This window comes from Sphingomonas antarctica, assembly GCF_965137005.1.
In the GTDB taxonomy this organism is placed as follows: domain Bacteria; phylum Pseudomonadota; class Alphaproteobacteria; order Sphingomonadales; family Sphingomonadaceae; genus Sphingomonas_O; species Sphingomonas_O antarctica.
This window is the reverse complement of sequence record NZ_CBCRXM010000002.1, coordinates 1-219,766: the sequence shown is the minus strand read 5'-3', so window position 1 is coordinate 219,766 and position 219,766 is coordinate 1. Positions and strand designations below refer to the sequence as shown.

At 64.2% G+C, this 219,766-nt stretch carries 234 protein-coding genes, 1 tRNA gene and 1 pseudogene (1 of these 236 cut by a window edge); 113 read left to right on the top strand and 123 right to left on the bottom strand.

The annotated features are described in order from the left end of the window. Positions 1 to 159, top strand: partial view of an SUF system Fe-S cluster assembly protein gene (locus ACM9ME_RS03220; protein WP_415641990.1) — the 3' portion only. Its footprint begins 294 nt before the window's first position; the window shows 159 of its 453 coding nt (coding positions 295–453); its start codon lies beyond the left edge, outside the window; it ends in the stop codon at positions 157 to 159. Continuing rightward, on the top strand, positions 159 to 512 hold the full coding sequence (locus ACM9ME_RS03215) for a HesB/IscA family protein (RefSeq protein WP_415641989.1): 354 nt from the start codon (positions 159 to 161) through the stop codon (positions 510 to 512). Before ACM9ME_RS03220 ends, ACM9ME_RS03215 begins: the two co-directional genes overlap by 1 nt. Positions 513 to 592: 80 nt before the next feature. On the opposite strand, the gene ACM9ME_RS03210 is transcribed toward ACM9ME_RS03215, so the two are convergent. Then, positions 593 to 2,836 (bottom strand): S8 family peptidase, encoded by a 2,244-nt coding sequence (locus ACM9ME_RS03210; RefSeq protein ID WP_415641988.1) that lies wholly within the window; start codon positions 2,834 to 2,836, stop codon positions 593 to 595. 95 nt (positions 2,837 to 2,931) lie between these two features. Here ACM9ME_RS03210 and ACM9ME_RS03205 point away from each other — a divergent pair, with 95 nt between their 5' ends. Beyond that, on the top strand, positions 2,932 to 3,615 hold the full coding sequence (locus tag ACM9ME_RS03205; RefSeq protein ID WP_415641987.1) for a pyrimidine 5'-nucleotidase: 684 nt from the start codon (positions 2,932 to 2,934) through the stop codon (positions 3,613 to 3,615). Further along, positions 3,612 to 4,442, top strand: coding sequence for a 2,3,4,5-tetrahydropyridine-2,6-dicarboxylate N-succinyltransferase (gene dapD, locus ACM9ME_RS03200; RefSeq protein ID WP_415641986.1), 831 nt, complete (start codon positions 3,612 to 3,614; stop codon positions 4,440 to 4,442). Before ACM9ME_RS03205 ends, dapD begins: the two co-directional genes overlap by 4 nt. Here dapD and ACM9ME_RS03195 read toward each other — a convergent pair. Further along, the gene (locus ACM9ME_RS03195; RefSeq protein WP_415641985.1) at positions 4,439 to 5,317 is read right to left on the bottom strand and encodes an NAD(P)-dependent oxidoreductase; all 879 of its coding nucleotides are present in this window, start codon (positions 5,315 to 5,317) and stop codon (positions 4,439 to 4,441) included. The genes dapD and ACM9ME_RS03195 overlap by 4 nt on opposite strands. 3 nt (positions 5,318 to 5,320) lie before the next feature. Next, entirely contained in the window at positions 5,321 to 7,849 is a 2,529-nt protein-coding gene (gene gyrB / locus ACM9ME_RS03190; RefSeq protein ID WP_415642095.1) for a DNA topoisomerase (ATP-hydrolyzing) subunit B, read from the bottom strand. Between the two features lie 111 nt (positions 7,850 to 7,960). On the opposite strand from gyrB, the gene ACM9ME_RS03185 reads away from it, so the two are divergent. Next, entirely contained in the window at positions 7,961 to 8,212 is a 252-nt protein-coding gene (locus ACM9ME_RS03185) for a hypothetical protein (protein ID WP_415641984.1), read from the top strand. Here the strand turns inward: ACM9ME_RS03185 and recF are convergent. After that, positions 8,199 to 9,236: a DNA replication/repair protein RecF gene (recF, locus tag ACM9ME_RS03180; RefSeq protein WP_415641983.1), complete on the bottom strand. Its 1,038-nt coding sequence runs from the start codon at positions 9,234 to 9,236 to the stop codon at positions 8,199 to 8,201. The two genes, ACM9ME_RS03185 and recF, sit on opposite strands and share 14 nt — an antisense overlap. Positions 9,237 to 9,399: 163 nt before the next feature. Here recF and ACM9ME_RS03175 point away from each other — a divergent pair, with 163 nt between their 5' ends. Together ACM9ME_RS03175 and ACM9ME_RS03170 are read left to right on the top strand one after the other, a co-directional pair. Beyond that, the gene (locus ACM9ME_RS03175; RefSeq protein ID WP_415641982.1) at positions 9,400 to 10,581 is read left to right on the top strand and encodes a molybdopterin-dependent oxidoreductase; all 1,182 of its coding nucleotides are present in this window, start codon (positions 9,400 to 9,402) and stop codon (positions 10,579 to 10,581) included. Then, on the top strand, positions 10,578 to 10,898 hold the full coding sequence (locus ACM9ME_RS03170) for a hypothetical protein (RefSeq protein WP_415641981.1): 321 nt from the start codon (positions 10,578 to 10,580) through the stop codon (positions 10,896 to 10,898). The genes ACM9ME_RS03175 and ACM9ME_RS03170 overlap by 4 nt, the downstream gene beginning before the upstream one ends. 298 nt (positions 10,899 to 11,196) lie before the next feature. On the opposite strand, the gene ACM9ME_RS03165 is transcribed toward ACM9ME_RS03170, so the two are convergent. Next, positions 11,197 to 11,541: a CC_3452 family protein gene (locus tag ACM9ME_RS03165; protein WP_415641980.1), complete on the bottom strand. Its 345-nt coding sequence runs from the start codon at positions 11,539 to 11,541 to the stop codon at positions 11,197 to 11,199. A gap of 131 nt (positions 11,542 to 11,672) precedes the next feature. Between ACM9ME_RS03165 and ACM9ME_RS03160 the strand changes: the two genes are divergently transcribed. After that, positions 11,673 to 12,161, top strand: a complete 489-nt coding sequence (locus tag ACM9ME_RS03160) for a winged helix-turn-helix transcriptional regulator (protein ID WP_415641979.1) — start codon at positions 11,673 to 11,675, stop codon at positions 12,159 to 12,161. Positions 12,162 to 12,212: 51 nt separating this feature from the next. Here ACM9ME_RS03160 and ACM9ME_RS03155 read toward each other — a convergent pair whose 3' ends face one another. Beyond that, positions 12,213 to 13,406, bottom strand: coding sequence for a glycosyltransferase family 2 protein (locus ACM9ME_RS03155; RefSeq protein ID WP_415641978.1), 1,194 nt, complete (start codon positions 13,404 to 13,406; stop codon positions 12,213 to 12,215). A 63-nt stretch (positions 13,407 to 13,469) separates the two neighbouring features. Between ACM9ME_RS03155 and ACM9ME_RS03150 the strand changes: the two genes are divergently transcribed. From ACM9ME_RS03150 to ACM9ME_RS03140, 3 genes are read left to right on the top strand one after another with little or no spacing between them, the layout of a single operon-like run. Then, positions 13,470 to 15,179, top strand: a complete 1,710-nt coding sequence (locus ACM9ME_RS03150; RefSeq protein WP_415641977.1) for a hypothetical protein — start codon at positions 13,470 to 13,472, stop codon at positions 15,177 to 15,179. 9 nt (positions 15,180 to 15,188) lie between these two features. After that, on the top strand, positions 15,189 to 16,769 hold the full coding sequence (locus ACM9ME_RS03145; RefSeq protein ID WP_415641976.1) for a hypothetical protein: 1,581 nt from the start codon (positions 15,189 to 15,191) through the stop codon (positions 16,767 to 16,769). Continuing rightward, a complete protein-coding gene (locus ACM9ME_RS03140) occupies positions 16,766 to 17,800 on the top strand; it encodes a glycosyltransferase family 2 protein (RefSeq protein ID WP_415641975.1) in 1,035 nt (344 codons plus the stop codon). Before ACM9ME_RS03145 ends, ACM9ME_RS03140 begins: the two co-directional genes overlap by 4 nt. A gap of 1 nt (position 17,801) precedes the next feature. Here the strand turns inward: ACM9ME_RS03140 and ACM9ME_RS03135 are convergent, their stop codons facing one another. Both ACM9ME_RS03135 and ACM9ME_RS03130 read right to left on the bottom strand, forming a co-directional pair. Further along, positions 17,802 to 18,563 (bottom strand): class I SAM-dependent methyltransferase, encoded by a 762-nt coding sequence (locus ACM9ME_RS03135; protein ID WP_415641974.1) that lies wholly within the window; start codon positions 18,561 to 18,563, stop codon positions 17,802 to 17,804. A 1-nt stretch (position 18,564) separates the two neighbouring features. Then, complete coding sequence (locus ACM9ME_RS03130) at positions 18,565 to 18,993, bottom strand: GtrA family protein (RefSeq protein WP_415641973.1); 429 nt, start codon at positions 18,991 to 18,993, stop codon at positions 18,565 to 18,567. A gap of 59 nt (positions 18,994 to 19,052) precedes the next feature. On the opposite strand from ACM9ME_RS03130, the gene ACM9ME_RS03125 reads away from it, so the two are divergent. The 8 genes from ACM9ME_RS03125 to ACM9ME_RS03090 all read left to right on the top strand — a co-directional run bounded on the left by ACM9ME_RS03125 (position 19,053) and on the right by ACM9ME_RS03090 (position 29,385). Continuing rightward, positions 19,053 to 20,828 carry an AcrB/AcrD/AcrF family protein gene (locus ACM9ME_RS03125; RefSeq protein WP_415641972.1) on the top strand — a complete coding sequence of 592 codons (1,776 nt, stop codon included), beginning with the start codon at positions 19,053 to 19,055 and terminating at the stop codon, positions 20,826 to 20,828. A 50-nt stretch (positions 20,829 to 20,878) separates the two neighbouring features. After that, positions 20,879 to 22,231 carry a pyruvate dehydrogenase complex dihydrolipoamide acetyltransferase gene (locus ACM9ME_RS03120; protein WP_415641971.1) on the top strand — a complete coding sequence of 451 codons (1,353 nt, stop codon included), beginning with the start codon at positions 20,879 to 20,881 and terminating at the stop codon, positions 22,229 to 22,231. Next, on the top strand, positions 22,231 to 23,622 hold the full coding sequence (gene lpdA, locus ACM9ME_RS03115) for a dihydrolipoyl dehydrogenase (protein ID WP_415641970.1): 1,392 nt from the start codon (positions 22,231 to 22,233) through the stop codon (positions 23,620 to 23,622). The genes ACM9ME_RS03120 and lpdA overlap by 1 nt, the downstream gene beginning before the upstream one ends. Before the next feature lie 58 nt (positions 23,623 to 23,680). Then, positions 23,681 to 25,045, top strand: coding sequence for a Xaa-Pro dipeptidase (locus ACM9ME_RS03110; RefSeq protein WP_415641969.1), 1,365 nt, complete (start codon positions 23,681 to 23,683; stop codon positions 25,043 to 25,045). Between the two features lie 92 nt (positions 25,046 to 25,137). After that, complete coding sequence (locus tag ACM9ME_RS03105) at positions 25,138 to 25,662, top strand: phosphatase PAP2 family protein (RefSeq protein WP_415641968.1); 525 nt, start codon at positions 25,138 to 25,140, stop codon at positions 25,660 to 25,662. Positions 25,663 to 27,194: 1,532 nt separating this feature from the next. After that, positions 27,195 to 27,569, top strand: coding sequence for a GtrA family protein (locus ACM9ME_RS03100; RefSeq protein WP_415641967.1), 375 nt, complete (start codon positions 27,195 to 27,197; stop codon positions 27,567 to 27,569). After that, positions 27,566 to 28,489 carry a cation diffusion facilitator family transporter gene (locus ACM9ME_RS03095; protein ID WP_415641966.1) on the top strand — a complete coding sequence of 308 codons (924 nt, stop codon included), beginning with the start codon at positions 27,566 to 27,568 and terminating at the stop codon, positions 28,487 to 28,489. Before ACM9ME_RS03100 ends, ACM9ME_RS03095 begins: the two co-directional genes overlap by 4 nt. Before the next feature lie 59 nt (positions 28,490 to 28,548). Then, the gene (locus ACM9ME_RS03090) at positions 28,549 to 29,385 is read left to right on the top strand and encodes a 2OG-Fe(II) oxygenase (protein WP_415641965.1); all 837 of its coding nucleotides are present in this window, start codon (positions 28,549 to 28,551) and stop codon (positions 29,383 to 29,385) included. On the opposite strand, the gene ACM9ME_RS03085 is transcribed toward ACM9ME_RS03090, so the two are convergent. The 3 genes from ACM9ME_RS03085 to ACM9ME_RS03075 form a co-directional block, all read right to left on the bottom strand. Next, entirely contained in the window at positions 29,382 to 30,968 is a 1,587-nt protein-coding gene (locus tag ACM9ME_RS03085) for an O-antigen ligase family protein (RefSeq protein ID WP_415641964.1), read from the bottom strand. The genes ACM9ME_RS03090 and ACM9ME_RS03085 overlap by 4 nt on opposite strands. Beyond that, the gene (locus ACM9ME_RS03080) at positions 30,965 to 32,119 is read right to left on the bottom strand and encodes a Coenzyme F420 hydrogenase/dehydrogenase, beta subunit C-terminal domain (protein ID WP_415641963.1); all 1,155 of its coding nucleotides are present in this window, start codon (positions 32,117 to 32,119) and stop codon (positions 30,965 to 30,967) included. Before ACM9ME_RS03080 ends, ACM9ME_RS03085 begins: the two co-directional genes overlap by 4 nt. Positions 32,120 to 32,210: 91 nt before the next feature. Next, positions 32,211 to 33,107 (bottom strand): EpsD family peptidyl-prolyl cis-trans isomerase, encoded by an 897-nt coding sequence (locus ACM9ME_RS03075; protein ID WP_415641962.1) that lies wholly within the window; start codon positions 33,105 to 33,107, stop codon positions 32,211 to 32,213. A gap of 157 nt (positions 33,108 to 33,264) precedes the next feature. Between ACM9ME_RS03075 and ACM9ME_RS03070 the strand changes: the two genes are divergently transcribed. From ACM9ME_RS03070 to ACM9ME_RS03055, 4 genes are read left to right on the top strand one after another with little or no spacing between them, the layout of a single operon-like run. Then, complete coding sequence (locus ACM9ME_RS03070) at positions 33,265 to 34,368, top strand: Gfo/Idh/MocA family protein (protein WP_415641961.1); 1,104 nt, start codon at positions 33,265 to 33,267, stop codon at positions 34,366 to 34,368. After that, a complete protein-coding gene (locus tag ACM9ME_RS03065) occupies positions 34,365 to 34,820 on the top strand; it encodes a UDP-N-acetylglucosamine--LPS N-acetylglucosamine transferase (protein ID WP_415641960.1) in 456 nt (151 codons plus the stop codon). Before ACM9ME_RS03070 ends, ACM9ME_RS03065 begins: the two co-directional genes overlap by 4 nt. Then, on the top strand, positions 34,817 to 35,296 hold the full coding sequence (locus ACM9ME_RS03060) for a glycosyltransferase (protein WP_415641959.1): 480 nt from the start codon (positions 34,817 to 34,819) through the stop codon (positions 35,294 to 35,296). The genes ACM9ME_RS03065 and ACM9ME_RS03060 overlap by 4 nt, the downstream gene beginning before the upstream one ends. Before the next feature lie 19 nt (positions 35,297 to 35,315). Next, positions 35,316 to 36,188 carry an aldo-keto reductase family protein gene (locus tag ACM9ME_RS03055; protein ID WP_415641958.1) on the top strand — a complete coding sequence of 291 codons (873 nt, stop codon included), beginning with the start codon at positions 35,316 to 35,318 and terminating at the stop codon, positions 36,186 to 36,188. Here ACM9ME_RS03055 and ACM9ME_RS03050 read toward each other — a convergent pair. Genes ACM9ME_RS03050 through ACM9ME_RS03040 form a run of 3 tightly spaced genes read right to left on the bottom strand, consistent with a single transcriptional unit; the run spans position 36,185 to position 39,143 of the window. After that, positions 36,185 to 37,489, bottom strand: a complete 1,305-nt coding sequence (locus tag ACM9ME_RS03050; RefSeq protein WP_415641957.1) for a UDP-glucose dehydrogenase family protein — start codon at positions 37,487 to 37,489, stop codon at positions 36,185 to 36,187. The genes ACM9ME_RS03055 and ACM9ME_RS03050 overlap by 4 nt on opposite strands. A 4-nt stretch (positions 37,490 to 37,493) precedes the next feature. Further along, positions 37,494 to 38,846 carry an ATP-binding protein gene (locus tag ACM9ME_RS03045; RefSeq protein ID WP_415641956.1) on the bottom strand — a complete coding sequence of 451 codons (1,353 nt, stop codon included), beginning with the start codon at positions 38,844 to 38,846 and terminating at the stop codon, positions 37,494 to 37,496. A gap of 30 nt (positions 38,847 to 38,876) precedes the next feature. Next, on the bottom strand, positions 38,877 to 39,143 hold the full coding sequence (locus ACM9ME_RS03040) for an XrtV sorting system accessory protein (RefSeq protein WP_415641955.1): 267 nt from the start codon (positions 39,141 to 39,143) through the stop codon (positions 38,877 to 38,879). A gap of 195 nt (positions 39,144 to 39,338) precedes the next feature. Between ACM9ME_RS03040 and ACM9ME_RS03035 the strand changes: the two genes are divergently transcribed. From ACM9ME_RS03035 to ACM9ME_RS02990, 10 genes are read left to right on the top strand one after another with little or no spacing between them, the layout of a single operon-like run. Further along, on the top strand, positions 39,339 to 40,505 hold the full coding sequence (locus tag ACM9ME_RS03035) for an outer membrane beta-barrel protein (protein WP_415641954.1): 1,167 nt from the start codon (positions 39,339 to 39,341) through the stop codon (positions 40,503 to 40,505). 25 nt (positions 40,506 to 40,530) lie between these two features. Continuing rightward, a complete protein-coding gene (locus ACM9ME_RS03030; protein WP_415641953.1) occupies positions 40,531 to 41,340 on the top strand; it encodes a polysaccharide biosynthesis/export family protein in 810 nt (269 codons plus the stop codon). A 50-nt stretch (positions 41,341 to 41,390) separates the two neighbouring features. Continuing rightward, positions 41,391 to 42,749: a GumC family protein gene (locus ACM9ME_RS03025; RefSeq protein WP_415641952.1), complete on the top strand. Its 1,359-nt coding sequence runs from the start codon at positions 41,391 to 41,393 to the stop codon at positions 42,747 to 42,749. After that, entirely contained in the window at positions 42,749 to 43,441 is a 693-nt protein-coding gene (locus tag ACM9ME_RS03020; protein WP_415641951.1) for a CpsD/CapB family tyrosine-protein kinase, read from the top strand. Before ACM9ME_RS03025 ends, ACM9ME_RS03020 begins: the two co-directional genes overlap by 1 nt. Next, positions 43,441 to 44,280 carry an exosortase gene (gene xrt, locus ACM9ME_RS03015; RefSeq protein ID WP_415641950.1) on the top strand — a complete coding sequence of 280 codons (840 nt, stop codon included), beginning with the start codon at positions 43,441 to 43,443 and terminating at the stop codon, positions 44,278 to 44,280. The genes ACM9ME_RS03020 and xrt overlap by 1 nt, the downstream gene beginning before the upstream one ends. After that, positions 44,264 to 44,968 carry an exosortase-associated protein EpsI, V-type gene (gene epsI / locus ACM9ME_RS03010; protein ID WP_415641949.1) on the top strand — a complete coding sequence of 235 codons (705 nt, stop codon included), beginning with the start codon at positions 44,264 to 44,266 and terminating at the stop codon, positions 44,966 to 44,968. Before xrt ends, epsI begins: the two co-directional genes overlap by 17 nt. After that, a complete protein-coding gene (locus ACM9ME_RS03005; RefSeq protein WP_415641948.1) occupies positions 44,961 to 46,427 on the top strand; it encodes an undecaprenyl-phosphate glucose phosphotransferase in 1,467 nt (488 codons plus the stop codon). Before epsI ends, ACM9ME_RS03005 begins: the two co-directional genes overlap by 8 nt. Before the next feature lie 59 nt (positions 46,428 to 46,486). After that, entirely contained in the window at positions 46,487 to 46,729 is a 243-nt protein-coding gene (locus ACM9ME_RS03000; RefSeq protein ID WP_415641947.1) for an acyl carrier protein, read from the top strand. An 8-nt stretch (positions 46,730 to 46,737) separates the two neighbouring features. Beyond that, positions 46,738 to 47,991 carry a serine palmitoyltransferase gene (spt, locus tag ACM9ME_RS02995; RefSeq protein WP_415642094.1) on the top strand — a complete coding sequence of 418 codons (1,254 nt, stop codon included), beginning with the start codon at positions 46,738 to 46,740 and terminating at the stop codon, positions 47,989 to 47,991. A 49-nt stretch (positions 47,992 to 48,040) separates the two neighbouring features. Then, positions 48,041 to 49,957: an ATP-binding protein gene (locus ACM9ME_RS02990; protein WP_415641946.1), complete on the top strand. Its 1,917-nt coding sequence runs from the start codon at positions 48,041 to 48,043 to the stop codon at positions 49,955 to 49,957. Here ACM9ME_RS02990 and ACM9ME_RS02985 read toward each other — a convergent pair. Genes ACM9ME_RS02985 through ACM9ME_RS02975 form a run of 3 tightly spaced genes read right to left on the bottom strand, consistent with a single transcriptional unit; the run spans position 49,917 to position 52,158 of the window. Continuing rightward, positions 49,917 to 50,750: a hypothetical protein gene (locus ACM9ME_RS02985; RefSeq protein ID WP_415641945.1), complete on the bottom strand. Its 834-nt coding sequence runs from the start codon at positions 50,748 to 50,750 to the stop codon at positions 49,917 to 49,919. The genes ACM9ME_RS02990 and ACM9ME_RS02985 overlap by 41 nt on opposite strands. Continuing rightward, positions 50,747 to 51,703 carry a diacylglycerol/lipid kinase family protein gene (locus ACM9ME_RS02980; protein ID WP_415641944.1) on the bottom strand — a complete coding sequence of 319 codons (957 nt, stop codon included), beginning with the start codon at positions 51,701 to 51,703 and terminating at the stop codon, positions 50,747 to 50,749. The genes ACM9ME_RS02985 and ACM9ME_RS02980 overlap by 4 nt, the downstream gene beginning before the upstream one ends. Positions 51,704 to 51,705: 2 nt before the next feature. Next, on the bottom strand, positions 51,706 to 52,158 hold the full coding sequence (locus tag ACM9ME_RS02975) for a DUF2141 domain-containing protein (protein ID WP_415641943.1): 453 nt from the start codon (positions 52,156 to 52,158) through the stop codon (positions 51,706 to 51,708). Positions 52,159 to 52,218: 60 nt separating this feature from the next. Here ACM9ME_RS02975 and lptF point away from each other — a divergent pair, with 60 nt between their 5' ends. Beyond that, positions 52,219 to 53,421, top strand: a complete 1,203-nt coding sequence (gene lptF / locus ACM9ME_RS02970; RefSeq protein ID WP_415641942.1) for an LPS export ABC transporter permease LptF — start codon at positions 52,219 to 52,221, stop codon at positions 53,419 to 53,421. Then, positions 53,414 to 54,505 (top strand): LPS export ABC transporter permease LptG, encoded by a 1,092-nt coding sequence (gene lptG, locus ACM9ME_RS02965; protein ID WP_415641941.1) that lies wholly within the window; start codon positions 53,414 to 53,416, stop codon positions 54,503 to 54,505. Before lptF ends, lptG begins: the two co-directional genes overlap by 8 nt. Here lptG and ACM9ME_RS02960 read toward each other — a convergent pair. Then, positions 54,489 to 55,568: a fatty acid desaturase family protein gene (locus ACM9ME_RS02960; protein ID WP_415641940.1), complete on the bottom strand. Its 1,080-nt coding sequence runs from the start codon at positions 55,566 to 55,568 to the stop codon at positions 54,489 to 54,491. The genes lptG and ACM9ME_RS02960 overlap by 17 nt on opposite strands. Positions 55,569 to 55,693: 125 nt before the next feature. On the opposite strand from ACM9ME_RS02960, the gene ACM9ME_RS02955 reads away from it, so the two are divergent. Continuing rightward, the gene (locus ACM9ME_RS02955) at positions 55,694 to 55,972 is read left to right on the top strand and encodes a JAB domain-containing protein (RefSeq protein WP_415641939.1); all 279 of its coding nucleotides are present in this window, start codon (positions 55,694 to 55,696) and stop codon (positions 55,970 to 55,972) included. Here ACM9ME_RS02955 and ACM9ME_RS02950 read toward each other — a convergent pair. The 5 genes from ACM9ME_RS02950 to ACM9ME_RS02930 all read right to left on the bottom strand — a co-directional run bounded on the left by ACM9ME_RS02950 (position 55,969) and on the right by ACM9ME_RS02930 (position 60,825). Further along, on the bottom strand, positions 55,969 to 56,358 hold the full coding sequence (locus ACM9ME_RS02950; RefSeq protein WP_415641938.1) for a hypothetical protein: 390 nt from the start codon (positions 56,356 to 56,358) through the stop codon (positions 55,969 to 55,971). The genes ACM9ME_RS02955 and ACM9ME_RS02950 overlap by 4 nt on opposite strands. After that, complete coding sequence (locus ACM9ME_RS02945) at positions 56,355 to 57,629, bottom strand: right-handed parallel beta-helix repeat-containing protein (protein WP_415641937.1); 1,275 nt, start codon at positions 57,627 to 57,629, stop codon at positions 56,355 to 56,357. Before ACM9ME_RS02945 ends, ACM9ME_RS02950 begins: the two co-directional genes overlap by 4 nt. A 103-nt stretch (positions 57,630 to 57,732) precedes the next feature. After that, positions 57,733 to 58,128 (bottom strand): hypothetical protein, encoded by a 396-nt coding sequence (locus ACM9ME_RS02940; protein ID WP_415641936.1) that lies wholly within the window; start codon positions 58,126 to 58,128, stop codon positions 57,733 to 57,735. 70 nt (positions 58,129 to 58,198) lie between these two features. Then, entirely contained in the window at positions 58,199 to 60,514 is a 2,316-nt protein-coding gene (clpA, locus tag ACM9ME_RS02935) for an ATP-dependent Clp protease ATP-binding subunit ClpA (RefSeq protein ID WP_415641935.1), read from the bottom strand. A gap of 110 nt (positions 60,515 to 60,624) precedes the next feature. Further along, positions 60,625 to 60,825: a DUF1192 domain-containing protein gene (locus ACM9ME_RS02930; RefSeq protein ID WP_415641934.1), complete on the bottom strand. Its 201-nt coding sequence runs from the start codon at positions 60,823 to 60,825 to the stop codon at positions 60,625 to 60,627. A gap of 58 nt (positions 60,826 to 60,883) precedes the next feature. On the opposite strand from ACM9ME_RS02930, the gene ACM9ME_RS02925 reads away from it, so the two are divergent. Further along, positions 60,884 to 61,888, top strand: a complete 1,005-nt coding sequence (locus ACM9ME_RS02925; RefSeq protein WP_415641933.1) for an NAD(P)H-quinone oxidoreductase — start codon at positions 60,884 to 60,886, stop codon at positions 61,886 to 61,888. Between the two features lie 66 nt (positions 61,889 to 61,954). Here ACM9ME_RS02925 and ACM9ME_RS02920 read toward each other — a convergent pair whose 3' ends face one another. Beyond that, positions 61,955 to 62,788, bottom strand: coding sequence for a PEPxxWA-CTERM sorting domain-containing protein (locus ACM9ME_RS02920; RefSeq protein ID WP_415641932.1), 834 nt, complete (start codon positions 62,786 to 62,788; stop codon positions 61,955 to 61,957). A gap of 226 nt (positions 62,789 to 63,014) precedes the next feature. Then, positions 63,015 to 63,761: a Bax inhibitor-1/YccA family protein gene (locus ACM9ME_RS02915; protein WP_415641931.1), complete on the bottom strand. Its 747-nt coding sequence runs from the start codon at positions 63,759 to 63,761 to the stop codon at positions 63,015 to 63,017. Between the two features lie 151 nt (positions 63,762 to 63,912). On the opposite strand from ACM9ME_RS02915, the gene yajC reads away from it, so the two are divergent. The 3 genes from yajC to secF are packed head-to-tail and all read left to right on the top strand — an operon-like array spanning position 63,913 to position 66,811. Beyond that, the gene (yajC, locus tag ACM9ME_RS02910; RefSeq protein WP_415641930.1) at positions 63,913 to 64,251 is read left to right on the top strand and encodes a preprotein translocase subunit YajC; all 339 of its coding nucleotides are present in this window, start codon (positions 63,913 to 63,915) and stop codon (positions 64,249 to 64,251) included. Further along, the gene (gene secD / locus ACM9ME_RS02905) at positions 64,251 to 65,849 is read left to right on the top strand and encodes a protein translocase subunit SecD (RefSeq protein WP_415641929.1); all 1,599 of its coding nucleotides are present in this window, start codon (positions 64,251 to 64,253) and stop codon (positions 65,847 to 65,849) included. Before yajC ends, secD begins: the two co-directional genes overlap by 1 nt. After that, complete coding sequence (gene secF / locus ACM9ME_RS02900; protein ID WP_415641928.1) at positions 65,849 to 66,811, top strand: protein translocase subunit SecF; 963 nt, start codon at positions 65,849 to 65,851, stop codon at positions 66,809 to 66,811. The genes secD and secF overlap by 1 nt, the downstream gene beginning before the upstream one ends. On the opposite strand, the gene ACM9ME_RS02895 is transcribed toward secF, so the two are convergent. Further along, the gene (locus tag ACM9ME_RS02895; protein ID WP_415641927.1) at positions 66,798 to 67,634 is read right to left on the bottom strand and encodes a class I mannose-6-phosphate isomerase; all 837 of its coding nucleotides are present in this window, start codon (positions 67,632 to 67,634) and stop codon (positions 66,798 to 66,800) included. The genes secF and ACM9ME_RS02895 overlap by 14 nt on opposite strands. Before the next feature lie 62 nt (positions 67,635 to 67,696). Here ACM9ME_RS02895 and aroC point away from each other — a divergent pair, with 62 nt between their 5' ends. Then, complete coding sequence (gene aroC / locus ACM9ME_RS02890) at positions 67,697 to 68,761, top strand: chorismate synthase (RefSeq protein WP_415641926.1); 1,065 nt, start codon at positions 67,697 to 67,699, stop codon at positions 68,759 to 68,761. Positions 68,762 to 68,890: 129 nt separating this feature from the next. Here aroC and ACM9ME_RS02885 read toward each other — a convergent pair whose 3' ends face one another. From ACM9ME_RS02885 to purL, 6 genes are read right to left on the bottom strand one after another with little or no spacing between them, the layout of a single operon-like run. Next, positions 68,891 to 69,712 (bottom strand): peptidase, encoded by an 822-nt coding sequence (locus ACM9ME_RS02885; RefSeq protein ID WP_415641925.1) that lies wholly within the window; start codon positions 69,710 to 69,712, stop codon positions 68,891 to 68,893. Further along, entirely contained in the window at positions 69,709 to 70,509 is an 801-nt protein-coding gene (locus ACM9ME_RS02880; protein WP_415641924.1) for a transglutaminase family protein, read from the bottom strand. The genes ACM9ME_RS02885 and ACM9ME_RS02880 overlap by 4 nt, the downstream gene beginning before the upstream one ends. Next, on the bottom strand, positions 70,509 to 71,444 hold the full coding sequence (locus ACM9ME_RS02875; protein WP_415641923.1) for an alpha-E domain-containing protein: 936 nt from the start codon (positions 71,442 to 71,444) through the stop codon (positions 70,509 to 70,511). Before ACM9ME_RS02875 ends, ACM9ME_RS02880 begins: the two co-directional genes overlap by 1 nt. Further along, positions 71,437 to 72,882: a circularly permuted type 2 ATP-grasp protein gene (locus tag ACM9ME_RS02870; protein ID WP_415641922.1), complete on the bottom strand. Its 1,446-nt coding sequence runs from the start codon at positions 72,880 to 72,882 to the stop codon at positions 71,437 to 71,439. The genes ACM9ME_RS02875 and ACM9ME_RS02870 overlap by 8 nt, the downstream gene beginning before the upstream one ends. A 42-nt stretch (positions 72,883 to 72,924) precedes the next feature. After that, positions 72,925 to 73,791: an ROK family protein gene (locus tag ACM9ME_RS02865; RefSeq protein WP_415641921.1), complete on the bottom strand. Its 867-nt coding sequence runs from the start codon at positions 73,789 to 73,791 to the stop codon at positions 72,925 to 72,927. Next, positions 73,788 to 75,959 carry a phosphoribosylformylglycinamidine synthase subunit PurL gene (gene purL, locus ACM9ME_RS02860; RefSeq protein ID WP_415641920.1) on the bottom strand — a complete coding sequence of 724 codons (2,172 nt, stop codon included), beginning with the start codon at positions 75,957 to 75,959 and terminating at the stop codon, positions 73,788 to 73,790. Before purL ends, ACM9ME_RS02865 begins: the two co-directional genes overlap by 4 nt. Positions 75,960 to 76,050: 91 nt before the next feature. Between purL and ACM9ME_RS02855 the strand changes: the two genes are divergently transcribed. Next, positions 76,051 to 76,437 carry a hypothetical protein gene (locus tag ACM9ME_RS02855; RefSeq protein ID WP_415641919.1) on the top strand — a complete coding sequence of 129 codons (387 nt, stop codon included), beginning with the start codon at positions 76,051 to 76,053 and terminating at the stop codon, positions 76,435 to 76,437. Between the two features lie 153 nt (positions 76,438 to 76,590). Here the strand turns inward: ACM9ME_RS02855 and ACM9ME_RS02850 are convergent, their stop codons facing one another. From ACM9ME_RS02850 to lgt, 4 genes are all read right to left on the bottom strand, one after another. Further along, positions 76,591 to 77,895 carry a cystathionine gamma-synthase family protein gene (locus ACM9ME_RS02850; protein WP_415641918.1) on the bottom strand — a complete coding sequence of 435 codons (1,305 nt, stop codon included), beginning with the start codon at positions 77,893 to 77,895 and terminating at the stop codon, positions 76,591 to 76,593. Positions 77,896 to 77,928: 33 nt separating this feature from the next. Then, complete coding sequence (gene pgeF / locus ACM9ME_RS02845; protein WP_415641917.1) at positions 77,929 to 78,669, bottom strand: peptidoglycan editing factor PgeF; 741 nt, start codon at positions 78,667 to 78,669, stop codon at positions 77,929 to 77,931. Positions 78,670 to 78,795: 126 nt separating this feature from the next. Continuing rightward, positions 78,796 to 79,812, bottom strand: a complete 1,017-nt coding sequence (locus tag ACM9ME_RS02840; RefSeq protein WP_415642093.1) for a class I SAM-dependent methyltransferase — start codon at positions 79,810 to 79,812, stop codon at positions 78,796 to 78,798. A gap of 18 nt (positions 79,813 to 79,830) precedes the next feature. After that, a complete protein-coding gene (gene lgt, locus ACM9ME_RS02835; protein WP_415641916.1) occupies positions 79,831 to 80,688 on the bottom strand; it encodes a prolipoprotein diacylglyceryl transferase in 858 nt (285 codons plus the stop codon). 73 nt (positions 80,689 to 80,761) lie between these two features. Between lgt and ACM9ME_RS02830 the strand changes: the two genes are divergently transcribed. Further along, complete coding sequence (locus ACM9ME_RS02830; protein ID WP_415641915.1) at positions 80,762 to 82,474, top strand: class I adenylate-forming enzyme family protein; 1,713 nt, start codon at positions 80,762 to 80,764, stop codon at positions 82,472 to 82,474. 145 nt (positions 82,475 to 82,619) lie between these two features. On the opposite strand, the gene ACM9ME_RS02825 is transcribed toward ACM9ME_RS02830, so the two are convergent. The 5 genes from ACM9ME_RS02825 to ACM9ME_RS02805 form a co-directional block, all read right to left on the bottom strand. Beyond that, on the bottom strand, positions 82,620 to 83,066 hold the full coding sequence (locus ACM9ME_RS02825; protein WP_415641914.1) for a PaaI family thioesterase: 447 nt from the start codon (positions 83,064 to 83,066) through the stop codon (positions 82,620 to 82,622). A gap of 130 nt (positions 83,067 to 83,196) precedes the next feature. After that, positions 83,197 to 83,985 carry a succinate dehydrogenase iron-sulfur subunit gene (locus tag ACM9ME_RS02820; protein WP_415641913.1) on the bottom strand — a complete coding sequence of 263 codons (789 nt, stop codon included), beginning with the start codon at positions 83,983 to 83,985 and terminating at the stop codon, positions 83,197 to 83,199. After that, a complete protein-coding gene (locus tag ACM9ME_RS02815; RefSeq protein WP_415641912.1) occupies positions 83,978 to 85,339 on the bottom strand; it encodes a lipopolysaccharide biosynthesis protein in 1,362 nt (453 codons plus the stop codon). Before ACM9ME_RS02815 ends, ACM9ME_RS02820 begins: the two co-directional genes overlap by 8 nt. After that, on the bottom strand, positions 85,336 to 86,487 hold the full coding sequence (locus tag ACM9ME_RS02810) for a hypothetical protein (protein WP_415641911.1): 1,152 nt from the start codon (positions 86,485 to 86,487) through the stop codon (positions 85,336 to 85,338). The genes ACM9ME_RS02815 and ACM9ME_RS02810 overlap by 4 nt, the downstream gene beginning before the upstream one ends. After that, positions 86,484 to 87,227, bottom strand: coding sequence for an NTP transferase domain-containing protein (locus tag ACM9ME_RS02805; protein ID WP_415641910.1), 744 nt, complete (start codon positions 87,225 to 87,227; stop codon positions 86,484 to 86,486). The genes ACM9ME_RS02810 and ACM9ME_RS02805 overlap by 4 nt, the downstream gene beginning before the upstream one ends. Before the next feature lie 113 nt (positions 87,228 to 87,340). Here ACM9ME_RS02805 and ACM9ME_RS02800 point away from each other — a divergent pair, with 113 nt between their 5' ends. Further along, positions 87,341 to 87,814 (top strand): Hsp20 family protein, encoded by a 474-nt coding sequence (locus ACM9ME_RS02800; RefSeq protein WP_415641909.1) that lies wholly within the window; start codon positions 87,341 to 87,343, stop codon positions 87,812 to 87,814. 56 nt (positions 87,815 to 87,870) lie between these two features. Here ACM9ME_RS02800 and rlmN read toward each other — a convergent pair whose 3' ends face one another. Then, positions 87,871 to 89,067: a dual-specificity RNA methyltransferase RlmN gene (gene rlmN, locus ACM9ME_RS02795; RefSeq protein WP_415641908.1), complete on the bottom strand. Its 1,197-nt coding sequence runs from the start codon at positions 89,065 to 89,067 to the stop codon at positions 87,871 to 87,873. 75 nt (positions 89,068 to 89,142) lie between these two features. Between rlmN and ACM9ME_RS02790 the strand changes: the two genes are divergently transcribed. Beyond that, positions 89,143 to 89,358 (top strand): hypothetical protein, encoded by a 216-nt coding sequence (locus tag ACM9ME_RS02790; protein ID WP_415641907.1) that lies wholly within the window; start codon positions 89,143 to 89,145, stop codon positions 89,356 to 89,358. Between the two features lie 116 nt (positions 89,359 to 89,474). Here the strand turns inward: ACM9ME_RS02790 and ACM9ME_RS02785 are convergent, their stop codons facing one another. Next, positions 89,475 to 90,677, bottom strand: a complete 1,203-nt coding sequence (locus ACM9ME_RS02785; RefSeq protein ID WP_415641906.1) for an LL-diaminopimelate aminotransferase — start codon at positions 90,675 to 90,677, stop codon at positions 89,475 to 89,477. 82 nt (positions 90,678 to 90,759) lie between these two features. Between ACM9ME_RS02785 and ACM9ME_RS02780 the strand changes: the two genes are divergently transcribed. Genes ACM9ME_RS02780 through ACM9ME_RS02770 form a run of 3 tightly spaced genes read left to right on the top strand, consistent with a single transcriptional unit; the run spans position 90,760 to position 94,155 of the window. Beyond that, complete coding sequence (locus ACM9ME_RS02780) at positions 90,760 to 91,674, top strand: sulfite exporter TauE/SafE family protein (protein WP_415641905.1); 915 nt, start codon at positions 90,760 to 90,762, stop codon at positions 91,672 to 91,674. After that, positions 91,671 to 92,426, top strand: coding sequence for a TIGR02186 family protein (locus ACM9ME_RS02775; protein WP_415641904.1), 756 nt, complete (start codon positions 91,671 to 91,673; stop codon positions 92,424 to 92,426). The genes ACM9ME_RS02780 and ACM9ME_RS02775 overlap by 4 nt, the downstream gene beginning before the upstream one ends. 52 nt (positions 92,427 to 92,478) lie before the next feature. Then, positions 92,479 to 94,155: an ATP-binding protein gene (locus ACM9ME_RS02770; RefSeq protein WP_415642092.1), complete on the top strand. Its 1,677-nt coding sequence runs from the start codon at positions 92,479 to 92,481 to the stop codon at positions 94,153 to 94,155. Here ACM9ME_RS02770 and ACM9ME_RS02765 read toward each other — a convergent pair. Both ACM9ME_RS02765 and ACM9ME_RS02760 read right to left on the bottom strand, forming a co-directional pair. Then, complete coding sequence (locus tag ACM9ME_RS02765; protein ID WP_415641903.1) at positions 94,152 to 95,522, bottom strand: glutamate--cysteine ligase; 1,371 nt, start codon at positions 95,520 to 95,522, stop codon at positions 94,152 to 94,154. The genes ACM9ME_RS02770 and ACM9ME_RS02765 overlap by 4 nt on opposite strands. Before the next feature lie 41 nt (positions 95,523 to 95,563). After that, positions 95,564 to 96,292 (bottom strand): 16S rRNA (uracil(1498)-N(3))-methyltransferase, encoded by a 729-nt coding sequence (locus ACM9ME_RS02760; RefSeq protein WP_415641902.1) that lies wholly within the window; start codon positions 96,290 to 96,292, stop codon positions 95,564 to 95,566. A 67-nt stretch (positions 96,293 to 96,359) separates the two neighbouring features. On the opposite strand from ACM9ME_RS02760, the gene ACM9ME_RS02755 reads away from it, so the two are divergent. From ACM9ME_RS02755 to ACM9ME_RS02735, 5 genes are all read left to right on the top strand, one after another. Next, positions 96,360 to 97,085 (top strand): class I SAM-dependent methyltransferase, encoded by a 726-nt coding sequence (locus tag ACM9ME_RS02755; RefSeq protein WP_415641901.1) that lies wholly within the window; start codon positions 96,360 to 96,362, stop codon positions 97,083 to 97,085. Positions 97,086 to 97,184: 99 nt separating this feature from the next. Then, on the top strand, positions 97,185 to 97,421 hold the full coding sequence (locus ACM9ME_RS02750; RefSeq protein ID WP_415641900.1) for a hypothetical protein: 237 nt from the start codon (positions 97,185 to 97,187) through the stop codon (positions 97,419 to 97,421). 44 nt (positions 97,422 to 97,465) lie between these two features. Next, on the top strand, positions 97,466 to 98,371 hold the full coding sequence (gene ubiA, locus ACM9ME_RS02745; RefSeq protein ID WP_415641899.1) for a 4-hydroxybenzoate octaprenyltransferase: 906 nt from the start codon (positions 97,466 to 97,468) through the stop codon (positions 98,369 to 98,371). A gap of 46 nt (positions 98,372 to 98,417) precedes the next feature. Beyond that, positions 98,418 to 99,764, top strand: a complete 1,347-nt coding sequence (locus ACM9ME_RS02740) for a TldD/PmbA family protein (RefSeq protein ID WP_415641898.1) — start codon at positions 98,418 to 98,420, stop codon at positions 99,762 to 99,764. Then, positions 99,757 to 100,515 carry an inositol monophosphatase family protein gene (locus tag ACM9ME_RS02735; RefSeq protein WP_415641897.1) on the top strand — a complete coding sequence of 253 codons (759 nt, stop codon included), beginning with the start codon at positions 99,757 to 99,759 and terminating at the stop codon, positions 100,513 to 100,515. Before ACM9ME_RS02740 ends, ACM9ME_RS02735 begins: the two co-directional genes overlap by 8 nt. Here the strand turns inward: ACM9ME_RS02735 and ACM9ME_RS02730 are convergent. Genes ACM9ME_RS02730 through ACM9ME_RS02715 form a run of 4 tightly spaced genes read right to left on the bottom strand, consistent with a single transcriptional unit; the run spans position 100,512 to position 103,785 of the window. Beyond that, entirely contained in the window at positions 100,512 to 101,438 is a 927-nt protein-coding gene (locus ACM9ME_RS02730) for an electron transfer flavoprotein subunit alpha/FixB family protein (RefSeq protein ID WP_415641896.1), read from the bottom strand. The genes ACM9ME_RS02735 and ACM9ME_RS02730 overlap by 4 nt on opposite strands. Then, positions 101,435 to 102,184 (bottom strand): electron transfer flavoprotein subunit beta/FixA family protein, encoded by a 750-nt coding sequence (locus ACM9ME_RS02725; protein WP_415641895.1) that lies wholly within the window; start codon positions 102,182 to 102,184, stop codon positions 101,435 to 101,437. The genes ACM9ME_RS02730 and ACM9ME_RS02725 overlap by 4 nt, the downstream gene beginning before the upstream one ends. 54 nt (positions 102,185 to 102,238) lie before the next feature. After that, entirely contained in the window at positions 102,239 to 103,438 is a 1,200-nt protein-coding gene (gene sucC, locus ACM9ME_RS02720) for an ADP-forming succinate--CoA ligase subunit beta (protein ID WP_415641894.1), read from the bottom strand. 53 nt (positions 103,439 to 103,491) lie between these two features. Next, positions 103,492 to 103,785, bottom strand: a complete 294-nt coding sequence (locus tag ACM9ME_RS02715) for a hypothetical protein (RefSeq protein WP_415641893.1) — start codon at positions 103,783 to 103,785, stop codon at positions 103,492 to 103,494. 13 nt (positions 103,786 to 103,798) lie between these two features. Between ACM9ME_RS02715 and ACM9ME_RS02710 the strand changes: the two genes are divergently transcribed. The 3 genes from ACM9ME_RS02710 to ACM9ME_RS02700 all read left to right on the top strand — a co-directional run bounded on the left by ACM9ME_RS02710 (position 103,799) and on the right by ACM9ME_RS02700 (position 106,223). Further along, positions 103,799 to 104,308 (top strand): sterol desaturase family protein, encoded by a 510-nt coding sequence (locus ACM9ME_RS02710; protein ID WP_415641892.1) that lies wholly within the window; start codon positions 103,799 to 103,801, stop codon positions 104,306 to 104,308. A gap of 128 nt (positions 104,309 to 104,436) precedes the next feature. Next, positions 104,437 to 104,775: a P-II family nitrogen regulator gene (locus ACM9ME_RS02705; protein WP_415641891.1), complete on the top strand. Its 339-nt coding sequence runs from the start codon at positions 104,437 to 104,439 to the stop codon at positions 104,773 to 104,775. A 26-nt stretch (positions 104,776 to 104,801) separates the two neighbouring features. Next, complete coding sequence (locus tag ACM9ME_RS02700; protein ID WP_415641890.1) at positions 104,802 to 106,223, top strand: ammonium transporter; 1,422 nt, start codon at positions 104,802 to 104,804, stop codon at positions 106,221 to 106,223. A gap of 172 nt (positions 106,224 to 106,395) precedes the next feature. Here the strand turns inward: ACM9ME_RS02700 and ACM9ME_RS02695 are convergent, their stop codons facing one another. Further along, entirely contained in the window at positions 106,396 to 108,714 is a 2,319-nt protein-coding gene (locus tag ACM9ME_RS02695) for a TonB-dependent receptor (RefSeq protein WP_415641889.1), read from the bottom strand. A gap of 112 nt (positions 108,715 to 108,826) precedes the next feature. Between ACM9ME_RS02695 and ACM9ME_RS02690 the strand changes: the two genes are divergently transcribed. Further along, positions 108,827 to 109,453: a TetR/AcrR family transcriptional regulator gene (locus ACM9ME_RS02690; protein ID WP_415641888.1), complete on the top strand. Its 627-nt coding sequence runs from the start codon at positions 108,827 to 108,829 to the stop codon at positions 109,451 to 109,453. Here ACM9ME_RS02690 and ACM9ME_RS02685 read toward each other — a convergent pair. The 4 genes from ACM9ME_RS02685 to metX are packed head-to-tail and all read right to left on the bottom strand — an operon-like array spanning position 109,450 to position 111,986. After that, positions 109,450 to 109,872, bottom strand: a complete 423-nt coding sequence (locus tag ACM9ME_RS02685) for a hypothetical protein (RefSeq protein WP_415641887.1) — start codon at positions 109,870 to 109,872, stop codon at positions 109,450 to 109,452. The genes ACM9ME_RS02690 and ACM9ME_RS02685 overlap by 4 nt on opposite strands. A 4-nt stretch (positions 109,873 to 109,876) precedes the next feature. Further along, entirely contained in the window at positions 109,877 to 110,461 is a 585-nt protein-coding gene (metW, locus tag ACM9ME_RS02680; protein ID WP_415641886.1) for a methionine biosynthesis protein MetW, read from the bottom strand. Next, positions 110,458 to 110,892, bottom strand: a complete 435-nt coding sequence (locus tag ACM9ME_RS02675; RefSeq protein ID WP_415641885.1) for a GNAT family N-acetyltransferase — start codon at positions 110,890 to 110,892, stop codon at positions 110,458 to 110,460. The genes metW and ACM9ME_RS02675 overlap by 4 nt, the downstream gene beginning before the upstream one ends. Beyond that, entirely contained in the window at positions 110,889 to 111,986 is a 1,098-nt protein-coding gene (gene metX, locus ACM9ME_RS02670) for a homoserine O-acetyltransferase MetX (protein WP_415641884.1), read from the bottom strand. The genes ACM9ME_RS02675 and metX overlap by 4 nt, the downstream gene beginning before the upstream one ends. Positions 111,987 to 112,034: 48 nt before the next feature. Here metX and hisC point away from each other — a divergent pair, with 48 nt between their 5' ends. Beyond that, a complete protein-coding gene (gene hisC, locus ACM9ME_RS02665) occupies positions 112,035 to 113,132 on the top strand; it encodes a histidinol-phosphate transaminase (protein WP_415641883.1) in 1,098 nt (365 codons plus the stop codon). Here hisC and ACM9ME_RS02660 read toward each other — a convergent pair. The 4 genes from ACM9ME_RS02660 to ftsE are packed head-to-tail and all read right to left on the bottom strand — an operon-like array spanning position 113,129 to position 115,914. Next, complete coding sequence (locus ACM9ME_RS02660; RefSeq protein ID WP_415641882.1) at positions 113,129 to 113,815, bottom strand: lysophospholipid acyltransferase family protein; 687 nt, start codon at positions 113,813 to 113,815, stop codon at positions 113,129 to 113,131. The two genes, hisC and ACM9ME_RS02660, sit on opposite strands and share 4 nt — an antisense overlap. A gap of 10 nt (positions 113,816 to 113,825) precedes the next feature. Beyond that, entirely contained in the window at positions 113,826 to 114,356 is a 531-nt protein-coding gene (locus ACM9ME_RS02655) for a YdcF family protein (RefSeq protein WP_415641881.1), read from the bottom strand. Further along, complete coding sequence (locus ACM9ME_RS02650) at positions 114,353 to 115,210, bottom strand: FtsX-like permease family protein (protein ID WP_415641880.1); 858 nt, start codon at positions 115,208 to 115,210, stop codon at positions 114,353 to 114,355. Before ACM9ME_RS02650 ends, ACM9ME_RS02655 begins: the two co-directional genes overlap by 4 nt. Next, entirely contained in the window at positions 115,207 to 115,914 is a 708-nt protein-coding gene (gene ftsE, locus ACM9ME_RS02645) for a cell division ATP-binding protein FtsE (protein WP_415641879.1), read from the bottom strand. Before ftsE ends, ACM9ME_RS02650 begins: the two co-directional genes overlap by 4 nt. 101 nt (positions 115,915 to 116,015) lie before the next feature. Here ftsE and ACM9ME_RS02640 point away from each other — a divergent pair, with 101 nt between their 5' ends. The 7 genes from ACM9ME_RS02640 to ACM9ME_RS02610 all read left to right on the top strand — a co-directional run bounded on the left by ACM9ME_RS02640 (position 116,016) and on the right by ACM9ME_RS02610 (position 123,282). Next, positions 116,016 to 116,768: a zinc-ribbon domain-containing protein gene (locus tag ACM9ME_RS02640; protein ID WP_415641878.1), complete on the top strand. Its 753-nt coding sequence runs from the start codon at positions 116,016 to 116,018 to the stop codon at positions 116,766 to 116,768. A gap of 202 nt (positions 116,769 to 116,970) precedes the next feature. Beyond that, positions 116,971 to 117,057: transfer RNA gene (locus ACM9ME_RS02635), tRNA-Leu, on the top strand. A gap of 721 nt (positions 117,058 to 117,778) precedes the next feature. Further along, positions 117,779 to 118,846, top strand: a complete 1,068-nt coding sequence (locus ACM9ME_RS02630; RefSeq protein ID WP_415641877.1) for a type III polyketide synthase — start codon at positions 117,779 to 117,781, stop codon at positions 118,844 to 118,846. 157 nt (positions 118,847 to 119,003) lie between these two features. Continuing rightward, complete coding sequence (locus tag ACM9ME_RS02625; protein WP_415641876.1) at positions 119,004 to 119,690, top strand: methyltransferase domain-containing protein; 687 nt, start codon at positions 119,004 to 119,006, stop codon at positions 119,688 to 119,690. Then, positions 119,669 to 120,700 (top strand): NAD(P)/FAD-dependent oxidoreductase, encoded by a 1,032-nt coding sequence (locus ACM9ME_RS02620; protein ID WP_415641875.1) that lies wholly within the window; start codon positions 119,669 to 119,671, stop codon positions 120,698 to 120,700. The genes ACM9ME_RS02625 and ACM9ME_RS02620 overlap by 22 nt, the downstream gene beginning before the upstream one ends. Positions 120,701 to 120,730: 30 nt before the next feature. After that, positions 120,731 to 121,126 carry a peptide-methionine (R)-S-oxide reductase MsrB gene (gene msrB / locus ACM9ME_RS02615; RefSeq protein WP_415641874.1) on the top strand — a complete coding sequence of 132 codons (396 nt, stop codon included), beginning with the start codon at positions 120,731 to 120,733 and terminating at the stop codon, positions 121,124 to 121,126. A gap of 59 nt (positions 121,127 to 121,185) precedes the next feature. Beyond that, positions 121,186 to 123,282 (top strand): transglycosylase domain-containing protein, encoded by a 2,097-nt coding sequence (locus ACM9ME_RS02610; RefSeq protein ID WP_415641873.1) that lies wholly within the window; start codon positions 121,186 to 121,188, stop codon positions 123,280 to 123,282. Here ACM9ME_RS02610 and ACM9ME_RS02605 read toward each other — a convergent pair. The 3 genes from ACM9ME_RS02605 to ACM9ME_RS02595 are packed head-to-tail and all read right to left on the bottom strand — an operon-like array spanning position 123,258 to position 124,955. Continuing rightward, complete coding sequence (locus ACM9ME_RS02605; protein WP_415641872.1) at positions 123,258 to 123,962, bottom strand: M48 family metallopeptidase; 705 nt, start codon at positions 123,960 to 123,962, stop codon at positions 123,258 to 123,260. The two genes, ACM9ME_RS02610 and ACM9ME_RS02605, sit on opposite strands and share 25 nt — an antisense overlap. Next, entirely contained in the window at positions 123,955 to 124,398 is a 444-nt protein-coding gene (locus tag ACM9ME_RS02600) for a YcgN family cysteine cluster protein (protein WP_415641871.1), read from the bottom strand. The genes ACM9ME_RS02605 and ACM9ME_RS02600 overlap by 8 nt, the downstream gene beginning before the upstream one ends. After that, on the bottom strand, positions 124,386 to 124,955 hold the full coding sequence (locus tag ACM9ME_RS02595) for an SCO family protein (protein ID WP_415641870.1): 570 nt from the start codon (positions 124,953 to 124,955) through the stop codon (positions 124,386 to 124,388). The genes ACM9ME_RS02600 and ACM9ME_RS02595 overlap by 13 nt, the downstream gene beginning before the upstream one ends. Positions 124,956 to 125,019: 64 nt before the next feature. On the opposite strand from ACM9ME_RS02595, the gene ACM9ME_RS02590 reads away from it, so the two are divergent. Beyond that, positions 125,020 to 125,616 carry an ankyrin repeat domain-containing protein gene (locus ACM9ME_RS02590; RefSeq protein ID WP_415641869.1) on the top strand — a complete coding sequence of 199 codons (597 nt, stop codon included), beginning with the start codon at positions 125,020 to 125,022 and terminating at the stop codon, positions 125,614 to 125,616. Positions 125,617 to 125,618: 2 nt separating this feature from the next. Here the strand turns inward: ACM9ME_RS02590 and ACM9ME_RS02585 are convergent, their stop codons facing one another. From ACM9ME_RS02585 to ACM9ME_RS02535, 11 genes are all read right to left on the bottom strand, one after another. Beyond that, entirely contained in the window at positions 125,619 to 126,086 is a 468-nt protein-coding gene (locus ACM9ME_RS02585; RefSeq protein ID WP_415641868.1) for an MmcB family DNA repair protein, read from the bottom strand. A gap of 40 nt (positions 126,087 to 126,126) precedes the next feature. Next, positions 126,127 to 126,741: a cell wall hydrolase gene (locus ACM9ME_RS02580; RefSeq protein ID WP_415641867.1), complete on the bottom strand. Its 615-nt coding sequence runs from the start codon at positions 126,739 to 126,741 to the stop codon at positions 126,127 to 126,129. 168 nt (positions 126,742 to 126,909) lie between these two features. Beyond that, entirely contained in the window at positions 126,910 to 127,236 is a 327-nt protein-coding gene (locus tag ACM9ME_RS02575; RefSeq protein ID WP_415641866.1) for a DUF1491 family protein, read from the bottom strand. Beyond that, complete coding sequence (locus ACM9ME_RS02570; RefSeq protein ID WP_415641865.1) at positions 127,233 to 127,730, bottom strand: PaaI family thioesterase; 498 nt, start codon at positions 127,728 to 127,730, stop codon at positions 127,233 to 127,235. Before ACM9ME_RS02570 ends, ACM9ME_RS02575 begins: the two co-directional genes overlap by 4 nt. Beyond that, positions 127,681 to 128,139 (bottom strand): PTS sugar transporter subunit IIA, encoded by a 459-nt coding sequence (locus ACM9ME_RS02565; RefSeq protein WP_415641864.1) that lies wholly within the window; start codon positions 128,137 to 128,139, stop codon positions 127,681 to 127,683. Before ACM9ME_RS02565 ends, ACM9ME_RS02570 begins: the two co-directional genes overlap by 50 nt. A gap of 18 nt (positions 128,140 to 128,157) precedes the next feature. Next, entirely contained in the window at positions 128,158 to 128,727 is a 570-nt protein-coding gene (hpf, locus tag ACM9ME_RS02560; RefSeq protein WP_415641863.1) for a ribosome hibernation-promoting factor, HPF/YfiA family, read from the bottom strand. 44 nt (positions 128,728 to 128,771) lie between these two features. Beyond that, positions 128,772 to 129,491 (bottom strand): DNA polymerase III subunit epsilon, encoded by a 720-nt coding sequence (gene dnaQ, locus ACM9ME_RS02555; RefSeq protein ID WP_415641862.1) that lies wholly within the window; start codon positions 129,489 to 129,491, stop codon positions 128,772 to 128,774. A gap of 34 nt (positions 129,492 to 129,525) precedes the next feature. After that, on the bottom strand, positions 129,526 to 130,119 hold the full coding sequence (gene coaE / locus ACM9ME_RS02550) for a dephospho-CoA kinase (RefSeq protein WP_415641861.1): 594 nt from the start codon (positions 130,117 to 130,119) through the stop codon (positions 129,526 to 129,528). Beyond that, on the bottom strand, positions 130,116 to 130,991 hold the full coding sequence (gene aroE / locus ACM9ME_RS02545; RefSeq protein ID WP_415641860.1) for a shikimate dehydrogenase: 876 nt from the start codon (positions 130,989 to 130,991) through the stop codon (positions 130,116 to 130,118). Before aroE ends, coaE begins: the two co-directional genes overlap by 4 nt. Then, positions 130,958 to 131,539, bottom strand: coding sequence for a Maf family protein (locus tag ACM9ME_RS02540; protein WP_415641859.1), 582 nt, complete (start codon positions 131,537 to 131,539; stop codon positions 130,958 to 130,960). The genes aroE and ACM9ME_RS02540 overlap by 34 nt, the downstream gene beginning before the upstream one ends. Next, a complete protein-coding gene (locus ACM9ME_RS02535) occupies positions 131,536 to 132,351 on the bottom strand; it encodes a pyruvate, water dikinase regulatory protein (protein WP_415641858.1) in 816 nt (271 codons plus the stop codon). The genes ACM9ME_RS02540 and ACM9ME_RS02535 overlap by 4 nt, the downstream gene beginning before the upstream one ends. A 289-nt stretch (positions 132,352 to 132,640) precedes the next feature. Here ACM9ME_RS02535 and hemE point away from each other — a divergent pair, with 289 nt between their 5' ends. The 10 genes from hemE to ACM9ME_RS02485 all read left to right on the top strand — a co-directional run bounded on the left by hemE (position 132,641) and on the right by ACM9ME_RS02485 (position 142,073). After that, positions 132,641 to 133,678 (top strand): uroporphyrinogen decarboxylase, encoded by a 1,038-nt coding sequence (gene hemE / locus ACM9ME_RS02530; RefSeq protein WP_415641857.1) that lies wholly within the window; start codon positions 132,641 to 132,643, stop codon positions 133,676 to 133,678. After that, complete coding sequence (locus ACM9ME_RS02525) at positions 133,678 to 134,130, top strand: CopD family protein (RefSeq protein WP_415641856.1); 453 nt, start codon at positions 133,678 to 133,680, stop codon at positions 134,128 to 134,130. Before hemE ends, ACM9ME_RS02525 begins: the two co-directional genes overlap by 1 nt. 270 nt (positions 134,131 to 134,400) lie before the next feature. Beyond that, the gene (gene rho, locus ACM9ME_RS02520; protein ID WP_415641855.1) at positions 134,401 to 135,657 is read left to right on the top strand and encodes a transcription termination factor Rho; all 1,257 of its coding nucleotides are present in this window, start codon (positions 134,401 to 134,403) and stop codon (positions 135,655 to 135,657) included. Between the two features lie 118 nt (positions 135,658 to 135,775). Next, positions 135,776 to 136,435 carry a YjbE family putative metal transport protein gene (locus ACM9ME_RS02515; RefSeq protein WP_415641853.1) on the top strand — a complete coding sequence of 220 codons (660 nt, stop codon included), beginning with the start codon at positions 135,776 to 135,778 and terminating at the stop codon, positions 136,433 to 136,435. A 3-nt stretch (positions 136,436 to 136,438) separates the two neighbouring features. After that, positions 136,439 to 136,684, top strand: a complete 246-nt coding sequence (locus ACM9ME_RS02510) for a DUF6489 family protein (protein ID WP_415641852.1) — start codon at positions 136,439 to 136,441, stop codon at positions 136,682 to 136,684. A gap of 138 nt (positions 136,685 to 136,822) precedes the next feature. Beyond that, entirely contained in the window at positions 136,823 to 138,073 is a 1,251-nt protein-coding gene (gene mnmE / locus ACM9ME_RS02505; RefSeq protein ID WP_415641851.1) for a tRNA uridine-5-carboxymethylaminomethyl(34) synthesis GTPase MnmE, read from the top strand. 10 nt (positions 138,074 to 138,083) lie between these two features. Further along, positions 138,084 to 139,808, top strand: a complete 1,725-nt coding sequence (gene mnmG, locus ACM9ME_RS02500; RefSeq protein ID WP_415641850.1) for a tRNA uridine-5-carboxymethylaminomethyl(34) synthesis enzyme MnmG — start codon at positions 138,084 to 138,086, stop codon at positions 139,806 to 139,808. After that, complete coding sequence (gene rsmG / locus ACM9ME_RS02495) at positions 139,805 to 140,428, top strand: 16S rRNA (guanine(527)-N(7))-methyltransferase RsmG (RefSeq protein ID WP_415641849.1); 624 nt, start codon at positions 139,805 to 139,807, stop codon at positions 140,426 to 140,428. The genes mnmG and rsmG overlap by 4 nt, the downstream gene beginning before the upstream one ends. After that, positions 140,425 to 141,204: a ParA family protein gene (locus ACM9ME_RS02490; protein ID WP_415641848.1), complete on the top strand. Its 780-nt coding sequence runs from the start codon at positions 140,425 to 140,427 to the stop codon at positions 141,202 to 141,204. Before rsmG ends, ACM9ME_RS02490 begins: the two co-directional genes overlap by 4 nt. Continuing rightward, positions 141,204 to 142,073 (top strand): ParB/RepB/Spo0J family partition protein, encoded by an 870-nt coding sequence (locus ACM9ME_RS02485; RefSeq protein WP_415641847.1) that lies wholly within the window; start codon positions 141,204 to 141,206, stop codon positions 142,071 to 142,073. Before ACM9ME_RS02490 ends, ACM9ME_RS02485 begins: the two co-directional genes overlap by 1 nt. A gap of 5 nt (positions 142,074 to 142,078) precedes the next feature. Here the strand turns inward: ACM9ME_RS02485 and ACM9ME_RS02480 are convergent, their stop codons facing one another. The 4 genes from ACM9ME_RS02480 to ACM9ME_RS02465 all read right to left on the bottom strand — a co-directional run bounded on the left by ACM9ME_RS02480 (position 142,079) and on the right by ACM9ME_RS02465 (position 146,783). Then, entirely contained in the window at positions 142,079 to 143,053 is a 975-nt protein-coding gene (locus ACM9ME_RS02480) for a DNA polymerase III subunit delta (protein ID WP_415641846.1), read from the bottom strand. After that, positions 143,050 to 143,541, bottom strand: coding sequence for an LPS assembly lipoprotein LptE (gene lptE / locus ACM9ME_RS02475; RefSeq protein WP_415641845.1), 492 nt, complete (start codon positions 143,539 to 143,541; stop codon positions 143,050 to 143,052). Before lptE ends, ACM9ME_RS02480 begins: the two co-directional genes overlap by 4 nt. Beyond that, on the bottom strand, positions 143,538 to 146,129 hold the full coding sequence (gene leuS, locus ACM9ME_RS02470) for a leucine--tRNA ligase (RefSeq protein ID WP_415641844.1): 2,592 nt from the start codon (positions 146,127 to 146,129) through the stop codon (positions 143,538 to 143,540). Before leuS ends, lptE begins: the two co-directional genes overlap by 4 nt. Positions 146,130 to 146,348: 219 nt before the next feature. Beyond that, positions 146,349 to 146,783 carry a DUF3576 domain-containing protein gene (locus ACM9ME_RS02465; RefSeq protein ID WP_415641843.1) on the bottom strand — a complete coding sequence of 145 codons (435 nt, stop codon included), beginning with the start codon at positions 146,781 to 146,783 and terminating at the stop codon, positions 146,349 to 146,351. 213 nt (positions 146,784 to 146,996) lie between these two features. On the opposite strand from ACM9ME_RS02465, the gene ACM9ME_RS02460 reads away from it, so the two are divergent. Beyond that, on the top strand, positions 146,997 to 147,695 hold the full coding sequence (locus ACM9ME_RS02460) for a hypothetical protein (protein WP_415641842.1): 699 nt from the start codon (positions 146,997 to 146,999) through the stop codon (positions 147,693 to 147,695). Here the strand turns inward: ACM9ME_RS02460 and ACM9ME_RS02455 are convergent. Beyond that, positions 147,685 to 148,194, bottom strand: a complete 510-nt coding sequence (locus ACM9ME_RS02455) for a thiamine phosphate synthase (RefSeq protein WP_415641841.1) — start codon at positions 148,192 to 148,194, stop codon at positions 147,685 to 147,687. The two genes, ACM9ME_RS02460 and ACM9ME_RS02455, sit on opposite strands and share 11 nt — an antisense overlap. Positions 148,195 to 148,214: 20 nt before the next feature. On the opposite strand from ACM9ME_RS02455, the gene ACM9ME_RS02450 reads away from it, so the two are divergent. Then, positions 148,215 to 148,874, top strand: a complete 660-nt coding sequence (locus tag ACM9ME_RS02450; protein ID WP_415641840.1) for a YggS family pyridoxal phosphate-dependent enzyme — start codon at positions 148,215 to 148,217, stop codon at positions 148,872 to 148,874. Beyond that, positions 148,871 to 149,545, top strand: coding sequence for an HAD family hydrolase (locus tag ACM9ME_RS02445; RefSeq protein WP_415641839.1), 675 nt, complete (start codon positions 148,871 to 148,873; stop codon positions 149,543 to 149,545). The genes ACM9ME_RS02450 and ACM9ME_RS02445 overlap by 4 nt, the downstream gene beginning before the upstream one ends. Here ACM9ME_RS02445 and ACM9ME_RS02440 read toward each other — a convergent pair. The 7 genes from ACM9ME_RS02440 to ACM9ME_RS02410 all read right to left on the bottom strand — a co-directional run bounded on the left by ACM9ME_RS02440 (position 149,517) and on the right by ACM9ME_RS02410 (position 155,347). Beyond that, positions 149,517 to 149,960 (bottom strand): hypothetical protein, encoded by a 444-nt coding sequence (locus ACM9ME_RS02440; RefSeq protein ID WP_415641838.1) that lies wholly within the window; start codon positions 149,958 to 149,960, stop codon positions 149,517 to 149,519. The genes ACM9ME_RS02445 and ACM9ME_RS02440 overlap by 29 nt on opposite strands. Before the next feature lie 57 nt (positions 149,961 to 150,017). Continuing rightward, positions 150,018 to 150,740, bottom strand: a complete 723-nt coding sequence (locus ACM9ME_RS02435; protein WP_415641837.1) for a DUF4336 domain-containing protein — start codon at positions 150,738 to 150,740, stop codon at positions 150,018 to 150,020. 41 nt (positions 150,741 to 150,781) lie between these two features. Beyond that, entirely contained in the window at positions 150,782 to 151,804 is a 1,023-nt protein-coding gene (gene ribA / locus ACM9ME_RS02430) for a GTP cyclohydrolase II (RefSeq protein WP_415642091.1), read from the bottom strand. Then, a complete protein-coding gene (locus ACM9ME_RS02425; protein WP_415641836.1) occupies positions 151,801 to 152,583 on the bottom strand; it encodes an exodeoxyribonuclease III in 783 nt (260 codons plus the stop codon). Before ACM9ME_RS02425 ends, ribA begins: the two co-directional genes overlap by 4 nt. Before the next feature lie 330 nt (positions 152,584 to 152,913). After that, the gene (locus tag ACM9ME_RS02420; RefSeq protein WP_415641835.1) at positions 152,914 to 153,516 is read right to left on the bottom strand and encodes a LolA family protein; all 603 of its coding nucleotides are present in this window, start codon (positions 153,514 to 153,516) and stop codon (positions 152,914 to 152,916) included. Between the two features lie 41 nt (positions 153,517 to 153,557). Then, positions 153,558 to 154,661 (bottom strand): DNA polymerase III subunit beta, encoded by a 1,104-nt coding sequence (dnaN, locus tag ACM9ME_RS02415; protein WP_415641834.1) that lies wholly within the window; start codon positions 154,659 to 154,661, stop codon positions 153,558 to 153,560. A 110-nt stretch (positions 154,662 to 154,771) separates the two neighbouring features. Then, on the bottom strand, positions 154,772 to 155,347 hold the full coding sequence (locus tag ACM9ME_RS02410; RefSeq protein WP_415641833.1) for an outer membrane protein: 576 nt from the start codon (positions 155,345 to 155,347) through the stop codon (positions 154,772 to 154,774). Positions 155,348 to 155,474: 127 nt separating this feature from the next. Here ACM9ME_RS02410 and ACM9ME_RS02405 point away from each other — a divergent pair, with 127 nt between their 5' ends. Beyond that, complete coding sequence (locus ACM9ME_RS02405) at positions 155,475 to 156,101, top strand: histidine phosphatase family protein (protein WP_415641832.1); 627 nt, start codon at positions 155,475 to 155,477, stop codon at positions 156,099 to 156,101. After that, complete coding sequence (locus ACM9ME_RS02400) at positions 156,098 to 156,496, top strand: hypothetical protein (protein ID WP_415641831.1); 399 nt, start codon at positions 156,098 to 156,100, stop codon at positions 156,494 to 156,496. The genes ACM9ME_RS02405 and ACM9ME_RS02400 overlap by 4 nt, the downstream gene beginning before the upstream one ends. Here ACM9ME_RS02400 and ACM9ME_RS02395 read toward each other — a convergent pair. Further along, positions 156,439 to 156,573 (bottom strand): annotated as a pseudogene (locus ACM9ME_RS02395) (PEPxxWA-CTERM sorting domain-containing protein); the annotation flags it as partial. The gene ACM9ME_RS02400 and the pseudogene ACM9ME_RS02395 overlap by 58 nt on opposite strands. Positions 156,574 to 157,795: 1,222 nt before the next feature. On the opposite strand from ACM9ME_RS02395, the gene ACM9ME_RS02390 reads away from it, so the two are divergent. Continuing rightward, the gene (locus tag ACM9ME_RS02390) at positions 157,796 to 158,266 is read left to right on the top strand and encodes a DUF2721 domain-containing protein (RefSeq protein WP_415641830.1); all 471 of its coding nucleotides are present in this window, start codon (positions 157,796 to 157,798) and stop codon (positions 158,264 to 158,266) included. Here the strand turns inward: ACM9ME_RS02390 and pgmG are convergent, their stop codons facing one another. Beyond that, on the bottom strand, positions 158,267 to 159,649 hold the full coding sequence (gene pgmG, locus ACM9ME_RS02385) for a phosphoglucomutase/phosphomannomutase PgmG (RefSeq protein ID WP_415641829.1): 1,383 nt from the start codon (positions 159,647 to 159,649) through the stop codon (positions 158,267 to 158,269). A 232-nt stretch (positions 159,650 to 159,881) separates the two neighbouring features. On the opposite strand from pgmG, the gene ACM9ME_RS02380 reads away from it, so the two are divergent. Both ACM9ME_RS02380 and ACM9ME_RS02375 read left to right on the top strand, forming a co-directional pair. Continuing rightward, a complete protein-coding gene (locus ACM9ME_RS02380; RefSeq protein ID WP_415641828.1) occupies positions 159,882 to 160,172 on the top strand; it encodes a hypothetical protein in 291 nt (96 codons plus the stop codon). A 10-nt stretch (positions 160,173 to 160,182) separates the two neighbouring features. Then, positions 160,183 to 160,497 carry a helix-turn-helix domain-containing protein gene (locus ACM9ME_RS02375; RefSeq protein WP_415641827.1) on the top strand — a complete coding sequence of 105 codons (315 nt, stop codon included), beginning with the start codon at positions 160,183 to 160,185 and terminating at the stop codon, positions 160,495 to 160,497. On the opposite strand, the gene ACM9ME_RS02370 is transcribed toward ACM9ME_RS02375, so the two are convergent. After that, a complete protein-coding gene (locus ACM9ME_RS02370) occupies positions 160,494 to 160,733 on the bottom strand; it encodes a J domain-containing protein (RefSeq protein ID WP_415642090.1) in 240 nt (79 codons plus the stop codon). The genes ACM9ME_RS02375 and ACM9ME_RS02370 overlap by 4 nt on opposite strands. After that, on the bottom strand, positions 160,733 to 161,524 hold the full coding sequence (locus ACM9ME_RS02365) for a division plane positioning ATPase MipZ (RefSeq protein WP_415641826.1): 792 nt from the start codon (positions 161,522 to 161,524) through the stop codon (positions 160,733 to 160,735). The genes ACM9ME_RS02370 and ACM9ME_RS02365 overlap by 1 nt, the downstream gene beginning before the upstream one ends. A 79-nt stretch (positions 161,525 to 161,603) precedes the next feature. On the opposite strand from ACM9ME_RS02365, the gene panC reads away from it, so the two are divergent. Both panC and ACM9ME_RS02355 read left to right on the top strand, forming a co-directional pair. Beyond that, positions 161,604 to 162,437: a pantoate--beta-alanine ligase gene (gene panC / locus ACM9ME_RS02360; protein ID WP_415641825.1), complete on the top strand. Its 834-nt coding sequence runs from the start codon at positions 161,604 to 161,606 to the stop codon at positions 162,435 to 162,437. Between the two features lie 55 nt (positions 162,438 to 162,492). Further along, positions 162,493 to 162,777, top strand: coding sequence for a hypothetical protein (locus ACM9ME_RS02355; RefSeq protein ID WP_415641824.1), 285 nt, complete (start codon positions 162,493 to 162,495; stop codon positions 162,775 to 162,777). Here ACM9ME_RS02355 and ACM9ME_RS02350 read toward each other — a convergent pair. Together ACM9ME_RS02350 and ACM9ME_RS02345 are read right to left on the bottom strand one after the other, a co-directional pair. Continuing rightward, entirely contained in the window at positions 162,774 to 163,904 is a 1,131-nt protein-coding gene (locus ACM9ME_RS02350; RefSeq protein ID WP_415641823.1) for a GNAT family N-acetyltransferase, read from the bottom strand. The two genes, ACM9ME_RS02355 and ACM9ME_RS02350, sit on opposite strands and share 4 nt — an antisense overlap. Further along, positions 163,897 to 164,364, bottom strand: coding sequence for a RidA family protein (locus ACM9ME_RS02345; protein ID WP_415641822.1), 468 nt, complete (start codon positions 164,362 to 164,364; stop codon positions 163,897 to 163,899). The genes ACM9ME_RS02350 and ACM9ME_RS02345 overlap by 8 nt, the downstream gene beginning before the upstream one ends. 142 nt (positions 164,365 to 164,506) lie before the next feature. On the opposite strand from ACM9ME_RS02345, the gene ACM9ME_RS02340 reads away from it, so the two are divergent. From ACM9ME_RS02340 to ribH, 6 genes are read left to right on the top strand one after another with little or no spacing between them, the layout of a single operon-like run. Next, the gene (locus ACM9ME_RS02340) at positions 164,507 to 165,148 is read left to right on the top strand and encodes an energy transducer TonB (RefSeq protein WP_415641821.1); all 642 of its coding nucleotides are present in this window, start codon (positions 164,507 to 164,509) and stop codon (positions 165,146 to 165,148) included. 12 nt (positions 165,149 to 165,160) lie between these two features. After that, a complete protein-coding gene (locus ACM9ME_RS02335; RefSeq protein ID WP_415641820.1) occupies positions 165,161 to 165,559 on the top strand; it encodes a hypothetical protein in 399 nt (132 codons plus the stop codon). Positions 165,560 to 165,572: 13 nt separating this feature from the next. Beyond that, positions 165,573 to 166,607, top strand: coding sequence for a bifunctional diaminohydroxyphosphoribosylaminopyrimidine deaminase/5-amino-6-(5-phosphoribosylamino)uracil reductase RibD (gene ribD / locus ACM9ME_RS02330; RefSeq protein ID WP_415641819.1), 1,035 nt, complete (start codon positions 165,573 to 165,575; stop codon positions 166,605 to 166,607). Then, positions 166,592 to 167,206: a riboflavin synthase gene (locus ACM9ME_RS02325; protein WP_415641818.1), complete on the top strand. Its 615-nt coding sequence runs from the start codon at positions 166,592 to 166,594 to the stop codon at positions 167,204 to 167,206. The genes ribD and ACM9ME_RS02325 overlap by 16 nt, the downstream gene beginning before the upstream one ends. Beyond that, positions 167,184 to 168,335 (top strand): 3,4-dihydroxy-2-butanone-4-phosphate synthase, encoded by a 1,152-nt coding sequence (ribB, locus tag ACM9ME_RS02320; RefSeq protein ID WP_415641817.1) that lies wholly within the window; start codon positions 167,184 to 167,186, stop codon positions 168,333 to 168,335. The genes ACM9ME_RS02325 and ribB overlap by 23 nt, the downstream gene beginning before the upstream one ends. Further along, positions 168,335 to 168,757 (top strand): 6,7-dimethyl-8-ribityllumazine synthase, encoded by a 423-nt coding sequence (ribH, locus tag ACM9ME_RS02315; RefSeq protein WP_415641816.1) that lies wholly within the window; start codon positions 168,335 to 168,337, stop codon positions 168,755 to 168,757. The genes ribB and ribH overlap by 1 nt, the downstream gene beginning before the upstream one ends. Here ribH and ACM9ME_RS02310 read toward each other — a convergent pair. Next, complete coding sequence (locus ACM9ME_RS02310; protein ID WP_415641815.1) at positions 168,754 to 169,701, bottom strand: helix-turn-helix domain-containing protein; 948 nt, start codon at positions 169,699 to 169,701, stop codon at positions 168,754 to 168,756. The genes ribH and ACM9ME_RS02310 overlap by 4 nt on opposite strands. Before the next feature lie 114 nt (positions 169,702 to 169,815). Here ACM9ME_RS02310 and ACM9ME_RS02305 point away from each other — a divergent pair, with 114 nt between their 5' ends. Continuing rightward, a complete protein-coding gene (locus tag ACM9ME_RS02305) occupies positions 169,816 to 170,634 on the top strand; it encodes a PEP-CTERM sorting domain-containing protein (RefSeq protein ID WP_415641814.1) in 819 nt (272 codons plus the stop codon). A gap of 149 nt (positions 170,635 to 170,783) precedes the next feature. After that, positions 170,784 to 171,308, top strand: a complete 525-nt coding sequence (locus ACM9ME_RS02300) for a Pycsar system effector family protein (RefSeq protein WP_415641813.1) — start codon at positions 170,784 to 170,786, stop codon at positions 171,306 to 171,308. On the opposite strand, the gene lysA is transcribed toward ACM9ME_RS02300, so the two are convergent. The 3 genes from lysA to argH are packed head-to-tail and all read right to left on the bottom strand — an operon-like array spanning position 171,300 to position 174,186. Continuing rightward, complete coding sequence (lysA, locus tag ACM9ME_RS02295; protein ID WP_415641812.1) at positions 171,300 to 172,559, bottom strand: diaminopimelate decarboxylase; 1,260 nt, start codon at positions 172,557 to 172,559, stop codon at positions 171,300 to 171,302. The genes ACM9ME_RS02300 and lysA overlap by 9 nt on opposite strands. Further along, positions 172,559 to 172,795, bottom strand: coding sequence for a hypothetical protein (locus ACM9ME_RS02290; protein ID WP_415641811.1), 237 nt, complete (start codon positions 172,793 to 172,795; stop codon positions 172,559 to 172,561). Before ACM9ME_RS02290 ends, lysA begins: the two co-directional genes overlap by 1 nt. Then, the gene (gene argH / locus ACM9ME_RS02285) at positions 172,792 to 174,186 is read right to left on the bottom strand and encodes an argininosuccinate lyase (protein WP_415641810.1); all 1,395 of its coding nucleotides are present in this window, start codon (positions 174,184 to 174,186) and stop codon (positions 172,792 to 172,794) included. Before argH ends, ACM9ME_RS02290 begins: the two co-directional genes overlap by 4 nt. On the opposite strand from argH, the gene ACM9ME_RS02280 reads away from it, so the two are divergent. Further along, entirely contained in the window at positions 174,185 to 174,751 is a 567-nt protein-coding gene (locus tag ACM9ME_RS02280) for a TlpA family protein disulfide reductase (RefSeq protein WP_415641809.1), read from the top strand. The genes argH and ACM9ME_RS02280 overlap by 2 nt on opposite strands. 2 nt (positions 174,752 to 174,753) lie before the next feature. Next, on the top strand, positions 174,754 to 175,992 hold the full coding sequence (locus ACM9ME_RS02275) for a PQQ-dependent sugar dehydrogenase (protein WP_415642089.1): 1,239 nt from the start codon (positions 174,754 to 174,756) through the stop codon (positions 175,990 to 175,992). Here the strand turns inward: ACM9ME_RS02275 and ACM9ME_RS02270 are convergent. Beyond that, complete coding sequence (locus ACM9ME_RS02270; RefSeq protein WP_415641808.1) at positions 175,989 to 177,455, bottom strand: Ppx/GppA phosphatase family protein; 1,467 nt, start codon at positions 177,453 to 177,455, stop codon at positions 175,989 to 175,991. The genes ACM9ME_RS02275 and ACM9ME_RS02270 overlap by 4 nt on opposite strands. An 89-nt stretch (positions 177,456 to 177,544) precedes the next feature. On the opposite strand from ACM9ME_RS02270, the gene ppk2 reads away from it, so the two are divergent. From ppk2 to ACM9ME_RS02255, 3 genes are all read left to right on the top strand, one after another. Continuing rightward, positions 177,545 to 178,456: a polyphosphate kinase 2 gene (gene ppk2, locus ACM9ME_RS02265; RefSeq protein ID WP_415641807.1), complete on the top strand. Its 912-nt coding sequence runs from the start codon at positions 177,545 to 177,547 to the stop codon at positions 178,454 to 178,456. A 502-nt stretch (positions 178,457 to 178,958) separates the two neighbouring features. Further along, the gene (locus tag ACM9ME_RS02260; protein ID WP_415641806.1) at positions 178,959 to 179,510 is read left to right on the top strand and encodes a hypothetical protein; all 552 of its coding nucleotides are present in this window, start codon (positions 178,959 to 178,961) and stop codon (positions 179,508 to 179,510) included. Continuing rightward, positions 179,507 to 180,202 carry a hypothetical protein gene (locus ACM9ME_RS02255; protein WP_415641805.1) on the top strand — a complete coding sequence of 232 codons (696 nt, stop codon included), beginning with the start codon at positions 179,507 to 179,509 and terminating at the stop codon, positions 180,200 to 180,202. The genes ACM9ME_RS02260 and ACM9ME_RS02255 overlap by 4 nt, the downstream gene beginning before the upstream one ends. Before the next feature lie 262 nt (positions 180,203 to 180,464). On the opposite strand, the gene trmB is transcribed toward ACM9ME_RS02255, so the two are convergent. Genes trmB through lnt form a run of 4 tightly spaced genes read right to left on the bottom strand, consistent with a single transcriptional unit; the run spans position 180,465 to position 186,024 of the window. Next, positions 180,465 to 181,145: a tRNA (guanine(46)-N(7))-methyltransferase TrmB gene (gene trmB, locus ACM9ME_RS02250; protein WP_415641804.1), complete on the bottom strand. Its 681-nt coding sequence runs from the start codon at positions 181,143 to 181,145 to the stop codon at positions 180,465 to 180,467. Between the two features lie 36 nt (positions 181,146 to 181,181). Next, complete coding sequence (locus ACM9ME_RS02245; protein WP_415641803.1) at positions 181,182 to 183,242, bottom strand: alkaline phosphatase D family protein; 2,061 nt, start codon at positions 183,240 to 183,242, stop codon at positions 181,182 to 181,184. Positions 183,243 to 183,299: 57 nt separating this feature from the next. Beyond that, positions 183,300 to 184,511, bottom strand: coding sequence for a methionine adenosyltransferase (gene metK / locus ACM9ME_RS02240; RefSeq protein WP_415641802.1), 1,212 nt, complete (start codon positions 184,509 to 184,511; stop codon positions 183,300 to 183,302). Positions 184,512 to 184,563: 52 nt separating this feature from the next. Next, positions 184,564 to 186,024 (bottom strand): apolipoprotein N-acyltransferase, encoded by a 1,461-nt coding sequence (gene lnt / locus ACM9ME_RS02235; RefSeq protein ID WP_415641801.1) that lies wholly within the window; start codon positions 186,022 to 186,024, stop codon positions 184,564 to 184,566. A gap of 52 nt (positions 186,025 to 186,076) precedes the next feature. On the opposite strand from lnt, the gene ACM9ME_RS02230 reads away from it, so the two are divergent. Genes ACM9ME_RS02230 through ACM9ME_RS02220 form a run of 3 tightly spaced genes read left to right on the top strand, consistent with a single transcriptional unit; the run spans position 186,077 to position 187,364 of the window. Then, complete coding sequence (locus ACM9ME_RS02230; protein ID WP_415641800.1) at positions 186,077 to 186,646, top strand: hypothetical protein; 570 nt, start codon at positions 186,077 to 186,079, stop codon at positions 186,644 to 186,646. Beyond that, positions 186,643 to 187,056 (top strand): VOC family protein, encoded by a 414-nt coding sequence (locus ACM9ME_RS02225; RefSeq protein WP_415641799.1) that lies wholly within the window; start codon positions 186,643 to 186,645, stop codon positions 187,054 to 187,056. The genes ACM9ME_RS02230 and ACM9ME_RS02225 overlap by 4 nt, the downstream gene beginning before the upstream one ends. A 5-nt stretch (positions 187,057 to 187,061) precedes the next feature. Further along, the gene (locus ACM9ME_RS02220; RefSeq protein ID WP_415641798.1) at positions 187,062 to 187,364 is read left to right on the top strand and encodes a polyhydroxyalkanoic acid system family protein; all 303 of its coding nucleotides are present in this window, start codon (positions 187,062 to 187,064) and stop codon (positions 187,362 to 187,364) included. Between the two features lie 19 nt (positions 187,365 to 187,383). Here the strand turns inward: ACM9ME_RS02220 and ACM9ME_RS02215 are convergent, their stop codons facing one another. Genes ACM9ME_RS02215 through miaB form a run of 5 tightly spaced genes read right to left on the bottom strand, consistent with a single transcriptional unit; the run spans position 187,384 to position 192,455 of the window. After that, complete coding sequence (locus ACM9ME_RS02215) at positions 187,384 to 188,694, bottom strand: PQQ-dependent sugar dehydrogenase (RefSeq protein WP_415641797.1); 1,311 nt, start codon at positions 188,692 to 188,694, stop codon at positions 187,384 to 187,386. A 13-nt stretch (positions 188,695 to 188,707) separates the two neighbouring features. Continuing rightward, positions 188,708 to 189,598, bottom strand: coding sequence for a hemolysin family protein (locus ACM9ME_RS02210; protein WP_415641796.1), 891 nt, complete (start codon positions 189,596 to 189,598; stop codon positions 188,708 to 188,710). Continuing rightward, positions 189,598 to 190,104: an rRNA maturation RNase YbeY gene (ybeY, locus tag ACM9ME_RS02205; RefSeq protein ID WP_415642088.1), complete on the bottom strand. Its 507-nt coding sequence runs from the start codon at positions 190,102 to 190,104 to the stop codon at positions 189,598 to 189,600. Before ybeY ends, ACM9ME_RS02210 begins: the two co-directional genes overlap by 1 nt. Continuing rightward, positions 190,097 to 191,098 carry a PhoH family protein gene (locus ACM9ME_RS02200; protein WP_415641795.1) on the bottom strand — a complete coding sequence of 334 codons (1,002 nt, stop codon included), beginning with the start codon at positions 191,096 to 191,098 and terminating at the stop codon, positions 190,097 to 190,099. Before ACM9ME_RS02200 ends, ybeY begins: the two co-directional genes overlap by 8 nt. Before the next feature lie 49 nt (positions 191,099 to 191,147). Beyond that, the gene (gene miaB / locus ACM9ME_RS02195) at positions 191,148 to 192,455 is read right to left on the bottom strand and encodes a tRNA (N6-isopentenyl adenosine(37)-C2)-methylthiotransferase MiaB (protein ID WP_415641794.1); all 1,308 of its coding nucleotides are present in this window, start codon (positions 192,453 to 192,455) and stop codon (positions 191,148 to 191,150) included. Positions 192,456 to 192,542: 87 nt separating this feature from the next. On the opposite strand from miaB, the gene ACM9ME_RS02190 reads away from it, so the two are divergent. Next, positions 192,543 to 193,013, top strand: a complete 471-nt coding sequence (locus ACM9ME_RS02190) for a hypothetical protein (RefSeq protein ID WP_415641793.1) — start codon at positions 192,543 to 192,545, stop codon at positions 193,011 to 193,013. Here ACM9ME_RS02190 and ACM9ME_RS02185 read toward each other — a convergent pair whose 3' ends face one another. The 7 genes from ACM9ME_RS02185 to ACM9ME_RS02155 all read right to left on the bottom strand — a co-directional run bounded on the left by ACM9ME_RS02185 (position 193,014) and on the right by ACM9ME_RS02155 (position 196,968). Then, positions 193,014 to 193,778 carry a lysophospholipid acyltransferase family protein gene (locus ACM9ME_RS02185; RefSeq protein WP_415641792.1) on the bottom strand — a complete coding sequence of 255 codons (765 nt, stop codon included), beginning with the start codon at positions 193,776 to 193,778 and terminating at the stop codon, positions 193,014 to 193,016. After that, on the bottom strand, positions 193,750 to 194,172 hold the full coding sequence (locus tag ACM9ME_RS02180) for a Fur family transcriptional regulator (protein ID WP_415641791.1): 423 nt from the start codon (positions 194,170 to 194,172) through the stop codon (positions 193,750 to 193,752). The genes ACM9ME_RS02185 and ACM9ME_RS02180 overlap by 29 nt, the downstream gene beginning before the upstream one ends. Before the next feature lie 40 nt (positions 194,173 to 194,212). After that, a complete protein-coding gene (locus ACM9ME_RS02175; protein WP_415641790.1) occupies positions 194,213 to 194,644 on the bottom strand; it encodes a Ros/MucR family transcriptional regulator in 432 nt (143 codons plus the stop codon). Between the two features lie 78 nt (positions 194,645 to 194,722). Then, the gene (locus tag ACM9ME_RS02170) at positions 194,723 to 195,196 is read right to left on the bottom strand and encodes a GNAT family N-acetyltransferase (RefSeq protein WP_415641789.1); all 474 of its coding nucleotides are present in this window, start codon (positions 195,194 to 195,196) and stop codon (positions 194,723 to 194,725) included. Continuing rightward, positions 195,193 to 195,792 carry a tRNA (adenosine(37)-N6)-threonylcarbamoyltransferase complex dimerization subunit type 1 TsaB gene (tsaB, locus tag ACM9ME_RS02165; protein ID WP_415641788.1) on the bottom strand — a complete coding sequence of 200 codons (600 nt, stop codon included), beginning with the start codon at positions 195,790 to 195,792 and terminating at the stop codon, positions 195,193 to 195,195. The genes ACM9ME_RS02170 and tsaB overlap by 4 nt, the downstream gene beginning before the upstream one ends. 19 nt (positions 195,793 to 195,811) lie before the next feature. Further along, on the bottom strand, positions 195,812 to 196,402 hold the full coding sequence (locus ACM9ME_RS02160) for a malonic semialdehyde reductase (protein WP_415641787.1): 591 nt from the start codon (positions 196,400 to 196,402) through the stop codon (positions 195,812 to 195,814). Then, positions 196,399 to 196,968: a NifU family protein gene (locus ACM9ME_RS02155; RefSeq protein ID WP_415641786.1), complete on the bottom strand. Its 570-nt coding sequence runs from the start codon at positions 196,966 to 196,968 to the stop codon at positions 196,399 to 196,401. Before ACM9ME_RS02155 ends, ACM9ME_RS02160 begins: the two co-directional genes overlap by 4 nt. A 258-nt stretch (positions 196,969 to 197,226) precedes the next feature. Here ACM9ME_RS02155 and ACM9ME_RS02150 point away from each other — a divergent pair, with 258 nt between their 5' ends. Beyond that, positions 197,227 to 198,549, top strand: coding sequence for a DEAD/DEAH box helicase (locus ACM9ME_RS02150; protein WP_415641785.1), 1,323 nt, complete (start codon positions 197,227 to 197,229; stop codon positions 198,547 to 198,549). Between the two features lie 183 nt (positions 198,550 to 198,732). Next, positions 198,733 to 199,524 carry an SDR family NAD(P)-dependent oxidoreductase gene (locus ACM9ME_RS02145; RefSeq protein ID WP_415641784.1) on the top strand — a complete coding sequence of 264 codons (792 nt, stop codon included), beginning with the start codon at positions 198,733 to 198,735 and terminating at the stop codon, positions 199,522 to 199,524. On the opposite strand, the gene infA is transcribed toward ACM9ME_RS02145, so the two are convergent. From infA to ACM9ME_RS02125, 4 genes are all read right to left on the bottom strand, one after another. Continuing rightward, positions 199,521 to 199,775, bottom strand: coding sequence for a translation initiation factor IF-1 (infA, locus tag ACM9ME_RS02140; RefSeq protein WP_415641782.1), 255 nt, complete (start codon positions 199,773 to 199,775; stop codon positions 199,521 to 199,523). The genes ACM9ME_RS02145 and infA overlap by 4 nt on opposite strands. A gap of 91 nt (positions 199,776 to 199,866) precedes the next feature. Further along, positions 199,867 to 200,535 carry a PEPxxWA-CTERM sorting domain-containing protein gene (locus tag ACM9ME_RS02135; RefSeq protein WP_415641781.1) on the bottom strand — a complete coding sequence of 223 codons (669 nt, stop codon included), beginning with the start codon at positions 200,533 to 200,535 and terminating at the stop codon, positions 199,867 to 199,869. A gap of 110 nt (positions 200,536 to 200,645) precedes the next feature. Then, positions 200,646 to 202,769, bottom strand: a complete 2,124-nt coding sequence (locus tag ACM9ME_RS02130; RefSeq protein WP_415641780.1) for a sodium-translocating pyrophosphatase — start codon at positions 202,767 to 202,769, stop codon at positions 200,646 to 200,648. Positions 202,770 to 202,854: 85 nt separating this feature from the next. Continuing rightward, positions 202,855 to 203,844 (bottom strand): thiamine-phosphate kinase, encoded by a 990-nt coding sequence (locus ACM9ME_RS02125; protein ID WP_415641779.1) that lies wholly within the window; start codon positions 203,842 to 203,844, stop codon positions 202,855 to 202,857. Between the two features lie 252 nt (positions 203,845 to 204,096). On the opposite strand from ACM9ME_RS02125, the gene ACM9ME_RS02120 reads away from it, so the two are divergent. From ACM9ME_RS02120 to ACM9ME_RS02110, 3 genes are all read left to right on the top strand, one after another. Further along, complete coding sequence (locus tag ACM9ME_RS02120) at positions 204,097 to 204,282, top strand: hypothetical protein (protein WP_415641778.1); 186 nt, start codon at positions 204,097 to 204,099, stop codon at positions 204,280 to 204,282. A gap of 47 nt (positions 204,283 to 204,329) precedes the next feature. Further along, complete coding sequence (locus tag ACM9ME_RS02115) at positions 204,330 to 204,710, top strand: PilZ domain-containing protein (RefSeq protein WP_415641777.1); 381 nt, start codon at positions 204,330 to 204,332, stop codon at positions 204,708 to 204,710. 76 nt (positions 204,711 to 204,786) lie between these two features. Then, a complete protein-coding gene (locus ACM9ME_RS02110; RefSeq protein WP_415641776.1) occupies positions 204,787 to 206,589 on the top strand; it encodes a DUF885 domain-containing protein in 1,803 nt (600 codons plus the stop codon). Between the two features lie 48 nt (positions 206,590 to 206,637). On the opposite strand, the gene ligD is transcribed toward ACM9ME_RS02110, so the two are convergent. Together ligD and ku are read right to left on the bottom strand one after the other, a co-directional pair. Further along, positions 206,638 to 209,112 (bottom strand): DNA ligase D, encoded by a 2,475-nt coding sequence (ligD, locus tag ACM9ME_RS02105; protein ID WP_415641775.1) that lies wholly within the window; start codon positions 209,110 to 209,112, stop codon positions 206,638 to 206,640. Positions 209,113 to 209,206: 94 nt separating this feature from the next. Further along, the gene (gene ku / locus ACM9ME_RS02100) at positions 209,207 to 210,076 is read right to left on the bottom strand and encodes a non-homologous end joining protein Ku (RefSeq protein WP_415641774.1); all 870 of its coding nucleotides are present in this window, start codon (positions 210,074 to 210,076) and stop codon (positions 209,207 to 209,209) included. Positions 210,077 to 210,155: 79 nt separating this feature from the next. On the opposite strand from ku, the gene ACM9ME_RS02095 reads away from it, so the two are divergent. Both ACM9ME_RS02095 and ACM9ME_RS02090 read left to right on the top strand, forming a co-directional pair. Continuing rightward, positions 210,156 to 211,169: an LLM class flavin-dependent oxidoreductase gene (locus tag ACM9ME_RS02095; protein ID WP_415641773.1), complete on the top strand. Its 1,014-nt coding sequence runs from the start codon at positions 210,156 to 210,158 to the stop codon at positions 211,167 to 211,169. Between the two features lie 29 nt (positions 211,170 to 211,198). Beyond that, entirely contained in the window at positions 211,199 to 211,645 is a 447-nt protein-coding gene (locus ACM9ME_RS02090) for a peptidylprolyl isomerase (RefSeq protein WP_415641772.1), read from the top strand. A gap of 4 nt (positions 211,646 to 211,649) precedes the next feature. On the opposite strand, the gene ACM9ME_RS02085 is transcribed toward ACM9ME_RS02090, so the two are convergent. Together ACM9ME_RS02085 and ACM9ME_RS02080 are read right to left on the bottom strand one after the other, a co-directional pair. Then, a complete protein-coding gene (locus ACM9ME_RS02085; RefSeq protein ID WP_415641771.1) occupies positions 211,650 to 212,531 on the bottom strand; it encodes a LysR substrate-binding domain-containing protein in 882 nt (293 codons plus the stop codon). A 226-nt stretch (positions 212,532 to 212,757) separates the two neighbouring features. Further along, the gene (locus ACM9ME_RS02080) at positions 212,758 to 214,035 is read right to left on the bottom strand and encodes an MFS transporter (protein ID WP_415641770.1); all 1,278 of its coding nucleotides are present in this window, start codon (positions 214,033 to 214,035) and stop codon (positions 212,758 to 212,760) included. Between the two features lie 91 nt (positions 214,036 to 214,126). On the opposite strand from ACM9ME_RS02080, the gene ACM9ME_RS02075 reads away from it, so the two are divergent. Continuing rightward, positions 214,127 to 214,747: a class I SAM-dependent methyltransferase gene (locus ACM9ME_RS02075; protein ID WP_415641769.1), complete on the top strand. Its 621-nt coding sequence runs from the start codon at positions 214,127 to 214,129 to the stop codon at positions 214,745 to 214,747. 9 nt (positions 214,748 to 214,756) lie between these two features. On the opposite strand, the gene ACM9ME_RS02070 is transcribed toward ACM9ME_RS02075, so the two are convergent. After that, complete coding sequence (locus ACM9ME_RS02070) at positions 214,757 to 215,917, bottom strand: phospholipase D-like domain-containing protein (protein ID WP_415641767.1); 1,161 nt, start codon at positions 215,915 to 215,917, stop codon at positions 214,757 to 214,759. 108 nt (positions 215,918 to 216,025) lie between these two features. Between ACM9ME_RS02070 and rpoZ the strand changes: the two genes are divergently transcribed. Beyond that, positions 216,026 to 216,370 carry a DNA-directed RNA polymerase subunit omega gene (gene rpoZ / locus ACM9ME_RS02065; RefSeq protein ID WP_415641766.1) on the top strand — a complete coding sequence of 115 codons (345 nt, stop codon included), beginning with the start codon at positions 216,026 to 216,028 and terminating at the stop codon, positions 216,368 to 216,370. A gap of 59 nt (positions 216,371 to 216,429) precedes the next feature. On the opposite strand, the gene ACM9ME_RS02060 is transcribed toward rpoZ, so the two are convergent. Continuing rightward, positions 216,430 to 216,606 carry a hypothetical protein gene (locus tag ACM9ME_RS02060; RefSeq protein ID WP_415641765.1) on the bottom strand — a complete coding sequence of 59 codons (177 nt, stop codon included), beginning with the start codon at positions 216,604 to 216,606 and terminating at the stop codon, positions 216,430 to 216,432. A 1,110-nt stretch (positions 216,607 to 217,716) separates the two neighbouring features. Continuing rightward, positions 217,717 to 218,796 carry an IS630 family transposase gene (locus tag ACM9ME_RS02055; protein ID WP_415641764.1) on the bottom strand — a complete coding sequence of 360 codons (1,080 nt, stop codon included), beginning with the start codon at positions 218,794 to 218,796 and terminating at the stop codon, positions 217,717 to 217,719. Between the two features lie 187 nt (positions 218,797 to 218,983). Here ACM9ME_RS02055 and ACM9ME_RS02050 point away from each other — a divergent pair, with 187 nt between their 5' ends. Next, on the top strand, positions 218,984 to 219,145 hold the full coding sequence (locus ACM9ME_RS02050; protein ID WP_415641763.1) for a ParB N-terminal domain-containing protein: 162 nt from the start codon (positions 218,984 to 218,986) through the stop codon (positions 219,143 to 219,145). Between the two features lie 61 nt (positions 219,146 to 219,206). Here the strand turns inward: ACM9ME_RS02050 and ACM9ME_RS02045 are convergent. Continuing rightward, positions 219,207 to 219,766, bottom strand: a 560-nt coding sequence (locus ACM9ME_RS02045; protein ID WP_415641762.1) for a transposase, incomplete at its 5' end; no start/stop codon positions are given.

Genomic DNA, 219,766 nt, shown 5'->3' with positions numbered 1-219,766 from the left:
CCGAACTGTCCGGTCGCCGAAACCATGCCCGCCGAAGTCGAAATCCGCGTCGGTGCGGTACCCGGAGTCGGGATCGTCGATGTGAACCTGGTCTGGGATCCGCCTTGGGACCCGTCGAAGATGACCGACGAAGCGCGCCTCGAACTGGGGATGCTGTAATGGCCACGATCGCCCGCCCACGCCCCGCCGCGCTGACGCTGACCCCTTCCGCGCATGCGCGCATCGCCGAATTGATGGGCAAGGCGCCCGCCGAGGCCATCGGCGTGAAACTGTCGACCCCGCGCCGCGGCTGTTCGGGCCTCGCTTATTCGGTCGATTACGTGACCGAAGCCAAGGGCATGGACGAACGCATCGACACGCCGGGCGGTACGCTGTTCGTCGACGGCGGCTCGTTACTTTATCTCATCGGCAGCACGATGGATTGGGTCGAGGACGATTTCACCGCCGGTTTCGTGTTCGCCAATCCCAATGCCAAGGGCGCGTGCGGCTGCGGCGAAAGCTTTACGGTCTGACGTCGCCCCGGCGAAGGCCGGGGCCGCTGGCGTCATGCGTTGAACTTAGCGGCCCCGGCCTTCGCCGGGGCGACGCGAGCTCAGAAACCAACGCTCCACCGCAATGCCGCACCATTGTCGTCGGGCGCGGACAGATAATTGCCCCGCTGCACGCGGCGATAGGCGTTGAGGCTCATCACCCCGCGCCACAGCGGGCGGGCATAAGCCATTTCGACATCGGTCTCATGTCCCTGCGGTGCCAGCGACAGGAAGGTCGCATCGCCCAGCCCGGTCAGGCTCAACCCGCCCGAAGTGACCCGTAACGGCTGCGCCCAACGCAGGCTCATTGATCCGCCCAGCACCGCTTCGCGCGTCACGTCGAACGCCAGCGCCTGCGTGGCGATGGTCGACGCATTGCGCCCCAGCCGCCCCGGCACCTGCGTCCACCCGCGCCGCACCGCCGCACCCAGCCGCCAATGGTAAAGCGGCGTCAGCACCGCTCCGGCGTCGGCGAAATAGCTGGTCGCGCCATTGCCACCCAGCGCGCCCGAAAACCGCCCGCCCAGCACCGAATCATGCTCATTCATCCGCGTCAGCGCGATGTCGAGCGCCAGCGGCCCGAACCGGCGATCCGCCGCCAGCCGCATCGCGTCGTAATGCTGTTCGCGCCAGGAACCGCGCGCCCGCTCCAACGATGCGGTTTCCCACAGACGCAGCGCGCCCGTCTCGACGCTTATCGTCCAGCCGATCCCGCCCGCACTGCGCCGCACCGCGAACGCCGCCTTGGGGGCGCGCGCCAGCGACGCCGCACCGTCGGCATTGTCGGCGACCAGAAACGCCGGATGCGCGGCGTCGCCACCGCCCAGCAGTGCTTCCCCGCCGCGCGCGAAGCCCATCGCCAGTTCGGTCTTGCCGATCCGCGTCGCGACCAGCCCGGCCAGCGCCCGTGCCTGTCCGTAATCGGCCCGGCTCAGCGTCAGCCGGTCGGGCTGCGCCCGCGCGTCGAGCGACAGCGCCACCGTCGTCGCGCCGGTGCTGATCCCCGTCTGATGCGGCACGCTGCTCAGCGCCGATGCCAGCTTGGTCGAGACCGGCGCGCGACCGATCGTCCCGCCCAGATCGACGGCAAACTCACGTGCATAATCGTCCCGGATTCGTGCCCCGAGCCCGGTCTTGCTCGCCGCATCGCCCATCGCCCCCGACAGCGTGGCATTGTCGGTCAGCGATACCGCTTCCGCCGTCACGCTCAGCGACGTCGAACCGACCGGCGCAAACGCCCGCGCCAGATTGAGCTCGCCATGGCCGTACACCGCGTCGGTGCCGGTCGCCCCCAGATCGGTCGCGGTGCGCAGGAGCAGATCGACGATCTGCGCGGGGGTCAATGTCGGAAACGCCTGCGCCAACAATGCTACCGCGCCCGACACCGCCGGCGCCGAAAAGCTGGTGCCGCTATACAGGAAACTCGCGCCCGATGCGTCGGTGTAACGCACGCGGCTGCCCAATGCGGTCAGATAATGCGCCGCGCTCATCCCGGCGCGCCCCGAAAAACTGGTGATGGTCTGCGTCGAATCGGTCGCCCCCGCGATCAGCACCAGCCCGTGCGCAATCGCGTCATTGGCGACCTGCGCCAAAGGATCGGATTCCGCACCGCCGTCATTGCCCGCCGAGATGACGATGATGATCCCGGCCGATGTCGCGCGGTCGATCGCGGTGCGCAGGTTGGTGTTGGGCGGAGAGCCCCCGAGCGAGATGTTGACGACCTTCGCCCCCACCCGCCGGGCGACGTCCAGCCCCGCCGCAATGGCATTGTCGTTATGGGTGCAATCCCCCTCCGGCGTGTCGCCCGCGCAACTGCCCGGCGTGTCGGTACGCAGGACCAGCAAGGTCGCGCTTGGCGCAATCCCCTGTGTCCCCGCATCGTTCTTCGCACCCAATAAAACCTGCGCGACGACCGTGCCGTGCTCGCCGTCGGGAAGTTCCTGGAAATAGCCGCGACTGCCGGCAAGGTCGGTCGAATTGGGATCGATGCGCGGAAATTCGGCGATCTTCGCCGCCAGGATACCGCTGTCGATCACGCCCGCGATCACCCCCGCGCCGCTGGCACCGGCATTGTACGCGGTCAGCGCCTGCGCCTGCACCGCCGAATTGGAGCGGCGATATTCCGCCGTGTCGTTGGTGGTCGGCACGGGCGTCGGTGTCGGGACCGGTGTCGGCGTCGGAACCGGCACGGGGACAGGCGCGGGGGTCGGCGTCGAAGCCACGGCCCCGCCGCCGCCTCCGCCGCAGCCGCTCAACAGGACCAATGGCAGGGCGCCCCCGGCCAGGATCGTCTTCGTAATCGACATGTCCGCCCCCAAACCCCCTCGCCGTTCAAGGGTTTAGTAATATCTTGGTTTAACGACGCTTAACGTATTCGCTTCGCCAGTCCATGAGCTACGCGATGACCCCCGACCTGGACCATATTCGCGCATGGATCTTCGACCTCGACAATACGCTGTATCCGGCGAAGACCGATCTGTTCGCGCTGATCGACGCGCGCATGACCGCTTATGTCTCGCGCCTGCTCGACCTGCCGCATGACGAGGCGCGGGCGGTGCAAAAGTCCTATTTCGCGGACCACGGTACAACAATGCGCGGGCTGATGGACAATCACGGCGTCGAGGCGGCGGAATTCCTCGACGACGTTCACGACATCGAACTCGATCGCATCGCCGAGGATCAGCGTCTGGTCGCGCAGATCGCCGCATTGCCCGGCCGCAAGCTGGTCTTCACCAACGGTGATGCAACCTATGCATCGCGCGTGCTCGAACGCTTGGGACTTGGCGCCAGTTTCGATGGAATTCACGACATTCACGCGATGGGGCTGATCCCCAAACCCGCCGCCTCGGCCTATGCCGGGCTATGCGACCGCTGGGGCGTCGATCCTCACACCGCCCTGTTCGTCGACGACATGGCGCGCAACCTCGCGCCCGCCAAGGCGCTCGGCATGACGACGGTGTGGCTCGACAATGGCAGCGAACAGGCTGCCAAAGAACCTTTTACCACGTCTTGCCCCAGCTATGTCGATCTGCGCATCGAAGATTTGAGCGACTGGCTCGACACGATTTGCGGGAACGACGCATGAGCCTTGAGCAGACCATCGACGCCGCGTGGGACGCGCGCGACGGGATTTCGACCGCCACGACCGGCGATGTGCGTGACGCGGTGAACGAGGCACTGGCGCTGCTCGACAGCGGGCAGGTGCGCGTTGCCGAACCCGCCGACGGCAGCTGGCAGGTCAATCAATGGCTCAAAAAGGCCGTGCTGCTCAGCTTCCGCCTCAACGACAATCAGACCATGCCCGGCCCCGGCGGCGCGAACTGGTGGGACAAGGTGCCCAGCAAATTCGCCGACTGGGGCGAAAACCGCTTCCGCGAAGCGGGTTTCCGCGCCGTCCCGGGTAGCATCGTCCGCCACGGCGCGCATATCGGCCGCAATGTCGTTCTCATGCCCAGCTTCGTGAACATCGGCGCGCATGTCGGCGACGGGACGATGGTCGACACCTGGGCAACGGTCGGCAGCTGCGCGCAGATCGGCGCCAACGTCCATTTGTCGGGCGGCGTCGGCATCGGCGGCGTACTCGAACCGCTGCAGGCCAACCCGGTGGTCATCGAGGACGACTGCTTCATCGGCGCGCGATCCGAAGTCGTCGAAGGTGTGCATGTCGAACGCGGCGCGGTGCTCGCGATGGGCGTGTTCCTGTCGTCGAGCAGCAAGATCGTCGACCGCGCGACGGGCGAGGTCTTTGTGGGGCGCGTTCCGGCCTATTCTGTCGTCGTGCCCGGCGCGCTCCCCGGCAAGCCATTGCCCGACGGCACGCCCGGCCCGAGCCTGTCCTGCGCCGTTATCGTCAAGCGCGTCGATGCCCAGACGCGGGCAAAAACGGCGATCAACGAGCTGCTGCGGGACTAGGAGTGTTTGTGCCGCGGCAGGCGGCGGACGATTGCGCTGGTGTCCTGACGCCCGCCGCCGAGTGCCTGAACTTCGGCGAAGAACTGATCGACCAATGCCGCGACCGGCAAAGTCGCGCCGTTTGCGCGCGCCTCATCGAGCGCGAGACCCAGATCCTTGCGCATCCAATCGACGGCAAAGCCGAAATCGAACTCGTCCTTGACCATCGTCGCCCAGCGGTTGGTCATCTGCCAACTGCCCGCCGCGCCGCCCGAAATCGCTTCGAACACGCGGTCGAGATCAAGCTCGGCCGCCTGTGCCAAGCGTAATGCTTCGCTGAGCGACTGGATCGTGCCCGCAAACGCCACCTGATTGCACATCTTGGCGGTCTGCCCCGCGCCCGCCGCGCCGACATGGACGATGCGGCTGGAATAAGCCTCCATCAGCGGCGTGGCCGCGGCGATCGCTTTCTCCGTCCCGCCGCACATCAGCGTCAGCGTGCCGTTCTTCGCGCCGATTTCGCCGCCCGTGACCGGCGCATCGACCGACATCAGCCCCAGTCCCTTGGCCTCGACCGACAATTGCCGGGCGATCTTCGCTGACACCGTGGTGTGATCGACGAACACGCTGCCCGATTTCATCGCCCGAAATGCGCCATCGCGGCCCAAGGTGACGCTCGCCAGATCGTCGTCATTGCCGACACAGCTGATCACCGCATCTGCACCCTCAGCCGCCGCGACCGGGCTGTCGCACACCGTGCCGCCATGTTCGGCGACCCAGCTTTCCGCCTTGGCCCGCCCGCGATTATAGACTTGCAGGCTGTGACCGGCCTTGGCGAGGTGCCCCGCCATCCGCCCGCCCATTACGCCGAGCCCGATGAATCCGACCGTCGCCATGCCTCAAACGTCCAGATTGGCGACGTTGAGCGCGTTTTCCTGAATGAAATCGCGGCGCGGTTCGACGACGTCGCCCATTAACTGGGTGAAAATCTCGTCGGCCAGATCCGCCTGCGCCACTTCGACGCGGAGCATCGAACGGTTGGCGGGATCGAGCGTGGTTTCCCACAATTGATCCGCGTTCATTTCGCCCAGACCCTTGTAGCGCTGGATCGCCAAGCCCTTGCGCCCCGCCGCGAGGATCGCGTCGAGCAATTCGCTCGGCCGCGATACTGCTACACCCTTGGCGGTCTGTGCCGGCGTTTCGACTTCCGTCTCCTCCTCGGTCTCGGCATCGACCGCGACAGGCGCTTCGACCTCGGCAACAGCCGCCTGCGCACGCGGCTGTGTGACGAGCCGCGCGGTGCCCGCATAAGCATCCACCGCCTCGGCGATCAGGCTGTGCAGGCGTAGCGCTTCCTGGCTGGCGAGGAAGGCGGGCTCGATGATGTGATGGTCGGTCACCCCGCGCCACAGGCGTTCGAGGTGATAGCCGCCTTCTTCGGCAACACGCCCGGACCAGCGCGCTTCGGGATCGGCACGGGTCAGCCATGCGGCCGCGGCTTCGACCGCCGCTGTGCGACCCGCCGGATCGAGCGATGGATCAAGCGCACCGTTTAGCGCGAGTCCTTCGACGATTGCCGGGTCGTAGCGACGGGGGACATAGCGCATCAGCGTGCGTAGCTTCCGCGCGTGATCGACGAGACCGCGCAGGTCGGCGCCAAGGCGCGTGCCGCCGCCGACGCCTTCGAGCCGCGACGTCGCGACACCCCCTTCGACCAGATAATCGTCGAGCGCGGCATCGTCCTTCAGATAGACTTCGCTGCGCCCGCGCGTCGCCTTGTAGAGCGGTGGCTGGGCGATGAAGAGGTGCCCGGCGCGGATGATTTCGGGCATCTGGCGATAGAAAAACGTCAGCAACAGGGTGCGGATATGCGCGCCGTCGACATCGGCGTCGGTCATGATCACGACCTTGTGATAGCGCAGCTTTTCGAGGTTGAAGTCGTCGCGCCCGATGCCGGTGCCCATCGCCTGGATCAGCGTGCCGATTTCCTTCGACCCGAGCATGCGGTCGAAGCGCGCGCGTTCGACGTTGAGGATCTTGCCGCGCAAGGGAAGGATCGCCTGGAAATGCCGGTCGCGGCCCTGCTTGGCCGACCCGCCGGCGGAATCACCTTCGACGAGATACAGCTCCGACTTGGCCGGATCCTTTTCCTGACAATCGGCGAGTTTGCCGGGCAGAGAGGCGATGCCCATTACCGATTTACGGCTGGCTTCGCGGGCTTTCTTCGCCGCCTCACGTGCCGCAGCAGCATCGATCACCTTCTGGATGATCGAGCGCGCGTTGGCCGGATTTTCCTCGAGCCATTCGGCCATCTTGTCCGACATCAGGCTTTCGAGCGGCTGACGCACTTCGGACGAAACGAGCTTGTCCTTGGTCTGCGAACTGAACTTGGGATCAGGCAATTTGACCGAGACGATCGCGGTCAGCCCTTCGCGCATGTCCTCACCCGACAGCGTGACCTTTTCCTTCTTCATCATGCCCGAGCGTTCGGCATAATTGTTGAGCGTGCGGGTCAGCGCAGCGCGGAACGCCGCCATGTGCGTGCCGCCGTCGCGCTGCGGGATGTTGTTCGTGAACGGCAGGACGTTCTCGTAATAGGAATCATTCCATTCGAGTGCGACGTCGATGCCGATGCCGTCGCGCACAGCCGAAATGGCGATCGGTTCGGGGAATAAAGGCGTCTTGGCGCGATCGAGATATTTGACGAACGCGGCGATCCCGCCTTCGTAATAGAGTTCGATCTCCTGCCGCTCCTCATGCCGCGCATCGGCGAGGACGATGCGTACACCCGAATTAAGGAAAGCCAACTCGCGATAGCGATGTTCGAGCTTTTCGAAGTCGAATTCGGTGATCTTGAACGTGGCGGGCGAGGGCAGGAAGGTGACCTTCGTACCCTTCTTGCCCTCCGGTGCGGGGCCGACGACCTTCAGCGGCGCTTCGGCATCGCCGTGGCGAAAGCGCATGTAATGCTCTTCGCCATCGCGCCAGATCGTCAGATCGAGATGTTCGCTCAGCGCGTTGACCACGCTGACACCGACGCCGTGCAGTCCGCCCGAAACCTTATAGGCATTGTCGTCCGAGGTATTCTCGAACTTCCCGCCCGCGTGCAGCTGGGTCATAATGACCTCGGCCGCCGACACGCCTTCTTCGGTATGAATGCCCGTCGGAATGCCGCGGCCATTATCCTCGACGCTGACCGAGCCGTCCGGGTTGAGCTGGATCAAAATACAGTCGCAATGTCCCGCCAAAGACTCGTCGATGGCGTTGTCCGAAACCTCGAACACCATGTGATGCAAGCCCGATCCGTCATCGGTGTCGCCGATATACATGCCGGGGCGTTTGCGCACCGCATCGAGGCCCTTGAGCACCTTGATCGAATCGGCGCCGTAATCGGAAGTGTTGGGAGTGTTTTGCGGGGTTTCGTCCATCAACCGGATATAGGCGCTGGGCCGTGGAATCCCAAGCAAAATGGCACATGTCGGACCCTAATCGTAACGCCCGCGTTATGGCCTGATCGACAATCCATGAGAGGGTTCGACATGAAGGCATTTCTCATCGCGACGGCCATGGCCGTCGGTATCGCCGCCACCGGTCCGGCGACCGCGCAAATGGGCGGCAACATGCATGCGACGACGACGCATACGACCACGGTCCGTCAGACCAGCGTCGAGCGTCACAGCAATAACGGCTGGCATGGCCCGCGCTGGACCAAGAAAAAGGTCTGCCGCACCGTATGGCGCCATCACAAGAAGGTGCGCAGCTGCACGTGGCAGCGCGTCAGGGTTCGATAGACCCGTCCACAACCGTAAAATGACGGGCATCGGCGGCATCGGCAAAGGCCGAAACGTCAGTGCCCGTCAGCCATACCTGGCCGCGCCCGCTTAGACGCTCGAACAATGCAGCGCGGCGGCGTGCATCCAGATGCGCCGCGACTTCGTCCAGCAACAGCACCGGCGCATGCCCCGCGCGGTCGGCGACCAGTTCGGCATGGGCGAGCACGATGCCGATCAGCAGTGCCTTCTGCTCGCCGGTCGAGCTTTGCGCAGCGGGCATGTCTTTCGCGGCGTGACCGACCAGCAAATCCTGCCGATGCGGACCCACTAACGTTCGCCCAGCGCCCGCATCGCGGGGACGGGCCGCACGCAAATCGCCCACCTCACCGTCGTCCAACGCCAACGTCGCGCGTGCAAAAGAGTCTTCGGGAACGGCGACCTCACCAAGCGCCGTCACCAACCGCTCACGCCCGAGCGCAATCTGATGGCCATGCTCGGCCATCGCTGCCTCCAGCGCATCGAGCCAAGCCGAATCGGGGCGTTCTTCGGCCAGCAAGCGGTTCCGCTGCCGCATCGCAGCTTCGTAGCGCGCGGCGTGGCGCGCATGGCCTGGCTCCAACGCCAGCACCAGCCGATCGAGAAACCGCCGCCGGGACCCCGCGCTGTCGGTGAACAACCGGTCCTGCGCCGGGGTCAGCCAGACGATCGAGATACGTTCGGCCAAGCTCGCCGCACTCGCCGCGACACCATCCACCCGCACGATGCGCCGCTCGGGCGCATGCGGCGCGATCCCCGTGCCGATCACCGGCCCGTCGCTCAGCGTCGCCGCGACGGTAAAGCCGCCGTCGCCGACCCGCCGCGCCATTTCGGGCAGCGGCGCTCCGCGCAAGCCACGTCCCGGCGCCAACAGCGACAGCGCCTCCAGCACATTGGTCTTGCCCGCGCCATTCTCGCCGGTCAGGACATTGAATCCCGGCCCGGCCACGATGCTCACGCCACCGTACGAGCGGAAATCGGTCAGGGTCAGGCGGGCCACGCTCACCGCCCCGCCTTGGCCGCAAACTTGTCCGCTCGACAAGGCGATTGCGCCGCGCGAAGAAGAAGCTGGATCCCGGCTCGGGGGCCGGAGTGACGGCTATGGGAGATTATACTCCTCGTCGCCCCGGACTTGATCCGGTCCAGCTTATCTTGGAACGAGGGTGCCGATGAGGATCGACAGGCGCACGGCAATATTGAGCGGCGGAGCGGCAGCGCTCGCTTTGCCTGCGGCAAGCAGCCCAATGGCCGACCTCCATTTGCCCGGCGGTCCCAGCCTCCGCCCAACCGTGCGCGATTTCGCCGGCAAGCGCGACATGATCGTCCAGCGCGTCCGCCCGCCAATGCTCGAAACCCCGCGCGCGGTGTTCGACAGCGGTGTGTTTACGCCCAACGACCGCTTTTTCGTGCGCTGGCACTGGGCGGGGATGCCGACCAGCATCGACGCCGGCGCATTCCGGCTCAACATTCACGGTGCGGTCAAGACGCCGCTGAGCCTCAGACTTCAGGAGGTCGTCCGCGCCGGCGAATCGATCGAGATCGCCGCAGTCAATCAATGCGCCGGGAACGGTCGCGGGCTGTTCCAGCCGCGCGTCATCGGCGCGCAATGGGCCAATGGCGCGATGGGCAACGCCTTGTGGCGCGGCGTCCGTCTGCGCGATCTGCTTGACAAGGCCAGAGTGACCGGCGCGGCGAGGCATGTCCGCTTCACCGGACTCGACACCGCGCTGATCGACGGCGCGCCGCAATTCCGCAAATCGCTGCCGATCGACAAGGCGCGCGACGCCGACGTCATCGTCGCGTTCGCGATGAACGGTGAGAATTTGCCGCTGCTCAACGGCTATCCGCTGCGCCTGATCGTGCCCGGCTGGTTCTCGACCTATTGGGTCAAGATGCTGACCGACATCGAAGTCCTGACCGGTGAGGACGATAATTTCTGGATGGCCAAGGCGTATCGCATGCCCAGTGTGCCGGTGAAGCCGGGCGACAAGGACTTTCCGTCCCATCCCGTTGCCGCGATGCCGCCGCGCGCGTTCGTGACCAACTTCGAAACGGGCGACGCGGTGCCGCGGGGGCGCTCGATCGAGTTGCGCGGAGTCGCGCTGGGCGGAGACTGCGGCGTCGCGAAGGTCGAGCTGATCGGCGCGAACGCACCGGTGACGGCGACACTGGAAGCCGATCATGGAAGCTTTGGTTTCCGCCGCTGGCGCGCAACCCTTCCCGCGGGCACCAGCCGCTTCGGCGCGCGCTGCACCAATGTTCGGGGCCGGACACAACCGCTGGCACAGGCGTGGAACCCCAGTGGCTATGCGCGTGACGTGGTCGAAATGATGGACCTCAAACTGACATGAGGCGCGCGATCCTGCTCGTGCTGCTCCTGTCCGCCTGTCATCAGCGGCACGATCAGGTCACGTTCCAGAACACCAGCGTGACGCTGCCCGAAGATACCGTGCAACTGCCTGACGGTTCCGGCGCCGATCTGGTCCGCGCGAGTTGCACCGGCTGTCATTCGGCCGAAATGATCCTCAACCAGCCGCGCCTCAATGCGAAGGCTTGGACCGCGACGGTCGAGAAAATGGCGAAGGTCTACAAGGCACCGATCGAGCCCAAGGATATCCCCGCGATCGTCGCGTATCTCGACGCGACCAATGCGCGGGTTGCGCACTAGCGCGCCATGTTCGTCATTCTCGCGAAGGCGGGAATCCATCTGCTCACCTCACCAAGTGTTGGATGTTCAGCAGATGGACCCCGCCTCCGCGGGGGTGATGAGAGTTAAGTGCTATAGCATAAAAAAGGCCGGAGATGGCGAACCATCCCCGGCCAATATTTGGGTGTGCAAGGGAGCAACCACCCAAAATCCGGTGCCGGGACGGCGGAGTAAATCCGCCGTCGATCCTCAGCATGCTGAGGTCGGCCGGCATTCGCGGTCTCGCTGGTAGCTTACGCTACCAACGTGCCGCTCATGCTTACTTCGAAGCCAGCGCGGTCTCGCCGCCCTTGGCCTTCGCATTGCACTTGGCGAGTTCTTCGGCCGACAGCGCGGCACCGCCGACACTGAAGCTCGAAACCGCGCCGACCTGCTTGGCCACCTGAGCGCAGACGATGGCGGGACGGCTGGTCAAAGCGCGCGTGGTGCAGCCTTCGGCGCCGCAGTTCCACAGCGTTTCACCGGCAACCAGTGTTTTGGGCGCAAGCTGGGCGACGGTGACGGCGCGGACCACGGGGGCCTGGGCGTAAGCGGGCTGGACGCTGACGCCGAGCGACAGCGCGCTCGCGGCGAAAGCTGCGACGATGGCGAAAGTGCGAACCATTTGAATTCTCCTGTTTTGGAACAGCTGGATAACCAGTTGCGAATCACTACCTAGTCCGATAGGTTTCGAGTTGCAACATAAAACTTAAACGCTTGCGAAATTTATTTTCGCGCGTAGGCTGCGAGGCGGAGATGGATAAACTGAGAGAAGACCTGGCGGCGGCAACGTGCGCCTTACCCGCGGCATTGGAGGCGGTCGGCGAACGCTGGTCGTTCCTGATTCTGCGCGGCGCGTTCAACGGTCTGCATCATTTCGAAGAGTTTCAGTCGACGCTGGGCATCGCGCGCAACATACTTGCGAATCGCCTCGGTCGTCTGGTCGATCACGGTATCCTGACGCGTGAGGCGATGGCCGACGACCGGCGTAAGGTCGAATACCGCCTGACGGAAAAGGGTGCGGCACTCCTCCCCGCCATGCTCGCGCTGCGCCAATGGGGCGAACAATGGGAATCGGGCGCACCATCGACCCCGGTGCTGGTCGATCAACGCGACGAACAGCCGATTCGCGAGATCAGCATCCTGTCGCATGACGGTCGCGAACTCGGTTTGCACGATCTGTGCTGGAAGCATGCGGTGGACATCCACCGGCTCGAACCCGTCCGGCTTCGCGCGGTCAGCTAATCCCCTCCCGCGGGGAGGGGCGACTCAGCCACAGGCTGAGCGGGGTGGGTTTCACCGTCGCGGCTGATCCAGCAACGCTACGAAAAAGCTGGTCATGATCGCCTGGACGCCGAGGCAGGTCGCCAGCATCGCCGGGATCGCCACGCGCATCAGGACTGCCGGCTGCTCGGCGCCATAGCCCCCACCGGCCCAGCGCGCGAACAACGAGCCCGCCAGCGCAAGGCCCGCCAGCGCCAGTCCGCCCCCGCCGAACACGCCGCGTTCGACGGTGAACCAGCGGCGGAAGAGCGCCATCCCCGGACCCGCACGCCACATGCCATTGGCCACGCCGTAAAGGCGCGCGAGCACGCCGAAGCTCACCAGCTGACTACCCAGCAGCACCGCCATCGCCGCGAACAGCAAGGTGTGCACGCCGAGTTCGGCGGGTCCGATGCTGACCGGTCCTAAACTCAGCGCGGCTACGCCGACGGCACCCGCACCCGCCAGCATCATGCCCGGATACACGAACAGCCATTTGGGTGCGTAGGTCAGCATGAAGCGCAAATGCCGCCACCCGTCGCGCCATGTCCGCAAATGCGGCGCGCGGCTCCGACCGTCGGGCGCCAGCGTCGTCGGCACTTCGCGGACGTCCAAGCCTTCGAGCGCGGCTTTGACGACCATTTCGCTGGCGAATTCCATGCCGCTCGCGCTCAGCCCGAGTCGCTCGATAGAATGCTTGCGGAACCCCCGCAGCCCACAGTGAAAATCGCCGATCGGGGTGCCGTAAAACAGCCGCCCGACGAAACTCAGTACCGGATTGCCCAGCCAGCGGTGGAGCGGCGGCATCGCGCCGCGTTCGATCCCGCCCTGGAACCGGTTGCCCATGACCAGTTCGCCGCCATCGCGCAGCGTCTCGACGAACGGCATCAGGCTGCCGAAATCATAGCTGTCGTCGGCGTCGCCCATGATGATCAGCGACCCGCGCGCCGCCGCGATTCCGCCCATCAATGCCGCGCCATAGCCCTTTTTGGGCACCCCGATGACGCGCGCACCGAGCGCATTGGCAATCTGCTGACTACCGTCGATCGAACCATTGTCGGCGATCAGGACTTCGCCCGACAAATCGTTATCGCGCAGGAACGCCGTGGCTTTCTTGACGCACACCGCGATCGTCTCCGCCTCGTTGAGGCAGGGCATGACGATGGTCAGTTCGATCTCCGGCTCGCGAGTCGGGATGGTCGAGGCGAATTTGCGGAGCGCGGTCATGCGGCGTGCCTAACCGCGACGCGTTGAAGTCACCTTAACCGCCCGCGTCCATAAGCCAGATCGATGACCGACGATGTGCGCCTTGGAAAGAAGTTGTGGGCGTTCGCCGTCGCGCTGGGGACGGTTCTCGCCGCCTTGTGGACGCGGAGCAATTGGGGCGCTCTGTCGCATCTCCAATTGCCCGACACTGACGATATGGCGCGACTGGTCCAGGTGCGCGACTGGCTGAACGGTCAGGCATGGGGCGATCTGGTCCAGCACCGGTTGGGCGACGGCGTTAGCGGCTCGCTTCATTGGTCGCGCTTGGCCGATCTGGGGATTGCCGCGTGGACGATGATCCTTGGAGAGAAAGCGGCAGTGATCCTGTGGCCTGTGACGCTCTACATCCTGTTCCTCGCCGCCGCGGCGCGACTGGCGATACGGCTGGGCGGACGCGATTGCGGCGGTCCAGCGATCGTCATCGCCGCCTTCGCTTTTCCCGCGATCACGATGTTCGTACCCGGTCGGATAGATCATCACGGGTTGCAGATCGTGCTGACGATAATGCTGATCGACAGCATCGTCCGCCCGCCGAGCCTTCGCGCCGGGGTCATCGCCGGGCTGATCGCGGCGGTCAGCTTCGCCATCGGGCTGGAGACTGCGCCGCAAATCGCCTGCGCGATGGCGGCACTCGGGCTGCTGTGGATCGTCGATAGCGCCTCCGAACGCCCCCGCCTGTTCGCGTTCGGCCTGACCCTCGGCGTTGCCACCTTGCTATGGCGACTGGTTGCCCATCCCAGCGTCTGGTCGCCCTTATGGTGCGACGGCTTCACCCCCGCATCATTTGACGCGACGCTGATCGTAGCGGGGGTGTTCGTGATCCTTGGCGCGCTGCCTGTGCTTGCCCCACGCCACCGCCTCGTAGTCGGCGCCGCTTTCGGCCTCATCGCAATCGCCTTCGCCTATCACACCTCGTCGATCTGTCTCGCCGGGCCTTATGGTGCGACCGACCCGCTGCTCCGCCGCTTGTGGATGGACCGCATTCAGGAAGCGCGCGGGCTGTTCGCGGGGCGCGGCCCGCTGATCCCGATCGGCTTCGGCGCGCTGCCGATCCTCGGCACGCTCGCCGCCGCATGGCTGGCGTGGCGCACGCGGGCGCAGCGCTGGCTGATCCTGCTCGGCTTCACCACCATTGCGTTGCTCGTCACGCTGTTCCAAGTGCGCGGCGCGGCGATGGCTGCCGCGCTCGCGGTCGCACCCCTCGCCGCGATAGTCGCCACGGCGCGCCGCGAGCGTCCGGCCCTCGCCATTCCCGCGTGGCCCGCCTCGCTCGGGCTGGTCTGGAGCATCATCGGCACTGCGCTCCAGCTCACCGAGGCGCACCCGCCAACCGGCACCGGCTGCGCGGACTGGCGCACCATCGAGCAATTGCGCGCCCTGCCATCCGGTACGTTCGTCGCGCCGATCGATGCGGGCGCGTATATTCTTGCGTTGACCCCACACCGCGTCCTCGCCGCACCGTATCACCGCAACAATGCGGGCAATCGCGCATCCTATGACTTCTGGCTGACCCCGCCCGCACAGGCCCGCGCCACCGCAACCCGATGGAAACTCGGCTATGTCCTGTACTGCGCGGACAGTTTCGGCGGCATCGATCTCGACCGCGAAGGACCCGGCGGAATTGCCGACCGGCTCGGCAAGGGGCAGCGTCCCGACTGGCTCCAGCCGCTCCCCCTCAAGGGCAGTCGCGCCCAACTTTACCGCATATTGCCGCCGCCCCGTTCCGCGCCCTAAAGCGTGGCGGTGGAAGGGCGGCACACACATTGGTGGGAAACGCGCGGATTTGCCGCGCTGTTGGTCCTGATCAGCATTGTGCCATTATTATGGCCGACCGTTCCGCCGCTGGTCGACTTGCCCGGGCATATGGGCCGCTACCATGTCGAACTTGATGGCGGACACACCGCCAGCCTCGCGCAATTCTTCGACTTTCACTGGTCGCTGATCGGCAATCTCGGGATTGATCTGCTGGTCATTCCGATGGCCAAGCTGTTCGGGCTCGAACTCGCGACCAAGCTGATCGTCATGACGATCCCCGCATTGACCGTCGCCGGGTTGATCTGGATCTGCCGCGAAGTGAACCGCGAAGTACAGCCGACGGCGCTGTTCGCGCTGGCGCTGGCTTACGGCCATCCGTTCCATTTCGGCTTCGTGAATTTTGCGCTGGCGATGGCGCTCGCGCTGATGGCGTTTGCATTGTGGTTGCGCCTCGCGCGCCTCAATCGCCTGCGTCTGCGTGCGGCGCTGTTCCTGATCATTGGGCCGGTGATCTGGATCACGCACACTTATGGCTGGGGCATGCTGGGCGTCGCCGCATTCTCCGCCGAACTGATCCGCCAGCACGACAAGTCCCTGGCGGAGGGTGAGGGCAATTGGCCGCGCTCGATCTTCTGGGCCGGAATCCATTGCATCTGCCTCGCCCCGCCGCTCCTCCTGATGGTGCTTTGGCGCAGCGGCAAGCATGTCGGGGGCGAGACCGGCGACTGGTTCAACATGCAAGCCAAGCTGATGTGGTTCAACATGACCTTGCGCGACCGCTGGCACTGGTTCGACGCGGCAAGTCTCGCGGTGCTGATGCTGGTATTGTTCGCGGCGTTGCGCGACCGGCGGCTGGAATTTTCGCGCAACCTCGCCGCCACCGCGATCTTCCTCCTCATCGTCTTTTTGTGTCTGCCACGCATCGTGTTCGGCTCGGCTTATGCCGATATGCGGCTGACACCGTATATTCTGGCGATCGCCCTGATCTCCATTCGCTCGAAGCCGGGCACATCGATGCGCTTTGCGGGACGCGTCGCCGCCGCTGGCCTCGCCTTCTACGTCATCCGCATCGCCGCCACGACCGCGAGCTTCGTGCTGTTTTCACAAGGTGTCGAGCGCGCCGCCGGGGCGCTGGACCACTTGCCGCGCGGCGCGCGCGTCGTCAGCTTCGTCGGCGCGCCCTGCGGCATGACCTGGTCGACCGCGCGCCTCGAACATGTGCCCGCCTTGGGCATCGTCCGCCGCGATGCGTTCTCCAACGATCAGTGGAATATGGCCGGCGGCCAACTGCTCCGGGCGCACATCGCCCGGCGCCGCTGGTTCAACAGCGATCCGTCGCAGATCGTCACTGCGCGCGCTTGCCGCGGCGAATGGTGGAAGTCGATCGACTGGAGCCTCGCCAATTTCCCGCGTGACACGTTCGATTACGTCTGGCTGCTCGACCCGCCGCCGTTCAACGCCTATTGGACCCGCGGGATGACGCGCGTGTGGCAGAATGGAACGAACGCGTTGTACCGCGTCGATGACCGCACCCAGCCGCGCTCGTCGCCTGCAGCTTTCAAGTCATGACCGGCCAAATTACGAACAGCGTGAAGCTCTCGATCGTCGCGCCGTGTTACAACGAGGAGAAATGCCTCGACACGTTGCACGCGCGCGTGTCCGCCGTGGCGCAGGCGGTGGCGGGGGACGATCACGAAATCGTCCTGATCAACGACGGATCGAAGGACGCGACCTGGGCCGCGCTGCAGCGTCTTGCCGCAGCCGATCCGCACGTCACCGCGATCAACCTGTCGCGCAATCACGGGCATCAATTGGCACTGACCGCCGGACTCGATCTCGCGCGCGGGGAACATATCCTCGTCATCGACGCGGATTTGCAGGATCCGCCCGAATTGTTGCCCGACATGCTGGCGACGATGACCCGCGAGGATGCCGACGTGGTCTACGCCGTCCGCCGCGTCCGCGCCGGAGAAAGCGTCGCCAAGCGCGCCACGGCGGCCCTCTTCTATCGTCTGCTCGCGGCGTTGACTGACACGAGCATTCCGCTCGACACCGGCGATTTCCGGCTGATGACCAGGCGCGCGCTCGACACCTTTCTCGCGCTTCCCGAACAGGCGCGGTTCATTCGCGGCATGGTCGCGTGGATCGGCTTTCGTCAGGTGCCGTTCGCTTATGATCGCGACGCGCGGCTGGCCGGCGAAACCAATTATCCCTTCGCCAAGATGCTGCGTCTGGCGCTCGATGCGATCACCGGATTTTCGACCGCGCCGTTGCGCTTTGCCAGCCATGCCGCAGTGTTCCTGACTGCGATGTCGCTGTTGCTGATGGCTTATATCGGCTTCGGTTTCCTGACCGGTCGCGCGGTGCAGGGCTGGACCTCGACCATGCTCGTCGTCGTCGGACTCGGCGCGGTGCAGATGTTCGTCCTGGGCCTCATCGGCGAATATCTGGGGCGGCTCTATGTCGAGGTGAAACGCCGTCCGCTCTATATCGTCAGCGATGTGATCGGCGGTAGCCGCGAAGGGTCTAGGCTGGGGCATCGTGCGGATAGCGCCGTCACCCCGGCGAAGGCCGGGGCCGCTGTCGATAGTGTACGCTGATCTATAGCGGCCCCGGCCTCCGCCGGGGCGACGAACTTTGCGCGCGAACTACCGCCAACAACGACACGCCCGGCGGCATCGGCACGCGCCCGACCAAATAACGCTCCAGCCCAAACAGTTTTTCGAACAGCGCGTTGACCGGCCGGGGCGGCAGCGAATCGTCGCTGCCCTGTTTGCCTGCGATCCGCGCCGCCACGCGCTGGGCCGCGGCAAACGGGAATAACAGGCTGTTAAAACTGCTGAGCAGTTCGAGCGTCAGCGCCGCACGCCCGATGGCGTCCTTCAGCGTCGCCTTGACGTAGCGCCGGTGATGGTGGTTGGCGACGTCGTGCCCGCTCCACATCCACGGATATTGCGGCACGGTCAGCAGGATCGCCCCACCGGGCTTGAGGCGCCGCGCAATCGCCCGCAGCGCCGCGACATCGTCTTCGACATGTTCGAGAACGTCCAGTAGCGCGACCATGTCGTAAGTCGCCTCGGGCACTCCGGCCATTTCGGGGAGCGGCGCGGACGCCACCGCACGCCCCAGCCGCCGCTCGGCGACCCCGCGCGCGGCATCGTCGATCTCGACCGCATCGACCGTCCCGAACTGCGCGAGCATCGGCAGATTGTGCCCCGTGCCGCAGCCGATTTCGAGGATCCGCGCCTCCATCGGCAGCTTGATCTCGCGCGCGATCACGCTCGCCAGGACGTCGCGTCGCGCGCGGTACCACCAGTGCGTCGAGTCATGCTCGGCCATACGGTCGTAGATCACGCGGTCCATTTTACGCGAAAACCCATTTGCGATTGAGCACGAATACGATCGCCGGCGTGACGAAGATCATCGCCGGGATCGGCCACCATGTCTCACCATGCAACAGCCCCGTCAAAATCCAGATCCACAATTCGTTGAGGCCCAGACTGACCGCTGAAACCGCGAAGAACCGCGCCGAGCGCACCCCGTCATTGCCGCCCTCGCCATGCCCCGCAAAACTCACCCGGCTGTGCAGGATATAGCCGAGCGCCATCGACACGATATACGCCACAATCCCGGCAATCAGCGGCGGGTAAGCGAGATATTTCGCCCAGACCCAATAGGCGCCCGTGCCGATCGCGGTCACGAATCCGCCGACCAACGCATAGCGCACGATCTGCTCCACCAGCGGCCGGTGCGCGGGCGGGATCGGCAAGGGGTCGAGCAAGCGGCTGAGCATGAAGCGCGGCGCTGTAGCGGCTGGCGCGCGGCTTGTCGAAACGCTAGCGGCGCGGGCGCATGACCGACTTCGACGCCCTCCCCGAAATCAAGCATTGGCGGCGCTGGCTGCTGCTGGTGTGGCTCGTCGCCGCATGCCTGATGGTCTGGTACCGCTGGGCGGGGATTCATTGGTACTCGCTGCCCGACACCGACGACAATATGCGCATGGCACAGGTTCGCGCGCTGCTGAACGGTCAGGGCTGGTACGATCTGCGCCAGTACAAACTCAACCCGCCCGCAGGCTTCAACATTCATTGGAGCCGCTTGGTCGATTTGCCGATTGCGGGGCTGGAGCTGATGCTCCGCCCTTTCCTCGGTTATTGGGCCGCCGATCGCTGGGCGGCGGGCCTCGCGCCGTTGATCCCGATGGGTGTCGCGCTGGCGGGGATCACCACTGCGGCGCGCCGCCTGATCGCCCCCAATGCCTGGGTCGTCGCCGCCGCGCTCTATTTCTGCTGCGGCTCGACGATGCTGATGATGATGCCGTTGCGCGTCGATCATCATGGCTGGCAGCTGGCGATGCTCGCCTGGACGCTCGCCGGACTGGCCGATCCGAATGGGCGACGCGGTGGCGCGGCGATGGGACTGTCGAGCGCGATCAGCCTGACCATCGGCCTGGAATTGCTGCCGTTCCTCGCGGTCTCGGGCGCGGCGGCGGCGCTGCGCTGGATGTGGGACGCCGACGAAGAAACGCCGCGTCTGCGCGGCTATGCCCTGACGCTCGCCGCCGGTTGCGCGCTCGGCTACATCCTGTTCGCGACGTACGACAACCGCGTCTGGCGCTGCGATGTGCTGTCGCCGGTCTGGCTGTCGACGATGGTGTCGGCGGCGACGCTGGCGTTTCTCGTCACCTATTTGCCGCTGAGGACGCCGCTGTTCCGGCTGGTTGCGCTCGGCGTCGTCGGCGCGGTGCTGGCGGGCGGTTTCGCCAAGGCCTTCCCGCAATGCCTCGGCGCACCCGAACAGATTTCACCCGAACTCTATAGCAGCTGGTTCAGTCATGTGCGCGAGGCCAAGCCGCTTTACGCGCAAAGCTGGACCACCGCGCTGACCGTCGCGGCCCTCCCCGTCGCGGGGGTGATCGGCAGCCTGTTCGCCGCGCGCCGGGCCTGGGGTTCGCGGACCTTCCCCGCCTGGGCGACGGTGGCGTTCGTATCGGTCCTCTCCTTGCTGCTGTGCTTCTGGCAGACGCGCAACGGGCCGGGGGCGCAGCTGATCGCGGTGCCGGGTGCGGCGGCGCTGATCTGGACGTTCGTGCCGTTCCTGATCGACAGCACCAATGTGGCGACGCGCGTCATCGGCACCGTTGCGTTCGTGCTGGTCGTATCAGGCCTCGGCCCCAGCTGGATCGCCGATCGATGGCCGGGCGATCCGCCCAACGCCCGCATCAAGGCGATCAACCGTGCCAACGCCCGATGCCCGACATTGCCCGCGTTGCGCCCGATCGCCGCCTTGCCGACAACGACGATCTTCACCTTTGTCGATCTCGGACCGCGCCTGATCAACACCACGCATCACAAGGCGGTGGCGGGTCCGTACCACCGCAATGGCGACGCCATTCTCGACGTGCATCATGCGTTCGACGGCGCACCCGACCAGGCCCATGCGATCATGTTGCGGCATGGCGCGACGTTGCTGCTGACCTGCCCCAACCTCAACGAATCCACGGTCTATCGCGCGCGCAGCCCGAACGGCTTTTATTCGCGGCTGGCCCGGAACGAAAAATTCGCCTGGCTGACCCCCGTTCCTCTGCCCACGGGATCGCCCTATCTGTTGTGGCGCATCTCCCGATAGCTTGACGCTACGACATGGCTGGCCAAAGGAATGGCCAACAGGAGCGCCCCATGCCGATCGAGCTTAAAATGCCTGCTTTGTCCCCGACGATGGAGGAGGGCACGCTCGCCAAATGGCTGGTCAAGGCGGGCGACACCGTCAAATCGGGCGATATTCTGGCCGAAATCGAAACCGACAAGGCGACGATGGAATTCGAGGCGGTCGACGAAGGCACGATTTCGGAGATTCTGGTCGCCGAAGGGTCGGACGGGGTGAAGGTCGGCACGGTCATCGCGACGATGAGTGGCGACGATGACTCGGCCCACCCCGGTCCGGCCAAGGCCGAAGCTGTCCCTCCCGCAAGCGGGAGTGACGCCAAGGAAGAAGCACCGACCAAGACGTCCACCCCGCAAGCGGGGGGGACAGGTCCGAAGGACCAGGGTGGGCAGAGTCCTGCGCCAAAGGACGCCGCCGACCGCGTCAAAGCCTCCCCCCTCGCCAAAAAAATCGCCGAACAAGCAGGCGTCGATCTCAAAACCCTGACCGGCACCGGCCCGGGCGGCCGCATCGTCAAAGCCGACGTAGAACAATCACGTCCCACCCTGGGTGCTACGCAGCCTGTCCCTCCCGCAAGCGGGAGTGACGCCAAAGAAGTGCTCAATCAGACGTCCACCCCGCAGGCGGGGGGGGCAGGCCCACAGGGCCAGGGTGGGCAGAGTCCGTTCACCACCGACATCCCGCACGAACGGCAAAAGCTCACCAACATCCGCAAGACGATCGCGCGCCGCCTGACCGAATCGAAGCAGCAGGTGCCGCACATCTACCTCACGGTGGACATCCGCCTCGACGCGCTGCTCAAGCTGCGCGGCGAGATCAACACCGCGCTGGCGGATCGCGGCGTGAAGGTCAGCGTCAACGACATGCTGGTGAAGGCGCTCGCGCTGTCGCTGCTCGAAGTCCCCGCGTGCAACGTCACCTACACGCCGGCCGAGATGATCCAGTACCACCGCGCGGACATTTCGGTGGCGGTGTCGACGCCTTCCGGGCTGATCACCCCGATCGTCGTCGATGCGGGCCACAAGGCGATTTCCGCCATCTCGACCGAGATGAAGGTGCTCGCCGACAAGGCCAAGGCCGGCAAGCTCCAGCCGCACGAATATGTCGGCGGCACCGCGTCGATTTCGAACATGGGCATGATGGGCATCAAACAGTTCGACGCCGTTATCAACCCGCCCCAGGGCATGATTATGGCGATCGGCGCGGGCGAACAGCGGCCGTATGTGGTGGACAACGCCCTCGCCATTGCAACCGTGATGAGCGCGACAGGCAGCTTCGACCACCGCGCCATCGACGGGGCGGACGGGGCGCAGCTGATGGGGGCGTTCAAGCGATTGGTCGAGGCGCCTTTGGGGTTGGTGGCGTAATGCCTGAACAATACGACCTCATCGTCCTCGGCAGCGGTCCCGGCGGCTATGTCGCCGCCATCCGCGCTGCCCAGCTCGGCCTCAAGACCGCGATCGTCGAGCGTGAATTGCTCGGCGGGATTTGCCTCAATTGGGGGTGTATCCCGACCAAGGCACTGCTGCGCTCGGCCGAAATCTATCATAACATGCAGCATGCCGATTCCTATGGCCTGAGCGCCACGCCTGGCTTCGACATGAGAAAGATCGTCGCGCGCTCACGCGGTGTCGCCAAGCAGCTCAATCAGGGCGTCACGCACCTGATGAAGAAGAACAAGATCGCCGTGCACATGGGCACCGGCAAACTGACCGCGCCGGGCAACCTGTCGGTCGAAAAGAACGGCAAGACCGAGGAACTAACCGCCAAGAACATCATCGTCGCGACCGGCGCGCGCGCACGCGATCTGCCCTTCGCCCCGGCCGACGGCAAACGTATCTGGACCTATCGCCACGCGATGACGCCGCCCGAAACGCCGACCAAGTTGCTGGTCATCGGATCGGGCGCGATCGGCATCGAATTCGCTAGTTTCTACCGCGATTTCGGGGCGGAGGTGACCGTGGTCGAAATGCTCGACCGCGTCGTTCCGGTGGAAGACGCTGAAGTCTCCGCCTTCCTGCAAAAAAGCCTCGAAAAACTTGGCATGACGATCCTCACCGGCGCAGGCGTCGAGGACCTGAAGGCCACCGCGTCGGGTGTCACAGCAAAAATCAAGACGAAGGACGGCAAGGTCGCCGAACACCAGTTCAGCCACGCCATCGTCGCGGTCGGCATCGTCCCCAACACCGCCGATATCGGGCTGGAGGCGCTGGGCGTGCAGATGGACCGCGGCTTCATCAAGACCGACGCGATGTGCCGCACCGGCGTGCCCGGGCTTTACGCCATCGGCGACGTGACCCAGCCGCCTTGGCTGGCGCACAAGGCGAGCCACGAAGGCGTCATCGCCGCCGAACATATCGCCGGGCAGCACCCCCATGCGATGGACCCCAAAAACATCCCCGGCTGCACCTATTGCCACCCGCAAATCGCCAGCGTCGGTTTGACTGAAGCCAAGGCCAAAGAAGCGGGCTACGAACTCAAAATCGGCAAATTCCCGTTCATCGGCAACGGCAAGGCCATCGCGCTGGGCGAGGCGGAAGGGTTCGTGAAGACGGTATTCGACGCCAAAACCGGCGAGCTGTTAGGCGCGCACATGATCGGCGCCGAAGTCACCGAACTGATCCAGGGCTACACCATCGGCAAGACCGGGGAACTGATCGACGAGGATTTCGCCAACACCGTCTTCGCCCACCCGACGCTGAGCGAAATGATGCACGAGAGTGTTTTAGCCGCCGACGGCAAGGTGCTGCACATCTAGCGCCCAGAGCATGCGCGAAATTGCTGTCAAAGTAGGAAAAGCTGTGATTGAGCGGGGCATGACCAACATCGCCCCCTGCTCGGCTGACGCCCGCAATGTTTCGAATTCGCTGCGCTTTTCAAACGAACGCCGTGTCACCTTTGTCACCTTAGCGCGTCTCACGGCTGTTCTGACGATCGCCGCGTTCGCGCCGATCCCGGCCGCCGCCGCCGAAACCGTGGTCGTCACCGCCGAACGGATGCTCGATGTCGTGACGGGCCGTTACGTCGCCAACCCGGTGATCACCGTCGTCGACGGGCGCATTACCAGGATCGAAAACGGCACCACGCCTCCCGCCGGTGCCAAGCTGATTGCGCTTCCCGGCAAAACGCTCCTTCCCGGCCTGATCGACATGCATGTCCATCTGACCAGCCTGGCCGAAATCGGCGGGTATCGCACCTACGACTATACCGACCAGTTCTGGACCGCGGTGGGCGTGGGCAATGCGCGCAAGACGTTGCAAGCAGGCTTCACGACCGTGCGCAATGTCGGCTCGGACGCGTTCGGCGATATCGCGCTGCGTCAGGCGATCGACGGCGGCTGGGCGGTGGGTCCGCGCATCGTCACTGCCACTTATGCCATCGGATCGACGGGCGGACATTGCGATGACAATCTGCTGCCGCCGTCGTTCGACAAAAAGGGCGCGGCTATCGTCAGCGGGCCGGAAAGCGCGCGCGAAAAGGTCCGCTGGCTCAAGAAATACGGTGCCGAAGTAATCAAGATCTGCGCCACCGGCGGGGTCTTTTCCAAAGGCGACGCGCCTGGCGCGCAACAACTCAGCGCCGACGAGATTCGCGCGATTACCGACGAAGCGCATTCGCTGGGCCTCAAGGTCGCCGCGCACGCACATGGCGATGCGGGGATCCGTGCGGCGATCGACAATGGCGTCGACACGATTGAACATGCCAGCCTCGCCAGCGACGCGACCGTCGCCGACGCCAAAGCCAAGGGCACCTGGTTCGACATGGATATCTATAACGACGATTACATCCTCGCGACCGGCACTTCGAACGGCACGCTTCAGGAAAGTTTGGACAAGGAAAAGGCGCTGGGCCTGCTGCAGCGCCAGACCTTTCGTCGCGCGGTTCAGGCCGGGGTCAAGATGCTGTTCGGCACCGACGCGGGGGTCTATCCGCACGGCGACAATGCGCGGCAATTCGCCAAGATGGTCGAATGGGGCATGACGCCGTTGCAGGCGATCCGCGCGGCGACGAGCAGCGCGTCGGAGGCTTTGGGCGATCGCGGAAATGACGTCGGGACCATCGCGGTCGGTAAATATGGCGATCTGGTCGCGGTGTCCGGCGATCCGCTCGCGGACGTTCGCGTGCTCGAACATGTCGATATGGTGATCAAGGGCGGGGTGGTCGTATCTCCCGCCGGCTAGGTCTGGCGATCTTCGGCGCGCTGCTGATCGTTGCGGCGATCGCGCTCGGCTTTCTGGTCGAGGGCGATCCCGGGAGTTGGGATATCGCGGTCATGCGGGCCGTGGCGATCTCCGCGCGCGATGCTGGATTGGGGCCGATTGCGCTGGCGATCACCCATCTCGGCGATCCGGGCGTGCGGCCGGTGCTGATCGTCGCCACCGGCGCGGTGATGCTGTGGCGGCGGCGGATGAAGGGCGAACTGGTACTGCTCGCGGGTAGTCTCGCGTCGATCCTGATCACGACCTTGCTCAAGGGCCAGTTCGCCCGCGTCCGTCCGCACATCGTGCCGTGGCTCGATTTACCGAGCAATGCTTCGTTCCCCAGCGGCCATTCGTCGAACACCATGGCGATCCTGCTGCTGTTCGCGTTGCTCAGCGGCGGCGGCTGGCGAACTTGGGTCGCGGTCGGAGTGGCGATACTCGTTGGCTGGACGCGTATCGTCCTCGGGGTTCACTGGCCCAGCGATGTCTTCGCCGGCTGGATGCTCGGTGCCGGTGTCGCGCTCGTTACATTCGGCATCGCGCGGTACAAAATGCTGCCGTCGGGACCCGACCAGACCGGGGTCAGTCGCGACTGATCGGGCAGCGCCGGATGCGGACCGATCAGCCACAGAAAATCGAACCGGCCATAAGGCAGCGCCGCCATCGACTGACCAAAACTCGTGCGGTCGGGCACGCCGGACCGGATGCACGCGTCGGGCCAGAAATGCTGTGACGGATCGTGGTAGAAAGCGGATGACGGCCGCCACGCAATTTGCGTCAGATGCCCGCCATCGGTGTCCCATTGGCCGTTGCTCCATGACCGCTGATAAACTTGCGCCAGTTCGCCCAGATGCCCCCGCCGGTCGTTGCGCCAATGCCGTGTCGCATCGCACGGACTCTCGCTGAGCGCGATGACGCGGCTGTATGGCGAAATATGGTCTAGCGCGATGAGCTGAGCGCGATAGTCGCGTCCGTAAGCGATGAACCCGAGCATCGTGACGGCCAAGCGCAACGCGAACAGCGCATAGCCCGCAATCGCCATGCGGCGCGTCAGGCGTGGATCGACACGCGTCCAGTCGTGCCCGACGAACGCCATCATCGGGATCACCGGCAACAACCGCATATCGGCAAAGTGCGACCCGGACAGGCGCGACGGCATGACCACGAACAGAGCGAGCAGGAACAGAATTGCGGGGACCAGCGCCCGGTTGACCCGCGCCCCATGCCATCGACCGATGAGGAACACGGCCAGTGCGCCGCCCAGACTGCCGATATCGAGCCAGATATTCTGATCGCGCAGCATCATCACTACGGCGTTGAGCTTCTGCCGCACCCCGATTTCATTGACCCCGGCGACGCTCTGCGTGCTCAGCCGCCAGACGATGATGATCGCCACACCCGCGATCAACGGGCGGATGCGGCGCAAAAATGCCAGCCATTGCCCCCCTTCATGCCGTTCGATCTGCGAGAATTCGCGCGAGGCTATGAACAGGCTCAGCATCGATCCGCCGACCGCGTGACACAGGAAGACGAGCGGCACGCCGAGCCACGTCAGCGCTTCACGCCGGCCCGGGCGCGCGTCGAGACGCATCCACAAGGCAAAGCCGAGCAGCGACAGCGCCACGCTCAGCATGTAATTGAGGAACCCGTAATTGAACGGAAAGCACCACACGAACACCAGCGCCCAGCCCATCATCGCCGCGCCCGGGCGGGTAAGCGCGCGGGCCACCGCGAACAGACCGGCGGCCAGCAGGATCGGGATCGCCGCCGCCACCAGCCAGTAAGCGCGCGTGATCGACACGATGTGGCGAAGACCTTCGACAATCAGGTCCGCCCCCAGATTGGGCACGGCAAACCAGTGAAAGCGGAACAGCGTCTGGAACCGCGCGTCTTGATCAAGCGCGGCGATGGCGGCGCGTCCCATATGGCCGGGAACGTCGGTCAAGGGCGGGACGGTGACGAAAAGGAACGGCGATGCGATCAGCAGCAGGACCAGCCAGCGCGCGGCCCGCCCGATGGTCCAATAACTGCGATCAATCGTGCCGCTCAACGCCTTGCGTCCCTTTGCGCGCGTCCTAGAATGAGGGGCGCAGCGCGGCAACGCCGCCCGAGCAAGGGACGCTTCGAGATGACCGAATTCGTCCGCTTTGCGATTGTCGGGGTCAGCAACACCGCGATGACCTGGGCCATTTTCCTGACTCTGGCGGTTTGGTTCCGCCTCGACCCGGTGCTGGCCAATGTCATTGCCTGGACTATTTCATCCAGCTGGAGCTTTTACTGGAACCGCCGTTTCACGTTTCGCTCCGACGATCCGGCGGTGCCTTCACAAGCGATGCGCTTCGTAGCCGTCAATATCGCGGCAATCGGTTTGTCGAGCCTGATCGTCGCGGTGTTCCGGCACCATCCGCTATGGATCCGCCAGGCTTTTGCCACCGCCGCGACGCTCGGCTGGAATTATGTGATGTGCCGACGCGTCGTGTTCGGCCAGGGTCAGATGTTGTGAAAGCCGAATCCACCCGCGTACTGCTTATCGCGTTGGCCGCCAATGTCGGGATTGCCATCGCAAAATTCGCTGCCGCGGCGGTGACGGGGTCGTCGGCGATGCTGACCGAAGGCGTTCACAGCCTCGTCGATTCGACCAATCAGCTGCTGCTGCTTTACGGCGAAAAGCGCTCCAAGCGCCCGCCGGATGAGAAGCATCCGGCAGGTTATGGCCGCGAACTGTATTTCTGGAGCTTCGTCGTCGCCTTGCTGGTGTTCGCGGCCGGGGCGGGCGTCTCGGTTTATGAAGGCATTCGCCATCTGCGCGCGCCCGAACCGGCGGTCAGCCCGTATATCGCTTATGGTGTGCTGCTGGTCGCCTTCCTGCTCGAGGGCGGATCGACATTGGCGGCGTTCAAGAGCTTCGATGCCGCGCGGAACGGGCGCAGCTGGTGGCGCGCGCTGACCGAGACCAAGGATGCCTCGACGGTCATCGTGCTCCTCGAGAACGGCGCGGCGATGGCGGGGCTGGTCATTGCGGCGGTCGGCCTGGGGCTCGCGCAGGCGACCGGCAATCCGCATTGGGACGGGATCGCCTCGATCGTCATCGGCTTGTTGCTGGGCTTTGTCGCGATCTTCCTTGCGCGCGAGGCCAAGGGATTGTTGATCGGCGAGGCGGCCGACCCCGCACTGGCCGATGCCCTGCGCTGTGCGGCAATCCGCGTCGGCGTGATGCGGGTCGGTGAGTTGATGACGGTGCACAACGCCCCCGACCAAGTCGTCGCGGCGATGTCGATCGATTTCGACAACCGGATGGGCGCGGGTGATGTCGAGCGGATCGTCAGCGAGATCGAGGCCGATGTGCGCCGCACATTGCCGCAAGTGGTGCGACTGTACATCCGCCCCATGGAAATCCCGGTGCCCGAAGACGCCGGGGAGTAGCGAAATTCACCCGGCGCTGTTAGGGATTCCGCAGCAGTGAAGAGGCTAGCGGACCGGACATGGCGCAAACGCAGATCGATCGGGTGGTGACGGAGCCCGTGCTCCATATGTCCGACGCGGACGGGTTTCTGGAACTCGACCGCGCACAGGCGCGCGCGGCGGGTGCCGCGTTGCACGATGTCTATGTCAACGCGCAGCCGTATCCGCACATCGTTCTCGACAATTTCATAGACCCGGCGATCCTGCAGCGCGTCCATGCCGAATTCCCGGAGAACAAGCCGGGGCGGTTTGCCGATGGCTATTCGCAGCTGAAGACGGGCTATACGCTCGATGCCATCCGCAGCGCGTACATTCACGGGTTGTTCGCCGCATTGAATTCCGCGCCGTTCCTGGTCTTCCTCGAACAATTGACGGGCATCAAGGGGCTGACGTCCGATCCCCATTTCCTCGGCGGCGGGCTGCACGAGACGCGGCGCGGCGGGCATTTGTCGGTGCATTCGGATTTCAACATCCATCCACGGTCGAAGCTGCAACGGCGGCTCAACCTGATCCTGTTCCTCAACGAGGATTGGGACGATGATTGGGGCGGCAAGCTGGAATTGTGGGACCGCAATATGGCGCGCTGCTGGCATTCAGTGTCGCCAATCTTGGGACGTGCGGTGATTTTCAACACCGATGCGCGCAACAATCACGGGCATCCCGATCCGCTGGCATGTCCCGAAAACGTCACGCGTCGGTCGATCGCGCTGTATTACTATACCGCACCGGCCGGCAAAATGGTGCCGCAGACAACGGTGTTTCGAGCACGGCCCGGTGTCAACGAGACGACGACGTCGATGATGTCGCGCCTGCGTTACAGCGTGGCGCAAATCTTCGGTAAAGCCGAAGAGGACTAGGCCGGGATCGCCGGGGCGTGACCCTCGAGCCGCTGCTTGATGCGCCACGCGGTGCCGGCGATCATCCCAAGGATCATGTAACAAATCGCGTTCGATTCGTCGCCAGCCAGCACACCCTTGATGATGAAATAAACGATCATGTATGTCGCCATGACCGTCAGCATGCGCGCCTCTTCGCTGGTCTCGCGCATACTCCATTTGACGGCGTTCGCTGCCGATCCGAGGATGATGCCCAGCCAGCACAGGAAACCGATCACGCCATATTCGATCAGCAAGTTGATGTAATAACTGTCGATCGTCAGGACGCCCGCGAGGTTCATGCTGCCGATCGTCTCGGCGCCGCGGCCAGTGCCGTAACCGAACGGCCAGCTCCCCAGTTTGGGCCAAAGCGAGGCCCATTGCAGGGCGCGCCCCTCGTTGCTCGCGGCTTGCGCGCCATTGCCAAAAATGATCGCGTGAAAGCTGTTCGATACGAATGTGGCGAGGAAGAACATCGAGCCGGCCAATGGGAAGGACAAAGTAATCGCTGGACCGAGAATATCGCCACGCGTCCGCGTCCAGCGACGAATGCCGTAAATCCCGAAATAGACGATGAAAGTCGCGAAAAAGCCGACCGCGCCCAAGCGGGAATCGGTGTTGCGGATGCACCAGAATAACGGGGCGAGGAACAATAGCGACGCAACCCGGATCGGGATGCGTTTCGCGTACAATCCCCAATAGACGAAAAACGGCGTCGACCACGCCATCACCTCGGCGAAGTTCAGCGATGTCGTGAAGATCGACTGGACGCGATAAATCCCCGTCGCCGCGCGCGCGGTCCCCTGAAGCACGCGCTGAACCGATTCGTCGCCGACCGCCAGGATCGCGGGAATGTGGTCCGCCCACAGCACCGCGGATTGCTTCCATTCGAAGACCGACATGGCGCAGAGGAAGATTACCAGCCACGGGTACAGCACGAAGAATTTACGGGCGCGCCCGTCCTTGGTGAACACGAAACAGCTGACGAAAAAGACGAGATTCCACTGAATCTGCTGGTCGATCGTCTTGTTGAACGAATCGGCAATCTCGGTGGACGCTGGCAAGGTGAACAGCTGGAGCGCCAGCAACCCCAGGAAACAGCGCGTCACGATGGGTGTGTTGATCAGCACGTCCCTGATCTGCGTACGCAATCGCGGTGCGACCGACATCGAGTAGAGGAACAACAGCGCCAGCGGTGCCGTCACCAAACGGTTGATCGTGATCCACGGCAGCCCGGGCAGAGCCAGCGCGATATAATTCGGCCACAACAACTGCGCGAACAGGAAAATCCAGAAAAACGCTTCGATACTGCGTTCGGGAAACCGGTCGGTATTCGGCAGCGCCCAGATCACCGCGCCGGCGATGATCACCAACGGCATCGCCATGTACATATACAGAAAGACCGGGAAGATCGCCGACATCAGGCCATAAAACAGTCCGACGAAAATCAACGTGCCGATGAATATGAAATTGCGCAGCCGTATCCACAGCGCGTTCTTCGGCTGACGATAGCCCGGCAGCACCGGCTCCACGGGGAAGAAACGGCGTTTGACGGCAGCGATCATTTGCGGCCCTGCATTACACGGCGAGCCGTGCCGAGAAAGTTGCGAAGAGATAGCCCTATACTCGCAAGCCGTGCCGCTTGCAGCACCCGAAGGCCGTGGACGCGCGGCCAGGATTGCCCGGTGACCGATAGCGCCGCGAAACGCGCCACCAGCAACGCCTTGCGGCGCTGCTGCGCGGGCTGCATCAACACGATCTCGCGCGGGTCGAGCGGTTCGATGACGACGCCGTTCGCCGCAACGGCGCTCGCCAACAGCCGCTCTCCGGCTGGCGTCCGGGCAATGACCAGACTGCGGCCTGCGGCTTCATCGAATTGCGGATAGCCGCTCTCGCCGCCATACCAGGCGTCGGCGCAGGCAATGTCGGCCACGCCGCCGACCGCGTCAGGACAGATTTTGCAACGGAACTGGACGTGCTTCGACAAATGCGCGCCCCAGCTGTCGGCATAATTCATTTCGGCAAAACTGCCGTCGGCGCGGGTGGCGCGCGCCTCACCCGGCCAGCCGTTGCCGCGATAGCGAAAGGCGGTGACTTCGGGCGGCTGGTAGCCCATCGCGCGAACCACTTCATGGCTGCCCGCGCGGCTGGGAATACCGCCGCAGAAGAACGCCAGCATCACCGGAAAGCGTTCGGCGACGCGCGGATCGATGGTGCCGAGCTGACGCAATGCCGAGACGTCGCACGGCTTACCGACAAAGGCGTAGCGCGTGGTGCCCGCCAACAGGTCTTCGACCGCGCCGAGCGGCGCGGACGGGGCGTAACGCGAACCCGCCGATGCCTCGACTTCCGCCGGACTGGTCGAAATGACCGTCATATTGCCGACCGGATCAATCGTGTCGGCCCGCGTCTGAACCACTGCATCGACCGTACCGCTGGTCAGGGCGTGATCGAGCAGCGCCGAGATCATCCCGCCGGACGAAGCAGCATGGCGCAACCGATCGTCGGTCGTGTGGCCGGTTGCGACGGTACCGAGCGGCCCCCAAGCCGGATGGACATTGGCGCCATCGCCCCACGGCGCGACTTCGGCGCCGGGACAGGCGCGCGCGATCCTGCATTCGGCGTCGGCGGTGATGGTGGCGATCTGGCGCGGGCGAATAAAACCCGGCTCGGCCAGTTCGAGCGTCACGGCATCACCCGCGACGGAAGCGCACAAGCCGCAGCCCGCACACAACTCGCCCTTGAGGACGCGCGAAAGGGTCGGTGACGGCGTCACGCGCCGGATGCCGTCACCGACCCTTTATGCGTTAGCCGGCGGGCTTGGCCGGTGCTGCCGGTGCGCCCGGAGCCGTCTTGGGACCATAGCCCGGCTGGTAACGGACTTCCTTGCGCGCCTTTTCGATGCGCGCCTTCAAGTCCTTGTCGGCGGCCTCGGACACCTTTTTGTTCTGAAGATAATTCATCGCAAAATCGATGGCCTGGTCGCCCTGGAACGGAACCACGTCGACCTTGGTGATCTGATTCGCGACCAATGCGCCATTGTTCGGCAGGACGAAGATTTCGCCGGCCGGCAATTGGGAAATGCGCTTCATCAGGTTCGGATCGACCTGGATGGTGTCCAGTTTACCGGTCGCGCGCTGATAACGGACGCGCGATTCGATTAGCTGTTGCTCGACCGATTCCATCGTCTTGAGCGGCTCGAGGCTCTTGAGCAGCGCGGTGTTACCCTGCGGCACGGCGAAGGCGATCTGATCGAGCGTGTAAACCTTGCGCTGGGCGAACAGATCGGGCGTCGCGTTGATGAAGGTCATCGCGTCGGCGCGGGTCGGCGGGGTGACGCGGCTAGCAATATCGCGCTGCAACGTCTGGACCAACAGGGCTTCGTCGGCGCGACGCTTTTGCATAATATAGGTCGGCGACTGGTCGAGCTTACGCTCGCGCGCCACGTTGGTCAGGATCGTGCGGCTGATCAACACGTCGAGCGCGGCATTCTTCGCCTGATCGCGAGCCTGCTCGTTGTTCGGCACGTTCATGCTCTGCAATTCGGCATTGAGTTCGCTCGAGGTGATCTCCTTGCCATCGACCACGGCCACGACCTGACCCTGCGCGACATCGGCCTTGTCACCGCTCTTCTTGCAGCCCGCCAGTGCGAGCGACAGTGCGACCGCTGCGAACAGCTGGCGCTTATTGCCTATCATCATCATCCATCACCCCGGAAACTTAGGAACGCGCTCCTATAGATGCGCGCTTACACGCGGCAAAACGAAAAGATTATGAATGCCCAAAACCGACTTGTCTCAAAGCGAAACGCGAATAGAAGCGCGGCCACTGGGGCCCCGCATAGCGCGAGTAATCGATTCCATGAGCGATAAGACCAACCGCATGCCGCGCGTGGCCATAGTCGGGCTTGGCAAAATGGGCATCTCGCATCTGTCGATGGCAAATGGCAGCCCGCATATGATGGTCACCGCGACGTGCGACACCGCGCCGCTCGTTGCGTCGATGATCGAAAAATATTGCGCGATCCCTGAGGTAAAGGGATATGATAAGCTCCTGACGCGCGACGATGTCGACGCCGTCGTCATTGCCACGCCGACGCGCGCGCATGAACCGATGATCCGTTCGGCGTTCGCTGCGGGCAAGCACGTGTTCTGCGAAAAGCCGCTGACTTTGTCGCCCGATGCGAGCGAAGCGCTGGCAGCGCAGGCCACCGCCGAGGGGCTGGTCGCACAGGTCGGCTATCACAATCGCTTCGTCGGCACCTTTGCCGAGGCAAAGCGCCTGATCGAGTCCGGGCTGCTCGGCCGCATCCGCCACGTCCATGCCGAAGCCTATGGCCCCGTCGTGCTCCGGCCACAGGGCAAGACCTGGCGTAGCGCCCCCGAAGAAGGCGGCGGCTGCCTCTATGATTACGCGGCGCATCCCATCAATCTGATGAACTGGTATGTCGGCGCGGCGCTGGCGTGTCCCGGTGCCGATCTGCCCAGCCAATATTCGGTCGGCGTCGACGACGCGGTCTATGCCAATCTGCAATTCGCCGAAGGGATCAGCGGGCAGGTCTCGGTCAACTGGTCCGACGAAGCGACGCGCAAGATGACCACCAAGATCACGGTTTATGGCGATGGCGGCAAATTGTCGGTCGATCGTCAGGAATTGAGCGTGTTCGTCGGCGCGACCGGCAATCCCAGCGCAGATTACGGCGCGGGCTGGACGGTGCGCAACATCACCGAACTGACCCCGCCGGTCGATTTCTACCTGCGCGGCGAAGAATATGCGGCACAGCTCGACAGCTTTGCCGACGCGATACGCGACGGCACGCCGCCAGCGCGCAACGACTTCGGTAGCGCGGCGCAGACCGACCGCGTGTTGCAGATGATCCGCGCCGCGACTCAGGGCGAAACCGGGCGCATCGTCGTGGAAGCGCCGCCGCGCTCGCTGATGCAGCGGATTTTCGCCCGCGCATGAGACGCCCGCGGCGATTGCTGGCGATTGCCTCGAGCGGCGGGCACTGGACCCAGCTGCAACGGCTGCGTCCAGCCTTTTCCGGCTTCGATGTCGCGTTCGTATCGATGTACGACAGCTATGCTGAGACCGTGGCCCCCGCGCGCTATTACACCGTGCCCGACGCCTCGCGGCTCGATCTAGCCAAATTTGTGCCGGTGTTCGCCAAGGCGCTGAAGATCATCATGAAGGAGCGCCCGCGCGTGATTGTCACGACGGGGTCGATGCCGATGCTCGCGTTCATCCTGCTCGGGCGGTTGACCGGCGCGAAGACCTTGTGGGTGGACAGCATTGCCAATTCGGAACGCATGTCGTCGTCGGGCCGCATGGCGCGCAAACTGGCGCACCGCACTTTGTCGCAATGGCCGCAGGTCGCGGCGGCGGAAGGCGTCGAATGCTGGGGCGCGGTGATATGATCTTTGCCTCGGTCGGATCAATGCTGCCCTTCGACCGATTCGTCCGCTCGGTGGACGAGTGGGCCGGCGCGCATCCCGAAACGCCTGTCTTCTTGCAGATCGGCAAAGGCGAATACGAGCCCAGGCACGCCGAATTCGCCCGGATCGTGACGCCCGCCGACTATACCCGCCGCGTGAAGGAAGCCCGCCTGTTCGTTGCGCACGCCGGGATGGGGTCGATCCTCCAAGCGCTTGAGGCCGGGACGCCGATCCTGATCACCCCGCGCGATCTGGCGCGCAAGGAAATCACCAACGGGCATCAGGAAGCGACGATCACGCATTTCCGCGATCGCCCCGGCATCACCGTTGCCGAGACTGTCGAAGCCCTGCCCGCCGCGATCGACGCCGCGCTTGCGACCGAAACCAGCGGCGGCTCGCTGTCCGCCGCCGCTCCCGCCCCATTCCTTGAAAAGATCGCGGCGTTCATCGCCGCCTGACGAGACTGAAAGGCCCATGATGGACCGCATTTTATTCGGCGATAATCAGTTCTTCGGCGTCAACCACGCGTCGGAGGAAAAGGCGAAACAGCAGCAGATGCGCTTTCAGCAGATCGAAGCCATCGCCGACACGCTGCACGCCGCCTACGATGCGGGCATTCGGGGATTTTCCTGCACGACGCACGATCGCATCGCCGAACTGGCGAACATCGTGCGCAACGAGCCGGGCCGTTGGGATGGGCTCAAATGGTATCCGGGCATGCCCTACGCCCACAAATACGCCAACGCCGTCACCGAGCATGGCTATTTCGAGGCCTTGAAACGCTTGCTGCCCTCGGGCGGCTTGATCGATGCGATGCTGACCAGCGGCAAGGCGATCCTGCGCGGCGAAGTCGAAAAGATGGCGACGCTGCTGATCGATGCCGAGATGAAGCCGTTTCAGGGTTTGGAGACGCCCGTGATCTTTATGCAGAACATTGTCACCGACCTGATCCTAGGACTGGGCTATGCCGACGCGTTTCGCATTTTTTCGGATCACATCCGCGACAAGTATAAGGCGGAAGCCGGCTTTTTCAGCATGAACCTGCCGGCGTTGCTCCCGCTGCTGGAGCGGGCAGGCGTCGACAACCCGATCATCTGTTCGAACGTCAATCACGCGGCGTTCCGCATGTCGGGCGGGATCGAAGGGTATCGCGAGGCGACCGCCAAGACGCCTGCGCGCGTCATCGCCATGTCGGTGCTGGCGTCGGGCGCACTGCCCGCGCGCGAAGCGATCCGCTGGGCCTTGAACGAGCCTTATGTCGAAGCGGTGCTGTTCGGAGCGTCGAGCACTGCCAACATCAATTCGACGGTGTCGCTGATCGAGGAATATCGCCCCGCGCGCTGGGGTTAATCGCGGCCCACGCCGACATAGTCGAAGCCCAGACGGCGGACTTCGGTTGGATCATAAACATTACGCAGGTCGATCAGGCGTTTTTCGGTCATGCGTTCACCCAGCGCCTTTAGATCGAGCGCGCGAAACGCATTCCATTCGGTGATGAGCGCCACCGCATGCGCCCCATCGGCAACGGCATAAGCGCTGTCGCAATACTCTACATCGGGCATCAAAGCGCGCGCCGCCTCGATCCCTTCCGGATCGTAAGCGCGCACTTCGACGCCTGCATCGAGCAAACTCTGGACGATGGCGAGACTCGGCGCGTCCCGCATGTCGTCGGTGTCGGGTTTGAAGGTCAGGCCAAGCAGTCCGACGCGCTTGCCGCGCGGTTCGTCCCCCAGGGTCTGCAGGATCTTGCGGCCCATCGCGCGCTTGCGGCTGTCATTGACCGCGACAACCGCCTCGACGATCCGCATCGGCGACGCGTTGTCGTCGGCAGTTTTAAGCAACGCCAGCGTGTCCTTGGGGAAACACGACCCCCCATAGCCCGGACCGGCGTTGAGGAATTTGGGACCGATGCGATTGTCGAGTCCGATGCCGCGCGCAACATCCTTCACATCCGCACCGACCGCTTCGCACAGGTCGGCAATCTCATTGATGAAGGTGATCTTGGTCGCGAGAAACGCGTTGGCGGCGTATTTGGTCAACTCCGCCGTGCGCCGCCCGGTGAACAGGATCGGCGACTGGTTGAGATAAAGCGGGCGATAGATTTCGCGCATCACCCCTTGCGCACGCGGATCCTCGCTACCGATGACAATGCGGTCGGGTCGCTTGAAATCGCCGATGGCTGCGCCTTCGCGCAGAAATTCGGGGTTGGAGACCACTTGCACATCGACGCCCGGCGCATCCTCGCGGAAAATGCGCTCGACTTCGTCGCCCGTCCCCACGGGGACCGTCGATTTGGTGACGATGACCAGCGGACGGGTGGCGATCGCCGCGATATCGCGCGCCGCCTGATAGACATAGGTCAGGTCGGCATGGCCATCGCCGCGCCGAGATGGGGTACCGACGGCAATGAAGATGGCTTCGGCGTCGCGTGCGCCTGCCGCCAGATCGATCGAGAAATGCAACCGCCCCGCGGCGACATTGGCCGACACCAGTTCGGCGAGGCCGGGCTCGTAAATCGGCATCTTGCCGGCGTGGAGCGCGTCGATCTTGCTCTGGTCGAGATCGACGCAGGTCACGCGGTGCCCAAAATCGGCGAGGCACGCGCCCGATACGAGGCCGACATAGCCCGCCCCGATCATCGTGATGTTCATGGCTTCAGGCCGCTACCGAACTTTTTTGTGCTCGTGTGGCGCGCGCCGCGAGCATCCACAAATAGCTTGGCAGACCTTCGTCGACGAAATGCATCGCCTCGCTCTCACCCGCCGAATCGCGGCGGCGTTCGAGCAGCCCCGCATTGCCGAATTTTTCGACCAGCGCGTGGACTTGCGGCGACGGACGCTTGCCCTCGAACGAGAACCACCCGTTGGGCGTACCGGCCAGCGCCGCCAGTTCGGCGAGCGGCGCAGGATAGGCGCCCGGATCGGCCAGGCGCACGCGCTGCGCAATGAGGACGGGCAAACGCGCCTCGGTTTCCTCAACCATCCGCTCCAGCCCCGCCGCGACGTCTTCTTCGCGAACATCGTAACGCCCCGCGTCGAGCGCGATCATCGAGCTTTGATAGGCGATCAACCGCACCAGATAGGGCGACCCGTTGCCCAGTTGTTCGACCATCGCCGCCGCGCCGCTGGCAAAGGCCAACCCGCTGGCTTCCTCGCCGATACGCAGGATTTCGCGAACTTCGTCACTCGCCAGCCGCTGGATCGGTACGCCGATGATATTGCGGCGAATCGACGGCACATAACCGATCAGCTCGTCCAGATTGGGCGAAACACCGGCGATGACCAACTGCACGCGCGCCGCGGCATCGGACAGGTTCTTGATCAATTCGGCGATCGATTGGCGGAACAACTCGCTTTCGACGCGGTCGTATTCGTCGAGCAGGATGATCACCCGGGTGGAGGTGATCGAAGCGAGGACCTCGCTCAATTCGCGCGCGTCGAATTCGCCCTCGGGCAACAAGCTGGTCAGCCCGCCCGACTGGTCGCCGCGTTCGATCGCCGGCGAAACGCTTTGGTGAAAGCGTAACGGGACGCCCTTCAGCATCGTTCGGAAGGTCGAGCTGAACTCCGACCGCGCGCCACAGGTGCTGTGCAGCACGGTGTAGTCCGAATCGGCGGCGAGTTTGTGCAGGATGTGCAGGATCGACGTCTTGCCGATGCCGCGTTCGCCGAAAATGACCACATGGCTCATGCGGTGCTCGATCACCTCGATCAGGTGTTTCAGAACCTTGGTGCGTCCTGCGAAGACGCGTTCGTCGGTCACCGGCTGGCTCGGCGCGAACACGTCGCGGACCTGGGCGCGCGTACGGTCGAGCCGCGCATCGCTCTGATTCGTCGTGCGCGGCCGGTTGATGATCCCGCGGAACGTCGGCAACACCCGCCTGGTGCGCGGTTCGGACGCGCGAATCTCGATCCGGCGCATCACCGGCTGGGTCGCGTCGTCGCCCATCGTCTCCTCGTCGGAACGGACAGGCGAAAACCATCCGCGCAGCGTGTCGATAAAGCTCAAAACCAATCCTTCCGTCGGCGGTTACGCGCCTTAGCGCATCGCCCAATCGGGCTTAATCACGAAATAAATGTAAGCGAGTACCGCACCGATGGTCAGCACCGCCAGCGCGTGCAGCCAATCGCCGCTGCCCTTGATCGCTTCGTTGCCCATGTAATTGGCCAGCGCACAGCCGATCGACGGTGGCAAATACGACCAGATCGAATCCTGCGTCCCCTTATCGTCGAACGAGCGTTGCAGAAATATCACGATGATTCCCGCGAAGATCGCCACCGTTACCCAGTCATAGACCGTCTGCATTACCGCCTGATACCTTATGAGCCTTGGTAACGCCTTATCGCGGCAGCGGGCGCGCCGCAAACGCCGTCGCTGTACCGCAATTGGACGGTTGTGTGCTTTGTTTCGTAAGAAGGTCAGTCTATGCGCAACGCCATGCGTTTTCGGGATTTTATCGGTTTGGCCAGAGGACGGTCTTTTTGGGGTCGACTGCCTGTCGTGGCGGCAGTCGCGTTTGTTCCGAGTGCGGCGGTTGCGCAACAGGCGCCAACGCGGCAGTTTTCAATCGAGCCGCAACTGCGGCTCGAATTTGACGACAACGTCCTGCGCCTGCCCGACGTGGCGGCGTCGCCGAACGGCTTCCGGCGCAGCGATACCCGCGCGTCGCCACAGCTTGCGATCAACATCGTCCGGCCGATCGGCCGACAGAGCCTGTTTCTGACAGGTGTCGTCGGATATGATTTCTATCGCTACAACAAACAGTTGGAACGCGAACGGATTAGTTTGCGAGGAGGCGGATCAGTTTCGGCGGGGACGTGCACGCTGAACGGCGATGTCCGTTACAGCCGGCGTCAAAGCGACCTTGAAGACATTGTCATCGGCGGCTTTGGCCGAGGCCGAAATCGTGAAACTTCATGGGCTCCCGATGTTGGCGTTAGCTGCGGCGCAGCCGGCGGCCTGTCGTCAAGCCTCAATTACGGACATGACGATGTGCAGAATTCGGACCCATTCCGATCGTATGGTGATTATCACGCCGACACGTACAATGCGCAAATCGGGTTAAATCGACCCGCCATCGGTAATCTCAGTCTTTACACCAACTATCGTCACGGGATTTACGACAACCGCTTCCTGTCGCCCGGCCTGAACGAATCGGTCAAGAGCTATGCTGCCGGTGTAAAGCTCGATCGGGAGTTCGGGCGAATCAAAGGGCACGTTTCGGGCGGCGTGACGCGCGTCCAGTCGAACACGCCGGGCGTACGCGGCTTTCGCGGCGGCACCTACGATGTAGCGCTGACTTATGTCGCACCGCGCGCAACGGCGGAGGTCGGTTTCGGGCGCAGTATCCAGCAATCCAACCTCCTCGGTGTCGATTATTCGATTGTCGACAGTTTCAATGTCGGGCTGACGTACCGCCTGAATCCTCGTATCACGTTGAATTCGGGGGCAGGCGTAACGCGCCGCCGCTTATCTCAATCGCCGCTGGCGCCACTACCCACCGGCAACTTCAACGACCGCTCGCGTACGATCAACGTCGGCGCGTCGTTCGACGCCGCGCGCCATGTCTCGCTCGATGCCGGCGCCATTTGGCGGCAACGGCGGGGCGATTTGCCATCTTTTGCATATAATGCGCGAATATTGGCGCTCACGATCAGAATTCATTAATACGCATGAAAGCATGGGGCAGACGATGAACAACCTTCTGACACTTTCGGCATTGCTGTTGGCTTCGCCAGCGATCGCGCAAACTGCGGCCCCGCCTCCGGTCGTGGCGGCACCGCCCGCCGCCAATTCGATGAGCGAGGACAGCTATCTCCTCGGCCCGGGCGACACCATAGAGGTGCGCGTGCTGGGCCAGAATGATTTCACGACGCGTTCGCGCATCCGCGAAGACGGCACGATCGCACTGCCGTTCGTCGGTGACGTGAAGGCGACGGGCGAGAACAGCACGGCGTTCGCGCGCACGGTCGCGGCGCGGCTCGACAAGGGCGGCTATTATTCCAAGCCCATCGTCAACGTCGAGATCGTGTCGTTCGCCAGCCGGTATGTGACGGTGCTGGGGGCCGTCGCGTCTTCGGGACTGCAGCCGGTCGATCGCGAATATCATTTGTCCGAAATCCTGGCGCGCGCCGGTGGGCTGAAGCCCGACAGCAATGACGAAATCGTCATTCGCAACGACGCCGGGCAGGAACAGCGGCTGATGTTTTCGTCGATCGCTCTGGGCTATGCCGACAGCGACCCGATCGTGCATCCGGGCGACCGCATCTTCGCGCCGGCGGCGGAAAGCTTTTACATCTATGGGCAGGTGAACGCGCCGGGGGCCTACCCCACGACGCGCGACCTTTCGATCCGCAACGCGCTGGGTCGCGCCGGCGGGCTGACCGCCAATGGTTCGCAGGGCAAGGTCAAGGTCTTCCGCAAGGGCGAGCAGGTCAAGCTGGCGCTCGAGGAAAAGGTCAAGCCGGGCGACACCATCGTGGTGGGTGAACGACTGTTCTGATTTCGTGAATTCGGGGTTTGGCCGCCGGGTGCGGTCGAGGAGTTGATACAGTGAGCCTGATCCAGTTCTTCCAGATTCTGTGGGCCCGGCGCGTCATCGTGCTGGCCGCGCTGCTCAGCTGTCTGATCGCCGCAGCCGTCACCGCAGAATTGCTACCCGAACGCTATACCGGTCGGTCGCGTGTCATGCTCGACGTCGTGAAGCCCGATCCGGTGACCGGACAGATGCTCGGCAGCCAGTTCCTGCGCGCCTACACCCGCACCCAGATCGAGCTGATCAAGGATTATCAGGTCGCCGAACCGGTGGTCGACCGTCTGGGCTGGGCGAGCAACCCGGCCATCGTTCAAAGCTACCAGAATTCAGTCGAGAGCCAGAGCGAGGATATTCGCCACTGGCTGGCGCGTGAAATCATCCGCAACACCGATGCCGGGTTGATCGAGGCCTCCAACATTATGGAGATCACGTTCAAATCGTCCAACCCCGACACCGCGCGCCGTATCGCAACGGTGCTGCGCGACACTTATGTCGATGTCAGCCTGCAGTTGCGCCGCGAAGCTGCCGGCAAGACCGCCGACTGGTATCAGCAACAGCGTGAAGATGCGCAGCGACTGGTCGAATCAGCCGAAGCCGAACGTGCGCGTTACGCCAAGGAGCACAACATTGTGCTCAACGCGCAGAATATGGATCTCGAATCGGCGCGCCTCGATTCACTGTCGGCGCAATCCGCAAGTGCTGCAGCGCTCGGCGCGACGCCGCAGATGCGCATGCCGACCACTGCCGGCCCAGCCCAGATGCAGCTGGCGCAGAACGAGCAGCAGATTGCCCAGGCGGGCCAGACACTCGGTCCCAATCACCCGACTTTCCAGGCGCTGATCCGTCAACGCGCCGTATTGGAACAGGCTGCAGCGCGTGAGCGCGCCAGCGGCGGGGTGACCGGCGGTGGCAATCCGGCGGCGGCGATCAATTCGGCTTATGAAGCGCAAAAGGCGCGGGTCATCGCGCGCAGCCCCGAAGTCGATCGCATCCAGCAGATGACGCGCGACATCGAACAAAAGCGTCAGGAACTCGGCAAGATCGAAGACCGCGCGGGCGAATTGCGCCTGTCGGCCAACGTCTCCGAAACCGGCCTGACGCCGATGGGCACGGCGACCTCGGGTGAAAAGCCCGATTTCCCGAACAAGCCATTGATCATCGCGGCGGCGACGGGGTTCGGACTTATCCTCGGTATCTGTCTGGCGCTGCTGGTCGAAATGCTCGGTCGCCGCATCCGCACCAGCAACGACCTCGAAGTGTCGGCGGGGGCGCCGGTGCTGGCCGAGGTTCATCTCGAACTGCCCGAACAGCCGCGCCGCTGGCTTCCGTCGCTGGGTCGCGCGCATCCCGCTCTGCCCGCACCCGAGGCTGCGTAATGGCCGATTTACAACAGGCCGAACCGCGCGCCGTCGATTTTGCCATTCCGGATCATGAGGATCCGACGCGGTCGATCCTGCTGCTGACCGAACCGCATGGCATGACCGCGGAGGCGATTCGCGCGATCCGCACGCGCCTGATCGCCCAGCATGTCCGCATGGGGCGCCGCGCCCTCGCCATTTGCAGCGTCGCCCCGTCGGCGCAGGCGAGCTTCGTGGCCGCAAACCTCGCGGTCGCGCTGGCCCAGGTCGAGATCCGCACTTTGCTGGTCGAAACCGATCTGCGTCACCCGCGCCTGGCCGGCATGTTCGGCCTGCCCGAAAACGATCCGGGGCTGAGCGACGCGTTGATCGACGAAGACGTCGATGCCAGCGATATCGTGAGGCAAATGCCGTTGCCGACCTTGTCGATCGTCACGGCCGGGCGCGATCCCGCGGCGGGCGTCGAAGCGATGGGCAGCGCGCGGTTTGCATCGATCGCCAACCGCTTCCTGCGCGAACACGATCTGACGATCTTCACGACGACGCCGTCGAACCGCAGCGCCGACGCGCAGCGTGTCGCCAGCGTCGCGGGCTATGCCCTGATCGTGGCACGCAAGGATCGCAGCTACATTCGCGACATCGAAGTGTTGAGCAACGCGCTCAAGGCCGATGGCGCGACGATCGCGGGTTCGGTGCTGATCAGCTCCTGATGGACACCGTTGCCGCGAGACGTCCGCCGGGTTTTGACACGGTCGTTGCCCGCTGGCCGCTGGCGATCGGCCTCGCCGCGCTCATCATTCCAACGCTGATCATCCTGGCGACCGGCCTGTGGCTGTTTTTCAGCCAGAAGGACGTCATCCGCGAACATCGCCGCCCGGGTTCGCTGCTCGTGGCCATTCCGGTGGGGCTGTTCGGCGCGCTGTGTTATATCGCGGGACAGGCATTCGGCTTTCTGGTCATTCAGGTCGGTGCGACGATCCTGATTTGCGAAACGATCTTCTATCTGTTCGTCGGCGGCGAAGTTTGCCGCCGTCTGTGGTTTGCGTTGCTCTACCTGTATTTCGTCGCGCCGCTGCCGACCTGGTTCCAGGACCGCTTGACCGGCTCGCTTAAAGAATGGGTCTCGGCCTCGGTGACGCATATCCTATCGGGCGCCGGCATTCCGGTCGTCCGCGAAGGCGTGGTGATGTATGTCGCGCAATACCAGCTGCTTGTCGAAGATGCCTGTTCGGGGCTCAATTCGCTGACCAGCCTGTTCGCGATCGGACTGTTCTACATCTACCTGCTGCATCAGGCGAGCGTGCGTTACGCGCTGTTCCTGTCCGCCTTGATCTTTCCGATCGCGATCTTCGCCAACATGATCCGCGTCAGCATCCTGGTGCTGCTGACCTATTTCTGGAGCGATCAGGTCGCGCAGGGTTTCCTCCATCAATTTGCCGGCATGGTGACCTTCATCACCGCATTGCTGACGATCATGCTGATCGATTCGGCGCTGCAAAGCGTTATGGCACGGCGTCAGGCAGGAGGCGCAATTGCCCGACCGGCGTGATTTTCTGGTTGGCGCCGGCCTGATCGGCGTGGCCGGCGTGGCACAGGCTTTGGTGCCGCGTCACAAGGTATCGCTGCTCGGCAGCCGCAAGCTCGACACGCTCATCCCGCATAAATTGCCGGGCTTTACCGCGACCACCGGCAGCGGCGTGATCGCCCCTGCGCCGAAAGGAAGCCTCGCCGATCGGCTGTATAGCCAGACCGTCCAGCGCATCTTTACCACCCCCGAAGACGATACGGTCATGCTGCTGATCGCTTATGGCGGCACACAGAGCGATCAATTGCAGCTTCACCGACCCGAAAGCTGTTATCCGGCGGTCGGGTTCACGATCTATGACGGTGCCAATCGCGAACTGGCGCTGGGCGGCGGGCCAAAGGTGCCGATCCGGCGACTGTCCGCGCGGCTCGACCAGCGGGCGGAGCAAATCTGGTACTGGACGCGGATCGGCGAATATCTGCCGGTGACTGGCAGCGAACAGCGCCAGGTGCGCTTCCAAAATGCCCTCGCAGGGCTGGTCCCCGACGGCGTTCTGGTGCGCATATCGACACTGACGCTCGATGAAGAGCGCGGCGACGCCGTCAATCGGGCCTTTGCGAGCAGCCTGATCGACCATGTCGGACCCGATGGACGTCGCGTGCTGCTCGGAACGCGTTTCGCCGCCGCAGGCGGGCCGCAGTCCCGTGGCTGACGCCAGGCCGGACGCCGCTCCACCCACCGAGTTTTCGGCGCATCCCCGGCGCGTGCCGGTGCTGCTCGAACTGTCGTCGTTGCTGCTCGTCGCGCTGGAAGTCGTGGTGCTGCTAGCCGCAGCAGCATGGTGCTGGTGGCTGTTTCTCGATGATCTGAATGCCGAGCGCACGCGCAGCTATATTGGCACGATCTTCCTCGCATTGACCTTCTTTGCGACATTTGCCGAGCTGACCGGGGCTTATGACCTCGACGCGCGGTTTTCGATGCGCATCGCCTGGGGCCGCTTGTTGATGGCGTGGTTCGTGACGATCGGATTCGTCATCGGTGCTGCATTCTTCCTGAAATTGTCGGCCACGTTTTCCCGCATCTGGCTGGTGTCGTGGTTCGTCACCGGCATGGGCGGTCTGGTCGTGGCACGCGGCATTTCGACGCTGTTGCTTCGTTCGGCGCGCTCGCGCGGCGTGTTCAATCAACGTGTGGCCATCTTCGGCGGCAGCGAACAGGGTTGGCGCATCGCGCGTCATATTCTCGGATCGAAGCGCGTGACGATCGATCTGGTCGGGATTTACGACGACCGCAGTGTCTCGCGATTGCCGCCGCCACAGGGCGAAGTGCCGCTACGTGGTGGCGTCGGCCAGCTGGTCGAGGACATTCGCAAGGGCGAAATCGAGCAGGTCATCATCGCGCTGCCGTGGCAGGAAGAACGCCGCATCAAGCAAATCGTCACCGAATTGTCGATGACGCCGGTGCGGATCCGCCTCGCCCCCGATCTCGTCGCCTATATGTTTTCGCAGCGCGCCATGGTGCTGCTCGACAGCGTCCCGCTGATGACATTGTTCGAACGGCCGATATCGGGCACCGATCAGATCCTGAAACGCGCCGAAGATTTGATTCTGGGCGCGATCATCCTGATCTTCGCGGCGCCGATCATGCTGGTCACGGCCATCGCGATCAAATTCGATAGCCCCGGCCCGGTCTTTTTCAAACAACCGCGCGAAGGGTTCAACAACCGCAGCTTCCTGATCTGGAAATTCCGCTCGATGCGCACCGACACGCTCGAATTCGACAAGGTCAATCAGGCGACGCGGGACGACCCGCGCATCACCCGTGTCGGCCGTTTCATCAGAGCCACGTCGATCGACGAACTGCCGCAATTACTCAACGTCATGAAGGGCGACATGTCGATCGTCGGCCCGCGTCCGCACGCGCCGACGACCAAGGCCGGCGGTCGCGAATTCAAGGATGTCGTTTCGACCTACGCCGCACGCCACCGCGTCAAACCGGGCATCACTGGCTGGGCACAGGCCTCTGGCTGGCGCGGTGAAACCGATACCGAGGACAAGTTGGTTCGCCGTCTTGAACACGATCTCCACTACATCGAAAACTGGTCGGTGCCGTTCGATCTGTACATCCTCGCCAAGACGGCGTTCGCGGCGGTCTCTTCGCGCGCCTATTGACCGCCGCGATGCTGCCGCATTCGCTTGGCAGGGGGGCATCCTGATCTTAGGATTCACGTATGACAGACCGTACCGCCACGTTCGACACGATCAAGGCGCAGATCGAACCGTTCAATAAGAAACAGGTTGCCGTCACCGACGCGACGACCTTTGCCGGCGACCTCGAATGGGATTCGCTGACCGTGATGGATTTCGTCGCGGCGATCGAGGATGACTTCGACATCCTCATCACCATGAATATGCAGGCGGAAATCGAAACCGTCGGCCAGCTGGTCGATGCCGTCGTGAAGTTGAAATCGTGAGCGATGCAATCGACACCGCCGCCGATGCGCACACCCCGGTCGAAGCGGTGAACGCGCGCGACCTGTTTTCCAAATTCGACCCGCTGATCGCCGAGCGCCAGGCGCTACTCGACACCGGTGTGCGAGACCCGTTTTCGATTGTGATGGAACAGGTCATGTCGCCGACCCGCGCGATCATCAAGGGCAAGGAGACCATTCTTCTCGGCACTTACAATTACATGGGCATGACCTTCGATCCCGATGTGATCCGGGCAGGCAAGGATGCACTCGACAATTTCGGCAGCGGCACCACCGGCAGCCGCGTGCTTAACGGCACGTATCAGGGGCATCGCGAGTGCGAGGACGCACTGCGCGACTTTTATGGCATGTCGGGCGCGATGGTGTTTTCGACCGGCTACCAAGCCAATCTCGGGGTTATCTCGACGCTGGCGGGCAAGGGCGATTATGTCGTTATCGACGCAGACAGCCATGCGTCGATCTATGACGGCTGTTTCCTCGGCGATGCGGAAATCGTCAGGTTCCGCCACAACAGTGTCGAAGACCTCGACAAGCGCCTCGGCCGTCTGCCCGCCGACGCGCAAAAGCTGGTCGTGCTCGAGGGTGTCTATTCGATGCTCGGCGACATCGCACCGCTGCCGGATATGGTCGCCGCCATCCGCAAACATGCCAATTGCATGATTTTGGTCGACGAGGCGCACGGCATGGGCTTTTTTGGCGAGCATGGTCGCGGCGTGTTCGAGGAACAGGGTGTGTCGGACGATGTCGACTTCGTCATCGGCACCTTTTCCAAATCTGTCGGTACCGTCGGCGGCTTTTGCGTGTCGAACCATCCGAAGTTCGAGATTCTGCGCCTTGTCTGCCGCCCCTACATCTTTACCGCATCGCTGCCGCCGAGCGTAGTCGCGACCGCTGCGACTTCGATCCGCAAGCTGATGCACGCGGGGAACAAGCGCGCGCATCTGTGGGAAAACAGCCGCATTCTCCACGGCGGCCTGCGGGACATGGGCTATAAATTGGGGACGGAAACGCCCCAATCGGCGATCATCGCGGTGATCCTGCACGACCAGGCCCAAGCGGTCGCGGCGTGGCAGGCGCTGCTCGAAGCCGGCGTCTATGTGAATCTCGCGCGTCCACCCGCGACCCCCGCCGGCATGTTTCTGCTCCGCTGTTCCCTGTGTGCCGAGCATAGCCGCGAAGAAGTCGATGTTATCCTCAAGGCGTTCCAAGCTGCGGGCCGGATCAGCGGCGTCCTCACCAGCTAACTTTTAACGCGCATCAAACGCGCGTATGGCCCGCTGGCGAGGGTCGGGCATGAACGGAACGGCGGCGTCACGCTGGCGGTTGGGCGTGGCGATTACGACAGGGGTGGTGGCGGCGTTGATCGTCGTCGCGCTGATCGCCGTGCTCAACATTTCGATCCGTCAACGCGACCTCGCGCTGCAACGCCAGCAATCGAGTTACGAAGTGATGATCCTCGCGCGCCAGCTCGATGCGTCGATCGGCGAATCCGAGGCGATGCTCGGCCGATTCATGATCAGTGGCAAAGGCGAAAAGCGGTTCGGGCGACTTTATTATGATGGCTGGCGGCGCGCCGGCGCGGAAATCGAGGCGCTCGACCGCGCGGTTAGCGATCCACCGACCCAGAAGTTGATCGACGAATTGCGCGAGACGTATGTGGCGCGCGGCAAGGAATTGTCCGCCGTCGCGCTGCGGACCAATTACGGCCAGAACCCGCAGGCGATGAGCCTGTATTATGCGGCGGGGCGCTCCCCAAACGTTGCCCGCATTGCCGGGCTGCTCGATGCGATCGTCGATAACGAGCGCGACTTGCTGGATACGCGGACCGAGACAGCCGAGGCGCGGATCGGCCGCTCAAATTCGATCGGCACGGCGCTGTCGATCTTTGGCGGGATGCTCGCGGTCGGTGCCGGGCTGCTCGCTTGGCGCATGCTGGAGGCGCAGCGCGAGCGGGAGGATGAGGAAGGACGCAGCGCCGACCTCGAACTCGCGGTCGCCGAGCGCACGGCCGAACTGCGTCACGAAATGACCGAGCGCGAAGCCGCCGAGGAGAAATTGCGGCAGGCCCAGAAGCTGGAAGCGATCGGCCAGCTGACCGGCGGGATCGCGCATGATTTCAATAACATGCTCGCGGTCGTCGTCGGCGGCATCGACGTGGCTCAGCGCCGCCTGCCGCCGGGACACGACACCGTTCGCCAGCCTCTCAACCAAGCGATGGAAGGTGCCGAGCGCGCCGCCGCGCTGACCCGCCGCTTGCTCGGCTTTGCGCGCGCCCAGCCGGTCGATGCAACGCCGTCGGACGCCGCCGCGATGCTGGCGGACATGGTACAACTGCTCGACCGTGTGATCGGCGACACAATCCGTGTGCGGATCGAACCCGCGACGGGGCTTTGGCCGATCGTCGTCGATCGGCATCAATTCGAAAATGCCATCCTCAACCTCGCGGTCAATGCGCGCGACGCGATGCCAGATGGCGGCACGTTGGTACTGAGCACTGCCAATGTGACCCTGGATGGGGACAGCGCATTGGCCGCGGGCGATTATGTCCGCGTCGCGGTGCTGGATACGGGGCGCGGCATGCCGCCCGACGTCGTTGCGCGCATTTTCGAACCGTTCTTCACCACCAAGGCGCTCAATCAGGGCACGGGGCTGGGCCTGAGCCAGATCCACGGCTTCATGCAGGCGGCGGGCGGCGGGATCGATGTGGATTCACGGCCTGATGAAGGCACTTTGGTGTCGCTGCTATTTCCGCGCGGTGCGGGCGTTGCCGTTCCCGCAGCGCGCACCGCGACCGCCCAGACCGGCGCGAATAGGGCGCGGCGGATCGTCCTGATCGAGGACGACCGGCGTGTGCTGGCGTCCACGATCGCCGCGCTGACCGAATTGGGTCACGAACCCGTCAGCTGTTTCGAACCGAACGGCGCACTGGCGGTAATCGTTGCGCATCCGGAAGCCGATCTGGTGATCAGCGACGTCATGATGCCCGATCTGACCGGACCCGAAATCCGCGAGCAAGTCCACGCCGTGCGACCCGGCCTGCCGTTCCTGTTCGTTACCGGTTTTGCCGAGGAAGAGGCCGCCGAAGCGTTGGAGGGTGCGCCGGTGTTGCGAAAACCATTCACCGTCGCCGCATTGGGCGCAGCGATCGAAGCGGCGCTGAGCGCTACGCCTAACGAACTTGGCCGCGCGCGATCAGACGCGGCAGCATGACGAACGCCGCGAGCAGCGGAAAACGCCGCTGCCACGGTTTGACCGTGACTGGCTCACCGGAATGCCGCGCGATCTTCCACGCGAGATAGTCGACACCGCCGGCAAAGGTCAGACTGGCTTTGGCGAGTTTGGCAACCTGTCGCCATTTGCTCCACCGTCGCAGCCGCGGCCACAGCATCTGGCGGTTGGGCACGTCGCCCAGTGCCGCAGCAAGCTTCAGGTAACGCGCCGGGTCGGCATCGACGATACTGCCCGGGCGCGCGGCACGCTCGGCACGAAGCTCGCTGGCATAGGTTGCCGCGAAAGCGACGCGCCAGCGATCGAGCGGATCGGTGACGCCGTCACCGGGCGTGACGGTTAGAAGTGTGCGCGAGGCTTGCGCGATCGCGCTCACTGCTCCGGCATTGCTGCCCCAAACCAATCGAGCAGGCTGTGACAGCCGCGCAAAGGTCGAAGGATCGCGCGCGAGCTCGCTCGTTTCGCGCTGCAGATCGGCGAGACTGAGCACAGCATATTTGCTGCTCAAAGTGTTCGCAGCAAACGGAAACACGTTGGGCGGAAGCAGCCGGTTGGCGGTCGCCAGCCATTTGCGGTCATAGGCCCGCCCGTAATCTTCGACGATCAGATAGAAATCGAGCATCCCCCAAAGCGTCGCATCGCGCAGGCACGACCCATAGAACAGGACGGCAAGGCTACCGGGATGGTGTGCCGCGATCGCTGCCGCCATCTCGCTGACCCGTGGATCGACCGGCACCGCCAGCTCGTCGGCGACGAGCGCTTCGAGTGGGGTCACGCCGCGAGGCGCAGGAACGGCATCGGCGCGGTCGAACTCAGCGTGATCGGCCGGCCACGGGCGGCATGGAAAATTTCGCCGTCGAGGATGACGTCCGATGCATCGCTTTCGATGCTGATGCGGTCGCCATGATCGATATGCACACCGGTGAAATGCTGCTTGCCTGCGCGGCCGGTCACGCCAGCAAACAACGCGCGCAGCACCGCCAGCGCCGAACGGTCCACTGCCATCAGCTTCAGCCCGCGCGCGCTGGTATCGGCACGCGTGCCAACCAGCATCTGTTCCAGCGTAGTGACGATCAAAACCGAAAACCGCCCCTCATGCCGTCCACCGCCGAGCGACACGCGGATCGATTCTGGCACTTGCGGCAGGAACCGCGCGGTCATCCCGGTCAGCACGGTGAAGAATGATGCGAGCGTCGCCAGCACATGGCTGAGCCCGTTGGGCAGTCCCAACGGATAGAGGTGATTGCGGCAGTACAGCATCGCGTCGGCAAGCCCCGCGCCGCCCATGAACATCCCGAGCACCGGGGGTGCGCCGTCTTCGCTCAGCGCGATCAGCTCGCGGCGCACAACATGTGGTTCGACACCACCATCGGCCATCGCCACGATGCGGTCGAGGGCTTCGACCGGGTCGCCGCGCCAGCCGAGATCCTGCGCGATCAAATTGGTCTTGCCGTTGGGCAGAACAGCGATCGGCGGCGGGTTGTCCCCGAGCTGACGGCCGCGATGAAGCGCCGTCAGCGCCGCCTGAACCGTCCCGTCCCCACCGTTGATGATCAGGACCCGCGGACGCACCCGCGCGATGGAGGCGAGCGCATCGTCGATCTGCTCGACCGCTTCGACCTCGTAATGGAAAATGTCCGAATGACGCGCGCAATATTCGCGAATGCGCGGCAGGAACGCACGATTGCCAGTCGAGGTCGGGTTTGACAGGAGCGCGACCGTCGCCACGATCAGCCCCGATATCGCACGGTGATCGACACTGGCGTAACGCCTTGGCCGACCCGGACCTGAACCTGCACGGCGGGTGGGCGCCGTTTGAACAGAATGTCGAACAGGCTCAATTGCGGATTGCCGGACGCGCCGACACCATCGCTTGCCGATGTCTTGCCATCGCCGTCCAGATCCTGACGAACGTCGACCGCATAGACGCCGGGTTTGACAGCCAGGCAGTAATCGACCGGTCCGGACGGTGGCGGCACCTTGTAAATGGCAGCGGAAACGTGGTGCTTGTCGAAATAGGTGCTTGGATCGCCACCGAACGCGCGAACGCGAACTTCGCCGGTGCGATTCTTGAGCCCCGCGACCTTGACCAGCAGCGCCGGCCCCGTGCACTCGGCGCGCGCCGCGACCGGTGCCGCGATCAGCGCAAAAGCCATGACGGCAAGACTGTGCTTCACGATCATAGCCCGCTAGATGGGCGGAGTTTAAGGCAAAATGATGGTCGGAAAGGGCATGGTTCAATCTTGCTGAGCGCCACCGACCGCTACATTGCGCGTCAGATCATCGTACCATTGGTGTCGAGCCTCGTCGTCGCGGCGATGCTGCTGGTGCTCGACCGCATGCTTCGCCTGTTCGATTTTGTCGCGCAGGAGGGCGGGCCGGTCAGCGTCGTGTGGAAAATGCTCGCGAGCCTGCTGCCCGAATATCTGTCGCTGGGCATCCCGATAGGACTGCTGATGGGCATTCTCCTCGCCTTTCGCAAACTGGCGCTGTCGACCGAACTCGATGTGCTGCAGGCGGTGGGCCAAGGGTATCCGCGCCTCCTGAGGGTTCCGTTTCTCTACGCTATCGTCCTGGCCGCCGTTAACCTGGCGATCGTCGGTTATGTCCAGCCCCGCGCGCGCTATGCCTATGAGGGGCTGCGCTACGAATTGCGTTCGGGGCAATTGGGGGCGTCGATCAAGGTCGGCGAATTCACACGGCTGGGCAAGAATTTGACGCTGCGTATCGAACGCAGTGCCAAGGAGGGCCGCGAGCTGACGGGCATGTTCGTCAACGTCCGCCGCGCCGACGGCACCGACGTATCGGTGACGGCGGATCGCGGCACGTTCCTCGCGACCGACGATCCCGACACGATCATCCTGCGGCTGGAAAACGGCACGTTGGTGCAGGACGATCCCAAATTCGCCGCGCCGCGCGTCTTGGCGTTCAGCGCGCACGACCTGCCGATCGACCTGCCGCGTATCGGCGCCTTCCGCGCGCCGGGCGAGCGTGATCGCGAACTCACGCTGCCGCAATTGGTGCGCAGCGCGAAAGACGGCGGCGTTCCCGAATTGAAACGCGACAAGGCGCGCGCCAATTTCCATTTCCGTATGGTCGAAGTGGTGGTGATGCTGTTGCTGCCGCTGCTCGGCGTCGCGCTGGCGGTGCCACCCAAGCGATCCACCTCCGCGCTGGGCGTGTTCCTGTCGATCGTGATGGTCGTCGCCTATCACAAGGTCAACGAATATGCCGAAGGTGTCGGCGGGCTTGGCTACGTCAATCCGGTGCTGGCCTTGTGGCTGCCCTTCGCATTGTTCACCGCCTTGATCCTGTGGATGTTTTACACGCTGGCGTTCGTTCCGGGCGGTCAGCCGATCGGCGGGTTGGAGGTTGTGTTCGGCAAGATCGCCGGCGTGTTCAAGCGCTGGTTCGGCCGTTGGACCGGAAAGGCCGCCAATGCCTGATTTCTTTCCGTCGCGGACGCTGGCCTGGCACATGGCGAAAATGTACCTCGTCCGCAGCATCGCGGTGATGATCGTGCTTATCATGGTGCTGCAAGTGCTCGATCTGCTCGGCGAATCGGATAATATTCTCAGCGTGCCGGGCAATGGCCAGGCGCAATTGCTGACTTATGTTTCGCTGCGCATCCCCGAATTGATTCAGCGTTTTGCGCCGTTTTGTTTCCTGCTTGGCGCATTGGTGACGCTGGCGACGTTGAACCAGAATAGCGAAGTCATCGCGATGAAGGCGGCCGGACTGTCGGCACACCAGGTGCTGGCGCCGCTGATCCTCGCCAGCATCGCTGTGGCAGGGGTTACATTCGCGTTCAACGAACGGATCGTCCCGCGCGCCGCCGCTACGCTCAACCGGTGGCAGGCGGTCAATTACGCCAAGATGCCGACGGGACACGAGGGCCAGACCAATATCTGGGTCCGTGACGGCGACGACCTGATCCACGCGGCGTCGGTGACCGGTCGCGGGAATGCGGTGCAGCTGGACGATGTACGGATCTACGACCGGACCGGGGGGCAATTGCTGCGCACGATCGAGGCGACGCGCGCCGAATATAGCGCGGGCGCCCTTCTGCTCCACGATGCGCGCACCTTCGACGTCGCCACCGGGCAGGTGTCACGAACGCCGACCATGCGGTTCGGTTTTGCACTGCGGCCCGATCAGTTCACGCTCAGCAATATCGACCCCTCCGGGCTCAGCTTCACCGGTCTGCGCCAGGCGACGAGCGATCTCGAGGAGGCCGGACGCCCCAGCGTGCCGCAGCGCGCGGCTTTGTGGCATAAATTGTCCGGGCCGCTGTCGACGGTGCTGATGCCGCTGCTTGCGGCGGTCGCGGCATTCGGGCTGGCGCGAACGGGCCAGTTATTCGTCCGCGCCGTAATCGGGATGATGCTCGGCTTTGCTTATTTCGTGGCGGACAATTTCGGCCTCGCAATGGGCAATCTCGGCGCTTACCCGGCGTGGCTGGCGGCGTGGGGGCCGTTCGTCCTGTTCCTGCTGATCGGCGAAGCGGTGCTGATCAGGAGCGAGGAGTAAACGTCTTCGCGGTCAGGCTGGCAACCAGCTTGGGCAGCCCGGTATAGCTTGCCTTGTGATAAGGCGAATGCTGCTCGACTGCGGTGGTAATGCGGCGGTGCGCCTCGGCCAGATTGTGATACGGCACGCCCGGCAACAGGTGGTGCAGCGCGTGATAACGCAGGCCCACCGGCGCCCATAACGCTGGCAACAACGTTGGCGGCGGCACATTGACGGTATCGAGATATTGGGCCGTGACGGTCATCGCCTCCCCTTCATTCTCCCACAGATGCGCGACCAAAGTGCGCACCTGATTAAGCACCATCACACCCGCAGCGACCGCGAGAAAGATGACGAAAGCGCGCAGCGGGATCGTGCGGGTCGCGACGAGCGTGATCAGCGTGATCGCCCAGATGCTGCACGCGGCTTCCTGCGCGTACCATTGGCGCTTCAGCTCGCCCTCGGGCGTGCGACGGCGGAACAGCGGGTTGATTTGCAGTCCCGAAAATCGCTCGACGACTATCGTGCGCAGCGGCGGGACGATCAGCGACAGCGGCGTCAGCACCCCGAATCGCACCAGCATGGCCAATGGCGCCAACGCCGAGACGATTACGAACAACGGCACCGTCCACGGCTTCATCAACGCAAGCGGCAGATACTCCGGATCCTCGATCGTGCCATAGCGCGTCTTGTTGTGGTGGAGGTTGTGCACCCCTTCATACAGAAACGACGGCACCAGCAGCGGCACGCCGGCAATGGCGTTCCAGCCGAAGCGGAACCAGCGCAGGTCGCGGTGCTTCACGTGCGTCAGTTCGTGAATAAAGCTGCCCGCCCGGTACAGCGCGAGGATCGCGATCACCCCGCTGACCCACGCCAAGGCGCCTGACAGAAGGATTGCGCTCGCCAGTGCGGCATAGCCCAACGCTGCCGATGCGAGGAAGTCCGCCCAATAAATCCGGGGCTTAACGCCATTGAGATCACGCGACAGTTCCGCCGCGACGCGCAGCAACGCGACATCGTCGGCAATCCTCGGCCGCGCGGAGACATCGGCATGGGGCCGTTCAAAGGTCAGGGCTGCGGCCATCGTCTTGTCATGGCTCAAGATAGTGGCAGCAACATGGCTTTGCCAGTGGAGGCGCTGAAGCTAAGGTGCCCCGGGGGACGTCGCATTGGGGCACGACGATATTTTATGGGTGATCCATATCGACCATGACGGGCGCGAAGCCGCACGGGCGCCGGTGCCGGATTGGGGGGGTACGCGACGCCTTGCCGCTCCGTCACATCGTCGAAGACGCGTTGCGGCACGGATCAGCGGCAATCGCCATCGTCCGACGCGCCATCGATCCCGCTTGCGCGCCAACGCCCGAGGAATCTGCTGCGATCGAGACGGCGGCCCGTACGCTAAGGCCGATCGGCCTCAGGCTGCATGATTACATTCTCTATTACGGCGATCACTCAACCAGTTTACGATTGAACGGCAGGTTTTAGCGGCGCGGCGGCTTGCCCGGACCGCCGGCGCGCGGCGGGCGCGGACCACGCGGCGGGCCGTCATTGCGGGGCGTACGGGGGGCGTTGTCGCCACGGCGCGGGATGATTGTTCCCTGGGCGGGACGCGGGCGCGGCGCTTCAGGGCGAGACGGCGCGACCGCATAGCCTTCGCGTAACAATTTGCTGAGCGCACCGCGCACGCTGTCGTCGATCGATCGCGTCAGTTCGGGCGGCAGGTCGGCGACCGCGGTGTTGGCGTGGATCGCGCCGATGTCACGCAGCAGCGTGTTGGGCAGGCCTTTCGACGCGGCCTTGAGCGCGCCGATCCCGTCGATCACGGCGGCGGCGATGACATCGCGCATCACTTCATTGGCAGAACGGTTCATGCCGGCTGAATGCGGCGTCCGCGCGCGCGTTGCAAGCGGCGGCTTACCGCGCCGGTCATCAGGAATCCGGTGATCATGGTCAGCCAGCTCGCCGGTTCGGGCACGCCTGCGACCGCAAATGCGCTTGCGCGGCTCTGCGCAAACTCCGGAGCGAGGGACCCAACCTCCGTATCGTCATAAGCAATGGCATAGCGCGTCGCCGCATGCGTCGCGTCCCACAGACCGACCGCCGCCAGCGCACCGACGTCGGCGACGAGCAACGTATTGGCCGATCCGGTCAAAGTGCCGACGTCGGCATAGATAAACGCCCCCGCAATGTTGCCCGAAACAGTGGCGGTGCTGACGTCCTCGAGACGGACCCAGGTCTTGCCGATGTCCAGATCGGCGTTGGAGTACAGCACGTTACCGGTCACCGTGAGGCGGTTGGCGTCGAATGCGGCGATGCCGTTCCACATCGTGCCCCACATCAGATTGCCAATGATGTTGATGCGGTCGAGCTGCGCACGATTGCCCGCATTATTGGTCATGAAAATGCCCTGCATCTGGCCGCCGTCGTCGCCGACCATCAGATTGTCGGTGATCGTTAGCGTGGACGTCGGGGTCAGGTTGTTGAAGACCTGGATCGCGTCGGGATGGTCGCCTGCTTCGGGCCGAAACGCGGAAAACCGGTTGCGCGCGATCAGCGACGCGCTGGCACCGTCGGCGATGATCCCATCGGTGCGGATGCCGGAAAAGGCATTGTCGGTGATGGTCATGTGCGACGATCCGTCGGTGGTGATCGCGTGGCTCAATTCATTGAAGCTGCTGGTTGCCACGGTGATCCCGCTGCTTTGCGAAATGCGCATGCCGCGCGCTTCATTGGCCACGCCCCCGCCGACGACCCCCTGAAAGATCATCGCGGAAAAGCGGACGTCGTGGCTGTGGATCAGATCGGTCGCGTTCAACGCAGGATTGGCCGCGGTCGGCGCCGGGCTGCTGACCGTGAGGCGCGAGAAGTTCAGGAACGACGAATCGCGTACGGTCAGATGAGCGAATACCGGCGGGCGCGCCGAATTGGCGGAGGTGATGGTGATCGCCGACGCCGGATTGACGTTGCGGAATTCGAAGTCGCCGTAATTGCCGGGCGCGATGCGGATGATGTCGCCGCCGGACGCGGCCTTGATGGCGGCGTCGAGCGCGGCGCTGGTGCCGACCGTCACCGTCGCGGCATTGGCGGCGCATGACATCATCGTCGCCGCGGCATATGCCGCGACGGCCAGAACAATTTTCATTCCGTGGCTCCCCAGCCCCAACGCAGCGCACATACCGCGTTAAGAAAGGTTAATCCACGATTTTGGTTAACGAATCTTTACGCCGACCCGCAAGAACAACGCTTTAGCGTCCGCGATCGAGATCATCGGCGCTAAGCCGCCAGTCGCACAATTCCGCATCCACGCCGCGACACAGATCGCCGCGATACGGCCCGCCCACGCGTCCGCGTGTGTTGTTATAGCCGAGAACCACCCCGCCGCTGTCGCCCAACGGCAGCGCGGCGACACCATAGACCGAGCGATAGCCGCCGGTACCGACCGATACGCCGACTTCACCATGCACGCCGCGGTCGAGGCCGGGTTGGTCGGAAAGGCCGGTTTCCGCCGCGCGCTGGCGCTTTGCCGCGCCGGCCTCCTGGGCTGCTTCGGCCTGTTCAGGGGTCAGCCGGATGGTGTCGGCCCGCGCCGCGACCGGCATGATCGCCGCCGCCAGCGCGATAAAAGGAATGAAGTGCCGCATGAGTTTGAATGTGAGCCCCGGCGCCTGTCCGGTCAATGAACGACCGGACAGGCGGAACGGGTGAGCCCGCCTAGCCTTCGGCGACGACCTTGGCCTTGCCGCCCTTTTTGCCCTTTTTGGGCGCCGCCGGGGTGATCTCGAACGCCAGGGCATCATCCTTCAGACGAACAATGACCTCGCCGCCATGGACCAGCTTGCCGAACAGCAGTTCCTCGGCGAGCGGCTGTTTGATCTTTTCCTGGACCAAACGCCCCATTGGTCGCGCGCCATAGAGCTTGTCGTAACCGCGCGCGGTGAGCCAGGCCTTGGCATCGTCGTCGAGCTTGATGTGCACATCGCGGTCGGCCAGCTGCAATTCGAGCTGCAGAATGAACTTGTCGACCACGCGCGCGACGACTTCGGTCGGCAGATACCCGAACGGCACGATGGCATCGAGGCGATTGCGGAATTCGGGGGTGAACATCTTTTTCACCGCCTCTTCATCCTCGCCTTCGCGCGTCATCGCCCCGAAGCCGACGGCTTCGCGCGCCATGTCGCTGGCGCCCGCATTGGTCGTCATGATCAGGATGACGTTGCGGAAATCGACCGACTTGCCGTGCTGATCCGTCAGGCGACCGTGATCCATGACTTGGAGCAGGATGTTGAACAGGTCGGGATGCGCCTTTTCGATTTCGTCGAGCAACAGCACGCAATGCGGTTGCTGATCGACCGCGTCGGTCAGCAAGCCGCCCTGGTCGAAACCGACATAGCCCGGAGGCGCACCGATCAGGCGGCTGACACTGTGCCGTTCCATATACTCGCTCATATCGAAGCGCTGGAGGGGGATACCCATGATTGACGCCAACTGACGCGCGACCTCGGTCTTGCCGACGCCGGTTGGACCGGTGAACAGATAATTGCCGATTGGCTTGTCAGGATCGCGCAGACCCGCCCGGCTGAGCTTGATCGCCGAGGACAGCTGTTCGATCGCCGCATTCTGCCCGAACACCACGCGTTTCAGATCAGCGTCGAGGCTGGCGAGGCTCTTGGTATCGTCGGCAGACACCGACTTCGCCGGGATGCGCGCCATCGTCGCGATCACCGCCTCGATCTCTCGCGACGTAATGGTCTTTTTGCGCTTGGCCAGCGGCACCAGCATCTGCATCGCACCGACTTCGTCGATCACGTCGATCGCCTTGTCCGGCAGCTTGCGATCGTTGATGTAGCGCGCCGACAGTTCGACCGCCGATTTGATCGCGTCGGGCGTGTATTTGACGTGGTGATGCCCCTCGAACGCCGAACGCAGGCCCGCGAGAATCTTGATCGTGTCCTCGATGGTCGGTTCGTTGACGTCGATCTTCTGGAACCGGCGCAGCAGTGCTCGGTCCTTTTCGAAGTGGTTGCGGAATTCCTTGTAGGTCGTCGAACCGATGCAGCGGATTTGCCCGCCGGAGAGGGCCGGCTTGAGCAGGTTCGAAGCATCCATCGCCCCGCCAGAAGTCGCACCCGCGCCGATCACCGTGTGGATTTCATCGATGAACAGGATCGCATGCGGCAGTTTTTCGAGTTCGTTGACGACCGCTTTGAGACGTTCCTCGAAATCGCCGCGATAGCGCGTGCCCGCGAGGAGCGCGCCCATGTCGAGCGAATAGATCACCGCGGGGAGCAACACTTCGGGCACCTGCCCCTCGACGATCTTGCGCGCCAGGCCTTCGGCGATGGCGGTTTTGCCGACGCCGGGATCGCCGACATAGAGCGGGTTGTTCTTCGACCGGCGGCACAGAATCTGGATCGTGCGATCGACCTCGGGCCCGCGCCCGATCAGCGGATCGACGCGGCCGTCCTTGGCCTTTTCGTTGAGATTGACGGTGAATTGCTGGAGCGCGGACTCCTTGCCCTTGTCGCCCTTGGCGGGCTTTTCGTCATCCTGTGCCGTGCCTTTGACCTCTCGCTGTTCGGGAACCTGCCCGCCCTTGCCGACGCCGTGGCTGATGAAGCTGACGGCATCGAGACGGCTCATATCCTGCTGCTGCAGGAAATAGACGGCATAGCTCTCTCGCTCGGAGAACAAGGCGACGAGGACGTTGGCGCCCGTCACTTCGTCGCGGCCCGAAGACTGGACGTGCAGGATTGCGCGCTGGACCACGCGCTGAAACCCGCTGGTCGGCGAGGGGTCGGTCTGCCCCTCGGTCTTCAGCGATTCGAGTTCGGTGTCGAGATAATGGGTCACGACGGTCTTCAAGTCGCCGAGATCGACGCCGCAGGCGGTCATCACCTGCATCGCATGCTCGTCATCGACGAGCGCGAGCAGGAGATGTTCGAGCGTGGCATATTCGTGACGTCGGCTCGCCGCGGCGGCGAGCGCGTTGTGAAGCGTGGTTTCGAGATCGCGGGCAAAGGAAGGCATCAGCAGCTCCGGTTGAGGCCGCGGAAGCGACCTCGCTTGAACACTATGTCGGAAGCGCCGTCAGCTTTCTCAAGCCCCCGGCTGTCTCCCCGTGCGCCGCGACCGGCCCGTCATCGTTTGAATAGCGTGTCGGCGATTGCACGATGGTTAACGGCGCGATCCTGGTGATGGCGGACGCGTCTAATCTCCGCCTCGAGCGCCGCGACCCGCGCATCGAGCTCCGCGACCGAAAAGGGATCGAGATCCTGCGTACCGACCAGTGCCACCGGGTCTCCGGCACGCGGCGGCGGGGCAATTTCGTCGGTGTCCATGGTCGGAGGGTTGCGCGCGCGGCGCAGGGAGTCAACGGTTGGCGTTAAAGGAGTTGCCATGACCGACCTTCCCCAGACGATGCGTGCGATTGATCCCGCCGAGCCGGGCGGACCCGATGTGTTGCAACCGGTGGATCGATCGGTGCCGACGCCTGGTGCCGGCGACGTCCTGATTCGTGTTGCTGCCGCGGGGGTCAACCGGCCGGATGTCCTGCAACGGCAGGGCAAATATCCGCCGCCGCCGGGCGCGCCGTCGATTCTAGGCCTGGAGGTTGCCGGTGAGGTCGTTGTGCTGGGTGATGGCGTCGATTCGACATTGTCGGGCGCGCGAGTGTGTGCGCTGGTCGCGGGCGGAGGTTACGCCGAATATTGCGTGGTGCCCGCAGCGCAGTGCCTGCCGGTGCCCGATGGGCTGACGATGATCGAGGCGGCAGCGATCCCCGAGACGTTGTTTACAGTGTGGACCAACGTGTTCCAGCGTGGTGGCGCAAAGGCCGGAGAGACGCTGCTGGTGCATGGCGGCACGTCAGGTATCGGCACGATGGCAATCGCGCTGGGCAAGTTATTCGGGCTGACCGTAATCGTCACGGCGGGAAGTGCGGACAAATGTGCGCGGGCCGTGGAGATCGGTGCGGACCACGCGATTGACTATCGCGCGCAGGATTTCGTGGCGGAGGTGCAGCGCCTGACGAATGGCAAGGGGTGCGATGTCGTGCTCGACATGGTTGGCGGCGATTACTTCGCCCGCAACCTGGCTTGCCTGGCGGTGGAAGGGCGGCATGTCTCGATCGCGATGCTCAATGGTGCCAAGGCCGAGGTCTTCATTCCGGTGATCATGCAAAAGCGGCTGACGCTGACCGGATCGACGTTGAGACCGCGCGAGGCGTCGTTCAAAGCGGCGGTTGCGGCGGAATTGCGCGAGAAGGTCTGGCCGTTCGTGACCGACGGCAGGCTGCGGCCGGTGATCGATTCGACTTACCCGCTGGGGGACGCCGCCGCCGCGCATGCGCGGATGGATGGCGGCGCGCATGTCGGCAAGATCGTGCTGAGCATCAACGCATAGAAAAGGGCCGCGTCGCTGGTGCGACGCGGCCCGAAACTTCGGCCAAACTTTAGCCCAAACTAAAGCTTAGGCGGTGACCGACTTGATCGAGCGGCGGCGACGCGACTGGAAGCCCACGACACCGAAGCCGGCAATCATCATGCCCCAAACGGCGGGCTCGGGAACCGCATTGATGATCGGCGCCGGATCCGACGAGAAGCTGCCCGTCGCGGTGGCGCGGAAGCTGCTCAGCGACTGACCATTACCAGCGTTAAGACCCTTGTTCACCGGCGGGCTGCCAACTGCGGCCAGCAGCGCGTCGAGCGAGATCGAGAAGCTGCGGTTCACGGTGTTCGAGAAGTCAAGGAAGTCCGACGTGTAGGTGACAGTGTTACCGCCCGCCGTGCTGTTGGTCAGGCCGGCCGAGAAGCCGCCGTCGGTGCCGCCGATGGTGCTGTTCGCAACGACCGTGCCCGAAAGCAGGTTCGACCCAGCCGCATAAGTGACGTTACCAACCGTGATCGGCGCGGTCGACTTGAACGAGAAGGTCAGCGAGTCGATCGACTGCGTGAGATAGTTCGTCGGCGGAACCGTCGGCAGCGGCGTCTTGCTGGCCGCGTCGTTGGTCGTCGTGCCGGACAGCAGGAACACAGCCGTCACGCTCTGCGCGATGTTGTTGTTCGTGAAGTAAGGCTGAAGGAACGAGAACTTCACGTTCACATTACCCGGCGTGTTCGCCGAGCCCGTCGACGTGCTGTAGATCATCCCGTTCTTCGAGCCGACCTTCTGCCAGCGGATGTTGCGGACCTGCGTGGTCGCCGAGAAATCGGCGAACGTCGTAACCACAGCGTATGAAGGCGTCGCCGCAGCGAGGCCGCCTACAGCAACTGCCGTCAGTGCCAGTTTCTTGAACATCATCATAACCTAACCCCCAAAATGGAGCAAAACAAAACCGGTTTACGCACCGGTAACTCAACACCTTCATCGCCGATTCGTTGCCTCGGGTCAACCCGGAGGGTGCAGTGCAGCAATAGAGGGGCGTCCCGATTTGGTGCGAACGTGGAAATCGGGTGCAAACGGCGTTGGATTCAAGGCATAAAAAACCCGGGCGGATCGCTCCGCCCGGGTAAAAGTTTTCGAAAAAGGCTTAGCGGCGGTCGCCGAACAGCCGCAGCAGGAACAAAAACATGTTGATGAAGTCGAGATAGAGCGTCAGCGCGCCCATCACGACCGACTTGCCCGCGAAGCTGGTGCCCGCGACCTGGAAGTACATGCTCTTGATCTTTTGCGTGTCGTAAGCGGTCAGGCCGGCGAAGATCAGCACGCCGATCGCGCTGATCACCATTTGCATCGCGCTCGATTGCAGGAACAGGTTGATCACCGATGCGACGATGAGGCCGACCAGGCCCATGATCAGGAAGGTGCCCATCGCCGACAGATCGCGCTTGGTGGTGTAACCCCACAGGCTGAGACCCGCGAACGACGCCGCGGTGGCGAAGAAGATCTGCGCGACGCTGGTGCCAGTGTAAACCAACAGAATCGTTGAGAGCGACGCGCCCATCAATGCGGCATAAGCCCAGAACAGCGCCTTGGCCGATGTTTCGGACAAGCGGTTGATGCCGAAACTCAATACCATGACCAAGGCGAAAGGCGCGATCATCAGGACGTAAGCGAGCAGGCTTGCCTTGCCCGTCTCCGCATCGAACAGGCTGTTAACGGCGCCGGTATAGACCATCGCCAGCGCGACGATCCCGGTGAGCAACACGCCCGACGCCATCATGTTATAGACCGACAACATATAGCCGCGCAGCCCGGCATCGGTAGCCGAAGCGCGCGTGTCGACCGGCGCGGCGGCCGCGGTCACGGTCGAGCGGGGGTCAGACCAATTGGCCATGTCATACACTCCTGAACCCGGCCCAATCGCCGGGGATGCCCGCAATATTGTGTCGAACCGCGTCCACTGCAAGCAAAACCGGTGGGTTTGCGTGGGGCAAGGCCCTCTGCTAACCGCCCGCATCCGCCGCAATCAGGCCATTTAGACCCCCATGTTTATCACTCCAGCTTTGGCTCAAACCGCAGGCGCGCAGCCTTCGGGCAGTATGGCGTTCCTCGCGCAGAGCCTGCCGCTCGTCCTCATCTTTGTAATTTTTTATGTCTTGCTGATCCGTCCACAGCAATCGGCGGCCAAGCGCCACAAGGCCAAGGTCGACGCCGTCAAGAAGGGCGACCAGGTCGTCACCGGCGGCGGATTGATGGGCAAGGTCGTGCGCGTCGACGACACCACGGTCGATGTCGAGCTGGCGCCGGGGATGAAGGTCAAGGCGGTCAAGACGACGCTGAGCGACGTCACGCCGCTGGGTGCGACCAAGCCGGCCAACGACTGATGCTCGACTTTCCGCGCTGGAAAATCTGGGCGATCTGCCTGACGCTGCTCGTCGGCGTGTTCCTCGCCATTCCCAGCTTGATGCCCGAAAGCACCGCCACGCAAATCGGCCTCGGCGGTCTGCCGCGCATCAATCTGGGCCTCGATCTGTCGGGCGGGTCGCATTTGCTGCTCGAAGCCGACACTGCAGATGTCGCGAAGCAGCAGCTCGACGTGATGGGCGAGCAAATGCGGACCGAATTGCGCCGTGCCACGCCGCCAATCGACACGGGCGACATTTCTACGGCGGACGGGCAACTAAATTTTCTCGTGCGCAGCCCGGCTCAACTCGATGCTGCAGTAGAAATTGCGCGCAAGGAGACCAATCCGGTCGGCGTCACCGGTAAGCGCGATTGGGACGTCAGCGTTGTCGACTCGACGCGCGTCGTCATGAAGCCAACCCAGGCCGGCCTCGATTATGCAGTCGAGAATGCGATGGCCGTCGCGACCGAGGTGGTCCGCAAACGCATCGACGAACTCGGCACGCGCGAACCGACAATCATTCGGCAAGGCAGCAACCGCATCGTGGTGCAGGTTCCGGGCCTCCAGAATCCGGAGGCGCTTAAGGCACTTCTCGGCAAGACCGCGAAGCTCGAGTTTAAGCTGGTCGACCTGACAGCCAATCCTGCCGATGTCGCCGCTGGTCGCGCGCCCGCAGGTAGTCAAGTCTTGCCTTATCCAAGCAACCCCGGCGCACCCAAGATCGCGGTCAAGCGCCGCGCGATTGTCAGCGGCGACGAACTGACCAAGGCAGAACCCGGCTTTGACCCGCAGACCAACGCGCCGGTCATCAATATCGGATTTAACGGACAGGGCGGCCGCAAATTCGCGCGCGTGACCCAAGATAATGTCGGCAAGCCGTTCGCGATCATTCTCGATAATCAGGTGTTGTCCGCACCGACCATCCAGACCGCAATTCTTGGTGGATCCGCGCAAATCAGCGGCAGCTATACCACCGAAAGCGCCAACACGATGGCAATCCAGCTGCGCTCGGGCAAATTGCCGGTGGCGCTGAAGGTGATCGAGGAACGCACCGTCGGGCCGCAGCTCGGCGCCGATTCGATCCGCGCCGGGGCCATCGCATCGGTCATCGCGGCGGTTGCGGTGATCGCGTTCATGCTGGTCACCTATGGCCGGTTCGGGGTCTATGCGAACCTGGCGGTTGTGTTGAACATCTTCATCATCCTGGCGGTGATGGCGTTCTTCTCCGCGACGCTGACGCTCCCGGGCATTGCCGGATTCGTGCTGACGATCGGCACTGCGGTCGATGCCAATGTGTTGATCAACGAGCGCATCCGCGAGGAAAAACGGCGCGGGCGCAACCCGATGCAGTCGATCGAGCTCGGCTATAAGGAAGCGTCGCGGACGATCTTCGAGGCGAACACCGTCCACTTCATCTCGGGCGTGGTCATGCTGTTGCTCGGGTCGGGTCCGGTCAAGGGGTTCGCCGTCGTGTTGCTGATCGGGATTTTCGCGAGCTATTTCACCGCGGTGTTCTTCACCCGCATGCTCGCCGCCAATTATGTCCGCCGCGTGCGGCCTGCCGAGTTGAACATCTGATGCGCCATTTGAAACTCGTCCCCGACAATACCAACATCGGGTTCACCGCGCTGCGCAACTGGGCGTTCGCGCTCACCGCGTTGCTGACCGTCCTGTCGATCGGCATCACGGCGTATCGCGGACTGAACCTCGGCGTCGATTTCGTCGGCGGCCTGATGATCGAGGCCAAGTTCCCGGCCAAGCCACAGCTCGACGCGGTGCGCGGCACGGTCGACCGGCTGAACGTCGGCGAAGCGTCGCTCCAGCAATTCGGCGATCCGAACACCGTTTCGATCCGCCTGCCGATCCCCCAATCGACCGACGAAGGCGCGACGAACAAGGTCGTCAATCAGGTCAAGGCCGCGCTCAACGCGACCAACCCGGGGGTGCAGTTCACACGGTACGACACGGTGTCGGGCAAGGTGTCGGGCGAGTTGATCAAGAACGGTATCGCCGCGGTGTTGATCGCGGTGTTCCTGATCGCACTGTTCAGCTGGTTCCGTTACGAATGGCAGTTCGGCGTTTCGACCTTCGTCGCGATCGGACACGACGTGTTGATGACGCTGGGGTTCTTCGCGCTGACACAGTTGGAGTTCGACCTCAACATCGTCGCCGCCGTCCTGACGATCATCGGTTATTCGATCAACGACAAGATCGTCATCGACGACCGTATCCGCGAGAATATGCGCAAATACCGCCAGATGGACATGCGCGCGCTGATCGATCTGTCGGTCAACGAGACGTTGCCGCGCACGGTGATGACGTCGCTGACCGTTCTCCTCGCGCTGACCGCGTTGCTGGTGTTCGGCGGGCATGTGTTGCGCGGGTTCACCGCCGCGATGATGCTCGGGATCGTCGTCGGGACGTACTCGTCGATCTATGTGTCGTCGTCGATGCTGATCGCCCTGGGGCTCAAGCCGCAGCAGATGGACCGCAAGCCGTCCGCCGCGGTCGCCGATGCGGAGCGCGTCACGCGCCGCTGAACAGGTTCGCGCGTTCGGCCAGCGGGTAAGCGAAGACGATATCGCTGCCGTCGCCCGGGGTGACGGTGGCGGCGCTTTCCAGCAAGTAACAGTCGCCCGCCGCGACGCCCTGCCCATCGACTACGCTGGACCCCGCGACCTGGATCAGCCAGCCCGGCGTGGTGCCCAGATCGACGCGGCGCTCACCGCCCCATGACCAGCGTTCGGCGACGAATTTGCCGCCTTCGCACAGGATGAAACGGCCATTACCGGCATCCCCGGGGATTCTAGGTACGACGAAGGGAACCGGGTCGCTGACGGCCACGCCCGCCGCCAGATGCAGTTCGCGATCGCTGCCATAATCGTAGAGGCGGTAGGTCAGATCGACATTCTGCTGAATCTCGATGATCGTCAGCCCGGCGCCGATCGCGTGAATCGTTCCGGCTGCGGAATAATAGAATTCGCCGGCCTTGACCGGTTTCCAGTCGACCAGTTGCTCGATCGAGCCGTCCAGCGCGTCGGCGCGCAATTCATCGCGGGTGGCGACGCGGGTGGTGCCGAGCGCGATGGTCGCATCGGGTTCGGCGGCGAGGACGACCCAGGCTTCGTCCTTGCCGCGCTTGTAGCCCGCCGCCTGTGCCGCCGCGTCATCGGGATGGACCTGGATCGACAGGCGGTCGCTGGTGAACAGATATTTGATCAGCAGCGGCTCGTCGGTCCCCTCGGGCGCCTGAAACCAGATCTCGCCGACCTTTTCTCCCGACGGATTGTCGAAGCCGGGCCATAGCTGTTCACGGCCCCAGGGTTTGTCGACCTGCTTGCGTTCGAGTTTCAGCGCCGCCATGCCAGTTCCTTCTGCTGCCCCGCTGGAACGGCGCGGTGGCGCGCCGGTTCCGGGGGTTTCGCGTGAGCTATAACAGTTTCGGCCACAGCTTTCGCTTTTCGACCTGGGGCGAAAGCCACGGGCCGGCGATCGGCGCGCTGATCGACGGGTGCCCGCCGGGACTCAAACTGAGCGAGGCGGACATCCAGCCGTTCCTCGATCAGCGCCGCCCGGGGCAGACCCGCTTTACGACACAGCGGCAGGAACCGGATCAGGTGCGCATCTTGGCGGGGGTGTTCGAGGGGCGGACGACCGGGACGCCGATCAGCCTGATGATCGACAATGTGGATCAACGCTCAAAGGATTATGCCGAGGTCGCCAAAGCGTATCGGCCCGGCCATGCCGATTATGCGTACGACGCCAAATACGGCTTTCGAGATTATCGCGGCGGCGGGCGGAGTTCGGCGCGGGAGACGGCGTCGCGCGTCGCGGCGGGCGGCGTGGCGCGGCTGGTGGTGCCCGAGGTGAGCATCGTGGCGCATGTCATCGAGATCGGCGGCGACCGGGCGACGGCATTCGATCCGGCGCAGATCGACCGGAATCCGTTCTTCTGCGCCGATGCCGAAGCGGCGGTGCGGTGGGAGACGCTGGTCGATGAGGCTCGCAAAAGCGGGTCGTCACTGGGGGCGGTGGTCGAGTGCGTCGCGACGGGTGTGCCGGCTGGCTGGGGCGCGCCGCTATACCACAAGCTCGACGCGCAGCTGGCGGCGGCGATGATGTCGATCAACGCGGTCAAGGGCGTCGAGATCGGTGACGGGTTCCACGCGGCGCGGTTGCGCGGTGAGGACAATGCCGATGCGATGCGGCCGGGTGAGGATGGCCCGGAGTTCCTGGCCAATCATGCGGGCGGCATCGCCGGCGGGATTTCGACCGGTCAGCCCGTCGTCGTGCGTGTCGCCTTCAAGCCGACCAGTTCGATCCTGACGCCGGTCGAGACGATCGATCGCGACGGCGCGGCGGCGGAGATCGCGACCAAGGGGCGGCATGATCCGTGCGTCGGCATCCGTGGCGCGCCGGTTGTCGCGGCGATGATGGCGCTGTGCCTTGCCGATGCGAAGTTGATGCATCGGGGGCAGACGGGGCGGTAGGCCGCGTTATTTATGTATGTCGCCCCTGCGTAGGCAGGGCTCTAGATAAGTTCACAAATCGAGGCTCAGCCGCTTGTGGCGAGTTCATCTGGGCCCCTGCCTGCGCAGGGGCGACATGTGAGAGTTGAGCTAGCCCGCGACCTTCTCAGGAACCGGCGAGACCTTGTCCGCTACCGGTTTGATTTCGGGCGGGACCTCTTTCGCGGCACCGGGGCGCATGAACGGCGGGTCCTCGAGCTCGTTGGTCGCTTCGGCCAGCAGCCGCGACCATTCGCCGCTGAGCGCGTCGAAATAGCTGTCGTCCTCCTCGATCCGGCGGTGGATCGGCTCGGGCTGGCCGTTGGTCAGGACGACCAGATCGAGCGGTCGTCCGACCGACAGGTTCGAGCGGATCGTCGAATCGAACGACAGCAACGCCAGTTTGACCGCATGCGCCAAGCTCATGTCCCATTTGAGCGCGCGGTCGAGAATGGGCTTGCCGTATTTGCGCTCGCCCACCTGGAGGAACGGCGCATCGGGCTGGCACTCGATGAAATTGCCCTCGACATAGATTTGGAACAGGCACGGCGGATCGTCGCCGATGCGTCCGCCGACCAGCAATGAGCCGCTGGGCGTGATGTTGGTGCCCGCCACCGCCGCGGCGACCGTGTCGCGCGCGGCGTGCAGCGCTTCGCCGACCAGTTGCGCGACGCGGAACATCGTCGGCTGCGCGGCCACGGTGCGCGACGGATCGCCCGCGTCTTCGGGCGGCAAACCTTCCTCGAGCATCGACAGCATCGACTGTGTCACCGACAGGCTGCCCGCGCTGGCGCAATAGATTTGCCGCTCCGGCGTTTCGCACAGGACGTGGAGTTTCTTGTACATCGAGATGTTGTCGACCCCCGCATTGGTGCGGGTGTCGGCGATGAGCACGAGGCCGGCATCGACCAATATTCCGACGCAATAGGTCATTGCACGCCCACGCTGACCGCCACGTCGAGTTCCTCGACCCCGCCGCCGATGCGTGTGCCGGCGACCGGGGTGACTTCGGCGAGGTCGACGCCGACCGCGACGCGGACATAGCTTTCGTCGGGGCTCGCGCCCGCGCACGGATCGAAGCCGACCCAGCCGATCGCCCCCAAATGCAGTTCGGCCCAATAATGCGCGCTGCGGCGCCGGGCGCGATCCGGGCCGTGAAGCGAATGGCCCGAGACGAACCGCGCCGGAAAGCCCGCCGCGCGTCCCGCCGCGACCATCAATTGCGCCGCTTCGCGCACCGTCGCATGGCCGCTGGCGAGGATGTCATCGGGCGCAAGAATTTTCTCCGCGCGACCGCCTTCGATGGTGACGGCGTGCGCGACGACGCCGTTGAGGCGGTGGGCGCGTTCGAGCGGGTCCGAGCCGCGCGCCGATCGGGCCAGGGCGATCGTCGCCTCGCCCGCCGATGTGGCCGCCGAGCCGCGGGTGTAAAACACCGGCGGCAGTGGTTCGGGCGCGCCGCGGACGATGCCGGCCATATCCTCGGTCAGCACTTGTCCGCGCACGGTGATCGCCAGCGCCTCGACCGGCCCGTCGACATACAGCATCGTGACGTGATTGCCGTAGCCATCGGTCCCTTCGCGCAGCCGCGCGTCGCAATCGACGTCGATGCGCCAGTCGAGCACGGTTTGCGCCTCGTTATCCAGCGGCGTCATATGCAGCAGCTGGACGACGCGCGCCTGTGGCTCGCTGAATTTGTAACGCGTGTGATGATCGATCGAGAGGCGCATCAGGCGAACCGGAACTGGCGGGAGATGGCGCGGTCGAGCGCGGCGGTCTGTTCGATGCTGTCCTCGAGATATTGGTGCAGCCCCTGACGCACGACGGCATCGATGCCGGTGTCGCCCATGCGGGCGTGGCGCAGGCGCGCCAGCCGGTCCGCTTCGCCCTGAAAACCGGTTTCCTTGCCCAGCGCATTGAGGTGCAGCACCGCCTCCTCCGCGCTGGCGGCGATCGAGCGCGGCATTTCGCGGCGGAGGATCAGGAGTTCGGCGACCGACCACGGTTTCAGGCCTTCGCGGTACAGCCAGCGATAGGCGTTCACCGCGGCCACGGTCTGGAGGATCGTGGTCCATTGGTCGCGATCGACCGTGCCGCCGACGACTTCGCCTTCGGGCAGCAGGATATGGTATTTGACGTCGAGCAGACGCGCGGCATTGTCGGCGCGTTCGATCGAGGCGCCGAGGCGGATGAACCATGACGCCGGGTTGCGCAGCATCCGCCCGATCGCCCCTTCGAAGCCGCGCGTTTCGGTTTGCGCCTGTTCGACCAGGCCGAGCATGGCCTGCGTATCGCCGGGCGAACTGCGCCCGCGGAACAACAACCAGGCGCGGTTGATCGACGACCAGGCTTCACGGCTGAGCGCGGTGCGCACCGCCTTGGCATTGTCGCGCGCATGGTCGAGGCAATAGACCACCGATCCGGGCTGATTGGCGTCGAGCGTCAGGAACCGCCCGACATTGCGCGGGGTCAATTTTTCGCCGGTCGCGGCAAAGGCCTTGTCGACCTCTATCACCGACAGCGCGCTGGCCCAGGCGACTTCGCCCGCGGGGCGCGTCGACAAGGCGTCGAGGCGCACGGTGGCCTCGACCAGGCGCGCGGTAAATTCGGCGCGCTCGATGTAGCGCCCGAGCCAGTAGAGCGAGGCGGCGACGCGGCTAAGCATCGGCGTCCTCCCCCTCGTCCATCAAGACAAAACTGTCCTTCGTCCCGCCGCCCTGGCTCGAATTGACGACCAGCGACCCTTTTTTGAGGGCGACGCGGGTGAGGCCACCGGGGACGATGCAGGTGCGCTTGCTGCCGGTCAGCACGAAGGGCCGGAAATCGACGTGGCGCGGGGCGACGCCGGCTTCGGTGAGGGTCGGGACGGTGGACAGCGCCAGCGTCGGCTGGGCGATGTAGCGGTGCGGCTCGGCGGTCAGCGCGGCGCGGAAATCTTCGATCTCCGCCTTCGACGCGGTGGGACCGACGAGCATGCCGTAACCGCCCGAGCCGTCGACGAGCTTGACCACCACCTGTTCGAGATTGACCAGCACATGGCTGAGCGCGGCGGGTTCGCGGCACCGCCACGTTTCGACATTGGGGAGCAGCGCGTCCTCGCCGGTATAGTAGCGCACGATTTCGGGCATGTAGCTGTAGATCGCCTTGTCGTCGGCGATGCCGGTGCCGGGCGCATTGACGATTGCGACATTGCCCGCGCGATAGGCGGCGATGAGGCCGGGGACGCCGAGCATCGAATCGGGGCGGAACACCAGCGGATCGATATAATCATCGTCCACCCGGCGATATATCACGTCGACGCGCACGCGCCCGGTGATGGTGCGCATCCACACGATATCGTCATCGACTTCGAGATCGACCGCCTGAACCAGTTCGATGCCCAGCGAATCGGCGAGGAAGCTGTGTTCGTAATAAGCCGAGTTGAACCGGCCGGGGGTCAGAATCACCGCCACCGGATCGGCGACCGCATGTTCGGGCGCGACCGAGCGCAGCATTTCGAGCAGCAGATCGCCATAGCTGTCGACCGGGCGGACGCGGTGTTCGCGGAACAGTTCGGGGCACAGCCGGATCATCGCCTCGCGATTTTCGAGCATGTAGCTGACCCCAGACGGGGTCCGCGCATTATCCTCCAGCACCCAGAAATCGTCGGGGCCGGTGCGGACCAGATCAATGCCGCAAATATGCGACCACACGCCGTGCGGCGGGCGGCTGCCGACCACTTCGGGGCGGAATTGCGGGTTGGTCATGATCAGTTCGGCGGGGATGATCCCGTCGGTCAGGATCTTTCGCGCGCCGTAAATATCGTCGAGAAACGCGTTGAGCGCGAACACGCGCTGTTCCAGCCCCTTCGACAATCGCGCCCATTCGCCCGCAGTGAAGACGCGCGGGACGATGTCGAACGGGATGATGCGTTCGGCGGCATCCTCGTCACCATAGACCGCGAAGGTGATGCCGAGCTGGCGGAAGGTGGCTTCGGCCGATGCCTGACGCCGCGCGAGTTCGGCGGGGGGCGTCTTGTCGAGCCATTCGCCCAGCGCGTCGAAACCGGGACGCGGCCGCTTGCCCGCCGATTTTCCCCAGATTTCGTCGAATGCCGCTGCCATTACGGTGCAGAGTGACGGCGCGTGGCCGCCTGCACAAGAGGTTTAGCGCGCCAGAAGTTCCTGCGCCATGATCGCCGCGCCTTCGAGCCCCGCATTGGTGAGTTGCGCGGGGACGATATAATCGTCCGCCAGCGCGCGTTCGCCCGCGCCGAAACCGTTGACCTTGTCCGGAAACGCAGCGCGTACGTCGTCGAGCATGCCGGTGCCGAGCATCACGCCGCCGCCGATGACGAAGCGCCCGGGCGCCCAGCTGAGCGTCAGGCCGAACAGCAATTGGGCGATATAATCGGCGAGCGTGGCGCGCACTTCGGGCGCATCGACCAATTGGCGCGTGCCCAGCCGCGCGCGCGCCGACGGGCCCGATGCCAAGCCTTCGGCGCAATGCGTGTGATAGCGGCAGATGCTGGCGGTGGTGTCGCCGTCCGCGCGCTGAACGAAACTGTGGCCGATCTCCGGAGCGACCGACCCGTGATAGGTCTTGCCGCCGACGTACAGCCCGCCGCCGATGCCCGTGCCGATGGTGACATAGGCGACCGGATCGAACCCCCGCCCCGCGCCGATCCGCGCTTCGGCGAGCGCCGCGCCGCCGACATCGGTGTCGATGGCGATGGGGCAGCCGAATTTTTCGGTCAGCGCCCTGGTCAGGTTGGTGCCGGTCCAGCCCGCCTTGGTCGTCGGCATGATTTCGCCGAAGCGCGGCGATTGCGGATCGACGATGATCGGGCCGAAGGCCGACATGCCGATGGCGGCAAGCGCGCCATGGCTGCCAAGGAATGGCACGAGGTCGGCGACCGCCGCATCGCCGTCGCGCGTGACGAAGCGTTGCTCGGCGAGAATCGCGCCGTCCGCGGTGAACAACCGGGCGAAAATCTTGGTCCCGCCGGTTTCGATCGCCGCGAGAACGGTCATGCGTTCATCAATTCGGGGAAGAATTTTTCATTGGCCGCGCGCAAATCGGCGACGCTTGTGCCGAGCACCGTGTCGCCGGTAGCCGAGCCGAGGAGGACGTGCTTCACGCCCGCTTTGGCCATCGCGCGGACGACGGGGTCGCCGTTCGACGTGGCGATGACGTAGCGCCCCTGATCCTCGCCGAACATCGCGGCGGCGGACTGCGGCACGGCGCGGTCGAGCGTGACGCCGTGCCCGCTGGCCAGCGCCATTTCGGCGAGCGCGATGGCAAGGCCGCCATCGCTGAGGTCGTGGACGGCGGTGACGAGGCCATCCTCGATCAGGCCGCGGACGAAATCGCCATGCTTGCGCTCGTCTGTCAGATCGACCGGCGGCGGCGGGCCGTCTTCGCGACCATGGAGTTCGCGCAGCCACAGCGACTGGCCGAGGTGCGTGGGCAGTTCGCCGACGAGCCACAGGTCATCGCCTTCGTGCATCCCGCCGATGGTCGTGGTGGCGCGCCAATCCTTGAGCAGCCCGACGCCGCCGATCGCGGGCGTCGGGAGGATCGCCGAGCCGCCGCCGGTGGCCTTGCTCTCATTGTACAGCGATACATTGCCGCTCACGATGGGATAATCGAGCGCGCGGCACGCTTCGGCCATGCCTTCGATGCAGCCGACCAACTGGCCCATCGTTTCGGGGTTTTGCGGGTTGGCGAAGTTGAGGCAGTCGGTCGCCGCCAAGGGGGTCGCACCGACCGCACAGAGGTTGCGCCAGGTTTCGGCGATGGCCTGTTTGCCGCCTTCATAGGGGTCGGCAAAGCAATAACGCGGGGTGCAATCGGTGGCGATGGCGAGTGCTTTTTGCGTGCCGTGGATGCGCACGACCGCGGCGTCTCCACCGGGCGGCTGGACGGTGTCGCCGCCGACCTTCTGGTCATATTGTTCCCAGATCCAGCGGCGGCTGGCGAGGTCGGGACAGCCGATCAGTTTTTTCAGATCGGCGCCAATGTCCTCACTGTCAGGCGCATCATTCAGCGGCGTTGGCTTGAGCGTCGGGACGTGCGGGCGATCGTAAAGCGGTGCATCGTCGGCGAGGGGCCCGAGCGGAATGTCACACACCGTCTCGCCATGATGGACCAGCACCATCCGGCCGGTGTCGGTGACTTCGCCGATGACCGCGAAATCGAGTTCCCATTTGCGGAAGATCGCCGCGGCAAAATCCTCACGGCCGGGTTTTAGGACCATGAGCATCCGCTCCTGGCTTTCCGACAGCATCATTTCATACGCCGTCATGCCGGTTTCGCGCTGCGGCACATGGTCCATGTTGAGCAGCAGCCCGACGCCGCCCTTCGATGCCATTTCGACCGACGAACTGGTCAGCCCCGCCGCGCCCATGTCCTGAATCGCGACGATCGCGTCCGACGCCATGAGCTCAAGGCACGCTTCGATCAGCAGCTTTTCGGTGAAGGGGTCGCCGACCTGGACGGTGGGACGCTTGGCATCGGCATCCTCGCCGAAATCGGCCGAGGCCATCGTCGCGCCGTGGATGCCGTCACGCCCGGTTTTGCTGCCGACATAGACGATCGGATTGCCGATGCCCGACGCGGCGGAGAAGAACAGTTTTTTTGTTTCGGCGACGCCCACGGTCATCGCGTTGACGAGGATGTTGCCGTCATAGGCCTTGTGAAAATTGACCTCTCCGCCGACGGTCGGGACGCCGACGCAATTGCCGTAACCGCCGATCCCCGCGACGACCCCGGCGATCAGATGCTTCATGCGCGGATGATCGGGCCGCCCGAAGCGCAAGGCGTTGAGATTGGCGACCGGCCGCGCGCCCATCGTGAACACGTCGCGCAAAATGCCGCCGACGCCCGTCGCCGCGCCCTGATACGGCTCGATGTACGACGGGTGGTTGTGGCTCTCCATCTTGAACACGGCGCACTGGCCGTCCCCGATATCGACCACGCCGGCATTTTCGCCGGGGCCGCAAATGACCTGCGGACCGGTGGTCGGCAGCTTTTTCAGGTGCAGCCGCGACGATTTGTACGAGCAATGCTCCGACCACATCACCGAAAAAATGCCGAGTTCGGTCAGGTTCGGCTCCCGCCCCAGCGCGTTCAGCACGCGGGCATATTCATCTGGGGACAGGCCGTGTTCGGCGACGATCTCTGAGGTGATCTGAGGCATTGGCCGGAGCGCTTAGCGGTGACCGGCGCGCGGGGGAACACCTCACGCGAGTCATCCGTTGTCTCCCGGTATTCCCTCAAGGAGACAGATTATGGCGACCACCACCCGCAAGAGCAGCACCCGCGCCGCTCCGAAACACGCCGCGAACGGCCAGTTTGCCAGCGGCGGCAAGACCAATGCACGCCGCCGCGCACCCGCCAAGAGCCGCGCCAAGTCGCTGATCCCCGACGTCGATTTTTCGACGCGTAACATCGCACTGGGCACCGCGGCCGTCGCCGGCGCCGCAATCGCCGGAGCGTTGTTCGCGGCGTGGCGCAGCAATGCCTTTGCCGACCTGTTCGAGCGCGACCTGATCACCGGCAGCAAGGCGCCGAAGGAAGCGCGCGACGTCATCGACGACGACGACCGCGAACAGTTCGCGCCCGCGACCGTGCCATTGCGTGACAGCAAGTACGATCGCGAACTGGCGGCGAATTAAACGCACTGAAGTGGGCCACTAACGAGACAATTGCACAAATCTGTCGTCACCCCGGACTTGACCCGGGGTCCACGCCTCAACGTTTGGCTGCGCCTAGCGCGGAGAGGTGGATCCCGGCTTTCGCCGGGATGACGGCCGCGGTGGTCGGGTGGCCTAAATCGCGCGCAACGCCTGATTGAAATCGGCGATGAGATCGTCCGCATTCTCGACGCCAACCGAGATGCGGACGAGATTGTCGCCGATTTTCAATGCGTCCTTGCGCTCCTGCGGAACTGACAAGTGCGTCATCCCGGCGGGATGGCTCGCCAATGTTTCGGTGCCGCCGAGGCTGACCGCGAGCTTGGCGATCTTGAGCGCGTCGAGGAAGCGGAAGGACTCGGCCTCGCCGCCCTTCAGATAGAGCGAGAAAGTCGATCCCGCACCGGTGCAGTGGCGGTCGTAAATGTCGCGCTGGCGGCTGCCGGGTTCGAGAAAGCCGAGATAGCCGACCGATTCGACCTTTTCGTGCCCGCGGAAGAATTCACACACCTTCGCCGCGTTTTCGCCCGCGCGGGACATGCGCAGCTCCAGCGTTTCGAGCGAGCGCAGCAACATCCACGCGGTGTTGGGGTCCGTGATCGTGCCGATGGTGTTGCGCATCATGCGGATCGTGTTGATCAGCGTCTTGCCGCCGACCGCGCCGCCCGCGACGAGATCGCTATGCCCGCCGGCATATTTGGTGAGGCTGTAGAGGACGAGGTCCGCGCCCTGCTGTAGCGGTTTCGACCAGAGCGGGCCGAGGAAGGTGTTGTCGATGACGATCGGTGGCTTTTCGTGGGGGAATGCGGCATCACGCGAGCCCTTGACGGCCTCGACATCGACCAGGGCGTTGGTCGGGTTGGCCGGGCTTTCGAGGTAGATCAGCGAGACGCGGCCGAGCTTCCGGGCTTCCTCCACCTTCGCATCGATTTCCTCGCGCGTCGCGCCGGCGGGGAAATCGACCCATTTGACGCCGAAGCGGCCGAGGATGCGACCGATCAGTGTCTCCGTGGCGGCATACAGCGGCGCCGAGTGGACGATGACGTCACCCGGCTGGACCAAGGCCAGCATGACGGTGGCGATGGCGGACATGCCCGAGGAAAACACCAAAGCGTCCTCGGCATCTTCCCACACGCCGAGGCGATCTTCGAGGATTTCCTGATTCGGGCCGTTGAAGCGCGAATAGACCAGACCTTCGGCGCCACCCGGACGCTTGCCGGTGATACCTTCGAAGAAGCGCTTTCCCGCCGCGGCGTTTTCGAAGACGAAGGTCGAGGTCAGGAAGATCGGGGGTTTGAGCGAGCCTTCGCTGAGCGCCGGATCGAAGCCGTGGCCCATCATCAGCGTTTCGGGTTGCAGGCGGCGGTTGTCGATGGCGAGGATATCGGGTTTGGGGCGGCGGCGATGGGGGACGGCGGTGGTTTCGGCTTCGTCGGGCATGGTCAGAGCATCCTGTGCTGTCGCCCGCCGCCGTTACGGCAGGGCGATAATCGAGATTTGCCGCCCATAGCCGGGTTCGCCCGCCAATGTCGCGCGGCGATAGGAGAAATAGCGGTCGGGTTGCGACAGAGTGTCTTGTCCGGCGCGGTGAACCGAGGCGATGCCCGCGGCTTCGAGACGATCGGCGACATAGGCTTCAAGGTCGAAATGGCGGTGGCCCGGGCGGCCCGGCGTGAAGAAGTGTTCGGGGATCGCGCCGCCGCCAAATCCGTCGCTGACTTCATAGCTCGCCTGCGCGATGCAGGGACCGATCGCGGCGTGAATATTGTGACGTCGCGCTCCCAAGGCTTCCATCGCCTCGATCGTCGCATCGGTGACGCCGGCGACGGCGCCTTTCCACCCCGCATGCGCCGAACCGATGACGCCGGCTGCGGCATCCGCGAACAACACCGGCGTGCAATCGGCGGTGAGGATCGACAATGCGAGGCCGGGCGTGGCGGTGACCAAGGCGTCGGCGTTCGGGCGGTCCGCTTCGGCCCAGGGTGACGTCACCGTCACACAATCGCGGCCATGCACCTGATAAACGCCGAGAAGGGTCGAGGCCGGTGCGACGGCCTCGACCGCGCGACGACGATTTTCGGCGATCAGCGCGGGGTCGTCGTTCGAACCGATGCCGCAATTGAGGCTGGCAAGATCGCCGGTCGAGACGCCGCCGGTGCGACCGAGAAAACCGTGCGGCATGGCGAAGTTTGGAGCACGTAGCGATTCAAGCATCGCTTACGCTTAACCGATCATGTCTCCCCTGCGTAGGCAGGGGTCCAGACGATCGCGCGCCGACGAGGCGAAGCTGCCAGAGGAGGGCTTATCTGGACCCCTGCCTGCGCAGGGGCGACATACTGGTTACAGGAATCCCGCCGGTTCGGGCCAGTTGGGTGCGGTCAGCGCGAGCACTTTGAACAGCGTGCCCATAGCGTCCTCGCCCATCAGGCGATGACGCGCCGCCATGACGTCCGGATCGGCCTTGGCCAGCGCGGCGGCGCGGGCGTCGAGCCCCAAACTGCCGAGAAAGTCGCGCTGCGCGACTGGGCCGTGCGCAGCGAGGCCCGAGGCGATGCCCGCCGCGGCGAGGGTCGTGAAATCGACGTGCGCGGACAGGTCGACGCTGCCCGGTGCATCGAACGGGCTGGCATATTGGTGATGGCGCACCGCCTGCAGCGATTCGCCGGGCTGCGGGCCGCCGGTGTAGCCATAATCGACGATCAACAGCGCGCCGCCCTGCGCATGGACGCGTGCGGCGAGTTGTTTCATCACGCCGACGGCAGCGGGGGAGATTTCGAGGATGCTGCCCGGGGGGGCGTCGCGGTGCGCGGACGGGATGACCGCTTCGGGCACCGCCTTGCCGGTGACGGGCAGGAACAGCGTGTCCTGACACGCGATCAGCCGTTCGTGCCAGCCGTCAATGGTGCGGATCAGCTGGCGGATCGGCAACGCGTCGAAGAATTCATTGGCGACCAAGATCAGCGGACGATCGTCGGGCAGCGTCGTGACGTCGTCATGCCATTGCGCGACCGCAACGCGCCGGGCCTGTTCGGCGCGCAGGCTGCGGCTGGTCTCGACGAAATGCACTTCGGGTTGCCAGCCGGTGCTGGCGATCACGCGCAACGCATCGGCGGTAAGCGTGCCGCGCCCGGGGCCGAGTTCGACCCACAGCGCATCGGGATTGCCCGCGCGGAACCGCAAATCCGCAGTCCATGCGCCGACGATTTCACCGAACATCTGGCTGATTTCCGATGCGGTCACGAAATCGCGGCCGAGCGGCACGCCCGAGCCGTAATATTCGGTGTTGGCCGCCGCCATGAATTGCGAAATGGGAATCGGCCCCGCCAACGCGATGGCGCGAGCGAGGCGTTCGGCCAGGTTACTCACGGCGTGCGGTCACGCGACCGGTTCTTGCCCCGCGATACTCTCCACCCGCACGCGACGCGATTTGGCGGTGAGGAAGAGATAGATGCCGACCAGCACCATCGGCAGGCTGAGCGTCTGGCCCATGGTCAGCCCCCAGCTGAGATTTTCGAGGCCGTAATCGGGTTGGCGCAGCTTTTCGAGGCTGAAGCGGAACAGGCCATAAAGGACCAATCCGGTGCCGACGAGCCGCCCCGGCTGGTATCGGGCGTCGGTGCGCCAGAACATCCAGTTGAGGATCAGGAACATCACCACGCCCTCCAGCCCGGCTTCGTACAGCTGGCTGGGATGACGGGGGATATCGCCGGCGAGCGGATCGGGGAAGATCATGCCCCAGGGCAAGGTGGTCGGCCGGCCCCATAATTCGCCGTTCACGAAATTGGCGATGCGCCCGAAAAACAACCCGAACGGCGTGACGCAGGCGACGTAATCGCACACCCGGATCAGCGACAGGCTGTGTTTGCGGCAGAATAGCAGGAGCGCGATGATGACCCCCGCAAAGCCGCCGTGGAGCGACATGCCGCCCTCCCACAGTTTGAACAGCTCGATCGGGTGGAGGATCATCGACGGCTTGTAGAACAGCACATAGCCGATCCGCCCGCCAAGGATGATGCCGAGCGTGACGTAAAACACCAGATCGTCGGCATGCCGTCGCGCCATCGGCGCACCCGGCTGGGCCAGCAATTTGGTAAGATACCACCAGCCGAGGACGATCCCCGAAATATAGGCAATCGAATACCAGCGGAACTGGAAGAAACCGAGGTCGAGCGCGACCGGATTGAGGCCCAAATCGACCCAGCGGATCGCATCGGTAGCGAGGTTCAGAAACAAGGCTTTCCCCTTGGCGTTTCGCGCTTCATACAGAGGGGATTGGCGAAAGACCAAGTGTAGAGAGCGAGAGCGGATGCCTTCAGACCTGGACCTGCGCGTAAAGCAGGCGATCGACGATTTGACCGGACCCGGCGGGCCATTGCCGCTGGGCGACTATACCCTGCCGTCGGGCATCACGGTGCCGATGATCGCCGCCGCGCCCGCCACCCTGGTCGATTATTTCGGGCATTTTTGCACCCAGCATGCCGACACCTGTTTCCTGGTCGATGGCGACGACCGCCTGACCTTCGCCCAGACCTATGCCGCCGCGCGCAAGGTCGCGAGCAGCCTGATCGCCGATCACGGCCTGCAAACGGGCGACCGCGTCGGCATCGCGATGAAGAACGCCCCCGCCTGGGTCGTGTTGTACATGGGCACGCTGATGGCGGGGGGCATCGCCGTGCTGCTCAACGGCTGGTGGCAGGGCAATGAACTGGCCGACGGCATTTCCGATGTCGAATGCCGCCTGGTGTTCGTCGATCCGCCGCGTGCCGCGCGGCTGGCGCAGCATGGCCGCCCGACGGCCGCGAAGATGATCACCGTCGATCTGGCGCGACCGATCGACGAAGCACTGGCCGCCGTGATGCGCGCCGAGGAAGTGCCGCTGCCCGCACTGACCGGGGACGACCTCGCGACGATCCTGTTCACCAGCGGATCGACAGGCCAGTCCAAGGGTGCCTATTCGACGCACCGTTCGGTGATCCAGGGGGTGTTCAACTATATCGCCATGGCGCTGATGCTGCTGCGGCTCGGCACCGAGGACGGCACGATCAAGGCCAATCCGCCGCCGCATGCGATGCTGCTGACGGTGCCGCTGTTCCATGTGACCGGCGAAATTCCGATGCTGCTGGTCAGCTTCGCGATCGGGCGCAAATTGGTGTTCATGCCCAAATGGGATGCGCTGACCGCGATGGAGCTGATCCAGCGCGAACAGGTCACCAATTTCACCGGCGTGCCGTTGATGAGCTGGGAAATCCTCAACCATCCCGACCGGGCGAATTACGACCTGTCGTCAGTACAGGGTTTTGCCGCCGGCGGCGCGCCCAGGCCGCCCGAACACGTCAAGCGCATCGCCGATGAAATGCCCGGCGGGCCGTCACTGGGCTATGGCCTGACCGAAACCAATGCGGTCGGCGCGGGAAATTTTTCGACCAACTATCTGGCGAAACCCAATTCGACGGGCTTTGCCTCGCGGCCCTTGGTCGATCTCGCGATCATCGATGATGCCGGCAATCATCTGGCACAGGGCGAGCGGGGCGAGGTGTGCATCCGCTCGGTCGCCAATTTCTCCGGTTATTGGCACCGCGAACAGGCGACCAAGGATGCGATGACCGCCGACGGCTATTTCCGCACCGGCGACATCGGCTATCTCGATCCGGACAATTATCTGTTCATCGTCGATCGCAAGAAGGACATCATCATCCGCGGCGGCGAGAATATCAGCTGCCAGGAAGTCGAGGCGGCGATTTACGAGCATCCGTCGGTCGGCGAAGCGTGCGTGTTCGGGCTGCCCGACGAACGGTTGGGCGAAGTGCCCGGCGCGGTGGTCCATCCGCTCGACGGTGAGTCTTTGAACGAGGATGTGTTGTGCCGCTGGCTCGAGGACCACCTGGCCAAGTTCAAGGTTCCGCAACGCATCTGGATTTCCGCCGATCCGCTGCCCAAATTGGGAACCGAAAAGATCGACAAGGTCGGTCTGCGCGCAGCGTATCGCGAGGTTTTTGCCAGCGAACGGGCGGCGGCTTGATTAGACGCCACTCCCTTTAGGGAGGGGCAGACGCCGAAGGCGTCGGGGTGGGCCGAGGAGAGGCATGAGATCACTCCCGTTGCCCACACTTCCCACCCTGGCTGCTTCGCAGCCTGTCCCTCCCGCAAGCGGGAGTGACGTCAAGTCAGCGCTGGATCCGGATCGTCCCGGCAAAGGCGGCGACCTTGGCATCGTCCTGATGCACGATCCCGCGCAGGAACAGCAAACGCCCGGTTTCGCGGAGCAGCTCGACTTCGGCATCGAGCGGGCGATCGAGTTGCCCGGCACCGATGAACTGCGTCGACAAATCGAGCGTCAGCGCCGGACCACGACCCAGCACGCCGAACACGCGTGCGGCGGCGAATAGCGAAACGTCGATAAAGCCGAGCGTGATCGCGCCGTGGACGATGTCCGCGAGGTTCGAGTGCTTGCGCTCGGGGAACATGCGGACGCGGGCGAGATCACCGTCCTGTCGCACCAGCATCTTGCCGAGCAGCGCGTTGAACCGCGTCTCGTCGCGCAGCGCCCAGGTCGACCATCCGGGGTGATCGGGATCGGGCTCGTATCGGAAGTGCGGGTCGGATTCCGACATTCAAAGTCCTTCGAGACGCGTCTTCGACAAGCTCAGCCGCTCCTCAGGACAAACGGCTATTACTAAACCGTTCGTGCTGAGGAGGGATTGAGCGCAGGCGAAGCCAAAGTCGAACGCCCGTCTCGAAGCATCATACCGCCCGTTCGACCGCCAGCTTCTTGATCTCGGCGATCGCCTTCGCGGGATTCAACCCCTTCGGACACACGTTCGCGCAATTCATGATCGTGTGACAGCGATAGAGGCGGAACGGGTCTTCGAGTTCGTCGAGCCGTTCGCCGGCATATTCGTCACGGCTGTCGTTCAGCCAGCGATAGGCTTGCAACAGGATCGCCGGGCCGAGGAAGCGGTCCGAATTCCACCAGTAGCTGGGGCAGGCGGTCGAGCAGCACGCGCACAGGATGCATTCGTACAGCCCGTCGAGCTTGCCGCGATCATCGGGCGATTGCAGGCGTTCCTTGCCCGACGGTGCGGGGGTCTTGGTCTTCAGCCACGGTTCGATCGAGGCATATTGCGCATAGAAATGGGTGAAATCGGGGACCAGGTCCTTGATCACGTCCATGTGCGGCAGCGGGGTGATCTTGACCTCGCCCTTCACGTCCTCGATCGCCTTGGTGCAGGCGAGCGTATTGGTGCCGTCGATGTTCATCGAGCACGATCCGCAAATCCCTTCGCGGCAGGAACGGCGGAAGGTCAGCGACGAATCCTGCTCGCCCTTGATCTTGATCAGCGCGTCGAGAACCATCGGTCCGCAGGTATCGAGATCGACTTCATAGGTATCGTAGCGGGGATTCTCGCCAGAATCGGGATCGTAGCGATAGATTTTGAACGGCTTGGCGTTCTTCGTGCCCTCGGGCGCGGCAAATTTGCGGGGCTTACCCTTATTGGGGTTGCTACCCTTGGGCAGGAGGAACTCAGCCATCTTGATTCCCTGTTGGGTCGATCGCGGCGGCGATCTCTGCCTCCGGCTGTAGGACGCGGGCGCGCCGGTTGCCAAGGCTTAACAGCATCGCGAGCACCACGAAGCTGCCGATCCCGGTCACCGCGCCGTACCAGCCGGCGCCCGACAGGCCGTCGGTGGACAGCAACCAGACGAGCAAGGGCAGCGTGAACAGGTTGATGCCGATGTTGACGAGGATCGACGCGGTGGTGCGGCCCATCGCCAGCAACAGCGACGACAACGGCACCGCCGCGAGCATCCCCGCGCGACCGATCATCAGCAGGATGAACACGAACGCGCCGCTGCCGAACGCCTTGCCGCCCATAATTTCGAGGATCTGGCGCGAGAAAAAGGCGAGCAGGAGGACCAGCGGCACCGCCACCGCAAGCGTCGTGAAACTCGTCTTCCAGCTGAGCGAGCGCGCGCGCGCGAGTTCCCCCGCGGCAAGCAGTTTGGCGATGACCGGGTAACTCGCCTGCGCCAGCTGCACCGCGGGCTGTTGCAGAATCACTGCGGCGCGCACCGCCAGCGAATAGATGCCCGTCGCGGCGGGACCGAGGATCGCGCCGACGATCAGCGGCACCGCCTTGGGGGCGATGTCACGCAGCGTCAGGTCGGCATTGGCGGTGGCGAGAAAGCGCACCAAGCCTGGATTTTCCCCGCGCGCACTGGCCGGGCCGAGCAACGGCTCGCCGCCGCGCATCTCGCGAAACACCGGCCAGGCGAGCCACCACATGAACGCGCCTTCGCTGATCGCGCTGACCAGCCAGGCATAGAGGAAACCCTCGATCCCGCCGCCGCCGAACCACACGATCAGCACCGCCACGAGACGCACCGAGGGCGACAGGGCCGGGTGCAGCGCCAGCCGGTCGAACCGCCCGGCAAGCTGGAGAATACCCACCGGGGTCGTCAGCATGTTGGCAAAGATCGCCAGCGCGTAAATCCGCGTCAGCCAGACCAGATTGTCGGGGATGCCGAGGCGCGGCGCGGCGAATCCGGCGAAACCCGCGGCGAACAGAATCGCGGTGAGGCCACATCCCAGTTCGACGAGGGTGGTAAATCGCGCCAGCCGCACGAGGCGCGAGCGGTCGCCGGCCTCCAGCGCCTGCGCGCCGTAACGCACGATGCCATGCCATCCCGAAAAGGCGATGATGCCGCCGACCGTGACGGTCCAGCCATGCACCAGCACCAACACGCCGAATCCCGACGGTCCGAGCGCCCGGGTGACGATGAGGATATACACCAGCGAAACGATCGCCGCGACGGTCTTGCCGCCGAGCAGCAGCGACAGATTGTTGAAAATGCCCCGGCCCGAAACATGACCCGCGCTGCTCATAACGCCCCGACATAATCGGCGATGGCGCGCGCGCCGCGGACGGAGGCGGGTTCGGCCGTCATGTCGACGGTGTAGGCGAACAGGCGCTGTTGCGTCGCGCGATAGTCGGCGGCGACCGCCTGCCAGCGGTCGAGCAGGGGTTCGAGATCGCGGACGTGATCGATCACCGGGCCGTTATGCCAGAATTGGTAATCGGGATGATCGCGCCATGCGACGTCGTGGCTTTTGAGGAAGATCGTCGCACGGGGGCGGGCGAGAAATTCATACACCTGGCTCGACACGTCGCCGAGATAGACGTCCGCCGCGCGGGTGTAGGTCATGTCGATCGATTTTTGAGACCCGAGATCGATCAGGATGTTGGGCAGGCTCTCGAGCCGCTCCGGCACGTCCCAGCGCCGGTTGAGCGTCTTGAACTCCAGGCTGAAATGCCAGCGCTTCCGCCCGTACATGACGTGCGGCGCGAAGATCAGGTTGAAGTCCGGACGCCGCGCGAACAGATCGAGGACGTCCTCACCCTGCGCATAGACCGAGGACAGATGCGGGTCGAAATGCGGGTTGTAGAGGATGACGGGGTTGTCGTTGGCGAACAATTTGGGCCGCGCATCGAGATCGACACCGTCGAATTTGGAATAGCCGGTGATGCGCCAATTATCGGGGCGGATGATCCCGAATTCGAGCCCGACATCGACGAGCTTTTGTCCCGACACCAGATGCAGGTCGAAGTCGCGCAGTGCGGGGTGGTGCGCCACGTTGCGGTCACCCGAGCCGTGCGGGACGTAGATCATTTGCGGCGAACGCGCGCCGAGCTGGTGCTTGATGCGAAGACAGGTGCGCTCGCTGGAGACGATGGCGTCATAGCGCGCGAACAGGTCCATATTGGCGCGCAAGGTCATCAGGCGGCTGAACGGAAACAGCCGGTCGAGCAGTGGCGCGAACCGCGCCGCAACCGGGTGCATCTCGATGTGCTGCCATTGGATGCGCGCTTCTGATGGCCCGCTCAGCCGCCGCGCGACGGCCTCCGCCGCCGGACGTGCGACCAGCGCGGTGACTTCGACTCCCGGGTCACTGGCGAGCGCGCTCATCGTCCCCGCGAGATGCGCCACCTGATGCGGCGCATCGTGGTTATAGAGGAAGGCGACGCGTTTCACGGGCGGGCGGCCAGGATGGCTTCGGCTAGGACCAGATCGGCGGGCTTGTCGACGTCGATGCATGCTTCGGGCTGGGGCAGGCGGACCGCGCGGAGGGTAGCACCGTAACGCCGCCCCAGCCGTGCCAGCGCGCCGTCGATGGTGAGGATTCTCGTCGCGACGCCGATGAGGAGCAACGGACCGAACGCGCCGATCAACGCGCGGCCGCGCTTGCGCTGTTGCTCGACCGCCGCCCAGCGCTCGATCAGCGGGAGTGCGGCGCGGCTGCCGATCCAGAACAGGTTCGCGCCCGAATAGGCGCCGCCGCGAAATTTCAGCCAAGTGCGGCGGTTGTCGGGAAATGCGGGGGCGAAGATGCGTCGTTCGACCAGTCCCACCGCGAGATCGCTGCCGCGCGCGCCGGCAATGAAGCTGTCGAGCATGTCCGGCGTGAGCAGGGCGTGGTCTGCGGTCGTCACGAGCAGCGGCCCGTCCAGTGCGGCGACCAACGGACGCAGCGTCGCCGCAATGCTCGCGCCGCTCGGCTCGACTGCGATGCCGCCGAGTTCTGTTAGCACCGGGACGCCGAACACGCGCACCCGTGCCACCGCTGGATACGCCGCCAGCAAGCGGGCGACCCGCTCGCCCATCGCCACCCCGCCGACCTGGATCAGCGCCTTGGCGGCGACACCCATGGCCGCGGCAAAGGGATCGCCCCCCGGCCGTTCTCCGGCCAGGAGGATCGCCGTGACGCCCGACACATTTTTCGCTTGAGAGGGGCTTGAAGCCGCCAAAACGCTTCCCAATTTCGCTATCGGCCGGATGCCGAATGCGGGTCCGCGCCACCGTTAGTTGCTTTTGAAAGGACTAGGCAATGCGAGACCGTATCGACTTTACCCCCTATCGCCGTTCCGCCATCGGCTTCGACCGTCTGTTCGACGTGCTCGAAGGTGCCGCGCGTGCCAACGGCACTGTGACCGACAATTATCCGCCCTTCGACATCGAGCGGCAGGGCGAGGATGCCTATCGCATCACGCTCGCCGTCGCCGGCTTCAAGCAGGACGAGATCGAGCTGACCGCCCAGCAGAATCTGCTGGTCGTCACCGCCAAGAAGGCGGATGCCGAGGAAGGCCGCAACTTCGTCCATCGCGGCATCGCGCTGCGCGCGTTCGAGCGGCGTTTCGAACTCGCCGACTATGTCCAGGTGCGCGGCGCGTCGCTCGCCGACGGGCTGCTGACCATCGACCTGGTCCGCGAAATCCCCGAAGCGATGAAGCCGCGCAAGGTCGCCATCGGCGGCACGCAGCCTGCGTTGGAGATCGTCGCCGAGGAGAAGGCGGCGGCTTAACTGTTGCTGCCATGATTGAACGATGCGGGCGGGGGGAAACTCCCGCCCGTTTTGTGTCAGCCCAACGCCGCCAATTTCTCTTCCGCCAGCCTATCCATCTCCGCCCGCGTCTTCCTTTCCGCCGCGGTCTTCAGCTGGCCGCACGCGGCGTCGATGTCGCGCCCGCGCGGGGTGCGTACGGGCGCGGAAATGCCGGCGTCGAAGATGATGCCGCTGAACGACTTGATGCGTTCCGGGGTCGAGCATTCGTAAGCTGCGCCGGGCCAAGGGTTGAACGGGATCAGATTGACCTTGGCGGGAAGGTTATACTGGCGAATCAGTCGGACGAGTTCGCGCGCGTCGTCGTCGCTGTCGTTCTTGTCCTTCAGCATCACATATTCGAAAGTGATGCGCCGCGCATTGTTGGTGCCGGGATAGTCGGCACAGGCCTGAAGCAGTTCATCGATCCCGTATTTGCGGTTGATCGGGACGATCTCGTCGCGCACCTCCTTGGTCACCGCGTGGAGCGAGACCGCGAGGTTGACGCCGATTTCTTCCCCCGCGCGCGCCATCATCGGCACGACACCCGACGTGCTGAGGGTGATGCGGCGCTTGCCGAGCGCGAGGCCGTCGCCGTCCATCACCACTTTCAGCGCGTCACGGACGTTCTCGAAATTATACAGCGGCTCGCCCATGCCCATCATGACGATGTTGGTGAGCATCCGGCCCTCCGCCGCGCTGGGCCATTCGCCGAGCGAATCGCGCGCGAGCATGACCTGGCCGACGATCTCCCCTGCGGTCAGGTTGCGCACGAGGCGCATCGTGCCGGTGTGGCAGAAGCGGCAGTTGAGCGTACAGCCGACCTGGCTCGACACGCACAACGTTCCCCGATCGGCGTCGGGGATGAACACCATCTCGTAATCCTGCGTGCCGTCTTCGCCGCCCGCGCCGCGCAGCAGCCATTTGCGCGTGCCGTCGGTCGATACCTGCGCCTCGATCACTTCGGGGCGGCTGATGACGAAGCGTTCGGCGAGCCACGGCTGCTGCGCCTTGGCGATGTCGGTCATCACCATGAAATCGGTGACGCCGCGATTGTAGATCCAGTGGAAGATCTGTTTGGCGCGCAATTTCGCCGCCTTGACGTCAAGCCCGGCGGTTTCCAACGCGGCGCGCAATGCGGGCTTCGACAGGCCGACGAGATCGACACGCCCGTCGCTACGCGGCGTTTGCACGCGCGGCGTCACTAAGGGATCGATATGGCCGGGAATCTGCATGGATCGCCACATAGGGCCTTGGACGCGAAACCGAAAGGCGCGCACGGCGTTGGCGCTTTTCGAAGGAGACCATGCATGGCTGCGCTCAACAGTTTTACGATCACCAAGTCGCCGGACGACGTCTACACGCTGCACATCGAGGACGATGACGGCCAGACGCTCGAATTCGAAGCGACCTATGAGCAGCTCGATCTGATCCAGGAGGCGCTCGAGGAGCATCTCGAGGAAGAGGGCGAGGATCACGACCTGGTCGACGACGATGACGACGTCGACGAGGTGGACGAGCTTTAGGCCCTTCGAGACGCGCCTTCGTCTTCGCTCAGTCGCTCCTCAGGGCAAACGGCAGTGCACAATATCCGTTCATGCTGAGGAGGGGCTGAGCTTGTCGAAGACCCGTCTCGAAGCATTTAGGCGCGCTTGCCCGTGTTGACGCCCATCGACTGAAGATATTTCTTCACGTTGCGCGCGGCCTGGCGGATGCGTTGTTCGTTTTCGACCATTGCGATGCGGACGAAGCCTTCGCCGTCCTCGCCATAGCCGACGCCCGGGGCGACCGCGACACCGGCATGGGTCAGCAATTGCTTGGAGAATTCGAGGCTGCCGAGGTGCGCCACTGCCGGCGGTAGCGGCGCCCAGGCGAACATCGAGGCAGGCGGAGCGGGAATGTCCCAGCCCGCGCGACCGAAACTTTCGACCAGCACATCGCGGCGGTGGTGGTATAGCTGGCGGTTCTTTTCGACGATGTCCTGTGGCCCGTTGAGCGCGGCGCAGGCGGCCGCCTGGATCGGCGTGAACGCACCGTAATCGAGATAGGATTTGACCCGCGTCATCGCAGCGATAAGCTGTTTATTGCCCACCGCGAAACCGATCCGCCAGCCCGCCATCGAGTAGGTCTTGCTCAGCGAAGTGAACTCGATCGCGACATCCTTGGCGCCCTTGACCTGCAGGATCGAGACCGTCGGTTTGCCGTCATAATAGAGCTCTGAATAGGCCAGGTCTGAGATGACCCAGACCTTGTTCTCGCGCGCCCAGGCGACGAGGCGCTCGTAAAAGGCGATATCCACCGTTTCCGAGGTCGGGTTCGACGGATAATTCACCACCAGCACCGAGGGGCGCGGCACGGTGAACTTCATCGCGCGGTCGAGCGATTCGAAATAGCGTTCGTCGGGCGTGGTCGGGACGCTGCGGATCGTCGCCCCCGCAATGATGAAGCCGAACGTGTGGATCGGGTAGCTCGGGTTGGGCGCGAGTACGACGTCGCCCGGCGCGGTGATCGCCGTGGCGAGGCTCGCCAGCCCCTCCTTCGACCCCATGGTGACGACGACTTCGCTGTCGGCGTCGACCTCGACGCCGAAGCGGCGCGCGTAATAATTCGCTTGCGCCTTGCGCAGGCCGGGGATGCCCTTCGACGCCGAGTAACCGTGCGCGTCGGGTTTCGACGCGACCTCGCACAATTTGTCGATGACATGCTGCGGCGGCGGCAGATCGGGATTGCCCATGCCGAGGTCGATGATGTCCTCGCCGCGCGCGCGTGCCTCTGCCCGCATCGCGTTGACTTCGGCGATGACGTAGGGCGGCAGGCGCTTCATGCGGTAAAATTCGTCGGACATGGCGTCAGCTTAGGCGAAGTGCGCGCCTGACGATAGCATTGCTGGCGTGGGCGCGCCGCCTCGGTTACGCCACTCTGGCGTCATGCATATCTACCTTCCGATCGCGGACCTGTCGGTCAATGCGCTGGTCATCGTGCTGTTGGGCGCGGGTGTCGGGCTGTTGTCGGGAATGTTCGGCGTCGGCGGGGGATTCCTGACCACGCCGTTGCTGATCTTTTACGGCATTCCGCCGACGGTCGCCGCCGCCTCGGCGGCGAGCCAGGTGACGGGTGCCAGCGTGTCCGGCGCGATCGCGCATTACAAGCGCGGCGGCGTCGATCTGCATATGGGCGGGATGCTCGTCGCGGGCGGTATCCTCGGCGCGCTGGCCGGATCGGTGCTGTTCGCTGCGCTGCAGGCGAGCGGGCAGGGCGATGTCGCCATCGCGCTGATCTATGTCCTGCTGCTCGGCACCATCGGCGGGTTGATGGCGCGCGAGGCGATCATGTCGATCATGGCACAGCGGCGCGGCGAGGCCTTGCCCGCCGCCAAGCGTCGCCATCACCCGTTGGTCGCGGCCTTGCCGTGGCGGTGGCGGTTCTACGCCTCTGGCCTGTATATTTCACCGCTCGCACCGTTGCTGCTCGGGTTCGCGACGGGTGTGCTGACGGTGTTGCTGGGCATTGGCGGCGGGTTCATCCTCGTTCCCGCCATGGTCTACCTCCTCGGCATGGCGGTGCGTGTCGTCGTCGGCACATCGCTGTTTCAGATCACGTTTGTCACCGCCGCGACGACGTTGGTCCATGCGCTGACGACGCATGCGGTCGATATCGTCCTTGCCGCCTTGCTGCTGATCGGCAGCGTCGTGGGGGCGCAATTCGGCGCACGCTTCGCCAACAAGTTTCGGCCCGACTATCTTCGCTTGCTCCTGGCCGCGATCGTGTTGCTGGTGGCCGCGTGGCTGGCGATCGGCCTCGGCTTTCGCCCCGCCGAAATCTATTCGGTCAGCGCGGGATGAGGCGGCTTCTGCCCGCCGCCGCGTTGCTTCTGATCGGCGCGCGCGAGCCCGTCCTGGTGCCCGACGTGTCGCAGCGCACGATCGACATCGTCACCAGCTTTTCCGGCGCGGACCTGCTGCTGTTCGGTGCGATCCTTTATCCGCAAGGGCGCGTGCCCGACGAACGGATCGACGTGGCGGTGGTCGTCAAGGGACCGAGCCAGTCGATCCTCGTGCGCGAAAAGCAGAAACTTGCCGGGCTGATCTGGGCCAATGCGGGCAGCGCGCGGTTCCGTTCCGCGCCGAGCTTCTATGCGGTCGCCTCGTCGCGCCCGCTGAAACAGATCGTCGATGCCAAGACCGCGGCGATTTACGAGCTCGGTCTGGGCAACCTCCAGCTGTCGCCCGCCACCGCCGCGTTGCCCGAGGAACGGCTGCGTTTCGAAAGTGGCTTCGTCGATCTGCGCCGGCGCGGCGAATATTACACTGCCCGGCCCGGATCGGTGGAGATCAGCCAGGACGTGCTGTATCGCGCCCGCGTCACCATTCCGCCGCGCGTGCCGACCGGGCGCTACACCGCCGAGACGTTCCTGATCCGCGATGGCAAGGTCGTTGCCGCCGCCGAACGCGTGATCGAGGTTCGCAAATCGGGATTCGAACGCTTCGTCACCGTCGCGGCCGCCCGACAGCCGCTGCTTTACGGCCTCGCCGCGGTGATCCTGTCGATCGGTCTGGGCTGGGCGGCGGGGGCCGTTTTCTCCCGCCGCGCATAACCGCTTCCTTAACCGCCCGACGCTAGACACGGCGGCGAGTGCGGAGACGATGATGGATTATATTGGCGGCCCAACATCGGCGAGCCCTGCCGAATCGGTGCGCGACGGCGGCGGCGATGCAGCGCTGTCACGCCGCGCGATCGGCCAGATTACCGAGATTTCGGGCTCGTCCTCGCAGTGCCGGCTCGACACGGCCTTCGTCGCGCAGCTGGAACACGCACTCGATCCCTGTCTGGCGATGTGCGGGCAGGTCGGCAGCCAGGTCAAGGTCAAGGTCGGCGGAATCTGGCTGATGGCCAATCTGCGGACGCTGCGCTTCGATCCCGATACGCCCGGCTACACCTATGGCGATATCGACTTTCTGGGCGAAGGCGATGAAGAACGGCTGACCGGACGCGTCTATAATTTTCGCCGTGGCGTGACGCGCTATCCGTCGCCGGGCTCCGAAATCTTCCCGGTGTCCAGCGACGATATGAAGCAGATGTACGCGGCCGACGACCGGCCGCATATCGAGGTCGGCAATGTCTATCCGACCCGCGACATCCGCGGCGCGTTGTTCGTCGATGCGATGCTCGGCAAGCATTTCGCGCTGCTCGGCTCAACCGGCACCGGCAAATCCACCGCCGCCGCGTTGATCCTGCACCGTATCTGCGAGCTGGCGCCGCAGGGTCACATCGTCATGATCGATCCGCACGGTGAATATTCGGCGGCGTTCAGGACCAACGGCGCGCTGTTCGACGTGTCGAACCTCGCCATGCCGTATTGGTTGATGAATTTCGAGGAACATTGCGAAGTGTTCCTGACCACCCAGGGTGCGGAGCGGCAGTGCGATGCCGACATCCTCGCCAAATGCCTGCTCGTCGCCAAGGCCAAGAGCCGCGTGGCGGAAGGGATTTCCAAACTTACCGTCGATTCGCCGATCCCCTATCTGCTGAGCGATCTGACGCAGAACATCGTCGCCGAAATGGGCAAGCTCGACAAAGCGGGCGGCGACAACGCGCCCTATATCCGGCTCAAATCCAAGATCGACGAGATCAAGTCTGACCCGCGGTACAGCTTCATGTTTTCCGGGATGCTGGTCGCCGACACCATGGCGTCGTTCCTCGGGCGCATCTTCCGTCTGCCGGGCGACGGCAAGCCGATCTCGATCGTCGACGTGTCGGGCGTGCCGTCGGACATCACGTCAGTAGTGGTTGCGGTGCTCAGCCGACTGGTGTTCGATTACGCCATCTGGTCACGCAACGAACCGCAGCGCCCCGTATTGCTGGTGTGCGAAGAAGCGCACCGTTACGTCCCCAGCGAACGTACGGCACACGTGTCGGCGGTCGGCAAGATTTTGGGCCGTATCGCCAAGGAAGGCCGCAAATACGGCGTATCCCTCGGGCTGATCACGCAACGCCCATCTGACCTCGCCGAAGGTGTGCTGTCGCAATGCGGCACAATCATCGCAATGCGCCTCAACAACGAGCGCGACCAGGCGTTCGTGAAGGCGGCGATGCCCGAAGGTGCGCGCGCGTTTCTCGACACCATCCCGGCACTCCGCAACCGCGAGGCGATCATGTGCGGAGAAGGCGTCGCGGTGCCGGTGCGGGTGGCGTTCGACAATCTCGACGAACACAAACGCCCGGCGTCGAACGACCCGCTATTCTCCGAATTGTGGACCCAGGCGGGTGGCGAGGAAGACATCCTCGCGCGGGTAATCAAGCGGTGGCGGTCGCAGGGGCGTTAAAAGCTCATCGCGCCGTAAATCTTCGACAGGTCGCCGTGCCATTCCTTCGCATAGCGATCGAGCAGCATGTCGGCGGGGGTTTTTCCGGTCGAGACGATTTCGCGCAGCGGCTGCAGAAACCCCTGTTCGGTTTCACCGATCGCATTGGTCCGCGCGCGCGACTTCAATCCTGCATCGGCGATGTCGAGCACTTCGCGCGCCAGGTCGCGGAGCGAGCCGTAACCGGGAACCGCTGCTTTCAACCCCTGTGCGGGGACGGCGTCGCGCAACGCCTGATGTTCGTCGATGGTCCAGTTCTTGACCAGATCCCAAGCTGCATCGAGCGCGTGGCTGTCGTAAAGCAGCCCGACCCACAACGCCGGTAGTGCGCAAATTTTGCTCCACGGCCCGCCATCCGCACCGCGCATTTCGAGGAAGGATTTGAGCCGCACCTCGGGGAAGGCGGTCGACATATGGTCTTCCCAATCGGCCTTGGTCGGCTTTTCGCCGGGCAGGACACTGAGCTTGCCATCGAGGAAATCGCGAAAGCTGAGTCCTGCGGCGTCGATATATTTGCCGTCGCGGAAGACGAAATACATCGGCACGTCGAGCATGTAATCGGCGTAGCGTTCGTACCCGAAGCCATCCTCAAATACGAACGGCAACATGCCTGTGCGATGCGGATCGGTGTCGGTCCAGATGTGCGACCGATAGCTGAGAAAGCCGTTCGGCTTGCCCTCGAGGAACGGCGAATTGGCGAACAATGCGGTCGCCAAGGGTTGCAGCGCGAGGCTGGTGCGGAATTTCTGCACCATATCCGCTTCGGTCGCATAATCGAGGTTGGTCTGGATGGTGCAGGTGCGCAGCATCATGTCGAGGCCCATCGACCCGACGCGCGGCATATGCCGCAGCATGATCGCATAGCGCCCCTTGGGCATGATCGGCAGTTCGGCGCGCGTCTTGTCGGGCCACAATCCGAGCCCCAGAAACCCGATGCCGAGTTCGTCGCCGACTTCCTGTACCTGCGCCAGATGGCGTCCGGCCTCCGCGCAAGTTTCATGCAGATTGTCGACCGGCGCGCCCGACAGTTCGAACTGCCCGGCGGGCTCCAGGCTGATGCTGCCGTCCGCGCCGGTCATCGCGATGACGTTTCCGCCTTCGAACACCGGGGTCCAGCCAAACCGCTCGAGACCTTTGAGCAGATCGCGGATACCGCCGGGTTCGTCGTACGACGGCGCGCGGTGATCGGCCTTGCGATAGACGAATTTCTCATGCTCGGTGCCGATGCGCCAGCGATCCTTGGGCTTTTCGCCCTTGGCAAAAGCAGCGATCAAATCGTCGCGCGATTCGATCATCGGCGAGGGACTGGTGTCGGTCCGCGTGGTCATGTGGCGCGACTAGCGTTGCCGATTGCAACTCGCCAGCGGATTTACTGCGTGAGGGCGAGCCACGCCGCGACGGCCGCCACCGCCGCGGTATCCGCGCGAAGGATACGCGGGCCCAGGCTGATCCGCACAGTCGAGGGGTGGGCGAGGATCAGGTCGCGCTCGCCGTCGTCGAAACCGCCTTCGGGACCGATCAGGATTGCCGCACTGCCCGGCGTCATGGCGTCACGCATCGGCGCGCCGCCCGCTTCGTCGGCGAAATAGAGGGGACGGTTGCCGATCGCCGTCAGCCATTCTTTCAGCGACATCTCGCTATCAAGGATCGGCAGCGCGGTGCGGCCGCACTGCTCCGCCGCCTCGATCATGTGTGCGCGTAATTTGTCGTGCTTGACCCGGTCGACCACGGCACGGCGCATCATCACCGGCGTGAAGCGCGCGACGCCAAGCTCGCACGCTTTTTCGACGACCCAGTCGTACCGCGCCCGGCGGATCGGGGCGGCACCGAGCCACAGATCGGGCACGCTCTCCCGCTCGCGGATGCGCTCGAGCAGGGCGACGTCAAGATCGCGTTTTCCGGCGCGGACGATCTCGCCAAGCCATTCGCCGCTGACGTCATCGAATAATTTCAGCCGCGCGCCCGCCTTCAACCGCATGACTCCGAGCAGGTAATGCGCCTGTGCTCCGTCGATCCATACGGCGTCGCCCTCGGCGAGCTGCCGATCGACGAACAGCCGAACGCCACTGTCTTGGGGCCAGGCGGGAACTGCGGGCATACCGCCGCCTAGCGCAGCCGTGCGGCCGCGCCTATGCCTGCGCGCATCCTGTGGAGAGGACCCAAACATGCGTTCGCTGATCCTGCCGATTTTGCTCATCGCCGCCACGCCCGCTGTTGCCGCGCCGGTTCCCACCGTCATTGCCCAGGCCGTCGCCGATCCGGCTCGCCCCGCCGCCCAGCGCGAAACCGATGCGGTCCGTATGCCGGCCGAGACGCTGGCCTTTTCTGGCGTGAAGCCAGGCATGGCCGTCGGCGAATTCTACCCCGGCAGCGGCTATTACACGCACATGCTGTCAAGGATTGTGGGGCCGAAGGGCCATGTCGACGCGATCGAAAATGCCCGCTGGTCCGACGCCAAGCAGGTCGCGGCGCTGTCGGCGATTCCGAACACCAGCTTTGCCGCCTTGCCGTTCGGCACGGTCAAATTTTCGCGCCCGCTCGATCTCGCCTGGATCACGCAGAATTATCACGATCTGAAAATCGCTAAATATGGCGTGGTCGACACCGCCGCGTTCGATCGCGAGGTGTTTGCCGCGCTCAAGCCCGGCGGCGCGTTCATGATCATCGACCATGAAGCGCCCAAGGGCACCGACGTCGCGGGCATCGAAAAATTGCACCGTATTGAGCGCGCGCAAGTGATCCGCGAAGTGACGGCCGCAGGGTTCAAGCTGGCCGCAGAGGGAAATTTCCTGCGCAATCCCGCCGACGATCACAGCCTGTCGATCTTCGACAAGGCGATCCAGGGCCAGACCGACCAATATGCGCTGAAGTTCGTGAAGCCGGCGCGCTGAGGACCAAGTATGTCAGGACGCCGCAACCTCAAAACCTCGTTCGTTGGAACGCGCCCCGCGATCAGCCGTTGGGCGGGCTGAACAAAAGGGATTGAGAGCATGGCCAACCTCCTCGGCGCATTGATCGGCGCTGCCATCGACCGCGAAGATGGCGACAGCGGCATCAAGGGCGCAATTATCGGCACGGTCGCCGAAAGTGCGATCCGCCTCGCCGCTCCGATGATTGCGACCTATGCCTTGGGCTGGCTGGTACAATATGGCGTCCGCAAAGGCTGGCAGGCGGCAACTGGCGACGATCCGGTGGACACGCGCGCCCGCGCCGTTCGCAGCGCCTGAAGCCAACTGGCGCGACGCCCGCCATTCGTGGCAGTGGCAGGTCCGTGACGCAGACGGACCTGCCCGATACGCAACATTCCTGGCTGCTGACCGCACTGCCGGCCGCGGCTCGACCGTTTGCGCTGCTCGCGCGGCTCGACCGGCCGATCGGGTGGTGGCTGCTCTACTGGCCATGCGCCTGGGGGCTGCTGCTGGCAGGTGGATTGCACGACCATTGGCCTTTGTTGCTGTGGTTCCTGCTCGGCGCGATTGCGATGCGCGGAGCGGGGTGCGTGTATAACGACATCGTCGATCGCGATCTCGACGCGCAGGTCGCGCGGACGCGCAGCCGCCCCTTGGCGAGCGGCGCAGTGTCGCTGCGCGCGGCATGGGTCTGGCTGGTGAGCTTGTGCCTGATCGGGCTGGTCGTGCTGTTGCAGCTGACGCCATTTGCCGCCGGCGTGGCGGTAGCGAGCCTCGTCTTCGTCGCCGCTTACCCGTTCATGAAGCGGATTACGTGGTGGCCGCAGGCGTGGCTGGGCATCGTGTTCAGCTGCGGACTGCCGGTTGCCTGGGCGGCGGCCGCGGGAACGATCACAAGCTCGACCTTGCTGCTATACGCAGCGAGCATCGCATGGGTGATCGGCTACGACACGATCTACGCGCTGCAGGACGTCGAGGACGACGCGTTGATCGGAGTGCGGTCTTCGGCGCGGGCGTTGGGCAAAAATGTGCGCGGCGGCGTGGCGTCATTTTATGCCCTGACTATCGTGCTCGCTGCCGTGGCGTTCTGGCGCGTGCGGCCCGATCCGGTCGCGCTGGCCGCCCTGCTGCCCTTTGCCGCGCATCTCGGCTGGCAGGTCGCGCGACTGCGCGGCGATGACGGCACGACGTCACTTGCGCTGTTCCGTTCGAACCGGACTGCGGGATTGCTGATGGCGCTGGCCTGTCTGGTGGTCGGTCAGGCTTGAGCGTCTTGGCCTAGACCTCGGCGCTACGCATCCCTAGCTGGCTGTCATGCTGACCGTTGATGACGCGCGTGACCGCGCTGCCGATCTTGTCGCCCGCGCACGTGCTGCCGGGGCCGACGCCGCCGATGTCGTCTATGCCGCGAGCGGATCGACCGCGGTGCAAGTACGGCTCGGGGCGCTGGAAGATGTCGAACGGTCGGAGGGTCAGGAAATCGGGCTGCGCGCGTTCGTCGGCCAACGGTCAGCGAGCGTTTCGGGATCGGACATGTCGCCTGCGGCGCTCGCGACGCTGGCCGATCGCTGTGTCGCCATGGCCAGGCTCGCACCCGAAGACCCCTATGCCGGGTTCGCGCCCGACGACATGCTGGCGAAGGCAGCGGTGCCCAATCTCGACATCGATGACGGCGGCGAAGTGTCCCCCGAGGAACTTCGCGAAGCCGCGTTGATTGCGGAGGAAGCCGGACGTGCCATCGGCGGGGTGACCAACAGCCAGGGGGCGAGCGGCAGCGGCGGTCGTTCGGTTACCGCACTCGCCACCTCGCACGGCTTTGCCGCCGCCTATTCGGGATCGAGCCACGGGGTTTCGGCACAGATGCTCGCTGGCGACGGCGCTTCGATGCAGCGCGATTATCATTACAGCTCCACACGCTATCGCGCCGATCTCGACGATCCGGCGACGATCGGCGCGGAGGCCGGACGGCGCGCCGTCGCGCGCTTGAATCCCGAACGGCTCAAAAGCGGGCCGATGACGGTGATTTTCGATCCGCGGGTGAGCGCGTCGCTGATCGGTCACCTCGCCAGCGCGATCAACGGCGCGAGCGTGGCGCGCGGTACCACGTTCCTGAAAGACGCGCTTGGTACGCGGGTGTTTTCGAAGGGGATCACGATCGTCGACGATCCGCTGCGCCGTCGCGGTTTGCGCAGCCGGCCCTATGACGCCGAAGGGCTGCCGACGCGTGTGACCAAGCTGATCGAGGACGGCATGCTGACCGGCTGGATCGCCGATTCGGCGGCGGCGCGGCAATTGGGGATTGCGCCCACGGGCCACGCCACGCGCGGCGTCTCCGGACCGCCGGGAGCCGGACTGTCCAACGTCCATCTCGAGCCCGGCGACGTCACGCCCGAAGCGCTGATGGCCGACATTGCCGACGGTTTTTACGTCACCGAGCTGATCGGCCAAGGGATTAACGGCCTGACGGGGGATTACAGCCGTGGCGCGTCGGGATTCGCGATTCGGGGCGGGCAAATCTGCGGACCGGTCGCCGAAGTCACGATCGCGGGCACGTTGCAGGCGATGTTTGCCGCATTGATCCCGGCCAACGATCTGGTGTTCGACCATGCGGTCAACGCCCCGACGGTGCGCATCGACGGGATGACGCTCGCCGGTGCGTGAACTTGTCGACGCCGTCGCCGCCGCCACGCGCGAGGCCGGCGCGTTGGCGCTGTCCCGCTGGCGCGGCGAGTTCAAAAGCTGGGATAAATTGCCGGGCGACATCGTGTCGGAGGTCGATCTGGCGGTAAACGATCTGCTCCGCGAGAGGCTGACCGCGCTCGATCCGCACGCGGGCTGGTTGTCGGAGGAAACGGCAGATTCGCCCGAGCGATTGAGCAAGCGTCGCGCGTGGATCGTCGATCCGATCGACGGCACCCGCGATTTCGTGCGCGGGCGGCCGGGCTGGTGCGTGTCGGTGGCGCTGGTCGAAGACGGGCTGTCGCGCATCGGCGTGCTCGATGCCCCGGCGCGTGACGAGCATTGGCTGGCGGTGCGCGGGGCTGGGGCAACGCTCAATGGCGAGACCTTGTACGCCAGCAGTCGCACTGACCTGCACGGTGCGCGCGTGCCTGCGGACGCATTGTCCAAAGCCGATCAGAAGATATTCGAGATCGTCGCCAAACCCAATTCCATCGCGCTACGTATGGCCTTGGTCGCCGCCGATCGCGCCGACCTGCTCGCCAGCCAGCGCTGGGGCAGCGAATGGGATATCGCCGCGGCGGCGCTGATCGTAGAGGAAGCGGGTGCGCGCGTGACCGATGCCCATGGCGTGCCACTCCGCTTCAATCAGCCGCGCGCCCAGCAATATGGCGTCCTCGCCAGCGCCCCCGCGATCCATGCGGCGGCGGTGGCGCGGTTGTTAAAAGCCTAGAGCTTCTCGGTCAGCTCGGGCACGATCTTGAACAGGTCGCCGACCAGGCCGATGTCCGCGACCTGGAAGATCGGAGCGTCCTCGTCCTTGTTGATGGCGATGATCGTCTTGGAATCCTTCATGCCCGCAAGGTGTTGGATCGCGCCGGAGATACCGACCGCGATATAGACTTCGGGGGCGACGATCTTGCCGGTCTGACCGACCTGATAGTCGTTGGGAACATAGCCTGCATCGACCGCGGCGCGGCTGGCGCCGACGCCCGCGCCGAGTTTGTCGGCGAGTGGTTCTATCAGGCTGTGGAAGTTTTCGCTGTTCTGCAACGCGCGGCCACCCGACACGATGATCTTGGCGCTGGTCAGTTCAGGGCGTTCGGACTTGGCGATTTCGGCACCGACGAAGCTCGACAGGCCTTGGTCGCCCTTGGCGCTGACTGCTTCGATGGTGGCGCTGCCCCCGGTCTTCTCGGCCTTGGCGAAAGCGGTGCCACGAACCGTCAGCACCTTCTTGGCATCCGATGACGTCACGGTCGCCAGCGCGTTGCCAGCATAGGTCGGGCGCAGGAACTGGTCGCCGTCGATGCCCATGACTTCGCTGAGTTGCATGACGTCGAGCAACGCGGCGACACGCGGGGCGATGTTCTTGCCGTTGGCGGTGGCGGGGGCGACGAGCGCGTCATAGTTCGCCATGAGTTCGACGATCAACGGCGCGACGTTTTCGGCCAGTTGATGACCATAGGCCGCATCGTCGGCGAGCAGCACTTTGGTGACGCCGGCGATCTTGGCGGCTTCGTCAGCCACGCCCTGCGCGCCTTGCCCGGCCACCAGCGCATGGACTTCGCCCAGCTTGGCGGCGGCGGTGACGGTCGCCAGCGTCGCGTCCTTGAGGGTGGCGTTGTCGTGCTCGACCAGAACCAGAACGCTCATTCGACCACTCCCAAAACCTTAAGTTTGCCGATCAATTCGTCGACATCGGCGACCTTCACGCCAGCCGACCGCTTGGCCGGCTCTTCGACCTTGACCACCGTCAGGCGCGGGGTGACGTCGACGCCGTAATCGGCGGCGGTCTTCTGCGCCATCGGTTTGGACTTAGCCTTCATGATGTTGGGCAGCGAGGCGTAACGCGGCTCGTTGAGGCGGAGGTCGGTCGTGACGATCGCCGGCGATTTGAGGCTGACGGTCTCGAGCCCGCCATCGACTTCGCGCGTCACCTTCACGCTGTCGCCGTCGATCTCGATCTTCGACGCGAAAGTGCCCTGCGGGCGCTCGGTCAGCGCGGCGAGCATCTGGCCGACCTGGTTCGAATCGTCGTCGATCGCCTGCTTGCCGAGAATCACCAACCCGGGCTGTTCCTCATCGACGATGGCCTTGAGGATCTTCGCCACCGCCAGCGGTTCGGGCATTTCGTCGGTCACAACCAGGATCGCGCGGTCGGCACCCATGGCCAGCGCGGTGCGCAGCGTTTCCTGCGCCTTCTGCTCGCCGATCGACACCGCGATCACCTCGGTCGCTGCACCCTTTTCGCGCAGGCGAATGGCTTCCTCGACCGCAATCTCGTCGAACGGGTTCATGCTCATCTTGACGTTGGCGAGGTCGACCCCCGTGCCGTCCGCCTTCACGCGCGGTTTGACGTTGTAATCGATGACCCGCTTGACGGGGACGAGCACTTTCATGCGTTACGATCCTTGCTTTACGTTAACGTCAACTAACCGTTGGCGTTGGATTTCTCAAGCGACCTTCTTGACCTCGGCGACAATCTTCCTTGCCGCGTCACCCAGATCGTTTGCCGCCACGATGGCGAGGCCCGAGCTGGCGAGGATCGCCTTGCCCTGTTCGACATTGGTGCCCTCTAGACGGACAACGAGAGGCACCGAAAGGTTCACCTCTTTCGCCGCCGCGACGATGCCGTCGGCGATGATGTCGCACTTCATGATGCCGCCGAAGATGTTGACGAGGATGCCCTTCACGTTCGGATCGGCGAGGATGATCTTGAACGCCGCCGTGACCTTTTCCTTCGAAGCGCCGCCGCCGACGTCGAGGAAGTTCGCGGGGAACATGCCGTTCAGCTTGATGATGTCCATCGTCGCCATGGCGAGGCCCGCGCCATTGACCATGCAGCCGATATCACCGTCGAGCTTGATATAGGCGAGGTCGTATTTCGATGCTTCGACTTCCGCCGCATCCTCCTCGGTGAGGTCGCGCAGCTCGGCCAGATCCTTGTGACGGAACATCGCATTGCCGTCGAACGCGACCTTGGCGTCGAGGACCATCAGCTTGCCGTCTTCAGTGACCGCCAGCGGGTTGATTTCGATCTGTTCCGCGTCGGTGCCGATAAACGCATCGTACAGCTTCGCCGCGACATTCGCCGCCTGCTTGGCGAGATCGCCGGTGAGGCCAAGCGCCGCCGCGACGGCGCGTCCGTGATGCGGCATGATCCCGGTTGCAGCGTCGATGTCGATACTGTGGATTTTCTCCGGCGTGTCGTGCGCCACCGATTCGATGTCCATACCGCCCTCGGTCGAGACGACCATCGACACGCGGCCGGTGGCGCGGTTGACCAGCAGCGCGAGGTAGAATTCCTTGGCGATATCGACGCCGTCGGTGACGTAGAGGCGGTTGACCTGCTTGCCATGCTCGCCGGTCTGGATCGTCACCAGCGTGTTGCCGAGCATGTCGGTCGCCGCCGCACGGACATCGTCGAGCGTCTTGGCGAGACGGACGCCGCCCTTGGCGTCGGGCCCCAACTCCTTGAACTTGCCCTTGCCGCGGCCGCCGGCGTGGATCTGCGCCTTCACGACGTAGAGCGGCCCGGGGAGCTTGCCCGCCGCCGCGACCGCTTCTTCGACCGACATCGCGGCAAAGCCAGTCGGCACCGGCACGCCGAATTTCGCGAGCAGTTCCTTGGCCTGATATTCGTGAATGTTCATCGCGCGCTGTCCCGTATGAAGGCTTGCCTGCGCCTAAAGCATGGCCGCACGCGTCAACGCAAGGCGCAGACCGCCGCCGACGACGTAACCACGGCCAGCGCCTCGGGGTCGTTCACGCTCCTGACCTTGGCGGCGAAGGCCATCGGCGTGCGCGTCTGGCCGAGCCCCTGCAGCCGCTCCAGCTTGCGCAATTGCCCGATCGACAGGCGGTCGACCATGCGTCCGGCCATGCAGTCGGCATATTTCGGCGCGAGGCCGTTGGCGATCAGTGCGGCGCGGACCCGCGACTCGGCGATACGCGAGACGCAGCCGGTCAACAGCAGGGCCAGGATGATCACGCGCCACATGGAGGGTGACCTAATGCCCCGGCATCCCTATTTGAACCCCATGCAGTTGCTTTCCGGCCTTGCCCTGTTCGTCGCCACCGTCGCGGTGATGGAGGGGGTTGCCTATGTCGCGCACCGCTGGATCATGCATGGGCCGGGGTGGTTCCTCCACGCCAGTCACCATGCACCGCGCGCGGGCAATTGGGAGTTGAACGACCTTTATGCGGTGATCTTTGCCGTGCCGTCGATCGTGTTGTTGCTTGGTGGCGTTCAGCTCGGCTGGTGGCCGGGCTTGACGTGGATCGGCGCGGGTATCGCGGCGTATGGCGCGATCTATTTCGGGTTTCACGACGTCATCGTACATCGCCGCATCACCCACCGATATGTGCCGCGATCAAGCTATATGAAGCGCATCGTCCAGGCGCACCGACTCCACCATGCCGTGACCAGCAAGCATGGCACGGTCAGCTTCGGTTTCCTGTGGGCGCCCGATCCCCGTCGTCTGAAGGCCGACTTGCAATCGAGCACACTGCCTAAAACTTAGGCAGTAAATATGCCGCACTGCACAAGGCGCGGGCTGAATCGGCACGCATTGTTTTAATTTCAGCCGTCCGCTTGCGCGCAGCCACTCTGATTTGCTGCACTGCACCCGAAATAAAAAAGGGGGCAGCGTTGAAACTGGTCGTTGCAATCATAAAACCGTTCAAGCTCGACGAGGTCCGCGAGGCCGTGTCGATCCTGGGCGTCACCGGCATGACGGTGACCGAGGTCAAGGGCTTTGGCCGCCAAAAGGGCCAGACCGAAATCTATCGCGGGGCCGAATACACCACCAACATGGTGCCCAAGCTCAAGGTCGAAGTGGCCTGCGCCGCCGATCTGTCCGCGCGCGTCGTGGAGGCGATCCAGGCGGCCGCGCACACCGGATCGATCGGCGACGGCAAGATCTTCGTTCTCGAACTCGGCCAGGCCGTGCGTATCCGCACCGGCGAAATCGACGGCCAGGCACTGTGAACAACCACAGCTCGACAGGGGGTATGATGAAACAACTCGCAAAATTGTCGGCGGTGGCAGGTTCGCTGCTGATCGCCGCGCCCGCGTTTGCCCAGGTGGCGGCGGGACCGATCAAGGCACCGACCACCGAACAAATGGCCACGATGGTCAACAAGGGCGACACGACGTGGATGCTCGTGTCGTCGGTACTGGTGCTGATGATGAGCATCCCCGGCCTGGCGCTATTCTATGGCGGTCTGGTGCGTACGAAGAACATGCTCAGCGTGCTGATGCAGGTCTTCATGATCGTCTCGGTGACCGGCCTGTTGTGGGCGACCGTGGGCTATTCGATCGCCTTCACCGGCGGATCGCAGTTCATCGGCGGGTTCGGCAAGGCGCTGATGGCAGGGGTGACGAGCGGCACCTATGCGGCAACGTTCTCGAACAACGTCTACATCCCTGAACTCAGCTATTTCGTGTTCCAGATGACCTTCGCCATGATCACCCCGGCGTTGTTCATCGGTTCGTTCGCCGAACGGATCAAATTCACGCCGCTGATGATCTTCACGGTATTGTGGTCGCTGCTGGCTTATTACCCCATCGCGCACATGGTTTGGTACTGGGCAGGCCCGGACTTCCTGCCCGACGCGACGACCGATGGCGGTTTTCTGTTCAACAAGGGCGCTCTCGACTTCGCCGGCGGCACCGTGGTCCATATCAACGCCGGGATTGCCGGCCTGGTCGGCTGCCTCGTGGTCGGCAAGCGCCTCGGCTTCGGCAAGGAAGCCACGCCGCCGCACAGCCTGACCATGACGATGATCGGTGCCAGCCTGTTGTGGGTCGGCTGGTTCGGCTTCAACGCCGGCTCGAACCTCGAATCGAACGGAGTGGCTGCGGTCGCCTTCGTCAACACGATGCTGGCCACCTGCGCCGCGGCGGTCAGCTGGGCGATCGTGGAGCAGATCGTTCACGGCAAGCCGTCCATGCTCGGTGCCGCGTCGGGTGCTGTCGCCGGTCTGGTCGCGATCACGCCCGCATCGGGATTTGGCGCGCCGATGACGTCCATCGTCTTGGGGCTGGCGGTGTCACCGATCTGCTACCTCTTCGTGTCCACGGTGAAGAACAAGTTCAAATATGACGACACGCTCGACGTGTTCGGCGTCCACTGCATCGGGGGGATCACCGGCGCGTTGGCCACGGCCATCGTCGCCGATCCCAAACTGGGCGGCCAGGGCATATTCGACTTCACCAAATTTCCCGCCGTCGCGGGTGCACCGGCTGACTATTCGATCGTCCACCAGCTGTGGATCCAGCTGCAGGCGATCGGCATCACGCTGGTCTGGTCGGGCGCCGTCACGGCGGTCCTGCTTCTCGCATTGAAGTACACGATCGGCCTGCGTCCCAGCGAAGAGGCCGAGCGCGAAGGGCTCGATCTCACCGAACATGGCGAGCGCGCCTATAATTATTGACGAGCTTGGGGCGGCGGGGTCCTCTCCCCCTGTCGCCCCATCCGATGTTCCTCCTGCGAACATCACTGGGGTCGGGACGAAAGTCCCGGCCCTTTTTTTGCGCCGTGGGAAAAGAAAAAGGGCGGCGACCTCATGGTCACCGCCCTGAATGTGCTTCAACTGGCCGTCGATCTTAAAACTTCACGCCAATCGTACCGAACACTTGGCGTGGGTTGCCGTAATAAGCCGTTAGCACGCCGGTATTCCCCAGTGTCGAGCTGAAGCCCGGCTGACCGTTGGCGAGGATGAACGCGCCCGTGTCGGGGTTCTGGCGCAGGAAGTTGTAGCCGGACACGATGTAGCGCTTGTTGGCCAGGTTGCGGCCATGAACGCCGATCGAATAGCGGCCGTTCTTGCCGAATTCATAGACCAGATTGGCATCGAAAAGCGTGAAGCCGGCCTGATCGAGGAACGGCGTGCGGATTTCGAACTGCTGCGAGAACGACCGGTACGACGCCGTCCCCGACGCGGTCAGATTGCCGTCGCCGACCGGCAGCGAATAAGCGAGCGTTTCGCTGACCGTCCATTTCGGCGTGTTCTGGATGTGGCGGCTGCCCGACACATCGATGCCGCGCGCGTCGATATAGCGTTTGAACTTCGCATCGAGGTAACCGACCGCGACGTTGAGGCTGAGGTCGCCACCGCTGACGAACGCATCGCGCGCGCGCAGCGTCGATTCCCATTCGACGCCCTGGATGCGCGCTTTCGCCGCGTTGGTGGTGATGCCGATAAAGGTCGGGATGCCGCCGACGACCGCACCCACCGAACCGGGGATCTGGATGTCGGTATAGTCCGCGCGGAACGCCGCGACCGCCAGGGTCAACGCCCGGTCGAACATCTGACCCTTATAGCCCAGCTCGTAACTGTTCACGCTTTCGGGTTGGAACGCGAGGAAGTTGTAAATCTCGTTTGGATCGCGAACGCCGTTGCCGTTCGTGTCGGGCGCCGCCGTGCCGACCCCGCGCGGATCGAACCCGCCGCCCTTGAAGCCCTTCGAATAGGATGCGTAAATGTTGTGATCGGGCGTCGGCTTGAAGCTGATCGAGGCGCGCGGCGTGAACTTCTTGAAGGTCGCCTTGCCACGGAAATTGGTCTGTTGGACCAGCGGCGCGGTTGTCCCGCCGAACAAGGGCGACGATCCGAGGTAGACATTGCGGACGATGTTCGAGTCGCGATTGTCCCACGTATAGCGCGCGCCGCCCGAAATGCTCAGCTGATCGGTGATGTCGAACGTGCCGTCGGCAAAGATCGCCGTGGTGTTGGTCAGCACGTTGCCGAACGTCAGCGCGGTCACCGTCCCGGGCAAGCGCACATCGAAGGCGGTGCGCGACTTGGCGTCGAGATAATAGGCGCCGAGCAACAGGTTGAGCGGACCCTTGTCGACCAGGAACTGGACTTCCTGGCTGGTCTGGCGGTTGTTGTAGAACGCCGGCACGTCGACATCGACGGCGGGGAGCGCGTCGAAGTCGATCGGCGTCGAGCTGTCGTCCTTGCGGTACGCGGTGATGCTCCGCACGGTCAGCCAATCGCTCGGCTTGGCCTCGAGGTACAGCGACGCACCCTTGGACTTCACGTCCTGCGCCGGGGCCACGAGCGCGCCCTGGCTATCGAAGATGTTGCCCAGCGGCTGGATCGCCGGTGCGTTGAGCGTGCCGATCAAACGGTGGCCGCCGCGCGTGTTCGACTTGTCGTGCGTGTAATCGGCGGACAGGCGCGCGAAGATGTCGCTGCCGTGGACTTCGACGGTGCCGCGCCCGGCCCACACGTCCTTGTTATAATTTTCCTGGCCGGTGGTCAGGTTGTCGCCGAACCCGCCGCGCGACAGGCGTGCCAGCGCGCCGCCGAAACGCAATGTGCCGTCACCGACGGGCACGCTGGCCGAGATGACGCCATCGGCCTGATTATAGCTGCCATAAGTGGCTTTCGCCGACAGCGTGGGGGAATCGGAAATGCGCTTGGTGACGTATTTGATCGCCCCGCCAATGGTGTTGCGACCGTAGAGCGTGCCTTGCGGCCCGCGCAGCACTTCGATCCGCTCGACATCGTAAATGTCGAGTACCGCAGCCTGCGGACGGTTGAGATAAACGTCGTCGAGATAGAGGCCGACGCCGGCTTCGAAGCCCGCGACCGGATCCTGCTGGCCGACGCCGCGGATAAATGCGCTGAGTGTCGAATTGGTGCCGCGCGACACTTCGAGTGTTACGTTCGGGGTCGAATTGGCGATGTCGGTAATGTCGATCGCGCCGCCCTGTTCCAGCTGCGCGCCGGAAAACGCGCTGATCGCGATCGGCACGTTGAGCAGCGATTCCTCGCGGCGGCGCGCGGTGACGATGATCTCGCCGTCATTGGCGGCAACGCCCGCGCTGTCCTGCGCGAAAGCCGGTGCCGCCATGAGCGGCAGGATTGAGACGCAGGCACAAAGTGCGACGCGAGTCGTGATGCGGATGGCCATCGGAATTTCCTCCCCTTAACGCTGCGCCGGACTGTTCCTTGCGCTGGCTTGATCGGCGCGATACTGAAAACTGAACCGGGATTCAACTCCTGCCCGGTCGAGGGGAATTCGGATGGCGGGATTACGTGGCCCAAAAGCCACAGACACACCCACGGTCGAGCGTTCGCCGCGCACCGAGCGCGGCCGCAAGACGCGCCGCACGTTGCTCGATGCGGCGGCGGTCGAGTTCGGCGAGCGCGGCTTTCACGATTCGTCGATCGTCGGCATCACCCAGCGCGCCGGTGTCGCGCTGGGCAGTTTTTACACCTATTTCGAAAGCAAGGAGGCGCTGTTTCGCGCGCTCGTCGCCGACATGTCGGCACGGGTGGGCGACGTCGGCGCGGCGGCGGCCGGAGGCATCGACGACGTCCTGGAGCGCGAGCAGGCGGTGACCAGCGCGTTCATCGCCTTTGCCACCGAACATAAGGAATTATACCGCATCATCGACGAAGCCGAATTCGTCGATCCGGCGACGTGGCGCGCGCATTACGAAAATGCCGCCGGGCGAATCGCGGCGCGGTTGCGTACCGGGGCGGGCAACAACCAGGTGCGGAGCGATGTCGGCGAGGTCGAAGCCTGGGCACTGATGGGCATGAACGTGTTCCTGGGCCTGCGCTTCGGCGTCTGGGGCGGTGATGTCGGTCCCGAAGAAATCGGGCGGCGGGTGGCAGCGCTACTGCGTGAGGGACTGGCGCGTTAAGGCACCGTCAGCCGGTCGATCAGCATGACCAGCGGCGCGTGATGATGGCCGTCGAACGCACCGAATGCTACACCCGATACCGTGACGCGCTTGCCGATCGCGGCGTGCAGGGCCGGAAACATCGTGAGTATTGCCGAGCTGATATGCACACGGTCAAACCGGCTGTCGGGGCCGATGAAATCTCCATCGTCGGCGCAAATCCGCTTGGGCAGGCGCAGGATATAGGTCGGCTCGGCCGCGTCACCGTGCCTGACACTTTCGTAATTTGGCGGGCCGGGGAACACATGTCTCGAGAGGGTGCCGGACAATGTAATCGCCGAATGCCCGCTTTTGATATTCAAGCACATTCCGCCCAACGACGCGCCGCCGGTCAAGATCAGCGACGCCATCAGCATGGCACAACGCGCAAAGCTCATCATCGACTTAGGCCCTCAGCAGAAACACCGCATGTTCGGCACGGAAATTCGCCGCCGCCGCCGACGTCAGTCTGTCGCCGCGAAGGAACCAGCTGGCCTCGATCGTCCACCCACGCTCCGCCGCCAGCGCGCGAAAATCGTCAACCGTGACATGGTGGATGTTGGGCGTTTCGTACCACGCGAGCGGCAGCAGCCGCGTGACCGGCATCCGGCCGCCCCACAACAGGCTGGCACGCACCCGCCAGTGCGCGAAATTGGGAAACGATACGAACGCGCGCGGGGCAACGCGGAGGAGCTGTTCGACCACGCGATCGGGGCGGCGCGTGGTCTGCAGCGTCTGGCTGAGGATCGCGACATCGAAGCTGGCGTCGGGATAGAAGCCAAGGTCCGTATCGGCATCGCCCTGGACCACCGACAATCCCTTGGCCACGCAATCGGCGACGTTTGCACCGTCGAGTTCGAGTCCGCGCGCGTCGCAATCCTTCGCGGCCAGTTCGGCCATCAGCGCGCCATCGCCGCAGCCGGTATCGAGCACGCGGCTGCCCGGCGGAACATGCGCGGCGATCAGGGCAAGATCTGGGCGCAGGGTCATGGGATCGCCCTCAACCGCGCCGCCGCCACCGGATCGAGCCGTTCCATGAACCGGTCGGGCCGGATTGCCGCGTGAAAGCCGAGCGGCGCATAAACGCCGTGCGCATCTCCGGTCATCAGTGCGAAGCGGCGAATGCCGACGAGTTCGGGATGATCGAGGAACCAGCTGACCAACCGCCGCCCCAGCCCTTGTCCCCGACCGTGCGCATCGACCCACACGTCCGCAATCCACGCAAAAGTCGCGTAATCGGTAATCGCGCGGGCATAGCCGACCTGCGTCCCGTCAGCCGCATACGCACCCAGCGTATGCGAATGTGCAATGGCACGCTCGACCCGGGGACGCTCGATCCCCGGCGACCAATAGCTCGACGCCAGCCAGCCGTGAATTCGCGCCACGTCGAGCCGGTCCTTGGCGTCATCGAGTTCGATCATCCCAAGAACCCCGCCACAACGCGGTCGAGCGCCGGAACGTCAAGCAGGAAGGAGTCGTGGCCGTGCGGCGCGGACAGTTCGACGAAGCTGACCGGTGCGCCCGCGGCGTTGAGCGCGTGGACCACCGACCGGCTTTCGGGCGTCGGGTACAACCAGTCTGTGTCGAAGCTGACGAGACAGAAGCGCGCCGGATTGCCGCGAAATGCCTCCGCCAGCGAACCCCCATGCGCTTCGGCCAAGTCAAAATAATCCATTGCGCGGGTGATGTAGAGATAGGCGTTGGCATCGAATCGGTCGGTGAAGGCCAGTCCCTGATGCCGCAAATAGCTTTCGACCTGAAAGTCGGCGTCGAAGCCGAATGTCTTGACGTCACGCGCCTGCAGCCGCCGCCCGAATTTTTCGGTTAGCCCGGCTTCGGACAAATAGGTGATGTGCGCCGCCATGCGGGCGACGGCGAGGCCTGCGGCGGGAGGCTCGCCGCCATAATAATCGCCACCACGCCAGTTCGGATCGGCCATGATCGCCTGGCGTCCGACTTCGTGGAACGCGATATTCTGTGCGGAATGCCGGGCCGAAGTGGCGATGGCGAGCACAGCACCGGCACGACCGGGGTACTGCGCCGCGAACGCCAGCGCCTGCATCCCGCCCATCGATCCACCGACCACCGCGTGCAGCCGGGCGATGCCAAGGTGATCGAGCAGCATCGCATGCGCGCGGACCATGTCGGCAATGGTGATGACCGGGAAACGCATCGCTTGCGGCTGGCCATCCGCCGCCGCGCTGCCGGGGCCCGAACTGCCCATGCAGCTCCCGATGACATTGGCGCAGATGACGAGGGACCGGTCGGTGTCGATCGGCTTGCCCGGTCCGACCATGCGTTGCCACCAACCGGGTTTCTTGGTCCGCGGATGGGGTGACGCCAGATGCTGATCGCCGGTCAGCGCATGGCATACAAGGATCGCGTTCGAGGCGTCCGCGGTCAGCGTACCATAGGTCTCATACCCGATCTCCACCGGCGAGAGCGTGCCGCCGCCATCGAGCGTCAGCGGCCCGGCGAGTGCGACTTTGCGATCAAGGCCGAAGCGGTCGTCCATCTGCCGCGCCTTGGCATGACAGCGCACGAGCGGCTAGGGGCTGCCGGCATGCCCACAGCCCCCCAGCCAAAACCATGGATCATGGATATCGCGCCCTATGTCCCGGGGCGCGCGACGACCGATGACGGGCGCAAGGTCGCCAAACTGTCCTCCAACGAAAATCCGTTGGGAACCAGCGAAGCGGCGCGCGCGGCGTATCAGGCGCATAGTGGCGATCTAGACCGTTATCCCGATGCCGGCGCGGGCGCGCTGCGCGACGCGATCGGCGGGCATTACGGCATTGAGCCGGAACGCATCATCCACGGCACCGGATCGGACGAGATCCTCCACCTCGCTGCCGGCGCGTTTGCCGGGCATGGCGACGAGGTCATCCACGTGAAATACGGCTTTTCGGTCTATGACATCGCGACGCGGCGGGTGGGGGCGACGACGATCATCGCGCCCGACGACGATTACGGCACCAATGTCGACACCGTCCTGTCGCTGGTGACGCCGCGCACGACGATGGTGTTCATCGCCAATCCCAACAATCCGACGGGCACGTTCGTCCCCCGCGCGGAGATTGCGCGGCTCCATGCGGCATTGCCCAAGCATGTGCTGCTGGTGGTCGATCAGGCTTATACCGAATATCTCGATGCGGCGGATGATGACGGCGCGCTCGAGCTGGCGCGGACCCAAGCCAACGTCCTGGTCACACGCACGTTTTCGAAGATTTTCGGGCTGGCGGCGGAACGCATCGGCTGGGGCTATGGCTCGGCTGACGTCATTGACGCCATGCACCGCATCCGTGCGCCGTTCGGCGTGACCAGCGGCGGACAAGCGGCAGCGATCGCGGCGCTGAAGGACACCGGCTTCGTGGCGCGCAGCAAGGCGCATAACGACGAATGGCGCGCATGGTTTGCGGGCGAGATCGGCAAATTGGGCAATGCGGGCTTACGCGCGGTGCCGAGCAAGGCCAATTTCATCCTCGTCACGTTTGGCGGCGCCGTCAGTGCGGGCGAAGCTTACAAGGCACTGATGGACAAGGGCTATATCGTCCGCTGGCTGCCCGGACAGGGATTGGGCCAGGGATTGCGCATCACCATCGGCACCGAAGCCGAAATCCGCGGCGTGGCGCAGGCGCTGCGCGAAATCGTCGGCGGCTAATCGTTCAGGGCGTTGATCGCGGCGTGAACGCGCGCTTCGATCTCGTCGCGCGGCAGACCCGGCGGGATCGGTTCGCCGAACCTGAACGTCACGGTGCCTGACCGTTTCACGAACCCGCCGCGCGGCCACACCCGCCCGCTGTCCATGGCGATCGGGATCACCGGCAGGCCCAGTGCCTTGTACAGGCCCGCAAACCCGGCCTTGAGCGGCGGGGACTCGCCATGCGGGACTCGCGTGCCTTCGGGGAAGATCACGACATTGCGCCCCTCCGCGCGCACTTTCTTCGCGGCGGTCAGCAAGGCCCGCACAGCGCCTGCGCCGGCTTCGCGGTCGATCGGGATGACGCCATGTTTCTTGGCAACCCAGCCCCAGCCGGGGATGGTCAGCAGCTCGCGTTTGAACACCACCACGGGATCGATGAACAGCCGCAGGACCTCCGCGGTTTCGTACATGCTTTCGTGCTTGCACGCATAAAGCGTCGGCACCGTCGCCAGATTGCCCTCGATCCGCGTGCGGATCCCGAGGAACATGCGCGCGCACCAATAGTGAAAGCGGGCCCAAACCAGCCCTGACCGGATTGCGGTCTTCTCCCCGAACGGCAGGAGCAGGACCGCGACGATCACGATGATCGCGCTTCCGAGGTAGAAGATCGACGTGAAGATCAGCGTGCGGAGCAGGCTCAAGTCACTTGTCTCACAGGCCGACCAATGCCGCCGCGCGTCGCAACAGATATTTGTCGTATTCGCGCAGCAACGTGGCGAAGCCCGGGTTGCTGCGCACTGCGTCGGTGACAATTTCGACATTGCCGCCGGTGGCTTGGTCGAGCTCGAATTTGGCGCGGCGCATGTGCCAGTCGGTCGTCACGAGGCGCACCGATTTATATTTGCGCCTGGCGATCCAGCGCGCAGTCTCCTCCCCGTTCGAGCGCGTATCGACCGCCTCGCGCCCCAGATCGACGCAACACGCAACCAACGCGGGCGGGGCGCCCTGGATGTTGGCGAGTTCGGTCGGGCGCACGCGGCGATCGACGCCGGTGACCAGCATCCGCTGCGCCTGCCCCGCCTGAAGCAATGCCAGCCCGCGTCCGATCCGTCCCGCGCCGCCGGTCGGCACGACAATGGCATCGGTCTTTTGCGGACCGGCGGGACGCGGCAACGTCCCGGCAAAGATGACGAAGCCGAGCGCCCAGAGGATGAGGACCAGGCCGCAAAGGCGCGCGATCACGGCCGCGCCTCCAGTGCCTGGGCCACCGTGCGCCGTGCCGCGACGACGGCACAAGCCGCGCCGAGCAGGGGCGCGAGCACCACGATCAGCCAGTCAAGGCCGTGCAGCCCGCCACCCGCGAGTCCCGCACCGAGCGCACTGAGCCGCGAAGCGATCAGCGCGGCGACGGCCAGACCCCCGAGCGCTCCGATGGCGCCGCCGCTCAGCGCATCGAGCGCGACACGGCGCTGGAACGCGCCCTTCACCTGACTGTCGGTCGCGCCGATCAGATGCAGCACTTCGACGGTGTCGCACTGCGCCTCGAACGCCGCGCGTGCGGCCAGCACCGTGGCGGCGACCGCTACCAATGCCATCATGATGACGATCGCCAGCGCCAGCCAGCCGAGCGTGCGCAGAAACTCGCCCAACGGTCCTAGCAACGCCGATTGCCGCTCGACCCGCGCCGATGGTCCCAGACGTGGCAGCGACGCGCCGGGCTTAATCACGACATCGATCAAGGCGGGTAGCGGCAACCCGGCGGCATCCCCGAGCCATGGCTTCAACTCGCTGGCCAACTGCGCATCGGCCACCGGTGTCGCGCGCTCGACCGCGGGCGATGCACGCAATGTTGTCAGCGCCTGCGCGGCGGCGACATCGCGACGACCCGGATCGGCATCGACGATTTGCACGATCGCGCGCTGTTCGACCCCGAGGCTCGCGCCTTGCGCCGCGCGGCTCAGGCCCAGCGCCGCGGCTCCCGCCAGCGCCATCAGAAACGCCATGATCCCGATGATCCACGGCACCGGCCCGCCGATGCGGCGCGGCGCCAGCAGGCCCTGCGGCATGGCCACAGTCAGATAGCCCGGACGTATCATGCGCTCGCCCGGATCGGCGGAAAGCGCAGCGCGCCGGTCGGATCGCTCAGCCGCCCACGCTCCAGCCGCATCATCCGCGCATCGGGCACACGACCGAGCAGATGCAGATCGTGCGTCGCGATCAGCACGGTGGTGCCGAGGCGGTTGAGGCTTTCGAACAAATGCAGCAGGCGGTGCGCCATTTCGGGATCGACATTGCCGGTCGGTTCGTCGGCGACCAGCAGATCGGGCCGGGCGATCACGGCGCGGGCGATGGCCACGCGCTGTTGCTCCCCGCCCGACAGCGTCGCCGGGCGCGCCGCGGCGCGATCGGCGAGGCCGACCCAGGCGAGCATTTCTTCCACCGGACCGGCGAGTTCATCCTCGGGCACGCCTGCGATCCGCAGCGGCAAGGCAACATTGTCCCGCGCCGACAGCTGCGGGATCAGGCGGAAATCCTGGAACACCACACCGATGCGACGACGCAGCGCGGGCAATGCCGAGCGCGGCGCGTTGACGACATCATGCCCGAACAGCTTCAGGCTGCCCCGCGTGGGACGTTGTGCGAGATAGAGCAAACGCAATAACGACGTCTTGCCCGCACCCGACGGGCCGGTGAGGAAATAGAAGCCACCAGGCGACAATGCGAAACCGACATCGGACAGCGTTTCGGTCTGCGTGCCATAGCGCAGGCCGACGCGGTCGAATTGGACGATCGGTTCCATAAGTTCGTGCATCTTGCATGAGGCGCGGCGCTTGCCAATCGGCACTGTGCGGGATTAGGCTGCAACCACTATAACTGGCGTCCGGGAGGGTTCGCGGCCACATGATCTTGTCCTGCCCCGCATGCCACACGTGCTATCGCCTGCCCGAAGGGTCGGTGCCGCCTGAGGGGCGCCAGGTCCGTTGCGCCAAATGCGGCAACAGCTGGCACGAACCCGGTGAGCCGCCGATGGTGGAGACGGTGGCGGAGGCCGCGCCGGAAAGCCCGCCCGAGACCGGGGTCGACGAAGCGACGAGTTACGAGCCCGCGGCGCCCGCGTTCGAGCCCGAAATCCCGTTCGTTCAGCCCCCGGTCGAAGTGCCCGAGCCGGCTTACGAACCCGAGGACGACAGCCCGGACGTGTTCGCGCACGAACCGCCGTTCCGCCCGCGTCCTCGCCGGGGGCGGTGGGTGGTCGTCGCGATCCTGATCCTCGCGGCGTTGATCGGTGCGGTGGCGGTGCTGCGGCTGTACGGTCCGGCGGATATCAAGGCCAAGCTGGGGATGACCGCGAGCGCGGGCCCGTTGCGCCTCGAACTGCCGCGCGAGCCGGAACGGCGTACGCTGTCGAGCGGCAACGAACTGTTCGCGCTGTCGGGCAAGGTGGTCAACCCGAGCGACGACAGCCAGCGCGTCCCCGACATCATCGCCGAGCTGCGCGATCATCAGAACAAGGCGGTCTATCGCTGGACGATCACCCCGCCCAAGCGGACCATCGGCCCCAAACAGAGCATGGATTTCGACGCGGCGGAGATCGACGTCCCGCCCGGCGCGCACAAATTGGCGCTGAGCTTTTCGGACCGCGGCATCGGCTGAGCGAAGCGGCGCACGCTTACCGTCACTCCGGACTTGATGCGGGGGCCCATTATTCATCTGCCCAGATGGAGTGCGAATGGACCCTGACTTTCGTCAGGGTGACGAGCGTTGCGGGTTTGGCGAGTGATGCTTGCCGAGTGCCCAAGCCGCTGCTAGTGGCGCGCGCCTACCCGCCGCCGGTCTCCGGCGGATGCTTGACTGTGCGGTCGTGGCGGAACTGGTAGACGCGCAACGTTGAGGTCGTTGTGGCCGAAAGGCCGTGGAAGTTCGAGTCTTCTCGACCGCACCAAGCCCCGGCTGCCGTTCGGCAGCCCTCCCGACTGGCTCAAAAGTTGAAGACAACTTTGCGGACGCGAAGGCGGCGCGTTCGCGCGTCCGTCGCGCGTGGTCGCTGGCGCGACTTTCGAGCCAACTTTCGACCTGCATGGGTTTCACTCGATCGCGGGGGTCGACGATGACGGCGATGAGCCGGCCATTCCTCGGCCCCGGTTTTACAGATCGCGCGCCGCGAGTTCGCCCACGCGGCTGGACTCGCTAGCCCGCCGGGGTTGCGCACCTGCGTCCGAAGGCCTGCGCGCCCAAAACTTTTCACCCTTACTCGCATCGCGGTCGCAGAGCCGTGCGACGCGCGCCTTTTTTCAGAATGACGCGCCGAATTCGGTGCGCGCGTCGCTGTGCGATACGAAATTTTTCACCGCGCAGGACGGATCGCGCGGGCAGCTTGCCGCAACGGGTCTGAAACATTTTGTGGCGAAGTTTGCTTCGGCGTGTTTTTGCGCGCCTGGCCGGTCGAAAGCGCCTCACCAAGCTGATCCGCATTCAGTCGTTCGGCACCGCGTCGTCATCGATGTTGCGCTGCGCGACTTCGTGTCGAGCCGAAGTTGCGGGACGACTTTGCGAGATGTGCGGCAGAAGTTGCGGCGCGACTTTTTGTCGGCACCGATTTCGTCACACCGCGCAGACAGGGTCAGAGCCGATCCATTGACCGGCGCGTTAAGCAGGCACATCGCTTGTCCCGAAAGGTCGCCCCGCTGCCCCGCATCACGTCCATCGCGCATGCCGTTCCGTCGCATGACATCCACGCAGCATTCGTCGGTTGGGCCGAGCGGCAATTGCCCGACCGCGAACGCGCGGTGTTCGACCGGATGGCGGCGCGCGCGGGGATCGCGCAGCGATGGTCGGTGCTGCCGGTGGTCGCGGGCGGATCGCCGATCACGCCGGGCGGTTTTTATGCCGAAGGATTCATGCCGCCGACGTCCGCGCGGATGGCGTTGTACGCGCAGGCCGCGCCCGAACTGGCTTTGGCCGCGATTCATAAATTGGGCGCGCTGGGCGATATCAGCCATGTCGTCGTCGCCAGCTGCACCGGTTTCACCGCGCCGGGGATCGACCAGATATTGTGCGAGCGACTGGGTCTGCCCGGCACGACCGAGCGGCTGTTGATCGGGTTCATGGGCTGTTACGCCGGGATCACGGCGTTGAAGGCGGCGCGGACGATCGTGCGGTCCGAACCCGGCGCACGCGTGTTGGTGGTGGCGGTCGAATTGTCGACGTTACACCTTCAGGCGGCGAGCGCATTGGAGCCGTTGCTGGCGATGCTGCAATTTGCCGACGGGGCGGCGGCGGCGATCGTCGAAGCGAGTGGCGCGGGGTTGGCGCTCCACCGGCCGTTCGCGGCGACGCTCCCCGACTCGAACGAACTGATCCGTTGGAATATCGGCGACACCGGCTTTGCAATGCATTTGTCGGGCGAAGTGCCGCGGCGGATCGGCGAGGCGCTGGCCGATACCGATACGGCGGCGCGGCTGACCGGCGGGATCGACGTGCAGCACATCGATGGTTGGGCGGTGCATGCCGGCGGGCGGTCGATCCTGGATGCGGTCGAGCATGGCTTGCGGTTGCCGCCCGATGCACTCGCGGCATCGCGGTCGGTGCTGCACGATTTCGGCAATATGAGTTCGGCGACGCTGTTGTTCGCTCTGGCGAAACTATGGGACGCGCGGCCAAGGCGCGGCGTGGCGCTGGCGTTCGGGCCGGGGCTGGCGGCGGAAGGGCTGACGTTCGGGTGGGCGTCGTGACAAATCTTAGCCGTCAACTCCCGCTTGCGGGAGGGACAGCTTCGCGTAGCGACGCAGGGTGGGGCATGGTCATGGGCGAGTGCTCACTCTTGTTTGCGCGTCGGCCCACCCCGGCGCCTACGGCACCTGTCCCTCCCACAAGTGGGAGTGACGTCATATGCTGACTGAGCGCGCCATCGCCGAGGAGCGGATGGATGCCGAAGATCTCGACGAGGCGACGTATAAGGCGGTGGTCCACGACCTCGCCAAGGTCAACACGCTGACGATGGCGCGGCGGCCGACACTGGATTTTCTGGAGCGGGCGGTCGGCGATGCTGCAGAATTTTCAGTGCTCGATGTCGGTTATGGCGATGGCGATATGTTGCGCAGCATTTCGCGTTGGGCGGCCAGGCGCGGCAAGCGCGCGCGGCTGGTCGGGGTCGATCTGAACCCGCGCAGCCGCGCCGCCGCGATCGAGGCGACGCCGCCCGCCATGGCAATCGATTGGCGGGTTGGCGACTATGCGGATTTTGCCGGTCAAGGCTGGGACGTGATCGTGTCCAGCCTTGTCGCGCATCACATGACGCACGCGCAGTTGGTGGCGTTCGTGCGATTCATGGAGGCCGAGGCGACGCGCGGTTGGTTCGTCAACGACCTGCACCGGCACGGCTTTGCGCATCTCGGTTTTCCGTTGCTCGCGACGATTATGCGCTGGCACCCGATCGTGAAGCATGACGGCACGCTGTCGATCGCGCGGAGTTACCGGCCCGGCGAGTGGCCGGCGATTTTGGCCGAAGCGGACGTGCGTAACGCCGTGGTTCGCCGCATCTTTCCGTTCCGGTTGTGCGTCGAACACCGCCGCTGATCGCCGGTGGCGGGCCGGCGGGGAGCGCGGTGGCGATCGCGCTGGCGATGGCGGGCGAGCGGCCGGTGATCCATGAGCGCCAGCGCGAAACCGGCGATGCGATCTGCGGCGGGTTTTTGAGCTGGCGGACACTCGCGTCGCTCGAGCGGCTGGGTGTCGCGGTGCCGGGCCATGCGGTCGATCATGTCCGCGTGTTTGCGGGTGAGATGACGGCATCGGCGCCTCTGCCCGGCGGCGCGATCGGCGTGTCGCGGCGGGTGCTCGACAGGTTGATGCTGCTGCGCGCCGAGGCGGCGGGCGCGGGCGTCGAGCGCGGGGTCACGGTCAAGGCGTGGGACGGCGCGCCGATGTTCCTCGCCACGGGCAAGCATGAGTTGCGCGGGTTGATGCGGCCCAAGGCGGCGGGCGATCCGACCTTGGGGCTGCGGTTGCGGCTGCCGCCGCATCCGTCGCTGGCCCGCTTGATCGGCGGGGCGATCGAACTGCATCTGTTCGACCGCGGCTATGTCGGGCTGGTCGCACAGGAGGATGGCAGCGCGAATTTGTGCCTGGCGGTGCGCAAGTCGCGGCTGGCAGAAGCGGACGGCAATCCCGCGACGTTGCTGCGGCAGATCGGCAACGGGCCGCTGGGCGAGCGGCTGGCGCAGGCCGACTGGTCGCAGCCGATCGATGCGATTGCCAGTGTGCCTTATGGCTGGCGCGCGACGACCACCCAAGCGGGCGTGTGGCGGCTGGGCGATCAGGCGGCGTGCATCCCGAGCCTGGCCGGAGAGGGCATGGGCATCGCGGTCGCCAGCGGCATCGCCGCGGCGGATTTCTGGACCCGCGGGATGGATGCCGAACCCTTTCAACGCGCTTTCGCGCGGCGCACTTCGCGGCCGGTCGGGATTGCGAAACTCTTGTGGCAAGCCGCTGAAAACCCGCGCTTTGCTGCGCTGGGAGTGCGCAGCATTGGCGTCATGCCGTCGCTGGCCGCGCTGGCTGCGAAGGTGACGCGGATCGGGGATTGAACCTGTGCCGCCAAGCCCCACATTCGTGCCATGACCGACATGCCCCAAACCGATGCCGAGTGGCGCGAAAAGCTGACCCCCGAACAATTCGCCGTGCTGCGCCAGGGCGGCACCGAGCGCGCGTTCGCGGGTATCCTCAACGACAATCATGAACCCGGCACCTATCGCTGCGCCGGGTGCGGCAACGAACTGTTCAAATCGGACGCCAAGTTCGATTCGGGGAGCGGCTGGCCGAACTTCGTCGAACCATCGTCGAGCGATGCGGTGGTCGAACATAGCGACGTCAGCCACGGCATGGTCCGCACCGAAGTGCGCTGTGCCAAATGCGACGGGCATCTGGGGCATGTGTTTCCCGATGGGCCGCGCGACAGTACGGGACTGCGCTATTGCATGAACTCGGTCGCGCTGGGTTTTGAGGGGAAGTAGCCCTTCCCACCCGTTCACGCCTCGTCTAACCCCCCGTCCCCAATGGCGCGCGCGATGACATGGGGTTGCCACAGATGATTGCGCGGGTGTTCCGTTGGAGCCTGGTCGTGTTCGGCGCGGCGTTGATCGCGGTGATCGTCGCGGTGGCCGTTGCCTATTCGTCTTTGCCCAGCATGGCCGAGCTCAAATCGAGTCCCAATGGTCAGATGATCCGCGTGCATGCCGCGGACGGCACGGTGATCGTCTCGCTGGGGCCGAGTTACGGGCAATGGCTGCCTTATTCGCGCATTCCCGACGCGATGAAGAACACGATGGTGTCGGTCGAGGACAAGCGGTTTCGCTATCACCCCGGCATCGATCCGATCGGCATTGCGCGCAGTTTCTACGTCCGCGCGACCAGCGGCCATTTCAAGCAGGGCGGCTCGACGATCACCCAGCAGCTGGCGCGCAACGTGTTCCTGACCAACAACCGCAGCTGGACGCGCAAGATCAAGGAACAGATTCTGGCGCTGGCGATCGAACGCAAGTTCACCAAGGATGCGATCCTCGAGCTGTACCTCAACAAGGTCTATTTCGGCGGCGGCGCTTACGGCATCGACGCCGCGAGCCGCAAATTCTTCGGACACAGCGCAACGACGCTGAGCCAGGGCGAATCCGCGGTCATCGCCGGACTGGTCAAGGCACCGTCGAATTACAGCCCCTCCGCCGACCGCGATGCCGCCGTCGCGCGGGCGAAAGTCGTGCTGGGCGTGATGCGCGAACAGGGCAAATTGTCCTCCGCCGAGCTGGAAGCGGCGAACCCCGACAACATCGTCTTCGCGCCCGAAGCCAAGCAGAACAGCGTACGGTATTTCACCGACTGGGCGTTGCCGCAGCTCGATACGTTGATCGACGAAACGACGCAGCCGATCGATGTGTGGACCACGCTCGACATCGGCATGCAGGGCGCGGCAACGGCGTCGATCCAGGCCAACAGCCCGGCCGGGGCGCAAGGCGCTTTAGTCAGCCTCGACCGTGACGGCGCGGTGCGGGCGATGGTCGGCGGGCGCGATTATGTCGCGTCGATCTACAACCGCGCTACGCAGGCGGTGCGGCAACCGGGATCGGCGTTCAAGCTATTCGTCTACCTCTCCGCGCTGGAGGCGGGCAGCACACCGGAGAGCCAGGTCGTCGATGAACCCGTGACCATCGACGGCTGGAGCCCGCGCAATTCGTCGCGGCACAATTCGGGGCCGATCACGCTGCGCACAGCCTTTGCCTATTCGATCAACACCATCGCGGCCAAAATAGGCCAGCAGGTCGGCACCACGACGATCGCCGACATGGCGCGGCGGTTCGGCATCACCACGCCGATCAACACGCACCCGTCGATGGTGCTGGGTACATCCGATGTCCGCCTGATCGACATGACGCGGGCGTTTGCCAGCGTCGGATCCAACGGCATCGCCATCGCGCCTTATGGCATCACCAAGGTGACGTCGGCGGACGGCGAAGTGCTGTATCGCCACGAACTCGATGCCAGCCACGTCCTCGTCGCGCCGCAGGTCGCCGCGCAGATGATCGACCTGCTCCAGACCGCGGTCGCCACCGGCACCGCGCGCGCCGCGCAGATCGGCCGCCCGGTGGCGGGCAAGACCGGCACGACGTCGTCGAACAAGGACGGCTGGTTCCTCGGTTTCTCCAGCGGGATCACCACCGGAGTGTGGATGGGCCGCGACGATTCGCGCCCGATCCCGGGCTTGATGGGCGGCACCGCGCCCGCGCGGGCCTTTGCGCAATATATGAAGATCGCCGTGGCCAAGCGCCCGGTCGAGCAATTCCAGACCGCCGTGACGCTCCCTGAAACGCAGCTGGAACCCGATAACGAAGCCTATTTCGGCAATGACAGCGAAGGCCAGTTCGTCGACGAGAACGGCATGCCCGCCGACCCGCCGGGGACGACGACCGAAACGACAACATCGGCGATCCCCAATCCCTATGACGATCCCGCCGCCGCGCCGCCGCCGCCGCAGGACCGGCGTGACGATCGACGCGAAGACCGGCGCGACCGCATCGGCGATCTGGTCGAATCGATCACCGGCAAGCGTCCCGCAACCGAACCGCCGCGCGACCAGCGCCGCGACCGATCAAATCAGGATTCGCGCCCAAACCAGTGAAGCGCGGTGCCGTGGCTTTTGAGCCAGCGGCGTTCGGCAGTGGGCGCGCGTCCGAACAGCCGGGCAACCTCGGCATGGAAGGCCGGCGAGTGGTCGAGATGGACGAGGTGCGCGACTTCGTGCGCGACCGTCGCGCTGAGCACGTCCGACGGCGCGAGGATCAGCCGCCACGAATAACGGATCGCCCCCGACGACGAACAGCTGCCCCAGCGCCCACGCGGATCACCGACATGGACGGTGGTGATGGCGAGATTGCGCGCCGCGCAGAGTTCCCGCGTTTCGGTTTCGAGCGTGCGCAGCGCTTCGGCCTTGAGCCAGCGCGTCAGGCGGGCGGCGAGCGATTCGAGGGGGCCGCCGACGCATAGCATTTCGCCGACGCGTTTGGGGCCGCGCGGATGATCGGGAGACCAGTCCAGCCGCACGTGCTGCCCGCGCACGGTAAATTCCATGCCCGGCAGCACCGGGAGCGGCGCGGGCAGTTTCTCCATCTGCGCCTCGACCCAGGCGCGCTTGGTCGCCGCCCAAGCCAGAGCGGGACGCAGCGCCGCACGTGGGGGAACACTCAGGCGCACGCTGGCATCGCGCGGATCGACCGACAGGCGCATCGCACGCGTGCCGGGACGGCGGACGATTTCGAGTTCGCGGCGCCGCCCGCCGCCCGAAAACACCAGCTCAGACATCGCGATCCGTGACCATGTGATCCTCGAGATCGCCGGCATCGACTTCGGAAATCGTCCAGCCGCGCGTCGAGGCACCGGCTTCATGGACGCTTTCGCGGCTGCCGGTGTTGAGGTGGTGCCATTCGGGTAGCGGTTTCCCTTCGGCGCGCAGGCGATAGCCGCAGGTGCGCGGCAGCCAGTCGAATTCCTCGAGATTGTCGAGCCTCAGCTGGATGCAATCGGGCACCAGCATCTTGCGATTGGCATAATCGCGGCATTGCGCGGTGCGGCGGTCGAGCTGGCGGCAGGCGACGTTGGTCGGGTAATAATCGCCGGTATCTTCATCCTCGAGCTTGTGCAGGCAGCATTTGCCGCACCCGTCGCACAGCAATTCCCATTGCGCCGCGTCGAGTTGTTTCAGCGGGAGCGTCTCCCACCAGGGGGTTAATTCACCCATCGATCCAGATCCGTCGCGACCGCTTCGGCGCTTTGTTCCGACGGCAGGATCGCCATCGGTTTGCCGTCACGATCCATCAGGTAGGAGGTGCGGGTGTGATCGACGAGGTAGCTGCCCGGCGTCGCGCCCGGCTCGGCCTTGGCATAGACCGCGAATGCCGTCTTGACGCCGGCCACCGCCGCATCGCTGCCCGACAGGCCGACCGCGTCCGGTAGGAAGGCGTGGGCGAATTTCGACGCTATGTCGGGGGTGTCGCGTCTGGGATCGACGGTGATGAAGATCAGCGCGATCGGCGGCGCGCCGGCATGGCTTTTGCGGAATTGCGCGACGCCGCGGCCGAGATTGGCCATGTCGGTCGGGCAGACGTCGGGACAATTTGTGTAGCCGAAATAGACGATGCGATACTTGCTCGCGAAATCCTTGTCGGTGACGGTGCGCCCGCTGGTCGTCTGTAGCGCGAACGGGCCACCGATGCGCGCGCCGTCGAGCGGCGGTTTGGCCGCAGGCTGGCAAGCGGCGAGCGCGAGAACGGGAAAAAGCATAAATCTGTTCAGCATCGCCTCAGCCTTGCGGTGCGAGGCGTCGGCGCGCAAGTGGGTGCGACAGCGAGGGAATTCGGGCGTGCGACTAAGGACGATCATCACCGGTGCGGCATTGGCGCTGGCGGTTCCCGCCGCCGCGCAGATAGGCTTTTCGCAAAGCTATACGTTCCTGAAGGCGATCAAGGATTCCGACGGGACCAAGATCACCGAGATCCTGTCCAAGGCGGGGTCGGCGCAGGTCATCATCAATACCCAGGATCAGGCGACCGGCGACACCGCGCTGCACATCGTCACGCGGCGGCGCGACATGACGTATCTCAATTTCCTGCTGTCGCGCGGTGCCGACGCCAACCTCCGCAACAAACAGGGGCAGGCGCCTTTGCTGATCGCGACGCAGCTGCGGTGGAGCGAGGGCGTATCGTTGTTGCTCGAACGGGGTGCGCTGCCCGATCTGACGTCGAGCTTGGGCGAAACCGCGCTGACCCGCGCGGTGCAGAACAACGATACGACGATCGTCGCCTTGTTGCTGCGATCCGGCGCCAATCCGTTGAAAGCCGAATCCGGATCGGGGCTCAGCGCGCGCGATTATGCCGCGCGCGATCCCCGGGCAGCGGTGATCCTGCGCCAGATCGACGAGGCCAAGCCCAAGCCCAAGTCCAAATACGGGCCCAACTGAGCCTAGATAAGCGCGACGATCCCATCGTCGATTTCGACCAGCAGACGCCGTGCCGCGCGCCGCGCGAACCTGAGCGTTTCGGCCCGCCGCCGCGACGGCGCGAGCGGATGGTGCGCCGGTTCCCGGACGATCGCCGCATCATAACGATCCGCGACGATCAGCCCCGCGCGTTCGGGCATCAATTCGGGCCGGTCGAGCAAGGCGCGGTCGAGATGTTCGGGAATCGCCCAGAAGAACCGGTCGCAATAATCGAGATATTCGGGCCATTTGGCGTCCCCGAGCAGATCGGCACGGCTGACCTTGATCTCGACGATGGTCACATTGCCCTTGGGGCACAGGCCCATCAAATCGGCACGGCGGCCATTGCCCAGCGATACTTCGGCGATGGCCAGGCAATCGTGACGCATCAGCAACCGCGCCGCGCCGCGCGCGACATCACGCGCGATCAAGGGAGCGGACGCATCGAGCATCCACTCCCTTTAGAACGTCTATAGAACGCTGAAAAGCGTTCTAGCGATAGAAGATGTGGTTGCCGATCGCACCCAGGCTGGTGCGGTTCCAGCCGGGCGAGACGCGCTTGGCATGGAAATACAGCGCGGTCGCGGCGGGGCCGGCATAGACGTCACCCATCGCCATGCGGGCGATCAGCTTGGCCTGGCGCCACGCGGCGTTTTCCGGGGGCGTCGGCAGATTGCCGCCATGGACGAACGAAAACTGGCTGCGCTGCGTCACGACGCCGCAGGGCGTCTTGGCGAAGCGGCCCGATTTGGCGCGGTTCATGATGACGCGCGCCACGGCCAACTGGCCGGCGACGGGTTCACCCTTGGACTCGTAATAGACCGCAGTGGCGACGCAATTATGCTGGGTCGCATCGACCGGCGCTTCGACGAGCGCCTGAACCACCGGCTTGGACACTGGCGCGTCCTGCGCTTCGGGCGTGGGGATCGAAATGCCATCGTCCGACGCGCGCGCCACATCCGGCGAAGCCGGGAGCGCAGTGGTGGCGATGGAGGCCGGATCGACAAACTGGGCGCGAAGCGTGGCGCCGCCTGTCAGGCCGCCGGCAGCGGCAAAAGCGAAGAAAGCAGAGGCCGCGACACTTGCGGCACGAAACAAAATCGACATTCAAACATTATCATAGTGCGTCCGAACGCAACGAAGCATCGTCGGTAGTCGTATTGGTGATGCCCCACCCGTCCGGTCGTCTGCGTCCGTGCCACCCCGGTGAATTCAGGGGCAAGCGCGGCTACGCGTTGGTCCGAAGCCTGCATGTCCGGTCACCGGTTAATGAAGTCAATCGAACGCAAAGTTATCCGCGACGAACCGTTGCGCATCCGCGACGTCCAGTTCGATAACCCACAAATCCGGGTCGGACTTTTTCCGCAGCGCAACATAGTCTGCCCATTTTTCGGGTGAGTCGGGACCGGTCGGGCGCCATTCATAACGAAAGCCGGAAGCCATCTGACGCTCCATCAGCGCGGTCGTCAGCCCGCGTTCGGCGCATTGCACGAGGATGCCGCCGCCCTCTGCCCCGCCTTTCGACAGCACCGTGGCAAACCCGCCCGCGTCTTGTGTGCGCCGCAGCATGAGCGAAACCGCCACGCCGGTGGCGAGGGTCATGGCCGCGCGTAGCCGGGCAGCGACGAGAGCGGGATTTGCGAGCGCATGAAGGTGCCGGTGCCGCGCGCGGCTTCCTCCCCTTCGCTGTCGATCAGCCGCGCGTCGGCGACGTACACGCGGCGTTTACCGCTGATCCAGCGCCCTTCGGCGATCAATTCACCGGCCTTGAGCGGTTTCGTAAACAGCAGGTTGAACGCGGTGGTCAGCAAGAACCGGTCGCTGACCAAACTGTTGACGGCATAGAAAGCCGCGTCATCGAGCATCTTGAAATAGGCGGTACCGTGCAGCGCGCCCGCGGCGTGATAATGTTCGCTGCCGACGGTGAAGCGAATGCGCGCAAACCCGTCTTCGACAATCTCCAGCTTCGACGGGAACAGCGAATTGATCGGCGCCGCGCGATACAGCGATTCGAGCGCGCGGTGATGCGCTGCCCCGGGAGATGCGTCAGGCGGCGTCACGCCAATCCTCGGGGTCGAGCAAGGCGACGATCGCATCCGACGACCCGGCATCGCGCAACTTGGCGACGCACGATTTGTCGCGCAGCAGCCGGCTGACATGCGCCAGCGCCTTCAAATGCGCCGCACCGGCATCGACGGGCGACAGCAACAAATAGACCAGATCGACCGGCACGCCGTCGACCGCGGCATAATCGACCGGATGCGTCAGCCGCGCGAAGCTGCCGACGACATGATCGAGTCCGGGAATGCGCGCGTGCGGAATCGCCGTGCCGCCGCCGAACCCGGTCGGGCCCAGCCGCTCACGCTCGGTCAGCAATTCGAGAATCTCGCCCGCGTCGAGGGCGTGCGCCTTCGCCGCCATCGCCGCGAGTTCGTGGAACAGCGGTTTTTTCCCCGCGACATGCATCGCGGGGGCCACCGCGCCGGGGCGCGTGATATCGAACATGAGTTTCTCTTATATCCTTTAGGCGCGCGCGGGTTCGACCCAACCGATCGTACCGTCGCCACGGCGATAGACCATGTTGTAATAACCCGTTCCGCTGTTTTTGAACAGCATGGCGTTGGTGTGGCGCAAATCGAGCATCATAACCGCGTCGCCAACCGTGGCTTCGGGGACATCGACACGCGTTTCGGCGATGATCGGCATGTTGTCGGCGACTTCGTCTTCGTCGTCCTGCGCCTGGAATACGGTGTAGCCCGCTTCGATCGCCTCGATTTCGTCGGACCCGTTGCCGGTCTTGTCCTTCAATCGGCGCATATAACGGCGCAGCTGCTTTTCGATCTTGTCCGCCGCGCCGTTGAAGGCGAGCTTGGCGTCCTGGGCATCGTGATGCGCTTTCAGCACGGTGCCCTTCATCACATTGGCCATGATATCGCAGGTGAAGCCATTGTCGTGCGGACCCTTGCCGAACGTCACATTGGCGCTGATCGTGCGCGAGAAATATTTGTCGGCGATCGCATTCAGCCGGTCTTCGACATGGCCCTGAAGCGCGGTCCCCGTGTCGGTCTGGTGACCCGATACGCGAATGTCCATTTGTGCGCCTCCTTTGGCAGTTTCAAATTTATCTCCCGGCCCTTTTACGCAGCCCGGTTACTCTGGCCAACGCCCGACTCGCCCGCTTGGCCCCACGCCCAGATCGGGTCGTCGAGCTTCGCGACGAACGCCGCGTGGCGTTCCAGTTCGGCATTGGTGACGGTGGCGTAGCGCGGCGTGCGCTGCAGCGGTGTGACCATCACGTGCGCCACGGTTTCCACCGCCACCGGCGACGCCATGTCGAGCCCGATCTGCCGCCCGCCGGTCAGCTCGATATAGACCTGGGTCAGCAATTGCGCGTCGAGCAACGCGCCGTGCAGCGTGCGGTGGCTGCGGTCGATGCCATAGCGCGAGCACAGAGCGTCGAGCGAATGTTTCGCGCCGGGATGGCGGCTGCGCGACATCGCCGCGGTGCAGATCATCCGGCTCATCGGCAAATGCAGGCGGCCGCACAGCCCCAGCTCGTTATTGACGAAGCCGAAATCGAAATTGGCATTGTGCGCAATCAGCGGCGCGTCACCGAGGAAGTCGAGCAGGTCTTCGACCTGATCCTCGAACCACGGCTTGTCGGCAAGGAACGCGTCGCTCAGCCCGTGCACCTGTTCGGCGATCGACGGCATCGGCATGCCGGGGTTGAAATAGGCGTGATAAACATTGCCCGTCTCGCACCGGTTGATCAGTTCGACACAGCCGATTTCGACCACCCGGTCGCCCTGTTGCGGGTCGAGGCCGGTGGTTTCGGTATCGAAGACGATTTCGCGCATGAAGCGTTTAACGTAGGCGCTTTCGGGTCAACCCTCAACCGCCGCCAAGTTGTGCGCTAAGCCCTTCAATCAGCGCGCTTACCTGTGCCCGGGTTTCGTCCAGCGACGCGGCGGTGTCGACGACATGATCGGCGCGCGCGCGTTTTTCCGCATCGGGCATTTGCCGCCCGAGGATCGCGTCGAACTTGGCTGGCGTCATGCCGTCACGCGCCAGGACGCGCTGACGCTGGACCGCTGCGGGCGCGGACACGACGACGGTGACATCGACCCGATCGTTGCCGCCGGTTTCGAACAGCAGCGGCACGTCGAACACGACGATCGGCGCCGTGGCATGGTCGTGGAGGAATTGCGCGCGCTCTTCGCCCACCGCAGGATGAACGATTGCTTCGAGCCGTTTGAGCGCGGCGGGGTCGTGCAGGACTTGCGACAATGCGGCGCGGTCGACGCCTTGCGGGCCAGTGGTACCGGGAAACGCCGCCTCGATAGGGGCGAGCAAAACGCCGTCCGCCCCCTGCAAGCGGCGGACGGCGGCATCGGCATCGAACACCGGCACGCCCAGATCGGCGAACATCGCCGCGACGGTCGATTTGCCCATGCCGATCGAACCGGTCAGGCCAATGGTGATCATGATTCGAGCAACGCGCGAAGCTCGGCATCATGCTCGCGCGGCGCATCTGCTCCGAAGAACAGGCGAAACGCCGCAGCGGCCTGACCGATCAGCATCGCCAGGCCGTCGATCGTACGGAATCCACGCGTCTCGGCCTCGATCAACAGCGGTGTGCGCACCGGCGACGTCACGATGTCATAAACGATGCTGCCCGGCGGGACGTGACTGAAGTCGAATCGCAGCGGTTCGCGCCCGGCCATCCCCAACGGCGTGGTATTCACGACGAGATCGAACAGCCCGTCGCGATCATCGAACGCAAAATCGGTCGGATCGGCAAAATGATCGAGCGTCGTCGCGTGATGCTCGCCAGGCAATTGTGCCAGAATCGTCTCGCACTTGGCGGCATCCCGCCCCGCCACGACCAGCGTAAACCCATGATCGACCAAAGCCGCCGTGATCGCCCGCGCCGCCCCGCCCGCACCCAGCACCCGCGCCATGCGAAACAGATGCGTCTGTCCCAGCCACTGCGTCAGCGGCTCCAAAAACCCCTCGCCATCGGTATTGTCGCCGATCAGCCGGTCCTGCTGGACATAAACCGTGTTAATCGCGCCGATCCGGCTGGCGGTGCGCGATACGGTGTCGAGAAACGGTTGCACCGCCTGTTTGTGCGGCATGGTGACGTTGCACCCGCGCCAGTCCGGATCGGTGCGGCGATCGGCCAGATAAGCGCCAACGCCGTCCGGCGCCACCAGATGCGCGCGATACGCCGCATCGATCCCGAGCTTTTCGAGCCAGAACCCGTGAATCCTCGGCGATTTGGACTGCGCGATCGGATCGCCGATGACCTCGGCAAATGGCGTCACGACAGCACAACTCCCCGCGCGCGCAACCATGCCAGCAGCGGGATCAGCGGCAGGCCCATGATCGCGAACCAGCTGCCGTCGACGCGGCTGAACAGCTGCGCGCCGGGCCCTTCGATGCGATAACCGCCCGCGCACCATTGGGCTTCGGGATCGCGCGCGACGTAATCGGCGATGAAGGCGTCGCTGAGCTGGCGGACGTGCATCGTCGCAACTTCGATCGCGCGCCACACCGGCTGGCCGTTTTCGCACACCACCGCCGCCGAATGGAGCCGGTGCGTCCGCCCCGACATCAGCCGCAATTGCGCCGCCAGATTCGCGCCCGGCTTGTCGATCCGCGTGCCGTCATCGAGCGCGACCACCGAATCGCAACCGAGCACCAGATCGCCCGGCCGCGACGCCGACACCTTGCGCGCCTTCAGTTCGGCGAGCGCATCGGCGAGATCGCGCGGCGGCAGATCGCCGAGTGACGCCTTGGCGGCATCCTCGTCGACCAGGGGTTTGACGACCTCGAACGGCACGCCGGCATTTTCGAGCATCAGCCGGCGCGACGGCGATGTGGAGGCGAGCACGAGCGTCACGCCGCCGCCTCGCGCTCGCTCAGCAAGCCGATAATCGCCGCGGCACCCTCCTCGATCGATCGCCGCGTCATGTCGATCATGGGCCAGCCATTGTCGGCGAACATCCGCCGCGCATGCGCGATCTCATTGGCCACCCGCTCGGCATCGACATAATCGGTATCGGCGGTTTGTCCCATCGACAGCAGCCGGTTGCGGCGGACCGCCACCAGCCGCTCCGCGCTCGTCACCAATCCGACTACCAGCGGGTGTTTCAGCGTGAACAGATTGTCGGGCGGGGCAACGCCCGGCACCAACGGGATGTTCGCGGTCTTGTACCCGCGATTGGCGAGGTAGATCGATGTCGGGGTCTTGGACGTGCGGCTGACCCCCGCGAGGACGATATCCGCCTCTTCCCAATTGTCCGCGCCGACGCCGTCGTCATGCGCGATGGTGTATTGGATCGCATCGACCCGCGCGAAATAGGCTTCGTCGAGGACATGCTGCCGCCCCGGTCTGCCTTCCGCGCGCTGGCCGAGCATGTCCTGGAGCGCGGCGGTGACGCTGTCGAGCGCGCCCACCGCAGGCAACCCCAGCGAATGGCACGCCGCCTCCAGCTTCCCGCGCAATTCCTGATTGACCAAAGTGAACAGCACCAGCCCCGGGTTCTGCTGGATCTCGGTCAGGACGCGGGCCAGATGGCGTTCGGAGCGGACCATCGGCCAGAAATGTTTGAGCGTTTCGACATCGTCGAATTGCGCCAGGGCGGCGGCGGCGAGATGCTCGAGCGTTTCGCCCGTCGAGTCCGACAGCATGTGCAGATGGAGGCGCGCCACCCGTCACCTGTGCATAACTTTGGGGGGAAAGGCGAGGGCAGCAATGGGGATGACCGTCCCGCCAAATTTCCGCGGACTCCGCCGATGATTCGCACCCGCGCTTGTCCACAGGCCGGCGATTCCGCCCACAGCTGTGGATAGCGGGAGTTGCGCCGCGCGACTCGGCGGATTTGCGGGCCCGCGGATCACGCAAGCTGTTGGCAGATTCGCCCGACCCGCATAAACCCCGCTCGACGTCCGCCAACAACACTCATCAACCTAGATTCTAAAAGACTCTATTTTGTAAGGGATGACTGCGCTGCCCGACCTATCGACCAAACCCCTGCTCGGCGTGCTGCGCGGTGAAATTCCCAAAGTGCCGCCGATGTGGCTGATGCGTCAGGCGGGGCGTTACCTGCCCGAATATCGCGCATTGCGGGCCGAAAAGGGCGGGTTCCTCGACCTGGTCTACGATCCCGATGCCGCCGCCGAAGTGACCATTCAGCCGCTCCGCCGGTTCGGTTTCGATGGCGCGATCCTGTTTTCGGACATCCTCGTCGTCCCGCATATCATGGGCCAGAAATTATGGTTCGAGGAAGGCGAAGGCCCGCGCCTCGCCCCGCCATTGCTCGATGGCGACATGACCGCGTTGCGGGAGCCGCTGGGCAGCGGTGAGAGCGTGTTTCAGACGGTGCGGCAGGTGAAGGCCGCGCTGGCCCCCGAAACGACCATGCTGGGCTTTGCCGGCAGTCCGTGGACCGTCGCCACCTACATGGTCGCGGGGCAAGGGTCGAAGGACCAGTCCGCCGCGCGTCGCCTGGCCTATCGCGACCCGGTCAAATTCGGCGCGCTGATCGACGCGATCGTCGCCGCGACGGTCGAGTATCTCTCGGGCCAGATTCTGGCGGGGGCCGACGCGATCCAGTTGTTCGACAGTTGGGCGGGGAGTCTGTCGCCACAACAATTCGCCGATTGGGTCATCGCGCCCAACGCGGCGATCGTTCGCGCGGTGAAGGCGCGGCATCCCGACACCCCGATCATTGGCTTTCCCAAGGGCGCGGGTGCGAAGCTGGTCGATTATGCCCGCGGTACCGGCGTCGATGCGCTGGGGCTGGACGAGACGATCGATCCCGAATGGGCCGCGCGCGAATTCCCCAGGGATCTGCCGCTGCAGGGCAATCTCGATCCGCTCGCGCTGATCACCGGCGGCGACACCTTGGCGCGCGCTACCGACCGCATTCTTGCAGCCTTTGCCGGTCGTCCCCACATCTTCAATCTGGGCCACGGCATCCTGCAGGACACCCCGATCGCGCATGTCGACCAATTGCTGGAGCGGGTGCGCGGCTGATGCCCGACATGATCGGTTGGCTTGGCAGCTGGTATCCCTGGGTCAAGGCGGCGCATGTCGTCTTCGTCATCTTCTGGATGGCCGGGTTGTTCATGCTGCCGCGCTTCTATGCCTATCATCAGGAAGCACGCAGCGGCACCAGCGAATGGAAAGTCTGGGAAGAGCGTGAAGCGCGGCTGATCCGCCTGATCCTCAACCCGTCGCTGGTCATCACCTGGGTGCTCGGCCTGTCGCTGGTGCTCAACACCGGTGTCGGTGGCGAGGGCTGGTTTCACGTCAAATTCGCCGCGGTCGGGTTGCTGGTGCTCTACCATCTGTGGATGGTCGCTTATGCCAAGCGCCTGGCCGAGGGCGGCACGCTGCTGTCGAACCGCACGATGCGGTTGTTGAACGAAGTCCCCGGGCTGATGGCGGCGATCGCCGTTGTGATGGTCATCGTTCGCCCCTTCTAAATACCGCGCATAACCAATTCATGTCGCCCCTGCGCAGGCAGGGGTCCAAATGAACTCGTAAATAGCGGCTGCACCTCATGTTGAGAGTTCATCTAGGCCCCTGCCTGCGCAGGGGCGACATATCTCGAAACGCACCAACGCTAAACGATTGACGCCCCCACGCGTCATGACTAACTCTCCAACTGTCCGCTCTCAGAGCGGCCCAGCCGGCGCCCGGTCCTCGGGTCACGCCGTTCGGTCAGACCGAAACTCTCACGGAAATACAAAGACATGCATCTTAAAGAACTGAAACAAAAACCCCCCGCCGAACTGGTCGCCATGGCCGAAGAGCTGGGCGTGGAGAGCGCATCGACGCTCCGCAAAAACGACATCATGTTCGCCATCCTCAAGGCCGAAGCCGAAAATGGCGAGCAGATCATGGGCGAAGGCACGCTCGAAGTGCTCCAGGACGGCTTCGGCTTCCTGCGCAGCCCCGAGGCGAACTACCTCGCCGGCCCCGACGACATTTACGTCTCGCCCAATCTCGTCCGCCGCCACGGTCTGCGCACCGGCGACACGGTCGAGTGCGAGGTCAAGGCGCCCAAGGACGGCGAACGCTATTTCGCGCTCACCCGCGCCGTTAAAGTCAATTTCGACGATCCCGACGCCGTCCGTCACCGCGTCAATTTCGACAATCTGACGCCGCTTTACCCCGAGGAAAAGCTGTCGCTCGACACGCTCGACCCGACGGTCAAGGACAAGTCGGCGCGGGTAATCGACATCATCTCGCCGCAGGGCAAGGGCCAGCGCACGCTGATCGTCGCCCCGCCGCGCGTCGGCAAGACGGTGATGTTGCAGAATATCGCCAAGGCGATTACCGACAACCATCCCGAAGTCTTTTTGATCGTCCTGCTGGTCGATGAACGCCCCGAGGAAGTCACCGACATGCAGCGCTCGGTGCGCGGCGAAGTCATCTCCTCGACCTTCGACGAACCCGCGACGCGTCACGTCCAGGTCGCCGAAATGGTCATCGAAAAGGCCAAGCGCTTGGTCGAGCACAAAAAGGATGTCGTCATCCTGCTCGATTCGATCACCCGTCTCGGTCGCGCCTACAACACCGTCGTGCCCAGCTCGGGCAAAGTGCTGACCGGTGGTGTCGACGCCAACGCGCTGCAGCGCCCGAAGCGCTTCTTCGGCGCCGCGCGTAACATCGAGGAGGGCGGCTCGCTCTCGATCATCGCCACCGCGCTGATCGATACCGGCAGCCGCATGGACGAAGTCATCTTCGAAGAGTTCAAGGGCACCGGCAACTCGGAAATCGTGCTCGACCGCAAGGTTGCCGACAAGCGCGTCTTCCCGGCACTGGACGTCGGCAAGTCGGGGACCCGCAAGGAAGAACTGCTTGTCGAAAAGGGCAAGCTCGCCAAAATGTGGGTGCTGCGCCGCATCCTCATGCAGATGGGCACGATCGACGCGATGGAATTCCTGCTCGACAAGATGAAGGATTCCAAGACCAACGAGGACTTCTTCTCGAGCATGAACAGCTGAGTCCGGCCTGCCGTAGCGTAGCAGCGGCAGGACTCGGGCCAGCTCGGCCGACGCGGCGTTTGCCGCGTTCGACGTCATGGGCTTTGCCCATGACGCGCTGGTTGCGTAGGGCATTGCCATGATCCCCGCCCTCGATTTCGCCGACGCCTTCTCCGCCGCGGGTCTCGCCACGCTGCTGCAGGTCATTTTCATCGACCTGACCATGGCCGGCGACAATGTCGTGATCATGGGCACGCTCGCCGGCGGATTGCCCGAACGCGAGCGCAAGAAGGTGATCATGCTCGGCGTCGCGATGGCGCTGGTGTTCCTGATCGGCTTCGCGTTCCTCGCCACGGCGCTCCTCAAGGTGACCGGCCTCCTCCTCGCCGGCGGTCTGCTCCTCCTGTGGGTCGCATGGAAAATGTACCGCGAGCTGCATCCGCCGGTACAGAAAGGCGTGGCCGACGACGAGCGCACGACCGCAGTAGAAGGCCCGCCGCGCGGCAAAACCTTCCTTCAGGCGGCGATCCAGATCACCATCGCCGATCTGTCGATGAGCCTCGACAACGTCCTCGCGGTCGCCGCCGCCGCGCGCGAGCATCCGACGGTGTTGCTGTTCGGGCTGTTATTCTCGGTGACGATCATGGGTCTCGCCGCCAACATCGTTGCGCGACTGGTCCAGCGGTATCATTGGATCGCCTATATCGGTCTGGCGATGATCCTGTATGTTGCCACCAAGATGATCTGGGAAGGCTGGCACGATGTCGCGCCGCACGCCGCCCGGCTGATGGGGGCGTAGCGTATGAAATTCACCGTCGACGTCGATTGTACGCCGCAAGAGGCGCGTGCGTTTCTCGGACTGCCCGACATGGAATCGGTCCACGAAGCCTATCTCGGCCGCATCAAGGAAGCGATGCGCGACGGCGTCACCCCCGCGATGGTGCAGGACATGTTCAAGAGCTGGTCGCCGATGGGCGATGGCGCGATGAAGCTGTGGCAGGGGCTGTTCGACATGACCCGCACGCCTGGCGGCAAGTCGGACGGCTAGAGTCATGCAAAAGACGTCCACCCCGCACGCGGGGGGGACAGGTCCGCAGGACCAGGGTGGGCAGAGTCCTGCTCTCCCCACCCCGCTCGCTGCGCGAGCTGCCCCTCCCGCAAGCGGGAGGGGCGTCTGGTTCACGCAATGACCGACACGATCTTCGCCCTTTCCAGCGGCGCGCCACCCGCCGCAATTGCCGTCGTGCGGATCAGCGGACCAGATGCACTAAACGCTGTTAAGTCACTGACGAGCAAAGACTTTACCGCGCGCAAAGCAACCCTATCAACCTTACACTATAACGGGCAAACGCTCGACACCGCGCTCGTCCTGACCTTCCCCGGCCCGGCCAGCGCGACGGGCGAGGATGTTGCCGAACTCCACCTTCACGGCGGGCGCGCCACCGTCGCCGCGGTCCTCGAAGCGCTCGCCGGCATCCCAAATCTCCGTCCGGCCGAACCCGGCGAATTCACCCGCCGCGCCTTCGCCAACGGTTGTCTGGATCTGAACCAAGCTGAAGGTCTCGCCGATCTCCTCGCCGCCGAAACCGAGGCGCAACGACGTGCGGCGATGGCGATGACCGGCGGCACGCTGACGCGCATGATCGCGGGCTGGCGACAGCATGTCCTCGACGCCGCGGCGCGGATCGAAGCCGCGATCGATTATGATGGCGAGGACGACGTGGTGCCATGGCCCGAACGCGAAGACGATCTGACCGCGCTGGCGGGCCAAATCGAGCACGCGCTGTCCGCCCCGCCCGCCGAACGTCTGAGCGACGGTTTGCGCGTCGTCATCGCCGGGCCGCCCAATGCAGGCAAATCGACATTGCTCAATGCACTCGCCGGGCGCGAGGCAGCGATCGTCACCCCGCAAGCCGGGACGACGCGCGACATTATCGAGGCGCCCGTGCGTCTTGGGGATGTGGCGTTGCTTCTCACTGATACCGCCGGACTCCACGCGGCCAGCGACGACGCGATCGAGATCGAAGGCATGCGCCGCGCCGAAGCGGCCATCGCCGCCGCCGACATCGTTTTGTGGCTTGGTGAGGGTGGCGGGCCGGCAGGTGCCACGCGGATCGCCGCCAAATCGGACTTGGGCATCCAGCAGACGGGGCTGCGACTCTCGGCCAAGACCGGCGAAGGTTTGACCGAGCTGCGTGACTTGCTGATCGCGAAAGCCCGTGAGGGCCAGCGCGAGGATGGCCTGACCCTCAATCGGCGTCAGCGCAGCGCGCTCGGCGAGATCGCCTCGCACCTCCATGCTGCCGCAGCGACGGAACCGCTTTTCGCGGCTGAGGAGCTGCGACTGGCGCGTATGGCGCTTGATCGGTTACAGGGACGCAGCGGTGTCGAGGATATGCTCGACGCACTCTTCGGGCGCTTCTGCCTCGGCAAGTGAGTTGTTTCACGTGAAACATTTCGACGTCATCGTGATCGGCGGCGGCCATGCGGGCGTAGAGGCGGCGTGCGCGGCGGCGCGACGCGGTGCGTCGGTGGCACTCATCACCTTCGATGCGAGCAAAATCGGCGCGATGTCGTGCAACCCGGCGATCGGTGGCGTTGGCAAGGGGCATATGGTCCGCGAAGTCGATGCGCTCGACGGCATTCTCGGTCGCGCGAGCGATGCAGCGGCGATCCATTATCGCATGCTCAACCGCTCCAAAGGCCGCGCCGTTTGGGGGCCGCGCGTCCAGGCCGACCGCAAGCGATTCGGCGCGTTCGTCCGCAGCGCAGTGGCAGGCCAACTCCCCTCCCACCGGGAGGGGCGACCCGGCCCCAGCCGAGCGGGGGCGGGCATAACTGTCATCGAGGCAGAGGCAACGAGCCTCCTTGTCACTAACGCCCGCATCACCGGTGCCACCGTCAACGACCAAACCCTATCCGCCGCAACCGTAATCCTCGCCACCGGCACATTCCTCGGCGGCCGCCTGTTTCGCGGCGAGGACCGTTTCGCCGGTGGTCGTATCGAAGAACGCGCCGCGACTGCTCTCGCCGACTCCCTCCGCCGTCTCGCGCTGCCACTCGCCCGCCTCAAGACCGGCACCCCGCCGCGCCTCGACGGCCGCACCATCGACTGGAGCCGCCTGCCGCGACAAGATTCGGACCCCGATCCATGGACGATGTCGCCGCTCGGCCGCCGCATTCTGCCACAAGTTCATTGCGCGATCACCCGCACCAATGCGGCGACCCATGATGTCATCCGTGCCAATGCCGACCGCTCGCCGCTTTATTCGGGCGATATCGAAGGCGTCGGCCCACGCTATTGCCCGTCTATCGAGGACAAGGTCCGGCGCTTTGGCGATCGTGACGGCCATCAGATCTTTCTCGAACCCGAGGGTCTCGACACACCCCTGATTTACCCCAACGGCATTTCGACCTCACTGCCGGTCGACGCCCAGCAGGATTTTCTCCGCACCATTGATGGCCTCGCAGCGGTGGAGATTGTCGAGCCCGGCTACGCCGTCGAATATGATCACATCGATCCGCGCGTTCTTGGCCATGATCTCGCCGTGCGCAACATCGTTGGGCTGTATTGCGCGGGCCAGATCAACGGCACGACGGGCTATGAGGAAGCCGCCGCGCAGGGCTTGGTGGCCGGTGCCAACGCCGCGGCACATGCGCTTGGCCTCGCCCCGCTCATTCTCGGGCGCGACACCAGCTATATCGGCGTCATGATCGACGATCTGGTCCTTGGCGGTGTCAGCGAACCCTATCGCATGATGACCGCGCGCGCCGAGCACCGCCTCGCCCTGCGCGCCGACAATGCGACGACCCGGCTTCACGCGATCGGCAAGTCGGCGGGCTTGCTGGGCGTAGAGCGCGCATCATGGGGCGATCATAGACTCGCCTCATTGGCCGCGGGTGGAACCGACGATGACACCAAGGCAGAGCTGGCCGAGGATGCGCTCTACGCACCCTATATTGCGCGTATGCATGCGGAGCTCGAGAAGCGCGCTATGTCGGATTGCGCCTTGGACAATGTCCAATTCGCCGCAGTCCCCGGCCTGTCGACCGAGATGATCGAGCGCCTCGAACGCGTTCGTCCTACCACCTTGCGGCATGCAGAGCGCATTCCCGGCATCACGCCAGCAGCGCTGACCGCCGTCATGGTCCATGCCAAACGCGCCGCATGACTGTTTCACGTGAAACATTGTCCGAGCTGTCCGGCGTGGATGTTTCACGTGAAACATTCGCGCAGCTGCAAATCTTCGTCGATTTGCTCATCGCCGAAAGCGAACGACAAAACCTCATCGCCAAGACGTCTATCCCCGACATCTGGACGCGACACATTGCCGATTCGCTGCAATTGGTCACGCACGCGCCACAGGCGCGGTCATGGCTCGACATCGGCAGCGGGGCCGGACTGCCAGGGATCCCGATCGCGATCCTCACGAACGTATTTGTACTTCTCGTTGATACCCGCCGACTCCGCACGACCTTTCTCGAGGCAGTCGCTAAAAAGCTGGTGCTCGACCAAGTCAGCGTTGCAACCGCCAGCATCGCCAACGTCGCCGCTCGCCCCTTCGATGCTATCACCGCGCGCGCCGTCGCGTCGCTCGACCGGCTGCTCGATATGACACAGCCCTTTTCCCATCCTGGCACTATTCTCGTTTTTCCCAAGGGCAAATCGGCGGCGGAAGAGGTGGCAACCGCGCAGCGGACGTGGCAGGGTCGTTTCGACATCGTCCCCAGCCGTACCGATGCCAGTGCCGGCATCGTCGTTGCGCGGGACGTGCGGCGGAGGGGCAAGTGATTCGCATCGCGATCGCCAATCAAAAGGGCGGGGTCGGCAAGACGACCACCGCCATCAACCTCGCCACCGCGCTCGCCGCGACGGGAAAGCGGGTTCTGCTCGTCGACCTCGACCCGCAAGGGAATGCGTCGACCGGCCTCGGCATTTACGCCCCGGACCGATTGCGTTCGTCATACGAAGTGCTGGTCGGCGATTGCACGTTGGCCGATGCCGTGATGCCCAGCCGCGTGCCCCGCCTCGATGTCGTTCCGGCAACCGTCGATCTGTCGGGGGCCGAAGTCGAATTGTCGCATGCCGAGCGCCGTACGCACCGCCTGGCCGATGCTCTGGCCACCGCGCCGCCGCGCTGGGATATCATGCTGGTCGATTGCCCGCCGTCGCTGGGACTGCTGACCATCAACGCTTTGGTGGCAGCGCAAAGCCTGATTGTCCCGATGCAGTGCGAATTCTTCGCGCTCGAAGGCTTGTCGCAACTGCTCTCAACCGTCGAGCGGGTGCGGGGCGGGTTGAATCGCGACCTGCACATTCTCGGCGTCGCGCTGACGATGTACGATCGCCGTAACAAGCTCACCGAACAGGTCGCCGACGATGTCCGCGCCTGCCTTGGCGACACGGTGTTCAAGACCGTCATCCCGCGCAACGTCCGTCTGTCCGAGGCGCCGAGCCACGGGTTGCCCGCCCTGATTTACGACCTGCGCTGTAGCGGTTCCGAAGCCTATCTTGCGTTGGCGCGCGAAGTCATCGGTCGCCTGCCGCGCCTGAAGGAAGCTGCCTGATGCCGGATGAGAAGCGCCGCCCGATGGGCCTTGGCCGTGGCTTGTCAGCATTACTCGGCGAGGCGCAACCCGCTGGCGGCACCCCCGAGGGACAGTTGCGCGAAATCCCCGTGGCGTGGATCCATCGCAACCCCGATCAGCCGCGCCGCCATTTCGACGATGCCGCGTTGGAAGAGCTCGCCGAATCGATCCGGCGCCACGGATTGCTCCAGCCGATCACCGTCTCGCCGATGGGTGGTGACGCCTATGCCATCGTCGCGGGTGAACGGCGTTGGCGCGCGGCCCAGCGTGCGCGGCTCGACACCATTCCCGTCATGGTCCGCGACGTCGAGCGCGCGGAGGGGATGGAGCTCGCGCTGATCGAGAACATCCAGCGCGAACAGCTCAATGCCTTCGAAGAGGGCGATGCGTATAATTATCTGATGAGCCAGCACGGCCTGACGCAGGAGCAGGTTGCCGAAGCGGTCAAGAAATCGCGCAGCCATGTCGCCAATCTTGGCCGCGTCGCCGATCAGACCGAGGGGCCGGTGCGCGAGTTGGTCATTGCTGGCAAATTGTCGATGGGGCACGCGCGTGCCTTGCTCGGCCGGCCCGACGCGGCCGATCTGGCGAATGAAGCGATCGCCAAGGGCTGGAGCGTTCGCCAGATCGAGAAAATCGTCAAGGATGGGCGCAACGGCGGCAAGCCGACGTCGAGAACGGCTCCGGTCGATGCCGATGTCGCGCAACTCGAGCGGCAGTTGAGCGATGTTCTCGGCCTGAACGTGTCGATCGACAGCGGAGCCGATGGCGGGGCGGTGACGGTGCGTTATGCGACGCTGGATCAGCTCGACATGATCTGCCAGCGCCTGTCGGGCGAGCGTATCTAGTTGATTTAACGGCCCTTCGCGGCGACGCGGGCGATCTGAACCAATTCTTCGGTGGCGAGTACGCCGCCTGCGGTGCGCCCGTCCTTGAGCCGCTCCTCGACCGAAAACAGCCGGGCGCTGACGCGCGCCAGTCTCTCGGGCCGCCACAATTTCAATTGCCGCTGGATCGCCAGGGCTTCCGGCCCATTCAACCACTTTGGCGGGTTGGCTAGGAGCAATGCCCGCCGCGCGGCCGCCCGCAGCACTGTGACCGCGCCCGAACCCAGATCGCCGAGCAGCGCCAGCTCGCGCGCCACCCCCGCCGCATCGCCATCGAACGCGGCTTCGACTAAAGACGCGTGGTCGCCCTCCTGCGCATCCGCCGACACCGCGTCGATCGTCGTCATGTCGAGTTCGCGCGGGCGGTCCGGTGCGGCGTCGAGATAGAGCGCAAATTTCTCCGCCTCGCGCTGAATCAGCGCGCGGTCGCCATTGCACATCGCCGCCAGGCGTTCGGCAATGCGCGCTTCGACCTTGAGCCCCAGCGGCCGCATGATCGCCGCGGCGAGCTCGCCGGCATCGCGCCCCTCGGGGACGAAGCTGCGAAACGTCAGCGTTGCCGGGTGATTGTCGGCTAATGGCAAGAGCTTGGAATCTTTGCGAAATGTGCCCGCAATTAATGCGACGGGATCGGTTTGCGCCGTGGTGTTGAGTAACTCCTCGACCGCCAGAAAACACTCTTCGCCGCCGATCACGCGAATCCAGCGTTTCGTCCCGAACAACGATAATGCGCTGGCTTCGCCCGCCAATGTGCCTGGCTCGTCTTTAAGCGTGCTGCCGTCGATATCGATGCGTTCGGCATCTGCGCCCAAGGCCGTGCCCAACCGCGCCGCCAGCGCGCGCGAACCCGCGTCGTCGGTGCCGTGCAGGACATAGGCCCGGATGGTGGCATCGGCGCGGTCGAGCGCGGCTTCAATCTGTTTGGCGCTGCCCGCTTTCACTTCGCGGAACGGGTGACGTACAGCCCGATGCGCGCGACCATCTGGTCGGCGATTGTTTCCGCCAGCCGCTCGACCGCGGTGTCTTCCGCCGCGACGGTGGCGTATTCCGAGCTGACGATGTCGATCCCGGCGTCGGAGCCGGCGGTGGCGTCGAGCACGGTCTCTCCGGTGCCGGCATCGACCAATTGATAGCGGCTGCGCAGCGTGCGGCGTTCGCGCGTGACCGCCTGGTCGCGGCGCACGCCAAAGCCCTGGATCGAATCGTCGAGCGTGACGACCAGACGGTATTTGGCCGCGCCGCCGGGCGCACCGCCCAGCCGGTCGATCAATGCGCTGCGGACCAGATAACCGGACTTGCCCGCGATGGGCGCGACCTCGACCTGGCGCAGCGCGTTGGCGACCGCGCCGCTCTCCCCGTCGCTGTACAAAGGCCGCAAGCCGCAGCCGGCGAGTGCGATCGGGAGAATGAGCAGCGCGAAACGAGTCATGCGACGATGTTGACCAAGCGGCCGGGGACGACAATCACTTTCTTTGGTGCTGCCCCTGCGAGGGTCGCGACGATCCTGGGCGAGGCCATTGCCAGCGCCTCCAGATCATCGCGCGACGAATCCTTCGCGACAGTCAACGTGTCGCGCAGCTTGCCGTTGACCTGCACCGCGATGGTCACGCTGTCGTCGACCAGCAACGCCGGATCGGCATCGGGCCAGGCGGCGTCGGCGACCAGGCCGTCATGCCTGCGCGCCGCCCACGCCTCCTCGGCCAGATGCGGCAGCATCGGCGCGACGAGGTGCACCAGAGTGTCGATCGCGGTATCGCGCGAAGCGGACGGGGCGGCCTTTTCGATAGTGTTGGCGAGGCTGTGAACCTTGGCCACCGCCTTGTTGAACTGCAGCGCCTCGATGTCCGCGGCGATACCCGCAACGGCGCGCGCGGTGGCGCGGTCGATCTCGATATCGGCCCCAGCACCGCTCTGCTCCGCTTCAAACAGCCGCCAAAGCCGATTGACGAACTTCCAGCAGGCTTCGATCCCCGCCTCGGTCCACGGCAGATCGCGCTCGGGCGGTGAATCGCCGAGCATGAACCACCGTACCGCATCCGCGCCATACGTGTCGAACATCGGCTCGGGATCGATGACGTTCTTTTTGGACTTCGACATCTTTTCGACGCGACCGACTTTCACCTCATAAGCCGCTAACGCCGCTACATTGGCAATGAGCCGTCCGTCTTTTTGAATGAGCTCGGCGGGCGAGAGCCAAAACTTAGTTGGCACAGCATTGTCGAAAATGCCCTGCTCTAGGTCATCGCCGTCATGCCTAATGCCTTCGACGTAGTAAGTCTCGTGCGTTACCATGCCCTGCGTAAACAGGCCGGCAAACGGCTCGGCAATGTCGAGCTTGCCGAGATGCTTCAGCGCGCGCGTCCAGAACCGCGCATACAACAAATGCAAAATCGCATGCTCGACGCCGCCGATATACTGGCCGACGGGCAGCCAGCTTTCGGCTTCGGTGCGGTCGAACGGCTGGTCGTCGGGCTGGCTGGCGAAGCGGATGAAATACCACGACGAATCGGCGAAGGTGTCGAGCGTATCGGTTTCGCGCACCGCCGCCGTCCCGCATTGCGGGCAATCGACATGCTTCCAGGTCGGGTGGCGGTCGAGCGGATTACCGGGTGTCTTGAAATCGACATTCTCGGGCAACAGCACCGGCAATTGGTCGCGCGGCACGGGGACCACGCCACACGCGCCGCAATGGATCACCGGGATCGGCGTGCCCCAATAACGCTGGCGGCTGACGCCCCAATCGCGCAGCCGCCACACGGTCGTGCCCGCGCCCCAGCCTTCGCTTTCGGCGCGGGCGATGACCTCGGACTTGGCGGCATCGACGGTCATCCCGTCGAGGAACCCTGAATTCACCAGCGCGCCGGGGCCGGTATAGGCCTCGTCACCCACGAACACGGCGTCGGTCAGGTCATTATCGGCAACGACGCGGCGCACTTCGAGCCCGTATTTACGCGCGAAATCCAGATCTCGCTGATCATGCGCAGGCACGCCCATCACCGCGCCGGTGCCATATTCCATCAGCACGAAATTGGCGATGTAGACGGGCAACCGGATCGCGGCGTCGAGCGGATGGATGACTTCGAATCCGGTATCGAAGCCCAGCTTTTCCTGCGTTTCGAGTTCGGCGGCGGTGGTGCCACCCGCCTTGCACAATTCGATGAACGCGGCAGCGTCGGCCGAAGTGACGGCGGCGGCTTGTGCCACCGGATGGTCGGCCGCGACCGCAACGAAACTCGCCCCGAAAATCGTGTCGGGACGCGTCGAAAACACGGCGATCGGCTGATCGAACGGCGCGACCGGCGCAAAGCTGAATTGTAGTCCTTGCGACTTGCCGATCCAGTTGGCCTGCATCAGCTTGACCTTGTCGGGCCAATGCTCAAGCTCGCCCAGCCCGTCGAGCAACTCCTCGGCAAAGTCGGTGATCTTCAAGAACCACTGCGACAGCTGCTTCTTTTCGACCAGCGCGCCCGACCGCCAGCCGCGCCCGTCGATGACCTGCTCGTTGGCCAGCACGGTCATGTCGACCGGGTCCCAATTGACCGCCGACAGCTTGCGATAGACGAGCCCGCTGGCGAGAAAATCGAGGAACAGCGCCTGTTCGTGGCCGTAATAGTCCGGCTCGCACGTCGCCAGCTCGCGGCTCCAATCGATCGCGAGACCGAGCCGCTTCAACTGCGCGCGCATCGCTGCGATGTTGGCGCGGGTCCAGTCGCCCGGATGCACGCCCTTTTCCATCGCCGCATTTTCGGCGGGCATGCCGAACGCGTCCCACCCCATCGGGTGGAGCACGTCATGGCCGGTCATCCGCTTATAGCGCGCCAGCACGTCGCCCATCGTGTAATTGCGGACATGGCCGATATGGATGCGCCCCGACGGATAGGGAAACATCTCCAGCACATAGGCCTTGGGCGCACCGGGCCGGGTGCCCGCGCGAAAGCTCTCACGCTCCGCCCACACCGATTGCCAGCGCGCGTCCGCGTCGAGCGCGTTGAAGCGTGTGGTGTTGGACCCCGTCACTACTCGTCCCGTATGTTGTTCGCTTTGCCCTAACCCACCATGTCACCCCTGCGAAGATGAATCGGGCCGCTATGATCTCCCAGAACATAGCTGCGGACGTCCGGGGGACGTCCGCACCCGATTCATGGGTCCAAATGATCTCGCCAAGCGCGGCTCAGCTTCTGCTGGAGAACTTATCTGGGCCCCTGCCTGCGCAGGGGCGACATGCATCTTGGGAGTTTATCCCGCCACCGCGCCACGCCGCAGGTCGCGCGCCTTGGTCAGGATGATGTCTTCCAGCTTTTGCACCGTCGCGGCCTGAACCGGTGCATCGATCCACTGATTGCCCTGCAGCACCTGGCGGCTGGCGGCGACGCGCAGCGCATCGGCGCGCAGATCCTTGTCGAGGATCGTGACGGTCAGCTTCATCCGCTCCGACGGCAGCTTGGGGTTCACATACCAGTCGGTGACAATGACGCCGCCGTTCGAATCGGTCTGCAGCAACGGCGCGAACGATACGGTTTCGAGCGAGGCACGCCACAAATAGGCGTTGATGCCGATCGTGGTGACGTTCGACGCGGCCAGATCGGCGCGCGGCAGGTCGCGATTCTTCGCGCAACCGGCGGCAAGGGCGGTGACGGCAAGGGCGGCAAACAGAGCTGGGCGAAGTGTCATTCAACTGTCCTTAAGGCTGGATAGGGCTGTTACAGCGGGTTAGCCGTCGCGCCAAGCGGCGGGATCGGGCGAGATTTCTGTGGGGTTGGGGCAACACTTGTCTAAAAACGACTATCTTTCGGTAGGCACAGGGTGGTTGATGGAACCGACTCCCCTATGTTCTGCTTTGACCTGAACAGGGGATTGCGAGTCGTGCGTGTGCAGCGATCAGTGATGGCGATGACGGCCGCGGGCTTCGGCCTGCTGGCGCTCGCGCTGTCGCCGGCGATCGCCCAGCCGATCGAACGTCTCGTCGCCAAGCCCCGCGTATCGCTGTCGGCGCGTGGCGGGCTCGGCTCGTTCACGCCGGCCGACGCGGATCCGCGACTCGTTGCTGCCCTCGCGCGCAACAGCCTGACCGCCAACGGCATGCGGTTCACGCCGGTGGGTGCCAGCCTTCGCCTCAATCGCTCCGTCACTGTCGCGGTCCGCGCGCGGGCCAATGGCACCGCGCTGGGCGGCGACTCGACCACGCTGGGCGTGACTTCGCCGGCGGTCGGCATTGCGCCGGTGGCGTATAATCTGGGTGCGGCAATCGGCTGGAAGCGTTTTGCGCTGTCGGGTGACGTCGCCAAGGTCGATGGCGTGATGGGTGGCCGTGAAGCGGTCGATCTGGGCGTCAGCTACAACACCAAGAAATGGAGCGCGCGTGTCGGCGTCGCCGCCGATCAGCCGACCGCTCTCACGCCGCGGCCCCTCGCCGATGCGCGCGGTGTCTCGGCCGATCTCGGCGGCAGCTATCGCCTCACGCGCAACCTCGATGTGACCGCGGGCGTGCGTTACCGCGCGACGGATCGTGATCGCTTGAATATCCGTAACGATGCCGTCCGCGACAGCCAAGCGGTTTACGTGGGCACCGCGTTCAAGTTTTAAACGCGTCGATCGCGGCCCAGCCGTGAAGCTTGAGACCGTTTAACTTCCGGAACTTCGCCGCGTTCATTCCGCCCAGTGCGATTGCGGGAATGCGATTGCCCGCCAGCATAAGGCCCAGCCCGACGACGCCGAGCGACCGCGCGCCGGGGTGCGAGCGCGTGGCGAAGACCGGCGCCACGAACACCAGATCGGCCCCCAACCGCTGTGCCGCAACCAGTTCGCGCCGGTTGTGCACCGTGATCGCGCGCGGTTCATCGTTGAAGCCGACCGCCTGCCATGCGCCACCATGCGGCGGCTCGGCGAGCAGCATGATCCCGCCCCGCCGCCGCACTTCCGCGCCGAGGCGTTCGAACAATGCCGCCCGCTTGCGTGGCTTCAATTCGAAATGCCGAAACACCACGCCGCTACCCCGCGGCATGCGCTTATACGCCTCGACCGGATTGCCGCCGCGCGGGTCGGTGATCAGCCACAGATGCGGCAGGGTCTGGCGGCGGCGCATCGCACGGCTATAGCGCCGCGATGAGCGAAGCCGAACAGCGACTGGCCGAAGTGCGCGATGCCGTTACGCGCGCGGCGGTGACGGCAGGGCGTCAGCCCGCAGCCGTGAACCTGATCGCGGTGTCGAAAATGCATCCTGCCGAGGCGATCCGCCTGCTGCTCACGGCTGGCCAGCGCGACTTCGGCGAAAACCGCGTACAGGAGGCGTCCGCCAAATGGCCGGAACTGCGCGCCGACTATCCCGACATACGCCTGCACCTGATCGGGCAGTTACAATCAAACAAGGCGGCGGAGGCGGTCGCCCTGTTCGACGCAATTCATTCGGTCGACCGGCCCTCGCTGATCGCCGCGCTGGCCAAGGCGATGAACGAGACCGGCAAGCGACCCGACTGCTTCGTCCAGGCCAATTTGGAGGGCGCAGAGGGCAAAGGCGGCTGCGCACCCGAAGATCTGGCCGCGACGCTCGCCGCCGCGCGCGATGCCGGTGTGCCCGTCATCGGCCTGATGTGCGTGCCGCCCGAGGGGCTCGAACCCGCTCCGTGGTTCGCCTTGCTTGCCAAACTCGCCGACGATCACGGCCTGGCACATCTGAGCATGGGCATGTCGGGCGATTACGAGAGCGCGGTGCGTATCGGCGCGACCCACGTCCGTGTCGGCACCGCGTTGTTCGGCGCGCGATGACCGCGATCATCTTCGATTTCGATGGCGTGTTGATCGAGAGCGAGCACGTCTCCGCAAAACAGATTTCGGCCACGCTGACCCGTCTCGGTCATCCGACGACGGTCGATCAGGCGCTCGACGCCTTTACCGGCCTTGGCGGCCAGGATTTTCTCGACGCAGTGGCCGCGCACACCGGCATCGGCATCCCAGACGGCTTTGTCGCAGCGCGCCAGGCCGAAGATGCGCGCGTGGTGGCTGAGGGCGTCGCCGAAGTGGCGGGCGCCGCGGCCTATGTGCACAGCCTCCCCGCCGATCTGCCGATCGCCATCGCGTCGTCATCGACGACTCACTGGTTGCGCGCGCATCTCGACCATCTCGGCTTACGCGAACGGTTTGAACCGCACATCTATTCGGGCCGCGAACATGTCGCGCGCGGCAAGCCCGCCCCCGACATTTACCTCTATGCCGCTGCCCAACTCGGCATCCCGATCGCCGACTGCGTGATCGTCGAGGATTCGGTGGTCGGCGTGATCGGAGCCTTGGCGAGCGGCGCGCGAGTTCTCGGCTTCGCGGCGGGCCGACATTGTCGCCACGGGCATGCCGACCGGCTGCGCGAGCGCGGCGTAAGCGATGTCGCGCACAGTTTTGCCGACGTCGCGGCGCTTATCGCGGACGGCGATCCCGCGGGTTAGCCAGCGCGCGCCAGCACAATACGCCGAGCACGCACATCATGATGACGAACCCGACGGCGATTAACGCCGCGCCATCGCCGTGCGTCACGCGTAGATAGAGCAAAGTATCGCTTACCGTGCCCAGAAAACTCGAGTCGGATTGGGTCGATACGGTCAGCCGGTCGTCGCCGGCCCCGCCATCGACATAAACGCCTTTGCCGCCGTGACCCGTCACGGTCAGCACGTCATTGCCTGCTCCGCCTTCTACGACCACTGGATAAGGTGTGCCGTTCGGAACGTCCCAGGCGCCGCCATGCTTGGCGACAATATAAGTCGCGTCTTTTGGGCAATCGCCTTTGTAAGTATTCGGCGGGAGCGGGTGGTCCGGATCCTGAAGCAGGCTGCATCGCTCGGACCGGGGTAAGTTCGCTGGCATTCAGCTCGTCTAGGTCATGTCACCTGATAAAAGGTTGATGGCTGGTGAGGCGCTCGCCTAGTCGAAGTCGGCAGCCGCACGTTCAAACACTGCGGCGCAATCATCCTCGATCACATCGCCGTGGCTGACGACGATCCGCGTCAGCGCCGGGTCTGCCGCCCAGCCACGCATCTGCGCGGCGAGGGCGCGGCCATCCTTCACGAACATCCGTTTGGCCGGGCGCGGCATGCGCGGACGGCTGATGCCGAACCCGAACAGCCGCGCCATGATCTTCGCGCCCAAGCCATGCGGGTGGCGGACGTTGGCGAGGATATCGTTGACGACCAGCGTCAGCCGCCCGTCGCGGATCACCCGCAGCACACCCTCCTTGCCATCGGTGCCGTCGGCCGCTGCAAAACTCACGTCGGGGTCGCCCAATATGTCGATCGTCGCGGTGACCGGCACCGCCTCGCCCACCGCCTCGCGCGCGCCCGGCGGGCTCAGCACCTGTGCCTTGGCAAAGCGCGAGGCCCAGGCGCGAATGTCGAGCCGGTGGCCGATGCCCGGCACGATCAGAAACGCGATGCGCCCCTTGGCCTCGATCGCCTGCAAAGTCGCCCGGTCGACCGGCACCGGGCTCCAGATCAGCAGCCGGCCATCGCTCAGCGCGACCACCGTCATCCGGCGCGGAAACCGCCCCAGCGGCATGACGATCTCGCCTTCGACGGTCCACAGCCCCCGGTCGAGTTCGATCAGGGGTCCGTGCGGCTGCACGACCCATTTGTCGTTGAATTTTGGCATGACCCTAGAATGCGTACCGCCGCCAATTGATCCAAATCAGATCAAATATGCCCCGTTCGCACGCGCTTGGTGTCGAGATAGGCGACATTGTGCGGATTTGGCGGCAGCACATGCGGCACGCGTTCGGTCACGACGATCCCCGCCGCCTCCAGCCCCGCCACCTTGGCGGGATTATTGGTCAGCAAACGGACGCGGTCCTGCCCCATCAGGCTCAACATCCGCGCGGCGATGGCATAGCCGCGCGCATCGACCGGCAGACCCAGCCGCAAATTGGCATCGACGGTGTCGAACCCCTGATCCTGCAACTGGTACGCGCGCAACTTGTTGATCAGCCCGATCCCGCGCCCTTCCTGACGCAGATACAGCAACATGCCCCACCCGCTGTCGCCGATCAGGCGCAACGCCTGCTGCAACTGGGGTCCGCAATCGCATTTCAGACTGCCGAACACGTCGCCGGTCAGGCATTCGCTGTGCAGTCGCACCAAGGGAACGCTGCCATTGGGCTCGCCGATGATCAGCGCGACATGCTCCTGCCCCGCATCGCGCCCGCGAAACGCGACCATCGTCGCATCCTCCGCGCCCGCCACCGGCAAGCGCGCGCGGCTGACGATCCGCAGCGCATCGGGCATCTCGTAAGCCCATAGGTCGTCGACAGTGACGTCACACTCGGCTTCACCGTTGCTGATCAAAAATGCGGGCAACAACCCTGCGAGCCGCGCCAGCTCGAGCGCCGCGCTGGCGGCCTTCGTCTCGGCCAGCGGCAAAACGCGAAACGGACCCTTCATCGGCGTCGCCAGATCCAGCGCCGGATCGGCCAGCGCCCGCGCGCCGCTGAGATCGAGCCACGGCGCGGCTTCGATCAGCACGCCTTCGCCCGATGCGTCGATCTGATTGGTCAGCTTGAGCGTCGCCGCGCGGCTCGCCGATAATAGCACGCCGGTGGCGGCGAACGCCGTCATGGCGTCATCGTCGCACGTTTCGATCGCCAGCACGCTCAGGCCGCCGACGTTCACCGGCCAGCCGCGGCGCAGCGCGTCGATCGCCCGGGCGACAGCCTTGCTCAGAACGCGAACTCGGTGACCAATGGCACATGGTCCGAAGGCTTGAGCCACGACCGGCACGGCTCGCACACCTTGTGACTGACCGCCTTGTCCGCGACCTCGCGACTTGCCCACATATGGTCGAGCCTTCGCCCGCGATCGCCCGCCGTCCAGTCCTTGGCGCGATAACTCCACCATGTAAAATTGCGCTGCGGCGCCGGAATGAAGTGCCGCCCCAGATCGACCCAGTCATGCGCCGCGTGCAACCCGGCCAGCGCCTCGATCTCGATCGCGGTATGGCTGACGGTGTTGATCAGCTGTTTGTGGCTCCACACGTCGCATTCGAGCGGGGCGATATTGAAATCGCCGGTCAGGATCGTCGGGTGCTGCAACGCCTTCGCCCATTCGGTCATCCGCGCCAGAAAATCGAGCTTTTGGCCGAATTTGGGGTTCACCTCGCGGTCGGGCAGGTCGCCGCCCGCAGGGACATAGACGTTTTCCAGCCGCACCCCGTTGGGCAGTCGCACCCCGACATGCCGCGCTTCCTGATTCGCCTGCCAGTCGAAACGGTCGTCGGCGACCACCGGCACGCGGGCAATGATCGCGACGCCGTGGTGCATCCGCTGGCCGTGCTTGATGACGTGGTCATAACCCAGCGCGCGGAACGGGGCTTCGGGAAAATCGCCGTCGATTACCTTGGTTTCCTGGAGACACAGCACATCCGGCGCCTCTTCGCGCAGGAATTGCTCGACGATCTCGATGCGGAACCGCACCGAATTGATGTTCCACGACGCGATCTTCACGACAGGCGATGTAGGCGCTCAATTAATATTGGCAAAGCGCGTCCGGCAGCATTCATTCAGGAAGCCGACAGGATTTCGCGACTAGTTCGCAACTGTGGCTCGCGCCGGATTGTGATGGGTTTTCCCCTGTTACCTGTCCCCGGCGCGACCACACCAGCGTGACGAACGACTGGTCGGCCCCCGCTCCAAGCCCCCGGAGCGGGGGCCGCTTCGTATGAGCGGCACGCCGATAGCGAAGCTATCGTCGAGACCGCGAATACCGGCCGGCCTGGGCGCAGGCTGGGACCGACGTCACGGATTTACTCCGTGACGGCCCTCCCTCAAAAGAAGTTACCCCCGCGGCCCAGCCTGCCGCGGATCGCGCCACTTGAACGCGCTGTCCGCCACCGGCGCATTGAAACGCTGATCGGACAAATGCACGGTGGTGCGATTATTCTGCGCATCGAGCGCGACCCAGCCCTGCATCCGCAAGCCCCCCGGGGACAGCGCATCGCGCGCAAAAGCGAGCGTGATCGCCCCGAATTGCGGACGTTTCGGATCGCGCACCAACGCCAGCACGATGCGCGGATCGGACGACGGGATGATCTGTGCGAACTTGGCGATATCCGCATTGGGATCGAGCAGCACCGCCAGCGGCGATCCGCCGATCGGCCAGCGCGACACCTGCCGCACCGAATAATCGATGAACCACAATGATTTGCCATCGGCGACGACGAGGATCGGCACGCCCTGCCCATATTGAAAGCGGATTTTCCCCGGCCGTTTGAGCGTCAGCGTCCCGGTCAGCGTCTTGCCCGTCCGGTCGGTCTGCGCGAACCCGGCCGTCATGGTCTGAACCCCGCGTAAATGCCGCTGGACAAGCGCCAAGTCGGACTGCTGGGCGATGGCGGGCGCGGTTATCGCGACCAGTGGTAGGAGATATTTGGCGATCATGCGCGGTCTTTAGCGCCGGAAATTGAACTGCGCCTGTCCGATCACACCCGCATCGGCATCAGCACATACAAGGCAGCCGCCTTGTCATTCTCGCGAATCAGGGTCGGCGCGGCGGCATCCGCCAAATGGACTTCGACGCTGTCGCCCTCGATCTGCGCGAGGATGTCCATCAGATAGCGCGCGTTGAAGCCGATTTCGAACCCGCTCGCCGAATAATCGCCGGGGACTTCTTCGGCGGCGGTGCCGTTTTCAGGGCTGGTCACCGACAGGGTGATGCGGTCGCGATCCAGCGCCATCTTTACGGCGCGGGTCTTTTCGCTGGCGATCGTCGCTACGCGATCGACGCCCTGCGCGAACGACTTGGGGTCGATCTTGAGCAATTTGTCGTTCCCGGTCGGAATGACGCGGCTGTAATCGGGGAACGTGCCGTCGATCAGCTTCGACGTCAGCACCGCCGATCCCAGATCGAAGCGGATCTTGGTGTTCGACAGCGACACTTCGACCGTGCCGTCGATCTCGTCGAGCAACTTGCGCAGTTCGGCGACGCATTTCCGCGGGACGATGACGTCGGGCATCCCCTCCGCGCCGTCGGGACGCGCCACGGTGACGCGCGCGAGGCGGTGACCGTCGGTCGCGGCGGCCTTCAACACATCATCGGCGACGTGGAAGAAGATGCCGTTAAGGTAATAACGCGTCTCTTCGGTCGAAATCGCAAAGCGCGTCTTGTCGATGATCTGGCGCAGCGTCGCGGCGGGCAGGACGAACTTGGTCGGCAGTTCGCCTTCGGCAATCACCGGGAAATCGTCGCGCGGCAAAGTCTGCAGGTTGAAGCGCGCACGGCCGGCGACGACCTGCATCTTGCCCTCCGCTGCCGTTAGCGAAACCTGGCTGCCCTCGGGCAATTTGCGCGCGATATCGAACAGGGTGTGCGCCGAAATCGTCGTCGCCCCGGCCTGATCGACCTGCGCCTCGATGGTTTCGAGCACCTGCAGGTCCAGATCGGTGGCCATCAGCTTGATGGTGCCATCGTCGGCTGCCTCGATCAGCACATTCGACAAAATCGGAATGGTATTGCGTCGCTCGACCACCGACTGGACGTGGCCGAGGCTCTTGAGGAGCGTCGCGCGTTCGATTGTCGCCTTCATTTGGATGCCCATCCCCGTGGCGTAAAACGTGACCGAGTCATGGACAGAAAAAAGGGCCGGAGCAAGCGCTCCGACCCCTTTATGCACAGTATATTGTGGGTAGGCGACCCTTAGAAGCGGACGCCGACCCCCGCGAGCACGCCGTGACGCGACACGCCCTGCTCATAGTTGGAGTAGCGATATTCGGCTTTGCCATAGAAATTGCCGCCGAACTTGTGCTCGATGCCCGCACCGACGCGAACGCCGTCGAGGTTCTTGCCGCCCAAAGTTGTCGTCGTCGTGCCATCGCTCGACGTCAGACGGACCCGCGCATTGGTGTAGCCGGCCTTGGCATAAAGCAGTGTGTTGCCGCCGACGACCGCGCCGATGCGACCGCCGGCATACAGGTCACGCCCGGCCTTGACGCACAGATTGGGCGACGCGACCGAACCCGGACCGTCACAGGCGTCGGTCGACGATCCAGTGGCTTCACCTTCGATGCCGGCAACGAAGTGCCCGGCCTGGAAGTCATAACCCGCCTGGCCGCCATAGGTGACGCCGTCTTCGTGGCCACCGCCGGCTTGCACGCGATCATAGCCGACAACGGCTTCGGCGCGCGCGCCGGTGAACGGGGCCCGATCCTGCGCCATGGCGGGGGCGGCGAGGGCGATCGTGGAAACGAGCGCGGCGGAAATGATGGTACGCATGTTCTGCTCCTTGGGTTTTCCCCTTGGCGGGGACCGGTGAAGCGCATCAGGTAATGGCTGGTTTCATGAACCTCAGCCAACGAAACCGGGTGTTGCATTCGCGCCACAAGCCGCGAATGGTTCACCGATGATTCAGCTACCCGGCAAAGCCTATATCGCCCGTCACGGCGAGACCGTGTTCAACAGCGCGCGGCGCATTCAGGGCGATCTGTTGCACACTCCGCTGACCCGCGCCGGCATCGCCCAGGCCGAGCAGATGGGCGCCCAATTGGCGGCACAGCTCGGAAAAAAACCGCGCCTGTCGCTATGGTCCTCGCCGACCGGACGGGCGCTGCAGACGCTGGCGATCATTGCCGAACATCTCGATCTCGATTGGCACGCCGCGCATCCGGATGCGCGGCTGGTGGAGATCGGCATGGGCAGCTGGGATGGGCGCTATTATCCCGACATCATCGCCGAAACGGGTGACATCTTCGATCCGGCACTGGGCGTGTTCACGCGGGTCGCGCCGGGCGGGGAAAGTTATGCCGACGTTGCCGACCGCCTGCGCCCGTGGGTGGCGGAACGCTCCGCGCCGCGCGACCGGCTGATCATCATGCACGGCGTGTCCAGCCAGGTGCTGCGCGGACTGCTGACCGGCGGGGCGGCGCATCCGAATTGCGGCACGCCGGTGGGCGAACGGTTGCCCCAGGGATCGGTCGCGATGGTCGAAAATGGGCAGGAGACGGTGGTCGTGCGCGGCACCGGCGCATGATCCTCCTCGCCGCCGCGGCCAGCTTGCTGGCGGTCAAGGGCGGCTGGGCGACGTTCCGCGACGGACCGGTCTGCCGCGCAGTGGCGGAACCGGTGCGACGGACGACGACGCCTCTAAAACCGTTTGCCGCGCTGGCCGTTGCGCCGGGCCGCGCGCCGGTGCTGAGTTTCCGGCTGGGTCATGTGCCGCGCGACGGACGGGCGATGCTCACCGTCGGGGGGAAGTCAGTTCAGCTGGCAATAGCGGGCGACATGGCCCGGACCATCGACCCGCAAGCCATCGACGCCCTGCGCGCGGGCCAGACGATGACCGTCCGGACCCGCGCGGGGTATGAGATTTACGACTTGCGCGGCGCCCCGACGGCGATCGACGCGGCGCTGGCGGCCTGCCGCTGACGGCGGCGCGACGCGCCACCGATCAGCCCGAAGCCGCCGATCATCAGCGCCCATTGCGCCGGCTCTGGCACGCCCAGCGTCAGCGGCGCATAGCCGTAGCCGCCGCCCGCCATCTGCTGCAGCGCGCCGCTGCTGCTGGTCAGCGTGGCGCCGGGCGACAAGGTGATCCCGCTCAGCGTCGCGGTGTTGAAGAAATCGAACTCCCCGTCGCGCAGATTGATGTGCGACAGATACGACAGCACGGTGAACTGCTCACCCGCCGCCACGCTGAAATCGAGGCTGAGCGTCGTCGGCGCGTAATTCGCCTGCGTCGGGCAATAGCCGGTCTCGTCGTCGGGCGTACACAATCCGGTCTGCGCAAAGATCGGATAGGTCGCGATCAGATTGTTGTACGTCGCAACCAGCGACGGCACGGCGCTATACTGCACCGTGCTCATCAGGACGCCGGTGTTGTAATTGTAAGTCATCAACCGCGTCGGCTGGAACACCTGCCGCAACGGAACGCCGCTCGGATTGATCGTATAGACCGTCACGTTGTTGCCGTTGCGCGCGACACCCGACGCGAACTGGCCCGGATCGCCGCCGAAATTGCGCACGTTCCACACCGACGTGCCGCCAAACCGCGGCTGATAAGTGTTGGTGACCGTCGCGTCGGCGGGTGCCGTTCGCGTCAGCAGCATGCTTTCGTAATTGTCACCGCTCGACCGGATCGGCAAACCGTTGGTGCCGGGCGCGGTCGCGGTCACGCCTTGTCCGCCCAGATTCCAGTTGCCGCCCTTCAGCGCGACGACGCGATAGGTCCAGTCGAACAGATTGCCGTCACCGCCCAAATTGGCGCCGACATTCGAACCGCCGTCGATCGTGAAGCTCAGATGGACATTGACGTTGCCCGTGCCGCCCACAGTGTAGCTGTCCATCCATGCCGAACCGGCATTGAGTTCCGACGTGCCGTTGCCGCGCGAATAGACCTTGTTGGTGCCGATGCTGGTGACCGCGCGGTTGAGCGCGCCGCCGATGTCTTGATACGCGACGTGCCCGCTGGTGAAATCGACCACCGGATCGGCGCTGCCGACGAACGGGCTGGTTTCGACATAGGATATGGTCGCGGTGTTGGCGTAACCCGGCGCGGCGAGCGCGAGCAGTGAAACGAACGCCAAGGCGTATTTGGTCATGATGCAGCCCCCAATGTGATCGACCGCGCCATTACCGCGGGGGCAACCATGCCGGCATCGGCCAAACGGGCTAGGCCATTGGCTTAGTCGCCTTGCTCGTGTCCCGGCGCGGGACTAGCCTCGAGCGATGCCCGTCAGCCTGTTCACCAACGCCAACATTCCCGAAACCATTCAGCAGGCGACGGCCCCCGTTTTCTTTCTGGCGGGGATCGGCGCGTTCATGAACGTCATCGCCGGGCGGCTGGCGCGGGTGGTCGACCGCGCGCGCTTGCTCGAACCGCAGGTGCCAGACGCGACGGGTGACGAGCGGCTGCGCCTCATCGGCGAATTGCGCGTGCTCGAAAAGCGCATGAGCCTCGCCGCGCGCGCGATCTATCTGTGCACCGCCTGCGGGCTGACGGTGTGCCTGTTGATCATCATGATGTTCGCCGAGGAACTGATCCGCTTCGACCTGTCCCGCTACGTCGCGGTGATGTTCGTCATCGCGGTGCTGCTGCTGGCCAGCGGCATGGTCCTGTTCCTGCGCGAAACGCGGATCGCGGTCGCCGCGCTCCACGTTCGCCAGGAACTGATCGACCTCGGCGCGCTCCCCGAATAATCAGTGGCCGGCCTGCGGGCCGCGCTCCAGCCCCGATGCCGCCAGCTGGTCGTCGATCTGCGCGACGAGACGGTCGAGCCCCGCCTGATCGCCGCTTTCGGCACGCGCCACCAGCACATCCTGCGTGTTCGACGCGCGCAGCAGCCACCAGCCGTCGGGCGTGTTGACCCGCGCGCCGTCGGTGCGGTTGACGTCGGCGCCCGCTGCCTCAAGGCGTTCGAGCACTTCGTCGACCACCGCGAACTTGCGGCTCTCATCGACCTGAAACCGCATTTCCGGCGTGTTGACGATCGCCGGCATCGCATCCTTCAATGCGGTCAGCGACCCGCCGAGCAACCGCACCGCCTGGATCAGCCGGATTGCGGCATATTGCGCGTCGTCGAACCCGTAATAATCGTGTGCGAAAAAGATGTGGCCCGACATTTCGCCCGCCAGCGGCGAATCGGTTTCCTTCATCTTGGTCTTGATCAGCGAATGGCCGGTCTTCCACATCAACGGCGTGCCACCCAGCGCGGTGACGCGGTCGAACAGCGCCTGACTGGCCTTCACATCGGCGATGATCGTCGCGCCGGGCATTTCGCGCAGGATCGGCTCGGCGAGGATCGACAGGATTTGATCGCCCCACACGACGCGACCCTGCCCGTCGATCGCGCCCAGCCGGTCACCATCGCCATCGAAGGCGAGCCCGAAGTCCAGGTTTTTCTCGGCGACCAGCTTTTTCAGGTCGGCCAGATTCTTTTCCTCGGTCGGGTCGGGATGGTGATTGGGGAAATTGCCGTCAATCTCGGTGAAGATCGTGTGATGTTCACCGGGCAGCATCGCGACCAGCTTTTCGATCACGCGGCCCGCCGCGCCATTGCCGGCGTCCCACCCGATGCGAAATGCGCCACCGGCATATCCGGCCATCAGCCGCGCGACATAATCATCCTCGATGACGTAATCGCTGACTGTGCCCGCGCCCTCTTCCCAGTCGCCGGCTTCGGCCAGCTTGCCCAGATCCTTGATGTCGTCGCCAAAGAACGGCGCGTGCTGCAGTACCATCTTGAAGCCGTTATAGTCGCCCGGGTTATGGCTCCCGGTGATCTGGATGCCCCCATCCACCTCCAGCGTGACTTCGGCATAATAGAGCATCGGCGTGGGGCCGAGTCCGACGCGGACGACATCGATCCCCGTTTCGGTCAGCCCGCGGATCAGTTCACGCTCGAGGCTGGGCGAGGACAATCGCCCGTCATAACCCACCGCGACACGCGTCCCGCCGACGCGCCGCACGCGCGTCCCGAATCCCCGTCCGATGGCATAAGCGTCGGCCTCACCCAGCGTTTTGCCGTAAATCCCGCGGATGTCATATTCACGCAGCGCGGTGGGGTTGAAACTGTGGGTCATAAGCCGTCTTGCCCTCGTCAAAAATTTGCCAAAGAAAAAACTATTCCAAAGGGTTGTATTCCTGCAAGGAATATTGCAAACACGTTGGAGCGGATTCCATTTCCGCATTAGCTTTTTAAAGGGAGTTGCCAAATGCACGTTTTCAAAATTCAGCAAGCCGAATTGGGCGTTGCCGACGACCTCACTGATCCGACAAAACGGGCAATCGAGGCCACCGTAGGGAGTATAAAAAATGGGAGACAATCAGGTCTATATTGATCTGCGTTTTCAAAAAGCGCTAAGAGATTCCTCTTCCTCGGTAAGACGCGAGGTTAAAATCCTTCAGAAGTCATTCGAGGAGTTTGGTATCGATGCTGCAAATGTCTTAGGCTATTGCACATCGACCGAAATACATTTGGAAGATGGTCAGGAATATGTTCGAGAAATTTTGGTCAAATTTAGAGGTGCTTGGACCACCCTTTGGCTAGAAACTCGCGAGCCTGCCGTCTTTGTTTTGTACGACCGGAATCCTTGGCAATTCTAGGTCATTAATTATGGTGAAATTCAAGGGCAGTGAATTGGTAACGTGGGATGCCGATCTCACAAGTGAGGACGAACGATACGTTGAGGAGCAGATGGCAATTCTGCGTCCTCAAATCGCCCTCATGCGCGACATGCGCAAGGCTTTGGGTTTGTCGCAGGTTGAAACTGCGCAAATCCTTGGTGTTACGCAGTCGAACATATCAAAGATCGAACGTCGAGACGATAATGCACTATCCGATCTGAGCCGACTGGCGTCCGCCAAAGGAGGCAAATTGAAATTACTGATGGAAAAAGAAGACGGAACTGAGCTTGTGTTCGCTCTTTAATTTTTCAGCAACACGTCACGTGCGCGATTGATCCGTGCGGCGAGTTCGTCATTGCCGCCGACATCGGGATGAACCCGCGCGATCAGGCGGCGGTGCGCGTCGATCACGGTCGGGCCATCCGCATCGGCGGCGATGCCCAGCAATCGTGCCGCTTCGTCGCGCGGCATCGGATTGGCGGCGCGTTTGAACACCAGCCAGCCGGCCCAGATCAGCGCGATGAACAGGACGAACTTCATCACGCCGCGTCCCGCTGCCCCGATGACGACGCTGGCGGCAGATCGAGCCCGCCGACCATTTCGCGCAATTCCTGGCGCGCGGCGATGTGGCTCATCCCGACATTGTCGATCGCGCCGGTGTCGAGCAACGTCAGCCCCTTGGGAAACAGCTCGCGATAGATCACGCGCTCGCCCAGGCCGGGGATGACGCGAAATCCGACGCGCTTCGACAGTTCGGCCAACGCCTTGCCGACGCGGACCATGTTGCGCGCTTCGAGATGCTGGAGCCGGTTGCGCAGCACGACCCAATCGACCGTGCCGCCATCGGTCTTGGCGCGGACCTTTCGCAGATCCCAGATCAGTTCGGCGTAAAAACTGGGGCGCTTGACCTTGAACGTCTCGGCATCGACCTGACCGATCAAATCGAGATCGACGAAACTGTCGTTGATCGGGGTGACCAGCGTATCGGCCAGCGAAATCGCCGCGCGGCCCACGGGATCGTCGCGGCCGGGCGTGTCGATGATCAGGAAGTCCGCATCGGCGGTCATTTCCGCGACCGCATCGGCCAGCGCCACCTCGCTTTGATCGGTCAGCGCGCGATAAGCGGGCGTCGGCAGGATTTGCTCACGCCGCCGCGCGGTTGCCGCGCGATTGTCGAGATAGCGCGTCATCGTCTGCTGGCGGTGATCGAGGTCCAATGCCGCGACGCGCGCGCCCTGTGCCGTCAGTGCGACCGCGACATGGACGGCCGTGGTCGATTTGCCCGTGCCGCCCTTTTCATTGGCGAAGACGATGGCATGAGCGCGGGGCATGGACGGTGGCGAACCTTTTGACGGGCGGTTAGGAGCGGCTGGCCATAAGCGAGGCCCATAACCCATGCAAACGCGCCCCATGCAAACCGTCCGTACGCTTCCCGAACTTCGCGCCGCGCGCGCCGCGATGACGGGACGCGTCGCCTTCGTGCCGACGATGGGCGCGCTGCATGCCGGGCACATGGCGCTGGTCACGGCGGCGCGCGAGGTTGCAGACCATGTCATCGCCTCGATCTTCGTCAATCCGCTGCAATTCGGCCCGAACGAGGATCTGGCGCGCTATCCGCGGCAGGAAGCGGCGGATGCGGCTTTGCTGGTCGAACATGGTTGCGACTTGCTGTGGCTGCCTCCGGTCGAGGTCATGTATCCGGCGGGATTCCTGACGACCGTCAGCGTGGCAAAGATCGACGCCGCCTTTGACGGCGCACACCGGCCCGGCCATTTCGATGGTGTCGCAACGGTGGTCGCCAAATTGTTCGGGCAGGTTCGGCCCGACATCGCGCTGTTCGGCGAAAAGGATTGGCAGCAATTGGCGATCATTCGCCGCATGGCACTGGACCTCGACATGGCGGTGGACGTGCGCGGGGTGCCGACGGTGCGTGAAGCCGATGGCTTGGCGCTGTCGTCGCGCAATGCCTATTTATCCGCCGGTGAGCGCACCGCCGCAACCGAATTGCCTCGCGCGCTGAACGCAGCAGTGGCGGCGATCGGTCGGGGTGAGCCGGTGTCGCTGGCGCTGGCTGCGGCGCGCCAAGCGATTGCCGCGGCGGGGTTCGAAATCGATTATGTCGAACTGGCCGATGCGGCGCTTCAGCCGACGGAGGAACTCCCGGCGCGCCTGCTCGCCGCCGCCCGGATCGGCACGACGCGATTGATCGATAATATTCCGGTAACCATTCGGGCTTCGCGTTAACCCTTTGTTGCAAAGTCGCTGCCCAAACTGACACGGTAAACAAGGGGTTGCGGCCATGTCCGAAGTCAATTTTGTGATCGAGCGCCGGTTGCGCGATGCGGCCAGGGGCGATGCCAATGCGGCGTATGATTTGGGCGTCGCCTGGTCGATCGGCACCGACGGGGTCGAAATCGACCTGATCGAGGCGCATCAATGGTTCAATCTCGCCGCCGTCTGGGGAGACGATCGTGCCGCCGAAGCGCGCACCGAAATCGCCGACGAAATGTCCGCGCGCGAAATCGTCGAGGCGCAGCGCCGCGCCCGCGCGCGCCTCGCCATGACCGTGCGACAGGCCGCCTAACCCCTTTTAAACGGGCCCATTTCGGTCAGCGCCTCGATGCCGTGCTCGACCGCGCGCGCCTCGCGCTTCACGAAATCGGCGACGGCGGCGCGAAACCCCGGATCGGCGATATAATGCGCCGACCAGGTCGGCACCGGCAAATAACCCCGCGCCAATTTATGCTCGCCCTGCGCCCCCGCCTCGACGCGCGCTAGCCCGAGGCCGATCGCCGCCTCGATCGCCTGATAATAACACAGCTCGAAATGCAGATAGGGGACGTCCTCGGTGCACCCCCAATAGCGGCCGTACACTGTGTCCCCGCCAATGAAATTCAGCGCCCCCGCAATCCACTTTCCATCGCGCCGCGCCATCACCAGCAACAGCTTGTCGGCCATCGTCAGACCGATCAGCGTGAAGAATTGCCGCGTGAGATAGGGCTGGCCCCATTTGCGCGCGCCGGTGTCCTGATAGAATTTCCAGAAGGCGTCCCACGCGGCTTCATCGATGGCGTCGCCGGTCAGGGCGACAATCTCGACCGCCGCCTGTGCCTCGCGTCGCTCCTTGCGGATTGCCTTGCGCTTGCGCGAGGACAGATCGTCGAGGAACGCGTCGAAATCGGCATAGCCGCGATTGGCCCAGTGGAATTGCTGCCCCTCGCGAATCAACCAGCCCGCCGCGCGAAACAGGTCGAGTTGCGCCGGCTCGACGAAATTGGCGTGCGCTGAACTGAGGCCGTTACGGTCGACCACCGCCTCTGCCGTCGTAATCAAGGCGCGTGCGGTCGCCTCGTTGTGCGTCAGCAATCGAGGCCCCGGCACGGGCGTAAACGGTGCAGCGATCAGCAATTTGGGATAATAATCACCGCCCGCGCGCTCCCATGCGTCGGCCCAACTATGGTCGAAGATATATTCGCCCTGGCTGTGGGTCTTCAGATAGGCGGGCGCAAAACCGTCACCGACGCCCAGCGGCACGGGCTGCCAGCCCGAATTGCCGCCGACGCTGCCCGATTGTTCGAGCGCGGTCAGGAACGCGTGGCTGACGAACGGATTGCCGTTACCGGCCGCCGCGTCCCAAACCGCCGCATCGATCGCCGCGACGCTGCTGCCGATTGTCGCGGTAAAATTCCCCCGGTCGGGGGTATCAGTCACGAATCGCCACGACCGCGTCGATTTCGACCATCGCGCCGAGCGGCAGCACGGGCACGCCCACTGCCGAGCGCGCATGGCGTCCCGCATCGCCGAAGATTTCGAGCATCAGTTGCGATGCGCCGTCGGCCACCTTGGGTTGCTGCGTAAAATCGTCCGTCGAGGCGACGAACACGCCCAAGCGGACGATGCGTTCGACGCGATCCAGCGACCCCAACGCCGCCTTCAACTGCGCCAGCACCATCACGCCGCACGCTTCGGCGGCCCTGCGCCCGGTTTCGACATCGGCGGTCTCGCCCAGCCGCCCGGTCATCACCTCGCCGCCTTTGGCGAAGGGCAATTGCCCCGAAAGATATGCCATCCCGCCGGCAATTACGACCGGTGTGTAGGCGGCGACGGGCGCGGCGGGTGTGGGGAGCGTGATGCCACGCGCGGCAAGCTTGCTGTCGATGCTGTCGGTCATCCCCCTCTCTCACCGCGGCATCGCGTCCGGGTCAACTGCGAAAGAGATTCATGTCGATTCATGCGTGGGTTGACATAGTATGATATGTTGTCACGTTACAGAAAGCGGCGGCGTCTAGATCGTCGCAACAAGGAGAGGTGCCATGGCTTATGCCGAAAAGCGCGCCGCCAATCCCGGCGCATTGGGACTGACAATCGGATTGAATTTGGCAGCGGTGGTTGCGATCGCCGCTTGGAATCCGAACATCACCAGGATCATTATCGGATCCATCCCGTCCTATCCGATCGGCCCCCAACCGTTGCCGCCGCCGTCGGTCGAAGACCCCAAGCCGCAAACCAAACCGCATATCGATCATCCCAAAACCGCGGTACCGGTTGCTGGACCCGTCGAGCAATGGAGGCCGACCGATCCAGACCCCCGCCCACTCGTGTTCAACACAGGTGGCGGCGAAACCGGCACGACGATCATCCCCGATCCCCCGCAACCGCCGATCCGTCAGGTCGTCAAACGCGGCGTGGCGATGGCGACCTCGCCCGGGGAACTCCAGCCGCCGTACCCGCCCGCGCTGCAGCGTGGCGAGATACAGGGCAGCGTCACGGTGCGCGTCCTGGTCGGTCCCGACGGCCGCCCGCGCGACATCGTGCTGGTGCGCGCCGACGATCCCGGCTTTTTCACCGCGGCGAAGACCTGGGGCCTGCGCCACTGGCGATTCAAGCCGGCGAGCGAGGACGGATCGCCGGTCGACAGCTGGTACACGCTCACCGTGCGCTTCACGATTAACTGACAGGAGCAACCGATGGACTGGCGGGGCGGCATCCTCACGCCTACATCATCAGGCATGGCGATCATGCCCCGTCCTTCCAGTCCGCTCGCCGCCCTGGCCGATCTGTGGTCGATCCTGCGCGAACGTCGCCGCCATCAATGGGGGCTGCTCGCGCTCGCGGTAACGTTCACCAGCGTGATCCTGTGGATGTTCATTTTCCAGTTCAACGCCAAGCAGGCCTACAAGCCGCCCGAAATTCAATATGTCGAACAGTGGCGGGCGGATCGCACCCGCGCCGATGTCGAAGCGCGCCTCAAAAAGGACGCGCCGAAAGAGCGGGCCGATGCCGTGGAGCTGAAACGCCTGCAGCTCGAGCGTCAAAAACAGTTTCAACGCGTCGCCGACATGATGGGAATCGACTATAAAAAGTAATGCCCCGCGCTGGATGGGCGCGGCGCTGGCGCTGAGCGAACGCGGGCGCGGGCGGACGTTTCCCAATCCCAATGTCGGCTGCGTGATCGTCAAGGACGACCGCGTCGTCGGGCGCGGCTGGACTCAGCCGGGCGGACGACCGCATGCCGAAGGGATGGCATTGCTGGAGGCGGGCGACGCGGCGCGCGGCGCCACTGCATTTGTGACACTCGAACCCTGCGCGCATCCTTCTCCGCGCGGCCCCGCCTGCGCGCCGTCGCTGGCGGAAGCGGGAATCAAGCGCGTCGTGGCGGCGCTCGGCGATCCCGACCCGCGCACCTGCGGACGCGGTTTTCACGCGCTGCGGTCGGCGGGGGTGGTCGTCATCGAAGACGTCTGCGCCGACGATGCCCGCCGCGCGATGGCAGGATTTCTCACGCGGCAGCATTTTGGCCGCCCGCACGTCACGCTCAAGCTCGCGGTGTCGCTCGATGGCTGCATCGCACTGGCCAATGGCGAGAGTCGCTGGATAACGGGTGAAGCGGCGCGGGCGCATGTGCATGTGGAGCGCGCGCGGCATGACGCGATTTTGGTCGGTCGGGGGACGTTTGAGGCGGATGCTCCGAAGCTCGATGTGCGATTGGCGGGGTTGGAGGAGCGGTCACCGCTGCGGGTTCTGCTCTCCACCCAATCTCGTCACCCTCGCGAAGGCGGGGGTCCATCTCCCGCACTTACCCACTTGCGCGAAGATGAGCAGATGGATTCCCGCCTTCGCGGGAATGACGAGTGGGTGTTGATCAACACTCTGGACAAAATCGCAACACTTCCCGCTAACCACATCCTCGTCGAAGGCGGGGCGCAAACTGCCGCGTCGTTCCTCAAGGCCGACCTGGTCGATCGCCTGGTGCTTTATACCGCCCCCATCCTGATCGGCGGAAAACCGGCGTTGGACGATCTTGGTCTGACCGAGCTCAGCCTCGCGCATGGCCGCTGGGACCTTACGGAATCCCGAATGCTTGGCGTGGACCGACTCCAGGTCTACGAGCGAACCGCATGTTTACCGGCATAGTCACCGCCATCGGCACGATCCGCTCGGTCGAGCAGCGCGGCGACCTGCGCGTCGTAATCGCGGCTGAGGGGGTTGGCGATGCCGCCCTCGGTGCGTCCATTTCGTGCTCGGGCGTGTGCCTGACCGTGGTCGATAAGGGTGCGGACTGGTTCGCGGTCGATGTCTCCGCCGAAACCGTCAGCAAGACAGCGCATCGCTGGACCGAAGGGACCATGCTCAATCTCGAACGCGCGCTGAAACTGGGCGATGAACTTGGCGGCCATATCGTTACCGGCCATGTCGATGGGATCGGCACGGTGAAGGGACTGTGCCCTGAAGGCGATTCGACGCGGGTCGGGATTTCCGCGCCCGCTGCCATCGCGCCCTATCTCGCCGCCAAGGGCTCGATCACCGTCGACGGTGTTTCGCTGACGGTCAACGAAGTCGGCGACCAGCCCGACGGGAGCACCGACTTTGCGCTCAACATCATTCCGCACACCGCCGCCGTGACGACGCTCGGCGGCCTGACCCAGGGTGCAACCGTCAATCTCGAGATCGACGTTCTCGCCCGTTATCTCTCGCGCATGGAGGCCTATCGTGCCCGTTCCGCAGCAAATTAGCCGTATTCGCCACGCATTCCTGTCGTCTCCCGAAGAAATCATCGACGAGGCGAAGAACGGCCGCATGTTCATCCTCGTCGATGACGAGGACCGCGAGAATGAGGGCGACCTGGTCATCCCCGCGCAGATGGCGACGCCCGACGCAATCAATTTCATGGCCAAATATGGCCGCGGACTGATCTGTCTCGCGCTGACCAAGCGCCGCGTCGACGAACTCGGGCTCGATCTGATGAGCCGCGCCAATGGCACGCGTCACGAAACCGCGTTCACGACGTCGATCGAGGCGCGCGAAGGGGTCACCACCGGCATTTCGGCGGCGGACCGCGCGCGCACCGTCGCGGTGGCGATCGACGGGACCAAGGACCGAAACGATATCGTCACGCCGGGTCACGTCTTTCCGCTGGTCGCGCGCGACGGGGGCGTGCTGATCCGCACCGGCCATACCGAAGCGGCGGTGGATGTCGCGCGACTCGCCGGCCTCAACCCTTCGGGCGTGATCTGCGAAATCATGAACGAGGACGGCACGATGTCGCGGATGGATGACCTCGTCACCTTCGCGCAGTTCCATAACCTCAAGATCGGCACGATCCGCGACCTGATCGCCTATCGCCGCCGCCACGACCATCTGGTCCAGAAGCGCGCCGAGCTGGATTTCGTCAGCCGCCACGGTGGCGAGTGGAAAGCCGTGACGTTCCACAACAAGGCGACGGGCGATGAGACGGTCGCCTTGGTCAAGGGCCGCATCGATCCGGACAAGCCAACGCTGGTCCGGATGCACACCATGAGTCTGTTCGTCGACGTGCTGGGGGAGGTCAACGAACGCTCGGGCCTGCTCAGCCGCTCGATGGCCGCCATCGCCGATGAAGGCGCCGGCGTCATCGTGCTGATCAACCGTCAGATGCCCAATATGATTTCGCGCTTCATTGATCTGCGCGGGCAGGGCAAGAGCGCGGGTGACCGCGAGGTCGAGGAACTGCGCGATTATGGTGTCGGCGCGCAGATCCTCACCGAGCTGGGGGTGCAGGACATGATCCTGCTGACCAACACGCACCATGCGTTTGCCGGGCTCGAAGGTTACGGCCTGTCGATTGTCGACGAACGCGCGATCCCCGGCACTGGCGGCGAATAATGGCCAAAATCCTCATCGTGGAAGCGCGATTTTACGCGCACCTCAACGACATGCTGCTCGCGGGGGCGCGCGCGGCGATCGAGGCGGCGGGGCATGACCATGAAACGGTGACCGTGCCCGGCGCGCTCGAAGTGCCCGGCGCGGTGGCACTGGCAGTGGAGAGCGGGCGTTATGACGGGTTCGTCGCGCTCGGTGTCGTCATTCGCGGCGAGACGTATCATTTCGAGATCGTCGCCGGCGAGAGCGCGCGCGGGTTGATGGCGCTGACCATGGACGGCGTGCCGATCGGCAACGGCATGCTGACCACCGAGAACGAGGCGCAGGCGATTTACCGCGCCGATCCGAAGCAGGGCGATAAGGGCGGCGATGCCGCCCGCGCGGCCTTGGCGATGCTCGACTTGAAAGCGCGGTTCGAACGCTAGATTGCCGGAGCGGTCTTGCGATCTTCGTAAGACGCGCCGCGCGACATGGACCGGGCGAGCGCCATCATCATGATCGTGTCTCCGCCCGCCGCTTGAGCGGTCGGGCCATTGTCGCTCCACAAATGATCGCGGATATGCTCGGGAATATCGGCGGCGGGAGTCAGCGGATAGCTCTGCGCCAGTTCGCGCAATCGTGCCTCGTCCGCGACCGCATCGTCGCTGATCTCGCCAGTGCGCTCCAACAGGCATTTGCTGGCGATGGGCGTGCCGCCCGCGTCGCGCATGACGGTGAGGATGAGGCCATCGACCACTTCGGCGCGCTGGCGGGTGATGCCGTTGAAGATGCTGAACATGAACGTGCCGGTGGTCGCGTCGGTGGCGATCGAGAATAATTTGGTACCGATCGGGATCGACCAGCCGACATAGAAGATGTCCATGATGCCGAGACGCAAGCCGAGCATCCCGTCGGCGGTTCGGCGTAGTAGTACTTGGTCGTGGATGAACTGGCCCGGTGCTTCGGAGGACGGCCGGGTGGTGCGCCAGAATCCTTCATAGCTGGCGCCGTGCAATTGTATGTTGGCAGCGGCTTCGACCAGCATCGCCGGGGGCACCCAGTCGGCGAGACCAGGCGGGGGCTTAGCCGGGGCAGGCGCAGCGACACCGAGCTTCGCCGCCAGATCGTCCACCGACAGATCCCAGTCGAGCAGGCTGAACCCGGCGTGATGGCTGGCGATGAACTGGGTCAGCCGCGCGCGATTATGTTCGGACGGCATCACCTGTCCCGAACACCACCGGCTGATCAGCGATTTGTCGACGCCGACCGCAGCCGCGAGCGGCGCGCGGCCGATCGACAGCGCTTTCAACACCATCGTCAAACGATCTGAAAACGGCGTCCCCACGGGCGCAGTCGTCGCAGATTGCCCCGCGCGCGGCAAGGCAGCCATGCAACTCACCCATGCAACCGGTGCACACCATTGCACATCCGATGCGCGCGACGCTGCACCTTATTGCATGCGAACAGCGATCGTACCGGCGACCATCAGTTCAGGAAGTCAGCCATGATGTCGCGTAAGATCAGCCTCTGTATCGCCACTTTGCCACTGGCCTTGTCTTTTGCGGCACCCGCGCACGCCAAGCTGGCCGTGCTCACCGTCACCGGCAAGATCACTTCGGGTAGCGACGGCGGCAACGAATTGGACGACGTAACCAATGGCCCAGGCGGTTACATGGAGCATTTCATCCCCGGCACTGTGTTCGGCACCGCGGGCGACCTGACCGGTGCGATAATCCGCTTTCGCCTGACGTACGACACCAACAGCCCTTACCTGCCCGTCGCGGCGAGCGGCGCGTTCGACGACCCGCATGGCGAATGGCTGTATGAGTCGAAATCCGAAATCAGCATCGGCAATCCGACCCATGATTTCTTGCCTTTGGCACCCGTTTTTCAGGGGCTGGCACTCGATTCGACCCTTCAACTGACCGACGGAGCGCCCGACGGCCTGTCTGGCGCGTTCCACGGCTTTACCTTCGATGGCGGTGTCTACAGCAATTATCGCACCGGGCAGTTCAGCTTCAACGCGGTGCTGCCCGCCGGTTTCTTTTCGACGGATAATACGCTCCCGGGCGGACTGCCTGGCCCCGGTTATGGCTTTGTCCATAAAGCGGCAACAGGAGGCGGGACGTTCGATTTTGTCCGCCAAACCTGTTTCCTGTCTTGTTCGTACAAGGCAGCGACAGGCAATTTTACAGTGAATTCGGTGAGTTTCGGCGCGGTTCCAGAACCCGCGTCATGGGCGATGTTGATCGTCGGGCTGGGCATGACGGGGGCGGCCGGTGCCGCCGCGCGCCGTCGCAGCCCGAATAACGTGCTCGCCTGAACCGTGTCTGGCCTGCGTAGCCGCGGGCCATGACGATGGCGGCCGGTATGCGGTCTGCGACCCCCGCAAACCGGCCGTCATCATTCTTCCGGAATAAGGCTTAACACCGAACACTTGTCCGCATTCGGGCGGCATGCAAGACCACCTTCATGAGCGATGGGGGCAATACGCAAGATCCGCGAAGATTTTCGGCGAACGCGATCCACATGGTGCGCACGTCGCAGCAAATCCACGTCCAGTTGAGCCAGATGGCCGATCAAAAGGCGTCGATCCTGATGGGCGCGACGTTCGTCATCTTCACCATTGCGATCGGCCAGGCGCATAACGGTCGCGCCGCGCTGCCGATCCTGATCCTTGGCGGGTTCGCCTTTTTCTCGGCAGTGTTCGCCGTCCTGGCGATCCTGCCCGCGACGCGCGTGCGCCAGACCGGGCCGGTCAATCTGCTGTTCTTTGGATCGTTCGCGCGGCTCGAACAGGACGATTATGTGGATCGCGTGATCGACGTGCTGGGCACCGACGAAGCGGTTTTTCGCACGATGGCGAGCGACATCTATCAAAACGGCACCGTGCTGGCGCGCAAGAAGTACCGATTGCTTGGCTATGCCTATCGCATATTGCTCGTCGGGCTGACGTGCAGCGCGTTGGCCTTCGTCTGGACGATCGTCTCAGCCTAACCAGTCGGGCACGCGCTCCGCACCCATGACGGTCGCGGCGGGGATGCGGTCGGCGACTACGGCATGGCGGCTGCCATCGACCAGCACTTCGGGAACCAGATCGCGGCTGTTGTACGTCGACGCCATCGTCGCGCCATAGGCACCCGCGGTGCGAAACACCGCCAGATCGCCGGCACCAACAACGCCGCAATCGCGCGCCATGGCAAAGGTGTCGCCCGATTCGCACACCGGGCCGACGATGTTCGCCGTGAATGTCGTGTTGGTCTCGATCACCGGTTCGAAGTGATGATAGGCGTCGTACAATGCGGGCCGCGCCAGATCGTTCATCGCCGCATCGACGACCACGAACGGATGCGTCGCGCCGGGCTTGACGCGAATGACCTTGGTCAACAGCACACCGGCATTGCCGACGATGACGCGCCCCGGCTCGAACATCAGCCGGACACCCCAGCCCTTGGTCGCGCGCGCCACCATCGCCCCGTAATCGGTCGGGGTCGGCGGTGCATCATCGGGGCGATACCGCACGCCCAATCCGCCGCCGAGATCGACATGCGTCACGACATGGCCGTTGCCGCGCAGCGCGCCGACCAATTCGCCCATCCGCATGATCGCGGCCGCCATCGGCGCGAGATCGGCGATCATACTGCCGATATGCACCGCGACGCCGCGCAGCCTCAGGCCCGGCAATGCCGCGAGACGCGCATAAATGGCAGGAGCCCGGTCGATGGGGACGCCGAACTTGTTTTCGGCCTTGCCGGTGGAGATTTTGGCGTGTGTGCCCGCATCGACATCCGGGTTTACGCGCAGGGTGCAATAAGCCGTCGCGCCCTTTGACGCCGCGATGGCCGACAGCTCGATGCCTTCCTCTTCGGACTCGATGTTGAACTGGCCGATATTCTCCTCGAGCCCCAGCGCCAGTTCGGCATCGGTTTTGCCGACGCCCGAAAACACGATCCGGTCACGCCCCACGCCCGCCGCGAGCGCGCGACGCAATTCGCCGCCCGACACGACGTCGGCACCCATCCCGGCGTTGGCGAGAACGCGCAGCACCGCGAGGTTGGGATTCGCCTTGACCGCGAACGCCACCTCGACGTCGCCCGCGGGCTTCAGCGCATCCTGAAACACCCGCGCGTGCCGTTCCAGCGTGGCGCGCGAATAGACATAGACCGGCGATGCGACAGCCGCGGCAATCGCAGGCAAAGGCACATCCTCGGCATGGAGGATGCCGTTTCGGTACTGAAAATGATCCATCAGCCGGGCGGGGGCAGGTCGAACTTGTCGTCGCGCCGTTCCTGCGACCGGTTGAGCAGATCTTCGCTGCGACCTGGTCGCGACTGGTTGTCGGGGGTCTGCAGCTCGACCGCCGTCGGATCGGTCGCGACGGCATAGGGTTTGGGCGGCAGGCTCGCGCCGTCCTTCGGGCGCAACTCCTGACGCGACCCGCAGCCCGCGAGCAGTAACAAAGTGGCGGCAACGGCAAACTTCACTTTGACGACTCCAGCGCGGCGCGGGCGGCAGCGATGGCCTCCCTTACGCGCACCGGCGCGGTCCCGCCATGACTCGTGCGGCTGGCGACCGAAGCGTCGATCGTCAGCACATCGAACACCCGGTCGTCGATGCGCGCGTCGATCGACTGCAGGTCGGCGAGCGGCAGTTCGGGCAGCCCGCAGCCGCGCTCCTCCGCCAACTTTACTGCGCGTCCGACGATATGATGCGCCTCGCGGAACGGCACATCGGCCTCGCGCACCAGCCAGTCGGCGAGGTCGGTGGCCGTGGCGAACCCACTTTCCGCCAGCGTGCGCATCCGGTCGGTGCGGAACGTCAGTTCGCGGACCATGCCGGTCATCGCCGCGAGCGAGACCTGGAGCATCCCCGCCGCTTCGAACACCGGCTCCTTGTCGTCCTGCATATCCTTTGAATAGGCCAGCGGCAGGCCCTTCATCGTCACCATCAGCGCGGTCAGGCAGCCCATGATCCGTCCGCTATGCCCGCGGACCAGTTCGGCGGCGTCGGGATTGCGCTTTTGCGGCATGATCGAACTGCCCGTCGACCAGCGATCGGGCAAATCGACGAAACCGAACGGCTGCGACGCCCAGATGACGATTTCCTCGGCCATACGGGAAAGGTGCAAAGCACACTGCGTCGCGGCGGTGAGGAATTCGATGGCGAAATCGCGGTCGCTGACGCTGTCGAGCGAATTGGCAGTCGGGCCATCGAAGCCCAGCGCCTGCGCGGTTGCGTGCCGGTCAACGGGAAAGCCCGTCCCGGCCAGCGCGGCACTGCCCAGTGGAGACTGGTTCGCTCGTGCCCGTGCATCGGTGAAACGGGAGGCGTCGCGCACCAGCATCTCGAGCCATGCCATCAGGTGATGCCCCAGCGTTACGGGCTGCGCGCTTTGCAGATGGGTGAAGCCGGGCATCACCGCATCGGCATGCTGTTCCGCGCGGTCGAGCAATGCCGCGCGCATCGCGCCTATCGCCGCCGAGGCGCGATCTATCGCGTCGCGCACCCACAGCCGGAAATCGGTCGCGACCTGATCGTTGCGACTGCGCGCGGTGTGCAGACGACCGGCGGCGGGGCCGATCAGCGCGGTCAGCCGCGCCTCGACCGCCATGTGAATGTCTTCGTCATCACCGTCGGGCGGACCGTCGCGCTCGAACTCCTCGGCGAGTTGCGCGAGCCCCGCGTCGATGGCGGCGACATCCACCGCACTGACGATGCCCTGCGCGGCCAGCATCTCGGCGTGTGCGCGCGACGCAGCGATATCCTGTCGCCACATGACCTTGTCGAAGGGCAAGGACGCATTTATCGCGCGCATCACGGCGTCGGGGGCCTCGTCGAACCGCCCGCCCCACATCGGATCGGAGGCTTTCGTCATGCGCCTATTTGCCCCCCTTGCTCTGCTCGTTGCCCTGGCCGCCTGCGATAGGAAGACGGAGGACGCACCGCAAGCCAACGCTGCGGCTGCCGCGCAGCCGACGCCCGAGATCGAACTCGCCGGAAAGCTCGACATGACCCATCGCGGCGAGGATGCGCCCGTGGCGGCATTCCGCGACTCACAGAATAAGCCGGTGCGCATCGGTGGTTTCCGCGGCACTCCGGTGCTCGTCAATCTGTGGGCGACGTGGTGTGGGCCGTGCGTCCGCGAATTGCCGTCGCTCGATCGGCTGGCGGTCAAGGCGGCGGGACGGCTGACGATCCTGACGGTCAGCCAGGACGATCTGACCGCGTCCGACCCGGCGGCCTATTGGGACGAAAAGTCATTCTCCGCGTTACAGCTTTATACCGATCCGAAGACCGTGCTCAGCGCCGCTTATGCGTCGGGCGTGCTGCCGACGTCGGTCCTGTATGACGCGAAAGGCAAGGAAGTATGGCGGATCGTCGGCGGACTGGAATGGGACGGGCCACGCGCCAATACGTTGCTGGCACCCGTAATCGGCTGACGCTGTTGCCGATTTCCGTCGTTGCGCTGGCGGCATGCACGGCCGCCGCGCCGGTTTCGAACGACGGTCGCGCCAATCTGACGCCGGTACAGCCGCCATTCCATCAGCAGGAGCTGGCCAAGTTCGACGCGCCGTTTGCGATGGCTTTCCTCCCGGGCGGTGCGGTGCTCGTCACCGAAAAAGCGGGGCATGTGAAGCTGCGCATGCCGGACGGCGGGATCACCGATGTCGCGGGCGTGCCGGCGGTGGCATCGGGTGGGCAAGGCGGCTTGCTCGACGTCGCGATAGCGCCCGATTTCGCCCAGAGCGGCATGATTTACCTGAGCTATGCCGAGGGCAGTCCGGACAATTCGCAACTGGCCCTCGCGCGCGCGACATTGGTGCAGCATCAGGTGCAGTGCATCCGCGCACCTTGTCCGCCGCAAGCCATGCTCGCAGGCCTAACCGTGATCTGGCGCTCAGGCTCTGCGGGCAAGGGAGGTCAATTCGGCGCGAACATCGCCTTCGCGCCTGACGGTAAGTCGCTGTTTCTGTCATCGGGTGAGCGTCAGCGATTCATCCCGGCGCAGGATCCCGATCAGGCGCTGGGCAAGATCATGCATCTGACGCTCGATGGTAAGCCAGCGGCGGGCAATCCGTGGGCCGGCAAGATCGCCCCGGCCACTGTGGCAGTCATCGACCCGCCAAAGAATACCGGGCTCGCGGCGTCGGCACCGGCGCGGCAGGCCGCCGGGCATCCGACGACCCCGGCCGAAACCTGGTCGACCGGCCATCGCAATCCCTATGGCCTCGCCTTCGATTCTGCTGGACGCTTGTGGGAGGTCGAGATGGGGCCGAAGGGCGGCGACGAGGTCAATCTGATCACGCGGGGCGGCAATTACGGCTGGCCCAAAGCGTCGAACGGCGACAATTACGATGGCAGCGCAATCCCCGCTCATAAAGTTGGCGACGGTTTCATGGCGCCGAAGGCATGGTGGAACCCGTCGATCTCGCCGGGCGGAATGATGATTTATTCGGGCGCGATGTGGCCCGCATGGCGCGGATCGATGTTCGTCGCCGCATTGTCGGGCGAAGCGCTGATCCGCGTCGAGCTTAGCGGCGACACGGCGCGTGCTGCCGAACAATTTGCGATGGATACGCGTATCCGGGACGTGGCGCAGGCGCCCGATGGCGCGATCTGGGTATTGGAAGACGGCGAAAAAGGGTCGGGCGGCCGGCTGATCCGCCTCAGTGCGAACTAGGCCAGTTTGAGCGACGCTTCGCTGCCAAAGGCCGTGGCGAGAGTGCGGTGCTGTTTGCGAACGACGTCACCATACAGCGCCTCATCCGCGCGCTTGAGCGTCAGGACCAGCTTGTCGTCCGTGCGTGACAGCCACGCACAGGCCAATGGCGCGGTGTGATTGGCGCCGAGGCGCTCGGCCAGGCGGATCGCTTCACCCCAACGCATCGCCAGCGCATGTGTCGTCTGCAGCGCGTCGGGCCGCCCCTTGCCGCCCCACGCGGTGTACAGCGCCTGCGCCAGCAATTCGCGTCCACGCGCATCGATGCCGATCCACGGGCTGAGCAGGGCGACGTCGATGGCGTGTTCGGCGCGTGCTTCTGATTCTTCTTCCAGCCCGCCGCCGCTGACCAGGCAGGCGGCGGTGCGGATCGCCGCCTCGCAACGGCTTTCGCCGGCGAACAGCGGCGCGATCCACTCGGCAACGGCCGCACCGTCCCAACCCGGCCGTCCCGAGCGCTGCTGCCACCCGCGTGCGCCTTCGATCAGCGGGTCGAGTTCTTGCACGTCGGGCGTCAGTGCTTGGAACAACAAACCTTCCCGCAAGCCGAAACCCGAGATCACGAAATTGGCGAGGCCAAGATGCGCCGCCAGCACTTCGAACAGCGCCGCCAGATCGTCGAGCATCGGCACGCGCGCGCTGGCGATGCCGGGGATACGCCGCAACTCGGCCGTCTCACGCGCGGCGATCGCTTCGCGCAGCAACGACAGCCGATCGGCGGGAATGATATGCCCGTGCACCAGCGGCACGCGAACATCGAGCAAGTGCAGATCGAGCGCCGCCAGCGCGCGGCCGGTCCCGCCAACCGAATAATAGTCGGTTGGCGCCGTCTGTTCGGGCCAGCCGCCCTCGTTCAGCATCCGCCGGATCGTCTTGGCGTCGAGCCGGCCGTTCTTGCCGCGCAAGGCGGGCAGGCGCAGCGTTCCCAACGGAAAGCTGGCCGGCCGGTCGAGCGCGCCATTCGCCAGATCGACCAGTTCGAGACTGCCCCCGCCGATATCGCCGGCAAGGCCCTGCGCGCGCGGAAAGGCCGAGCGCACCCCCATGGCGGAGGCGATGGCTTCCTCCTTGCCGCCCAGCAATTGGGGTTCGAGGCCCGTCGCTCGCACCGCATGCAAAAAGTCGGGGCCGTCGCTGGCATCGCGCGCCGCCGCAGTTGCGACCGTTGTCACGTCATGCACGCCAGCGGCTTTCAACACCGCGGCAAACCGGCGGCAGGCGGCGACGCCGGCGGCAAAATTATCGTCGCCGATCATGCCCGTGGCGGCAAGGTTGCGCCCTAGCCCGACCGCGACCTTTTCATTGTACAGGATCACCGGCACGCGCGACGGCGCGGCGTAAATCACCAGCCGCAGCGAGTTCGAGCCGATATCGACGATCGCCCGGCGCGCGTCGGTCCGGTCGGAGACGGAGTGCAGCGCCATCACCCGTCGCCCTGCGCGATGCGCTCCATCCGCGCAAGGCTGTCACGAACTTGACATATTGCCGCGCCAATCCGCACCTTGGGGCGGAAATGAGCATCATGGACGAAACCAACCAATACGCCGCTGCCGCGAATGAAGAGACAGCGGAGGAAGAGCTGGAACTCGAGGTCAGTGAGACCGCGAACGACGCATTTCCGATCGAGGACAATGTCCAGGCGCATCATTCTCAGATCGATCGCGAAACCTATTTCACCGAACTGTTCCGGCTGCAGCACGAACTGGTCAAGTTGCAGGACTGGATCCAGCAATGCCGGCTGAAAGTCGTGGTGATCTTCGAAGGGCGCGATTCGGCGGGCAAGGGCGGGGTCATCAAACGCATCACCCAACGGCTGAACCCGCGCGTCTGCCGCGTCGTCGCGCTGCCCGCGCCCAATGAACGCGAACGCAGCCAATGGTATTTCCAGCGATATATCTCACACCTGCCAGCGGCGGGCGAAATCGTGTTGTTCGACCGCAGTTGGTATAATCGCGCCGGTGTCGAACACGTCATGGGCTTCTGCACCGACGAAGAATATGCCGAATTTTTCCGCACCACGCCCGAATTCGAACGCATGCTCGTCCGCTCGGGGATCATCGTCCTCAAATACTGGTTTTCGATCAGCGACGAGGAACAGGAATTCCGTTTCAACATGCGCATCAACGACCCGCTGAAACAATGGAAGCTGTCGCCGATGGACATCGAAGCGCGGCGGCGCTGGGAAGATTATACCAAGGCCAAGGAAGTCATGCTGGCCAAAACCCACATCGCCGAAGCGCCGTGGTGGGTGGTCGAAGCCGATGACAAGCGCCGCGCGCGCCTTAACGCCATCGCGCATCTGTTATCGCAAATTCCCTATGGCGATGTGGTCCGCGAATCGCCGCGCCTGCCCGAACGCATCCGCCACGAAGATTATGCGCGCCAGCCGGTGCCTGACGAAATGTACGTGCCGGAGCGTTACTGACGGAGGCACCGGAGGTACCAAACCTCAGTTATCATGTCCCGTATCCATTTGTTAATAATAGGCAATATGCGTTTTTCTGGCAGCTTTTTTTGGCCAAACAATCACCCAGCAATCACCAAAAGGCTGACGAAGTAACACAGAGATGTCCCGCTGATTCAGTCATTCATTCCATCCTCGATCGGGCCACAATGCGTATCTCGAGCGCCATTGTCGACCGCACGCCTGGAATGCGTGGGAGATGAGTGCCAACCGTAGCTTTGCCCCTCCATACGCGTTAGGCATCTGCCAATCTGCAGACACCGAGGGTGGCGGTCCGCCTGTCTTCTGAGGAGATAGCCCGGTGTCGGCGGCTGGCGCTGCCACTCTGCGGCCAACCAGATCAGGTTTTGATTAGGGCGCTCATGCTAAGAGAGCTCGACGATTTTGCGTTTGACACATTTAGCACGGAGACCCTATCTGTCCTCGGTCCTAGGACAACGGACGCCGAATAGATAAGGTCGATATGAAAAGCCAGGACATCGTCATATTGCTCAAGCTGGTGAGCTTGGAAGACAAGATCGGGCATGGTCATCTCGAAGAATCGACGATGCCAGATCCGTTCGCATTGCGAAGTCTTGAAAGCGATCTGGGTATCAGCAAGACTGAGATCAGCGCATCAATCCGGCGTAGTATCACGTCCCACCTCGCCATAAAGTCCGGCGATCGCGCAAAGGTAAATCGTCGCAATCTCATTGAGCTTGTCCAACACGGGCTGAAATACGTGTTTCCCGCGAAGCCCGGCGCACCGCAACGCGGCATCGCCACAGGCTTTGCCGCACCTATGCTGGAAGGGAAAATCGTAAGCTCTGGCGCCGACATCTATGTCTGGCCTCATCCCGAAGGAAAGCAAAGAGGTCTCTCAATCTCGCCATTGTTCAAATCTGTCCCCGACGCAGCGCTCAAAGACGCTCGACTGTACGAACTGCTTGCGCTGATCGATGCCATCAGGACCGGCAATCAGCGCGAAGCAAATCTCGCTCAACGCAGTTTTGAGGAACGGATGGCACACGCATGAGCCTGCAGGGTGAACTGCTCGCAATGCTGGAAAAAGTCGCACAGGCATTGGGCGATGATTTGTGTCAGCGGATGGTGTTTGTCGGCGGATGCTCGACTGCAGTGCTCATCACCGACGAAATCACATTGCAGGAAGTTCGCGCCACAGACGATGTCGACCTCATCGTCGACCTGACCGGAATGGCGCAGTGGATGCAGCTTCAGGAAACTTTGCACCAGAAGGGTTTCACGGTGTCGGGGGAAGATGACGTGATCTGCCGAATGCGGCTCGGCGACCTTAAGGTCGACTTCATGCCAGATGATCCGAACATCTTGGGGTTCAGCAATCGCTGGTACAAGGAAGGCATCTACACGGCGGTAAAGTACGCCCTACCCAGCGGAAGGGTTATCAGACACCTGACACCGCCGATCTTTCTGGCGACCAAGCTCGAAGCTTACGCGGGCCGGGGTGAAAACGATCCCCTTGGAAGCCACGATTTGGAAGACATCCTTAACGTCGTGGACGGACGACCAATGCTCTTTAACGAGGTAAAGTCGGCAGATGCCGAGGTCCGCGATTATCTGTCAGAGCAATTCCAAACGCTTCTAAAACATCCGGACTTCGAGAATTTTCTCTATGGAAACATCAGAGGGCCGGATGGCAGAGCCGAGCTGGTGCATAGCAGGGTGAAGGCACTGGCCGAGATAAGATAGCAAACCTAGATAGCGCGCCCACGGCAGCGGGCATCGCTGCGATCTGTATCATCTGGCGGCCCAAACAACGACCGGCACGTACACGGTGTTGTGCAGAGGTGCCGATTGCTTCGGCTGAAATCACAGGCCTGCCTCCGAAATTGTTGATGACTGATTGTCCCTGCCGAAGCACGGCACGGAAGCGGAAAATGGGGCGTTTTAGGGACAATTCGGGCGTAGTCGGGTTCGCAATAAGCATCTGAAATCAAACAAAAATGGCGGTTTACCGTCGCTGGTATCGAAAGTACCAAACCTCATGGCCCAACCGACGCGCTTTGCGCTCATAGCGGGTTTCGGGCCAGTCGGCGGGGCGTTCGAGGAAGTCGCGCGGCGTTGCGGCGTGCCATACGAAACGATCCCGCAAGTTCCGCATCACCATCATGGCGTGCGCGACATAGACCGGGTGGTCGGTGCCGAAGCGAAATTCGCCGCCGGGCTTGAGTTTTTGGTGGACCAGCCCGATCGGCCCGGCGTTCATGAAACGCCGCTTCGCGTGGCGTGCCTTGGGCCACGGGTCGGGGTGAAGCAGGTAGACGCGGTCGAGTGAGGCATCGGGCAACCGCTGCAACACGTCGAGCGCATCGCCCATGTGCAGGCGGACATTGCTCAATCCATCATCGCGAATATGGCCCAGCGCGCCGACCACGCCGTTGAGGAACGGCTCGCAGCCGATAAAGCCGTGATCGGGCGTCATCGCGGCCCGCCCGGCGAGATGTTCACCCGCGCCGAATCCGATTTCGACTTCCAAGGGTCGATCGTCGCCGAACAAGATGCGTGCATCGAGCGGACCGTCGGGTACCGTCAATCGCGGCAACAAATCGTCGACCAAGGCCGCTTGCCCCTGGCGCAATTTATGCCCCTGTCGCCGTCCGTAGAGGCGGCCAATCGATAGCGGGTCGGTCATGCCGGTGTCCCTAGAGAGCAGCAGGCATGATGCCAATCAGATCGACAGACTGACGTCGCCTTCGACGATATGCTGGCGCAGCTTTGGCGGCTCGCCGGGCTGCCACATCTCCGCGCCGTGCCGCACACGATAGCGCAGCGGGCCGCCATCGGGTGTCGTCGCACGCACGATCGGGCGGACGATGCACACGAATTCGGTGTCGATCGCGTCCCGCCCGGCGGTCACCACGGTATAGCCATGTCCGGCCATGTCGACGAACGCGACGTGCGGCGCGAGGTCCGGATTGGTCAACGCCCGTGCCTTGGCGATGTCGCCGCTCGCCGCATATTCGAGCGCGGCGCGCACACCGCGCTTGACCGTGAGGTTGATCGTGTGTTCGGGGGCGCCGCCCGCCGGTCTGCGCACATACAGCCCGCTCCGCGGTGAAGGTTTACCGAATTCGACCGCTTCGCCCAAGCCGGGCGCGGAGATCGAGCCGGTGATGAAGCTGAGGCCGACCGGTTCGAACGCTGCGGGCGGCAGTGCGGGCGCGGCATAGCCGGCCCAGAAGCTGTGACGATCGCCCGAAACGGTGACGAAGCCCGAAACCTTGCGGTCGCGGACCAGATCGTAGATTTCCCGGCGCTCCGCGAACGCACCGCTGAAATCGGCGCCGGGAAACGTGCCATAATCCCTCCCCGGCCATGGCGCCTTGAACAGTCCCGCGGGCAGGTTTTGGGGATCGGTCCGCATGTCCAGCGGGCCATTCGTCACGCCCCAGATTTTCCAGGTCGCCGCCGATTTGGTCAGCCGATCCTTGAGCCACGCTTTCTGCTCGCGCCCGAGCACGGTGACGGCGGGCTCGTCTTTGCGGAAATTGGGGATGGTCTTGTCGCCGATCGCGATGGTCACAGGCGGCTTGCCGCCGGCATAGTCCTTCCCGCCGTCGACGATCTCCAGCCACTCCTGCGGGATGACCGGATAGTCGCCCGAATCGAGCGCCGCCGCTTCGGGCCGCCCGGTCGGGTCTTCCATGCGATAACTGTGCAAATCGGTGAGGATCAGATCGACATGCTTGCCGTACCGCATCGCGCGATAGGCGGTCATGCTGCCGATGGCGATGCGGTTGTTGGCTTCGTCACCAAAGCCGTCATCGTCGACCTTTGTGATCGGAGCGGCGACCACCCTCGGCGGCGCGAAGGCATCGAGTTCCGGCCCCGAAGCCTTGCGCACACGCGAAGGGATATATTCCCACCACGCCTGGTTGGCGGCGACGCGGAGCGGCTGGGCGGGTTCGACCTTGCCGCCGGGATATTGGATGAAGCTCTGCCAGCCCTGCCACGAGAATTCGTGGTTGTCGCCGATACACACGAACGGGAAATAGGCGCGCGCGTCCTGAATATCGGGGTCGCGGATGTGCGCGCGATAGACGTGGCGATAGCCCTCCAGCGTGGTCGGCACGTGGAAATTGCCAACCTTTCGGCCATCGGGGATGTGGCCAAGGTCATAGACGATGCGCGAATAGCGGTGCGACACGTCTTCGGGATATTCGACGACTTCGTAGATGAAATCGCCGAGATGGAGCACGAAGCCGAGCCGTTCGTCGGCGGGTGCCCGCGCGTCCTCCCAGATCATCCGCCGATACGCGTTTTGCGCGCCCTCGTTGACGCTGTTGCACGACACGAAGGCAAAGCGGACGGGGCGATCGTCGGTGACGCGCGGCGCGGTGATTGTCCGGCCGACGCGGCTGCCCGCGCCGGTATCGTCGACAAAGCGGTACCAATAAACCGTCGCTGGCTTGAGACCGCCGGCGAGGACGCGGCAGGTCCAGTCGGATTCAGCGAGGACGGGTGCGCGAACCGATGCCACGACGCGCGTAAACTCGGCGTCGAGGGCGAGTTCGGCGGTGAGCCGGTGCTCCGATCCGGACTCGAATGGACGGCGCGTCCACAGGATGACGCTGGTCGGTTCGGGATCGCCCGACGCGACACCATCGGCATAAAGATCGCGCCGCTCGGTCCACTGCATCCGCGAAGCCGCAGCAACGGGCCGCGCCCAAGCTGCCGTTGCACCAAGCGCCGCCGCGGCGGCGATGAACGAGCGCCGATCATATGCCATGCGCAAGTCGTAGCAGAAGATCAGGCTCGACGCATGGTGCCAGACGGCGACACCATCTTAAGCCAAAGCGGCTTTCAAGTCGTCGACCAGATCGATCTTCTCCCACGGGAAGAAGTCGCCCTCGGCCTTGCGCCCGAAATGGCCGTAAGCCGCGGTGCGGGCGTAGATCGGCTTGTTGAGCTGCAAATGCGTGCGGATGCCGCGCGGGGTCAGGCCGCCGAGCTTCTCGATCTTGCCAATCGCTTCCTCGATCTTGTCGTCATCCACGGTGCCGGTGCCGTGCGTATCGACATACAGCGACAGCGGCTTCGACACGCCGATCGCATAGGCCAGCTGGATCGTGCAGCGCTGGGCGAGGCCCGCGGCGACGATATTCTTGGCGAGGTAGCGGGTGATATACGCCGCCGAGCGATCGACCTTGGTCGGGTCCTTGCCCGAAAACGCGCCGCCGCCGTGGGGGGCCGCGCCGCCATAAGTGTCGACGATGATCTTGCGGCCGGTCAGGCCCGCGTCGCCGTCGGGGCCGCCAATTTCGAAGCTGCCCGTCGGGTTGATGTGATATTCGGTCGCGTCGCTCAGCAATTCGGCGGGAATGACCTTCGCGATCACGGCCTTCACATAAGCGTGGAGTTCGGCTTCTTTGTCGCCTTGGTCATAGCCCTTACCGTGCTGGGTCGAGACGACGACGGCGGTGCAGGCAACGGCTTTGGCGCCTTCGTAGCGCAGCGTGACCTGGCTCTTGGCATCGGGCTCGAGGAACGGCGCGGCGCCCGAGTGGCGGTCGGCGGCCATCTGGGCGAGGATCTTGTGGCTGTAATCGAGCGTGGCCGGCATCAGATCGGGGGTGTCGTTGGCTGCGTAACCGAACATGATGCCCTGGTCGCCCGCGCCTTCGTCCTTGTTGCCCGAGGCATCGACGCCCTGTGCAATGTGCGCCGATTGCGGATGCAGATTATTCTCGAAGCGCAAAGTCTCCCAGTGGAAGCCGTCTTGCTCGTAACCGATCTTTTTCACGGTATCGCGAACGGCCTTTTCGACTTCTTCGCGTACGCCCGGTGCCCAATTGCCGTCGGTATCCATGATCCCCTTGCCGCGGATTTCGCCGGCAAGCACGACGAGCTGTGTCGTGGTCAGCGTCTCGCAGGCGATGCGCGCCTCGGGGTCTTTCGACAGGAACAGGTCGACAATGGCGTCCGAAATCTGGTCGGCGACCTTGTCCGGATGGCCTTCGCTGACCGATTCGGACGTGAACAGGTAATTGGCGCGCATAGGAACGGCGTCTCCGCAGCAATGTTGGATATAAAGAAAGCTTTATGTGTCCTTACGCTTCACGGCGACGCAGGGCAACCGCTCCCAGCGCCAGAGTGAGCGCGAACAGCAGGGGTAGAAAATTGCCGAGGCGCGAAAATGGCGTTGGAGCTCCCGCCTCGGGCAACGTCGTCTGGATATATCCGGCGCGATGCAGCGGCAGCGCGACATTGACTGCGCCGCGGCTGTCGATCACTGCCGAAATGCCGGTGGGCGTCGAGCGGACGATGGGCATCGCTTCCTCCGCCGCACGCAATCGCGCCTGGGCGAGGTGCTGCGGCGGTCCCCAATCGCCGAACCACGCGTCGTTCGACGGATTGAACAGAAAGCGCGGGCGGTGCGTCGCGTCGAGCACCTGTCCCGAAAAGATGATCTCGTAGCAAATCTGCCCGCCGACCGGCCCGATGCCCGGCACATCGAGACTGCGTGGTCCGGGCCCGGCCCAGAAATCGATATCGCCGGGGACCAGCCGCGAAAGTCCGATCGCGGACAGCACCGGTCGCATCGGCAAATATTCGCCATAAGGCACCAGATGCGCCTTGCCATAGCGCCCGCTGATCCGCCCGGCGGCATCCATCGCGAACAGCGCGTTGCGCGCCGCGACCATTTCGCCCGTTTCGAAGATCAGCGAATCGGCCCCGAACAACACGGTGTCGCGCGGCCCGAGCACCATCGCGATGCGCCGCCGTGCCCAGGGCTGCAGTTCGGGATACCAGGGAATGGCGGCTTCGGGCCACAGGATCAGCCGCGGGAGCGGCCCCGGCGTCCCGGTCAGCGCCTCGAGTTTGTCGAAATTGATCGCGTCGAACGTCTCGTCCTGCTTGTCCTGTTGCGAAATGTTGGGCTGGACGACGCGGATCACTGTAGCGCTGCGTCCCGGATCGCGGCCGAGCAACAACCAGCCCCCACCCAGCGTGGCGATGAGCGCGAGCGGAAACGCGATCAGCCGCCGCCGGTCGGCCAGCGCCGCTGCGCCAAGCATGACGATGCCCGACAGGCCATACGTCCCGACCAGCCGCGCCAGCCCGCGCGCGGGCGTGTCGGCCAGTGCTGCCGCAGCGGGATTCCAGGCGAACCCGGTAAACATGGTCGCGCGCAGCCATTCGGCGACGATCCAAGCCGCCGCTGCCGCCAACGCATAAGCCGACGGCTTTGCACGAAAGCGCCACGCCGCGAGCGCCATCATCGCTGGATAGACGGCCAGATAGGCCGACAATAACACCACCGCGACCCAGCCCAGCCAGACGGGCATCGTTTCCTGATACCGGAACGCGCCCGCGATCCAGTTCAGCCCGACGACGAACTGCCCGAACCCGAAAGCGTAACCGAGCAAAGCCGCGCCGCGCCAAGTCTGCGCCTGCTGCACCAGCATCAGCAATGCGGCAAATCCGGCATAGCTTAGCAACCACCAACCGGTCGGCGCGAAGCCGAGTGCGGACATCAGGCCGGCAGCGAGAGCGATCAGATAAGGCACGCCCGGCCCGATAGCCCTTCGACAAGCCGGACCCAAACGCTAAGGTTGCGCAATGATCCCGCTGCTTATCGCCGCCGTCGCCGCGCTCCCCGCGCCGCTTGCCCAGACCGACCGTGACGATTTGCGCTGCGTCGCCGTGCTCGCCGTCGTCGCGCACGAACAGGCTGGCGGCTTGTGGAGCCAGGTCGGCGCGCTGTCCGATGACGGCCCGCGCTTTGCCGCGCGCATTGGCGACTCGCTGGTCGAACGCGGTGTCGCGCGCGAGGCGGTGCGCGATCTTTTGATCGGCGAGGCCAAGGGGTTGCAGAAAGGCGGACCGCTCAAGCAGCCCGTTGTCGCGCATTGCGTGGCGCGTATGCACGTCGTGGTCCCGCCGTTGAGCCTCGCCCGCTGTGCGGCGGTGATGATCCACGCCGCCGATCTCGCCAGGGCCGAGGAGCCCGACACCGAGAACACCCGCGAACTGGCCGCGCTGGCACCCGTCGTCGCCTATCGCGCGCAACAGGGGGGTGTGACCGCGGAACAGCTTGCCAGCGAACGCGACAAGGTCGGCCGCGAGCCGGCGATCGACGGCGCCGAACTCGACGATTGTGCGCGGCTGGCGGTCGAACCGAAGAAGTGAGGCCGTTTCACCTCGCCTTCCCGGTCGACGATCTCGACGCGGCGCGCCGCTTTTACGGTCACGTGCTCGGTTGCGCCGAAGGCCGCAGCAGCGCGACGTGGATCGACTTCGATCTCTACGGGCATCAGCTTGTAGCGCACCTTGTCCAACGCACCGGCGATGCGGGCGGCAATCCGGTCGATGGCCACGACGTACCCGTGCCGCATTTCGGCGTGGTGCTGACGATGGCCGATTGGCAGGCGCTGGCCACACGGCTGGAAGCGGCGAAGACGACATTCGGCATCGCGCCGCACATCCGCTTCAAGGATCAGCCGGGTGAGCAGGCGACGATGTTCTTTCGCGATCCCGCAGGCAACGCGCTGGAGTTCAAGGCGTTTGCCGACGACAGCATGATTTTCGCGAAGGAATAGCCCGCATGTCCGATCCCATCTCGCTCGATATCCCGCATCAATTGGGCAAGGACGGCGTGCGTCAACGGCTCGACGGCGGCATCGGTAAGATCGGGCAGATGATCCCCGGCGGCGGCGCGGTGCAGCATAGCTGGGACGGCGACACGATGAATTTTACCGTATCCGCGCTGGGTCAGGAAATGCGTTGCGCGGCGACGGTTTCGGACAAGAATGTCCACGCGGTCGTCGACCTGCCGCCGATGCTGGCGCTATTCGCGGACAAGGTGCGCAGCGTGCTCGGCGCGGAATTGCCCAAGTTGCTGAAGTAACGCGTCACCGGGGCGATGGCTATTTCGCCGTCACCCGCCACACAACATTGCCGACATCGTCCGCGACCAACAGGCCGCCATTTTTGCGCGCGATCACGCCGACCGGACGCCCCTGTGCCTTGCCGTCCTTGTTCAGGAAACCGGTCAGCACATCGCGCATCGGGCCGGCCGGATAGCCGTTGGCACCGAACGGCACGAACGCGACCTTGTACCCCGACACCGGCACGCGGTTCCACGATCCATGCTGGCCGATGAACGCGCCATTCTGGAACGCGCCGAGCGATCCGAAGGCGAGGCCGAGCGAGGCGGTATGCGGCCCCAGCGCATAATCGGGGCGGCGGGTATATTGCTGGAGGTCGGGACGTTCCTCGACGCGCTTGTCCACGTTGCCGCCCCAATAGGTGTAGGGCCAGCCGTAGAACGCGCCGAAATCGACCATCGTCAGATAATCGGGCGCCAGGTCGGAGCCGAGCATGTCGCGCTCGTTGACCACCGTCCACAATTGGCCGTTGACCGGATTCCACGCCATGCCGACCGGATTGCGCAGCCCCGAGGCGTAAATCCGCATGGTCTTTTGACCGACCGGGACTTCCCAGATCGCGGCGCGCTTGTCCTCTTGCTCCATCCCCTTTTCGGCGATGTTGGTCGATGATCCGACACCGATATACAGGAACTTGCCGTCGGGGCTGGCGACGACGTTCTTCGCCCAGTGATTACCGCCGCCGGGCAAGGCGACGATCTGTTCGGGCTTGGCGGTGATCGACGTCGCGCCGGTGGTGTAAGGGTAAGACAACAGCGCGTTGTGTGCGCCGACGTAAAGCCGGTCGCCGACCAGCGCCATGCCGAACGGGGAGGCGACGCCGGTGATGAAGGCGGTCTTCACGTCCGCCTTGCCGTCGCCGTCGGTGTCGCGCAGCAGGCTGATCCGATCGGCGGACGGCACGCCCGCGCCGGCTTTGTTCATCAACCAGCCCATCACGATATCGGCGATGCCGCTGGCCTTGCGCGGCGGCGAATTGGTTTCGGCGACCAGAACATCGCCATTGGGCAATTCGTACAGCCAGCGCGGATGATCGAGCCCGGTGGCGAACGCGCCGACTTGCAGGCCCTGGGCGGCAACCGGCATCGCCCCGTTTTGCCAGCCGACGACGCTGGCCACCTTGATCGTCGGGATCGACTGGATACGCGGTTCGGTCAGATTGGGTTTTGCCCCCGACACCGCTTCGGGCGTCAGCTTGGCAACATCCGGCCGCGTCAGCGCGAACCAAGCGATGGCCAGCGCGACCGCCAAAATGGCGACGACGATCAGGATACGGTGATACCAGCGCATGTTCTTCAAGTCCTCAGGCGGCGTCGGTTTCAACGCGTGGGGGCGGATGCAGTCGCAGGCGCGTGACGCGGCGCGCATCGCCCGCCGTCACTTCGATGCGCCAACCGCTGGGGTGGGTCAGGATTTCGCCCGGCTGCGGAACATGCCCGGCGAGCGTCGCGGCGAGTCCACCCAGCGTGTCCACATCGTCCTCCGCGTCGATTAGATGCGGGTCGATTTCCCGCGCAACGTCTTCGAGTTCGGCACGGGCATCGGCATCCCACAACCCGCCGTCGAGCGGGATCAGCAACGCCTCTGGCGCATCGTCATGCTCGTCCTCGATATCGCCGACAATCTCCTCGACCAGATCCTCGATCGTCACGAGCCCCTCGGTGCCCGAATATTCGTCGATGACGATGGCGAGGTGAACGCGGTGTTCGCGCATCTGGGCGAGCAGATCGAGCACGCCCATCGATTCGGGGACGTAGAGCGGCTGGCGCACCAGAGACTCGATCGTCCCGGGCGCGTCGCCGGTGGCCAGCCGCGCGAGCACATCCTTGACGTGGATCATGCCGGTGATCTGGTCGAGGCTGTCGCGATAGACCGGCAGGCGGCTATGCCCGGCTTCGGCGAATTTGTTGACGAGGTCGGTGAAGCTGATGGTCTCGTCGACGGCGATGATGTCCGATCGCGGCACCGCGACATCGTCGACCCGCCGCTCGCCGAAATGCAGCAGGTTGCGGACCATCTGCCGTTCGACGGGGGTCAGGTCGCCCGGCTCATCGGCGCCCGGTTCGTCCTCGTGATCGGCGATCGCTTCCTCGATCTGGTCGCGCAGCGTCGGTTCGTTGCTTTCGCCGAACACCAGCGAGCGCAACCCCTGCCACAACCGGCCCCCTTCGCGGCTACTATCGCCCTCCGGCATTATTGGTCCTCGATCGGGTAAGGGTCATGCAGGCCGAGCGCCGCCATTGCGTCGCGCTCAATCGCCTCCATCGCCTCGGCTTCGGCATCGTTCATATGGTCGTGGCCTAGCAGATGCAGCGTGCCGTGGACAATCAGGTGCGCGGCATGGGCTTCCAACGTCACGCCGCGTTCTGTCGCCTCGCGCGCGCAAGTTTCGTGCGCCAGTGCGATGTCGCCGAGCAGGATTTCGCCATCGTCCGAATTGGCGAGCGACGGCAGCACATCGGGCTGAACCATCGGAAAACTCAGCACATTGGTCGGCTGGTCTTTCTGCCGGTATTGGCGGTTGAGCGTCTGGACTTCGGCATCCGAGGTCAGCCGCACCGACACTTCCACCACCGCGGCGAGATCAGCGAGTTCGGCGTGTGGCGTGCGTTCGAGGCCCGCGCGCACCGCTTTCTCCGCCAGTTCCTCCCAATCGCCTTTTGGCCAGGGCGCCTCGAGCGCCACGGCAACATCAAGCACCCCGGGTCGGCCCTTCATAGGCTTCCACGATCCGCCCGACGACGGGGTGGCGCACGACATCGCCGATGCCGAAGCGGACCATGCCGATGCCCTCGACGCCTTCAAGCTTGGCGACGCCGTCGTTCAGGCCCGATTCCTGGCCTCTGGGCAAATCGGTCTGGTTGGGATCGCCGCACACCACCATCCGGCTGTTCTGGCCGAAGCGCGTCAGAAACATCTTCATCTGCATCGGCGTGGTGTTCTGCGCCTCGTCGAGGATGATGAAGCTGTCCGCCAGCGTCCGCCCGCGCATGAACGCGATCGGCGCGATCTCGATTTCGCCCGAAGCGATGCGACGCTCGACCTGTTCGGCGGGCAGGCAATCGTACAGCGCATCGTACAGCGGACGAAGGTACGGATCGACCTTCTCCTTCATGTCGCCGGGCAGGAAGCCGATCTTTTCGCCCGCTTCGACCGCCGGGCGCGACAGAATCAGCCGCTGGACGCTGCCGGTGATCAGCTGCGCCACCGCCTGAGCTACCGCGAGATAGGTCTTGCCCGTCCCCGCCGGCCCCAACGCAAAGATGATATCGTGGCTGGTCAGCGCTTCCATATAGCGCGTCTGCGTCTGCGATCGTGGCAGAATGGTCTTCTTGCGCGTGCGGATCATGATGCCGCCGGCCAAGTCGCTTTCGTGGCGGATGATGCCGTCGAGCACCGGTTCGGCGGACATGGCGATGGTCGCATCGACCGCGCCGGCATCGATCTCATGCCCCTGCACGATACGGTTGTAGAGGCTGGTCAGCACGTCGCGGGCGCGCGCCGCCGCCGTGGCCTCGCCTTCGATCTGCAATTTGTTGCCGCGCGCGGCGATGTACACACCGAGCCGGTTTTCGATGGCGACGAGATTCTGGTCGTATTGCCCGAACAGGGTTCCCAGCAATTGCGGCCGGTCGAACACGACTTCGATGCGGCTGCGGTCCCCCGCCTGGGCGGGAACGGGCTTGCGGCTCATGCCTTGGATAATTCCATCAACGCACAGCTTGGCATCGCCGCTGCGTGCGTCAAGCGGCTTTCGCGAGGATCCGTTCGCCGGTCAGGCTGTTCGGCCCGGCGGCGACCAGGGTCACGTCGATCAGATCGCCGATGGCGTGATCGCCGATGACGTGCACCGATTGCAGCCACGGCGACTTGCCAAGCCACTGCCCGGGCAATTTGCCGCGCCGTTCGATGAGAATCTGGCAGGTCTTGCCGACGCTGGCGCGGTTGAAGGCATGCTGACGCGCGGCAATCGCGGCTTGTAGGCGGTGCAGTCGTTCGAGACCCGTTGCTGGATCGACATGATCGGGCATCGTTGCGGCCGGCGTGCCGGGGCGTGACGAATAGGCAAAGCTGAATGCGGCGGAATAACAGGCTTCGTCGACGATGGTCAGCGACTGCGCGAAATCATCTTCGGTTTCGCCCGGGAAGCCGGTGATGAAATCGCCCGACAGCGCGATATCGGGCCGCGCGGCGCGGACGCGGTCGATCAGGCGGAGATAGCTGTCGCGCGAATGACTGCGGTTCATCGCCTTTAAAATGCGGTCGCTGCCCGACTGCACGGGAAGGTGCAGATAGGGCATCAGTTTTTCGACATCGCGGTGCGCGGCGATCAGCCCCTCCGCCATGTCGTTGGGATGACTGGTGGTATAACGAATGCGCGCGAGGCCCGGCAGCTTGTCGAGCGCGGCGATGAGGTGGTGCAGCCCCTGCGCCTCATCACCCCAGGCGTTCACATTCTGGCCGAGCAAAGTGAGCTCGACCGCGCCGCTGTCGATCAGCGCGCGCGCCTCGTCCATCACCGCTTCGAACGGGCGGCTGATCTCGGCACCGCGCGTGTAGGGCACGACGCAATAGGTGCAGAATTTGTCGCAGCCTTCCTGCACCGACAGGAACGCGCTCGGCCCCGATTTGCGACGGGCGGGAAGGGCATCGAATTTGCTCGCGGCGGGCATGGAGGTGTCGATCGCGCGCCGGCCCGCAGCCGCTTGCGTCACGAGCTCGCCCAACCGGTGATACGCCTGAGGCCCCACCACAATATCGATATCCTTGGTGCGGCTGCGCGCCGCCTCGCCTTCGGCCTGCGCGACGCAACCAGCCAGCGCGACCATCGGTTTGCTGCCGTCCTCGCGCCTCAGCGCACCAATTTCCGAATAAACGCGGTGCGTCGCGCGGTCGCGGATGTGGCAGGTGTTGAGCACGACCAAATCCGCATCGTCCTGTCCCACCGCCGTCATGCCGTCGGCAGCGAGCAACTCGCCCATGCGCTCGCCGTCATAGACGTTCATCTGGCAACCGAAGGATTTGACGTGATAGGTTTTGGGCGCGGACATAATGGCGCGCCCATAGCTCAGACGTCACTTCTTCCCAAGCGGGCGAGCGCGCGTTAGCCTTCGCCGCGACTCTTGGGGGAGACCGACATGAACCGATTTCACGCACTGACTGCAGTCGTCGCGCTGATGACACCCGTGGCCGCTTATGCCGATGCGGCGGTCGAAGCCCCGATCCGCACGATGGTCGCAGCGTTCAACAAGGGCGATGTGCCGCTGGCCAAGACCACGCATGTCGCCGCGCCGATGATCCTCGACGAGCCGATTGCGCCTTATGTGTGGAGCGGGCCAACGGCGTTCGACGACTGGATCGCGGCATTGGGCAAGTCCGAAGCAGCGGAAGGGAAGACGAACGGTGTCGTCGCGATCGGCACGGTCACCCGCGAAACCGTGACCGGCGATCACGCCTATGTGATTTTCCCGTCGACCTACACGTTTCAACAAAAGGGCATGACGATGCGCGAAACCGGGTCGATGACCTTCGCGTTGATCAAGCTGGGCGCGGCGTGGAAGATTGCCGCTTGGACCTGGACCAGTCCCGAAGCGGTGATGATCAAATAGTCAGGCCATTGCCGCGCTGATCCGCGCCCGCGCTTCGGCGGCGACGGCTTTGCGCCCGCCGAGCGTCGCCGGATCGAACGGTTCGAGGAAACGGATCGTCAGCGGGAAACTGCCGGCTCGCGCAAAAATGCGCAGCGCGTTGCCGAGGCCCAGTTCTTCCCTGACCCACGCCACATCGGGCGCGGCGCAGTAATCGAGGAACACCGGCTGGACCATGACACCCGGCGGCGGCGGATCGAGCACCGCCAGCAACGCCCCCTTGAACGGCAACAGGTCGAAGCCGTCGGTCGTCGTGCCTTCGGGGAAAATCGTCACCGACCAAAGTTCCGCCAACGCATCGCGCAGCCGCGCTATCTGTTCGGCCACACCCATGCGGTCATCGCGCTCGACGAACAGGGTATGGTTGAGCGTCGACAGCCAGCCGACCACCGGCGCGTCACGTAGCTCCGATTTGGAGACGAATGCGCTACCGGTCGCGCCGGCAATCGCCGGAATATCGATCCAGCTGACATGGTTCGAAATGAACACCACGTCGCGCCGCAGCGGCTTGCCGATCTTTTGAACCCGCGCACCCGCGATCCACGCGACGATGCCCAGGAAATGGCGCGGCATCCATACCGGCACGTGCAACACCCGGCACATAAAATGCAGCGGCAGCATCACCAATAAAGCGATCAACAAGGCGGCGACGCGCGCGCCGATGCGGAGGCTCCCGATCAGCCCATGGCCGCGCGCCTCAACCCTTGCGGTCGAGGGCGACGCCATACAGCTCCATGCGGTGATCGACGAGGCGGAAGCCGAGTTTCTCGGCGATCATCTTTTGCAACGCCTCGAGCTCCGGATCAACAAATTCGATGATCTTGCCCGTTTCGACGTCGATCAGATGGTCGTGATGCGCCTCGGCGGCGGCTTCATAGCGCGAGCGTCCGTCTCCGAATTCATGGCGCTCGAGTATGCCCGCCTCTTCGAACAAACGCACCGTGCGATAGACCGTGGCGATCGAAATGCCCGGGTCGATCGCCGATGCGCGCTCGTGCAGCGCCTCGACATCGGGATGATCGTCGGATTCGCCGAGCACTCGTGCGATAACGCGGCGCTGATCGGTAATGCGCAACCCCTTGGCCGCGCACAGGGCTTCGATGTCGATCGGACGATGCATGAGGGACGCCTAACCTAGTCAGGCGTCCCCGGAAAGGCGCTTACTTGCTGCGCTTGCGCTTCGTGCCCAGACCGATCGCTTTGGCGAGCGTGCGGCGCTGTTCGGCATAAGCCGGGGCGACCATCGGATAAGTCGCCTGCAGGCCGAATTCTTCGCGATACTGTGCGGGCGTGACGCCATGATCGGTCATCAGGTGACGCTTGAGCATCTTCATCTTCTTGCCGTCGTACAGGCAGACGATGTGATCATCCTTGATCGACGAACGTACCGAAACGGCGGGCTGGCGCTTTTCGGCGGGAGCGGCTGCGGCATCGGTGTGGCTGACGCCCGACAGGCCCGCGAGCGCGCCGTGCACATTGCTGATCAGCGTCGCGAGGTCGTTGACCGACACGCTGTTGTTGCTGACGTGCGCCGCGACAATGTCGGCGGTCAGCGTGATCAGCGTTTCGTTGATTTCATTGGCGTCGGTCATCGGTGATCCTTGTGATTTGATATGTCGGGGGGCAACGCGGCAGGGCGCATATATATCCGTATTGGCGCAAAGGTCACGCTATTCTTGGGACGAAAGCACCAAGACATAGGTTTCGGCGTCGAACACTTCGCCCACGGGTCCGCGATAGTATTGCGGCCGATCTCCGGCTTTCATGAATCCGCGCGCGCTATATAATTCAATGGCTTCGTTGCCAGCGCGGACCTCGAGATGTATTTTCTTGACGCCGGCGATGCGCGCAAATTCTTCAATATCGGTGAGCAATGCAGCGGCGGTGCCAACGCGCCGCGCCGTCGGTTCGACCGCGATCAGCATCAATTCGCTTTCGTCGAGGACAGTGCGAACCAAGGCAAAGCCGAGCAGGCGTTGCCGCCGCTTCGCGACCGTCAGCCGTGCGCCAGGCATCGCCAGCACACCCGCCAATTGCGACAGCGTCCAGGCCTCGCCGAAACGCGGGTCGAACGCGCGCTTCATCAGGTCGACGACATCGCCGATTTCATCCGATTTGGCTTCGCGGATCACGAGCGGGGTCACGCGCGCAGCACGTCGGCGCGGCTGAGCGCAGGTTTGGCATCGGGCGCGCGACCGTAAATCGGCACCGGCGGCAAATTGCGGAGTTCGGCGGGCAAGTGTAGCGCATATCGTGCGTCGAGCGCCGTAGCGATCCCGCCAAACTTTTGCGCGGCGTTGCCAATAATATGGAATCCCTCGATCGCAAGGTCTTCAGGCAGAACCGATGCCGCGATACCCTCGGCGCGCAGTGGATCGGTGACGAACGGCTGGACGAAATACTGGCCGTGCCCGCCCTCATTGACCGCGAGCAACCGCGGCGCCTCGACGCCTTGCGCCAAGGCGCGGGCGGCCACCAACGCGGTCGCGCCATAGCCCTGCACCTTGATGCCCCAACCGATCGCCAGGCCCAAAGCAGCGGCGATGCCGACCCGCAGGCCGGTGAAGCTGCCCGGACCGACATCGACCAGGATTTCGCCCACCTCGCGTGGTGTCAGCGCATCGATGATGCCGATCAGCCGCTCAGCGGTGCCGCGCGCCGTTTCCTCGTGGCGGAACGCGACCAGCCTGTCGCCGTCGAACAGGGCAACCGAGGCGGCGGGACCCGCGGTCTCGATCACCAACCGCCGCAAGCGCCGATCAGACGATAGTGTTGAAGCGGTCGAAGCCGGGGCGCGGCAGGCGACCGAAGATCGTCGACGGATCGCCGACGCCCAGTGTCGAGATGAAGTTCGCGCGCACCGGCGTCCCGGCAAAGAACTCCGCATCGACCCCGGCATTGTCGAAACCCGACATCGGCCCGGTATCGAGGCCCAACGCGCGCGCCGCCAAGATGAAATACGCGCCCTGCATCGACGAATTGCGGATCGCCGACACCTCGATCAACTCAGGCTTGCCGACGAACCAGCTTTTCGCATCCGCCGGCGGAAACAGCTCGGGCAGCTGTTCGTAAAACTCCATGTCCATGCCGATGATCACCGTCACCGGCGCCTGCAGGATTTTCGGGCCGTTGGTGCCGCTGGCATGTTTCGCCAGTCGCGCCTTGGCCGCGTCGCTCTCGCACCACACCAACCGCGCGGGAAGCATGTTGGCCGATGTCGGCCCCATCTTCATCAATTCCCAGATCGCATCCATCTGCGCATGCGACACGGGGGCATCGCTATAACCGTTATAGCTGCGCCCTTCGCGGAACAGCCGGTCCAGCGCGACGTCGTTCAGGGGTTCGGTCATACGGCGCGCACCTCGGTTACTTCGGGTACATAATGTTTGAGCAGCGATTCGATGCCCTGTTTGAGCGTTGCCGACGATGACGGGCAACCCGCGCACGCGCCCTGCATCTGCAGGAACACCTTCCCCTTGTCGAAGCCGCGATAGACGATGTCGCCGCCGTCACTGGCCACGGCGGGGCGGACGCGCGTTTCGATCAGATCCTTGATCTGTTCGATGATGTCGGCATCCGCCGGATCGTCGGTCGAAACTTCGGGGCCGATAGCGATCGACGCCGCGCTGGCCGGGCGGAACAGCGGCATCGCGGCGGAGAAATGATCGAGCAGGATTTCGAGCACGTCGGGCTTCAAATGTGGCCAATCCACGCCCGGCGCGGCGGTGACCGAGATAAAGTCGTAGCCGAAGAACACGCCGGTTACATCGCCCAGATCGAACAGCGCCTCGGCCAATGGCGACGCCTCCGCTTCTTCCGGCGTCGCAAAGTCGCGGGTTCCCGACGGCATCACCTGCCGTCCGGGCATGAATTTGAGCGTCGCCGGGTTCGGCGTCGTTTCGGTTTCGATCAGCATGACGGTGGATGTGGGCGCGCACCTGGCATGGGTCAACCGTCACGACTTGCAATTTGGCGGATCTTGCCGCATACGCGTTGCAGCGCAGCATCAATTGCGATGCGGATCGGCCAGCGTGAATAGCCCTTTATCGGGCCGGGCACGATCCAGAGACGCTTTAGCCATGTGGCTTCCCTTTCACGCGGGTTGTCTGAAACCCGCTTGCTTCGTGCAGGGCTATTGCCGTGCGCGCCGCTCGCATTTGACGAGTATATTTTCATGACCAGTTTTAAAGATTTGGGGCTTTCGGCTCCGATCCTCGCCGCGCTTGCGGCCAAGAATTACGACACGCCGACGCCGATTCAGGCGCAGGCTATTCCGCCCTTGCTCGAAGGCCGCGACCTGTGCGGTATCGCCCAGACCGGCACCGGCAAGACCGCCGCGTTCGCGCTGCCCAGCCTGATGCGCCTTGTCGCCAGCGCCCGGCCCCGCAAACCCGGCACCTGCCGCATGCTGGTGCTGTCGCCGACGCGTGAACTCGCATCGCAGATCGCGAAATCGTTCGAGGATTATGGCCGCGGGCTCAACATCCGCACCGGCGTCGTCTTCGGTGGTGCGCCGATCAATCGCCAGATCAAGATGTGTGCGCACGGTCTCGACATCGTCGTCGCCACGCCGGGCCGCCTGATCGACCTGATCGAACAGCGTGCGCTGAGCCTGCGCGATGTCGAAATCTTCGTCCTCGACGAAGCCGACCAGATGCTCGACCTTGGCTTCATTCATGCGCTGAAGGCGATCGACCGCTTGCTGCCCAAGCAGCGCCAGACGCTGTTCTTCTCGGCGACGATGCCAAAGACGATTGCCGAACTGGGCGACCGGTTCCTGACCGATGCGGTCAAGGTTTCGGTGACCCCGGTCTCCTCGACCGCCGAGCGCGTCGATCAGTATGTCACCTTCGTGTCGGGCAAGGAAAAGCAGGCCTTGCTGTCGATCGTGCTGAAAAAGGAGCCGATCGAGCGCGCTTTGGTCTTCACCCGCACCAAGCATGGCGCGGACAAGGTCGTGAAGCACCTCAATGCCGCCGGCCTCCGTTCCGGCGCGATCCACGGCAACAAGAGCCAGAATGCCCGCGAAGCGGCGCTGGCGGCGTTCCGTCGTGGCGACATGCCGATCCTGGTCGCGACCGATATCGCCGCGCGCGGGATCGACGTGTCGGGTGTCAGCCATGTGTTCAATTTCGACCTGCCCAATGTCGCCGAACAATATGTTCACCGCATCGGCCGGACCGCACGCGCCGGCGCGACCGGCATCGCCGTCAGCTTCGTCGCGGGTGAGGAAAAGGGCTGGCTGCGCGACATCGAAAAGCTGACCGGCGTGAAGCTTCAGCCGGTGCCGCTGCCCGAAGGGTTCGACGAAGAAGCCGCCAAGCTGCCCAAAGTCGCGGTCACGCGTGACGATACGCGCCGTGACATGGGCCATGGCGGGCGTCGCCAGGCTGCCCCGCGTGGCGGCGCGTCGGACGGCGAACAGCGTCGCTTCCGCCCGCAGCGTCCCAAGGGCGTCGGCACCCACCGCGGCGCAGTTCAGCGCGTCGGGCGGTAATTACGTAACGTCGCCCCGGCGCAGGCCGGGGCCGCAACTGGCGGTCGTTCCTTATCGCTGGCGGCCCAGTGTTGGGTTGGACATGCGCCGCACGTCCACGAACCGTCGGGAGACGGTTCGACCCACCACTCTTCGCCGGGGTGACGGATGCTGTTATCGGCTCTCCCAAAACAGGAGAGCAGTATGACCGATAAAATGAACGGCGCCGTCGCCATCGTCACCGGTGGCGGCACGGGCATCGGTGCTGCGACCGTTGCACTGCTCGCCAGCCGTGGCGTCCGCTCGATCGTCAATTACGCGCACAGCCGCGACGAGGCCGAAGCGGTTGCCGCCGAACATAACGGTTTCGCGGTCCAGGCCGACATCGCCGACGACGCGCAATGTCGCGCCCTCGCCGCCGCCGCGCTCGACAAATTCGGACGGCTCGACTTCCTCGTCAACAATGCCGGGCGCACCAAACACGTCGCGCACGAACAGCTCGACGGGCTGAATGCCGACGATTTCATCGATATTTATCGCCTCAACACGATCGCGCCGTTTCAGATGGTGCGCGCTTGCGAGGCCGCGCTGCGCGCTTCGCCTTTTGCCGCCGTCGTCAATGTCGCATCGGTGGCGGGGGTGTTCGGTATGGGATCATCGGTCGCTTATGCCGCGTCCAAAGGTGCTCTGCTGTCGATGACCAAAAGTCTGGCGCGCGTCCTGGCGCCGACAATCCGCATCAACGCCGTTGTGCCGGGCTATGTCGCCAGCGGCTGGTATGAAAAGATGCTCGGCCCGGACGGCTTTGCCGCGCTCGGCGAACGCATTGCCGCGGCCGTGCCGATGCAATTGACGACCACGCCCGAAGACGTCGCCGCGCCCATCGTCATGCTGCTCGACCCGGGGTCGCGCGCGATTACCGGGGAAACGATGCTGATCGATGCGGGCGGGCATCTCGACGTCGCCTTGTCGCGGCGACCGGGGCGTGAGGGTTAGCGTCCGCCGCCCGGCCCGGGACCCGTGCGGCCCGGCATGAAGCGATAGATGATCCGCCCCTTGGTCAGGTCGTAAGGCGTCATTTCGACCAGCACCTCGTCGCCGGTCAGCACGCGGATGCGGTTCTTGCGCATCTTGCCGGCGGTGTGGCCGAGCACTTCATGATCGTTCTCGAGCTTGATGCGGAACATCGCGTTGGGAAGGAGTTCCATCACCATCCCGCGCATCTCGAGGAGTTCTTCTTTAGCCATTCAAATCCTTGGACGAAAAGTCACATGTCAAACAAAACGCGCGCCCCCTTAGCGGAGACGCGCGCTCGTGACCAGTTAAGTGGTGAGTGGCTTACGCGACCGCAAGACGGCGACGGCGCGATGCCGCACCGATCAGGCCGAAGCCACCGATCATCAGCGCCCAATTGGCGGGCTCCGGCACTGCGCCGACGCCTGACACGCGCAACTCGTTCAGGCCGAACACATGCTCTGCCGGATTGGTGCCGCAGCACGGGCTCTGGTGAACGCCATCGGGTGCTGTCGCGACGCTGGTCGGGCGGAACTGCAGATAACGATACGCGCCGGTGTTGAGCGACGTGAAGGTCTGGGCCGAAAGCGGCGTGCCCTGCTGCTCCGGATTGAGCGTACCCGACGCAATCGTCGTAAAGGTGGTGAACGACGCGCTGTTGCTGGCGACGATCGAGAAATTGCCTGTCCCGCGGTCGTTATACTGCGCATTGTGCGTGTTGAAGAGGTCGAACGAGCTCAGCCGGTACTTGCTGCCCAGATCGATCGAAATCGCCGCGTTGACATTGCCATTGTCGGGATTGAGCCAATAGCTGCCGTCCTGCGCATTCTCGTCGATCGCGCCCGTCTGCTGGTCGAAAATGTTATCGGCCGAGAACGTGCCGTTATAATCCCCGGTCGTCGCATAGACGTTGGCCGGAGCGAGCACGATCTGCGCGGCATTGGCGGCCATCGGCGACAGCGCAACGACGGCGGCGATCAAAAGCTTCTTCATGACTTCTCCCCTGTAGCGCATACCATATCATGCGTTGGCCACGTCAGCGAGTCATTCAGAATCCCAAGTTGAAACGGAAGGCTCGCCGAAGCGAGCCTTCCGCACCCAGATCAACCAGCGACGTGATGCGCCGCCAGCGCCGCGAGCAACAGCAGCGCGACGATGTTGGTGATCTTGATCATCGGGTTCACCGCCGGTCCCGCCGTATCCTTGTACGGGTCGCCCACGGTGTCGCCGGTCACGGCCGCCTTGTGCGCTTCCGAACCCTTGCCGCCGTGATTGCCGTCTTCGATATACTTCTTGGCGTTATCCCACGCGCCGCCGCCCGAAGTCATCGAGATGGCGACGAACAGCCCGCCGACGATCACGCCGAGGAGGAGCGCGCCGAGCGCGGCAAAGCCTTCGGCCTGACCGGCAACGGCCGTGATCACGAAATACACCACCACCGGCGCGAGCACCGGCAGCAGCGACGGCAGGATCATTTCCTTGATCGCCGCCTTGGTCACCAGATCGACCGTGCGCGCATAATTGGGGCGCGAGGTGCGGTCCATGATGCCGGGGTTTTCGGCGAACTGCGCGCGGACGTCCTTGACCACGTCACCGGCAGCGCGGCCGACCGCAGTCATGCCCATCGCGCCGAACAGGTACGGCAACAGCGCGCCGAGCAGCAGCCCGACGATGACGTAGGGATTTTCCAGCCCGAAATTGACGTTCAGGTCAGGGAAGAACTCCTTCAGATCGTTGGTGTACGCCGCGAACAGCACCAGCGCGGCAAGGCCCGCCGAACCGATGGCATAGCCCTTGGTCACGGCCTTGGTGGTGTTGCCGACCGCGTCGAGCGCATCGGTCTTTTCACGCACGCTGTCGTCCAGTCCGGCCATTTCGGCGATGCCGCCGGCATTGTCGGTCACCGGGCCGTAGGCGTCGAGCGCCACGACCATGCCCGCCAGCGCCAGCATCGCGGTCGCGGCAAAGGCGATGCCGATCACGCCCGCCAGCTGGTACGCGATGATGATGCCCGCGCAGATCACCAGCGTCGGCAACGCGGTCGATTCGAGGCTGATCGCCAGCCCCTGAATGACGTTGGTGCCGTGGCCGGTTTCCGAAGCCTTGGCGATCGAGCGCACCGGACGATAATTGGTGCCGGTATAATATTCGGTGATCCAGATCAGCAGCCCGGTGATGACCAGGCCCAGAAACATGCAATAAAACAGGATGCGCCCGGTGAACCCGCCGGTGCCGTCGAGGTTCGCCCCAATGACGTTCTCCATGCCGCCCAGCGCGTAGCTCGTGGCGAACCAGATCACGACCGCCGACAGAACGGCGGTGACGAGGAAGCCCTTGTACATCGCGCCCATGATCGAGCCCGACTTGCTGAGGCGGACAAAGTATGTGCCGATGATCGAGGTGATGACGCACACGCCGCCGATCAGCAGCGGCAGGCTCATCAGCGCCAGCAACTGGTCGCCGGCATTCTTCACGAGCAAGGCGATCAGCACCATCGTCGCGCCGATGGTCACGACATAGGTTTCGAACAGATCGGCGGCCATGCCAGCGCAATCGCCGACATTGTCGCCGACGTTATCGGCGATGACGGCGGGGTTGCGAGGGTCGTCCTCGGGAATTCCGGCCTCGACCTTGCCGACCAGATCGGCGCCGACGTCGGCCGCCTTGGTGAAGATCCCGCCGCCGAGACGCGCGAAGATCGAGATCAGCGACGCACCGAAGGCGAGTGCCACGAGGCCATCGACGACCGTGCGATCCGCGCCGCCGACGCTGTGATGTGCGACGAAGACGAGGTAATAAAAGAAGACCGAAATCGCGAGGAGCGCGAGGCCCGCCACCAGCATGCCGGTGATCGCACCCGCGCGGAACGCCATGGTCAGGCCTTCCTGCAAGCCCTTCGACGCCGCCTCGGCGGTGCGCACATTGGCGCGGACCGAGATGTTCATGCCGATGAACCCAGTCGCGCCCGACAGCACCGCGCCCAGGACGAAGCCGGTCGCCGAGGTGATGCCGAGGAAGTAGCCGACGAGGATCGCGACAACCACGCCGACGATACCGATCGCGCGGTATTGGCGACCGAGATACGCTTGCGCGCCTTCCTGAATAGCGGCGGCGATGTCCTGCATCAACGCGTTGCCCGCGGGTGCGGCGAGCACCTGGCGCGACGTGAAGATGCCATAGAGAATGGCGATAAAGCCGCAGACGATCGCGAAGATCACGAGATTCATGTGAGTTCAGCCCCTAGCGCGCGGTCAATCGCCGCGAGTGATTGTTTGCGCGGGCCTATGGCGGCGCGGGGCCGCGAAGGCAAGATTAGTCATGGAGGTAGCCGAGCCGTTCGGGGAGCGGCACCGCCGACCCGTCCAGCGTCAGGCTCAACCCCGCACCCGCGCGCACCACGCCGATCCGCGTCGCCGCGACCGGGCAGGGGGCATTTGCGGGAAGAGTGAACAGCAATTCGTAATCGTCGCCGGCGGTCACCGCCGCCATGATCTCGCCCGCCGCCGGGACGGCATCGAGCGCAATTTCGATCGCCACGCCCGACGCCTCGGCAATGCGTGCGGCGTCGATCAGCAACCCGTCGGACACGTCCATCATCGCGGTAACCAGCGGCGCCAGCGCGCGCCCTTCAACGAGCCGTGGTTGGGGGCTGAGATAGGCTGCAATGGCGTCGTCCCGGCGCAGGCCGGGACCGCTGGCGACGAGTGCGCTCTCCGGCTGCGAGCGGCCCAGTGAGGGGTTGAACATGTCCCGCATGTTCAAGGATCGTCCGGGGGACGATCCAACCCCACACTCTTCGCCGGGGCGACGAAGTATATCGAGGCCCAATCCCGCCAACCCGATCACGCCCGTGACCCACAGGCCATCACCCGGCTTTGCACCCGACCGCGACGGCACGACCGAACCCGCGCGCCCGATCGCGGTCAGCGACAAGCTCCGCGGCCCCGCCACCTTCACCGTATCCCCGCCGAGCAACGTGCAATCGAACGCCGCCAATGCCACACCCAGCCCCGCCGCGAACGCGCGGTCCCACGCATCGTCACCCAACGGATAGCCGACCAGCACACCGACCGGCGTCGCGCCCTTGGCGGCCAGATCGGACAAATTCACCGCGACCAGTTTCCACGCGACATCCTCCGCCGCGTCACCCTCACGAAAATGCACCCCCTCGACGATCACGTCGTGCGTCAGCACCAGATCGCCATCCTGCGACAGGCTCAGCACCGCCGCGTCGTCGCGCAAATCGCGCGCGCCGGCGCCCGCGAACGGGCGTAAAAGCGCGATGAACTCGGTCTCGGTCACCCCGCCTCCCTATCGCGGTTCATCCAAAGGCGGAAATCTGCCACGGCTCGCCCGGCTTCAGTGAAGAACAGGCACGGCAAGTATTAAAACCGAAAATATATAGATCAAATCCATAATCAACAGTTTTAGATCTCACAGTCTATTGGTTAATATTAGTTAACGGTTTTTCAAATATTAAATGAGCATTGGTGAAACTTAAAGTCATGACAGTCGTTTTTACTTGTATAGATTATGTCCATTTGGGGTGATGCATTGTCATATTATCGACTTTATTCGCTGTCGATCAGCGGCAAACATATCATCGACTTCGATCAATTCACCGCCATGGGCGACGTTGCAGCGATTCTCAAAGTCAGTTGCGGCAAGCCGGGGGTCGCCAGGGAACTGTGGAGCCTAGGCCGCAAGGTGATGGATTTTGCTCCAATGGTCCGGTCGTGAGCGCGGTTGGTGATTTGACGCCGTGCGCTCAAATGCGGAGAAATCACATGCACGCGAAAATGCTGCCGGGCGATCGGCTCGGCCTGAACGGCTTTGACAAGCGCGCTGCCGTGCGAACGACCATCGCCTTACCTATTCTCGTCGGATATGACGGGGCGCGCTACAATGCGCTTCTCCGCAACCTTTCCAGCGAGGGGGCGATGATCGACACCTCGGCACCCCTGGCACGGTTCGCCAAGATCGCATTTCAATGCGGGACGATCGCCGTCGACAGCACCGTCATCTGGCGTCGCGGGGACAGTTTCGGGATCAGGTTCGGCAAACCCATCACCGCACAGCAATTACAGGAGCAATTGGCCCGATCGGCGGCGGTCAAACGCTGGCGTGCCGGTCGTGCGCTTGCCAGATTGCCCGAGCTGCGGGCCTGACCGCCGCTGCGCGATTACCCATGCTGTGCGAAGAATCCGCTTCCAAAATAGGATTTTCTATGGTGCGTCCTGCGCCATGAAAATCAGCGCCCTTGCACCCCTCGCCCTGCTCGCCGTGTCCGTCTCGGGACTGGCGATTGCCGCCCCCGTTACAACTGCGCCTCGGTCGGCGCATGACCGGTTGTTTGCCTTCTTCCACGCGAGCGACGAGCAAAACCTCAAGGATCATCCGCAATCGGCGATTTATCGCGGCGATTTGCGCTACGCCAACCAGCTTGGCGACAATTTCTCCGACGCCGCGGGCGAGCGCGATTATCGGCAGGCGTTGAAGGAACTGGCTCAGGCCAGGGCCTATAATCGACGTGGCCTCGACGCGACCGACAATCTCGCGCTCGACGTGTTTATCCAGCAGCGCGAGATCGATGCGCGCGGCAGCACGCCCGCGATGCGCGCATTGACCACCGTGCGGCCGATGAACCACTTCTACAGCTTTTACAGCGGTTATGCCGACTTCGCATCGGGACAGGGCGCCGCGCCGTTCAACACCCTCGCCGATTACGACAGCAACATCGCGCGCCACAAACAGGTCGCGGCGCAAATCGACACCGCCATCGCGCAATTCCGCAAGGGCATGAAGACCGGCGTGGTCCAGCCCAAGCTGGTCGTCCGCAACATGGTCGATCAGCTCGACCTGATCCTGAAGGACGGCCCCGACAATTCGGTGTTCATGGGCCCGCTCAAGAAATTCCCGGCGGGCATTTCCGCCGCCGATCAGGCGCGCGTGACGGCGGAGACCAAAGCGGTCGTCGCCGGCGGCATCTTCCCCGCCTACACCCGTCTGCGCGATTTCCTGCGCGGCGACTATCTGCCGGTGGCGCGCGACAGTGTCGGCCTGTCGGGCATGCCCGGCGGCGACAAGCTCTACGCGTACATGATCGAAGCCAATACGACGCTGCCGCTGACCGCCGATTACGTCCACAATCTGGGGCTCAGCGAAGTCGCGCGGATCACCGCCGGGATGGACGCGATCCGCGTCAAGACCGGCTTCAAGGGCGACCTGCATCAGTTCTTCGCGTTCCTGAACAGCGACCCTCGCTTCACGCCCGGCAGTCGTGACGACATGCGCGACCGCTTCGTCGCGATCGGCAAGCGCGTCGATGTCGGCATCCCGGCGCTGTTTTCGACCATTCCCAAATCGCCGCTCGCGATCCGCCCGGTGCCGCCGTACCGCGAAAAAACCGATGCTGCGGGCAGCTATGAACAGGGCACGCCCGACGGCGCGCGTCCGGGCACGTTCTACTACAACGCCTATGACCTGCCGGCGCGGTTCACCTGGGGGTTCGAGACTCTCTACCTCCACGAAGCGATCCCCGGGCATCACTTCCAGATCAGCCTGGCGCAGGAGAATGCCGAGCTGCCCAATTTCATGCGTTTCGGCGGCAACACCGCTTTTGTCGAAGGCTGGGCGCTTTATTCGGAAACCCTGTGGCCCGATCTGCACATGGAAACCGATCCATATCAGCGCTTCGGCGGGCTGAACGACGAGATGCTCCGCGCGATGCGGCTGGTCGTGGATACCGGCATCCACGCCAAGGGTTGGACGCGCGATCAGGCGATCAAATATATGCGCGACAATTCATCGATGTCGCTGACCGACGCGACGGCGGAGGTCGAACGCTACATCGCGATCCCGGGACAGGCGCTCGGCTACAAGCTCGGCCAGCTGACGTTTCTGCGCCTGAAGGCCAAGGCGCGCGCGGACCTCGGCAGCCGTTTCGACATCCGCAAATTCCACGCGCAATGCCTCGATACCGGTGCGCTGCCACTGCCGATCCTGGAGAAGAAGATCGACGCGTGGATCGCGGGCGGGGGGAAGTGAAGCGCTTCGACGTCGCATGAATCGGCATGAATCATTGCGAGAGCGAAACTAAAAATCGGGCAGGATTTGCGCCGCGACGCCCCAGCCTTGCAAGTCGGGGGAGCTTGCCCGCGCCAGCAATTCATCCGCGTCGCGGATCGAGAAATGCGACGGCTTGTCGATCGTCCGCAACTCCTCCCAACTGATCGGCGCGGACACCGGCACGCCCGCGCGTGCTCGGGCGACATACGGCAGCACCGCCGTGCTCCCGCGCTGGTTGCGGAGATAGTCAACGAAGATACGCCCGACGCGCTTGGCCTTGGCCATGTTGGCGACATAGCGCTCGGGCTCTTGCGTCTCCAGCGCGACGGCAAAGCGGTGCGTAAAGTCCTTCACGGCGGGCCACTTCGCCTGGGGCGTCAGCGGCACGACGACATGCACCCCCTTGCCGCCCGACAGCATGGGAAAGCTTACCAGGCCGAGGTCGGAGAGGGTGGCCGAAATGTCGAATGCAGCCTTGCGCACCGCCTCGAAATCCAGCCCCTCATCGGGATCGAGATCGAAGATCATCCGGTCCGGCGCTTCGAGGTCGTCGATCCGCGCCCCCCAGCCGTGAAACTCGATCGTCCCCATCTGCACGCAATCGAGAATGCCCTCGGCATCGTCGAGCCACAGATAATCCTCGGTCGATCCGTCCTTCTCCTTGATCGGCACATGGTGGACGTGCTCGCCGAACGACCCGGCGTCGTGCTTCTGGAAGAAACAGTGTTTGGCGCGCCCCTGCGGACAGCGAACCAGGCTGACCGGGCGGTGGCCCAGCACCGGCAGCATGATCGGCGCGACGGTCTCGTAAAAGGCGGCCAACTCGCCCTTGGTAATGCCCGAATCCGTATCGATGACGCGGTCGGGATTGGTGATGCGATATGTCGGCGCGGTGGTCGCCTTGACCGGTTTCTCCGGCACCACCTCCTTCGCCGGCTTGTCTTCGCGCAGCCCGGCAAAGCTGGCGTGGCGCACGACGTTCTCGACCGTGAATTCGGCGAACCCGACTTCGGCCACCAGTTTAGGCTCGACCCAATGCGCCCGCCGCGCCGCCGCCTTGGGCACTTCGACCGGCGCGGTCTTGCGCTCCAGCGTCTTCAGCTTGGCGCCGATATCCGCGAGCAACGCGGCATCGAAGCCCGTGCCCACCTTGCCCGCGTAACGCAGCTTCCCGCCCTCGTTGAGCCCGAGCAGCAATGACGAAAACGCCCGCGTCCGCGTGTCGCTTTCGGTCCAGCCGACGATCACGAATTCCTGCCGCTGCGTGCATTTGACCTTCTGCCACGCCGGGCTGCGCTTCCCCGAATACGGTGCATCGGCGAGTTTGGACACGATCCCCTCGACCCCTGCGTCGCACATCGCCTTGAACAATTTCTCGCCCTTGCCGATGACATGGTCGGCAAAACGCAGGTCGCCGCCTTCGGGCAGGATCGCGCGCAACGCCTCCTTGCGTTCGAGATTGCCCCGCTTCTTCAGGTCGTGCCCGTCGAGGCTCAACAGGTCGAACGCGAACATCACCAAATCCGCGCCGCCGCCTTTGATGCCTGCCTGCAATCCCGAAAAATTCGGGCGCCCCTGTTCATCGAGCGCGACGATCTCGCCATCGATCAGCGCCGAACCGACCTTTAGTTCCTCCGCAGCCGCAACCACGGTCGGAAACTTGGCGCTCCAATCCAACCCGGTGCGCGTGAACACTTTGGCGCGCCCGCCCGCCACCGCAACCAGCGCCCGGTAGCCGTCATATTTCATCTCGTGCAGCCAGCTGCTGCCGGTCGGGACGGCGTCCACGAGCGTGGCGAGTTGCGGCTTTTGAAAGGCTGGCAGTTTGGCGTCACCCCGGCGGAGGCCGGGGCCGCTGGCGGAGGAGCGCGCTGGTTGCGATCGGCCCCGGCCCCCACCGGGGCGACGATCCTCTTTCTCAGCCTTCCCGCCGGCAATCTCCTCCATCGTGCGCCCGGTCTTCACACTGGTCAGATACCGTTCGACCAGATCGTCGCTGCCACCCGCAAACTCGTCCTGAATCTTCCGCAGCAGCCAATTCTCATTCTTCTCCCGCCCGCGCGGCTTCAACCGGATCATCAGCCACTCACCCTTCATCCGCTCGCCTTCGAGCGTGAAGTGGAGATGCCCTTCCTCGATCGTCTTGCGCGGGTCCTTGCCCGGATGCGGCACCCAGAGGCCGCGATCCCACAACATCACCGTGCCGCCGCCATATTGCCCCTTGGGGATCGTCCCCTCGAAGGTGGCGTAACCCAGAGGGTGATCCTCGGTTCGGACCGACAGGCGCTTGTCGTCCGGGTTGAGCGAAGGCCCGCGCGTCACCGCCCAGCTTTTGAGCACCCCGTCCATTTCAAGGCGGAAATCGTAATGCAGCCGCGTGGCGTCGTGCTTTTGCACCATGAAGCTGAAGCCTTCGGCCTTGGCGACCTTACCCGCCGGCTCCTTCGTCTGCGCGAAATCGCGCTTCGCATTATATTTGGCGAGGGGGTTAGTTTTAGCCAATTACGCCTCGTCGCCCCGGCGTAGGCCGGGGCCGCTGGAGGCAGGTGCGCTACAACGATAGCGGCCCCGGCCTCCGCCGGGGCGACGAGCAGAATTAAGCGGCATGCTTCCTCGGCGCAGTTTTCTTTGCCGGAGCCTTCTTAACCGGCGCCTTCTTTGCGGGCACCTCGTCATCGTCGCCGCCAACGCTGCGTTTGAGCGCTGCCATCAGGTCGATCACGTTACTACCACGCGACGGCTTGTCATCCTCATCCTCGGGCGTGACGACCTCGCCCTTCGACTTCAGTTTGCGCGCGACCAGGTCCTTGAGCGCCGCGACATAGTGATCGGTGAACATCTCCGGATCGAACGCGCCCGATTTCTTGTCGATCAGCGTCCCTGCCAGATCGAGCAAATCGGGATCGGGCTTGTCGTTGGGGATGTCGCGGAAATAGCCGTCGGCCTTGTTGACCTCGTCCGAATAACGGATCGTCTCCATGATGATCCCGCGCCCGCACGGCTTCACGCTGACGACATATTCGCGCCCGCGAATGGTGATCTGGCCCAGCCCGACCTTCTTCGCCTTGCGCAGCGATTCGCGCAGCACGATGAACGCCTCCTCGGCCAGATCGTCGGCGGGGACGACATAATAGGGCTTTTCGAAATAGATCGGGGCGATGTCGTCATAATCGACGAACTGGGTCAGCGTCAGCGTGCGTTTCGTATCGAGCTTGACCGCGTCGAGTTCCTCATCCTCGAGCAGCACGAAACTGCCTTTCTTATATTCGAAGCCGCGCTTGATGTCGTCGGTGTCGACCGGGCCGATGCCCTTGACCGTCTTGGTGTAGTTGACCGGCTTACCCGAGGGCTCGTGGATCTGCTTGAACTGCACCCGCGCGCCCGATTTGGTCGCGGAAAACACCTGGACGGGGATCGAAACGAGCGCGAGCCGGATCTGGCCTTGCCAATAAGGTCGTGCTGCCATCGGATTGCCCTTTACCGTTACGAACCCGATTCAATGTCGGGCTGATGATTCCGTTCCGCCGCGTTCCTATCTGTGCCCCATGACCTATCGATTGTCCGTTCTCGACCAGTCACCGATCGCCGAGGGCTCTTCGGTCGGCGATGCGCTGCGCAACACCATCGACCTCGCTCGTGCTGCCGATACGGCGGGCTATCACCGCTTCTGGATGGCGGAGCACCACGCCTCGCCCGGTCTCGCCGGCGCAGCCCCTGAAGCCCTGATCGGCCCGGTGGCGCTGGCGACGCAGCGCATCCGCGTCGGCTCCGGCGGGATCATGCTCCCGCATTACTCGCCCTACAAAGTCGCGGAAACCTTTGCCCTGCTCGCCGCGATGGCGCCGGGGCGGATCGACCTGGGCATCGGTCGCGCGCCGGGCAGCGATCAGCGCACGGCGCTGGCGCTTCAGCGTGACCGCTCGCACCACATTTCGTCGCAGGATTTCCCGCACAATCTGGCGGAACTGCTCGCTTATTACGAGAATGGCCTGCCCGCCGACCATCTCTTCGCCCCGCTGGCGGCGACGATGCGCGGCAATGAAGTGCCGGAGGTTTATCTGCTCGGCTCCTCGCCCGATTCGGCGCGCTGGGCGGCGGACGCCGGGCTGCCTTACGTCATTGCCGACTTCATCAATTCGGATGCGACGATGCTCGCCGACATATATCGCCGTGAGTTCAAGCCATCCGCGCGATTGGACAAACCGGAAGTGATCGTCGCCACCTGGACCATCGCCGCGCCATCGCTGGCGGAAGCCGAGGAACTCGCGCTCCCCGCGCAAATGATGTTCGCGCATCTGATCCGCGGTGAACTCATCCCCGTGCCCAGCGTCGCCAAGGCCAAGGCATGGATCGCCGCGCATGGCAGCCAGCCGCGCCGCCGCCGCACCGTGCTCGGCACGCCGACCGAAGTGCGCACACAGCTCGACGATGTCGCCAGACTCTACGGCGCAGACGAGCTGATGCTGGTCAACATCATGCCCGATCACGCCGCGCGCGTGCGCAGCTACGACCTGATCGCGCAAGAATATGGGCTGGCAAGCCTCGCGCTCGCCGCCTAACGAGCCCCTCGAATTTGGAGACTGATAGAATGGCCGATACGCTGAACCTTACCCTCGACACTGGCGAAGTCGTGATCAAGCTGCGCCCCGATCTGGCCCCCGGGCATGTCGAGCGCATCGCCGAACTGGCCAATGCCGGCTTTTACGACGGCGTGGTGTTCCACCGCGTGATCGACGGCTTCATGGCGCAGGGTGGTGACCCCACCGGCACCGGCGGCGGCGGTTCGGACAAGCCCGACCTCAAGGCCGAGTTCAACAAGGAGCCGCACAAGCGCGGCGTCTGCTCGATGGCGCGCACTTCCGCTCCCAACAGCGCGAACAGCCAGTTCTTCATCTGCCTCGCCAACGCCAACTTCCTCGACGGGCAATACACCGTGTGGGGTGAAGTGACGTCGGGCATGGATGCGGTCGACAAGCTGCCCAAGGGCGAACCGCCGCGCAATCCGGGCAAGATCCTGACGGCGCGCGCCAGCTAGGCCGCTAAGCCGCCATCTTGGCGGTCAACCAGTCGTGAAACACGCGAACCGGGCGCTGCTCCAGCGCCCGGGGCTTGCACACGAACCAATAGCTGTACGGGCTTTCGACCTCGACATCGAATAGTGGTGCGAGGCGTTCGTCATGCGCTTCGCTGAAATGGCTCGCGTGCATGAAGGCCACGCCCAGTCCCTGCGCCGCGGCGTCGAGCATCAACTGCCCCGAATCATAATGGTCGATCGCGCGCGGTTCGAGGTCGGGCCGCCCGACCGCATTGCGCCATTCGCTGAACGTATCGGGCATGTCGCGGTGGAGAATGACGGTCAGGTCTTTGAGATCGTCGGGCTTGGTGATGGCGCCCGGACCGGAGCGGTAATGTTTCGCCGCAATCGCGAACACCTTGTTACGATCGAGGCGCCGCGCGTGAAGGGCGGGATCGGGATCGCGCGTCAATACGATGGCCGCATCGAGCCCATCGCCCAGGCGTGACGACGCATAAGGCGCGGTGTCGAGGTCGAGGTGCAGTTCGGGATGCGCCGCACGCAATTCGCCCATGCGCGGCATCAATTGCTGGGCGGCGAACAGCGGCAGCACGCCGAGGCGCAGGCGTGACACCTCGTGATCCGACGCCATCGCGTCGATCGCGTCGGTCATCTGGTCCAGCGCCGGGGCGATCAGCGCCAGCAACCGCTCGCCATTCTTGTTCAGCGTGATCGATTGGTGCCCGCGGTTGAACAACGGCTTGCCAACCGAGCGTTCGAGCGACTGGATGCGCCGGCTGAGCGCAGGGGACGACAGCGCCAATTCGTCGGCCGCAGTCTTCAACGATCCGGCGCGGGATACCGCGACGAAGGCTTCAATGCCCGAAAGTGACGGCAATCGCCGCATATCCACTCCATCAGGATCGTTCGATCTCGCTGCACTGCATCATGAAGCGTTTGATGCAGATTGCAAGGTTGCATCGACTGCAACTGCGATTGTTCTTTTCGCATTTGCGAACATCTATGCTGCACTGCACATAGAGTAGGCCTTTCAGGCATCCTCTCCTAAAGACTTTCAAGGGTCGGTTCTTCGGAACCGGCCCCTTTTTTTGCATTGCAGCGACCGATTCGGTTCAGTCGGCGGGCCTCAACGCGCGCAATCCGTAAAGTACCAGTACCAGGCACATCATCGCCGCCGACAGATAGGGCAGCGGATGCCATGCCTCGTACAACGCCACGCCGATCGTCGGGCCGAGCACGAACGACGCACCGTTCACCGACGTCACCTTGCCCGCGACCGCATTCTGTAATTCGGGGCCGACCGCCAGCGAACTGCCTGCGGTATATCCCGGACGTGCGAAGCCGAAACCGGCGCTGGCGAGCGCAAAGCCGCAGGCCGTGCCGAGCAACGTCACCGCGAGCGCATTGACGACACAGCCCAATGCCGCCAGCGACAGCCCGACAAGGATCAACGCGCGCGGTTTGAGATCGAGCAGCGGGATCAGGCCCCATTGCACCAGCAACGCGGCAAAAGCCCCCGTCATCAACACGATACCGATCGATTGCTGCGCCAGTTCGGGCGGCAAGCCGAGGCGGTCGATGATCAAAAAGCCCATCGCCTGCCCGGTCATCGCCTGCGCATGACCCATCACCACCCCGACCAACAGCCACGGCAGGATTCGCGAATCGGTATAACGAATGTCCTGTCCGGTCGCGTCGGTCGTGGCGGCCGTCACACTGGCCCCCGACACATTGCCGCCGATCGACGGATAGCTGGTCGCCGCGCCATGCGCATGACTGCCCGGCGCATCGTCGCTCAACCGGGTCAGCACGAACAGGAATACCGCCGCGCCGATCAGCGAAAAGACATAGGCGGGACCTGCCAGCCCGACATGCGGAAAGACAAAGAACGGCGCGAGCGCCGGGCCGAGGATCGTCCCCAGGCCGAACGCGCTGGCGAGCAGCGTCAGGGCCTTGGTCCGCTCCTCGCGCGTCGTACGCGACGCCAGGATCGCTTGTGCCGCCGGCGGTGCTGCAGCGCCGAAATAACCATAGATGACGCGCGCGCCGATAAACGCGCCGATCGTCGCCACCGGCCCGATGACGCCGTCGATGCCAAGTGTCAGGAATATGCCGCACAGCAGCACGGAAACCGAAAACCCCGCCATCCCGGTGAGCACCATCCGCCGCCGCCCGGTCCGGTCCGACCGTCGCGCCCAGCGCGGCGCGGCGAGCACCCACACCAGTGCCGACACCGAAAACGCCAGCGCTATGAGGTTGTCGGGCAGCTTCAGCGACCGCCCGATCGCGGGCAACACCGATTGCAGCGCGGTGTTGCCCGCACCGATCACCAGCATCACCACAAACAGCAATGCGAAGTCGCCTTCGAGCTTCTTGCCCGCTCTGTACATCGGTCGCTGTCCCTGATCTGGCCCAAGGATCGCTTGCGCCGCCCGGCTGTTTTTGCGAACGCCAGCGCTTAAATCAACTCCGGGACGCCGCATGACTCTCTCTACCGCCAAACCGCTCAAGCGGTCGCGCATCTTTGGGCTCAGCCTGCCGCGCACCCCGATGGTGATGTTTTTCGAAGGATTCCTGAAACATCCGGTGATGGTCGGATCGATCATCCCGTCGTCGAAAAAACTGATTCGCCACATGCTCGGCCCGGTCGACTGGGCATCGTGCAAGGTGTTCGTCGAATATGGCCCGGGCGTCGGCACGTTCACCCGCCAAATCCTCGCCGCGCTGCCGCATGACGGCTGTTACATCGCCATCGACACCAATCCCGACTTTATCGATTACCTCGCGGCGACCTTTGCCGATCCGCGGTTCCGCCCGGTACTCGGTTCGGCGGCGGACGTCGAAAAGATCGTCGCCGATGCCGGCTTCGACCACGCCGATTATGTCTTGTCGGGCCTGCCCTTTTCGACCTTGCCCAAGGGTCTGGGCGACAAGATCGGTGCGGCGACTGCGCGCGTGCTGCGTTCGGGCGGCCAATTCCTGGTCTATCAGTTCAGCCCCAAGGTACGCGATTTTATCGCGCCGCATTTTGCCCGGATCGATCACGGCTTCGAACCGTGGAACGTGCCTCCCGCTCAGCTTTATTGGGCGCACAAGGCTTAGCGCCGGGGGCTAGCCTTTCGGTTTGGGCATTGGCGGGCCGATATTAAGCCGTCGCGTTATGTTCAAATCGAGCGTCGCCATCACGAAATAAGCCAAAGCCTGCTTGATTCGGGTGACGATCGACGATCGCGCCCGGTTGATCTCGGCGGTAATCCGTTCCGACCGCGCGACCTCGCCATCCACATAGGCGCGGGCGTGCGCGGCAAACGCCTTGTCCTCGATCCGCAGCATCAGTTCCAGGTTCAAGAACAGGCTGCGAATGTCGAAATTGGCCGAGCCGATATACACCGCATCGTCGATCACGAACAATTTGGTGTGCAGCTTGGTCGGCTGATATTCATAGATCTCGACGCGCTTTTTGATAAGGCCGCGATAGGTGAAGCGCGATGCCCAGATCGCCATGTGATGATCGTTCTTCGACGGCAGGACGATGCGCACACAACCGCGTTTGCCGGCGCGATCCAACCGCCTCAGCATCGCCGGATTGGGCGCGAAATAGCCCGAGATCAGCGAGATATTGTCCGCCTTCTTCATGTCCGCGCGCACCGTCCGCGCCCACGGCGAAGGCCGCCGCGTCGGCCCCCCGAACAGCCAGCGGGTCGGCCCGCTCGGCTCGCTCCATCGGTGCAGCACCCGGGTCAGCGCGCGCATCGGCGGGCGTTCCTGCTTGGACCAACGCGACAAGGCGTCGAAATAACCGGCGAGCGATTTTGCCGCCGGTCCCTCGACGGCCAGCCCCAGGTCGCGCCACGCTTGTTCGGCGGCGGTGCCGAAATAGGCGTCATCGACATTGAACCCGCCGATGATGGCGCGCGCTTCGTCCGCCAGCGCCAGTTTCTGATGGTTGCGCAACAGATAGCGGCGTCCCCAGCGCGGCACGAACCGGCACATATCGATTCCGGCGTCGCGCAAGGGTTCGAAAAACTTGTTGGCCTGCGCCACTTCGCTGCCCATCCCGTCGACGATCAGCGAGACGGTGACGCCGCGGCCCGCCGCACGAATCAGGGCGTCGGCGATGCGCGTGCCGGCCTCGCCATCGGTGTAGATGTAATACAGCACCCGCAACGATTCGGCGGCCCCGTCGATCAGGGCGATCAACCGCTCCAGCCGGTCGGGGCCTTCGGTTAGCAGTTCCAGGCTGTTGCCGCCGACCTCAAACACTTCGCTCATGCCGTGCGCCTTTGCATTGGCGCGCGCGCGCAACAACATTGATTTTTCGCACAGGCGCGCGTAATGGACCGCCTTTCTCCGATAGCGTTGATGTGAAGGAAGCGTTCGATGGCGCGCGTGACAGTCGAGGATTGCGTCGACAAGATTCCCAACCGGTTCGACCTGGTTCTGGCTGCAGCACAGCGTGCACGCCACATTTCGGGCGGTGCCGAACTGCTGGTCGATCGTGATCGCGACAAGAATCCGGTCGTGGCTCTGCGCGAAATCGCCGAGGAACTGGTCGAACCCGAAGAACTCCGCGAATCGATCGTCGGCGGGTTGCAGCGCGTCCAGATCGACGAAGAAGATGCGGTCGACGAAATGGGCAGCCTGGCCCAGTCGGCGGAGGCGCTCCGCCTCACCGCCGCCGCGCCGCCGCGCAACCAGAATATGGGCGGCGATTACGACGCCTAACCATCGGCACGCCTAACGGCGCATTTCGTTCCGCGCAAAATCGATAACTTATCAATAAGTTACATGCGTCCGAATCTGTCCGCCAGCCGTTGGGCGGGTATGTTCTTGATCGCCTTCACCTGCTCGGTCGCCGCGGTAACCTCCGCCGGTTCTTTCCAGTGTACCGACAGTACCCGCGTACAGCTTGCAGCGGTGCGCCCCGTGGTCAGTGCCAGTGCTGCACCTGTGATGCTCATCGCACAAAAGCTGCGCTGTCAGGGCTTTGACAGCAAGGTTCCGGGACAGTTGGTGGCAACGTGCCGCTTTCAAAGTGGCGAGGATGTTGGTTGCAGCCTCGTGAGCCAGGGTGTGGCACGTGAGGATGCCAACAAACAACAGCGTTACGACTTGCCCACGTGTGGCGAGCGGGCGGAAGCGCGCCGCTAGGCTGGGGCAGAAGTTCGACTATCCACCGTCGCGCTCGGACTTGATCCGGCATACCGCATCGTCTTGTGAAAATTTAGCGCAGCGACACAGCCGCCTCGACAGTCTTTGCATCCGCAAGGCTGGCCGAGCGCGTTTGGTGGTCAAAGCTGCTTCGCTGCTTTGTGCCCCAAACGCGCTGGAGCGGGCGAAGGGATTCAGTCGTTACCGTCGTTTCTCAGAGCGCTGGTATGAACGGCTTGTGCGTATTTGCGAGCCTGATGCGTATAACTTGGTGCGCTGCGCCCAGGGGCGCGCATTGAGGAAAATTCATGGACTACGGCCAAAGCGTATCACGACTTCGAATCTCGCCTGCTCCGCCACCTAGTCTACTCAAGCAGAGCGACACGACCCGCCGGGCCCCGAAACGGCGCGGATCCGCGGCATTCGCGCGTCCTTCCGTACGTCAGAGGGCTCAGGCCTTGGCAATTCTCCTGCCCGTGGCACAACATTCTCTGCCCGGTAGGGGGCAAGTACGCTTCCGAAATTCCGGTGTTTTCACCCGCCGACCTGGCGGCGCTTCCCCTGTTAAGCTAAAAATAACAGGGGGCGGAAGCCGACTCCGTTGCCTCTGTCACGCGTGGTCCGTGCGCTTCTGAGCAAAACTGCCGCAGAATCGTTGGCGAAATAACGGGGTAGGAAATCCCGAAATCAGGGTGGCAAAGCGACCAATCACTATCGTCAATCGCGGCGATCAGCCTGATCCGGCCTTTATCTGCAGCGCTGAAGCGCCTGGCTATTTATCGTTTATCCAAACAATCAATAACAGTTTAAACTAATACCTAACCTAAACGCTAGCTCTGGTTTATTAAACTAACGTAATGAAATCGACTTAAGTCATTAATTGAAAACGATGCCTAGTTTCCCCGACATGCTGGATCATTCTAGTGGATTGATTCCAACGTTTGGTGCCCACGTCTGACGGCGGCGATGATCTCGTCGGGATCGGCCTTCCAGACGAACGGGCGCGGCTCCTGATTGTGCTCGGTTATGAAGCGGTTGATGGCGGCCTGCAGGTCGACGACGGAGTGGAAGACGCCATTCTTCAGGCGTCGGCGGGTCAGCTTGGCGAAGAAGCCCTCGACCGCATTGAGCCAAGAGCAGGATGTTGGCACGAAGTGGAAGGTCCAGCGCGGATGCCTGGCCAGCCAGGCACGGACCTTTGGCTGCTTATGCGTAGCGTAGTTGCCGAGGATGACGTGGACGGCCTTGTCGGCGGGCATTTCTGCCTCGATGGCATTGAGGAAGCGGATGAACTCCTGATGCCGGTGCCGCTGCATATTGCGGCCGATCACCGAGCCATCGAGCACGTTGAGCGCGGCGAACAGCGTCGTCGTGCCGTTGCGCTTGTAGTCGTGCGTCAGCGTGGCCCCTCGGCCGCGCTTCAGCGGAAGCCCCGGTAGGGTGCGATCCAGCGCCTGGATCTGGCTCTTCTCATCGACTGACAAGACGATGGCATGGGCAGGTGGTGAGACGTAGAGCCCGACCACGTCATGAAGCTTCTCGGCGAACGCCTTGTCGTTCGACAGCTTGAAGCTGCGCCAGCGGTGCGGGGCAAGCCCGTGGTCGTGCCAGATCTTCACGACCGAGGAAGCGGCGATCCCGATGGCCTTTGCCATCGCACGGACGGTCCAGTGCGTCGCTTCGTGGGCAGGCGGCTCCAGCGTCAGCGCGACGACTTTGTCGATGAGTACGGGATCGAGCGGTGCCGTGCCCGGCGGTCTGGTCTTGTCGCGCAACAGGCCCTCCACGCCTTCAACCATGAACCGTTCCTGCCATCGCCACACACAGGTCTTCGACTTGCCCGTCGCCGCCATGATGGCGACGGTACCAACACCATCGCCCGTCAGCAGAATGATCTTCGCGCGCCAAACGTGCTTCTGCGGCGAACCTCGCGCCGCGACGATCGCCTCAAGCCGCTCCCTGTCCGATGTCGTGACTTCGATCTTGATCCCTGTGCGCATCCCAAACGGTCGCACGCCGCAGCCCCCAAGGGAATCCCCGCATGGACTCGTCCGTCTCGTTCAATCCACTAGGTATTGACGATCGATTATTGTCGACTAATCGAGGTATCAAGAGGCGTCGCTTCTTGGAACCGGGCAAAAACTACTGGACTCTGGGGATGGTCCTCCGAGCTCGAAGGAATTTGTCATGGTTGAAGAAAGACGGATTGAGAATATCGAGATTGCCCGGCTGAAGCCGGCTCCGCGAAACGCGCGCACCCACTCGAAAAGGCAGATTGAGCAGATGGGCACCCACATCAACGTGCTGCTCGGCGCTGACACGGCGCAAGGAGAGCATCCGGCGCGGTGAGAGCGGCTTTGAAGTGTGATTTCCGGGCGATCCTGTTCGCAAACGCCTTCGCTGGACGCAGTTATCCCGTGGCAGCCCGTCTTTCGTGAAAGATCAACCGATCGATATTGTAGGCGATGTTGGCGAGCGTGATCTTCGCTTCGGCGCGGGCGATGCCGATGGTGCGGACGAACAGCCCCATCTGATCCTTCTGACGGGCGAACACGTGCTCGACGCGCGCGCGGACAGTGGAGCGCTTGGCATTGGCACCGGATGTGCGCTTGGACATCGGCTTACCCATGGGCTTCTTGCGATGGACGCGGCTGACCCGGCCCATCGATTTCAACCACGCCTCGTTGGCCTGGCTCCGGTAGGCGGTGTCAGCCCAGACGTCGGAGGCGGTGTTGTCGCGGGTAACGACGTCGCGCAGCATCCGTCCGTCGAAGCGCGCACCGTCGGTGACCTTGGCCGATCGGATGAACCCGTAGCGCCGACAGATTGCGATGCTGCTTTTGTAGCCAAAGCTGGGGATGGCGATGTCGATCCCTGGCCTGCCGCCAGGCAGCGGCCTGGCTTTGGCGAACTTCACCGTCCAGCGCGCATCGACATCCTTCTGCGCCGCTTTGGCCGGCTGATCCGGCC

What these genes read in the sequence shown, in the direction of transcription:
- ACM9ME_RS02210 (WP_415641796.1), bottom strand. Translation starts at nt 189,598, where the DNA reads ATGCCGGAGGGCGATAGTAGCCGCGAAGGGGGCCGGTTGTGGCAGGGG.
- rlmN (WP_415641908.1), bottom strand. Translation starts at nt 89,067, where the DNA reads ATGCAGATTCCCGGCCATATCGATCCCTTAGTGACGCCGCGCGTGCAA.
- ppk2 (WP_415641807.1), top strand. Translation starts at nt 177,545, where the DNA reads ATGAGCATCATGGACGAAACCAACCAATACGCCGCTGCCGCGAATGAA.
- ACM9ME_RS02200 (WP_415641795.1), bottom strand. Translation starts at nt 191,098, where the DNA reads ATGAGCCGCAAGCCCGTTCCCGCCCAGGCGGGGGACCGCAGCCGCATC.
- ACM9ME_RS02770 (WP_415642092.1), top strand. Translation starts at nt 92,479, where the DNA reads ATGGATTATATTGGCGGCCCAACATCGGCGAGCCCTGCCGAATCGGTG.
- ACM9ME_RS03135 (WP_415641974.1), bottom strand. Translation starts at nt 18,563, where the DNA reads ATGGACCGCGTGATCTACGACCGTATGGCCGAGCATGACTCGACGCAC.
- hemE (WP_415641857.1), top strand. Translation starts at nt 132,641, where the DNA reads ATGACTGCGCTGCCCGACCTATCGACCAAACCCCTGCTCGGCGTGCTG.
- xrt (WP_415641950.1), top strand. Translation starts at nt 43,441, where the DNA reads ATGGACACCGTTGCCGCGAGACGTCCGCCGGGTTTTGACACGGTCGTT.
- ACM9ME_RS02765 (WP_415641903.1), bottom strand. Translation starts at nt 95,522, where the DNA reads ATGACCACGCGGACCGACACCAGTCCCTCGCCGATGATCGAATCGCGC.
- ACM9ME_RS02725 (WP_415641895.1), bottom strand. Translation starts at nt 102,184, where the DNA reads ATGAAAGTGCTCGTCCCCGTCAAGCGGGTCATCGATTACAACGTCAAA.
- ACM9ME_RS02460 (WP_415641842.1), top strand. Translation starts at nt 146,997, where the DNA reads ATGGCGATGACGGCCGCGGGCTTCGGCCTGCTGGCGCTCGCGCTGTCG.
- pgeF (WP_415641917.1), bottom strand. Translation starts at nt 78,669, where the DNA reads ATGCTTGAATCGCTACGTGCTCCAAACTTCGCCATGCCGCACGGTTTT.
- ACM9ME_RS02215 (WP_415641797.1), bottom strand. Translation starts at nt 188,694, where the DNA reads ATGCGCTGGTATCACCGTATCCTGATCGTCGTCGCCATTTTGGCGGTC.
- ACM9ME_RS02800 (WP_415641909.1), top strand. Translation starts at nt 87,341, where the DNA reads ATGCGAGACCGTATCGACTTTACCCCCTATCGCCGTTCCGCCATCGGC.
- ACM9ME_RS02260 (WP_415641806.1), top strand. Translation starts at nt 178,959, where the DNA reads ATGAAAAGCCAGGACATCGTCATATTGCTCAAGCTGGTGAGCTTGGAA.
- ACM9ME_RS03100 (WP_415641967.1), top strand. Translation starts at nt 27,195, where the DNA reads ATGACCGAATTCGTCCGCTTTGCGATTGTCGGGGTCAGCAACACCGCG.
- pgmG (WP_415641829.1), bottom strand. Translation starts at nt 159,649, where the DNA reads ATGACCCACAGTTTCAACCCCACCGCGCTGCGTGAATATGACATCCGC.
- ACM9ME_RS02185 (WP_415641792.1), bottom strand. Translation starts at nt 193,778, where the DNA reads ATGGCGTCGCCCTCGACCGCAAGGGTTGAGGCGCGCGGCCATGGGCTG.
- ACM9ME_RS03055 (WP_415641958.1), top strand. Translation starts at nt 35,316, where the DNA reads ATGGACCGCATTTTATTCGGCGATAATCAGTTCTTCGGCGTCAACCAC.
- ACM9ME_RS02095 (WP_415641773.1), top strand. Translation starts at nt 210,156, where the DNA reads ATGACCTATCGATTGTCCGTTCTCGACCAGTCACCGATCGCCGAGGGC.
- ACM9ME_RS02690 (WP_415641888.1), top strand. Translation starts at nt 108,827, where the DNA reads ATGGCGGGATTACGTGGCCCAAAAGCCACAGACACACCCACGGTCGAG.
- ACM9ME_RS02110 (WP_415641776.1), top strand. Translation starts at nt 204,787, where the DNA reads ATGAAAATCAGCGCCCTTGCACCCCTCGCCCTGCTCGCCGTGTCCGTC.
- ACM9ME_RS02450 (WP_415641840.1), top strand. Translation starts at nt 148,215, where the DNA reads ATGAGCGAAGCCGAACAGCGACTGGCCGAAGTGCGCGATGCCGTTACG.
- ACM9ME_RS02875 (WP_415641923.1), bottom strand. Translation starts at nt 71,444, where the DNA reads ATGCTTAGCCGCGTCGCCGCCTCGCTCTACTGGCTCGGGCGCTACATC.
- ACM9ME_RS02055 (WP_415641764.1), bottom strand. Translation starts at nt 218,796, where the DNA reads ATGCGCACAGGGATCAAGATCGAAGTCACGACATCGGACAGGGAGCGG.
- ACM9ME_RS02600 (WP_415641871.1), bottom strand. Translation starts at nt 124,398, where the DNA reads ATGGGTGAATTAACCCCCTGGTGGGAGACGCTCCCGCTGAAACAACTC.
- ACM9ME_RS03205 (WP_415641987.1), top strand. Translation starts at nt 2,932, where the DNA reads ATGACCCCCGACCTGGACCATATTCGCGCATGGATCTTCGACCTCGAC.
- miaB (WP_415641794.1), bottom strand. Translation starts at nt 192,455, where the DNA reads ATGTCCGCGCCCAAAACCTATCACGTCAAATCCTTCGGTTGCCAGATG.
- ACM9ME_RS02325 (WP_415641818.1), top strand. Translation starts at nt 166,592, where the DNA reads ATGTTTACCGGCATAGTCACCGCCATCGGCACGATCCGCTCGGTCGAG.
- ACM9ME_RS03165 (WP_415641980.1), bottom strand. Translation starts at nt 11,541, where the DNA reads ATGGTTCGCACTTTCGCCATCGTCGCAGCTTTCGCCGCGAGCGCGCTG.
- ACM9ME_RS03070 (WP_415641961.1), top strand. Translation starts at nt 33,265, where the DNA reads ATGAGCGATAAGACCAACCGCATGCCGCGCGTGGCCATAGTCGGGCTT.
- lpdA (WP_415641970.1), top strand. Translation starts at nt 22,231, where the DNA reads ATGCCTGAACAATACGACCTCATCGTCCTCGGCAGCGGTCCCGGCGGC.
- ACM9ME_RS02515 (WP_415641853.1), top strand. Translation starts at nt 135,776, where the DNA reads ATGATCCCCGCCCTCGATTTCGCCGACGCCTTCTCCGCCGCGGGTCTC.
- ACM9ME_RS02775 (WP_415641904.1), top strand. Translation starts at nt 91,671, where the DNA reads ATGAGGCGGCTTCTGCCCGCCGCCGCGTTGCTTCTGATCGGCGCGCGC.
- ACM9ME_RS02610 (WP_415641873.1), top strand. Translation starts at nt 121,186, where the DNA reads ATGGGGTTGCCACAGATGATTGCGCGGGTGTTCCGTTGGAGCCTGGTC.
- ACM9ME_RS02310 (WP_415641815.1), bottom strand. Translation starts at nt 169,701, where the DNA reads ATGGCTGCCTTGCCGCGCGCGGGGCAATCTGCGACGACTGCGCCCGTG.
- metX (WP_415641884.1), bottom strand. Translation starts at nt 111,986, where the DNA reads ATGGACGACCGCTTCGGCCTTGATCGCAAAGTCGCACTCGCCGGGCCG.
- ACM9ME_RS02075 (WP_415641769.1), top strand. Translation starts at nt 214,127, where the DNA reads ATGACTCTCTCTACCGCCAAACCGCTCAAGCGGTCGCGCATCTTTGGG.
- ACM9ME_RS02180 (WP_415641791.1), bottom strand. Translation starts at nt 194,172, where the DNA reads ATGCATCGTCCGATCGACATCGAAGCCCTGTGCGCGGCCAAGGGGTTG.
- ACM9ME_RS03060 (WP_415641959.1), top strand. Translation starts at nt 34,817, where the DNA reads ATGATCTTTGCCTCGGTCGGATCAATGCTGCCCTTCGACCGATTCGTC.
- ACM9ME_RS03000 (WP_415641947.1), top strand. Translation starts at nt 46,487, where the DNA reads ATGACAGACCGTACCGCCACGTTCGACACGATCAAGGCGCAGATCGAA.
- ACM9ME_RS03160 (WP_415641979.1), top strand. Translation starts at nt 11,673, where the DNA reads ATGGATAAACTGAGAGAAGACCTGGCGGCGGCAACGTGCGCCTTACCC.
- ACM9ME_RS02445 (WP_415641839.1), top strand. Translation starts at nt 148,871, where the DNA reads ATGACCGCGATCATCTTCGATTTCGATGGCGTGTTGATCGAGAGCGAG.
- ACM9ME_RS02955 (WP_415641939.1), top strand. Translation starts at nt 55,694, where the DNA reads ATGACGGGCGCGAAGCCGCACGGGCGCCGGTGCCGGATTGGGGGGGTA.
- yajC (WP_415641930.1), top strand. Translation starts at nt 63,913, where the DNA reads ATGTTTATCACTCCAGCTTTGGCTCAAACCGCAGGCGCGCAGCCTTCG.
- ACM9ME_RS02115 (WP_415641777.1), top strand. Translation starts at nt 204,330, where the DNA reads ATGCACGCGAAAATGCTGCCGGGCGATCGGCTCGGCCTGAACGGCTTT.
- ACM9ME_RS02130 (WP_415641780.1), bottom strand. Translation starts at nt 202,769, where the DNA reads ATGAATCTCGTGATCTTCGCGATCGTCTGCGGCTTTATCGCCATTCTC.
- ACM9ME_RS02090 (WP_415641772.1), top strand. Translation starts at nt 211,199, where the DNA reads ATGGCCGATACGCTGAACCTTACCCTCGACACTGGCGAAGTCGTGATC.
- ribD (WP_415641819.1), top strand. Translation starts at nt 165,573, where the DNA reads ATGGGCGCGGCGCTGGCGCTGAGCGAACGCGGGCGCGGGCGGACGTTT.
- trmB (WP_415641804.1), bottom strand. Translation starts at nt 181,145, where the DNA reads ATGACCGACCCGCTATCGATTGGCCGCCTCTACGGACGGCGACAGGGG.
- ACM9ME_RS02400 (WP_415641831.1), top strand. Translation starts at nt 156,098, where the DNA reads ATGATCCTCCTCGCCGCCGCGGCCAGCTTGCTGGCGGTCAAGGGCGGC.
- ACM9ME_RS03020 (WP_415641951.1), top strand. Translation starts at nt 42,749, where the DNA reads ATGGCCGATTTACAACAGGCCGAACCGCGCGCCGTCGATTTTGCCATT.
- ACM9ME_RS02825 (WP_415641914.1), bottom strand. Translation starts at nt 83,066, where the DNA reads ATGTCGGAATCCGACCCGCACTTCCGATACGAGCCCGATCCCGATCAC.
- ACM9ME_RS02280 (WP_415641809.1), top strand. Translation starts at nt 174,185, where the DNA reads ATGCGCCTATTTGCCCCCCTTGCTCTGCTCGTTGCCCTGGCCGCCTGC.
- lysA (WP_415641812.1), bottom strand. Translation starts at nt 172,559, where the DNA reads ATGGATCATTTTCAGTACCGAAACGGCATCCTCCATGCCGAGGATGTG.
- panC (WP_415641825.1), top strand. Translation starts at nt 161,604, where the DNA reads ATGCAAACCGTCCGTACGCTTCCCGAACTTCGCGCCGCGCGCGCCGCG.
- ACM9ME_RS02365 (WP_415641826.1), bottom strand. Translation starts at nt 161,524, where the DNA reads ATGCCCCGCGCTCATGCCATCGTCTTCGCCAATGAAAAGGGCGGCACG.
- ACM9ME_RS03140 (WP_415641975.1), top strand. Translation starts at nt 16,766, where the DNA reads ATGACCGGCCAAATTACGAACAGCGTGAAGCTCTCGATCGTCGCGCCG.
- ACM9ME_RS02585 (WP_415641868.1), bottom strand. Translation starts at nt 126,086, where the DNA reads ATGCTCGATGCGTCCGCTCCCTTGATCGCGCGTGATGTCGCGCGCGGC.
- ACM9ME_RS02455 (WP_415641841.1), bottom strand. Translation starts at nt 148,194, where the DNA reads ATGCGCCGCCGCCAGACCCTGCCGCATCTGTGGCTGATCACCGACCCG.
- secD (WP_415641929.1), top strand. Translation starts at nt 64,251, where the DNA reads ATGCTCGACTTTCCGCGCTGGAAAATCTGGGCGATCTGCCTGACGCTG.
- ACM9ME_RS02440 (WP_415641838.1), bottom strand. Translation starts at nt 149,960, where the DNA reads ATGCCAGCGAACTTACCCCGGTCCGAGCGATGCAGCCTGCTTCAGGAT.
- ACM9ME_RS02700 (WP_415641890.1), top strand. Translation starts at nt 104,802, where the DNA reads ATGAAACAACTCGCAAAATTGTCGGCGGTGGCAGGTTCGCTGCTGATC.
- secF (WP_415641928.1), top strand. Translation starts at nt 65,849, where the DNA reads ATGCGCCATTTGAAACTCGTCCCCGACAATACCAACATCGGGTTCACC.
- ACM9ME_RS02780 (WP_415641905.1), top strand. Translation starts at nt 90,760, where the DNA reads ATGCATATCTACCTTCCGATCGCGGACCTGTCGGTCAATGCGCTGGTC.
- ACM9ME_RS02375 (WP_415641827.1), top strand. Translation starts at nt 160,183, where the DNA reads ATGGTGAAATTCAAGGGCAGTGAATTGGTAACGTGGGATGCCGATCTC.
- ACM9ME_RS03105 (WP_415641968.1), top strand. Translation starts at nt 25,138, where the DNA reads ATGCGGGCCGTGGCGATCTCCGCGCGCGATGCTGGATTGGGGCCGATT.
- ACM9ME_RS02755 (WP_415641901.1), top strand. Translation starts at nt 96,360, where the DNA reads ATGCGTTCGCTGATCCTGCCGATTTTGCTCATCGCCGCCACGCCCGCT.
- ACM9ME_RS02920 (WP_415641932.1), bottom strand. Translation starts at nt 62,788, where the DNA reads ATGATGATGTTCAAGAAACTGGCACTGACGGCAGTTGCTGTAGGCGGC.
- ACM9ME_RS02930 (WP_415641934.1), bottom strand. Translation starts at nt 60,825, where the DNA reads ATGGACACCGACGAAATTGCCCCGCCGCCGCGTGCCGGAGACCCGGTG.
- rpoZ (WP_415641766.1), top strand. Translation starts at nt 216,026, where the DNA reads ATGGCGCGCGTGACAGTCGAGGATTGCGTCGACAAGATTCCCAACCGG.
- ACM9ME_RS02370 (WP_415642090.1), bottom strand. Translation starts at nt 160,733, where the DNA reads ATGAAGTTCGTCCTGTTCATCGCGCTGATCTGGGCCGGCTGGCTGGTG.
- ACM9ME_RS03120 (WP_415641971.1), top strand. Translation starts at nt 20,879, where the DNA reads ATGCCGATCGAGCTTAAAATGCCTGCTTTGTCCCCGACGATGGAGGAG.
- ACM9ME_RS02270 (WP_415641808.1), bottom strand. Translation starts at nt 177,455, where the DNA reads ATGGCGCTGCACTCCGTCTCCGACCGGACCGACGCGCGCCGGGCGATC.
- ACM9ME_RS02485 (WP_415641847.1), top strand. Translation starts at nt 141,204, where the DNA reads ATGCCGGATGAGAAGCGCCGCCCGATGGGCCTTGGCCGTGGCTTGTCA.
- ACM9ME_RS02870 (WP_415641922.1), bottom strand. Translation starts at nt 72,882, where the DNA reads ATGGCAGCGGCATTCGACGAAATCTGGGGAAAATCGGCGGGCAAGCGG.
- ACM9ME_RS02405 (WP_415641832.1), top strand. Translation starts at nt 155,475, where the DNA reads ATGATTCAGCTACCCGGCAAAGCCTATATCGCCCGTCACGGCGAGACC.
- ACM9ME_RS02510 (WP_415641852.1), top strand. Translation starts at nt 136,439, where the DNA reads ATGAAATTCACCGTCGACGTCGATTGTACGCCGCAAGAGGCGCGTGCG.
- ACM9ME_RS02080 (WP_415641770.1), bottom strand. Translation starts at nt 214,035, where the DNA reads ATGTACAGAGCGGGCAAGAAGCTCGAAGGCGACTTCGCATTGCTGTTT.
- ACM9ME_RS03210 (WP_415641988.1), bottom strand. Translation starts at nt 2,836, where the DNA reads ATGTCGATTACGAAGACGATCCTGGCCGGGGGCGCCCTGCCATTGGTC.
- ACM9ME_RS02050 (WP_415641763.1), top strand. Translation starts at nt 218,984, where the DNA reads ATGGTTGAAGAAAGACGGATTGAGAATATCGAGATTGCCCGGCTGAAG.
- ACM9ME_RS03075 (WP_415641962.1), bottom strand. Translation starts at nt 33,107, where the DNA reads ATGATGATGATAGGCAATAAGCGCCAGCTGTTCGCAGCGGTCGCACTG.
- ACM9ME_RS02070 (WP_415641767.1), bottom strand. Translation starts at nt 215,917, where the DNA reads ATGAGCGAAGTGTTTGAGGTCGGCGGCAACAGCCTGGAACTGCTAACC.
- ACM9ME_RS02345 (WP_415641822.1), bottom strand. Translation starts at nt 164,364, where the DNA reads ATGACCGACAGCATCGACAGCAAGCTTGCCGCGCGTGGCATCACGCTC.
- rsmG (WP_415641849.1), top strand. Translation starts at nt 139,805, where the DNA reads ATGACTGTTTCACGTGAAACATTGTCCGAGCTGTCCGGCGTGGATGTT.
- lptE (WP_415641845.1), bottom strand. Translation starts at nt 143,541, where the DNA reads ATGACTCGTTTCGCGCTGCTCATTCTCCCGATCGCACTCGCCGGCTGC.
- argH (WP_415641810.1), bottom strand. Translation starts at nt 174,186, where the DNA reads ATGACGAAAGCCTCCGATCCGATGTGGGGCGGGCGGTTCGACGAGGCC.
- ACM9ME_RS02830 (WP_415641915.1), top strand. Translation starts at nt 80,762, where the DNA reads ATGCCTTCAGACCTGGACCTGCGCGTAAAGCAGGCGATCGACGATTTG.
- metW (WP_415641886.1), bottom strand. Translation starts at nt 110,461, where the DNA reads ATGACCCTGCGCCCAGATCTTGCCCTGATCGCCGCGCATGTTCCGCCG.
- ku (WP_415641774.1), bottom strand. Translation starts at nt 210,076, where the DNA reads ATGGCAGCACGACCTTATTGGCAAGGCCAGATCCGGCTCGCGCTCGTT.
- sucC (WP_415641894.1), bottom strand. Translation starts at nt 103,438, where the DNA reads ATGAACATTCACGAATATCAGGCCAAGGAACTGCTCGCGAAATTCGGC.
- ACM9ME_RS03130 (WP_415641973.1), bottom strand. Translation starts at nt 18,993, where the DNA reads ATGCTCAGCCGCTTGCTCGACCCCTTGCCGATCCCGCCCGCGCACCGG.
- ACM9ME_RS02750 (WP_415641900.1), top strand. Translation starts at nt 97,185, where the DNA reads ATGGCCAACCTCCTCGGCGCATTGATCGGCGCTGCCATCGACCGCGAA.
- ACM9ME_RS02135 (WP_415641781.1), bottom strand. Translation starts at nt 200,535, where the DNA reads ATGAAGAAGCTTTTGATCGCCGCCGTCGTTGCGCTGTCGCCGATGGCC.
- ACM9ME_RS02160 (WP_415641787.1), bottom strand. Translation starts at nt 196,402, where the DNA reads ATGACCGAACCCCTGAACGACGTCGCGCTGGACCGGCTGTTCCGCGAA.
- ACM9ME_RS02855 (WP_415641919.1), top strand. Translation starts at nt 76,051, where the DNA reads ATGGCGACCACCACCCGCAAGAGCAGCACCCGCGCCGCTCCGAAACAC.
- ACM9ME_RS02355 (WP_415641824.1), top strand. Translation starts at nt 162,493, where the DNA reads ATGTCCGAAGTCAATTTTGTGATCGAGCGCCGGTTGCGCGATGCGGCC.
- ACM9ME_RS02580 (WP_415641867.1), bottom strand. Translation starts at nt 126,741, where the DNA reads ATGTCGATTTTGTTTCGTGCCGCAAGTGTCGCGGCCTCTGCTTTCTTC.
- ACM9ME_RS03050 (WP_415641957.1), bottom strand. Translation starts at nt 37,489, where the DNA reads ATGAACATCACGATGATCGGGGCGGGCTATGTCGGCCTCGTATCGGGC.
- ACM9ME_RS03170 (WP_415641981.1), top strand. Translation starts at nt 10,578, where the DNA reads ATGAGGCGCGCGATCCTGCTCGTGCTGCTCCTGTCCGCCTGTCATCAG.
- ACM9ME_RS02650 (WP_415641880.1), bottom strand. Translation starts at nt 115,210, where the DNA reads ATGATACGTCCGGGCTATCTGACTGTGGCCATGCCGCAGGGCCTGCTG.
- ACM9ME_RS03215 (WP_415641989.1), top strand. Translation starts at nt 159, where the DNA reads ATGGCCACGATCGCCCGCCCACGCCCCGCCGCGCTGACGCTGACCCCT.
- rho (WP_415641855.1), top strand. Translation starts at nt 134,401, where the DNA reads ATGCATCTTAAAGAACTGAAACAAAAACCCCCCGCCGAACTGGTCGCC.
- ACM9ME_RS02570 (WP_415641865.1), bottom strand. Translation starts at nt 127,730, where the DNA reads ATGCGATCGTCGCCTTGCTCGACCCCGAGGATTGGCGTGACGCCGCCT.
- ACM9ME_RS02390 (WP_415641830.1), top strand. Translation starts at nt 157,796, where the DNA reads ATGCCCGTCAGCCTGTTCACCAACGCCAACATTCCCGAAACCATTCAG.
- ACM9ME_RS02145 (WP_415641784.1), top strand. Translation starts at nt 198,733, where the DNA reads ATGACCGATAAAATGAACGGCGCCGTCGCCATCGTCACCGGTGGCGGC.
- ACM9ME_RS02340 (WP_415641821.1), top strand. Translation starts at nt 164,507, where the DNA reads ATGGCTTATGCCGAAAAGCGCGCCGCCAATCCCGGCGCATTGGGACTG.
- infA (WP_415641782.1), bottom strand. Translation starts at nt 199,775, where the DNA reads ATGGCTAAAGAAGAACTCCTCGAGATGCGCGGGATGGTGATGGAACTC.
- ftsE (WP_415641879.1), bottom strand. Translation starts at nt 115,914, where the DNA reads ATGGAACCGATCGTCCAATTCGACCGCGTCGGCCTGCGCTATGGCACG.
- ACM9ME_RS02895 (WP_415641927.1), bottom strand. Translation starts at nt 67,634, where the DNA reads ATGGCGGCGCTGAAACTCGAACGCAAGCAGGTCGACAAACCCTGGGGC.
- ACM9ME_RS02410 (WP_415641833.1), bottom strand. Translation starts at nt 155,347, where the DNA reads ATGCGTACCATCATTTCCGCCGCGCTCGTTTCCACGATCGCCCTCGCC.
- purL (WP_415641920.1), bottom strand. Translation starts at nt 75,959, where the DNA reads ATGCCTCAGATCACCTCAGAGATCGTCGCCGAACACGGCCTGTCCCCA.
- dnaN (WP_415641834.1), bottom strand. Translation starts at nt 154,661, where the DNA reads ATGAAGGCGACAATCGAACGCGCGACGCTCCTCAAGAGCCTCGGCCAC.
- ACM9ME_RS02915 (WP_415641931.1), bottom strand. Translation starts at nt 63,761, where the DNA reads ATGGCCAATTGGTCTGACCCCCGCTCGACCGTGACCGCGGCCGCCGCG.
- ACM9ME_RS02990 (WP_415641946.1), top strand. Translation starts at nt 48,041, where the DNA reads ATGAACGGAACGGCGGCGTCACGCTGGCGGTTGGGCGTGGCGATTACG.
- coaE (WP_415641861.1), bottom strand. Translation starts at nt 130,119, where the DNA reads ATGATCACCATTGGCCTGACCGGTTCGATCGGCATGGGCAAATCGACC.
- ACM9ME_RS02960 (WP_415641940.1), bottom strand. Translation starts at nt 55,568, where the DNA reads ATGGCCGCAGCCCTGACCTTTGAACGGCCCCATGCCGATGTCTCCGCG.
- ACM9ME_RS03175 (WP_415641982.1), top strand. Translation starts at nt 9,400, where the DNA reads ATGAGGATCGACAGGCGCACGGCAATATTGAGCGGCGGAGCGGCAGCG.
- ACM9ME_RS02925 (WP_415641933.1), top strand. Translation starts at nt 60,884, where the DNA reads ATGACCGACCTTCCCCAGACGATGCGTGCGATTGATCCCGCCGAGCCG.
- ACM9ME_RS02565 (WP_415641864.1), bottom strand. Translation starts at nt 128,139, where the DNA reads ATGTTCGATATCACGCGCCCCGGCGCGGTGGCCCCCGCGATGCATGTC.
- ACM9ME_RS02850 (WP_415641918.1), bottom strand. Translation starts at nt 77,895, where the DNA reads ATGCCCGACGAAGCCGAAACCACCGCCGTCCCCCATCGCCGCCGCCCC.
- mnmE (WP_415641851.1), top strand. Translation starts at nt 136,823, where the DNA reads ATGACCGACACGATCTTCGCCCTTTCCAGCGGCGCGCCACCCGCCGCA.
- ACM9ME_RS02975 (WP_415641943.1), bottom strand. Translation starts at nt 52,158, where the DNA reads ATGATCGTGAAGCACAGTCTTGCCGTCATGGCTTTTGCGCTGATCGCG.
- ACM9ME_RS02950 (WP_415641938.1), bottom strand. Translation starts at nt 56,358, where the DNA reads ATGAACCGTTCTGCCAATGAAGTGATGCGCGATGTCATCGCCGCCGCC.
- ACM9ME_RS02300 (WP_415641813.1), top strand. Translation starts at nt 170,784, where the DNA reads ATGAGCGATGGGGGCAATACGCAAGATCCGCGAAGATTTTCGGCGAAC.
- ACM9ME_RS02865 (WP_415641921.1), bottom strand. Translation starts at nt 73,791, where the DNA reads ATGACCGTTCTCGCGGCGATCGAAACCGGCGGGACCAAGATTTTCGCC.
- clpA (WP_415641935.1), bottom strand. Translation starts at nt 60,514, where the DNA reads ATGCCTTCCTTTGCCCGCGATCTCGAAACCACGCTTCACAACGCGCTC.
- ACM9ME_RS02575 (WP_415641866.1), bottom strand. Translation starts at nt 127,236, where the DNA reads ATGACCCTCGCCACCGGCGTGGCGGTTTCGCTCATGCTGCGGCGCACA.
- ACM9ME_RS03085 (WP_415641964.1), bottom strand. Translation starts at nt 30,968, where the DNA reads ATGATCGCTGCCGTCAAACGCCGTTTCTTCCCCGTGGAGCCGGTGCTG.
- ACM9ME_RS03040 (WP_415641955.1), bottom strand. Translation starts at nt 39,143, where the DNA reads ATGCAGACGGTCTATGACTGGGTAACGGTGGCGATCTTCGCGGGAATC.
- ACM9ME_RS03150 (WP_415641977.1), top strand. Translation starts at nt 13,470, where the DNA reads ATGACCGACGATGTGCGCCTTGGAAAGAAGTTGTGGGCGTTCGCCGTC.
- ACM9ME_RS02815 (WP_415641912.1), bottom strand. Translation starts at nt 85,339, where the DNA reads ATGAGCAGCGCGGGTCATGTTTCGGGCCGGGGCATTTTCAACAATCTG.
- ACM9ME_RS02640 (WP_415641878.1), top strand. Translation starts at nt 116,016, where the DNA reads ATGATCTTGTCCTGCCCCGCATGCCACACGTGCTATCGCCTGCCCGAA.
- ACM9ME_RS02220 (WP_415641798.1), top strand. Translation starts at nt 187,062, where the DNA reads ATGTCCGATCCCATCTCGCTCGATATCCCGCATCAATTGGGCAAGGAC.
- ACM9ME_RS02625 (WP_415641876.1), top strand. Translation starts at nt 119,004, where the DNA reads ATGCTGACTGAGCGCGCCATCGCCGAGGAGCGGATGGATGCCGAAGAT.
- ACM9ME_RS02435 (WP_415641837.1), bottom strand. Translation starts at nt 150,740, where the DNA reads ATGCCAAAATTCAACGACAAATGGGTCGTGCAGCCGCACGGACCCCTG.
- ACM9ME_RS03030 (WP_415641953.1), top strand. Translation starts at nt 40,531, where the DNA reads ATGAACAACCTTCTGACACTTTCGGCATTGCTGTTGGCTTCGCCAGCG.
- ACM9ME_RS02380 (WP_415641828.1), top strand. Translation starts at nt 159,882, where the DNA reads ATGGGAGACAATCAGGTCTATATTGATCTGCGTTTTCAAAAAGCGCTA.
- ACM9ME_RS02230 (WP_415641800.1), top strand. Translation starts at nt 186,077, where the DNA reads ATGATCCCGCTGCTTATCGCCGCCGTCGCCGCGCTCCCCGCGCCGCTT.
- ACM9ME_RS02190 (WP_415641793.1), top strand. Translation starts at nt 192,543, where the DNA reads ATGAACCGATTTCACGCACTGACTGCAGTCGTCGCGCTGATGACACCC.
- gyrB (WP_415642095.1), bottom strand. Translation starts at nt 7,849, where the DNA reads ATGGACGAAACCCCGCAAAACACTCCCAACACTTCCGATTACGGCGCC.
- ACM9ME_RS02085 (WP_415641771.1), bottom strand. Translation starts at nt 212,531, where the DNA reads ATGCGGCGATTGCCGTCACTTTCGGGCATTGAAGCCTTCGTCGCGGTA.
- ACM9ME_RS02465 (WP_415641843.1), bottom strand. Translation starts at nt 146,783, where the DNA reads ATGACACTTCGCCCAGCTCTGTTTGCCGCCCTTGCCGTCACCGCCCTT.
- ACM9ME_RS02945 (WP_415641937.1), bottom strand. Translation starts at nt 57,629, where the DNA reads ATGAAAATTGTTCTGGCCGTCGCGGCATATGCCGCGGCGACGATGATG.
- hisC (WP_415641883.1), top strand. Translation starts at nt 112,035, where the DNA reads ATGCCCACAGCCCCCCAGCCAAAACCATGGATCATGGATATCGCGCCC.
- ACM9ME_RS02595 (WP_415641870.1), bottom strand. Translation starts at nt 124,955, where the DNA reads ATGCTGAACAGATTTATGCTTTTTCCCGTTCTCGCGCTCGCCGCTTGC.
- aroE (WP_415641860.1), bottom strand. Translation starts at nt 130,991, where the DNA reads ATGGTTGCGCGCGCGGGGAGTTGTGCTGTCGTGACGCCATTTGCCGAG.
- ACM9ME_RS02255 (WP_415641805.1), top strand. Translation starts at nt 179,507, where the DNA reads ATGAGCCTGCAGGGTGAACTGCTCGCAATGCTGGAAAAAGTCGCACAG.
- hpf (WP_415641863.1), bottom strand. Translation starts at nt 128,727, where the DNA reads ATGGACATTCGCGTATCGGGTCACCAGACCGACACGGGGACCGCGCTT.
- ACM9ME_RS02785 (WP_415641906.1), bottom strand. Translation starts at nt 90,677, where the DNA reads ATGTCCGACGAATTTTACCGCATGAAGCGCCTGCCGCCCTACGTCATC.
- ACM9ME_RS02685 (WP_415641887.1), bottom strand. Translation starts at nt 109,872, where the DNA reads ATGATGAGCTTTGCGCGTTGTGCCATGCTGATGGCGTCGCTGATCTTG.
- ACM9ME_RS02820 (WP_415641913.1), bottom strand. Translation starts at nt 83,985, where the DNA reads ATGGCTGAGTTCCTCCTGCCCAAGGGTAGCAACCCCAATAAGGGTAAG.
- dapD (WP_415641986.1), top strand. Translation starts at nt 3,612, where the DNA reads ATGAGCCTTGAGCAGACCATCGACGCCGCGTGGGACGCGCGCGACGGG.
- ACM9ME_RS02715 (WP_415641893.1), bottom strand. Translation starts at nt 103,785, where the DNA reads ATGTGGCGCGTGATCATCCTGGCCCTGCTGTTGACCGGCTGCGTCTCG.
- ACM9ME_RS03195 (WP_415641985.1), bottom strand. Translation starts at nt 5,317, where the DNA reads ATGGCGACGGTCGGATTCATCGGGCTCGGCGTAATGGGCGGGCGGATG.
- ACM9ME_RS02790 (WP_415641907.1), top strand. Translation starts at nt 89,143, where the DNA reads ATGGCTGCGCTCAACAGTTTTACGATCACCAAGTCGCCGGACGACGTC.
- ACM9ME_RS02675 (WP_415641885.1), bottom strand. Translation starts at nt 110,892, where the DNA reads ATGATCGAACTCGATGACGCCAAGGACCGGCTCGACGTGGCGCGAATT.
- msrB (WP_415641874.1), top strand. Translation starts at nt 120,731, where the DNA reads ATGACCGACATGCCCCAAACCGATGCCGAGTGGCGCGAAAAGCTGACC.
- metK (WP_415641802.1), bottom strand. Translation starts at nt 184,511, where the DNA reads ATGCGCGCCAATTACCTGTTCACGTCCGAATCGGTCAGCGAAGGCCAT.
- ACM9ME_RS02245 (WP_415641803.1), bottom strand. Translation starts at nt 183,242, where the DNA reads ATGGCATATGATCGGCGCTCGTTCATCGCCGCCGCGGCGGCGCTTGGT.
- ACM9ME_RS03125 (WP_415641972.1), top strand. Translation starts at nt 19,053, where the DNA reads ATGACCGACTTCGACGCCCTCCCCGAAATCAAGCATTGGCGGCGCTGG.
- ACM9ME_RS03065 (WP_415641960.1), top strand. Translation starts at nt 34,365, where the DNA reads ATGAGACGCCCGCGGCGATTGCTGGCGATTGCCTCGAGCGGCGGGCAC.
- ACM9ME_RS02335 (WP_415641820.1), top strand. Translation starts at nt 165,161, where the DNA reads ATGGACTGGCGGGGCGGCATCCTCACGCCTACATCATCAGGCATGGCG.
- ACM9ME_RS02175 (WP_415641790.1), bottom strand. Translation starts at nt 194,644, where the DNA reads ATGACCGACGCCAATGAAATCAACGAAACGCTGATCACGCTGACCGCC.
- ACM9ME_RS02305 (WP_415641814.1), top strand. Translation starts at nt 169,816, where the DNA reads ATGATGTCGCGTAAGATCAGCCTCTGTATCGCCACTTTGCCACTGGCC.
- ACM9ME_RS03185 (WP_415641984.1), top strand. Translation starts at nt 7,961, where the DNA reads ATGAAGGCATTTCTCATCGCGACGGCCATGGCCGTCGGTATCGCCGCC.
- ACM9ME_RS03110 (WP_415641969.1), top strand. Translation starts at nt 23,681, where the DNA reads ATGACCAACATCGCCCCCTGCTCGGCTGACGCCCGCAATGTTTCGAAT.
- lptG (WP_415641941.1), top strand. Translation starts at nt 53,414, where the DNA reads ATGCCTGATTTCTTTCCGTCGCGGACGCTGGCCTGGCACATGGCGAAA.
- ACM9ME_RS03090 (WP_415641965.1), top strand. Translation starts at nt 28,549, where the DNA reads ATGGCGCAAACGCAGATCGATCGGGTGGTGACGGAGCCCGTGCTCCAT.
- ACM9ME_RS02695 (WP_415641889.1), bottom strand. Translation starts at nt 108,714, where the DNA reads ATGGCCATCCGCATCACGACTCGCGTCGCACTTTGTGCCTGCGTCTCA.
- ACM9ME_RS02940 (WP_415641936.1), bottom strand. Translation starts at nt 58,128, where the DNA reads ATGCGGCACTTCATTCCTTTTATCGCGCTGGCGGCGGCGATCATGCCG.
- ACM9ME_RS02420 (WP_415641835.1), bottom strand. Translation starts at nt 153,516, where the DNA reads ATGATCGCCAAATATCTCCTACCACTGGTCGCGATAACCGCGCCCGCC.
- ACM9ME_RS02885 (WP_415641925.1), bottom strand. Translation starts at nt 69,712, where the DNA reads ATGACCTATTGCGTCGGAATATTGGTCGATGCCGGCCTCGTGCTCATC.
- ACM9ME_RS02760 (WP_415641902.1), bottom strand. Translation starts at nt 96,292, where the DNA reads ATGCCCGCAGTTCCCGCCTGGCCCCAAGACAGTGGCGTTCGGCTGTTC.
- ACM9ME_RS02740 (WP_415641898.1), top strand. Translation starts at nt 98,418, where the DNA reads ATGCTGACCGTTGATGACGCGCGTGACCGCGCTGCCGATCTTGTCGCC.
- ACM9ME_RS03155 (WP_415641978.1), bottom strand. Translation starts at nt 13,406, where the DNA reads ATGACCGCGCTCCGCAAATTCGCCTCGACCATCCCGACTCGCGAGCCG.
- ribH (WP_415641816.1), top strand. Translation starts at nt 168,335, where the DNA reads ATGGCCAAAATCCTCATCGTGGAAGCGCGATTTTACGCGCACCTCAAC.
- ACM9ME_RS02880 (WP_415641924.1), bottom strand. Translation starts at nt 70,509, where the DNA reads ATGCGCCTCTCGATCGATCATCACACGCGTTACAAATTCAGCGAGCCA.
- ACM9ME_RS02150 (WP_415641785.1), top strand. Translation starts at nt 197,227, where the DNA reads ATGACCAGTTTTAAAGATTTGGGGCTTTCGGCTCCGATCCTCGCCGCG.
- ACM9ME_RS02525 (WP_415641856.1), top strand. Translation starts at nt 133,678, where the DNA reads ATGCCCGACATGATCGGTTGGCTTGGCAGCTGGTATCCCTGGGTCAAG.
- ACM9ME_RS02605 (WP_415641872.1), bottom strand. Translation starts at nt 123,962, where the DNA reads ATGTCTGAGCTGGTGTTTTCGGGCGGCGGGCGGCGCCGCGAACTCGAA.
- ACM9ME_RS02155 (WP_415641786.1), bottom strand. Translation starts at nt 196,968, where the DNA reads ATGCTGATCGAAACCGAAACGACGCCGAACCCGGCGACGCTCAAATTC.
- ACM9ME_RS02730 (WP_415641896.1), bottom strand. Translation starts at nt 101,438, where the DNA reads ATGAGCGTTCTGGTTCTGGTCGAGCACGACAACGCCACCCTCAAGGAC.
- ACM9ME_RS02710 (WP_415641892.1), top strand. Translation starts at nt 103,799, where the DNA reads ATGCCCCGGCATCCCTATTTGAACCCCATGCAGTTGCTTTCCGGCCTT.
- dnaQ (WP_415641862.1), bottom strand. Translation starts at nt 129,491, where the DNA reads ATGCGCGAAATCGTCTTCGATACCGAAACCACCGGCCTCGACCCGCAA.
- ACM9ME_RS02060 (WP_415641765.1), bottom strand. Translation starts at nt 216,606, where the DNA reads ATGAGCATCACAGGTGCAGCACTGGCACTGACCACGGGGCGCACCGCT.